The sequence below is a fragment of the Pelagirhabdus alkalitolerans genome (assembly GCF_900096905.1).
In the GTDB taxonomy this organism is placed as follows: domain Bacteria; phylum Bacillota; class Bacilli; order Bacillales; family Amphibacillaceae; genus Pelagirhabdus; species Pelagirhabdus alkalitolerans.
The window spans coordinates 57,672-288,357 of sequence record NZ_FMYI01000002.1; the positions used below are offsets into that span (position 1 = coordinate 57,672).

Below are 230,686 nucleotides of genomic sequence, written 5' to 3' on the forward strand. Positions count from 1 at the left end.
TTCAACTAAAAACGCATTTAGTGAATGTTGGAAGTTTTGATCTTCTTTTTTAATACGTTGTAAGTGTTCAAATTCCTTTATGTCACCCGATTCGCTTCCGAATATAATCGTATCCACACTATATTCATTTAACAAACTAACAGAAGCTTTGGCGAATAAATCACTATGTTGAACAGCGTAGACAACGGGTAGTTCAATAACTAAATCAACACCGTGGTCAACAGCCATTTTAGCGCGGCAAAATTTATCCACAATGGCTGGTTCGCCTCGTTGTAAGAAGTCGCCACTCATAACAACGATTAAAACATCAGCGTTTGACTTTATGCGTGCTTGTTCGATATGATGAAGATGCCCATTATGAAAAGGATTGTACTCTACAATTAAGCCAGTTATATTCAATCTGATCACTCCTATTTGGACATATTGTAACACAAAGTGACTTTGTAACGGATGTAGGTGTGAAGAATTGTTATCATTAATTTCTCTTGTTGGATAAACTGAAGTATAAATTAACTAACGGTGTAAAGAAAAAATATTGACAAATGGACGAATACATTTTACAATAAACTTTGTGCTTTCGAGGTGATAGTGATGAAAATACCTGTACAAAAAATTCTTCAAACTGAAGAACTACCTGTTGAATCAGAAGTCGATTTAACAGAACTTGAATCATTAAAAAATGATATCAGAAAAATAGGCTCTGTTCTTGTTGAAGGAAGAATGTCGGCACAAGATCAAACGATTACGGCACAATTAAACATTAAAGGTGAAATGATTTTACCATGTGCTAGAACACTGGTTGATGTTCATTATTCAATTGATCGTGATGTAATTGAAGTTTTTTCAATTGATCCGTATTATCAAGAAGAAGATGAATCAGAAATGCATCCAGTAGATGGTGAAATGATTGACTTGAAGCCGTATATTGAAGAGAACGTTTTATTAGAGATTCCGTTTCGTGTCTATGCGGATCCGGAAACCATTGAGGAACAAGCTTTATCAGCTGGAGAAGGTTGGGAAGTTGTATCCGAAGATGATTTAGAGGAAAAGTTAGATCCTCGATTTGAAAAATTACAATCATTATTCAATGATGATAAAAATGAAAATCAGTAAGGTTAAGTGTTTTTTCACTTCCTAACCTTTTAAATATGGATTTTCGTTTCGGAAGTGAAGGAGGTGTAAGACATGGCAGTACCAAAAAGAAGAACATCTAAAAAGGTGAAGAATCAGCGACGTACACACAAAAAACTACATGTACCAGGAATGGTATCTTGTTCAAATTGTGGTGAACTTACTAAACCTCACCATGTTTGTAAAGCGTGTGGTCATTATGATGGAAAAGAAGTTGTTGAATCATAATCGATTATACCCTTTTATGGATTGAAACCTAAAAAGCTAGCTCTTATGTAGAGCTAGCTTTTTTGCGTGCGAATAGAATTTATGAGGTCACTATTGACTAAATGCATGATCTAACGTTAAATAGTGATGTGTCAAATGGAGAATGTTTTGTTCAGTTCGTTATTGAAATGCATAAATATTTCAGAGCCTAAGGAGGGATTAGATGAGTTATATAATGGCTTATGTTTTAGGGATCATGGTGACGTTTCCATTACTTGTGACTATCATTACTTACTTATTGTTTCATCACTTCACACATAGTAAAAAAAAATCATTACATAGAAGCATGGAATATTCAGCTTTATTTTATTTGCTTTCATCCATTTTAATTTTTAATGAAACGTTTAATGTGTCGATCATTGGACCGCTAACGACTCTTTTATTAGTACTCTTATTTATGTTTGTTATTATTCAGTGGCGTTTAATTGATGATATCATCATATCAAGAGTTGTGCGGATTTATTTACGAGCTTTATTTTTAGTTTTCTTCATAGCGCATTTTGTGATGGTTATGCTTGCTATTTATGAGCGAGTATCAGTGTATTTTTAATTTGAATAGAATCCTAAAAGAGGCAGATCTTAAGATTTGTCTCTTTTTTGTTTTAAAATATGCGAACATATGTACTATTTTCCATTTTTTCTAACAATTATCCATAAATGTGTGGTGAGAAGTGGGGGGATGTGGTAAACTGTAAAAAAAGGTGGGCGATTATTATGTTTATGGGAGAATACAAACATAATATAGACGTAAAGGGTCGGATGATTATGCCGGCTAAATTTCGTGATGATTTAGGTGAATCTTTTGTAGTGACAAGGGGTTTAGACCAATGTCTGTTTGTTTACCCATTATCAGAATGGCGCATCTTAGAAGATAAAATAAAAAAACTCCCACTGACTAAAAAAGATGCCCGTGCTTTTTCGCGCTTTTTCTTTTCAGGTGCTGTGGAATGTGAAATTGATAAACAGGGGCGCATTAATATTCCAGCTTCTTTGAGAGAGTACGCGAATATTGAAAAAGCATGTTCAGTCATCGGTGTATCGAATCGTGTAGAAATTTGGTCAGAAGAAATATGGGAAAGCTATATGAATGATTCAGAATCAACGTTTACAGAAGTTGCTGAAAATATGATGGAAATAGACTTTTAAGTTAAATATTAGAAAGATGGTGATCACATGTTTAAGCATGAGAGTGTTTTAATGAACGAGACAATAGAGGGATTAAATATTTCAGAAGATGGTATTTATGTTGATGGAACACTTGGTGCTGGTGGTCACTCTGAACAGATTGTCAAACAATTAGTAAATGGACGATTAATTGCATTTGATCAAGATGAACACGCATTAGAAGCAGCCAAGGAAAGGTTGCACACATATCAAGATCGTATTGAGTTTGTCCATTCAAATTTTCGATACATAACAGAAGAACTAAATAAAATGGGCATCGACCAAGTCGACGGTTTTTTATTTGATTTAGGTGTATCCTCTCCTCAGCTAGATCATGGTCAAAGAGGATTTAGTTATCAACATGATGCACCGCTTGATATGCGAATGGATCAGACGCAATCTTTAACGGCATTTCAAGTTGTTAACGAGTGGGAGTATCAAGAATTAGTTCGAATATTTTTCAAATATGGTGAAGAGAAGTTTTCAAAACAAATTGCTAGAAAGATTGAAGCTAAACGCAAGGAATCACCTATTCAAACCACACATGAACTTGCAGATATCATTAAAGAAGGGATTCCTGCCGCTGCTAGGCGAAAGGGAGGACACCCAGCAAAACGTGTTTTTCAAGCGATTCGAATTGCCGTAAATGATGAATTAGGGGCATTCTTTGATGTGTTGCACCAAGCGGCAAGAAAAGTTAGTGTGGGTGGTCGAATTGCCGTGATTACGTTTCATTCTCTAGAAGACCGAATTTGTAAACAAGCCTTTAAAAAGTGGAGTACTGAACCACCACTACCTAAAAATCTACCGATTGTTCCAGATGATAAGAAACCACCATTTAAATTTGTTAGCAAAAAGCCAATTGTCGCAACGGAAGATGAGCTTTTCGAAAATAGAAGGTCAAGATCAGCAAAGTTAAGAATCGTTGAAAAGGTGAAAGAGTGGGATGATCAATTTCTTTATCAAGAAGGGTGGAAGCAATCATGAGCGTAAACGAAGCAAGAAACTACCAGTCAACCGCACCTAAACGAACACACCGTAGTGAACCTAGTCACCAGCCTAAAAAAATAGTTAAGGTCAATAGCCGAAAAATTACTAAAGGTGAGAAAATCATTTGGGGGTTTTTTGGAGTTCTGATAGCTGTTTCGTTAATATACATCGTTTCGTTTAATAGCAATCTTGACGCTGTTAATCGAGATATTCAACAATTGGAAAATCAAATCGAAGAACAACAATCCGTTAATCAAAACCTTAATCATCAAGTGATGGAATATAGTAATCCAGAACGCATTTTAGAAATTGCAAAAGATAATGGATTAACCATCCAAAATACTGAAGTTAGGCAAGCGACACATGTTAGTCATGATTAGTGAGGAGTCACTAAAATGAATAAACCAAACGCCAAATTTTTCATTAACTTATTTTTCGGTATGTTTTTCGTACTATTTCTTGTTATTGCTGGTCGATTAATTTTCATATCTGCTACCGGTGAAGTGCAAGGTGTTAACTTAGAAGATTGGGCAAATAAACAACGGACAACTGAGACTAGTTTGCCAGCACAACGTGGTTACATATATGATCGTAATGGCATGACTCTTGCGCAAGACTTAACAACGTATGGTTTATATGCTGTTATAGATGAATCTTACTCACCAAACCCTGAGAGGCGTCTTAATCATGTTGATGATGTCGATCGAACAGCTGAAGGTTTAGCGGATGTATTAGATGCTGATGCTAGTGAGATTCAAGATCGGTTGGAGTCAGGAAAAGAAAATGGTCAATTTCAAGTCGAATTTGGTCGTGCGGGGCATCAATTGACTCGTGAACAATATTTAGCTATTGAAGAATTAGAATTGCCAGGCATATATTTTCATGAAGGGTCTGACCGTTACTATCCTAACGGTTTATTTGCATCCCAAGTAATAGGACTCGCACAAGCTAACGATGGTGGCCAAGTTACTGGTTTAACAGGTATTGAAGCTCAATTAGAGGATGTTTTAAGAGGTGAGGATGGATCACTTAAGTTTGAACGAGATAACTATCATTCTAGGCTATTGGATGCTAATGAGGTTATTGAAGAAGAACAAGATGGTCATAACGTAACTTTGACAATTGATCAAAAAATTCAAACAGTGTTAGAAGATGCGATGACCCAAGTGGATGCACAATATGAACCGGAACGAATCACTGCTACTGTTATGGATCCTAAAACTGGTGAAGTTCTGGCGATGAGCAATCGCCCGAGTTACAATCCTAATCAGTTAGAAAATGTGACAAATTGGTATAATGATGTCGTCTCAACACCTATTGAACCTGGTTCAACAATGAAAGCTTTTACGATTGCGGCAGCTATTGAAGAAGGTGTGTATGACCCAGATGAAACATATGAATCAGGATCCTATTCGATTGATCAAATTGATCGTCCGATCACAGATTACCGGAGACATTGGGGTGAGATCACTTTTGAAGAAGGTTTTCAACGTTCATCCAACGTCGCGATGTCTAAATTGGTTTGGGAAAAATTAGGGACGGAAACATTTCACGATTATTTAGAGGCCTTTCACTTTGATCGACCCACAGGCATTGATTTACCAAGAGAGGAAGCTGGAACGATTTTATATCGTTATCCGATCGAACAACTAACGACTTCATATGGACAAGGAACAACCGTAACGCCGATTCAAATGTTAAAAGCAGCTACTGCTATTGCAAATGATGGTAAGATGGTTCAACCTTATGTCATTCAAGATATTGTTAATCCTGATACACAAGAAACAATACAATCTAATGAACCAGAAGTTGTCGATCAGCCTATTTCTAAAGAAACAGCAGATGAGGTGTTAAAAGCAATGGAGTCTGTTGTATCATCTGATGTGGGGACTGCTCGGAATATTTATGATTTAGAGTCATACACTGTTGCGGGAAAAACCGGAACAGCTCAGATATCAAGTTCTGAAGGTGGTTATCTGGAAGGACATGAAAATTATATTTTCTCATTCCTTGGTATGGCTCCGGCAGACGATCCAGAATTGTTGATGTATGTGACGGTTCAGCAACCCAAAATTGCAGAAGATGAAGCAGGTTCTGCACCTGTCTCGTTTATATTTAATCATGTGATGGAAAATGCACTCCACTACATGAACATTAAACCGGATAAAGAGTCGGAAGAGACAGTCGGTCAGATCCATTTCCCAGATTGGCATGATCAATCGGTCGATACTGTTGTCGACAGGCTTAATGAAGCGAATATAGACCCTGTCGTTATAGGGGAAGGGGATACGATTGTCAATTCAAATATGGATGCAGACGAACTGATTCTTTCTACAGATAAAGTAATGCTTGTAACAGATGAACCAACTATGCCAGATCTGTCAGGATGGTCGCTACGAAGTGTAACTGAATTTGCGCATTTGTTAGATTTAGATATAGAAATGATTGGTTCAGGTTATCTGATAGAACAAAGTATTGAAGAAGGTGCATCTATAGAGAATTCACCGTATTTACTGACCGAATTTTTATCTTATGAACAATTGCAAGAACAACTAAAAGCAGAAACAGAAGAAGAGTCAGATGAAGTTGAGGAAGAAGATCAAGAATTAGATTAAAATGAAAAACAGTGTACTATTCATTTTTGTTATCGTCATATAAATAAGTACAAGCATACTAAAGGGTGTGAATGTACGAATGGGCTATCATTCAATGTTGACGATTAAAAAAAGAGTGGTCACTGTTTTTTTGTGTGTAATATCTATCTTTATGGTTATTATGATGAGATTGTTTTATGTTCAATTTTTTAAGTTTGATGCTTTAGAGGAATTGGCAACTGAATCGTGGACACGTAATATACCATTTGAGGCTAGTCGAGGGATTATTTACGATACAAATAATGAAGTCATTGTCAAAAATGTATCCGCGCCGACTCTTATTATTGTACCAAGGCAACTTAATGATACAGTAAAAACCGCTGAAAAATTAGCGCCTATTCTAAATATGAATGTAGGTGACTTGGAACAATACATGAAGCGCGATACAAGTATGGTCAGGTTCCAAGAAGGTAGAAAATTAACAGATGAACAAGCAATTGCGATTCAAAATTTAAATTTACCAGGAATTTATTTAGCTGAGGATAGTAAAAGGCATTACCCCCACTCAGAATTATTAGCGCATGTGTTAGGTTTTAGTGGCATCGATAATCAAGGGCTCATTGGAATTGAAGCTGTTTATGATGAAAGACTAAGAGGTGAACAAGGTCATTTATCATTTTATTCAGATGCTAAAGGGAAGCGGATTGATCATCAATCGGATTTGTATAAACCACCAATTGATGGTGAGCATTTAAGATTGACCATTGACTTAGACGTCCAAAAAATTCTTGAAAGAGAGTTAGATCAAGCAATGGATACGTATCAACCTGATGGCGCATGGGGATTAGCAGTTAATCCTAACACGGGTGCTATATTAGGTATGGGATCGCGCCCATCTTTTGACCCTAATCATTATAAAGAAGTGGATGCGTCTATTTATGATCGTAATTTTCCTATTTGGAGCACCTATGAACCGGGATCAACATTTAAGATTGTTACACTTGCAGCGGCTTTAGAAGAACAAATTGTTGATCTTCATGAAGACTCTTTTTATGATAAAGGCTCTATTGATGTGGCTGGAGCTAAGTTACGTTGTTGGAAACGAGGCGGGCACGGTGATCAAAGTTATTTAGAAGTTGTGGAGAATTCGTGTAACCCAGGCTTTGTTAAACTCGGCCAAGGATTGGGTGCTGATGAGTTAAATCATTATATCGATGACTTTGGTTTTGGTAAAAAGACAGGCGTCGATTTACTTGGGGAATCAACTGGGATTTTATTTGCCCCTTCTCAATTGGGAGAGGTTGAGTTGGCAACGACTGCGTTTGGTCAAGGGATTTCAGTAACACCTATTCAACAAGTTATGGCTGTATCGGCAGCTGTCAATGGGGGTAAACTTTATCAACCATATATTGTTCAAGAATGGCTCGATCCGATTACTAATAAAACAATCGAAGAAAATAAACCACAACTAAAAAAGAGTGTTATATCGAATGATACATCCTTGCAAGTGGCTGAGGCTTTAGAGTCAGTTGTGGCTAATGGGACTGGTCGAGCTGCCTTTGTTGAAGGTTATCGTGTAGGTGGGAAAACGGGAACTGCTCAAAAAGTAGGAAGTGATGGTCGATACCTTGAAAATAATCACATTGTCTCATTTATAGGATTTGCCCCTGCAAATCAGCCTGAGATTGTTGTTTATGTAGCGGTCGATAATCCTAAAGATACAGTTCAATTCGGTGGTGTTGTTGCTGCACCAATTGTTGGTCGTATCATTCATGATAGCCTTCAATCACTAGGTGTACAAAAGCAAAGTGACGGCTTAGAAAAAGATTATCAGTGGCCTGAAGAACCTTTAGTTGAAGTTCCAGATTTTATTGGGGAGAGGGTGGATAAGCTTCATTCTTATTACCTAAATTTATCAACGGATTTATCTGGTGAAGGGGACTTTATTATTGACCAGTCACCTGATTCTGGCACAAAAGTCCCTGCGGGTGAGACAATTCGTTTGTTGAGAGGCCATAAATAATTGTTCTAATTCGTGCCACCAGCCCTATTTTTTGTTATAATAGTTCTGAGTTTATGATGATAGAGAGCATCAACTAGATTCGACACTCCATGAGTTGAGTGTCGATTTTTTGAGCTAGAATATATTGAGTGAAAGAGGCTGAATGATGAAAATTTTATCAGAGATTCTTAAATATTTCCCTTACAAATATGAATTAATTGGTGAAGATAACGTCATGATCCAGGCAATAAAAGTGGATTCTAGAGATGTATTGCCTGGTGATTTGTTTGTTTGTATTGATGGCTATACTGTAGATGGTCACCAATATACTGAACAAGCAATTAATAATGGAGCTGTGGCGATTATTGCTCATAAACCAGTTAGCGATGAAAGAGCGACAAAAGTGTATGTTAAAGATACAAGCGAAATATTAAGTTACTTATCAAGTTATTTCTATGATTTCCCATCTAATGATTTTCACTTGATTGGTGTAACCGGTACAAATGGAAAGACATCGATCACTTATTTACTAGATGAATTATTCCAGTTAGAAAAGAAGAAAACAGGTGTTTTAGGTACAATACAAATGAAAATTGATCAAAATGTTTATCCTATAGCCAATACAACGCCTGAACCGTCATATCTTCATCGGCATTTTAAAGAAATGGTAGATCATCAGATTGATCATGTTTTAATGGAAGTCTCTTCACACGCATTAGAGCTTGGAAGAGTTAATGGTTGTGATTTTGATATTGCTATTTTCACAAACTTAACACAAGATCATTTGGATTTTCACGAAACAATGGAAGATTACTTGCGTGCCAAAATGCGTCTCTTTTACCAGCTTGGTAATCGCTATAGCACGCTAGTGCCTAAAAGAGCCATCGTTAATTGTGATGATCCGCATCATCAATCATTTGCAAGTGCATCCAGCCAACCCATTATTCGTTACGGTTTAACAAATGAAGCGGATGTCTATGCTGAGGATATAAACTTAGATGCTAATGGCACGTCATTTAAATTAACAACAATAAGTGGAACTGTTCAAATTAATAGTCCTTTAATGGGGCGTTTCAATGTTTACAATATGCTAGCGGCAGCAGCTGCTGCTGAAGCATCTGGTGTTTCTTTAGAAACTATTCAACGTGGATTTAATCAAACAAAAGGTGTACCAGGGCGTTTTGAACCGGTCAAAGGAGAGCATGGATTTGGTGTTGTCATCGATTATGCACACACACCTGATTCATTAGAAAATGTTTTATCTACAATTAAGCAATTTGCTAAAGGATCCATCTATTTGGTAGTAGGTTGTGGAGGAGATCGTGATAAAACGAAACGACCTTTAATGGCAACAGTTGGAGAAAAATATGCAAATCATTCAATATTCACTGCTGATAACCCGCGTTCTGAAGATCCGATGCAAATTATTGCTGATATGGAAAAAGGGATGTCATCTGATCGATACGAAGTAGAAGTTGACCGACAAGTTGCAATCGAAAGAGCTGTTGGAATGGCAAAAGAGACCGACGTTGTGTTGATTGCTGGAAAAGGACATGAGACGTATCAAATAATAGGTGATAAGACGTTGCCTTTTAATGACTATAAAGTGGCAGAAAATGCGATTAAAGGTAGAGGAGAACATTCTTCAAGCGAGGTGTCTTCATGAAACTGACTGGTCAATTTCTTAAAGGATTGTTCACATTTAATGAACAAACGTTAAGTGAAGATTTAATCATCCGTGGTGTTGGGACTGATACGCGTATGGAATTAACCGATCAACTATTCATTCCAATCGTCGGTGATCACTTTAATGGGCACGACTACATAAAAACAGCCATTGAAAAAGGTGCTGTTGCAAGTATGTGGCAACGTGATTATCCACTCCCGGATGATTTACCAACTAACTTTCCGATTCTATTCGTGGATGATACACTTATGGGATTGCAAACATTGGCCACTGCGTATCGAGATCTAATCGATCCAACCGTAGTAGCTATTACGGGGTCAAATGGTAAAACAACAACAAAAGATTTGGTGAAAAACGTTTGTCAATCAGCGTTTAATACACATGCAACTAAAGGAAATTTCAACAATCATATCGGTTTGCCGCTAACCATTTTACAAATGGAAGAAAAAACAGATGTCTTAATTTTAGAGATGGGTATGAATCATTTTAATGAGATTGAACGATTATCAGACATTGCCAAACCTGATGTTGCTATTGTAACGAATATAGGCGAATCACATATTGAAAATTTAGGATCAAGAGAAGGAATTGCAAAGGCAAAATTGGAAATACTGTCCTCACTTCATCCGGATGGTGTATTAATCATTGATGGCGATGAGCCATTATTGAATCAAGAATACAATTTCAGAACGATTAAAGTAGGATTTAGTGTGCGAAATGATTATGAAGTAACCTTAAATGAAGTGATGCCGGCTGGCACTCATTTTATGTTAAATGGTGAACAGGACTATCAAATACCATTAGTAGGTAAACACCACGCCAAAAATGCAAGTTATGCTATTGCACTTGGTTATCATTTAAACCTAACGCATAAAGATATGTATGAAGATTTAATGAATCTTGAACAAACAGGTATGCGCTTTGAGCAATTATTATCGAAAAATGGTGCGACATTAATAAATGATGCATATAATGCTTCTCCTACATCTATGAAGGGAGCTATTGATGCCGTCAAGTTATTCACGGGTTATGAGAAAAAGGTCGCTGTATTAGGTGATATGTTTGAATTAGGAGAAAATGAAAAAGATTATCACGTTGAACTGGGCTCATGGATTCCATCTGAGATTGATTGTATTTATACGATTGGTCCATTAGCGTCTTTAATTTCTGAACATAGTAGAGTTCAATCTACACACGCTTCAACCCCTGAGGAGTTAGTTAACTTCTTGAAAGAGCATGATCAAAAAGGAAACCTTATTTTATTTAAGGCTTCGAGGGGCATGGCACTTGAAAAGGTCATTGCTCAATTAATGAACGAAAAAAGTTAAATGTTAGGGTAAGATTTAGGAGGATTTTTAAATGAATGAGTATTTACTATTATTATCGGTTATGGTGGCATTTTTGATCACAGTTTTAGCCTCACCTGTGTTTATTCCGTTTTTAAAACGATTGAAATTCGGACAGAGCATCCGAGAAGAAGGTCCGAAGTCTCATATGAAAAAGACCGGTACACCCACAATGGGTGGCGTTATGATCATCTTAAGTATCGTCATCGTTTCTCTGTTTATGATGGTGCGATATAGTACTGATCGTTTTAGCATCGATATGCTACTTTTACTTTTAGTACTAGTCGGTTATGGTGTGCTTGGTTTCTTAGATGATTTTATTAAAGTTGTATTGAAGCGAAATTTAGGATTAACCTCTAAACAAAAGTTAATAGGTCAGCTACTTATTGCCGTTATTTTTTATTTATTAATGTTAATCCAGGGAGTAAATACGACTATTACACTCCCAGCAACTTCATTAGCGGTAGACTTAAGCTTGTTTTACCCATTATTAGTGATTCTGATGATTGTTGGAACAAGTAATGCTGTGAATTTAACCGATGGTCTAGATGGGCTTGTTTCTGGTATCGCTTTGTTTGCCTTTTTCGCATTTGGTCTTCTAGCAACGATTGTATCATCTAATATGGAAGTCGCTATTTTTAGTTTTAGTGTTGTCGGTGCTTTATTAGGCTTTCTTATGTTTAATGCACATCCTGCAAAAGTGTTTATGGGCGATACTGGTTCTTTAGCATTGGGAGCAGCATTATCGGCTGTTGCCATCATTTTAAAGCTTGAAGTCCTGTTAGTTATTATAGGTGGTGTTTTTGTTATTGAAACATTGTCTGTTATGATTCAAGTTGTTTCTTATAAATTACGAGGTAAACGTGTATTCTTGATGAGTCCCATTCATCACCACTTTGAACTTAAAGGTTGGTCTGAGTGGCGTGTTGTTACGACATTTTGGGCAATGGGGTTAATACTTGCTGTAATAGGCTTTCTATTAGAGGTGTGGATATAAATGAATCGATTAAAAAACTTCCCATATAAACGCGTGCTTGTCCTAGGTTTAGCTAAGAGCGGTACAGCAACGTGTAAAGTACTAAATGATAATCAAATTGAAGTTGTTGCAACGGATTTACAGGCCGATCCCAACAGCCCTGATTTATTAGAATTAAAAGATAGAGGAATTGAATTATATATTGGTAGCCACCCTGATCATTTATTAGAGACATGTGATTTAGTTGTAAAAAATCCAGGAATCCCTTATCATGTTCCATTCGTTCAGTCTATCTTGGAGCGAGATATTCCGATATGGACAGAAATTGAGTGTCTTTACTATCTGATCGAACAACCTGTTCTTGCCATTACAGGTTCAAACGGGAAGACAACGACGTCAACACTTGCTCATGATATCTTAATCAAAAGTAAACAAGATGCTCAGTTAGCTGGAAATATTGGTCAAGTAGCGATTGAAGTTGCTCAACATTTAGAGAAAGATCAATCGTTGGTACTTGAATTGTCTTCATTTCAGCTTATGGGAATTAACCAATTCAAACCTAAAGTAAGCATTCTTTTAAACTTATTCGAATCGCATTTAGATTATCATGGTGATTTTGATAACTATCGAGCTGCTAAAGCCGCTATTTTCAAAAATCAAACGACGAATGATTATTTAGTTTATAATGCTGATGATAAAAGAGTGAAGGCACTTGCAGAGAACGCTCTATCTAGAAAGATTCCATTCAGTCGCAAAGAGAAGCTTGAAAATGGTGTGTGGATGAATGATCATACCATTTTTTATAGAAGTGAGCCTATTATTGATAAAGATCAAATTCGTCTTGTCGGTGATCACAACTTAGAAAATGTATTAGCGAGTATTGCAGCTACATTGATGATGGGGGCGACAAAAGAAGGTATTCAGGCGTCTCTTACATCATTTAATGGTGTTACATATCGATTACAGTTTATAAGAGAACTCAATAATCGTCTCTTTTATAATGATTCTAAGGCAACAAATTCTTTTGCGACTTCAAAAGCTTTATCAGCATTTGATCAGCCGATTCGATTAATTGCAGGTGGTTTAGATCGTGGAAACGGATTTGACGAATTGATACCTTATTTAGACAACGTAGAAGGCATTTATTTATATGGTGAAACAAAAGATAAGCTAGCGAGTACTGCGCAAAAAGCTAATATTCAAACGATAAAGACGGGTGAAGACTTGGTTGAAATGACGCATAAAGCCTATAATGATTCGAATCAAGGAGATGTCATCTTGCTATCGCCAGCTTGTGCAAGTTGGGATCAGTTTAAAACATTTGAGGATCGAGGGGACATGTTTTCAAACGTTGTGCATACACTTTTATAAAGGTTACACATGAATGGAAGTGTATGCTGTGCGGACTTATAAATCATTTGATTGGTTTTTGTTTGTTATTATTAGTTTGCTTATTATAATTGGCATCCTAATGGTGTATAGTGCTTCTTCAGTTTGGGCTATACACCGATTTAATGATGGGTTTTATTTTGCTAAACGTCAGTTGTTATTTGCATCATTCGGCTTCATTTTAATGTACATACTCTCATTTATACCTTACCATGTGTACAAATCACTCGCGAGACCACTATTTTTAGTTAGCTTACTACTTGTTATAGCTGTCGTAATACCAGGTGTTGGTCTCGTGCGAGGTGGGGCAAGAAGTTGGATTGGAGTAGGTGCTTTTAGTATTCAACCTGCTGAATTTATCAAATTGAGTTTAATTATGTACTTGGCACGACTCATTACTAAAAGAAAGATTCAACTTGATCACTTTTTTAAGTCATTTTTGCCATTAGTTTTGTTGATTGTTATATGCTTTGGTTTAATAATGCTTCAACCCGATTTAGGAACAGGTATGGTTCTAGTTATGTCGTCTCTGATTTTACTTTTTATCGCTGGCGCTAAAGTGTCCTATTTTGTAGGGCTCATAACTCTTGGTGTCATCGGACTTATCTTACTAATTTTATCTGCTCCATACCGAATAAATCGAATTACAGCTTTTTTGAATCCTTGGGAAGATCCTTTAGGGAGTGGCTTTCAAATTATACAGTCTTTGTATGCCATAGGTCCCGGCGGATTATTCGGCGTTGGTTTTAATCAAAGTTTGCAAAAATATTTTTATTTACCTGAGCCGCATAATGATTTTATTTTTTCCATTGTTTCAGAAGAGTTTGGTTTTATAGGTGCAGCCTTTATTATCTGTCTATTCGTATTGTTGATTTATCGTTTAGTTCGAATTGCCTTTTTTGCTACAGACCCATTTGCATCATTAGTCGTCTCTGGGATCACTGCTATGATTGCGATACAAGTGATGATAAATATTAGCGTTGTCATCGGTTTAATTCCAGTCACTGGCATTACACTGCCTTTTTTGAGTTATGGAGGATCTTCACTGACACTACTCCTCGCATCTATGGGCATCGTTTTAAATATTAGTCGAGCTTAAAGAGTCTGAGATAAAAGTAAATAAGTCAATGTAATAGCCGGGCAAAAAATAGTATTTTTACTATTTTTTGCCCGGCTATTTGTTTACATATTTCAATGCATCCTGAAATGGACGAGTTTCTTGCGGGAAGAGCACGAGTGAGAAGATCCACTTTAGAAGCGAGTTTTGCTTCTAAAGTTAGCTGAGGCCACGTGAGCTAAAAGTTAAGTCTGTTTCAGATTGCGATGCCCTTTTGATCGAATGGATTGTGTTTTTAAGGTATTCATTTTTGCTTTGTCCCAGACTCTTTTTAGTTAATTCTTCAAATTCAACCGATAGACTCATGCAATTTACCATAATTTAAGAGATAATTATGCTATACTTTAGTTAACTCTATGAAACGTACATAAGAGCTAAATACTATAAATAAAAAAGGAAGAAACAATGATGAAAGAAGAGAAGGTTGTCTCGATTGAAGATCGAATCCCAAAATTAAAAGAAGCACGGCGAAAAAAGACTAATCGGCGTTTGATTTTTTATATCGTTCTTTTTTTCTTTTTAATTTCAATAGTTCTTTATTTACAATCTCCGTTGAGTTATATTGATGAAATCAATGTTTCCGGCTATGAATACATAAATCCCGACCGAATTGTAACAGAAAGTCATTTATCTGAAGAAGATAATATTTGGGCGATATCGACAGAGGAAGTAGAACACACGATTGCAAGTTTAGAGGAAGTGGATTCTGCACAGGTTAGTCGTCGATTTCCGAACCACATTGAAATTGAGATTGAAGAATTGGATAAGGTTGCTTATATGAATCGCGGTGAATTCTTTTACCCATTATTAGAAAATGGTACAACATTAGCTGCTATTCGACTTGTCGATTGGCGGGGAGATGCTCCTTTATTATATGATTTTCAGGAAAATCAATATTTAGATTTGTTGTTAGAAGAGCTTTCTTCACTATCACCCTCAGTGATGCGTCATATCTCTGAAATCCACTACAATGCAACGGAATCAAACCCATATATTTTAAAATTATTAATGAACGATGGTTTTGAAGTTGAGACAAGTATTCGTAACTTTAGTAACAATATGAGTAGTTATCCATCCATCACCGCTCAACTCGACCATGATGAGCAAGGTATTATAGAAATTGGTGAAGGTGGCGCTGTATTTAATCGATACACGGATGACTATGATCAAACAGAGGATGAAACAGAAAATGAAGATGAAGAGTAAGCGAGCGATATTATCACTAGTATTATTCACATTCGGCTTTTTAATTGCGGCTAGTTTTCAAAATACAAAAGCATTTGTGTTTGAACAAGAAGATGTTGATCCGGATTGGGAACGAACATTTTATTATACTCAACAATTGATTGATTTCGAAAAGCAGAATCAAGACCTTCAACAAGAAATTAATGAAGTAAGGGCAGATATTTTACAATTTGAGAATGAACTGGTTAGCTCCGAAGAAGAGATTAAAGATACTGTTCAGGAAAAAATTGATTTGCAAGCCTTAAACGGTGAACTTCCAATTGAAGGGCCGGGTATCTTTATTACATTAAAAGACCAAGAGTATGTACCTTCAGAAGAAAGCATTGATGATTATATTGTGCATGATCGTCATGTTCAATTGGTTATTAACGAATTATATAGTGCTGGAGCCGAAGCCATTGCAATTAATGGTCAACGTATTTATCACGATTCACATATTGTATGTACAGGCCCGGTTATTTCAGTTGATAATCAACAATACCCTGCACCATTTGAAATTGAGGCAATTGGTAATCCGAATACATTAAGGGAAAGTATGGAATTAGATCGAGGTGTAATCGATCAACTTGTCAATGAACAAATAGAAGTTGAAGTTGGAGCAAGAGAACAAATTAACATGAACTCAAAATTAAGATAGTGGTGAGTGATCAATGTCTATAAAAACACAATTAATTTTTGCTTTAGTCCTGTTTTCAATCGGTTTTTTGACTGTTATTTTTTTTCAGACATCTGATGAAGAGGACATTAGACAGACAAGAGATATGTGGGAGTTAAGGTCTGATTTGGAAGAACAGCAAGAATTGCAGCAAAGACTTCAATCAGAGTTGAATGAATTAAGACTTTCGTTTTTGGATTATGAATCAAATTCAACTCAAGATCAAATCGAAACATTAAATCAATCTGTACAACAACTTGAAAAAGAAGCTGGTTTAACACAGATTGAATCAGAAGGTATAAAAATTGAACTTAAGCCTAATTATTCAACTGAAGATCCCGAAAATGGTTTCCCGAACATAACACCTGAACTTTTGCATCGTTTAATTAATGAATTGAATGCATATGGTGCAAATGCGATTGCAATTGGTGAGGAAAGATTGATGAATTACACAGCCATTCGTGAAGTTGATGATCGAATCTATATGAATCAACGTCCATTACCTAATTTACCTGTTACGATTAAAGTAACTGGCGAGGATGTAGATCGTTTATATAATTATATGGAGGTAAGCCCATCTAAAGATGAGTTTGCTATGCATAATGTCACGTTAGATATTACTAAAGAAAATCATGTCACTTTGCCAGCATATGCTGAAGAAATCGACTTTGATTATATTTCTGTGAATGAAGAAGCTGATCTAGGAGAGAGTTAATATGTGGTTACCATTATTGTTTTTACTATTAGGAATAGGACTTGGTTTTTTAACAGATGTATCTGTTCCGGAGCATTTTGCTAGTTATCTATCGATTGCTATTTTAGCAGCACTCGATACGCTTATCGGTGGAATTAAAGGATACTTAAATAATGAATTTGATCCACATAATTTTTTAACGGGTTTTTTCTTTAATATAACGTTAGCTGTGATCATTACATTTATCGGGGATCAGTTGGGGGTAGACTTATATTTAGCTGCTGTTGTCGCTTTTGGTTTAAGATTATTTAATAATCTTTCCATCATTCGACATCATTTATTCAATTATTATCAAGAAAAACGTAAGAAAAGGATAAAAAATGCAGGAAATTAGTTATTTGATGTAGAATGGTGTAAATATTCACTTAAATGTAAATATAGTATTAATAGACACACAAATTAATGGTATACTAGGGTGAAGAAGTAGTTATTATAAAAATAGATTATGGATTGTTTAGGAGGTGCCTTCATTTTGAACAACAGTGAGCGATTAGTCAGTCTAGATATAGGTACATCAAAAATTAAGGTTGTAATTGGAGAAGTTCAAAAAGATTCTTTGAATATAATTGGTGTCGGAACAGCTAAATCAAATGGAATGAAAAAAGGTGCTATTGTAGATATTGATGAGACAGTACAATCAATTAAAGCAGCGGTAGAAGAAGCTGAGCGCATGGTTAATATGAGTATTGACCGCGTCATTGTCGGCATTAATGGTAATCATATTGATTTGCAGTCGTGTCAAGGAATCGTGGCTGTGGCAAGTGATGATCGAGAAATTGGTGATGAAGATGTTAAGCGTGTCATTGATGCAGCACAGGTCATTTCAATTCCACCAGAACGTGAGATTATTGATGTTATTCCCAAGCAATTTATTGTAGATGGATTAGATGAAATTACCGATCCAAGAGGAATGATTGGTGTCCGTCTAGAAATGGAAGGCACGATTATTACATGTGCAAGAACAATGTTACATAATATTTTGAAATGTGTTGAAGGTGCTGGTTTAGAGGTGATTGACATTTCCTTGCAACCTCTAGCATCAGGAGCTATCGCGTTATCGAGTGATGAAAAGGAATTAGGTGTCGCTTTAATTGACGTTGGTGGTGGTTCAACAACGGTTTCTGTCTTTGAAAACTCACATTTAGTTGCAACAAGTGTGATTCCATTAGGTGGAGATAATATAACAAAAGATATCGCCATTGGACTAAAAATTAGTACCGAGGAAGCTGAGAAAGTTAAAGTTGAGCATGGTCACTCTTATTATCCTGAAGCAATGGAAGAGGAGACGTTTGATGTGTCTGTTATTGGCAGTGATCAAGTGTATACATTTAACCAATTAGAATTAGCAGATATTATTGAAGCTCGTATGGAAGAAATTTATACATATGCAGCAAGAGAGATTAAAAAAATGGGGTATGGTGAATTACCAGGTGGCTTTGTGTTAACCGGTGGTTGCATGAGAACACCAGGTGCTTTAGAATTAGCACAAGAGATGTATTATGCAAATGTACGCGTGGCCATTCCAGATTACATTGGTGTAAGAGAACCACAATTCACATCTGGTGTGGGTATTTTGAAATTTGCGCACAAAAATGCAAAGATACAAGGCAAAGTATTAGGTGACTCTGTCACAGAATCAGCGCCAAAAACAGAAAAGATGGTTAAAAAATCGGACAAATTAAAACCTAAAAAAGAGAAAAAAGCAGCGCCTAAACAAAAGAAAGAATCGAGTGTAGCGAATTTGTTTAAGTATTTCTTTGATTAATTAAAAATGAGTATTGATCATTGAATGGATGCTTTCGTTATTATTGTTAAGTATAGGAGGAAGTTACATGTTAGAGTTTGATACAGAATTAGATGAATTAGCAACGATTAAAGTCATCGGTGTCGGTGGTGGCGGAAATAATGCTGTAAACCGAATGATTGAACATGGCGTTCAAGGAGTAGAATTTATAGCTGTCAATACAGATGCACAAGCTTTGAATTTATCAAAGGCAGAAGTGAAGATTCAATTAGGTACGAAATTAACGCGAGGACTTGGAGCTGGTGCGAATCCCGAAGTTGGTCGCAAAGCTGCTGAAGAAAGTAAAGAGCAATTAGAAGAAGCACTAGAAGGTGCTGATATGATTTTCGTGACAGCCGGTATGGGTGGGGGAACAGGTACTGGTGCCGCACCTGTTATTGCTCAAGTTGCAAAAGAAATTGGCGCACTAACTGTGGGTGTTGTGACGAGACCCTTTATGTTTGAAGGGCGTAAACGTTCAACTCAGGCAGTTAATGGTATTGACGGCTTAAAAGAAAACGTTGATACGTTGATTGTCATTCCGAATGATCGCTTGCTTGAAATCATTGATAAAAACACACCGATGTTAGAAGCGTTTAGAGAAGCAGATAATGTCTTACGTCAAGGTGTTCAAGGTATCTCTGACTTAATTGCTACACCTGGTTTAATTAACGTTGACTTTGCCGATGTTAAAACAATAATGGTAGATAAAGGATCAGCTTTAATGGGAATTGGTGTTGCTTCTGGCGAGAATCGAGCAACAGAGGCCGCTAAAAAAGCGATATCGTCCCCGCTCCTTGAAACATCGATCGATGGTGCTCGTGGTGTTCTCATGAATATCACAGGCGGTGCCAATTTAAGTTTATTCGAAGTGCAAGAGGCAGCAGATATTGTTACCTCAGCAGCGGATCAGGAAGTTAACGTAATTTTCGGTTCTGTTATTAATGAAGAATTAAAAGAGGAGATTGTCGTCACCGTTATTGCGACTGGATTTGATGAATCTGCTCCAAATCAGCCCGAAAGAAAACGACCAAGCACCATTAATCAGCAGGCGGCTACGAAAGAGACACCTCTAAATGACGCATCTCAAGAGCCAGCAAGCGAGCCTGGTTATCGTCAAGAAGAGGACACTTTAGATATTCCAACATTCTTAAGAAATCGAAACAGAAGAAGGTAAATAAAAAAAGAGTCTAATACAAAAGTAAATAAGTCAATATAATAGCCGGACTAAGATAGTACTTTAACTATTTTAGTCCGGCTATTTTTTATATATCTGATAGCAATTTGGAATGGATGCGCCCCTTGCAGAAAACGATGGGAAAGTTATTGCCTTTTAATCATGGTCTATATGACGTGTGATGGGTGGTTCACTTGCCATGGGCACGATTTCAGCTAACTGAGGCAAGAAAAGGCGCTTCTCACACCGAATTTTCATTTCGTACTTTTTTCACAGCGTATCATCACACGTTAACCTAAATAGAACACATGCCGTTATATTGTGGTAAAGTATTCTCAACAATTCCACGTAAGACCCCTCTTCTTCTTAATTAGATTTTGTTGATTTAAACAAACCCTAACCAAAAGATGATCACACACATTTAATCAATGTGTGTTGACTACGAGACGCCCTCGGCAAGCGTGTGGTCGGACACATACCTCTTTACAACAAACCACTAAGTGGAATCAAAATGTTTAAATTTCTGATTGAATAGCATGGGACTGTTTCAGATTGCGATGATCTTTTGATCGAATCGTATGTGTTTTAAGATTATCACTTTTGTTTTGTCCCAGACACTTTATTTTAGACATTTTTACAATGAATCCAACAAAATTATTGTGTGATACTAGCAGACTCTGACAGACTTTTTTCCTCCTTTAACTTAAACTTAAGTTAATTCAATTCAATATTGAAATGAGGCCTTTAAATCTTGAAACTCTATCTTGATCTCATTTGGCTATTAAATTTTTTATTTGATTTTATGATCTTGCAACTTACGGCTCATTTCGCAAGGCACCATGTGTCTAGAATTCGTTTAATAATAGGTTCTTTTTTTGCATCATTGCTCGTTTTTGTTGTGATCTATTATCCAGACGCATTCCTTTTAACCCCAGTAGGTAAACTCATCTATTCAATAATTATTCTTATGGTGACATTTTTAAAAACATCATTTAAACAACTGATTAAATTATGGGGGCTCTTTTACTTTATTACATTCTCACTTGGAGGTGTGTTGATAAGTTTACATTTTTTCTTTGACTATTCCTTTACGATGGAGAATGCAACACTTGTGACAGATTCAACTGGATACGGAACACCTATTAGCTGGTTATTTGTTATAACGTTGTTTCCTGTGACTTGGATGTACACTAAACGTGTCATTGATGATCGTTCCTTAAAAGATCTTGATTTAAACCAATGTATCATGTGTCAAATTGAATTTAATAATCAATGCGTTACAACGGAAGGCTTTGTTGATACGGCAAATCATTTAGTTGATCCAATTAGTAAAACACCAGTAGCGATTATTGACCTATTTATCATTGAACAGCTCTTTACAGAACAAGAACAGGCAGTCTTAAAAACGATTCAAGATAATTTTAACGTTGATCAATTGCCAGAGGAGCTAAAAAACAAATTTCATCTCATTCCGTTTAAAGGATTAAAAGAAAAACACGGATTAATATTGGCTTTTAAACCCGATCGATTCATCATGAATACAGACAATGGTGCCATTGGACTTCAAAAAGTTTTTATTGGATTACAATTTACAACATTTACGAGTAAAAACCATTATCATTGTTTAGTTAGTCCTGTGATGCTCAACCAGATGTGTCTTGTTTCATAACTAATGTGCTAAAGGAGATTCATAATGATTATGTGGACAAAATTTAGAAATTGGCTTCAAAAATTTATGATTAAGTTAGGTTTTAAACCTAAAGGCATTTATTACATAGGTGGAAATGAGGCGCTACCACCTCCGCTGTCAAAAGAAGAAGAATACCAATTGCTCATCAAATTACCTGAAGGAAATCAAGCAGCTAAAGCAATGCTAATCGAACGTAACTTGAGGCTAGTTGTTTATATCGCTAAGAAGTTCGAGAATACAAAAATAAATATTGAAGATCTGATCAGTATTGGAACCATTGGTTTAATTAAGGCTGTTAATACATTTAATTTAGAAAAAAAGATAAAGTTGGCAACTTATGCTTCCAGGTGTATAGAGAATGAAATTTTGATGTATTTAAGAAAAACAAATAAACTAAAATCGGAAGTTTCATTTGATGAGCCGTTGAATGTTGATTGGGACGGAAATGAACTATTATTATCTGATATATTAGGAACAGAACATGATATTATTGAAAAGGACATTGAAAAAACGGTTGACAAAACGTTACTAAAAAAAGCGTTAAATGAGTTAAATGAACGCGAAAAACAAATAATGGAATTGAGGTTTGGGTTAGTCGGACAAGCTGAAATGACACAGAAAGATGTAGCCGAACTTCTTGGTATATCTCAATCCTATATTTCAAGATTGGAAAAGAAGATTATAAGGCGATTACAGAAAAGCTTTCAAAAAATGGTTTAATAAGTCAAGGTAATTATTACCGGGATTAATTCATTTGCCAATGGTGATACTGACTGTGAATGGACAACACAGGAGGGTCATACATGGTCAGGCAAAAAGTCGAAATATGTGGTGTTGATACATCTAAACTTCCCGTTTTAAAAAATGATGAAATGAAAAAACTTTTTATGGCACTTCAATCAGGTGACTTAACTGCACGTGAAACACTTGTTAATGGGAATTTGAGGTTGGTGTTAAGTATTATTCAACGTTTTTCTAATCGTGGTGAATACGGAGATGATTTATTTCAAGTCGGATGTATTGGTTTAATGAAATCAATTGATAATTTCGACTTAAGTCAAAATGTACGTTTTTCAACTTATGCTGTCCCTATGATTATCGGTGAAATTAGACGCTACTTACGTGATAATAATCCAATTCGTGTTTCCAGGTCTTTAAGAGATATTGCATATAAAGCGTTAAAAGCTAAAGAAAAAATGGTAAACAAGACATTAAGAGAACCGACATCACAAGAACTTGCTGATGAGTTGGGTTTATCAAATGCTGAAGTCATTTTCGCACTCGATGCTATACAAGATCCTGTTTCCTTATTTGAACCGATCTACAATGACGGAGGCGAAACGATTTGTATTATGGATCAAATCAGCGATAAAACAGAAAAAGAAGATGATTGGTTGGATCACTTATCCATTAAAAATGGAATGAAAGAATTGAAACCGCGTGAGAAGTTAATTATAAATAAGCGATTCTTTCAAGGTTTGACACAAATGGAAGTAGCAGAAGAAATAGGGATTTCACAAGCGCAAGTTTCGCGGCTTGAAAAGTCGGCCATTGCAGAAATCAAAACAGATATGTTTCAAGATAAATTGAACTAATACGAATGATCCGCTAGTGTTTTGCTAGTGGATCATTCGCTTTTTTGTTTTATATATAAAGTTATCGTTTTCTACTGTTTGACATATTTATAAACAAAGGAGATGAACGAGATGATGTATTCCGAATTACAAACAAAAGAAGTTGTCTCAGTTGGGACAGGTGAACGATTTGGTTACATAAAAGATTTGGAAATCGATATTAAAAAAGGGCAAATTACTCAACTCATTATCTGGAAACGTTCTTGGTTTCAAAAGTATGATGAGGTATTGATTGCGTGGACAGATATTGTACAATTAGGTGAAGATGTCATATTGGTAAAGTAAAAGAGAAAAAGCTCAAAAAATGTGATAAAATATGATCAAAAAGGAAGGTCTTATGGAACCATTCAAAAGAGAGCACTCGAGTTATTTAACAATAAAACCAATACACGAATCTACACCATTGATAGCAGGTATCACAACACGTTTAAATGGTTTTAGTAAGTCGCCGTACGATCAATTTAATATGGGCTTGCATGTTGGGGATGAAAAACAAGACGTTTTAGCTAATCGTGAGAAATTAGCAGATTACTTAGAGTTTCCTATGAAGAATTGGGTTATATCGGAACAAGTCCATTCAAACAACGTAAAGATTGTGACAGATGTTGATAAAGAGGCAGGAGTTTATGATATAGACTCCGCTATTAAAGGAGTCGATGGATTATTAACACATCAAAGCGGTATATTACTTGCTGGCTTTTTTGCTGATTGCGTTCCCTTGTATTTCCACGATCCAGTAACGGGTTGGATCGGACTTGCTCATGCAGGATGGAAAGGGACAGTGTCTAATATAGGTGGCTCCATGATTCGAAAAATGTCGGAAGAAGGAGTAAATCCCATAAATATTAATGCTGTCATAGGTCCTTCGATCTCTAAACAACGTTATGAAGTCAATGAGTATGTCTATCGAAATATTCCTCAAAAATATCATGAGGATTGTTTAACATTTCATAAAAAAGATCATGCTCTACTTGATTTAAAAGCTCTAAATGAACGGCTACTCATAGACATGGGTATTTCCGAAAATAATATTTATAAAAGTCAAGTTTGTACGTATGAAGCAGATGATTTATACTCACACCGTCGAGATCAACAACATACCGGAAGAATGCTAGGGTTTATAGGGCGCTATTAATAAGGAGGTAACAAATGTCTGTCTTAGATAACTTAAATGAAATTGAATCCAACATAAACGAAGCATGCAAGCGATCTAGTCGAAATCGTTCTGAAATCACACTGATAGCTGTCACAAAATATGTTACAATAGAGCAGACTGAAGAAGTTTTTCATTCAGGATTATATCATTTAGCCGAAAACCGTGTGGAAGGATTTCAAAAGAAACATGAAGCACTCACTTCTGATGCGATAAATTGGCATTATGTAGGAGAACTTCAATCGAGAAAAGTAAAGAAGATTATAGATGATGTAGACTATTTTCATGCGCTCGATCGTGCGTCTGTTGCTAAAGAAATTAACAAAAGAGCATCACAACCTATTAACTGCTTTGTTCAAGTGAACGTAAGTGGAGAAGAATCAAAAAGTGGACAAACTCCAGAAGATACAATTCCATTTATAAAAAGTCTGGAACACTATCCGAACGTTAAAATCGTGGGTTTAATGACGATGGCCCCTTATACAAATGATCAAAGCGTATTGCGGCAAACGTTTAAGGATTTAAGAAAATTAAGAGATGATGTGAAGGCACTTGATTTATCCCATGCACCTTGTGATTTTTTATCAATGGGGATGAGTAATGATTACACAATTGCTATTGAAGAAGGTGCAACGCATATTCGAATTGGTTCTGAGCTTGTCAAACCAGAAAGGTAAGGTGAAAAAAGATGAGCCTAAAAAACAAATTTCGTACGTTGTTTTCAGTAGAAGATGAAGAATATTATGAAGAGGCACCCTCAGATGATGTACATGAAACAGAAGAAGAGTTGGCGGCTACCGGACAACGCTCATCAAAGAAAAACAATAAAAATGTTGTCAGTTTGAAGTCTGTACAAGCCCAAGCCAAAGTGGTGTTATCAGAACCTAGGTCTTATGATGAAACACAAGAAATTGCGGATCACATCGTAAGCAGAAGATCAGTGGTTATCAACTTGCAACGCGTTGATTATGAACAAGCAAAAAGAATTGTTGATTTCTTAAGTGGAACGGTCTACGCTGTTTCTGGTGAAATTCAAAAATTAGGACCGCATACATTTTTATGTACACCAGATAACGTTGAAATATCAGGAAATATTACACAAATGGTAGAAGAGGAAGATTATTAAAAGGTGGTAAGTAGATGGGATCGATTCAAAGTTTAGCACTTACGTTGGTAGAGTTATACCAATTTGCTATTGTAGGATATATATTAATGTCATGGTTTCCGGGGGCGCGAGATTCATCAATCGGTTTATTTTTATCTAGAATAGTCGAGCCATATTTAGAACCGTTTAGAAGTATTATTCCCCCATTAGGGATGATCGATATTTCTGGTATTGTTGCGCTTATTACGTTACGATTTGCTAGAAATGGTTTGATCGTATTATTTAACATGTTGTAGTTGAGTGGGTGGATGCTATGGAAATATACCAACACTTTAGACGAGAAGAGCAGCCGTTTATTGATCAAATTCTCAACTGGAAAGATCAAGTAGAAGAACAATATGTGACACGTTTTACAGATTTTTTGGATCCGAGAGAACAACATATTTTTAAAAGTATTATAGGGAACGATGAGTCATTCGTTCTAAGCTTTTCGGGTGGTGTTGAAGAATCTGAGCGAAAACAAGCGATGCTCGCTCCATTCTATGTCAATGCATCAGAAGAGACATTTCCAATGACGGTTATGCAAGCGACGTTTGCTACTAAATTTATTACGATTGAACATCGAGATGTATTAGGTTCTGTTTTATCGCTAGGATTGACACGTAAAAAAATTGGAGATATTGTCGTTGATCAAAATGATGGTGTCATCCAACTTGTTGTTTCTGAAGATGTCGGTGATTTTATCTTGATGCAGTTGACTTCAATTAAAAAAGCAACGGTTCGATTTAAAGAAGTTGAACCTCATGAGTACTATCCTTTGCAAAATGAGTGGAAATCTCATGAGACCACCGTCAGTTCAATGCGACTGGACGTGTTAGTTAAGCATTTTTATTCATTATCGCGCAACCAAGCGTTAGATGTTATAAAAAAAGGTCGCGTGAAAGTGAATTTCAAACAAGTGGAAGACCCTGCTTTTATCGTTGCGCAAGGTGATTTGCTTAGTTTCAGGGGGAAAGGGCGAAGTCAATTAGATACCATTTTAAAAGAAACGAAAAAAAAGAAATGGCGTATTCGTTATCGGATATTGTTAAAATAATTAAAGAAAATAAAGGATTATTTATGCAATTTGTCGAATGAGTAGCATTGTAAAGATTAGATTATTAGATTAGGAGGTGGCCGTTGTGCCATTGACACCATTAGATATTCATAATAAAGAATTTACTCGAGGACTAAGAGGTTATGATCAAGATGAAGTAAATGAATTCCTTGATCAGGTTATTAAAGATTATGAAATTGTGATTCGTGAAAAGAAAGAATTAAAACGTGAAGTTGAAGAATTACAAGAAAGATTAAGTCACTTTTCTAATATTGAAGAAACATTAAATAAATCGATTCTAGTTGCACAACAAACTGCTGAAGAAGTGAAAGGGAATGCGACAAAAGAATCGAAGTTGATTGTAAGAGAAGCTGAGAAAAACGCTGATCGAATTATCAATGAAGCATTGGAAAAATCACGTCGAATCGAGATTGAAGTAGAAGAATTGAAAAAACAAGGTAAAGTATTTAGAACACGTTTGAAGATGTTAGTTGAAGCTCAACTTGAAATGATCGAAAATGGTGATTGGGATCAACTATTGAATGTTCAATTTGGTGATGAACAAGAAGACACAGACGAAGAACAATAACCTTTCAATCGAGACTTGACGTCGATGTATTTATTACATATAATTCTATAGACAGGATTGAAAGTAAATAATTAAAAGCAATGCGAGGAAGAGTAAGTTTATTCTATTTATAAAGCGAGCTAGGAAATGGTGTGAGCCTAGTTAAATGAATAAGCTGAAGATCATCCTCAAGCTTCCTATATGAACGTAAGAGTAATTTAGGACGTCTACGGTCACGTTACGACTATGAAGAGTGAGTCACAACTTGTGACTAACTAGGGTGGTAACGCGAGGCTCTCGTCCCTTTTTATAGGGATGAGAGTTTTTTTGTTTTTAAACAATTTAAATGTATAGATCTAATGTACGATTATAAAAGAGGAGGCAAAATGATGGATTATAAAGACACACTGCACATGCCGAAGACAGATTTCCCAATGCGAGGTAATTTACCGAACAAAGAGCCTCAAATGCAACAGGATTGGGACGAACAACAACTTTATCAGAAGGTACAGGAACGTACAAAATCTCGAAAACGTTTCGTCTTACATGATGGCCCTCCGTATGCCAATGGCGACCTTCACATGGGGCATGCATTAAATAAGATTTTAAAGGATTTTATTGTTAAATATAAATCGATGTCTGGATTTAATGCGCCATATGTACCTGGTTGGGATACGCATGGTTTACCTATTGAGCAAGCTTTAGCTAAAAAGAAAGTCAATCGTAAAAAAATGTCTACAGCTGAGTTTCGTCAAAAATGTGCGGATTATGCCATGAAACAGCTTGATAACCAACGTACACAATTTAAACAGCTCGGAGTCCGTGGCGATTGGGAAAATCCTTATGTCACGTTAGACAAAGATTATGAAGCGGCACAAATTGAAGTGTTTGGTGAAATGGCTAAAAAAGGTTATATCTATAAAGGGTTAAAACCTGTTTATTGGTCACCGTCTTCTGAATCTGCACTAGCAGAAGCGGAAATTGAATATCAAGATAAGCGTTCACCTTCTATTTATGTTGGTTTTGATGTGAAAGATGGAAAAGGGTTACTAAATGGAGATGAAAAATTCTTAATTTGGACAACAACACCTTGGACCATTCCAGCTAATCTTGCAATTGCTTTACATGCTGATTTAGATTATATCGTCGTCGAGGCGAATAATCAGAAAGTGATTATTGCAAAAGAGCTGCTTGATGATGTTAAAGAAGCGCTAGAATGGGAAGACTATAACATTGTCAAAACATTTAAAGGGCACGAAGCAGAAAATCTTGTAGCACAGCATCCATTATATGATCGTGAATCGCTTGTGATTTTAGGTGATCATGTCACAATTGATGGTGGAACGGGACTTGTTCATACAGCACCTGGTCATGGTGAAGATGACTTTGTCGTTGGTAAACAGTATGGTTTAGATGTGCTATGTCCTGTTGATGAAAAAGGGGTCTTTACAGACGAAGCACCTGGATTTGAAGGTGTATTTTATGATAAAGCAAATAAAGAGATTACAGAGGCTTTAGAAGAAAGTGGAGCACTGTTAAAACTCGAGTTTATTACACACGCTTATCCTCATGATTGGCGCACGAAAAAGCCTGTTATTTATCGAGCGACGAATCAGTGGTTTGCATCGATTAAAGCGTTCAAAGAAGATATTTTATCAGAAATAAACCGTATAAAATGGCAACCCAAATGGGGCGAAACGCGTCTTTATAATATGGTTCGTGACAGAGAAGATTGGTGTATTTCGCGTCAACGTATATGGGGTGTACCTATCCCTGTATTCTATGGTGAAGATCGGACACCAATTATTACCGATGAGACGATCTCACACGTTGCTAAACTATTCCGTCAACACGGATCGAACATTTGGTTTGAATGGGAAACGAAAGACTTATTACCAGAAGGTTTTACATCTGACCACAGTCCGAATAATGAGTTCACAAAAGAAATGGACATTATGGATGTTTGGTTTGACTCAGGGTCATCACATCAAGCGGTTTTAGAAGAGCGAGAAGACCTTCATCGACCGGCTGATTTATATTTAGAAGGATCTGACCAGTACCGCGGTTGGTTTAACTCTTCAATTTCGACTGGCGTAGCTGTAACAGGTCAATCACCTTATGAAATGATTTTAAGTCACGGTTTTACATTGGATGGACAAGGAAGAAAAATGAGTAAATCCGTCGGAAATGTTGTTGTACCATCTAAAATTATGAAACAATATGGTGCCGATATTTTACGTCTTTGGGTCGCTTCTGTGGATTATCAGGCAGATGTAAGAGTGTCTGATGAAATTATTAAGCAAATTGCCGAAGGTTATCGTAAGATTCGAAATACGTTCCGATTCCTACTAGGTAATCTAGCTGATTTTGATCCAGCTCATGATCAAGTGAAAGATCAAGATCTACATGAAATTGATCGCTATATGGTTGTTAAATTACAACAAGTGGTTAAACAAGTATTAAATGCATATGATGAGTATGACTTTTCTACGGTTTATAGTACGATCCATCAATTCGCTTCTAAAGAGCTCAGTGCATTTTATTTAGATTATGCGAAAGATATTTTATATATTGAGAATAAGGACAATCAACGCCGCCGTTCTATTCAAACGGTGTATTATGAAGCGATTCAAACGCTCGTTCAATTGTTAACGCCAATATTAACGCATACAGCAGAGGAAGTATGGCAACACATTCCGAATGTAGAGGCAGAGTTTGTTCAATTAACAGATATGCCAGAGCCTAGAGATATTGAAGGACAAGATGAATTGATTGAAAAATGGGATCAATTTGTTGTCATCCGTGATGATATTTTGAAAGCATTAGAAGAAGCAAGAGCTGAAAAAGTGATCGGTAAATCGTTAGAAGCAAAACTGACGATTGCACCGTTAACGACTGAAGCGAAGCAATTATTAAACGAGGTCGATTCTTTAGATCAACTCTTTATTGTATCGCGTGTTGATGTCGTTGATCATTTAGAAGGTCATAAAGCGTATGAACATGTAAGTGTGGCAGTTGAGAAATATGATGAAGAAAAGTGCGAACGTTGCTGGGTAGCTTCTGAAACGGTTGGAGAAGATGATCATCATCCAACGCTATGTAAACGTTGTGCGTCAATCCTATCTAATTAAGGTTGATTCAAAACATTCAGGTGATATGCTCACCTGAATGTTTTCATTTTAGTTAAGATAAGGATTGTTAAGTTTTTCTACTTATGTTGGGTGTGGTAAAATGCTTACGTATGATGTTTTGAAATGGAGGAATGAGGGTGTATTATTATTTATTAGCTATCATCATCATTGCGCTTGACCAAATGACGAAGCGATGGGTTGTTGTCAATATGGAATTGCGTGAAAGTATTCCAGTAATCGAGGATATTTTTTACATTACGTCACATCGAAATCCCGGTGCAGCGTGGGGGATTTTACAAGATCAGATGTATTTCTTTTATATTGTCACGATTATTGTGATCGGTGTTATTGTGTATTATATGACAAAATATGCGAAAGAAAATATGTGGATTGGTATAGGTCTAGGGCTTGTCTTAGGTGGTGCAATTGGTAATTTTATTGATCGATTAATCTATCAAGAAGTGGTTGATTTTCTAAATGTTTATATAGGTACATACAATTATCCAATATTTAATGTTGCGGATTCAGCACTCGTTGTAGGTGTCATCATTTTAGCCATATTAACGATTAAAGATGAATTTATAAAAGGATGAATAAAATGAATGAAAAAAATCAACTAGTCATTAACGCTTCACATCATAATAAAAGAATTGATAAAGTCATGAGTGAAGAACTGAATGACGTATCACGAGCACAAATTCAAAATTGGATTAAATCGGATCATTTATTGATCAACCAGCACTCGGTTAAAGCGAATTACAAATGTCAGTCTGGTGATATCGTAGAATGGGAAGTTCCTGAAGTGACCCCACTAGAAGCTAAAGCAGAATCAATGGATTTAGAGATTGTCTATGAAGATGAAGATTTACTCGTTGTAAACAAGCCAAAGGGTATGGTCGTTCATCCTTCAGCTGGGCATCCGGCAGGTACGCTTGTTAATGGTTTGCTTCACCATTGTCAAGATTTATCAGGGATTAATGGTGTGATTCGACCAGGCATTGTCCACCGTATTGACAGAGATACAAGTGGTTTATTAATGGTTGCAAAAAATGATCAAGCGCATCAATCATTGGCTGAGCAATTGCAAAATAAAACAGTTAAACGTTCCTATATTGCTTTAGTACATGGTCAAATTGAACATGAATATGGAACGATCGATGCACCAATTGGAAGGGATCCAAAAGATCGTCAGCGTATGGCGGTTATATCGGATGGTAAAGAAGCGCGTACACATTTTGAAGTGTTAGAACGGATTAAAGACGAATATACACTAGTGAATTGTGTGTTAGAGACGGGAAGAACCCATCAGATTAGAGTGCACATGAAATATATTGGATTCCCACTTGTTGGTGATCCAAAATATTCAATTCGAAAAACCCTGGATATGAATGGTCAAGCTTTGCATGCGAAGACGATTGGATTTTATCATCCGCGAACGAAAGAATGGCTAGAATTTGAAGCAGAGCCGCCGGTGATTTTTACAGAAACAATCGAAAAAATTAAATTATAGGTTGACTTTATGTCAATTGTTTGGAATAATAAGTAGTAATTAAATAGCCTTTTAAAACAGTCCCGTGAGACTGAAAAGGAACGCTTATGTTTTAGTGGAGATACGTCTATCTAAATCCCTTTTCTTGTGTTGACGGAGAAAAGGGATTTTTTAATGCGTTTAAAAGGTTAGGTTAACTTAAGTAAAGGTGTGAGTCGAAAGAGATGTAAAAAAGGGGGGACACATCAATGAAACAAAAAGCTGTCATTTTAGATCAAGCTGCCATCAATCGAGCCCTAACGCGTATTGCTCATGAAATTTTAGAGCGACATAAAGGGGTTAGTGATCTTGTTCTCATTGGCATTAAGACAAGAGGCAAGCCGTTAGCTGAGCGCTTGCAACAAAAATTAAAATCAATTGAAGGTGTCGAAGTACCAATTGGTGAAATTGATATTACACTGTATCGTGATGATTTGACACATGTATCTGACCATAAAGAAGCGACTGTCAGCCAAACAGACCTTCAAACAGATATTAATGGGAAGAAAATCATTCTAGTTGATGATGTCCTATATACAGGTCGAACAGTTCGAGCGGGTATGGATGCTTTGATTGACTATGGACGCCCTGCACAAATTCAATTGGCTGTACTCGTTGACCGCGGTCACAAAGAATTACCAATTAAAGCAGATTATATTGGAAAAAACATCCCAACCTCACAAGATGAAGTAATTGTTGTCACACTTGATGAAACGGATGGAGACGATTTAGTCAGCATTTATGAAACTTAATAACGAACAATAGTAAACCTTTAAAACAAGTCCCGTGAGGCTTGCAAGGTTGTACAGGGATACGTGTGTATGATGGACACGTCTACCTCTTTGCAACGTTGCAAAGAGGTTTTTTTAATGCCAAAAATAAAAAGAGGCGAAAAATGAGGAGGAATTGAGATGGAAAGATTAGATATGGTGATGGACATTCGAGATGTCCCAAAAAAATCAAAATGGTTCATGTTAAGTTTACAGCACTTATTTGCAATGTTTGGTGCAACCGTTTTAGTACCATTTTTAACTGGATTACCACCTGCAGTTGCACTTATTTCAAGTGGTTCAGGAACGATTGCATATTTACTTGTGACAAAGGGTCAAATTCCGGCTTATCTTGGATCAAGTTTTGCATTTATTGCCCCTATTCAAACAGCCATTGCAGATGGTGGAGTACCAGCTGCCATGATGGGGAGTTTTATGGCAGGCTTAGCATATGGATTGATCGCGTTGTTAATTGGTAGTTTCGGATTAGATTGGGTTATGAAAGTTTTACCACCAATTGTTGTTGGTCCAGTTATCATTGTCATCGGACTCGGTCTTGCTCCTACAGCGATTGATATGGCGATGAATGTTGATGGTGCCTACAGCGGTTCTCACTTTTCTGTGGCTATTTTAACGTTATTTGTCACGATTATTGGATCATTATTCTTCAAAGGATTTTTCGGACTTATTCCGATCCTAATTGGTATCGTCATTGGATATATTTACGCTCTTTATCTAGGAATTGTCGATACAGCAGGTATTGATGCGAGTTGGCAAGCTATTACTCAAAGTGGTTCGGTTGGTGAATTTTTCACTGCAATCTTCGTCATGCCAGACTTTGTCATTCCATTTGTTCATTACTCACCGACTGAAGTATTCACTTGGAATTTAGCAGCCATTATGGTGCCTGTTGCCATTGTGACCGTGGCAGAACATATTGGCGATCAGATGGTTCTATCAAAAGTTGTCGGCCGTAACTTCATTAAAAAACCAGGCTTACATCGTTCAATTTTAGGTGACGGTGTGGCGACATTAATTGCATCATTTTTAGGAGGACCACCCAATACAACGTATGGAGAAAATATTGGTGTACTAGCCATCACAAGAGTTTTTAGTGTGTTTGTAATTGGAGGCGCTGGTTTACTTGCGATTACGTTTGGATTTATCGGTATCATTTCAGAATTAATCACATCTATACCAACCCCTGTTATGGGAGGCGTATCGATCTTATTATTTGGTATTATCGCATCAAGTGGTATGAGAATGCTTGTCGATAACCAAGTTGACTTAGGAAATAATCGAAATTTAATCATTGCATCTGTCATATTAGTTATTGGGATTGGAGAGGCACTTATTCGATTTTCAGTTTCAGGTGTTGAATTTGAAATATCAGGGATGGCTTTAGCAGCGATTATCGGTGTTATATTAAACCTTGTGTTACCTGGCAAAGAATCTGGTTATGGAAATGGGAAGATGTTCGAATCAGAAGAAGTCTAGGGAGTCATAAGTTTATGAGACTAGCTTTTTAAGCTAGTCTTTTTATAAAAAATGTGAGGTGATTAATGTGGAAAATTTTGTGTCTATGAAATCTTTATCTAAGTCAGAGCTTTTACATTTAATCAAACGATCGGATGAAGTTGCTAATGGAACGAGTCAACAACAGAATCAAACGAAGCCATTGTTTGTTGCTAATTTATTTTTTGAACCGAGTACACGAACGAAAATGAGTTTTGAGGTCGCAGAAAAAAATTTAGGCATGCATGTCCTAGACTTTCATGCTGAAACCTCAAGTACTTTAAAAGGTGAATCAGTTTATGATACGGCTAAAACGTTTGAATCCATTGGTGCGGATGCATTAGTGATTCGTCACCCTGAAAAAGGTCAAGTTTCTCATATTGCCGAATCGATTAATATTCCAGTTATTAACGCTGGTGATGGTGCGGGTGAACATCCGACTCAATCATTACTAGATTTATATACGATGTATCAAGAGTTTGGGTCTTTTAACGATCTAGATGTACTGATTGTTGGCGACATTGCTCATAGTCGCGTAGCTAAATCAAATGCATATGCTTTACAAACTTTAGGAGCTAATGTTTATCTATCTTCTAAAGCAGATTGGCAAGATGAAACATTAGATTTTCCATATATAGATTTAGATGAAGGAATAAAACAGTGTGACGTCGCAATGTTTTTAAGAATTCAACTTGAGCGACACGAGAAAAAAGAATCGATTGAATCAACAGATTATTTGAAAAGATATGGATTAACAGTTGAACGTGAAAGAAAAATGAGAAAGCATGCCATTATAATGCACCCTGCACCTGTAAATCGTGATGTAGAGATTGCAAGTGAATTAGTTGAATGCAAGCGCTCAAGAATCTTCAAGCAAATGGAAAATGGCGTCTATACACGCATGGCTGTTTTAGAAGCGTGTTTAAAAAAGGAGGAACCCAGTTATGGCACTCATTATCACACGGTGTTTACACCAGCTAGAGCATCAATCAGCTAAAGAAGTCGATCTAAAAATAGAGAACGGTAAGATCGTTCAAATTCAGGATCATATAACACCAGATCCAAAAGATGAAGTAGTTGATGGTAAGGGCTATCATCTCGCACCAGGATTTGTCGATGTCCATGTTCATTTACGTGAGCCAGGTGGCGAGCATAAAGAAACGATTAAGACAGGTACAAAAGCAGCGGCAAGAGGTGGCTATACAACGATTGCAGCCATGCCAAATACCAATCCTGTACCAGATAATAATCAGACGATTAACCAAATACGTGAAAAAATCAAGCGAGATGCAAGCATTGATGTGTTACTGTACGGATCGATTACGAAAGAGCTAGACGGTGAACGACTTGTCGATTTTGACAAGATTGATCCGGATCACATTATGGCATTCACAGATGATGGCAAAGGGATTCAAACGTCACAAAAAATGCTAGATGCGATGAAAAAAGCGAAAAAGATGAATAAAGCGATTGTGGCGCATTGCGAAGATAATACGTTAATTAATAATGGTTGTGTGCACCAAGGTTCTGTAAGTGAACGATTAGGTGTAAATGGAATCCCATCTATTTGTGAATCAACCCAGATCGCAAGGGATGTGCTGTTAGCAGAAGCAACGAATTGTCATTATCATGTTTGTCATGTCAGCACAAAAGAATCGGTTCGAGTCATTAGAGATGCCAAGAAAGCAGGCATACATGTGACAGCCGAAGTCAGTCCACACCACCTTTTATTAAATGAAGATGACATTAAGGAGAAAGACACGGATTTCAAGATGAATCCACCACTTCGAAGTAAACAAGACCAAGAAGCACTTTTAAAAGGTTTAAAAGATGGCACAATTGATTTCATTGCAACAGATCATGCACCTCACGCTAAAGACGAGAAAGACCAACCGATTGAAAAGGCACCGTTTGGGATTGTCGGTTTAGAGACGGCATTTAGTCTGTTATACACACACCTTGTGTTAAAGAACCATTGCACTTTATCAGAACTTTATAACTGGCTGAGTGAAAAACCGGCTAATACGTTTGGGTTAAATAAAGGAACGATTGAAGAAGGTGTTGATGCTGATTTAGTTTTATTAGACTTAGAAAAGAACTATACGATCGACCGCACGGATTTTAAATCAAAAGGCCAAAATACCCCGTTTCATAGATGGGAAGTTACAGGACAACCCATCTTAACATTATGCAAAGGCAAAATTGCTTATCAGGAGGGAAACTAATGATCAGAGATTTAATTTTAGAAGATGGTACACTATTTACTGGACAAGCAATAGGCTCAACTGCATCTAGTCAAGGTGAAGTTGTCTTTAATACGGGGATGACCGGTTATCAAGAGATATTAACCGATCCTTCTTATTGTGGTCAATTTGTGACGATGACCTATCCACTAATTGGAAACTACGGGATTAACTTAGCTGATTTTGAATCCATTGAACCTTCTATTCATGGATTGGTTGTTAAAGAGAGTTGTGATACGCCATCCAACTTCAGGTCAGAACAATCGGTTGATGCCTATTTAAAATCAAAAGAAATTCCTGGTATTGCAGAGATTGATACACGTTCATTAACCAAAATTATTCGTAAACATGGAACGATGCGAGCAATTCTAACTGAAGCCAGAGAAGAAGGGGATGTAGATGAGAACGCATTGGATTTTGCACCCTTTATGACAGACCAAGTGGAGCGAGTATCGACGAAGAATCCATATGTTGTTCCGGGTCGAGGACACCGAGTCGTCGTGATCGACTATGGGATGAAACATGGTATTTTAAGAGATTTAACAGAACGTCTTTGTCACATTATTGTCGTTCCGTATACATATACGACAGAAGAGATTCTAGCATTAAAACCAGACGGTATTATGCTAACGAATGGACCTGGGGATCCTAAGAACGTTCCAGAAGCGATTGAAGTCATTAAAGAATTACAAGGACATGCACCGATTTTTGGCATTTGCTTGGGTCATCAACTCATCGCTTTAGCAAACGGAGCCGATACAGAAAAAATGACATTTGGGCATCGTGGTTCGAATCATCCCGTTAAAGATCTTCATTTAAATAAGACATTTATTACATCACAAAATCATGGTTACGCAGTTCGCCTAGGCTCTTTAGAAAACACGCATTTAGATCTAACTCATGTAGCGATTAATGATGATTCCGTTGAAGGGGTTAAGCATAAAGATTATCCTGTCTTTTCTGTCCAATATCACCCAGAAAGTGCGCCGGGACCTGAAGATTCAGGCTATTTATTCGATCAATTTATTGACCAGATCAAACAATACAAGCAGCACTCAAAGGAGGCTAAATAATGCCGAAACGTGATGATATTAAAAAAATTCTAGTTATCGGATCAGGTCCAATTATTATCGGTCAAGCAGCAGAGTTTGATTATTCAGGCACTCAAGCATGCCAAGCATTAAAAGAAGAAGGGTACACCGTTATCTTGGCTAACTCGAACCCAGCAACGATTATGACCGATCATACGATTGCGGATACCGTTTATATGGAACCTCTAACTGTTGAATTTATGGCAAAAATTATTCGTAAAGAACGGCCAGATGCGATCTTGCCAACGTTAGGTGGACAAACAGGTCTTAACCTCGCTATGGCTCTAAAGGACAGTGGTGTCTTAGAACAATACCCAACAGAAATGCTCGGAACAAGTCTCGATGCGATTCAACTAGCAGAAGACCGAGAAGCATTTCGACAGCTGATGCATCAGTTAAATGAACCTGTTCCAGAAAGTCAAATTGTCAACACGGTTGACCAAGCGATTGATTTTTCAGAAACAATTGGTTTTCCTTTAATTGTTCGCCCGGCCTATACGTTAGGTGGAACAGGTGGGGGCATGTGTTATAACCTAGATGAGTTAAAAGAAATCACACGAAATGGTCTTAGTTTATCACCTGTTAATCAATGTTTGATTGAAAAAAATATTGCAGGCTTTAAAGAAGTCGAATACGAAGTGATGCGTGATCATAATGACCAAGCAATTGTTGTATGTAATATGGAAAACATTGATCCGGTAGGTATTCATACTGGGGATTCGATTGTCGTTGCCCCGTCCCAAACTTTGAGTGACCGTGAATATCAATTGCTTAGAAACGCATCATTAAAGATTATTCGCGCACTTGAAATAGAAGGTGGATGTAATGTTCAACTAGCCATGGATCCAAATAGTTTTGACTACTATATTATTGAAGTGAATCCAAGGGTGAGCCGCTCATCAGCTCTTGCATCAAAAGCAACAGGTTATCCAATTGCTAAAATTGCCGCTAAAATAGCTGTGGGGCTTACCTTAGATGAAATAAAAAACCCCATAACAAAAACAACGTATGCTGCTTTTGAGCCAGCGCTTGATTATGTTGTTACCAAGTTCCCACGTTTCCCGTTTGATAAGTTTATGAGTGGAAATCGCACACTCGGTACACAAATGAAGGCAACTGGCGAGGTCATGGCAATCGGAAGAAACTTTGAAGAAGCGTTTTTAAAAGGGATCCGTTCACTTGATTTTAGCGGAGATGATTTTTACTTACCAGAACTTGAACCAGTTGACAATCAAGAACTGCTAAATAGAGTTGAAAAAGCAGACGATCAACGTATTTTTATACTGGCTGAATTATTTAGACGTGGCTATTCAGAAGAGGATTTACATGCTTGTACAAAAATCGATCATTTCTTTCTTGCCAAAATTCATAAGCTCATAACATATGAACAGAAGTTAAAAGAGACGCCATTTAATAAAACATTGCTGACTGAAGCGAAACGTCTAGGTTTTTCAGATACGCAACTATCTCGCGTTCTAAATAAGTCAGAAGATGACCTCTATGATTATCGAAAAGAGAACGGGATCATGCCTGTCTATAAAATGGTTGATACGTGCGCTGCTGAATTTGAATCTTTAACACCCTATTTCTACAGCAGTTATGAGAAAGAACAAGAATCTGTTCAATCAGAGAAAGAAAAAGTCCTCGTGATTGGTTCTGGCCCGATTCGAATTGGACAAGGGATCGAATTTGACTATGCAACGGTTCATTCTGTTCTTGCCTTAAAAGAAAGAGGCTATGAGGCAATTATTATGAACAGCAACCCTGAAACAGTCTCAACCGACTTTAGTGTATCTGACAAGCTTTACTTTGAACCGTTAACCCTCGAGGACTGTATGCATGTCATTGAACATGAAAACCCTGTAGGCGTTATTGTTCAATTTGGTGGACAGACATCCATTAATTTAGCAGAAGGGCTTCAAAGACGAGGCGTTAATATTTTAGGAACGTCACTAGAGGCGACTGACAGATGTGAGGATCGGGATAAATTTGAACAAATGCTCACACAACTCCAGATCCCCCAGCCTAAAGGGGAAAGTGTGATCGACATTTCTGAGGCGAAAGAAACAGCGGAGAGAATAGGTTTTCCAGTGCTTGTTAGACCTTCTTACGTCATTGGTGGGAGCCAAATGGAAATTGTATATGATCAAGATGAATTGCAGCATTACCTTAAAAAGACAACACACATCAAACGTAAACACCCTGTCTTAATTGATAAATACTTAACCGGTATTGAAGTAGAAGTCGATGCGATCAGTGATGGAGAAACGACGATTATTCCAGGGATTATGGAACACATTGAAAGAGCCGGTGTACACTCAGGTGACTCGATTGCTGTCTATCCAACACAACGGATTAAGCAAGTTGTAAAAGATGAGATTATCAAAACAACGATCAAAATTGCAGAGTATTTACAGGTTAAAGGGTTAATTAATATTCAATTCGTTATTCACAAAGATAAAGTTTACTGTTTAGAAGTAAACCCTAGAGCGAGTCGGACGATTCCGTTTTTAAGTAAAATAACTGGTGTGACAATGGCAAACATTGCAACGAGAGCCATCATGGGTGAAAAGTTAGAAAGCTTAGGACATACAAGTGGTCTACTAGAAGAAGCCGATCATGTATCAGTAAAAGTGCCAGTGTTTTCATTTGAAAAGCTAAAAAGTGTGGACACGATTCTAGGACCTGAGATGAAATCAACAGGTGAAACGATTGGGCGAGATCAAACATTAAGTAAAGCGTTGTTCAAAGGTTTGACAGCTTCCGGCTTAAATATCCCATTTGAAGGATCTGTTTTAATGACGGTTGCGGATAAAGATAAAGAAGAGGCTTTAGAGATTGCCAAGCGTTTTGAAACATTAGGATTTGACTTATATGCAACATCAGGCACGGCGGACTATCTAAAATCAAATCATATTAAAGTTACTGAAGTAGGAAAGATCGGTTCAAACGAGGATAATGTGTTATCAATCATTGAAGAAAATCGAGTCCAGTTTGTTGTTAACACGTTAAATTCAGGTAAAAAACCACGTTCTGATGGCTTTAAGATTAGACGTTCAGCTGTTGAGCATGGAATTGCTTGTTTAACGAGTTTAGACACGGCTTCTGCTATTTTAGATGTCATCGATTCAACGACATTCTCTGCTACACCTGTCGTTAAGGATCAGGAGGTCATTCGCTAATGCAAAAACTAAAAGCAACGATTCGTCATTCAGAAATCATTGCTCGTGATACAGTTCAGTTTGATCTTTTGATAGATCCAACGATTCTAAAAACGATTCAACCTGGCCAATTTGTTCATGTCAATATTGATGACTCTAGTGAGCATATGTTGAGAAGACCGATTTCGATTGCAGATGTAAAGCCAGATGAATCTCTATTAACATTAATATTTAAACAGTTTGGTGAAGGAACAAAAAAATTAGCGCAACTAAAAGCTGAAACACCGATTGATTTACTCATTCCATCTGGAAATGGTTACCCAATCGATGACTTAGCCATCGAACACGCATTATTAATTGGCGGGGGAATTGGTGTCCCCCCGCTCTATTACTTAGCGAAAAAATTAAAAGAAAAAAATGTGAAAGTCACCACGGTTATTGGTTTTCAGTCAGCTGATGATGTTTTTTATGAAGAAGCATTTCTTACGCTTGGTGATTGTTTTGTTGCGACCGATGATGGAAGTTATGGGTATGAAGGTTTTGTGACAGATGTGATGGATCAAAATAAGATCGACTTTGATATGTATTTTGCATGCGGACCAAATCCCATGCTAAGAGCCGTTAAATATACATTGTCTGATAAAGAAGGGTATATTTCATTAGAAGAACGCATGGGATGTGGAATTGGTGCTTGTTATGCGTGTGTTGTACCCAATCGTGACGAAACAGCTTATAAGAAAGTGTGTCATGATGGCCCTGTTTTTCATACAAGTGAGGTGAGCATTTAATGTCTTTAGACGTACAATTGCCAGGATTGAATTTAAAAAATCCTATTATGCCGGCTTCAGGTTGTTTTAGTTTCGGTCGTGAATACAGTCAGTTTTATGATTTGAGTGAATTAGGGGCTGTTATCATCAAAGCAGCTACAAAACATCAGCGATTAGGGAATAAAACCCCTCGAGTGGCAGAAACAAAATCCGGTATGTTAAATGCGATTGGTCTTCAAAATCCAGGTGTATCTTCAATTATAGCTGATGAATTGCCTTTTTTAAGTCAGTTTCAAACATCAGTAATTGCGAATGTTGCTGGAAGTACAGTTGAAGAGTATGAGCATGTCGCTCGGTCATTTAAAGATACATCACTCATTCATGCAATTGAGTTAAATATATCTTGTCCAAACGTAAAAGAGGGTGGTGTCCAATTTGGCACAGATCCTGAGTTGGCTTTTGAAGTGACAAGGCGCGTAAAAGAACAATCAAATGTCCCAGTCTATGTCAAATTATCACCCAACGTCAGTGATATCGTCGAAATTGCCCAAGCGGTTGAAAAAGCAGGCGCAGATGGTTTAAGTATGATAAACACGTTAACAGGTATGAAAATCGATTTACATAAAAAACAACCGTTACTGGCTAATCAAGTAGGAGGATTATCAGGACCAGCAATTAAACCGGTTGCGATCCGCATGATTTATCAAGTGTATCAAGCAGTTGATATTCCAATCATTGGAATGGGTGGTGTTTTAACACCAGAAGATGTACTGGAATTTTTACTAGCAGGTGCTAGTGCTGTTGCGATCGGTACAGCTAACTTTAAAAATCCGATGATTTGTAAAGAAATCATTGATGCATTGCCTGAAACGTTATCGTCTTACGGGTTTAGCTCTGTAAAAGAGGCAATCGGAGGTGCTCATAATGGATAGATCGATTTACTTAGCACTAGACTTTGAGGATTGGAAGACGACAGACGAATTTTTGAAAAATAATCAGCTACATGATGTACCGGTTAAGGTTGGGATGGAGTTATTTTATCAAGAAGGGCCTGATGTCGTTCGTCGCCTGCGCGATCAAGGAAGAGATGTGTTTTTAGATATAAAACTGCATGACATTCCGACAACGATCTATAAGGCGATGAAAAACATCGCTAAGTTAGATGTTGCAGTGACCAATGTTCATGCATTAGGAACGGGTGACATGATTCGAGCGGCTAAAGAAGGGTTAATGGACGGGAGCGTGTCAGATACTACGCCAACGCTTCTTGCTGTTACTTTATTGACATCTATGGATCAAAGACGATTAAAAGAAGAGCTGAAAATCACAGATACAGTTGAACAAACGGCGGCCCATTTGGCAGCATTAGCACAACGTAATGGCGCAGATGGAGTTGTCTGTTCAGCTCATGAGGTTGAATTGATAAAACAAAAAACAACTCCAGATTTTTTAGCCGTAACACCCGGGATTCGATTAGAAAACAGTCATCACCATGACCAAAAAAGAGTCGCTACACCTAAATTAGCGAAAACCCTCGGTGCTGATGCACTTGTTATCGGACGGAGTATCACTGGATCAACGAATCCTAAACAAGCCTATCAAAAAGCAGAAATGGAGTGGAGTTAATATGTCATTATCTAACCAGATCATTGCTCATTTATATGAAATTGATGCCATTCAAATTAAAGCTGATCGTTCATTTACATGGACATCAGGTATTAAATCGCCCATCTACTGTGATAATCGTCTAACGATGTCCTACCCAGATATCCGAACCAGAATCGTAGACGGTTTTGTTGATCGCTTATTAGTAGAAGCAGAAAACATCGACTGTATCGCGGGGTGTGCTACTGCTGGTATTCCACACGCAGCTTGGCTTTCTGAACGTTTGAATTTACCAATGGCTTATGTCAGAGGAAAACCAAAAGGTCATGGAAAACAAAATCAAATTGAAGGTGTCATTAAAAAGGGGGAGCGTGTTCTCGTCATCGAAGATTTAATATCAACAGGTCAATCTGTATTCGAGACGATTGATGCGATTGAAAAGGTCGGAGCTCATGTTATAGGTGTTCAAGCTATCTTTAGTTATGGACTCCCACGTTCTAAGCAAGACTTTGATCAAAGAGATATTCGGTTTGACACATTAGCTAATTTTGATCAGCTGGTGACGCTCCTACTAAAAAACGAAGAAATCACTGATGAAGAAGCGGATAGTTTGATTGAATGGCGTGATCAGATTAACCTGTAGCAGTATATACGAATAAAAATGAATGACCGCTTAAGTCAATAAGGGGTCATTCGTTTTTAGATTAAGGTGTTTTCTTCAATTTTTTAATGATCTCTTCATCAGGTGTTACAAACAAGGTTTTTTGTTCATCGTAGGTCACATAACCCGGTTTTGCTCCGTTTGGTTTTTTAACATGACGAATCAACGTGTAATCAACCGGTACAGAAGAAGATTGCGATGCTTTAGAGAAAGATGCAGCGAGCTGCGCTGCTTCAAGTAACGTTTCTTCACTGGGTTGGTTTGAGCGAATGACCACATGTGATCCAGGTATATCTTTTGTGTGTAACCAGTAATCTCGTTTATCAGCCATTTTTGATGTTAAATAGTCGTTTTGTTTATTGTTACGTCCGACATACATCGGCGTACCATCAGATGAGATAAATTTTTGAGGTTCTGGTTTATTTGAACGACGTTTTTTCTTTTTATCTTTTGTTTTCGATTTTAAATACCCTTCTTCTCGTAATTCTTCACGAATTTCTTCTATGTCTGATAACCTGGCCGACTCGATTTGTTGAATTAACTGATCAAAGTAGTCATTTTCTTTTTCAGCTTTCTCAATTTCAATAGACAACTTTTGTTTAGATGTTTTTAACTTTTGGTACATTTTAAAGTAATATTGTGCATTTTCACTTGGTGTTTTATTAGGATTAAGTTCAATCGTTAATGTCGATTGGTTTTCATCATAATAATCAATCACATCAACGGATTCATCCCCTTGTTTAACGAGATGTAAATGAGCAGTTAATAATTCACCAAGTTTTTGATAGGTTGCGGCTTTTTCAGCCTTTTTTAATGAATCTTGCTGTTTTTTTATTTTCCTCTTGTTCTTTGAATGTTCATTTTTCAATAAGCGTGTCAGATCATGCGCTTGTTGTTTGACTAAATCACGCGTTGCTTTATCTGAATAAAATGTATCAAGCATATCACTGACCCGGTTGTAATGATAAATATCACCTTCATACGTGTGCAAAGGGAAAACATGGAAGTCGTCGCGTTTTCCTCTATGAATAACAGGTTCAATCTGACCTTGATTCACAGTTTCTAACGTCTGTTTAAGGGTTTTTGCGAGAGCTTCAGCTGTTCGTGTACTCGCTTTTTCTAGCATGTATTCTGCAAAAATAGGAGACACACCCATAAATTGATTGACTAACCCATATTTTAAGTCGTCATCTTCAGCGTTATTTAGTGACTCAGTTATTTGAGCTTCTGTCAGTTGATCTGGGTTCTGTTTTCCTTGACTAGGCGGATCAACATACAATTGCCCGGGTAATATCGTACGATGACGATTTTGATACGGTGATAAATGTTTAATGCTGTCTAAAATGTGTCCTTTTTCAGAATCAATTAAAATAATATTACTATGTTTACCCATAATCTCTATTTTTAATAGACGATTGACACGATCACCAATCTCATTTTTGGCTTCAACGTGAATGTCTATAATACGCTCATTTTCATATTGTTCTATTTTTTGGATGAAGCTCCCCACTAAATGTTTACGTAAAAGCATACAGAACATAGGTGGTTCTGTTGGATTTTGGTAGCGGTCTTGTGTTAAATGTGCTCTTGCGTAATTCGGGTGAACAGAAAGAAGTAAGGATTGATTCTGTCCATATGCTCTGACTGTCAAAAGTAATTCTGTTTCAGTCGGTTGGTAAATCTTCATAATACGTCCTGATTGTAATTCTTCATTTAATTCCTTCGCTATAGCACGGGTAACAATACCATCGAATGCCATTTCTATCACCTCATTCAGTTCATTATAGCATGATTTTGTTTCTCATAACATATTCTCTCTTAAGAGGTTTTGAATGGAGGGGCCATGTTTGGACTGGTATAACTATTCAAGTGAAAAATTAGAAACGCATCTTAAAACAAATGTATCGAATGGCTTAAGTCAAAAAGAAGCAAAGTCACGTCTAAAGCGATTAGGTCCAAATCAATTAAAAGCTGAGAAAAAAGTATCGAACCTTCAATTGTTCATTAGACAATTTAAGGACTTTATCGTTGCCTTATTAATTGTTGTGACATGTATTGCTGCCTATTTAGGGGAAGCAATTGATGCTTTAGTGATTGTGATCATTATTTGTCTGAATAGCTTATTAGGTTTTTGGCAAGAGAAAAAAGCTCAGCGTTCCTTAGAAAAGCTAAAATCATTGACCCAACCAGAATCAAAGGTGTTAAGAGATGGACAATTTATCAATGTGTTAAGTCAAGAACTCGTGGTTGGTGACATTGTAGCCATTGAAGCAGGTATGCGCGTTCCGTGTGATTTACGATTGATTGATCATCATCAAGTCGTTATTGATGAATCGGCACTGACCGGTGAAACAGTGTCAGTTCATAAATCGACAACGACGTTAAACGATGATCATTTACCGATTCATGACCAAGTCAATATGGCTTTCATGGGTACATTAGTCAAATCAGGAAGAGCGACGGGCGTTGTTGTTTCAACTGGTGTGAATACAGAAGTTGGACAAATCGCTTCATTAATTACGACAGCAAAAAAAGAAAAAACACCTTTAGAACAGCGATTAGAACATCTAGGTCACATATTGATTGTCATTTCATTAGCTTTGACCGCATTGGTTGTTTTTTTTGGAATTATTCAAGGACAAGCGATCTATCAAATGTTTTTAAGCGGTATATCGTTAGCAGTTGCGATTATTCCTGAAGGGTTACCGGCGATTGTTACGGTTGTTTTATCACTAGGTGTTCAGCGGATGATTAAGCAAAAAGTCATTATAAAATCAATTCAAGCAGTTGAAACGTTAGGAGCAACTACTGTTATTTGTTCGGATAAGACGGGAACATTAACCGAAAATAAAATGAGTGTGAGTCAAGTTTATTTACCCGATCAATTAATTGCTATTTTAGGTGGTTATCGTTTAACTGGTGGGATCAGTACGAAACACTCGATGAAAACAAAACAAGCCTTAAATCAATTATTAAAAAAGGCTGTTACGTGTACAAATGCCACGATTAAAGAAACGAATCAAAAAGTAGAGATGGATGGAGATGCTTCAGAAATAGCCATTTTAATGGCAGCTGTTAAATGTCAATTATCAATTGATGCGTGTAAGCGTCCGGATATCATAAAAGAAATACCTTTTGATTCTGATCGAAAACGGATGTCAGTTTTAGTGAAATCTCATCATACCTATGAATCGATTGTAAAAGGGGCACCTGAAGTCTTATTAAATCAGTCAAATCGAATTTTAAAGGAAGGACAAGTACATCCGCTCTCACAACAAGTTAAAGACAAGTTAAACAAACGATTAACAGAAATGACAAAAAGTGGCCAACGTGTTATGGCTATTTGTTACAAGCCTATCTATAAAATAACGGAGTCAATGGAAGATAACCTCATTTTCATGGGTTATATCGGCTTGAATGATCCCCCTAGAAAACATGTGAAGCAAGCGATTAGACAAGCTAAAAAGGCAGGTGTCAAAACCGTTATGATAACAGGTGATCATACTGATACCGCATCAGCGATTGCCAAACAATTAACGATTTTACCGTCTGGTGGTCAAGTTATAACAGGACAAGAATTAGTTCAAATGTCAGATGATGAGCTGTGTGAGCGTATAAATTCGACTTACGTATTTGCTAGAGTAACGCCTTTCGATAAATTACGAATCGTAAAAGCTTACCAACAACAAAATGAAGTTGTGGCTATGACGGGGGATGGTGTTAATGATGCACCCGCACTCAAAAAAAGTGATGTAGGGATCAGTATGGGTATTGCAGGAACGGACATAAGTAAGGAAACAGCGGATATTATTCTAATGGACGATAACTTTAAAACCATTATTGCAGCAATTAGAGAAGGGCGTATTATTTATCAAAACATAAAAAAATTCATTCGTTATATCCTAACGTCAAATACCGGTGAGCTGCTCGTGATGTTATTCAGTTTATTGATCGGTTTACCACTCCCTTTAGTCCCTGTTCAAATTCTATGGGTCAATTTAATTACTGATGGCTTACCAGCACTTGCTTTAGGACTTGATAAAGGTCATGCAAACATAATGGACGAGCCACCTAGGAAAAAGAAAGAATCATTATTCAGTCAAGGCGTAGGGACGATGATTCTTTTAAGGGGTTTGATGATGGGGTTAATGACATTTTTAATGTTTATATTAGCTTATCAGTTTTTAGGAGGGTCTTTGGCTTATGCGAGAACAATGACCTTTATGACGCTTATTCTATCTCAATTGGTTCATGCTTTTGATTGTAGGAATCATCAGATGAGTGTAAAGCAGTTGTTATTCGGAAATGGCTATTTACTCATTTCCGTTCTATTGTCAATTGTTCAAATGATCGTTATTGTTTATTATCCCCCTTTACAAGCGATCTTTCATACGGTGGGTCTGAATCGATTCGATTGGATATTCATTATTATGTTTAGTTTATTCCCAACATTTTTCTTTCATTTTACAAAAAAATAATAACTTGTGTATAATAACAAGTAATGGATCGTTACTGGAACGATCCATTACTTGTCTTTTTAGCACGTCTCATAAAGGGGAAGATAAAGATGATCAATAGCATGACAGGATATGGTCAATCAGAAGTGAATATAAATGGCGAACACTATTTGATTGAGGTCAAAACCATCAATCACCGGTTTTTAGATATCGCCCTACATATACCGAATTCGTTTAATCCGTATTTAGAGAAAATAAATCGTGAGCTAAAACAGTTTTTTAACCGTGGTCGAATAGAAGTTAATATGACAAAAATAGCATCTGAAAAAGATCACGATTCGATTTCGATTGATTGGACACAAGTAGCACGTTATGACCAAGCGTTTAAAGCCATTCGTGCAAATTATCCCGAAACGGGTGATGATTTAATTGCTAAAATGCCTGAAATTGAATCCTTTCTTTATGAGGATGTGTCTTTTGAATTAGATGAACATCACCTTGAGCAATTATTAAATGCTATTAATGAATCCTCTCAAAAAGCTGTCCAAATGCGGTTATCTGAGGGTGAAGAGTTATATGAAGATATATGTTATCAAACAGAACGTCTCGAGGATTTAGTCGAATCCATCGATTCTAAACGCGACCAAATAAAATCGATTCATTACGAACGAATGGTTAATCGACTCAATCAACTATTAGAAAAAAATGGCCTTAAACATGAGTCAGAATATTACCGAGAATTAGCGATTTTAGCCGAAAAAGGTGATTTGACTGAAGAAATCATTCGTATCAGAAGTCATATTGATCAGATGAGAGAGCTTTATAAACAATCAGTCCCAGTTGGTCGTAAATTAGACTTTATTGTCCAAGAGTTAATGCGTGAAGCAAATACGACGGCCTCAAAAGCGAATGATCCTTTGATTAGTCATTTAGTCGTTGATTTAAAATCTGTTGTTGAGAAAATTAAAGAACAAATCCAAAATGTAGAATAGGCATTTTAAATATCAATGATAGCTATTAAAACTTAATTTTATTGATTAGAACGGTAAAAACAGCTTCAGATTGCTGTGAAATATGTAAACAAATAGCCAGACGAAAATAGTTAAAATACTATTTTTGTCTGGCTATTACATTGACTTATTTACTTTTGTCTCAGACTCATCAAATTTATTAAAGTGGTTATAAAAAAGGATGAATTCTTCTTTACAAGTAAATTCACTATGGCGAGTGTTTAATTCTGTGTATTTCAGTATGCACCTTTATTTTAAAGGCTATATTCTTTAGAAATCGGTCGTCTGGGCTAATTGAATTACATCCTTCCATTCGCATTTTTAGCCCCGTTAAAAGCAAAATTATAACTCAATCATATCGATTTCCCACATATCTCCTATTTTATTTAACTCTAAGTTCATAAATACTATATCATCTATGTTGTTATGATTACTTGAACCAATATAAAAGACAACGTTCATGAATATAGATTCTGATGTAGAGTCAGAGTTCAGTTCAAAATTATTAAGTAAATATGATAGCTCATTATGCTCTAATGCCAGATAAGGAACGATAGTCTCAGTTTCATTATGAGTGATACTCTCTTCTCCGATGCTGTAAGAATCAGATGTCATACTTTCTAATCGTTCGAAATCTAATTGAATGTATGCATCTAAAAAGTCTTTAGCTACTGACCAAGATTGTGGTATGATACTTATCAACTTTTCTTGGTCTACTAATTCATTTTTCAAATCTTCGTTGGCCTTCTCAAGATTCTCAATTTTTTCATGCAATTCTCTATAGGCACTTTCTAATTCGTCAATTGATTCACTATTCTCGTCAGTGTTGTTATTTTCCTCAGTGTCAGTAACAGAGCAACCGACAATTGTTAAGGTAAATATGATAACAGAGAGTTTGATTAAAAATATAATATGGGCTACCCCCTTTCTTCACAACGAAATTTATGTCACAGCAAACCGTCGCCTTTCAAAAAAATATTATTATTTCCAATTAATTCATTTAATTGTAACATTTATAAATTGTGCCAACAATTTAAATGTGTATTTTTTTTTTTTTTACAATAAATCCAAAACTAAGAGAATTTGACTGGAGAAGTAATTTGAATCAAAATCAAGTTAAGAAAATTAAAGAACAAATCCAAAATGTTGAATAAGCATTTTAAAATTCTACTATTTGTACTATAATGATAAAGATAATATATTATGAATCTTATTTGTCGGAAAAAGAGGGGGAGCAAGCTTTGAGCTTACGTCTAATTAATATCGGTTTTGGAAATGTTGTCTCAGCCAATCGGATTATATCGATTGTATCACCTGAATCAGCACCGATAAAAAGAATCATTACAGTAGCAAGAGACAATAATAAACTTGTGGATGCTACTTATGGAAGAAGAACGAGAGCAGTTATTATTACAGATAGCGATCATGTCGTCTTATCTGCTGTACAACCTGAAACAGTAGGTAACCGTGTCATTAGCCACGAGGAAGACATTGATGAATCATAAATCAGTGGAGGGGTTATATCGTTGATTGAACAAAAAGGGATTTTATTTATTTTATCCGGGCCATCAGGTGTCGGTAAAGGAACGGTTAGAAAGTCATTATTTGAAAAAGATACTGAACTAAGGTATTCGATTTCAACGACGACACGACCGATCAGAGAAGGCGAAAAAGAAGGCGTTGATTATTTTTATCGTTCAAAAAATGAATTTGAAGAGATGATCGAGAATAATCAGTTGCTTGAGTACGCACAGTATGTCGGTAATTATTATGGAACACCTAGACAATATGTTGAAGAAACGCTTGATGCGGGGAAAGATGTCTTTTTAGAAATTGAAGTACAAGGTGCACTTCAAGTCAAAGAGAACTTCCCAGAAGGTGTTTTTATTTTCTTATCACCTCCTAGTCTAGAAGAATTAAAAAACCGGATCGTGAGCAGAGGAACTGAAACAGAATCACTCGTTATGAATCGATTGAAAGCAGCTAAAGAGGAAATTGAACTCATGGATGCCTATGACTATGTCGTTGTCAACGATCAAGTGAGTCGAGCTGTTGATAAAGTACAAGCGATTGTTAAAAGTGAACACTGCAAACGCGAACGTGTTGCCAGTCAATATAAAAAACTTCTGGAGGTGAGCGAGTCATGATGTTAGAACCATCGATTGATCAATTACAAGAAAAAATCACGTCAAAGTATACGTTAGTCACGTTGTCTGCCAGACGTGCACGACAAATCCAAGATCATAAAATTCTTCAAATTGAAAACCCTACTGCTGAAACGAATGTAGGTTTAGCGTTAGAAGAGATTTATGCAGGAAAACTAAATTACGTTTCACAAGCATATAAGGAAAGACGCTAAATACGTCGCCGATAACGGACCCTTCGTTTGCCCACCGGCAGGCGAAGGGTTCATTATTGATTAAGATCATTTCATGTAGGGGTGAGGATTAATGTTTCAAGGTAAAAGAATCATTTTAGCTGTTACAGGCGGTATTGCGGCATATAAAGCGATCGCTTTAACGAGTAAGTTGACCCAATCGGGTGCGATTGTGAAGGTGATTTTAACAAAAAATGCGCAACAGTTCGTCAATGCGCTTTCATTTCAAGCGATCTCAAGGCAACCTGTTTATGACGATACGTTTGATGAGTTTGACCCAACCAAAGTTCAACATATAGATTTAGCTGATTGGGCTGATTTATTTGTGGTGGCCCCGGCAACGGCTAATGCGATTGGTAAATTTGCTAATGGGATTGCAGATGATTTATTGTCTACGGTTTATTTAGCTACAACAGCACCTGTATTTATAGCGCCAGCAATGAATGTGCATATGTATGATCATCCTGCTGTTACGGAGAATATGGAAACGTTAAGACGAAGGGGCGTTCATTTTCTTGAACCAGGTGAGGGTTACTTAGCGTGTGGTTATGTCGGAAAAGGACGGATGGCAGAGCCTGAAGATATCGTTCAATCTTTATTAAGATATACCCAACAAAAAAAGACCTTATTAGGGAAGCGTGTTCTCATTTCGGCCGGACCGACTAAAGAACGGATAGACCCCGTTCGTTTTATGTCTAATCACTCCTCAGGGAAAATGGGATATCAGTTAGCCGAAGTTGCACAGCAATTAGGAGCAGAGGTCACCCTTGTCAGTGGACCTGTAAATTTAGCATCACCAGTAGGTGTTAAACTTATTCAAATTGAGACGGCTGATGAGATGTATCAAGCGATGGTGGAATCATTTGATCAACAAGATATTGTGATAAAAGCCGCCGCAGTTGCAGATTATCGGCCTGTTAAGCAACACGATAAAAAATTGAAAAAGCAAGATGGTGATCTAGCCATTGAAATGGAAAGAACACAAGACATATTAAAGGCGCTAGGTGAAAAGAAGACGAATCAGTATTTGGTTGGTTTTGCCGCTGAATCTGACAATCACATGAACTATGGCGAAAAGAAATTAAAAGAAAAGAATTTAGACGCAATTGTTATCAATGATATATCAAATCCGTCGATCGGTTTTCAATCTGATCAAAACGAAGTGACATTTATGACGAACGATCAACATGACTTTTTTAAATCTGCTTCAAAAAATACAATTGCTACTCAAATCTTTAACCGCATAATTGAGGAAATCGGAGTCGATTAACTGTGAAAATAGCAAAAGTTGTTGTGGATGTACCAGCATCCCAGACAGATAAAATATTTGATTATATCATACCTGAGCATTTAGATTCCTATATCGAAGTGGGGATGCGTGTCATTGTTCCATTTGGTCCGCGCACAATTATGGGCTATATAATTGGGATGAGTGACGAATCTAATGTCAAAAAATTAAAACCAATCAAAGACTTAATGGATATCTCACCCGTTTTAACACCTGAGTTAATTGAGCTTGGTAAATGGGTGGCCGATTATACATTAAGTTTCTATATCTCAGCTTTTCAAGCGATGCTACCTCAAGCACTTAAAGCAACTTATCACAAGTCAATTGAACGACTAGCGGATCAGTTTGAAGATGATCAACTCAACAAATTATTTGATGGGCGTGATGAAATTGACACACAAGAGCTGTTAGATGTTGGCTTTGATATGAATCGCATAAAAAAAGCAGAAGACCTAGGTGAATTAAAGATTGTTTACCACGTAGGTCGAAAAGAAACGTACAAAAAAGTATCGATGATTAAACGCCAAATGACTGAGGTAGAAATTGATCAATATCGAGCTGAGTTATCGAACCGAGCTAAAAAAAGAAAAGAGATTGTCGATTACGTGGCTCAGTTAGATGAGCCCATCACATTTAAACAATTATTAAATGAAATGCATACGACTAGACAAACCGTCCAACCTCTCATTCAAGACGGTGTCGTTAACATATTTGAACAAGAGATTTACCGGAACCCAAATGGAAACAAACAATTTGAAAAGACATTTCCGCTGCCTTTGGCCGACCAACAAAAACAGGCGCTTACCCCGATTGTTGATGATTTAAATCGTCAACGAAATAATGTCTATGTCTTACACGGTGTGACAGGAAGCGGGAAAACAGAAGTTTATTTACAATCCATTGAACGTGCCATGCAACTTGGAAAAGAAGCCATTGTACTTGTACCAGAAATATCACTCACACCTCAAATGGTGAATCGTTTTAAAGGTCGTTTTGGTGATGAAGTCGCTGTGATGCATAGTGCATTATCAAAAGGCGAACGTTTTGATGAGTGGCGAAAAGTACAAAATCAAGAAGTGAAAGTGGTCGTTGGTGCGAGGTCGGCTATTTTTGCTCCATTTCAAAATATCGGCTTAATCATTATAGATGAAGAGCATGAATCCAGTTATAAACAAGAAGACCATCCCCGCTATCATGTTAAAGATGTTGCGATCAAACGTGCCGAAACACATATGTGTCCTGTCATTTTGGGAAGTGCAACCCCTACCCTTGAAACATACGCTAGAGCACAAAAAAACGTCTATCAACTTTTAGAAATGCCAGATCGCATGAATCAAGCAAGTATGCCTGAGATCCATATCGCGGATATGCGAGAAGAATTGCATGCAGGCAACCGTTCAATGTTTTCAACAATGTTAGTCGATAAAATAAGAGAACGGATTGATCGAGGCGAACAAGTTGTTTTATTTTTAAATAGAAGAGGCTATTCAACATTTGTGATGTGTCGTGACTGTGGTGAAGTAAAGACGTGTCCGCATTGTGCGATATCATTAACCTATCATCAAAAACATCACTTGTTGAAATGTCACTACTGTCAGCATCAAGAGAAGATGCCTTCAGAGTGCCCATCATGTCAAAGTGACAGCATTCGCTATTTTGGAACAGGTACACAAAAAGTTGAACAAGCGATTGAAGCTGTCATCCCTGAAGCAAAAGTGATTCGAATGGATGTTGATACGACAAGAAGAAAAGGGGCACATGAAAAACTTCTTGCCCAATTTCAAAATAAGCAAGCCAATATTTTACTAGGGACGCAAATGATTGCCAAAGGTTTAGATTTTCCTGATGTGACATTAGTTGGCGTACTAGCAGCTGATAGCTTGTTAAACTTACCAGATTTTCGTTCGAGTGAAAGAACGTTTCAGTTACTTACCCAAGTAAGTGGTCGTGCTGGTCGTCACGAGTTAAAAGGTGAAGTGGTTATTCAAACGTATTCACCAGAACATTATTCGATTGAATACGCTAAACAATATGATTACAGTGGTTTTTTCAAAAAAGAAATGAGCTTAAGAAAAGCTTTTCAATACCCACCATATTTTTTCATGACGTTGATTACGGTTTCTCATGAAAATCCGATTCGAGCCGAGGAAGTCACACGAGTGATTACACAATTGTTAGAAAAGCACTTGTCTGAGAACTCTAAGTTATTAGGACCGACCCCTTCACCACTTGAGAAAATAAAAGATCGCTATCGATTTCAGTGCATGATAAAATACAAATATGAACCCGAACAAAAGCAAGTTTTAAAACGAATATTATCTTACTATGAACCAATGATTCAAAAAGAGGGGTTGCAAATTCAAATCGACCTTCAACCTTATCAACTGATGTAAAGGAGTATCAATTCTATATGAAATCTATTGTTTTTATGGGAACGCCTGATTTTGCTGTTCCAGTTTTACGTTCGTTAATTGAGGAAGGTTATCATATACCATTAGTCGTGACACAACCAGATCGTCCAAAAGGAAGAAAGAAAGTCATGACACCTCCACCTGTTAAAGAAGAAGCCTTGAAACAGGGGATTCGTGTCTTTCAACCAGAGAAAATCAAGGATGATTACGATCCGATAAAGGAAATTGATCCGGATTTAATTGTAACCGCTGCTTTTGGTCAAATTCTTCCAAAAGGTTTACTTGATATACCGGAGTACGGATGCATTAATGTTCATGCCTCTTTATTACCTGAATTTAGAGGAGGCGCTCCGATTCATTACGCTTTACTGAAAGGAAAAGAAAAAACAGGCATCACGATTATGTATATGGTTGAAGCATTAGATGCGGGTGATATGTTATCTCAAGAAGTGTTGGAGATTGAAGAAACCGATCATGTAGGAACATTACATGATAAATTATCTGAAATCGGTTCGAACTTGTTGCTGGATACCATTCCAAAACTATTTGAAGGGTCAATCTCACCGATTCAACAAAATGATGATGAAGCGACTTATGCGCCGAATATAAAGCGAGAACAAGAACAAATTGATTGGAATCAATCGGCTTCAGCTATTTATGATCATGTAAGAGGTCTTCATCCATGGCCTGTAGCAAGTACGACGGTTAATGGGAAGAATATGAAGGTCTGGTGGGTTGAAAAAACTGATCAAACGTCCTCAGAAGCACCAGGTAAAATCGTTGGACATAACCGAGATCAGATCCTCGTCAGTTGCCAGGGACGTGATACAATCGCGCTGAAGGAGATTCAACTAGCGGGCAAGAAACGAACAGACGTTAAAGATTATTTAAATGGAAGCGGGCAACTATTAGAAGTAGGGACTCAGTTAGGAGAATGATATGAGTAATTTTTTATTAAGAACGAAGGCGTTGGAATTATTAGAGCGTGTTGGAGATAGTGGCGCATTCAGCCACTTAATGATCGACCAAACGATCAAAAAAGAATCATTTGCTGAACATGATCGTAGGTTACTAACAGAAATTGTATACGGCACGTTACAACACAAATTAACGTTAGAATTTTTCTTGAATTCGTTTGTGAAGAAAAAGAAATTAGATAAATGGGTGCGTTGGTTACTGTATATGTCATTTTACCAAATGTATTATTTAGATAAAGTACCGGACTATGCCATTATCAATGAGGCAGTCGAAATCTCCAAAAACAGGTCTCATTCTGGTATTGTGAAGTTTGTCAATGGCGTTTTAAGATCAGCGCAAAGAGAAGGTTTTCCATCGTTTGAAACGATTGAAGACCCGATTGAACAAGTTGCGATCGAGACAAGTCACCCATACTGGTTAGTGGAAAGATGGGCTGATGCATATGGTTTTGAGAAGGCAAAAGCAATTTGTTTCAGCAATTTAGAAACAAAGCCAATGAGTATTCGTATTAATCCAATGAAATCAACACGAGATGACGTCATCAATCGCCTGAGTCAAGATGGTTTGAATGTGGTTGCCTCAACATTTTCTAATCAAGGCATTGTTATAAAAGAGGGGTCAATTTTATCTCATCCACTATTTAAAGAAGGCTTTGTGACGATCCAAGATCAAAGCTCCATGTTAGTAAGTGAAATGTTAGATGTAAATATGGATCAAACAATACTAGATGCATGTAGTGCCCCTGGTGGTAAAGCAACCCACATTGCTGAGAAGTTAAATAACTCTGGTCATGTGTATGCGTATGATTTGCATAAGAAAAAAGCAAATTTAGTCAATGAAAAAGCTGAGCAATTAGGATTAATCAATTTACGTGCTAAAGGGATGGATGCAAGGCAGTTAGATACTGTGCATGATCGCTATACATTTGATCGTATCTTAATTGATGCACCGTGTTCTGGCTTTGGTGTCATCAGAAGTAAACCTGATATTAAATATACAAAGAGTGAAGACGATGTGATACAGTTAGCCCAAATTCAATTTGAGCTATTACAAAATATCGCCCCACTTTTGAAACAAGACGGCAAAATAGTATATAGCACATGTACAATTGACCCTACTGAAAACGATGTCGTCATCGCAGAGTTTTTAACGAGCCACCAAGCGTTAGAAGTGGATCCAACCTTCTTTGATGAGTTGCCGGACTTTCTGAAAGAGGGTGAAGGTGTGACACCATTTGGGTTGCAAATTTTTCCTGATGATCATCAGACAGATGGTTTTTTCATGACTCGCTTAAGATATAAAGAGCCGTCGTCTCATGAGTAGAATACTAAAGAGGTGAGTAAGTATATGAAACATTTTTTTGTTACAGATCGAGGAAGAGTTCGTCCTCATAATGAAGATTCAGTTGGTGTTTTTGAAAATGACTATGAGCAGCTTTTGACAGTCGTTGCTGATGGAATGGGTGGACATAAAGCGGGTGATGTTGCGAGTGAGATGGTCATCACGTACTTTAAAGATGCATGGGCGTCATCTGAACGTATTCAATCACAAGAAGAGGCGGAGTCATGGCTAACGCATCATATTCAACAAGCCAATCACACTGTTTATGACTATTCACGAACAAATCCTGAATGTTTGGGCATGGGAACAACAACGATAGCTGTTATTTCATTTTCAGACACGTTTGTGATTGCTCATATTGGTGATAGTCGTTGTTACCTTTATCAGGCGGATGCGTTACACCAAATAACGGATGACCACTCCTTAGTTAATGAATTGGTACGTTCAGGGCAAATCACGAAAGCAGATGCAGAAATTCATCCACAAAAAAATGTATTAACACAAGCGCTAGGCACTGATTCGTCCATCACACCAGATGTATACTCAAAAGAATGGTCAAACAAGGATCGTATCCTAATATGTACAGATGGCCTAACGAATAAAATTGATGATGATCATTTAAAGCAGTATTTGTCTTTAGAGCAATCGTTAGAAACAATCGCGAATCAACTCGTTGAAGAGGCTAACGTAAATGGTGGAGAAGATAATATAACAGTAGCCATTTTGGAGAATGACGATTTAAAAGCAGGTGAATCGACTTGCTAGAAAATCAATTACTTAGTGATCGTTATCAAGTGAAACGCTTAATTGGTGGCGGTGGGATGGCTAATGTTTATTTAGGCTTTGATACGATTTTAGAACGTGAAGTTGCGATTAAAGCGCTTAGAATGGAATATGCTAATGATGAAGAATTCATTTCACGTTTTTATCGTGAGGCACAATCAGCAACGAGTTTATCACATCCGAACATTGTAAGTATTTATGATGTAGGGGATGAAAATGACATTTACTATATGGTCATGGAACATATTGAGGGTATGACGTTAAAAGAATATATTCAATTGAATGGTCCGATTAGTGTTGAAGAAAGTGTCTTCATTATGGAACAAGTGGCTGCTGCAATTGAGCACGCTCATGCCAATAGTCTTATTCATCGCGATATAAAACCTCAAAATATTTTAATAGATGAACATAAAGATGTTAAAGTGACCGATTTTGGAATTGCATTAGCTTTAAGTGCAACCTCTTTAACTCAGACAAATTCTGTACTTGGTTCCGTGCATTATCTTTCGCCTGAGCAAGCAAGAGGCGGTGTTGCAACGGAAAAATCCGACATCTATTCTTTAGGGATCGTTTTGTTTGAGTTGTTAACAGGAAGACTGCCTTTTTCAGGTGAATCAGCTGTGTCCATAGCTTTAAAGCATTTACAGCATGAGACGCCTTCTATTCGGAGGTGGCATCCAGAAATTCCTCAAAGTTTAGAAAATGTCGTGTTAAAAGCGACGACGAAAGACCCGCTTCATCGATACGCAGATGTTTTAGCATTTCAAACAGATCTTGTGACATCTCTGAATCATGAACGCATAAATGAAGAGAAGTTTATCCAACCTGAGGAACCTGGTGAAAAAACAAAGCAAGTTCCTATTATTACAGATGACGCACAACTCTCAGAAAAAGATGAGACGTTACAACATACAAAATCAGTTACTCAAGGGACAAAACCTGTCGATACAAAATCTGAGAAAAACGAAGAAAATTCTAAAAAGAAAGTATCGAAAAAGAAGAAATGGACACTTTGGTTATTGTCGATTTTCTTATTATTTTTGATCGGTAGTGCAGTGGCACTTTTCCTTTTACCTAACCTTTTACAACCTGATGATATCGATATGCCCGACGTTGTAGGTGAGTCATTTGAGGATGGCGAAGAGCAATTAGTTGAATTAGGGTTTGAAGTGGAAAGAGAAGAAGTGTTCACTGATGAATACGAGCAAGATATCATTGCAGAAACTGATCCAGAAGCTGGTGCCAGTGTAAAAGAAGGATCAACTGTCACCTTATATGTGAGTTTAGGTGAAGAAACTGAGAGTTTTTCAGATTATACGGGTCAATCATACAGCCAAGTTGAACGTTTATTACTACAACAAGGCTATCAAGATGTACAACGCATTGATCGTTATTCTGATGAACCAGAAGGTCAAATCATTGCGCACTCTGAACCTGAAGCAGGCGAAGAAGTTGTGCCTGGTGAGACAACGGCCATATTTGAAGTGAGTATTGGAAAACGCACTGTGGAACTCGATGATTTAGAAGGAATGACTGAATCAAGTGCGAGAGAATATTTATCGGAAAATGATTTAGTTATTGATGTATCTGAGGAATATTCCGATTCTGTGGATGAAGGGCGTGTGATTAGTCAATCACCAAGTGCAGATTCGGAAGTAGAAGTTGGATCTGTTGTTAATTTAACTATTTCGTTAGGTGAAGAAGAACAACCGCCTGTAACAGAAAATGTGACGTTTACTGTCCCTTATACGGGTGATGAGACGGCTGAAGATTCTGATGAAGAAGATGAACAAGAGACTGAAAATACGACACAAACACCAAGACAAGATGTTCGTATCTATATCAGTGATATGAATCATGATTTGAATGAATTATATGAGACCGATACGATAACAGAAGATACTGAGTTTACTATTCGGTTGACGATTGCGCCGAATACGACGGCAACTTATAAAGTTGAGAGAGATGATGAAGTCGTTATTCAGAAGACGATCTCATATGATGATGTGGAAGGAGACTGATCCATGCCAGAAGGTCAGATTATGAAAGCTTTAAGTGGTTTTTATTACGTATTAAGTAATGACGATCAAATTTTATATCAATGTCGTGCTAGAGGGAAGTTTCGAAAAAGCAAAGAAACTCCACTTGTGGGTGATTATGTAGTATTTGAAGCGGAGAATATAACAGATGGTTATGTAACCCAATTGTTACCAAGAAAAAATTCCCTTGTTCGTCCGCCTGTTTCTAATATTGATCAAGCGTTGATCACGGTATCGGCTAAAGAACCTGATTTTAGTACGGTATTATTGGATCGTTTTTTAGTATTGGCTGAATATCACCATATTAAGCCTGTTATTTTAGTGACAAAGATGGATCTTTTAAGTGATGAAGAAGAGGAAACACTAAATAAGAAAACCTCTATCTATGAGGAAATTGGTTATGATGTAAGGTATTTATCACAGCACTGGAAACTCGAAGCCGATCAGTTTAAAACTATACTCAACCAACGCTTATCTGTTATTGCAGGGCAATCTGGTGTTGGGAAGTCATCCTTTTTAAATGCACTTGATCCTAGTTTGAATATTGAAACAGCCGAAATTTCAAATCGTTTGGGAAGAGGAAAGCATACGACACGACATGTTGAACTTGTTCATGTATCAGGGGGTTACGTTGCAGATACCCCGGGATTTAGTTCTTTAGATTTTGATATGATTGACCTTGTTGAATTGAAAGATTGTTTTGTAGAGTTTGAAGAAAGAAAAGGTGACTGTAAATTTAGAGAGTGTATGCATGTGTCTGAACCTAAATGTGCGATTAAACAAGGAATCGAGCAGGGTGAATTATCAGAAGAACGTTACAAACATTATATAGAATTCTATCATGAAATTAAATCAAGAAAGCCGAGGTACTAGATTATGAAGAAAATTGCTCCATCTATTTTATCTGCAGATTTTGCAAATTTAGAATCTGAGATAAAAGATGTTGAAAAAGCAGGTGCTGATTATATTCATGTTGATGTCATGGATGGTCATTTCGTGCCGAATATTACAATTGGACCTTTAGTCGTAAAAGCGATCCGTCCTGTGACGGACCTACCTTTAGATGTTCATTTGATGATTGAGGAACCAGACCGTTATATCGATGCATTTATAGATGCGGGTGCTGATATTATTTCTGTTCATGTAGAAGCATGCGATCATTTGCACCGAACGATTATGGAGATTAAAGCAAAAGGAAAAAAAGCAGGTGCTGTTATTAATCCAGCAACACCAGTTGAGATGGTCAAACCAATCCTACATGAACTAGATTTATTACTGTTTATGACGGTTAATCCAGGATTTGGTGGTCAAAGTTTTATACCGGAAGTGCTTGAGAAAGTTAAACAAGCCGATGAGTGGAGAAAGAAAGACAATCTTGATGTTGAGTTTGAAGTTGATGGTGGAATTAATGCGATTACAGCAAAAGAATGCGCACAAGCAGGTGTAGATGTATTTGTGGCGGGTAATGCGATATTCAATCAACCAAATCGAAAAGAGGCACTAAAAACTATAAAAAGTGCGGCAGAAGAAGGTTAGGTATGAAACGGATCGGGATTGTTGCAGGAGGTCCATTAGAAGCTTTACCGAATATGAAATCCTACCTTGATTCGATCGATATATGGATCGGTTGTGATCAGGGGGCTAAATACTTAATGGATCTTGGTATACCAGTCGACGTTGCCATCGGTGATTTTGATTCTATTAACGATGAAGATAAAGAAGCCTTAAAAAAATATGCCACAAACTTTATGGATTTCCCACCTGAAAAAGACGCAACAGATGTTGAAATGGCAATCGAAAAAGCAATTGATTTACGCGCTACTTCTTTGTCACTGTTCGGTCTAACTGGTGGAAGGCTTGATCATGAATTAAGTGCTATTTTTTTAATGGAGACGTTAAAAGATTATTCTTTTCCTGTTACGATGATTGATCGCAAGAATAAAATATCATTATACACATCTGGTGACTATGTGTTGGCTAAAGATGCAGCCTACACGTATATTTCATTTTTATCGCTAACGGAGAGAGTTAGAGGTCTAAGCTTAACTAATTTTCGTTATCCACTCGAAAAGACAGATATAAAAAGATCATCCTCATTAACTTTATCGAATGAATTATCTTACAGAGAAGGGTATTTTTCATTTGATGAAGGCATATTATTAGTTATTAGAAGTCGTGATTAGCTAATGATTGTGAGGGAGGCAAACGTCATGCGTTTTTACACGATTAAATTACCGAAGGTGTTTAGTGGTATTATTAAATTGTTTACCGACCATAAAAAATAACAAAAGAGCACCGATTTTAAATCGGTGCTCTTTTGTTATAAATAAATTAAACTCGTTCAACTTTTCCAGATTTTAATGCGCGAGCAGATACGTAAACACGCTTCGGCTTACCATCTACCATAATACGTACTTTTTGAACGTTTGCTTTCCATTTACGTTTATTGGCATTCATAGCGTGTGAACGATTATTTCCAGCTTTTGTTTGGCGTCCAGTTACGACACATTTTCGACTCATATTAATCCCTCCCAATTACAACTATCTCATTTCATACTTATCAAATTTATCATAAAAAGATTTTTATTGCAATTGTTTGTTGGCAAGTTTAGGGCACAAGTATTAAAGAATATTCACTTGACAGACATAGTGTTATAATGCATGGTAAAAGTACTTAAAGGTTAATTGAGGCGGTTGATTTCGGTACAAATTCCCGATTTAACCTTTTCTAATTAAAAAAAGTGTTGTAAAATGTGTAATGGCGATTCATGTTAAGATAAGCAGTAATGGAAGTATAAATGATAAAATAAACATGTTTAACCTAAGGAGGTTTATATGTATGTCTATTGAATTAACGACAAAAGACGGAAAAGTAACCATAACAAATGACGTTATTTCAACTGTAGCCGGTGGTGCTGCGATTGAATGTTACGGTATTATTGGAATGGCATCAAAAAACCAATTAAAAGATGGTATAGCTGAAATTTTAAGAAAAGAAAATTTCTCAAGAGGTGTCGTTGTTAACCAAGAGGAAGATGAGATCACGATTGATATGTACATTATCGTAAGTTATGGAACGAAAATTTCTGAAATTGCTCACAATGTCCAGTCTCAAGTTAAATACAACTTGGATAAAACATTAGGATTACCGATTAAAGCAGTTAATATTTATATTCAAGGTGTGCGCGTGCAACCAGAATAACTTAAGGTGTAAGAGATAAGGCCTTACCGATTGAAAAGGGAGGAAGTTGTAGTGGTATTAAAAAAAATAGAAGGTGAAAAACTAGCGGAAATGATTCTACTAGGTGCTAATCACCTATCTAATAATGCAGATATGATTGACGCACTGAATGTATTTCCTGTTCCAGATGGTGATACAGGGACAAACATGAATTTATCCATGACTTCAGGTGCAGAGGAAGTTAAAAAAGTTAAAGATGGTAATGTTAAAGAGGTTGCTGATGCTTTTGCTAAGGGTTTGTTAATGGGAGCAAGAGGAAACTCAGGTGTTATATTATCACAATTATTTAGAGGTTTCTCAAAAGGCATCGAAACAGATACACATTTAACAACAAGATCTATGGCACTCGCTTTAAAGAGTGGTGTGAATACAGCTTACAAGGCAGTTATTAAACCGGTAGAAGGTACGATTCTAACTGTAGCAAAAGATACAGCTGAAAGAGCTAGTGAATTAGCAGATGAAACCGATGATATCGTTGAATTTATGGAAGGTGTTGTCCGTGCTTCTAAAAAGTCGCTTGAACACACACCGGAATTATTGCCTGTACTAAAAGAAGTTGGTGTTGTAGATAGTGGTGGTCAAGGACTCGTTGTTATTTATGAGGCATTTCTTTCATTACTAAAAGGTGAGCCATTACCTGAAGTGTTAACAGAAACGGTTGAAATGAATGATTTAGTCAATGCTGAACATCATAAGAGTCATCAAGATTATATGAGTACAGAAGATATTGAGTTTGGTTATTGTACAGAATTCATGGTTAAATTTGAAGATGAGAAGTTAAAAGAAAATCCATATGATGAAGAAAAATTCCGTGAAGAACTTGGTCAATTGGGAGATTCTTTACTTGTTGTATCGGATGATGATTTTGTACGTGTGCACGTGCATGTTGAGTATCCAGGTGAAGCGATGAACCTAGCGCAACGATTTGGGAGTTTTGTCCAATTGAAAGTTGAGAACATGCGTGAACAACACTCTGAAATTGTTAATGACACAAAAAAAGAAGAAGCTAAACCTAAATCGCAATATGGTATTGTAGCTGTAGGTATGGGTGATGGCATTGATGAGTTGTTTAGAAGTTTAGGTGCAAATGTCGTCATAAAAGGCGGTCAAACAATGAATCCAAGTACGAAGGATTTATCAGATGCGATTGCAGAAGCACATGCCGAGCGTGTAATCATTTTACCAAATAATAAAAATATTATTATGGCAGCTGAACAAGCAGCTAAAATTAGTGATGATGATGTAGTTGTTGTAGCGACGAAGACGATTCCACAAGGTATGAGTGCATTACTCGCATACAATCCAGAAGCATCACTAGAAGATAATAAAGCAAGCATGACTGACAGTTCTAAACATGTTAAGACTGGTCAAATAACATATGCTGTAAGAGATACTCAAATTGATGGTCTAACGATTGAAAAAGATAATTTTATGGGACTTGCTGATGGAAAGGTTAAAGCATCGAACAAAGATCAACTTGAAGCAACGAAAACACTACTTCAAGAGTTGGTCGACGAGGATGATGAAATCATAACGATTCTTCAAGGTGAAGATGCAACTGACGATGATACAGAATCGTTAGTAAACTTCCTTGAATCAAGCTATCCTGATATTGAGGTTGAAGTTCATTTAGGAAATCAACCGATCTATTCTTATATATTTTCTGTAGAATAAATGTATAGTTACAAAAAGTGTTTCGGAGTCTAAACTTCGAAACACTTTTTGATTGTATCTTAAATAAAAAGGGGGAATAGATCATGAAATTTAAATCGGTGTTTGATGTGATCGGGCCTGTTATGGTTGGCCCTTCAAGTTCACATACTGCAGGTGCAGTGAAGATTGGGCGTGCTGCCTTAGATTTATTCGGTAAGCCAGTTGAAACCGTTCAATTTCATTTATATGGCTCGTTTGCTAAAACGTATAAAGGTCACGGAACCGATCTGGCATTACTCGCGGGTGTTTTAGGCTATGCCCCAGATGATGATCGAATTAAATCTGCTTTTAATCACGCAAAAAATAAAGGAATTTCATTTTCGTTTGTAGAAGAAAATACAGCTATTGATCACCCTAATACGGTTCGAATCGTATTAAATGATAATCAGAGTGAAATGGAAGTGGTCGGTGTGTCTGTTGGTGGTGGTAAAATAGAAATACAAGAATTAAATGGCTTCCAACTAAATTTATCTGGGAACCATCCTGCTATATTAATTATGCATAATGATCGGTTCGGTGCGATTGCATCTGTCACGGAGATATTAGCCAAACATGAAATTAATATTGGACGTATGGAAGTGAATCGAAAAGATGTTGGTGAAGAAGCACTGATGACCATAGAAGTGGATCAAACCATTGAAGAACACGTGGAGCAAGAATTAAGAAGTGCCAAGCATATTCTTCGACTTGCAAAAGTTATGGATTAAATAAAAGAAAGATAAGTTGGAGGGAAGCATATGTTCAGAACAGTAAAGGAACTTATCGAGATAACAGAAAAAGAAGAAATCTCAATCTCTGAAGTGATGATTCGTCAAGAAATGGATGTTTACGAATTAGATCGTCAGTCAGTTATGGATCGTATGGATCAGCATCTGAAGGTGATGGAAGATGCTGTTGAGGAAGGATTAAATGGTGTGAAGTCTCACTCTGGTTTAACGGGTGGAGATGCTGTATTGTTACAAAATTATATGAGAACACAAACGCCTCTTTCGGGTAATGTATTATTAGATGCTGTTAGTAAAGCGGTAGCCACCAATGAGGTGAACGCAGCTATGGGTGTCGTATGTGCAACCCCGACTGCTGGGAGTGCCGGTTGTGTCCCTGGCGCATTGTTTGCGGTTAAAGAACAATTAAATCCGACCCGTGAAGAGATGTTGCGATTCTTATTTACAGCTGGTGCTTTCGGTTTTGTGGTGAGTAATAATGCATTTGTTTCTGGTGCAGCAGGTGGGTGTCAAGCTGAAGTTGGTTCAGCAGCTGCGATGGCATCAGCAGCCGTTGTTGAGATGGCTAAGGGAACTCCAGAACAGAGTGCTCATGCGTTTAGCATCACTTTAAAAAACATGCTAGGATTAGTTTGTGATCCTGTTGCTGGTTTAGTAGAAGTGCCATGTGTTAAACGAAATGCAGCGGGTGCTTCTAATGCGATTGTCAGTGCGGACATGGCTTTAAGTGGTATAAAAAGTAAAATACCGACTGATGAAGTGATTGGTGCGATGTATCGAATAGGTAAACAAATGCCAAGTGCACATAAAGAAACAGCGGAGGGTGGTTTAGCCCAAACCCCAACTGGAAGACGGATCGAAAGAGAATTATTTAACCAAAACTAGTAGAAAGTGTGATTGGATGATGGAGAGGGCAGTAACAGAAATTTCAGGTGTTGGTCCTAAAATGGCTGAAAACATAAGTGAATTAGGTATTAAAACCGTTGATGACCTCATTAACACTTTCCCATCTCGCTATGAACATTTTGAGGTGTTAAACATTCGTGAGTTGGTTCATGACCAGAATGCCACGTTAGAAGGCGTTGTTCTAGCTGAGGCTGTTGTTACTTTTTTCGGAAAGAAAAAAAACCGATTGACGGTTCCCATCCAAGTTGAAGATGTTGTTGTTAAAGTTGTTATGTTTAATCGAGCTTTTGCTAAAAAGCAATTGATTCCTAACCAAACTGTGACAGTAACAGGAAAATGGGATCAACATCGGCAACAAATAACAGCCTCACATTATAAAGTCGGAAAAACTGAGGATGAACCATCTATACAGCCTGTTTATTTATTAAGACAAGTGATTGGGTCTGGCAGCTTTAAAAAACTTGTCAGTCAAGCATTTAAACAATTTGGAGATACATTTGAAGAAACCATTCCTAGCTTTTATAAAGAAAGATATAAATTATTGGACCGAAAATCTGCACTTTTAGCGATTCACTTTCCGAGTGATGTCAAGCAGTTAAAACAAGCTAAAAGGCGTTTGATATATGAAGAATTATTAATGTATCAGTTAAAAATGCAGACTATGAGACAGTACCATAAAACGCAATCAGCAGGACATGCTAAACAAATAAATTCAGAAAAAGTAAATGCATTTATTGAAAACCTCCCGTTTCATTTAACAGATGCACAAAAAAAGGCGTGGGGAGAAATACGTTCAGACTTAATTTCTAAACATCGTATGCACAGACTGCTTCAAGGTGATGTTGGATCGGGTAAGACAGCTGTTGCAGCTATTGCCTTGTACAGTGTCATCACTGTACAAAAGCAAGGTGCGATCATGGTTCCAACTGAAATTTTGGCTGAACAACATGCCCAATCATTTGATAATCTATTCGGTGATTTAGTGAATATTGCGTTATTAACTGGCTCGGTTAAAGGAAAAAAAAGAAAACAAATCCTGGAGCGTATTCAGAATGGTGAAATTGACCTCGTTGTTGGGACACATGCTTTAATACAAAATGATGTTCATTTTTCTGATTTAGGGCTCGTTATTGTTGATGAACAACACCGTTTCGGTGTTAATCAGAGAAAAGTATTAAGAGAAAAAGCAATGGACCCAGATGTTTTGTTTATGACGGCAACGCCGATACCAAGGACGCTTGCGATTACGAGCTATGGCGATATGGATATGTCTATTATCAATCAAATGCCACAAGGACGTAAACCGGTTGAGACGTATTGGGTTAAAGAATCCGTATTACCGAGAATTTTAAAATTTATTGAAAAAGAAGTACAACATAATCATCAAGCCTATGTTATAGCACCTCTAATTGAAGAATCAGACAAATTAGATATTCAAAATGCTGTTGATTTGTATCAGCATTTAGAGATAGAAATGCCTGATTCAACGTCAATTGGTTTACTGCACGGTCGATTAACAAATCAAGAAAAAGAAGAAATGATGCATCAATTTGCCGAAAATCAATTAAATGTTTTAGTAGCAACGACTGTCGTTGAAGTAGGTGTAAACGTCCCGAATGCTACGGTTATGGTGATTTATGATGCTGAACGATTTGGTTTGTCACAACTTCACCAACTAAGAGGACGTGTGGGTAGAGGCGATGCTCAAAGCTATTGTATTTTAATTGCAGACCCTAAAGGTGAAGTGGGTAAAAGGCGAATGCAAATAATGACTGAAACATCTGATGGTTTTATTTTAGCGGAGGAAGATTTAAAGCTAAGGGGGCCAGGTGATTTTTTTGGTAAAAAACAAAGCGGCCTACCTGATTTTCAGTTGGCAGATCCTGCAATTGATTATCGAACGTTAGAAACAGCACGACAAGATGCTGTTGATATTATATCAAGTGATTTATTAACAGAAGACTTAGAGTACCGATATCTAAATCATTTCATAAACAAAACATTAAAAGAGCAATTAAAAGGATTTGATTAATTTTAGGGTTGCAAAACGTTAATATTTTAGATATATTACTATTAGTACCTAGTCATAAGATTAAATAAAAAGTTTGACAACCATAGGTGGTGCCAGTATGAAATTACCTAAAAGAAAAAGGCAAGAACAATTAAAACAAAAAATAGAAGAAACACCTTTTATAACGGATGAAGCATTGGCAAATGCTTTTTCAGTAAGCATTCAGACGATTCGTTTGGATCGTATGGAGTTATCGATTCCTGAACTTAGAGAACGGATTAAATCAGTGGCGACAGATCAATGGAACGAAACCGTTAAAGCACTACCGATTGATGATGTGATTGGTGAGATTATTGATTTAGAGTTGGATAAACGTGCTATTTCTATATTGGATATAACAGGTGACCATGTTTTTTCTCGTAATGACATTGCACGTGGTCACCACTTGTTCGCCCAAGCCAATTCTCTGGCTGTTGCTGTGATTGATGATGAATTAGCTTTAACAGAAAAAGCTGAAATTAAATTTACACGACAAGTTAAACAAGGGGAACGTGTTATTGCAAAAGCGACCGTTAATCCAGAGGAGATTTATCATCGAACGTTAGTGACAGTCGATAGTTTTGTGGAACAAGAGCTTGTTTTCTCAGGTGAATTTACAATGTACCGGTCAACATAATATTAAAGGGGGAATAAAGGATGAGAATTGTACTTGATGCGATGGGTGGAGACAATGCTCCAGATGCTGTCGTTAAGGGATCACTTTTAGCCCTTGATCAGATCGAAAATTTAGACATTACGTTAGTTGGGGATCAAGAAAAAATCAATCCCTTATTAGAAGGGGACCAACGTATTGATGTTATACATACGACAACCACGATCTCTGGTGATGAAGAACCCGTCCGTGCTGTTCGCAAGAAAAAAGATGCATCCCTCGTATTGATGGCAAAAGAAGTTAAAGAAAAGCGAGCAGATGCTTGTATTTCAGCCGGTAACACAGGCGCATTAATGAGTGCTGGCCTCTTTCAAGTGGGTCGAATTAAGGGTATTGAAAGACCTGCTCTAAGTCCAACATTGCCTACTGTTGATCAGAAGGGTTTTGTGTTATTGGATGTAGGTGCGAACGTGGAAGCTAAACCTAAGCATTTAATGCAGTACGGGATCATGGGATCGATCTATAGTGAGAAAGTGCGAGGCATTAAAAATCCTAAGGTCGGCCTTTTAAACGTAGGAACAGAAAGTGGAAAAGGAACTGACTTAACGAAACAAGCATTTGATTTAATGAGTGAAGCACCGATTAACTTTGTCGGGAATGTTGAAGCGCGTGATTTATTACAAGGCACTTGCGATGTTGTTGTGACGGACGGTTTTAGTGGTAATATTGCTCTAAAAACAGTAGAAGGAACAGCTATGACCATGTTTTCAATGATTAAACGTGTCTTTATGTCCTCTCTAAAGTCTAAGTTGGCCGCGGCCGTGCTCAAAAAAGATTTAAAAGGCTTAAAAAACCAATTAGACTACGCTGAGTATGGCGGTGCAGCATTATTCGGATTACAAGCACCTGTCATCAAAGCACACGGTTCTTCAAATGCGAGAGCGATCTATAGCGCGATTAAACAAACGGTTAATATGGTTGATCAAGATGTCACTCAGACCATCCTAACAACTATTTCAAATGATACGCAGCAGGAGGATTAGTATGAAAAAAGTAGCCTTTATCTTTCCAGGACAAGGTTCACAAAAAGTGGGTATGCACGAGGCGTTTTTAACTTTAGATTCAAGTCTTCACCAAATTTTTGATGATGCAGATCAAGCGCTTGGATTTTCATTATCTGAATTAATGGTTAATGGACCGGAAGAAACATTAACAGAAACAAAATATGCTCAACCGGCGCTGCTTCTAACAAGTGTCATGATTGATCAGGAGTTAAAAAAACGAGGTGTCACACCTTCTGTTGTCGCTGGTCATAGTTTAGGTGAATATAGTGCTTTAGTTTCTTCGGGTGTGTTAAGTGTTGAAGAAGCAACGAAATTGGTGCATAAACGTGGACAACTGATGGAAGAAGCTTACCCGAAGGGACAAGGGAAAATGGCGGCTGTCCTCGGATTGAGTCGTCAAGAAATTGAAGATGTTCTCACCACACTTGATGAAACAGTTGAGGTAGCGAACCTAAACTGTCCGGGTCAAATTGTTATTTCTGGTACAACAATCGGGATTGAAAAAAGTGTTGATCTGTTGAAAGAAAAAGGTGCAAAACGTGTACTGCCGCTAAATGTTAGTGGGCCATTTCATTCATCGTTAATGAAAACAGCGGCGCTTGATTTTTCAAGGTTACTCGATGATATTGAATTTAGTGATGCGCAAATTCCAGTTTATGCAAATGTGACGGCAAATAAAGTTGAAAAAAACGATCAGATTAAGCAATTACTTGTAGAGCAGCTTTATTCACCTGTACTGTTTGAAGAGATTGTTCGGAAGCTTCTCGCTGAGGATCTTGATGCAATTGTTGAAGTTGGGAGTGGAAAGGTGTTAACAGGTTTGGTTAAAAAGATTGATCGACGGTTTAAGACATTCTCTATTCAAGATCCTGAATCGCTAGAGGCATTTATTGAATGGTATAAAGGAGGCGATGATTAATGTCAACAAAAGTCGCGCTAGTTACAGGTGCTTCAAGAGGCATAGGAGCTGCAATTGCAATTGATCTAGCCAAAAAAGGTTACGATGTGGCAGTCAATTATGCCGGTAATAAAGAACGAGCAGAGGCAGTTGTTAAAGAAATTGAAGCAATCGGTCAAGAAGCAATAGCAATTGGTGCAAATGTTTCAGACGAATCTGCTGTAGGAGATATGGTTAAGCAAGTGGTAAAAACGTTTGGTTCATTAGACTGCTTAGTTAATAATGCTGGAATTACGCGTGATAATTTAATGATGCGAATGAAGACTGAGGAGTTTGATGAAGTGATTGATACAAACTTAAAAGGTGTATTTGTTTGTATGAAAGCTGTAACAAGACAAATGATGAAACAACGCTCAGGCAAAATCATTAATATGAGCTCGGTTGTCGGTCTTGGTGGTAATCCAGGTCAAATTAATTATGTTGCATCAAAATCAGGTGTTATAGGGATGACCAAAACAGCTGCAAAAGAATTGGCACCAAGGAATATAAATGTTAATGCCGTTGCACCAGGGTTTATTGTAACGGATATGACGGATGCACTGGATGAAAAACTTAAGTCATCATTACTTGAATCAATACCTTTAAATCGTCTAGGAAGTGCTGAAGATGTAGCGAAAACAGTTTCATTTTTAGCATCAGATGATGCGAATTATTTAACAGGTCAAGTTATACAAGTTGATGGTGGAATGGTGATGTAAGATAAAACCACTTAATTGAAAGGGGGTGAATGAAGATGGCAGAAACATTTGATCGCGTAAAGAAGATTGTAATTGACCGTCTTGATGTTGAAGAAGATAAGGTGACAAAAGAAGCATCTTTTAAAGATGATTTAGAAGCGGATTCATTAGATGTTGTAGAACTTGTTATGGAATTAGAAGATGAGTTTGATATGGAAATTGCTGATGAAGAAGCAGAAAAAATTCAAACGGTAGGTGACGCTGTTGATTACATAAACAGCCAAGCTTAATGATAGAAAAAAGGTCTCGTAAATTTTTACGAGACCTTTGCATTTTGAATGCAGAAAAGATAAGATAAAAAGTAATCGAAAAGGAGGTGTTCGTGTGATAAATTTTAAGCCATTACAAGATGCGTTGAACATTCATTTTAACGATGAATCGTTGTTAATCCAAGCCTTTATTCACTCTTCGTACGTGAATGAACATAAGAACAGCCATTATCAAGATAATGAACGATTAGAGTTTTTAGGTGATGCTGTTTTAGAACTAGGCATTTCACAATACTTATATAAAACGTATCCAAATAAAGCAGAAGGTGAACTGACGAAACTACGCGCTTCAATTGTATGTGAACCAGCATTAGTCGGTTTTGCAACTGACCTTTATTTTGATCGTTATGTTTTACTGGGAAAGGGCGAAGAACGTACTGGAGGAAGAAAAAGACCGGCGTTGTTAGCTGATGTTTTTGAAGCATTTATAGGGGCTTTATATCTTGATCAAGGTTTTGACAGCGTTCTATCGTTTTTAACTGAGCATGTTTATCCGAAAGTAGAAGAAGGCGCTTTTTCTCATGCTATGGATTATAAAAGTCAGTTGCAAGAAGTTATTCAACAAAATAAGTACGCGGAGATTGATTACGAGATTGTAGCCGAGAATGGACCTGCTCATGATCGTGAATTTGTAGCAAATGTAAGTGTTAATCATGAAGTAGCAGGCGAAGGAAGAGGTCGAACGAAAAAAGAAGCGGAGCAAAGAGCTGCTAAAAAGGCGCTCGATCAGGCAAAGAAACTGTACTAAATTAAACGTTGGCTTATTTTTATGAATCAATAAATAAATTCGTAAGAACAAGCCAACGGTTACTATGTTATTTCTTTCTGCTGTTTGCTAACTCGTCTATGAAAGCCGTCGTCTCTGATGGACTTAAATGACTTTGAGAAGCAATATGATTATATAAAAATAGTAAATCATCGTATTTGTCTATACTATAATCCTCAGGGTCAAATAACGATTCATTTACAACCCCTAGTTTTGTTTGTATTCCCTTTAATACATAAGCTAAATTTTCTTCTGTGGCTTTATTTAAATTCATGAATTCAATCCCCCTTTTCATCAATCCTTCTAACCTGTTCTTCTTTATGATAAAATAAATAGGTTGAAATATAAAGAGCGAATCCGTTATTTCCTTCAATATGAAGTCAAAAAGCACTAAATGAAAATAGGTGAATAACATGTTTCTAAAAAAGCTTGAATCAGTCGGATTTAAATCATTTGCTGAGAGGATATCAGTCGATTTTGTTCCTGGTATTACAGCTGTGGTAGGCCCAAATGGTAGTGGGAAAAGTAATGTTACAGATGCTATTCGTTGGGTATTAGGTGAGCAATCCGCGAAATCATTACGTGGCTCGAAAATGGAGGATGTGATCTTCCAAGGGAGCGATACACGTAAACCATTAAATATGGCCGAAGTCACGCTCGTCCTTGACAATAAAGAGAACGCATTACCCATTGATTATCAAGAAGTGAGCGTTACAAGACGCGTCTATCGATCTGGTGAGAGTGAGTTTTTCTTAAATAAACAGTCCTGCAGGTTAAAAGATATTATTGACTTGTTTTTAGATTCGGGATTAGGCCGTGAAGCATTCTCGATTATTGGACAAGGTAAGATTGAAGAGATTTTAAGCTCTAAAGCAGAAGAACGTCGTATCATTTTTGAAGAAGCAGCTGGCGTTTTGAAATATAAAAATCGTAAGAAAAAAGCGGAATACAAATTGGCTGAAACTCAAGAAAATTTGAATCGCGTTGAAGATATTATTTATGAACTAGAAGGTCAATTAGAACCGTTAAAACAACAATCTTCACTTGCCAAAGAGTATTTAAATGTGAAGGATCAATTAAAAGAATCAGAAGTAGCACTAATTCGAACTGAAATTGAATCCTTACATGAAGAGTGGCAACAGCTCTTAAAAGACATCGATAAGTATAAGAAAAAAGAAGAGCAGTATGATGTGGAAGTAAATGTTAAGAATAGCCAAATTGAAAAGCAACAAGCTGATATAGAGGCTTTAGATAGAGGGATCGAGACAGATCAAGAACAGTTACTTGCTGCAACGCAAACGCTTGAAAAATTAACAGGTGAGAAAAATTTATTGTCTGAACGTGCTAAACACTCTTCTGATAATCAAGATAAATTAAAAGAACGCCAAACTTTATTAAAACAACAATTAGAAAAAATAAACGAAGAAAAAAATAAAGAGAAGCGTGAATTAGAAAAAATCAAACAATCGAAGTTTGATATCGATAAGCAGTTAAAGGAAGAGAGAGGTAAGCTGAATCAAGATGTTCAATCGATTGAGCGTGAGATTGAATCGTTAAAAGCAGATTATATTGATTTATTAAATGATCGAGCAACAGAAAAGCACAGAATTGAGACTATAAATGATCGTTTATCACAATTAGACCAACAACAAGAATCAAAGCAACAGGTCTATGAGGAACAAGAGCATTTCATTTCAACATTGGAGAATGAAAAAGAATCGAATGAAGAAAATAAAGTGATTCTAATGGCTGAAATGGAAGAATTAAAGAACAAACTAGAAAAAGACGAGGTGACATTAAACGATCTTTCGAAGCAATTTGATGAGATGAAATCGAAACTTGATCAAGGATACCGTCAGATCGATAAGTTGTCATCTCGAAAAGAGACGCTTGAAGAAATGAAAGAAGATTTTCAAGGGTTCTACCATGGCGTAAAAGCCGTTTTAAAAGCGAGAGATCATAAAAAGCTGTCACATATTGAAGGTGCCGTTATTGAACTAATAGACATTCCTAAAGGCTATTTAACGGCGGTTGAAACGGCATTGGCCGCTCAAGCCCAGCATGTAGTGGCTCGCAATGAAGCGAGTGCTAGAAAGGCAATAACCTATCTAAAAGAAACAAAACAAGGTCGTGCGACGTTTATTCCGATGGATGTCATTAAACCACGCCCAATACCAGCTGATGTATTAACGAAAGTCAAGCAACATCATGGCTTTGTGACACTAGCGAGTGAAGCGGTTCAAATAGACCGAACTTATCAATCCGTTGCTGATTATTTGTTAGGCCGAACGATTATTGCTAAATCACTAAAGGATGCCAATCAGTTAGCGTCTATTGTAAATCGCATGTACCGCATCGTAACACTAGATGGTGATATTGTTAATCCAGGTGGGACAATGACAGGTGGTGCAAAGAAAAATACGCAACAATCTTTATTCACCCGAGAACAAGAATTGCAGCAGTTATCAGAGACCTTAAAGGGTTATCACCAACGTGCTAACGATTATAAAAAACAAGTTGATCAAACTGAACAAAAAATGAATCAATTAACAAAAGCTATTCATGAACAACGATCCATTATTAATAAACAACAAGAAAAAATTGATGAAGTCGATAAAATAATTGAAAATAATCAATTTAAACTCGATCATTATAAAGAGCAGTTAACGCAAAGGATGCGTTCAGATCAACAAGCAAAGGATGAACGTACTCAATTATCTGAAAAGTTAAAAGAACAAGAGAAAGCTCAGACTAGAGTTGAAGAAAGAATCACGGTCGTTGAACGAGAAATTGAAGACAAACAAACAGACAAAACAAATTTAGAAGAAAATAAAGATGCGATCGTTAAAAATGTTCAAACATTAGAAGTAAAACAAGCTGAATTGAAACAATCACTCACCTTTCAAGAAGAAAAGTTAGATAAAGTGAACAATCAAGTTGAATCTGTCTCTAATGAATTAGCCGAAATTGATAAAGAACGCGATCAAATTGAAGCATTTGAAAATGCACTTGAACAAATAGAGGACTTAGACGAAACAATTAAAGTGAAAAAACAAGAAAAAGATGCGTTAGCTGAACACATTCAAGCAAAGAGGCAAGAACGCTTGACATTAACAACACAGTTACAAGAAACAGAAGCGCATAACCGAACGATTCGCCAGCAGCGCAAAGCATTAAGCGAAAAGCGTCAGTCAATGGAAGTCAAAGCCAATCGATTAGATGTTGAATTGGATAATCGCTTGAAGCGTCTAGAAGAAACGTACGAGATGAGTTATGACTATGCTAAAGAGACGTATTCTAAAGTTGAAGATGTAAAAAAAGCACAGCTTGATGTTAAATTACTGAAGCGAACCATTGATGAGATGGGGACAGTGAATTTAGGTTCTATTGAAGAATATGAACGAATAAATGAACGTTTTAGCTTTTTAAAAGACCAACAAACAGACTTACTAGAAGCAAAAGAAACACTTCATCAAGTCATTTCTGAAATGGATGAGGAAATGCAGCGTCGATTTGAAGAAACATTTGAACAAATTCAAATCGAATTCACTGAAGTATTTAAGAAATTATTTGGCGGTGGGCACGCACAATTAAAATTAACCGATCCTAACCAGTTATTAACAACAGGGGTTGAAATAAAAGCTCAACCGCCAGGCAAAAAAGCACAACAGCTCGGTCTTTTATCTGGTGGTGAGCGTGCATTAACAGCGATTGCATTATTGTTTTCAATATTACGTGTGAGACCTGTGCCATTCTGCGTATTGGATGAAGTTGAAGCCGCTCTAGATGAAGCAAACGTTAGCCGTTTTAGTCAATACTTAAATGAATTCAGCCAAGATACTCAATTCATCGTTATTACACACCGTAAAGGTACGATGGAAGGTGCTGATGTGTTGTATGGTGTGACCATGCAAGAATCGGGTGTATCTCGATTTGTCTCAGTCAAGCTTGAAGAAACAGCATCTTTAATCGAATCTTAAGTGAAGAAGGGAAAATAGATATGAGTTTTTTGAAAAAATTAAAAGAAAAATTTTCAGCATCAGCTGAAACAGAAGAAGTATCAGATAAGTATAAATCGGGGTTGGAAAAGACTAGAGAATCTTTTTCAACAAAATTAAATGATTTAGTAGCCCGCTATCGAAAAGTTGATGAAGAATTTTTCGAAGATTTAGAAGAGATCTTAATATCAGCTGATGTTGGTGTCAACACAGTGATGGATCTTGTTGAAGAGCTTGAAATGGAAGCTAAGCGTCAAAATATAAAAGATGCTAGAGATTTAAAAGAAGTCATTTCAGAGAAGTTGGTTGAAATTTATACAGGTGGAGAGGATACATTTAAGACACAAGCGCCTTTAAATATTCAGCCGGATGATTTGTCAGTCTTTTTATTCGTTGGTGTTAACGGTGTTGGGAAAACAACATCAATTGGTAAATTGGCCTATCAATTGAAACAAGAAGGTAAGAAGGTTGTACTCGTCGCAGGTGACACATTCCGTGCTGGTGCGATTGAACAATTATCAGCATGGGGTGAGCGTGTTGGTGTTGATGTGATTAAACATGGTGAAGGAAGTGACCCAGCTGCTGTCATCTATGATGGTATTCAAGCGGCTAAGTCAAGAAAAGCGGATGTTTTATTGTGTGATACGGCCGGAAGATTACAAAATAAAGTTAACCTGATGAATGAATTAAGTAAGGTTAAGCGTGTTATTGAACGAGAAATTCCTAATGCCCCGCATGACGTTTTACTCGTATTAGATGCGACAACTGGTCAAAACGCTTTAAGCCAGGCTAAGACATTCTCTGAAGCAACAGATGTTTCTGGTATCGTCTTAACGAAATTAGATGGCACAGCCAAAGGTGGTATTGTACTAGCAATACGAAAACAACTCGACATTCCAGTTAAGTTTGTTGGTTTAGGGGAGAAAATGACGGATTTAGAAGCATTTGACCCTAATGCATTCGTCTATGGATTATTTGCTGATATGCTTACAGATGATGAAATGTAAGCCTGCTTGACAACCTATCTGGAATCATCTAGTATTTCTAAGTAAAGCTTTTTTACTTAACAAGGAGTGCTTTTCATGTTAGAAAAGACAACACGTATTAACTTTCTGTTTGATTTTTATCAAGAGTTATTGACACCGAAACAGAGAAATTACATGGAGTTGTATTATTTAGAAGATTATTCATTAGGTGAAATTTCTGAGACTTACCATGTTTCAAGACAAGCTGTATATGATAACATTAGAAGAACAGAAGCGATGCTAGAGAGTTATGAAGACAAACTTAAATTGTATGATAAGTTTTTGACTCGTCAAAAGCTATTAAATGAGTTGTCCCAAGCCGTTGAAAAAGCGTCTTATACGGACATTAAACAGTATGTATCATCACTAAAAGAAATAGAGTAGGAGGGTTTCCTCTATGGCATTTGAAGGTTTGGCTGATCGTCTACAAAGTACGGTCAAAAAAATGACAGGTAAGGGAAAAGTTAGCGAGCAAGATGTTAAAGAGATGACACGAGAGGTGCGCTTGGCGCTATTAGAAGCGGACGTTAACTTCAAAGTGGTTAAAGATTTTGTTAAACGTATTAAAGAACGTGCTGTTGGTGCTGAAGTCATGGATAGTTTAACGCCCGGTCAACAAGTTATTAAGATCGTAAAAGAAGAATTAACTGATTTAATGGGTGGAGAGCAAAGTAAAATAGCGGTTAGTGAACGTCCACCAACTGTTATTATGATGGTCGGTTTGCAAGGTGCAGGTAAAACGACAACATCTGGCAAGTTAGCCAATCATTTACGAAAAAAACACAATCGAAAACCACTATTAGTAGCTGCTGACGTATACAGACCAGCTGCGATTGATCAATTACAGACTGTTGGAAAGCAACTCGATATACCAGTGTTTTCTAAAGGAACTGAAGCAAATCCAGTCGATATCGCTAATGAAGCCATTCTTCATGCAAAAGAAGAGCATTTGGATTATGTGATTATTGATACGGCTGGCCGTTTACACGTTGATGAACATCTGATGGATGAGCTTGGACAGATTAAGAATAATCTAACACCAGATGAAATCTTTTTAGTTGTCGATGCGATGACGGGTCAAGACGCTGTGAATGTGGCTGAAAGCTTTGATGATCAACTTGATTTATCGGGTGTTGTATTAACGAAGTTAGATGGTGACACTCGAGGTGGTGCGGCCTTATCCATTAAAGCTGTTACACAAAAACCAATTAAGTTTGCGGGTATGGGCGAGAAATTGGATGAGTTAGAAGCATTCCATCCAGAAAGAATGGCATCCCGTATTTTAGGCATGGGTGATGTGTTATCTTTAATTGAAAAAGCTCAAGACAACGTTGATGAAACAAAAGCAAAAGAACTAGAACAAAAAATGCGATCAGCCACATTTACCTTTGATGATTTCCTTGAACAGATGGAACAAGTCAAAAGCATGGGGCCTATGGAAGATTTATTAGGGATGATTCCAGGCGCTAACAAGATGAAAGGTTTAAAAAATGTTCAATTTGATGATAAACAAATTGTCCATGTTGAAGCGATTGTTAAATCAATGACAAAAGCCGAAAGACAAGATCCTTCTTTAATGAACGCTTCACGGAAAAAGAGGATTGCGAAGGGTTCAGGACGTCCTGTCTCAGAAGTTAATCGCTTATTAAAACAATTTGAAGAAATGAAGAAAATGATGAAGCAAATGTCTGGCACACAAGGTGGAAAAAAAGGAAAACGTAAAAAAGGTATGAATTTACCCTTTATGTAATGTAAAAACACTTTACAGACTTCGCACAATCTGATAGAATCTAAAATTGTGTTAAACATTTATTAATGGAGGTGCAAAACATGGCAGTAAAAATTCGTTTAAAACGTATGGGATCTAAACGTAACCCATTTTATCGTGTAGTAGTTGCGGATTCACGTTCTCCACGTGATGGTCGTATTATTGAACAAATTGGCACATACAACCCGGTTGCAAACCCGGTTGAGGTGAAATTAGATGAAGATAAAGCACTTAACTGGATGACTAACGGCGCTAAGCCAAGTGATACAGTTCGTAATTTATTTTCAAATGAAGGCATCATGAAGAAATTCCACGACCAAAAAAACCAATAAGGTAGCGTGATAACATGAAAGCCTTAATAAGCACGATTGTTAAGCCGTTAGTCGATTATCCCGATGAGGTAGAGGTAACAGAAAAAGATGAAAGCAATAAAACAGTTTATCATTTAACTGTTCATGCTGATGATGTCGGGAAAGTCATTGGTAAAAACGGTCGGATTGCTAAGTCAATTCGTACAATTGTTTATGCAGCAAGTTCAGATACAAAAAAACGTATTTATCTTGACATTATGTAAAACAGGGGAGGGGTAACCTTTCCCTGTTTTCTGTATCTATATAAAATCTCACTATACGATTAAGAAGGTGAACAGGATGACTCACTATTACAATGTAGGGAAAATAGTCAATACACATGGTATAAAAGGTGAAGTAAAAGTGGTAAGGATTACAGACTTCGAGGATCGATTTACACCTGGTAATCGTTTGTATTTATTTTCAAATGATACGTCTGAACCGATTGAATTAACGATTAAGCACCACCGGGTTCATAAAGGGTTTGATATGTTAAGTTTTGAGGGTTATGAATCCATTAACGAAGTTGAACCATTGAAAGACTCTTTATTAAAAATCCATCAATCAGAACAGTCTGAACTTGAAGAACACAGTTATTACTACCATCAAATCATAGGCTGTGATGTGCAAACAATTGATCAAGAACATATCGGAACAGTCAGTGATGTTCTTTCTCCCGGTGCAAATGATGTATGGGTTGTAAAACCAGCTAAAGGAAAAGATATACTCATACCGTATATAGAAGATGTTGTGATTGAGGTAGATTTAGAAAAACAATTAATTACAATCGATCCCATTGAAGGGTTGTTGTCATAATGAAAATTGATTTTTTAACTTTATTTCCGGACATGTTCACAGGTGTTATGGAAAGCTCTATTATGAAAAAAGCTCAAGAAAAAAATGCATTTCAATACAGGACTTTTGATTTTCGATCATTTGCAACTAATAAACATAATAAAGTTGATGATTATCCATACGGCGGGGGTGCCGGTATGGTGCTAATGCCCCAGCCTATATTTGATTGTGTTGATTCCATTAAAGAAGAGACGACAGATAATCCTCGTGTGATTCTAATGTGTCCACAAGGAGAAACATTCACTCAAAAAAAAGCTGAAGAATTGTCAGAAGAAGATCACCTTATCTTTATTTGTGGTCACTATGAAGGTTATGACGAGCGAATTCGTGAACATCTTGTAACTGATGAGATTTCAATTGGTGATTTTGTCTTAACAGGTGGTGAACTAGGGGCGATGGTCGTTACAGATAGTATCGTTCGTTTACTACCTGAAGTATTGGGCAATAAAGCATCGGCTCAAGAAGACTCATTTTCTACTGGTTTGCTTGAACATCCTCATTATACGAGACCAGCTGATTATAAAGGTATGCAAGTACCAGAGAGCTTGCGTTCAGGCAATCACCAAAAAATAGCTGATTGGCGTAAAAAGGAATCCTTAAAACGGACAAAGGAACGTCGTCCAGATTTGCTAGAGAATTATCCATTAAGTGAAAAAGAAAAAGAGTGGCTAAGTGAAGAATAACCATAGTTAGATCTTGCTTTTTATCTATAATTATGATATATTTTCTGTTGGACTTAAGTAGAGACTTAAGCAATAAACGATGTTCCGCTGTCGCGAATTCTTCGGATACGAACATTAGTTGAGAAGGAGTGTATACACATGCAACAATTAATTGCAGACGTAACAAAAGAACAACTTCGTACAGACCGCCCAGACTTCCGTCCTGGTGATACGGTAAAGGTTCACGCTAAAGTTGTTGAAGGAACGCGTGAGCGTATTCAGGTATTTGAAGGTGTTGTCATTAAGCGCCAAAACGGTGGAATTAGTGCAACATTTACTGTACGTAAGATTTCTTCCGGTGTAGGCGTTGAACGTACTTTCCCAGTACATTCTCCACGTGTTGATAAGATCGAAGTAACACGTCGTGGACAAGTTCGTCGTGCGAAACTATATTACTTACGTAACTTACGTGGTAAAGCAGCACGTATTAAAGAACGTCGCTAATGACGTGAGGAAAAGGAGCTTGATTAATCAAGCTCCTTTTTTCAATCTTACATAAAATGAAATATATAATGTAATTGTAATGGAGGATCATGCACTTATGTCAGACCGAAAAAAAGAATGGTTTAGTTGGTTGAAGGCAATTTTAATAGCTTTTGTGCTCGTTTGGATACTAAGAGCATTTGTGTTTATGCCAATTGCGGTAGAAGGTCCTTCCATGTTACCCACACTTAGAAGTGATGACCATGTGATCATTGAAAAGGTTTCATATCGCTTTAGTGACCCTGCTCGTTTTGACGTGATTGTTTTTAACGCTACAGAAGAGAAAGACTATGTCAAACGAATCGTTGGTTTACCTGGTGAGACAGTAGAAATTAGAGATGACCAACTCTTTATAGATGGTGAGTCAATTGATGAACCTTTTATCGATGAAATAAGAAATAATCAAGCCTATGGCTTAACATATACAGATGATTATATATTTGAAGGTGTCATCCCAGAAGGACACTATTTTGTTTTAGGGGATAATCGTCAAAATTCAACGGATTCAAGAGCGATTGGTCTTGTTGAAGAAGATGATATTATCGGACAAGCTGTGTTAACGTATTGGCCATTAAGACGTATACAAATTGTAAGCTAGAGGTGATAAATGTGAGTATTCAATGGTTTCCTGGACATATGGCTAAAGCAAAGCGAGAAGTACAAGAGAAGCTTAAATTAGTTGATTTTGTTATTGAATTGGTTGATGCTAGAGCGCCTATTTCTTCAACGAATCCAATGCTAAATGACGTGTTACAACAAAAACCAAAAATGCAAGTGCTAATGAAGAAAGATCTGGCAGACTCCTCGCAAACAAAGAAATGGATTTCCCATTTACAATCTCAAGGTATAAAGGGAATTGCTGTAAACGTAAATGACAAATCAGATATTAAATCTGTTGTTGATTTGGCTAAAGAGATGGGTGCAGCCAAGATGGAAAAATTAAAGAAGAAAGGCATTCGGCCAAGGCCAGCTCGAGCTATGATCATTGGCGTACCCAATGTTGGGAAATCAACGCTTATTAATCGCTTAGCGAATCGGAAGATCACAAAAGTAGGCGATAAGCCGGGTGTAACAACTGCTCAACAATGGATCAAGATAAAAAAAGATTTTGAATTACTCGACACACCGGGTATATTATGGCCTAAATTTGAAGATGAAGCAGTGGGCTATCGATTAGCAGCCTTGGGTATGATCAAAGATCAATTATTGACAATTGAAGAAATTGCGATGTATGTATTAGATATATTAAAAGAGCATTATCCCAATTTATTAGTTGAGAGATACCAATTACAATCGAATGACATGTCAACAGTAGATTTATTTGAACAAATTGGACGATTAAGAGGTGCCATTGCATCTGGTAACACGATTGATCAGGTGAAAACCGCTGAGCTTATTATTCGAGATTTTAGGTCAGGTAAAATAGGACCGGTGACTATCGAATTTCCTAATTAAACAAAATGAAATGATTGTGTGAAGATAAACAGGTAATGCATTTAAGTCGCATTGCTTGTTTTTTTATAAAATTAGAAAATAAATCATTCTTTTTGCCATCGTAAAACGCTTAAAAATTAGCTTAAATACGTCGATAATAATAGTAGTGAACGAAAAGGAGTTTCCGAATGAAACAATGGACAGTTAATCAAGTAAAAGATATGTTTAAAACAGGCAATTTCAGTGAAAAAGATTTGGAATGTTTAAAAGCGGATCAACGTAAAGGCATTCAACAGGAAATAAAGCGTTATGAACGACAAAAAGAACAGATTAAACAGCAGCACGATCAATTCGTGGCTATGACACAATATGAACATCAGTTGTATGAACAAAATATACAGTATATTGCTGGGATTGATGAAGTAGGCAGAGGGCCATTAGCAGGTCCAGTTGTTGCAGCGGCTGTTATTTTATCGCCTGAATTTGATGTTTTAGGTCTAACGGATTCGAAGCAATTATCAGAAAAAAAACGCGAGATGTTTGCTTCGATTATTGAAGAAAAAGCTGAAGCGATTGGTGTTGGCATCGTACACAATGATTTAATTGACCAGCATAATATCTATCAAGCATCTATAATGGCAATGGAAGATGCTATTGATAACCTTTCTGTGGAACCTGATTATTTGTTAATCGATGCAGTTGAATTGAAACGATTAGGTTATGATCAACAATCCATTATTAAGGGTGATCAGAAGAGTATTTCAATTGCTGCAGCAAGTATTATTGCTAAAGTAACGAGAGACCGAATGATGAAGGTTTATCATAAAAAGTATCCTGGCTATGGTTTTGATCAGAACCAAGGATATGGTACGAAGGCACATCTACAAGGTCTAAAAGAAAATGGGCCGAGTCCCATTCACCGCTATTCTTTTGCACCAGTTAAACAACATATACGTGACTAAAAAGGAGGGTTTCAATTGCCATCATTATTTTCTGCAATTTCATCACAAATGCAAACCAAAATGTCTGATGCGACAATGAAGTCGCCTTCTTTAAAAGAAGGTCAAGTTCTTTTAGGTAAAATAAAACAGTTACACGTCAATCAGTTGGCAACGGTGCAATTAGGTTCTCATCAATTGACCGCTAAGTTAGAAGCGGCACTGGAGAATGGACAGTCTTATTTGTTTGAAGTTGAAACGGCTGGTGAGACACCCACGTTAAAAGTGATTGACCGATCGGCAACATCAAATGTTAAGGATCAAGTCATGCAATTATTTAAAGAGCTAGGTATTAAACCAACGAAATCTGAAGCGCAATTTATAGAAGACTTAATTAATGACCACGTGCCTATGAACAAAAAAGATGTTGAGAATTTACATCAGTTGATAAAACAAAACCCATCTAAAGAAGGTACTCAGGTTATTAAAGAAATGATTACTAAGCGATTACCTCTTACTGAGACTGTTTTTAATGCACTTAATTCGACCAAAGAAGCATCTCAATCGTTTCAACAACAAGCCGTTGATTTATTGCAAGCGCTAAGGCAACAACCGAATCAATCACAAGTATTAAATCAATTACAAGATAAGTTACAAACGTTATTAAAATTCGACCAGCCAGTGAGTCAAACAAAGAGAATGAATCTCATAGAACAACCAACGAATCAAATGGGTAAAGCAAATCAATCGATTCAATCACAGGAAACATCAGATATCTCAGTCCAATCTCGTTCGGTTGATATAAACAATGCAACTGCAGAAAACGCAGGCCGTTTATCGGATGAACAGCAAACATTAGTTAGCCGATTTGAAAAACAAATCCCTATTTCAAATAAACAACTTTTCCAGCTAAATAAAGCCATCAATACGATTGAGCAGAATATGGGTGAAACCACAGTTAAGCAACTCGAGCAACTTCAAAATGCCTTGCAATCAGAAGATGTTCAAGTAAAATTAAAAGCTCAATTACCAACTAATCTCGCTCAAGATATGGATCGTTTTGTCGCATCACCAGAAAAAAGTAAACTGGATCAACTCTTTCCTGAATTACAAAGAATTACAAACGCTCAATTTCAGCCTGCTGAAAAAGAGGCTATATTCAGTAAACTAAACCGTGTCGTTGACCAATCACCGTCTGTTTTTTCAGTAAAAGATCAGTTTCTAATTCATATGAAAGATTATTTTCAGACGAGTGGTCTTGATTATGAACATCAATTAGCTCAAAATCAAGAACCGAATGAACTTTCGCAACCACCGTTAAAACAGTTGTTAATGCAAGCGTTAAATGAATCAGGGCCTCAAGTAAGAGAGATTGAAACGATGCTTAATCAATTTACGAATCAACAACTTTCAACGATACAGGATCATCCTAACTTTATTCATGTTGCAACACAAATCCCGGGTATGTTTGGAAGTGAACAGGCGATTGATTTGGAATTTTACAGTCGTAAAGATGAAGAAGAACGAATTGATTCAAACTATTGCCGAATTGCTTTCTTTTTAGAGTTAGGTTATATCGGCGAAACAATGATTGATATGAATGTGCAAAATCGGATGGTTCAAGTTACCGTATATAATGAGGAAGACCTATCTGCCGTTTTAAATGATTATAAACCATCATTAGAAAAAGGACTTGATGATCTGAATTATAAGCTTGGCTCTGTTTATTATAAACCGATGCCAGAAAACACAAATGATTTAATGATTAAACCGGATTATCAAAACTCGAGTACGACTTCCAATCGTTTGGATGTGAAAATATGACACGTAAAAATCCGTATAGAAAAAAAGCTGTTGCACTAGAATACGATCAGACTAAAGCTCAAGCGCCGGTTGTTAAGGCTAAAGGGCAAGGGTATGTCGCAGATGAAATTTTAAAGCGGGCGAACGAGAACGATGTACCTGTTCAAGAAGATAAAAGTTTAGTTGAAGTTTTATCTCAACTAAATATCAATGATAAAATACCTGAAGATCTTTACCAGGCAGTAGCAGAAGTTTTTGCTTATGTTTATCAAGTAGACAAGAAAACGAGAAATTAAGCTTCAACTGCTAGTAATTTCGAAGTAATTGACATACAAAGTGCATAACTATTAAATCTAAAACGCTGTTTAACTTATGTTAAATGGCGTTTTTTAAGACTTAAATAGACTTTCATCGTCTCATCCATTAAACTAATAGAAAAATGAGAGGAAGTGCAAATAATGATGACGGTTCGAGATCGACTCATTTTCTTGCATCAATGCCCCAATGTGACTAGGTCTATGTTAAGGCGTATGTTTCAACACGATCCAAGCTTGCTTGCTATGTTTAACTATTCAATTGAAGAGTTAAGCATGAATTATCAATTATCTGCTGAGAAAGCAACGTGTTTGTTTTATGAATTGAAGCAAATGAAATCCAACGAATGGTTAGATTCGCTCAAACCTTTTCATGTATGGACATTTGTTGATTCTGATTATCCAATCGCTTTATCGCTCATACCAGATCCCCCCCTAGTATTATATGGGCTCGGTAAAAAAGAAATATTACACGCTCAACCACCACTTGCTGTAGTCGGAACGCGACATCCCTCATCTAAAGCAAAACGTCATATGTTTCAAATACTTAAACCGTTGGTTGATGAAAAATGGGTGTTTGTTAGTGGTTTGGCATGCGGCATTGATGGACTCGCTCATCGCTTGAGTCATTATTATAAGGGAAAAACGATTGCTGTTGTAGCAGGTGGTTTAAATCACCCCTATCCTAAACAGCATATAGCCTTGTTTCATCAACTAACGACCCACCACCTAGTGATTTCAGAATATCCTCCAAATATAAAACCTCAACGTTATCATTTCCCTGAACGAAATCGGATCATTAGTGGGCTTTCCTTTGCCACGCTTGTAATCGAAGCAAAAGAAAAAAGTGGATCACTTATTACTGTTAATCAAGCATTGGAACAAGGTCGACACGTTTTTGCTGTTCCTGGTTCGATTAGTGATGAACAATCCCTTGGGTGCTTACGTATGATTCAAAGCGGAGCGACACTCGTGATCGAAGCTCAAGACCTCATAAATGAGTGGGAACAAACCCGCCAAAATTGGGTTCAAATGTTAGAAGAAAACACCGAAATATTAAATTGAAATTCGACGAATGATCATATTCGATTTGACAAATGAATAAAAAGTATTTAATAATAGTGGAGATTTCAATCATAAAAAAATGGAAAATTGAACACCTCTTGGGAGGGGAAGTAATGGCAGATTATTTAGTGATCGTTGAATCACCTGCAAAAGCGAAAACGATCGAACGTTATTTAGGAAAAAAATACAAAGTAAAAGCTTCAATGGGACATGTTAGAGATCTACCAAAATCCCAGATGGGCGTTGATGTAGAGAATGACTACCAACCTAGATATATTACGATACGAGGGAAAGGACCCGTTCTTAAAGAATTAAAATCAGCAGCGAAGAAAGTGAAAAAAGTGTACTTAGCGGCCGACCCGGATCGCGAAGGGGAAGCAATCGCTTGGCACTTAGCTCACAGTTTAAATATTGATGAAGATTCTGATTGCCGAGTTGTTTTTAACGAAATCACGAAAGATGCGATAAAAGATTCGTTTAAACAACCGAGAGGTATCAACATGAATTTAGTTGATGCACAACAAGGTCGCCGTATTTTAGACCGACTGGTAGGTTATAATATTAGTCCATTACTATGGAAGAAAGTAAAAAAAGGTCTTAGTGCTGGTCGTGTGCAGTCTGTAGCGGTAAAAATGATTATTGATCGTGAGGAAGAAATCAAAAACTTTAAACCTGAAGAATACTGGTCAATTGATGGTGTATTCAAGAAAGGGCAAGAAACTTTTGAGGGTGCTTTTCGCAGTTTGAATGCTGAGAAGGTATCACTCCCCGATCAATCATCCGTTGATGATATTATGAAACGTTTAAACAGCGATGAGTTTATGGTTAGTAAAGTTCAAAAGAAGGAAAGAAAACGTAATCCAGCATTGCCTTTTACCACTTCATCCTTGCAACAAGAAGCAGCTAGGAAATTGAACTTTAAAGCTAGAAAAACGATGATGGTTGCTCAGCAATTGTATGAAGGGATTGATCTCGGCAAAAAAGAAGGCGGGATTACTGGTTTAATCACGTATATGCGTACTGATTCAACACGCTTATCAGAAACAGCGCAAAAAGAAGGTAAAGAATATATTACTAACCACTTTGGTGAAGAATTCCTAGGCAAAGGCCGTAAGACGAAAAAGAATGAAAATACACAGGATGCACACGAAGCGGTTCGACCAACCGGAGCTGCTCGTGATCCAAAATCATTAAAAGCACTACTTACTAGAGATCAATATCGATTGTATAAACTTATATGGGATCGATTTATCGCAAGTCTAATGGCACCAGCGATTATGGATACCATGACAGTAACCTTGACACAAAATGGTGTTGAATTTAGGGCAACAGGGTCTAAAGTGAAATTCAAAGGGTTTATGAAAGTGTACGTTGAAGGAAATGATGATGACAAAAAAGATAAAGATAAATTATTGCCAGATCTTGAAGAAGGTACGATTGTCAAAAGCCAAAAAATTGAACCGAATCAACATTTTACGCAACCTCCTCCACGTTATACAGAAGCCCGTTTGGTTCGTACAATGGAGGAAAAGGGGATTGGACGTCCTTCAACTTATGCACCTACTTTGGATACGATTCAAAGACGTGGATATGTCACGCTTGATAATAAACGATTTGTTCCGACTGAATTAGGAGAAATTGTGCTTGATTTAGTTAAGGAATTCTTCCCGGAAGTTATCGATTTAGACTTTACTGTTAAAATGGAAAATGACTTAGATGCCGTAGAAGAGGGCGATACGAACTGGGTAACAATCATTGATAATTTCTATCAAGACTTCGAAAAGCGTTTAGAACGAGCTGAAGAGGAGATGGAAAAAGTAGAAATACGTGATGAACCAGCTGGTGAGGATTGTGAATTGTGCGGTCATGAAATGGTATATAAGATGGGCCGCTATGGAAAATTCATGGCATGTTCAAACTTTCCGGAATGTCGAAATACGAAACCGATCTTAAAAGAAATTGGTGTTGATTGTCCAAAATGTGAAAAAGGACAAGTGGTTGAACGTAAATCTAAAAAACGTCGAACCTTTTACGGTTGTGATCAGTATCCAGATTGTGATTTCTTATCATGGGATAAACCGATCGCAAGACCATGTCCAAAATGTGAAAGTTTATTAGTAGAGAAGAAAGTTAAAAAAGCTGTGCAAATTCAATGTACAGAATGTGATTATAAAGAAGAGCCTCAATCCTAGTTTAAAGGTGCATTTGTTTAACAAATGCACCTTTTTATATGAAAAGAAATGGGATACAGATATTTTTAAAGTTTTTTAACAACAAGGATGTGTTATTTAAAAATAAATTGACATTCCAATATTTAAAAGCTATAATCCATTCTTGGTAAGTATATTTGCTTGACAGCAATTTTATGTGATATGATGAATTTGTGAAACGATTCAGAACTTTAATACAATTCGGTGAATAATTTGCGTTCTTACAAATAATGTGATACGTTTTAACCGCTTGCATAGATGAGGAGACGACTTATAATGGATGAATTTAAATCTGTGCTAGAACAATTTTATCTATATTTACAAATTGAAAAAAATGTTGCACCCCTTACATTAAAAAATTATCAGCGAGATCTAAACGAATTCTTATCGTATATTAAAAGGGAAAGCATTTTAACATTTAATACAATAGACGATTCATTTGTGCGTCAATATTTAATGTATTTGCACGATCGCTCATTAGGACGTAAGACGATTGCTCGAAAAATATCAAGCATTCGATCTTTGTATCGTTATTTAGAACGTGAAGATTTAGTAACCCACAATCCTTTTCTTTCAATTAAACTCCCTAAAGCAGAAGAGAAGTTACCAAATTTTTTATACTCAGAGGAATTAGAACACTTATTTCGCGTAAATGATGTAGAAACGCCTTTAGGTCAAAGAAACCAAGCATTACTAGAGTTGTTTTATGCGACAGGCTTACGTGTTGGCGAATGTGAGCAATTAACACTATCATCAGTTGATTTTACGTTGGAAACCATACTAGTGACCGGAAAAGGACGGAAAGAACGGTATATACCATTTGGTAAAAAAGCGCGATTAGCTCTTATGAGATACATAGATGATGGTAGGAAGCAATTACTAAATAAGTGTGGTGAGTCAAATGATTATTTATTCTTGAATCATTTAGGTAAACAATTAACATCAAGGGGAATGAGGTTAATTTTCAATAAAATGGTTGAAAAAACCGCACTCACTGCACATTTACATCCCCATGCGCTCAGGCATACATTTGCGACTCACTTATTGAATGCAGGTGCTGATTTAAGAAGTGTTCAAGAGTTACTTGGTCATAAAAATATTTCGACAACACAAATATACACTCATGTAACAAAAGATCGATTAAAAGATGTTTACATGAATCACCACCCCCGAGCGAAACATCGAAAATGAGGTGATAAACGATGAGTAATGAATTTCATGCGACGACTATTTTTGCTGTTCAACATAATGGTAAATCAGCGATGGCTGGTGATGGTCAAGTTACCTTAGGTAATGCTGTGGTTATGAAACATAAGGCAAAAAAAGTACGTCGCTTATTTAAGGGACAAGTATTAGCAGGATTTGCAGGCTCTGTTGCTGATGCCTTTACTTTATTTGAAAAATTCGAGGCTAAGTTAGAAACATATGATGGTAATTTAGAACGATCCGCTGTTGAACTAGCCAAAGAATGGCGTAGTGATAAAATGTTGCGCAAATTAGAAGCGATGCTAATTGTTATGAACAAAAATACATTGTTATTAGTATCTGGAACAGGTGAAGTGATTGAACCGGACGATGGAATACTGGCAATCGGTTCTGGTGGTCAGTATGCATTATCAGCAGGACGCGCTTTAAAACATCATGCTACCGGACAATCAGCGAAAGAAATTGCACATGCAGCGCTAAAAATTGCGAGTGAAATTTGCGTTTTTACAAATGATGAAATTATTTTAGAAGAATTAGATAATTAACGAAGGCAGGAGGTGGCAAATTGAAAAAAGAATTAACTCCAAAAGAAATCGTAAAAGAATTAAATCAATATATTATTGGTCAAGAACAAGCGAAAAAATCAGTCGCGGTTGCACTTAGAAATCGTGTGAGAAGAATGAGACTGACAGATGAATTAAAAAATGAGATCGTACCGAAAAACATCCTCATGATCGGACCAACTGGGGTAGGGAAAACAGAAATTGCAAGACGATTGGCTAAATTAGTTGGTGCTCCATTTGTTAAGATTGAAGCGACAAAATTTACAGAAGTCGGTTATGTAGGTCGTGATGTTGAAGCGATGATTCGTGATCTAGTAGAGGTTAGTGTCAGAATGGTAAAAGACGAAAAGAAAGAGGAAGTAAAAGATGAGGCGGAAAAATTAGCTAATGAAGCGCTCATTGATTTATTACAACCGTCAAATCAAACTTCATCTGCACACATAAAAAATCCTTTCGAAGTCTTTTTCAATCAACAACAAGAAAATACCGAAGAAAAATCGAGTGAAACAACTGAAGAGACGAAAGAAAAAAGAAAGAAATTGAAACATAAACTTGAACTAGGTGAATTAGAAGATCATATGGTTCAAATTGAAGTAGAAGAACAGTCAGGCTCAATGTCTGATATGATGCAAGGTACGGGAATGGAACAAATGGGTGCAAATATGCAAAATATGTTTGAACAACTCATGCCTAAAAAACATAAAACGAGAAATCTCCCTGTGCGTGACGCTAGACAAATACTAATTGAACAAGAAGCACAAAAACTGATCGATATGGAAGAAGTTGGTTCGATTGCCATAGAAAAAGTAGAACAGTCAGGCATGATATTCATTGATGAATTAGATAAGGTAGCAGCTAAACAAGACAATCAGGCTAATGTCTCACGCGAAGGTGTACAGCGTGATATTTTACCAATTATAGAAGGCTCAACAGTTATGACAAAATATGGCACAGTTAAAACGGATCATATTTTATTCATTGCAGCAGGTGCCTTTCATATGGCTAAACCTTCCGATCTTATTCCTGAACTTCAAGGTCGATTCCCAATTAGGGTAGAGTTAGATAAGTTGAGTGTAGATGATTTTAAACGTATTTTAACAGAACCTTCAACTGCGTTATTAAAGCAATATCAAGCTCTTTTAAAGACAGAAGAATTAGATGTTACCTTTACTGAAGAAGCGATTGATCGATTAGCTCACGTAGCCTATGAGGTCAATCAAGAAACTGATAATATTGGTGCAAGACGATTGCACACCATTTTAGAGAAGTTGTTGGAAGATTTATCATATGAGGCAACTGACATTACGATGCCATCAATTGAAATTACATCACATTATGTTGATGAAAAATTAGGTTCAATTGCCGGGGATAAAGATTTAAGTCAATTTATTTTATAATTTTCAATATATGAATGGAGGAAAAAGGATGGAATTACTAGATCGAGCGAGAAAGATAAATTCTATATTACAAGGTTCAACAGGGAAATCAGTTAACTTTAATGAGATGGCGATGACATTACAAGAAATTATGGCCGCTAATATATTTGTTGTTAGCCGCGGAGGGAAATTACTCGGTTTTTCAATTAATCAACAAATCGAAAATGCACATATGAAAGCGATGTTGGAAGAAAGGCAATTCCCAATCGCCTATACAGAAAGTTTATTCAATATTAAGGATACAACAGCTAATATCGATATTAATAGCCCGTATACAGCCTTCCCAGTCGAAAACAAAGATTTATTTAAAGATGGACTCACAACGATTGTTCCTATTATAGGAGGCGGTGAACGCTTAGGGACATTAATTTTAAGTCGTTTAAACACAGACTTTAATGATGATGATTTACTCTTAGCTGAATATGGCGCAACTGTTGTAGGTATGGAAATTTTACATGAAAAGTCAGAAGAGATTGAAAAAGAAGCACGTTCAAAAGCAGTTGTTCAAATGGCTATTCGCTCCCTATCCTATAGTGAACTTGAAGCGATTGAACATATTTTTGCTGAATTAGATGGTAATGAGGGGTTGCTCGTAGCTAGTAAAATAGCTGATCGAGTTGGTATTACACGCTCTGTCATTGTAAACGCACTTAGAAAATTAGAAAGTGCAGGTGTTATTGAGTCAAGATCATTAGGAATGAAAGGGACATACATTAAAGTCCTAAATGATAAATTCCTTCTTGAGCTAAAGAAAGTTCAAACAAACGATTAATTGAAATTGAGAAGACTTTGAGACAAAAGTAAATAAATCAATGTAATAGCCGGATAAAAAATAGTATTTTAACTATTCTTTGTCCGGCTATTTGTTTACATATCTCACAGCAATCTGGAATGGTCTCAGCTAAAAAGCCGAGGTTGTTTCAGATTGGGATAACCTTTTGATCAAATTGATCGTGTTTCAAGATACTCATTTTTATTTTCCCAGACTCTTTTTTATGATCCTTTATAGAGCATGTTCACCTTTTGTTCATAGTTCTAAAAAAATAGCGAAAAAGGTACTAATGACCTATTCATATTCAAAAATTGGTAGATTGGGCTAATTTCTTTTTCAATATATTTAATGAAAAAATAAACGAATTGCAGAATTTGTCGATTATTTGAGAGAATAATTGAGAAATTGGGGCTTTATAGAGGAATATAAAATAATATGACTATTTTCTTTATAAAGAAGGATAATGTGTAGAATTAGGTCGATAGTCGTAATGTTTTGAAAAATATTTGATAACTTTAGTCAGAAACTTAAAGCATGCCATAGACAGTCATTCTCTTTTACAATACAATGACAAATAGGTTACATAGGAAAATACAGGCTTTTGTCTAGGGAGGTCTTATAATGGCATTATTTGGAGGTCCAATTGCTAATTTAGAGCACGGATTAAACTATGCGACAAAGAAAAATGAAACAATTGCGAATAACATATCAAATATTGACACACCGAATTATAAAGCAAAAGATGTCGAATTTAAAAGTTTGCTTGATTCTGAAATGCGGAATGGATTTCATGCTAACAGAACAAATGAGCGTCATCTAGATTTCGGCTCAGGATCAAGTGATTTTCGCGTGACATCTAATCGTAATACACGTTATAACCATAATGGTAATAATGTTGATGTCGACAAAGAAATGACAGAGCTAACCAATAATCAAATTTACTATCAATCATTAGTCGATCGGATGAATGGTCAATTTAATGACTTAAGAACAGTGATTAATGGAGGACGTTAATTATGAGTATTTTTAGTGGTATAAATACAAGTGGTTCAGCACTCACTGCACAAAGACTTCGAATGGATACGATTTCGTCTAATATTGCAAATGCTGAAACAACACGTGCTACGATCAATGAAGACGGTGAGTTTGAGCCATATCGTAGAAAAACAGTGCGTTTTCAAGAAGAAGGACAGCCTTTTGCGAGACACTTATCACGTGCGAGAAATAGAGGGCAAAGCAGTCAATCAAGTGGAGTGAAAGTAACATCTATTGAAGAAGATGATGAACCATTTATTGATGTTTACAATCCTTCTCATCCGGATGCTGATGAAGCAGGGTATGTACAAATGCCAAATGTTGACCCTCTACAAGAACAGATCGATATGATGAGTGCAACACGCTCTTATGAAGCAAATGTAACGTCATTAAATGCAACAAAAGGTATGCTGATGAAAGCATTAGAAATTGGCCGATAATAGAGAGGATGACTGATATGAGTTTAAATGTGAATTTCTTACAATCAATTCAACCAATGGCTCAACCTGAGCAAATTCAAAGATCACAAGATTCTGGACAGGCTCAATTTGCTGATTCATTAAAAGATGCGATTAATGATTTAAATGAATCTCAAATTGAAACCGAAGTTAAGACAGAACAGCTTGTTAATGGTGAGATCGATGACTTACATGATGTGATGATAACTGCCCAAAAATCTTCTTTGTCCTTAAACTTAGCAACGCAAGTTCAAGGTAGTGTATTAGATGCTTATAATGAAGTCATGAGAATGCAAGTTTAATAAGTAATTTTTAGAAGCGAATGTTGTTTGGTATGGAGGCACATGATGAAGGAAAAATTGAATCAATACAGAACACGTACAATTGAATTATGGAACTCAAGGACGACAAAGCAAAAAGGTTTAATCATGACTTCCGTTTTTTTGTTTTTATTAATCATCATTGGTGGCAGTATTTTAGCATCAAGTTCATCAATGGTACCGCTCTATAACAATTTATCAATGCAAGAAGCGGGTCAAATTCAAGAAGAGCTAGATGCGCGTGGCATAGATAACGAAGTCACAGATGGTGGTACAGCTGTTCACGTACCGGAAGGAATGGCTGATAGTTTACTTGTCGATTTAGCAGCGCAAGGTATTCCAAGTAGTGGTAGTATCGATTATTCCTTTTTCAGTGAAAACACATCGTGGGGTGTTACAGATAATGAATTTGACATGATGCGTTTAGACGCTACACAAACAGAATTAGAAAATTTAATTGCAGGTATTACCGGAATTGAGAACGCAAGTGTTATGATTAACTTACCTCAAGAACAAGTGTTTGTTAGTGACGAACAACAAGGTGGATCAGCCTCGATCGTTCTAACAACGGCAGCTGGTTATAATTTCGAGTCAGAGCAAATTAATGCACTGCATCACCTCGTTTCAAAATCAGTTCCAAACCTATCTACTGATGATATCGTCATTATGGATCAACACTTTAATTATTATGACCTCGATCAAGGCAATAATTTTTCCAATGGAGATATTTACACAACTCAACAAGATATTAAAAATGACATAGAACGTGATATTCAAAGACGTGTCCAGCAAATGTTAGGGACAATGATTGGTAATGATCGAGTTGTTGCTTCTGTTACAGCAGATATTGATTTCACGCAAGAAGAACGAGTTGAACAACTTGTTGAACCTGTAAGCGAAGAAATTGAAACATTACCTGTTAGTGTTGAAACGATTCAAGAAACCTATTCAGGTGAAGGTGCTTTTGATGGTGAAGTCGGCGCTGGTGAGGAAGATATTATGAACTATCCAGCTGGTGAAGCTGGTCAAGGTGATTATGAGTTAATTCAAGAATCTGTTAATAATGAATTTAACAGGATTCAACGAGATATTAGTGAAAGTCCTTATAAAGTTAGAGATTTAGGTATTCAAGTTGCAGTCGATAGTACAAGAGAAATACCAGGAGAAGACGGGGAAAGAGAAGAACTTACTGCGGCCGAATTAGAAGATGTTGAGAATAGTATTGCTTCAATTTTGGAATCAATTATTTCGACATCTGTTGACCAGTCGTATGGTGAGATTAATCCAGTTGATAATACATCAATTGTTTTTCAAGAATTTGCAGGTGTTGACACAAGACAACAACCTATTGCTACAGGGATTCCTACTTGGGTTTATTTCGCTGGTGGATTGTTATTATTATTAGTGATCGGATTAGTTGTCGCACTACTAAGAAGACGGAATCAACCAGATGAAGTTGCTTATATGGAAGAAAATGAAGAAACAGTAGAGCGAGAAATTCCTGATATGGAAGAGCCTGAAGATACAGAAAGCTCAATTAAACGTAAGCAATTAGAGAAAATGGCACAAGGTAAACCAGAAGAGTTTGCAAAATTATTGAGATCATGGATTTCAGAGGAGTAGGGAGGATCGCTTTATGGCAAGAGGACAGCAAGAATTAACCGGTCGCCAAAAAGCAGCTATTCTGCTTATTTCAATGGGTCCGGACGTTTCAGCTCAAGTTTATAAACACTTAACTGAAGAAGAAATTGAAAAATTAACGTTAGAAATATCATCAGTTAAAAAAGTAGAATCTGATCAAAAAGAAGAAATTTTAGAGCAGTTCCATCAAATTGCATTAGCTCAAGACTATATCGCTCAAGGTGGTATTGGTTATGCCAAGACTGTTCTAGAAAAAGCAGTGGGTGGAGATGAGGCGCAAAATATTATTTCGCGTTTAACTTCTTCCTTACAAGTAAAGCCTTTTGATTTTGCTCGTAAGGCAGACCCAGGACAAATTTTGAATTTTATTCAAAACGAACACCCGCAAACAATTGCGTTAATCTTATCTTATCTAGATAAAGAGCAAGCGGGGCAGATTTTGTCAGAATTACCTCAGGAAGTTCAAGCAGATATTGCGAAGCGTATCGCGATCATGGATTCAACCTCTCCAGAGATTATTCATGAAGTTGAACAAATTCTTGAACGAAAACTTTCGGCGACAGTCACTCAAGATTATACACAAGCCGGTGGTATTCCAGCTGTTGTTGAAGTGTTAAATGGTGTTGACCGAAGTACTGAACGAACGATTCTTGATGCTTTAGAAATTCAAGACCCTGAATTAGCTGAAGAAATCAAGAAAAGAATGTTCGTATTTGAAGACATTGTTACACTTGATAATCGTGCTATTCAGCGTGTTATACGTGAAGTTGAAAATGATGACCTTCGTCTCGCACTTAAAGTTGCAAGTGAAGAGGTACAGGAAGTTGTCTTTAATAACATGTCATCGCGTATGGCAGATACCTTTAAAGAAGAGATGGAGTTTATGGGGCCTGTGCGCTTACGTGACGTAGAAGAAGCACAAACACGTATTGTTGCAGCTATTCGACGCCTAGAAGAAGTCGGAGAAATTGTCATTGCACGTGGTGGAGGAGATGATATTATTGTCTAATCCCCACAACAAAACCTCTTCAAAAGTGATTGGCATAAAACCAATTACGTTCCCTAAGTTTGATGATGGAGTAGAATCAGCTACAGAAGGAGAGCAACTAGAGGGTATTGAAGATCAAATTGCAAATAAAGAAGCTGAATTAAATGAGTTACGTGAAAAAATACAAATAGAGCGTAAAGAAGCTGATCATGCAATCGAACAGGCAAAAAAAGATTGGGAAGATGAAAAGCAAAAGCTCATAAAGGAAACAAGAGAGCAAGGTTTTGAACAAGGGTTCCAAGAAGGAAAAACTGAGGCAGAATCTGCTTTTCGTGCAAAATTGGATCAAGCCAATCATGTAATTGAACAAGCTTACTTGGAACATGAAACGATTATCAATCAGAGTGAACCTATTATTTTAGATTTGGCTGTAAAAGTTGCTCGAAAGATTGTTGCTAAAGAAGTAGAACAAAACGATGGTTATTTGACACTTTTAAAAAAAGCAATTGAAGATGTGCACGATCAACCATCTATTAAAATTCATACAAGCTCAAGTATGTATGAATACGTCAGAAGCAACCAAGATCAATTAATGACACTTTTGGATGCGAATATTGTATTATCCATTCACCCTTCTGTTGAATTAAATCATACAGATTGTGTAATCGAAACGCCTTTTTCAAGATTAGACGTATCAATAGATCAACAGTTCACTAAGCTACAGCATGCTTTGAAAGAGACGGCGGAGGCGATCAATCGTGGAGATTGAGACTTATCAACAAACCATTGATTCATTAGATACTTTTATTAGATTTGGAAAAATTAAACGTGTAGTCGGTTTAATGATTGAGTCAGTGGGTCCTGCTGTTCAAATCGGAAATGTATGTTATATCCATCCTAAGAACGGGGAACCCATTATAGCTGAAGTTGTTGGGTTTAATGACGATAATGTTCTATTAATGCCTTATTCGCAAATTACAGACATTGGACCAGGTAGCTTAGTCGAAGCGACGGATAAGCCTTTAACAGTAAAAGTTGGTAAATCATTAACGGGTAAAGTTGTTGATGCACTTGGTCAGCCACTTGATGACTCGCAACTGCCAGTTGGATTAAAATCGGTTAACACCGAACAAATGCCACCGAATCCACTCAAACGACCAAGAATTACGGAACCTATTGAACTAGGGGTTAAGACGATTGACTCGATGTTGACGGTTGGTAAGGGTCAAAGAATTGGGATTTTTGCTGGTAGTGGTGTCGGTAAAAGTACGCTTCTTGGGATGATTGCCAGAAATAGTGAAGCTGATATTAATGTTATTGCACTTATTGGCGAAAGAGGCCGAGAAGTAAGAGAGTTTATCGAAAAAGATCTTGGTACACAAGGATTGAAACGTTCAATAGTAGTTGTCGCAACATCTGACCAACCTGCTCTAATGCGAATTAAAGGTGCTTATACAGCGACAGCCATTAGTGAGTATTACCGTGATTTAGGTTATAATGTCAACCTAATGATGGATTCGGTGACACGTGTAGCTATGGCACAACGTGAGGTAGGCTTAGCAACAGGTGAACCCCCAACAACAAAAGGGTATCCACCTTCTGTATTTGCTGTTTTACCTAAACTTTTAGAACGAACAGGGACAAGTGATAGAGGTACTATTACGGCATTCTATACTGTCCTAGTTGATGGCGATGACCTTAACGATCCTATTGCAGATACAACACGTGGGATTTTAGATGGTCACTTTGTTCTAGATCGTAAACTAGCTGAACAAGGCCAATTTCCAGCTCTTAATGTGTTAAAATCAATTAGTCGTGTGATGCCTCAGATTACGACTGATGAAGAACAAAAAGCGGCAATGGAACTTCGCTCACATTTAGCTACCTATGAAGAAAACTATGAATTGATTCAAATCGGCGCTTATAAAAAGGGAACAAGTAAAAAAGTAGATGATGCAATTTCACTACACCCAAAAATTATTGAATTTTTAAAGCAAGATGTTGATGAAAAATGTCAGCGTGAAGAAGCGATTGATCAAATGAAATCCGTCTTAAATGGAGGGAGTCATTGATGGCAAGTATTAATGCATTTAATAAGATATTGGATCATCAAGAACGTGAAAAAAATATCGCTCATAAAGATTATCAACATTCGGTTGAAGAGTTTGAGACCGTTGCTGAACAACTTTATCAATTGTTGCAAAAAAAAGAACAAGTTGAGCAAGAATACAACTATTACTTAAAGTCATCAGGTACAGTAACAACACTTGCCACACATTATGCGTTTATAGAACAAATTAAGAAGAAGATTGACAATGTGCAGGTTGAAGTTAATAAGAAAAGATCCATTATGGATCGAAAGCAACAAAAATTGACAAAGGCACACATAGAAGTTAAGAAATTTGAAAAAATCATCGATCATAAGATTGAACATGAACATGAAAAGTTAAAATATCATGAAAACAAAGAAATGGATGAAATATCATCACGGCAATATTTTAATCGTGGAAATAGGTGACGTATATGGCTCAAAAATCAAACAATGAAAAGCCAAAGCGAGCAAATCTAATACAATGGCTATTTCTCATTTTGGTACCTCTTGTACTCGTTGTTGTTATTATGGTTATATTATTTAGCTTACTAGATATAGATCCTGTCGCGAGAACAAGAGAATTTGCAAATTCTGTACCTATTGTGAATCAATGGGTGACTTCAGAGGAAGAAGAAGAATTTGAACGAAGAGAAAACCGATATATCAATCAAATTGATGAGCTCGAACAAGAGATTGACCAACTTGAAGCTGAACTTATGTCAAAATCATCTGAAGTTGATGATTTAAATCAAGAAATTGTTAGTTTAAATCAACAGATTGAAGACTTATTAGATGATGCTGAAAGTGAAGAAGAGCTTGATGCCAATTTTGATCAATTAGTCATGAGTTATCAGGAAATGGCGCCTGCAAATGCCGCTAACATTTTATCAAATGCATCCAATCAAGTGGTTGTAAGGATTTTAGAAAGTTTAGAAGGGGAACAGAGGGCAGATATTTTAAGCGCTATGGAACCTGAATTAGCAGCTGAGATCACTGAACAATTAATGAATGATTAGTGAAGAGTTAATAAAACTTGAAAGGAGGTGAAAAAATGAATATCGCAAGCTTATTAAGTGGAATGGCACTACCAGATGTCGATATCCGCTCAAAAGTCAGTCAAAAACAAGAAAGTGGATTTTTAGAAACACTTACTAAAAACATGACTGGTTCAGAGTTGAAAGAGACTTTATTAACATTTGAAAGTGAAGAGACTTCAGACCTTGTTTCATTGTTAGATAATTTATCAAGTGAAGAAAAAGAAATCTTGTTAGAATGGGTTGATCAACTCGTAACTGATATTGACTTAGATGAACTCATCGATTTAGATTCAATTAGCGAAAGTGAGTTTACTAATCTTATAGCTCCATATGTTGACGATATCATGACTTCAAGCGAGACTGAACTTGACTTGGAAGGTTTATCTAAAGAACAACGATCAATTGTTTCCGATTTATCTGAGTTATATGACACGGATGAAGACGAAAGTCAAATAGTGCTGAGCCAATTATTCGTCCCTTTAGCCTCCGATGTCAATTTTGAAGAAATAGACGAATCGAAATTAGATCGAATACATGACAAAGTCGAAGACATGCAGGCTATTATGGATGACTTTTCAACCGATGATAAGCAAGGTGCTAAAGAATTGCTAGCCATCATGAAGCAGTTATACACAGAAGAGAGCGCTACGCCCAGTATGATTGAACAAGTCATGAGCAAGCAACCTAATGCTGATCAATCTATTGACCTTGGGAAAATATATGAGAAATTTCATCAAAAAATGTCGTTACACAATAAGACAGCTTATAAAACGGATACGACGGTTACAGGGTCAGACGTTTTAAAATGGATAAAGAATGCTGTTTCAAATCAAATGAGTGCAGAAGAGAATTCTCAATCGTTTGGACAATTGTTTAACCAACAACAAACTCACGCTCCACTTGAACAATTATCCGTTCATTTATCAGGAAATACCGAGTCAGTTGATTCAATGGCTGAAGAATTGTTAGCGAAATTTGAGCAAGCCATGGCTCAAAGTAAACTATCGTTTGGGAAAACAGGATCAAACCAATTGATGTTAAGGTTAACACCTGAATCATTAGGTAATGTATTGGTCGAAATGACTGAAATTGATGGTGAAATGATGGTGAAGCTAACTGCATCAAGTCAATTAGCCAAAGAAGCATTAGAGGCGAATATGAAAGAGTTAAGACATATGTTCTCACCACATAATGTGACGGTGGAAAAACAAGAACCAGAAACATTAACAGTTGATCAACAATCCAATTCACAACAAACTAACGAAGAAGAACAGACGGATCAAAACCGTGAACAATCCATTTTAGAAGATCAATCCAGCGAAGACGAACAAGAAGAAACGATTAGCTTTAGTGAATTATTACAAGAGGAAGGGGTGTAGTTAATGACTAAAATAGATCCTTCGTATTTTATCCAAAATCAGCAACGATCTGAACCGAGCAGTGAGTTGGGTAAAGATGAATTTCTTAAACTTTTAATGGCGCAAATCCAAAATCAAGACCCATTAGATCCAATGGATGATCGCGAGTTTATTTCACAGATGACAACTTTTTCAAGTTTAGAACAGATGATGAATATGAATGAATCCATTCAAGGCCTCGTGGAAAATCAAAAAATGTCTCCTGTCGTTCAGTATAGTCATTTGATTGGTAAAGAGGTCAGTTATTATAAGTTAGATGAAGAAACAGGGGAGGTCATGCAACCTCAAGAAATAGAAACGAGTGAAGTGGTTGCCATCAGTGAAAAAGAAGGATACGCCGTGATTGAGCTAGAGAACGATCAATCCATTTATACAGATGAGATCGTTCGTATTAATAACGGGGAACAAGGTTAAGGATCATGTTAGATCATCGTATTCAACATGTACCCAAACAAGCCTTACTTAAACCGCAATCACATGTTCAGAATGAAAAAACAGAGACTAAGCGATCATTTAAAGAAACGTTAGATAAAGCAACAGATGAACTAAAAATAAGTAAGCATGCAAAAAGCCGATTAAATGAACGAGATATTGCCATTTCAGACGAGAAATGGGCAAAAATCGAAAGCTCAATTAAAGATGCAGACAAAAAGGGAATTACAGATTCACTTGTCATAACAGAAGATAGTGCGCTTTTAATAAGTGTTAAAAATAAGACGGTTGTGACGGCAATGGATCGATCAGAAGCCCAAAGTCGTGTCTTTACAAACATTAATGGAACGATTTTACTCGATTAAGGCTGGACCTATTCAGGAGGCCTAGGATGTCGTTGACTGATTGACACGACAATCACACTAAGGAGGAAACAATATGTTAAGATCAATGTTTTCAGGTATATCAGGTATGAAAGGTTTTCAAACACAACTTGATACAGTAGGTAATAATATTGCAAACGTTAATACATCGGGGTATAAAAAAGGCCGTACAACATTTCAAGATATGATGAGCCAGACGGTCGCAGGTGCTTCAGCACCAACGGATATCCGTGGTGGTATTAATGCTCAACAAGTTGGTTTAGGTTCGCAAGTCGGTTCGATTGATAATATCCACACGCAAGGTAACCGTCAAACGACAGATCGAACTCTTGACCTCGCTTTAGAAGGCGATGGCATGTTTATCTTCGCTACTGGTATAGATGATGATAATTTTGATTTAGCAGATGCTAATCTAGAGTACTCACGTGCGGGGAATATGTATCTTGATCAAGAGGGTTATATTGTCAATTCAAATGGACAATACCTTGTCGGTTCGCAAGAAGGTACGGAAGAAGGTCAAGGAGAGCGTATCCAAATTCCAGAAAATGCTGCAAGCTTTAGCATTCAAGGAAATGGGGTTGTAAACTATATTGATGAAAATGGTGACACACAAGAAGCTGGACAAATTACACTTGCTAACTTCTCAAACCCAGGTGGTTTAGAAAAAGTAGGATCGAATATGTACCGTTCTTCAGTAAATGATGGTATGCAAGGAGAAGACGGCATTCCTGATTTAATTGAACCAGAATCTGGTGGTGTGGCATCAATCGTATCTGGCTCATTAGAAATGTCAAATGTTGACTTGGCAGAAGAGTTCACCGATATGATTACTGCTCAAAGAGGCTTCCAAGCGAATACCAGAATCATTACAACTTCGGATGAGATTTTACAAGAACTTGTTAACTTGAAACGATAGATTGGAGGAAGGGGCAAGCACGTGATGAGCTTGCTCCTAACATAAACTTATGATAGAAGTGACGAATTTTAAAGGTGATCCATTCACGTTAAATGCCATGTATATCGAGAGAGTACAATCATTTCCAGATACGACGATTACACTCATTAATGGTAAGAAACTCGTTGTCAAAGAAACCGAACAGGAGATATATGATCGTGTATTTCATTTTTATCAGTCAATCGGTTTAAGTGGTTGGCAACAAAAAGTAGGTGAAGATAATGAACAGTAAAATTTTTAAAGTGATTTTAGTTATTCTAGGTGTTATTACGATTTCAGGTATGGGGGCTATTATTTATCTTCTCGTAAATGAAGATGATCCTGATCGCGAGCTAACGTTAGACGAACAATTAGAGTATGCTTATCAAACAGAAGAGATCAATCTAGATTTAGAAGATCGACGTTTTGTGCAACTTCAATTTAGTATTATTACAAATAGTGAAGATGCTAGAGATGAAGTGGAAAAGAGAGAGTTCCAACTAAAAAATATTTTAATTAAAGAATCGGTTAATTTATCATCTAGTGAACTACATGAGGATTTAGATAGTTTAGAAAGATTGTTGAAAGAAGAAATGAATGAGCAAATGGAAGAAGGGGAAATTACCGACATTTACATTATTAGTAAAATTGTACAGTAATAGTACTCCTTACTAGGAGGTGAGAGTGATGGCAGATGAGGTACTATCCCAAAATGAAATTGATGCCCTACTTTCAGCATTATCATCGGGTGAAATGGATGCTAACCAGTTAAAAGAAGAGGAACAAGAGAAAAAAGTTCGTGTATATGACTTTAAGCGTGCCCTAAGGTTTTCAAAAGACCAAATTAGAAGTATATCGCGTATTAATGAGAATTATGCTAGATTGTTAACGACGTATTTCTCAGCACAATTAAGGACTTATGTACATATATCTGTTGCTTCGGTTGATCAGATACCGTACGAGGAATTTATTCGATCAATTCCAACGATGACGGTTTTGAATATCTTTAGCATGTCACCCTTAGACGGCAGAATTATTTTTGAAATTAATCCTAATATTGCTTATGCGATGCTTGATCGAATTTTGGGTGGTAAAGGTAACAGCATTAATAAGATTGAAAATTTAACAGAAATCGAATCCACAATTATGTCAAATTTATTTGAAAAATCGTTGGATAATTTAAAAGAAGCATGGTCTTCTGTCTCTGAGATTGACCCTATGCTAGAAGAGTTTGAGGTGAATCCACAATTTCTTCAGTTAGTATCACCTAACGAAACGGTTGTTGTTGTTTCGTTGAATACAACAATCGGAGAAAGCAGTGGAATGATTAATATTTGTATTCCTCACGTCGTATTAGAACCAATTATGCCTAGGTTATCTGTTCATTACTGGATGCAGACTGAAACCCAGAAAGAACGCAAACCAGAGGAATATGAAAGCTTAACAGAAAATATTGAATCCACAAAAATTGATGTTAGTGTTTTACTAGGAAAAACGTCAATATCGATTCAAGACTTTTTGGAGTTAGGAAATGATGATGTATTAACGCTCAATCAGTCGATAAACGAACCACTCGTTTTAGAATCTGACAAAGAACCACTTTATCATGTACAACCTGGTGAAAAAGGTAATAAAGTGGCAGTTCAAATATTAGAAGAAATTCAAGGGGGGTCCCCAAATGATGAATGATGGAATGTTATCTCAAGATGAAATTGATGCACTACTTAATAATACAGATGATGAAGAAGAAACAGAAGAAGTTCAAGAAACATCGGCAGATGAGCAAGATATTAGTGACATTTTATCTGATATCGAAGAAGACGCACTAGGTGAGATTGGCAATATATCGTTTGGCAGTTCCGCAACGACACTGGCAACACTTTTGAACCAAAAGGTAGACATTACAACGCCAACGATTTCTGTTATTCGTAAAAATGATTTAGAAGAAGAATTTCCGCATCCACATGTGGGTGTAGAAGTTGAATATACAGAAGGATTTGAAGGCGCTAATTTATTCGTTCTTAATTCAAATGATGCAGCCATCATAGCTGATTTGATGTTAGGTGGAGATGGTGAAACAGACTCAGTTGAACTAAATGAAATTCACATGAGTGCGGTTCAAGAGGCGATGAATCAGATGATGGGAACAGCTGCTACGAGCATGTCGACAGTCTTTTCTAAACGTGTTGATATTTCACCGCCATCAACTATGATGCTAGATGTTTCTGAAGAATCAAGTGAGAAGTATATACCTGACGATGACATTTTGATTAAAGTAGCTTTTCAATTAAAGATTGGTAACTTAATTGATTCTCAAATCATGCAGTTATTACCAACACAGTTTGCAAAAGATATGGTGGACAGCTTATTAAATGCACCGTCAAAAGAAGAGCCAGCGAAAGAAAAAGCAGAACCAACACCAGCTGCACAGCCAACACCTGCACAACCGCAAGCTGAAAGTGCTCAACCGTCACCTGCTATGCAACAATCGGCTCGACAACCAAAATCGATCGGTGAACCAACACAAGCAAATACAGAAGTTCAACAAGCGCAGTTCCAAAGTTTTGAACAAGTTGATTTACCGAAAGCAGAAAAGCGTAACTTAGATATGTTATTAGATATTCCATTACAAGTAACAGTTGAATTAGGACGAACAAAGAGAGCAGTTAAAGACATATTAGAACTATCTTCTGGCTCGATTTTAGAATTGGATAAATTAGCCGGTGAACCTGTTGATATATTAGTGAACAATAAACTAATTGCTCAAGGTGAAGTTGTTGTTATTGATGAGAACTTTGGTGTCAGAGTGACTGATATCGTTAGCCAATCTGATCGCTTGAATAAATTAAAATAGGTAATAGGAGGAATGAATAAATGGCACATTCAGTTTTGATTGTAGATGATGCAGCATTTATGCGTATGATGATTAAAGATATTTTATCTAAAAATGGATTTGAAGTGGTTGGTGAAGCAGCAGATGGTCAACAGGCTGTTGATCAGTTTGAAGAATTAAAACCCGATCTTGTCACGATGGATATTACCATGCCTGAAAAAGATGGTATTCAAGCATTAAAAGAAATTAAAGCGATGGATCCGAACTCAACCGTTATTATGTGTTCAGCAATGGGTCAACAAGCAATGGTCATTGATGCGATTCAAGCTGGTGCAAAAGATTTTATTGTAAAGCCATTCCAAGCGGATCGAGTATTAGAGGCTATTAATAAAGCATTGGACTGATGAGATGAAACGTATTATTGCAATGACATTGATGATTCTCATGTTGTGGGCTCCTGAGTCTATAATGGCCGAGGAGAACAACCAATCTGTTCGTGACTATTTCGACAATGAAGAAGTCGAAATAGATGATTCCGATCAAGACGAACAATCTGAAGAACAAACGACAAATCTAACAGATGAACTCGCTCAAGAGCAGACCAATGTTTTCGTATTAATGATTCAAGTTGCTTTAGCATTAGCGTTAATTATTGGATTGATCTATTTATTATTAAAATTCTTTAATCGAGCATCTCACGGTAATAAAGAAGGTAAGCATTTGCAGAATTTAGGTGGTATTTCTGTAGGTTCTAATAAATCGATTCAAACAATTAAAGTTGGAGATCAAGTATTCTTAATCGGTGTGGGAAATGATGTCTCTTTATTAACAGAGATAACCGATGAACAATCAAAACGTAAAATGTCAGAGCAAACAAAAAGTACTGGCTTCGACCATCAATCGATACTTAATCAAATTTTACGTAAGAATTCGGAAGAAAAGACAGACAAGAATAAAGATGTAACTAATGAAACGAATGGTTTTGGGTCGCTATTTAAAGGAGAACTTGATGCAATGAAGAACAAACGAAAAGAAATAAGATCTCATTATGAGGATCATGATTAATTATGAATGAATTTATTGATATATTCGCTGGAACAGACCCTGAAGCTGTCTCAACTTCAGTTCAACTTTTATTATTATTGACGATTTTTTCTCTTGCGCCTAGTATTCTTATTCTCCTAACAAGTTTCACAAGAATTATCATTGTTTTATCTTTTACAAGAACATCTTTAGCAACACAACAGATGCCACCGAATCAACTCTTAATAGGAATCGCTTTGTTCATGACATTTTTCATTATGGCTCCAACATTTCAAGAGATTAATGAGCAAGCTATATCCCCGTTAATAAATGAAGAAATTGGATTAGAAGAGGCTTATGATGAAGCAAGTGAACCCATTAAAGATTTTATGGCAGGACATACAAGGCAACGTGATTTAGCTTTGTTTTTAAACTATTCTGATACAGGGCCTGTAGAGAGCATTGATGATGTTCCTTTAACAGTGATGATACCGGCTTTTGCAATTAGTGAACTCAAAACAGCATTTACAATGGGATTTTTGATTTTCATTCCATTTCTGGTCATTGATATGACAGTGGCAAGTGTACTTATGTCAATGGGTATGATGATGTTACCGCCTGTTATGATCTCGTTGCCATTTAAAGTGTTGTTATTCGTCTTAGTGGATGGTTGGTACTTAATAACAGATGCCCTACTAAGTGGATTTCTGTAGTGTAAAAGGAGAATGTGATAATGAGTTCAGAACTCGTAATAAGCCTTGCAGAACAAGGTATTATAACCGTGCTTATGGTAGCAGGGCCACTCTTAATATTAGCGTTGTCAGTCGGTTTGTTGGTCAGTATCTTTCAAGCAACGACGCAAATTCAAGAACAGACGTTAGCCTTTATCCCGAAAATCGTCGGCGTTATGGTAGGGATTGTCATCTTTGGTCCATGGATGTTGACACGATTAGTTGAATTCGCGTCTAGTATATTTCTTAATTTGAATCAGTTTGTAGGTTGAAAATATGTTAACTTTAATTGACTTAAATTATTTACCAGCCTTTTTACTTGTACTCATTCGCATTGTTTCTTTTATTGCAACAGTGCCTGTCTTTTCTTATCAAAATATACCTACACCATTTAAAATAGGGATCTCTTTTTTTATGAGTTGGGTTTTAATTTTTACACTTGATATACCAGAGATTGCTATGGACTTAACCTATGTGTTACTCATTTTTAAAGAAGTTTTGATCGGCATTATCATTGGGTTAGTCGCTTATCTTATTATTACAGTTGTCCAAATAGCTGGTGGATTTATTGACTTTCAAATGGGTTTTGCGATCGCAAACATTGTAGATCCACAAACAGGGGCTCAAAGTCCTGTTATTGGTCAATACTTTAATATTTTTGCTATTTTATTTTTATTAGCCGTGGATGGTCACCATTTATTTATTAATGGTATTTATTATAGTTTTGAGGTTATAGCACTTGACCAGGCAATCCAATTATCGGATACAAATTACATTATGGCTGTTGTGACATTATTTAATCAATTGTTTCTTATGGCATTTCAGATGGCTATACCAATTGTTGGAGGATTGTTTTTGGTTGATGTTGCATTGGGTCTTATCGCAAGAACAGTACCACAATTAAACGTATTTGTCGTGGGGATCCCGTTAAAAATCACAGTGTCTTTATTTCTAATCAGTATGTTTGTTGTAATTTACATAAATCTTGTACAAAGTCTATTTGGTTACATGACTGAAATGATGGAAATCTTCATGCGGATATTAGGAGGGGGTTAACAAGTGGAATTACTACATTTAGATCTACAGTTTTTCTCTGGTGAAAAAACAGAGAAAGCAACCCCTAAAAAACGTCAAGATACACGTCAGAAAGGTCAAGTCGCTAAATCACAAGAAATAAACACCGCCATTTTACTTTTCTTTATGTTTATTGCGTTTATGGTCATCGGATCTTTTTGGCATGAACGTTTCACTGGTTTATATGAGCATGTATTCACAGAATATGTTTTATGGGATTTAACACCTGATACACTGCACACTATTTTTGTTGAGGTTATTGGGTATATGGCTTTAACTATTGCTCCGGCAATGGGAGTTGCGATTGTGGCGGGCCTTGCATCTAATTTAATGCAAGTCGGTTTTTTATTTACAACAGAACCTCTTCAGTTTAAATTAGATAAAATCAATCCCATTTCGGGCGCTAAGCGTGTGTTCTCAGCAAGAGCCATTGTAGAGTTACTAAAATCAATTTTAAAAATCACAGTTATAGGAACTGTGACATTTTCAATTATATGGATGAATCGTGGCGATATGTTAATGCTCGCAAATGGAAATATAGATGGAGCTTTAAGTTTTTTTAGTTCTACTGCTATTTCTATGGGCATATATGCATCTTTAGCCTTACTTTTTTTGGCGGCTTTGGACTATACTTACCAACGCTACGATCATGAGAAAAACATTCGAATGTCCAAAAATGATATAAAAGATGAGCACAAGAACATTGAAGGGGATCCTTTAATTAAATCAAAAATTAAGGAGCGTCAACGCCAAATGGCAACGAAGCGAATGATGGATGAAATTCCAGATGCTGACGTTGTTATTACAAACCCTACTCATTATGCTGTAGCTATTAAATATGATGAAGATAAATCAGATGCCCCGTATGTTGTTGCTAAAGGTGTTGATTATGTCGCCTTTAAAATTCGTGATGTAGCGAAGAATAATCAAGTTATGATTGTAGAAAATCGTCCTTTAGCAAGAGCATTATACAGTGATGTTGAAATCGATCAGGTGATTCCTGAATCATTCTTTCAAGCCGTCGCAGAAGTGTTAGCTTATGTTTACCAAGTGGAGAAAAAAGCTTAACATTAATTGCAATAAAAGATATAAAGGCTCAAATAAATTATAAATTGAGTTATTTTAAGATCCTTTTTCAAATAAGGAGAGAAAAAAATGAAGGCAAAAGACATATCGGTACTTTTATTTGTTATAACGATTATTATTATGTTGATCATCCCGCTTCCGGGTTGGTTACTTAGCTTGTTGATATTAACCAATATATCTTTAGCACTCGTTGTTATTTTAGTCGCTATGAATACTAGTGAACCTTTGCAATTTTCTATATTACCATCCCTACTCTTATTATTAACTTTATTTAGATTAGGATTAAACGTATCGACCACAAGATCGATCCTAGGTGAAGCGGATGCAGGGAATGTTGTTGATACATTTGGTACGTTCGTTATTGGTGACAGCCCTTTAGTCGGGTTTGTTGTGTTTGTAATCTTGGTTATTATTCAATTTTTAGTTATTACAAAGGGTAGTGAACGTGTTTCTGAAGTGGGTGCACGATTCACATTAGATGCGATGCCAGGTAAACAGATGAGTATCGATGCTGATTTAAATGCAGGTTTAATTAATGAACAACAAGCCAAACAAAGACGTGAAAAAATAGAACGAGAAGCTGACTTTTATGGTGCAATGGACGGTGCGAGTAAGTTCGTAAAAGGAGATGCTATAGCAGGTATTGTTATTGTTCTAATCAATATCGTGTTTGGTTTAGTTATCGGAATGCTTCAATTGGGAATGACATTTCAAGAAGCGATTAACACTTATATGCAGTTAACGGTTGGGGATGGATTAGTCAGTCAAATTCCGGCATTACTTATTTCAACTGCTACAGGTATTGTCGTGACAAGAGCAGCATCTGAAGGGAATTTAAGTAGTGATGTAACTGGACAGCTGTTACAATTCCCTAAACTTTTATATATTGCTGGTGGCACGATTTTTCTATTTGGTTTAACACCGATTAATTTTTGGTTAACGACAATGATTGCAGTTATTTTAATTGGTGGAGGTATTCTCCTTGAACGTCCAGCTAAAGAAATTGTATATGACGAACAGGAGGAAGAAGAACAACAAGCTAGTGATCAAATTAAATCACAAGAAAATGTTGTTGATCTGATTAGTATGGATCCGATTGAATTTGAATTTGGATATGCTTTAATTCCGCTAGTCGATGCCAGTCAAGGTGGCGACTTAATGGATCGTATCGTCATGATTAGACGTCAGCTGGCAATTGAGTTTGGAATTGTGATACCAGTCGTTCGTATTCGAGATAATATTCAACTATCACCTAATGCTTATCAACTTAAAATAAAGGGTAATGAAGTAGCATCAGGTGAACTTATTTTGGATCACTATTTAGCAATGGTACCTGATCAAGAGGATGACGAGTTAGATGGTATCGAAACACAAGAACCTGCTTTTGGCTTACCTGCTAAATGGATCCGCGAAGAAGCAAAAGATGATGCTGAGCTGTCCGGTTATACAGTCGTAGATCCGCCATCGGTTGTTTCGACTCATATTACGGAAGTCATTAAACGACACGCTCATCAGCTATTAGGACGACAAGAAACAAAACAACTGATCGATCATTTAAAAGAATCATATCCAATATTGGTAGAAGAGGTAACACCAGAACCATTAAGCATAGGAGATGTTCAAAAAGTTCTAGCAAAATTACTAAGAGAGCAAGTATCTGTTCGTAATTTACCCGTTATTTTTGAAACGCTTGCTGATTTTGGTAAGATGACGAATGATCCAGAGCTTTTAGGCGAATATTGTCGACAGGCTTTAGCGTCTCAAATTACGAAACAATATACAGAAGGTTCAAAATCACTGCGCGTCATTACGGTAGCTGGTGAGGTAGAACAAATGATTGCTGACCATGTTCAACAAACTGAACATGGAAATTACCTAGCATTAGATCCAGACAGTCAACAACGTATCATTCGTTCAGTAACAGATAAAGTTGAAAAAGCATCGCTACAAGAAGAAATACCAATCATATTATGCTCACCTACAATACGCATGTATATGAAACAATTACTCGATCGCTTTTTCCCACATGTCGTTGTCTTGTCTTATAATGAATTAGAACCGAATCTAGATGTTCAAAGTGTTGGGGTGGTGAAAGCAGGATGAAGGTAAAAAAATATACGGCACCGACAATGCCTGAAGCTATGAAAAAGGTAAGAGCAGAGCTTGGACAAGATGTTGTCATCTTAAATTCAAAAACGATTCAAACAGGTGGTTTTTTAGGGTTATTCAAGAAAAAGCAAATTGAAGTCGTCGCTGCCGTTGAACCAGAACCCGTTAAAAAATCATCGATACAACCTAAAAAAGAAGTAAGTTTCTCATCAAGAGAAAAGAAATCGGCTTCAAATGAACAAAATCAAACAGTTGTATTAGAAGAACTAAGATCGCTAAGACAATGGATTGAATCTCAATCACAAGAGAGTGATACTGTTTACCCAGCTGCGTTTGAGTCATTAATTAATGATTTAACTGAACAAGATGTCAGTCTCGATATAGCTAAAGAAGTAGTAGATGAAGTGTATCAATCTATTCATGAAGAAAATATAACGTATCATGAAGCAAAATCGAACTTGAAAAATCATCTTTCCTCTATTTTTGAAACGTATCAGTCAGGTGAAGTGAAGCATGATAAGAAATTCATTCATTTAGTAGGGCCTACTGGTGTAGGAAAAACAACGACCATTGCTAAGCTAGCTGCTAATAGTTTATTAAATGAACATAAAAAAGTAGCGATGATTACGACCGACACATACAGAATTGCTGCAATTGAGCAGTTAAAAACATATGCTAAAATCTTAAATATTCCAATTGAAATTGCTTATACCATTGATGATTACAAACAAGCACGTGATCAATTCAAAGATTATGATGTTGTGTATGTAGATACAGCTGGACGAAATTTCAGAGACTCAAAGTATGTAGAGCAATTAGGTGAAATTGTTGATTTAAAACATGACATTGATACATATCTTGTGTTGTCTTTAACAACTAAGCCAGATGATTTAATGGAAATATATGACCAATTTCATAAGGTTCCCCTTAAAAAATTAATTTTTACTAAAATTGATGAAACAGCCACTTATGGTGTCGTTTTAAATTTAGTCAAGAAAAACCATATTGGTGTTGCTTATATGACAAATGGTCAAGATGTACCAGATGATATTAAATTGGCTAAACCGTCTTATTTAACGGAATTACTGTTGAGGTTCGATGATTATGACTCATAACGACCAAGCAAGTCAGTTAAGACAAAATGTTCATCGCCATCATGCAAAAATAGCTAAAACGATTGCTGTTGTAAGTGGAAAAGGTGGTGTTGGAAAATCAAATTTCACTCTAAATTTCGCCTTGACATTAGCTGAGAAAGAAAAATCTGTTTTAATTGTTGATTTGGATATAGGGATGGGTAATGTTGACATTTTACTCGGTGTTCAGTCAAATTATTCAATTGTTGATATGTACGAGAATCATTTGTCAATTCATGATATTATAGAAGTAGGTCCAAATTCTCTTTCGTATATTGCAGCGGGATCTGGGCTTTCAAATGTGTTTCATATGGATCAAAATAAATTTAATTACTTTTTAGAACAGTTTGAGGCTCTGACCTATGAATATGATTACATATTTTTTGATATGGGAGCCGGGGCGACAGATGATAGCTTAAGTTATATTTTAGCAGCTGATGAGTGTATCGTTGTAACAACACCTGAACCGACATCTATGATGGATGCTTATGCTATGATCAAACACATTTATCAACGAAATATGGAGTTACCTTTTTATGTTTTAATTAACCGAGCGGAATCAAATAAAGATGGCAAAGCAATTTTAAGTCGTTTGCAAAAAGTAACAGAACGATTTTTATCAACATCTTTACGACCGTTAGGAATAATTCCTTATGATAAAGTGGTATCAAAAGCAGTGATTCAGCAAGTCCCGTTCACACAATTCGATTCATCATCAAAAGCTTCAAAATCGATTCAATTATTAACAGATCAATATTTATCTGGAGAAATTAATATTGATCACAAATCGCCTTCCTCATTTATTTCACGGTTAAAATCATTCATAAAAGAGAGGTAGATGGTTATGGAACGAATTAAAGTGCTTGTTGTTGATGATTCAGCTTTTATGCGTAAGATGATCTCAAACATTTTAAACGATCATGTAAAAATCGAAGTAATAGCAACAGCGAGAAATGGTCAAGATGCTTTAGGTAAAATAAGGGAACTTGATCCTGACCTTGTTACTCTAGACATTGAAATGCCAATAATGGATGGTATCACGACCTTAAAAGAAATCATGAATAAGTTTCCTAGACCTGTAATTATGCTTTCTAGTTTGACAAAAGAAGGGGCAGATAAAACCGTTGAGTCAATGGAATTAGGGGCTGTTGATTTTATTGGAAAACCTTCTGGGTCAATTTCTCTAAACATTAAGGACATTGAATCCGAAATAATAAGTAAGGTTTTACACGGTGCTAAGGTGAAAGCAAATGAGATGAAACAATCTCCAAACCCTTCACCAGCGATTAAACCGATTGATCAAAAACGGATTCCATTTATGAATCAAAAGACTCAATCATTGATTGGAATTGGCACCTCAACGGGTGGACCCAGAGCCTTGCAACAAGTGGTCACACGATTTCCAAGTAATATTCCTGCTCCAATTGCGATTGTTCAACATATGCCAGCTGGATTCACTAAATCCTTAGCTCAACGGCTCGATCAATTGTCACAAATTAAAGTGAAAGAAGCAGAAGATGGAGAACGATTAGAAAATGGAGTCGCTTATATTGCGCCTGGGGGATTTCAATTTAGAGTTGTTCAAACATCAAGCGGTTATAAAGCATCGGTTAAAAAGGAAGCGCACACTTCCATTCATCAGCCTTCTGTTGATGTATTGTTTGAGTCTTTAGCTGAACTGACACAAACAGATATAATTGCTGTTGTAATGACAGGTATGGGGGCTGATGGGACTAACGGTATTATTGAAATGAAAAAAGCAAATCCAAACACAATTGTAATATCTGAAGATGAAGAAACATGTGTTGTCTATGGAATGCCTCAAGCTGCAATGAAAACAAAACAAGTTGATTTTGTTGAGCCATTACCCCGTATATCAGATGCAATTGTTAATCAATTGAAAATTAGAGGTGAATAGCATGGAGATGAATGAATATCTTGACGTATTTATTGAAGAAAGTAAAGAACACATCCAGTCATTAAATGATCAAATTTTAGAACTTGAGAAGGATCCTACAAACATTGACATTGTTAATGAGATTTTTCGTTCAGCACATACACTCAAAGGTATGTCTGCGACGATGGGGTTTCAAGATTTAGCTGATTTAACGCATAAGTTAGAGAATGTTCTTGACGGTGTAAGAAACGACAAATTGACGTTAAACACAGAAATCATTGATGTCATATTTAATGCGGTTGATGACCTAGAAGCAATGGTATTAGATATCATTGAAGGAGGCGAAGGTAAAAAAGATGTCTCGAAGCTTGTTAACCAATTACAAGCGATTGAAAATGGTGATTTTAAGAATGATTCTTCAATTGAAGGTCAAAAAACAGAACAACCTGAACAAAAAGTGACGCAAGCTACTAAAAGTGAGACTCAATTAGATCAATTTGAATTAACAGTTCTTGAGCAATCTAAAGAGAGTGGATTTAACAATTATGAAATTACAGTTGAATTGCAAGAATCGACTTTATTAAAAGCAGCTCGGGTTTATATGGTATTTGAAATTCTAGAGCAAGTAGGCGAGGTCATCAAATCAACCCCTACTGTTACTGAATTAGAGGATGAAAATTTTGATTATGAATTTACTGTTATTTTAGTTTCAAAAGAAGATAACGATGCCATCCAACAAAAGATTATGAAAGTTTCAGAAATTGAAAAAGTAACAGTATTAGATTTTGCTATAGAAAATCAACAAACTGAAACGTCACAAGAGACGAAGAAATCAAGTGAAGAGGCTGCAGAACAATCATCAACAGCTCCAGCTGAGAAGTCTAATTCAGATCAAAATAAAGAATCTTCAAAAGGACAAATGGCTAGTAAGACCATTCGTGTTAATATCGATCGCTTAGATGCCTTAATGAACTTATTTGAAGAGTTAGTCATTGACCGTGGTAGACTTGAGCAAATTTCAAGTTCTCTTCGTAATAATGAATTACAAGAAACAGTTGAGCACATGACACGTATTTCTGGTGATTTGCAAAACATTATTTTAAACATGCGTATGGTGCCAATTGATCAAGTATTCAATCGTTTCCCTCGTATGGTCAGACAACTTGCTAAAGATTTAAACAAAAAAATCGATTTGCAAGTTTATGGCGCTGAGACGGAACTTGATCGAACAGTCATAGATGAGATTGGTGATCCACTTGTTCACTTGATTAGAAATGCGCTTGATCACGGTATTGAAATGCCAGAAGAGCGAGTTAAGAAAGGTAAACCTGAAGAGGGTGTTCTTAAACTTAATGCCTATCATAGCGGTAATCATGTCTTTATCGAAATTTCAGATAATGGCGCGGGTATTGACCGTGACAAAGTGATTGAAAAGGCGATTAAGAATAATGTCATTACGCGTGAACAAGCTGCATCATACTCCGATCAACAAGTCTATCAATTGATTATGGAAAGTGGTTTTTCAACGGCTGATCAGATATCGGATATTTCAGGACGCGGTGTTGGATTAGATGTTGTGAAGAATACTATCGAATCACTTGGTGGTAACATAACCATTCAATCGACGTTAAACGAAGGTTCAATGTTCTCTATTCAACTTCCACTTACATTGTCAATTATTTCGGTAATGCTTACAGAGGTGGAAAATGAAAAATACGCTATTCCATTATCTTCTATAATTGAAACAGCTATTGTTCATAAGAAAGATATAATGCGAGCACATAACAAACAAGTTATCGATTTTAGAGGAAAAGTTGTACCACTTGTATCGCTCAAGAATGTCTTTAGTGTACCTGGTGATCGTGAAGAAGATGATTACTACTCTGTCGTGATTATAAGGCAAGGTGATAAGATGGCAGGTTTGATCGTTGATACATTTATTGGTCAGCAAGAGGTCGTTTTAAAATCACTAGGAAACTATTTATCCGATATCTTTGCTATCTCTGGTGCAACGATTCTAGGTGATGGTCAAGTTGCGCTAATTGTCGATACGAATGCATTAATTAAATAGGAGGTATAAGAATGGCTGATGTTACAACAGATTACATTAAATCGATAGTCTTTCAATTAAATGATGAAGAGTATGCAATGCCTGTAGACTTGGTAGGTTCAATTGAAAGAATGATGCATATTACACGTATACCTGGAGCACCTTCATTTGTGAAGGGGGTTTTGAACCTAAGAGGTGTCGTTACACCTATACTAGATTTAAGGGAACGTTTTGGTTTTGATGAACAAGAAGAGACAGATAGCACTCGTACAATTATAATCCATCACAATAATATGGATGTTGGTTTGATTGTTGATGCAGCTTATGATGTGATCGATATTCCAAAAGAGAAAATTGAACCTGCACCTGAAGTTGTTGGTTCTGTTCAAATTGAATATATTGATGGCGTGGCTAAATTAGATGACCGATTACTTATTCTTTTAAATATTGATAAAATACTCGCTAATGAGTCTATAACAAATTTATCAGAAGCGAAAGGTTAGTAGGTGACATATGTCTTTTATTGAATCATTAACCAATTATCAATTGGATGCATTAAAAGAAGTCGGTAATATCGGTGCAGGTAATGCGGCAACATCCCTTTCCATGTTATTAAATCACAAAGTAGATATGAAAGTTCCAGCTGTAAGAGTGGTTGATTATGATGAAATGATGGATCTCGTTGGTGGCGCTGAGACATTAATCGCTTCTGTTTTTTTACGAATCGAAGGTGATGCACCTGGAAATATGTTTTTTGTTTTAAAACCTGAAGAAGCAGATACATTTGTTAGACAAATGGTTGGGTCTGATACGTTTAAGATCTCTGAACCTCCACATGATGAAATGGCACTATCTGCTTTACAAGAAATAGGAAACATATTAGCAGGATCATACTTGTCCGCTCTATCTGATTTTATTCATATCTCATTACAACCATCGGTTCCTGTGTTAGCGATTGATATGGCTGGTGCTATTTTAGCAGAAGGGTTGTTAGAAATCTCGCAAGTTAGTGACTATGCCATTATTATAGATACAATTATTGATGATCATGATGATGATAATGAACCGGTTAGAGGACACTTTTTCTTACTACCTGATCCCGATTCATTCCCAAAAATTTTTAACCAGCTAGGTGTTGAAGATCAGTGAAAGTTATAGAACATACGGTTATAAAAGTAGGCATCGCAGATTTAAAGTTTGCAAAATCCCCTGATAGATTACGCACATCAGGTTTAGGTTCATGTGTAGGTGTCGTTGTCTATGATACAACAGCAAAATTAGCAGGTATGGCTCATGTTATGTTGCCTGATTCAACTTCTGCAAAAAACAAAGACATTAACCCTCATAAATATGCAGATACATCATTAAAAGAGTTGATTGATACGCTGCTCACTCAAGGTGCTAAGAAATATGCACTGAAAGCAAAAATGGCAGGCGGCGCTCAGATGTTTTCATTTAGTTCATCTAATGATATGTTAAGGGTAGGTAAGCGGAATGTTGAAGCAGTGAAAGCTATCCTTGAAGATTACCGTATTCCGATAGTGTCAGAAGACGTTCATGGAAGCAGTGGTCGAACGATCGAATTTTCAATTGATCAAGCAACACTTGAAGTTCGAACAGTAAGTGAAGGGACGAAGGAGATATAATGAAAGCGAGGCGATTGGGATGGAAAATGATACAACGACGATCAATCATCTCTGGGAAAAGTGGATTGAACAAAGAGATACATCAATTGCCAATCAACTCGTCGAACATTATTTGTATTTGGTTGAGTATCACTCACAACGAATTGGCGCCCATTTACCTAAAAATGTCTCAAGAGAAGACGTCTTTAGCTTAGGTTTATATGGCCTTTATGATGCCTTACAAAGATTTCAACCTGAAAGAGATCTGAAATTTGATACCTATGCTTCCTTTCGGGTTAGAGGCGCTATTATGGATGGATTAAGAAAAGAAGATTGGTTGCCTCGTTCAACTAGAGATCGGGCAAAGAGAATTGAAGAAGCGCAACAAGTTTTAACTCAACAATTGGAAAGAGAACCGACCTCACAAGAAATAGCGAGTCACATAGGGTTATCGGTAGATGATGTGACGTCTAGCTTTAAAGACATATGGTTCGGTCATTTATTGTCAATGGAAGAAAAAACTAACGATGAGTCGAGTGAATTTAAAGAGGGTATCGGTTATACAGTTAAAGATCAGAATGAACCATCACCTGAGGATGCATTGCTAAAGCAAGAAACCGTTAGTGAATTAGCTGAATCGATTCAAGAGCTAAATCAAAATGAACAAATGGTGATCAGTTTATTTTATCAGGATGAGTTAACTTTTACTGAGATTGGTCATGTTTTATCATTAACCACATCACGAATTTCTCAGATTCACAAACAAGCCCTATTTAAGTTGAAGCACACTTTATCTAACCATTAATTTAAGATTAAGGGGATAGACATTATGGAGGCTATTAAAGATTACTTTGAATTATTAGTATCTGAGGATTATATGTCCGCATCCGTTCAGATGCGGCAAGAATATGATCCTGCTGATTTGACGAAGGACGAGTTTATAAGTTGGCTAAAATCGGAAAAAATTACATATGGATTAAATCAACAATCAATAGATTTAATTGTGAATACATGTAGCGAGGATATTTTTCCAATTAATGTTGCTCAAGGAACTGAACCGATTCATGGTATTGATGGAAAAATTGACTATGTTTGTGATCAAGATAATTATTTTGACGAGGATGAAAAAAGAGATTTTAGAGATGTGAAAAAAATTCCATCCCTTGAAGAGGGTGAAAAAATCGCCATTCTGACAGATCCCGTTAAAGGAAAGTCTGGCCATACCATTTTCGGCAAAAAACTTCCGGCGAAAAAAGGGAAACCGATAAAATTACGTCCTGGGAAAAATGTTCGCTATGATGAAGAGAGTAAAACATTTTTTGCTACAGAAGTAGGCCAACTTAGTGTCGGAAGTAGCAAAATCAACGTGTTTAATACATACGAAGTCAGTCAAGACCTATCAATGGAAACAGGTAATGTATCGTTCGTTGGTTCTGTCATTGTTAGAGGCAATGTTCCTGCCGGGTATCGTGTAGAAGCTGATGGAGATGTTCATATCTATGGCTTAGTTGAAGCGGGGCATATTGAAGCAGGGGGTAATGTTGTAATTACTGAAGGTATTGCTGGCTTGAAAAAAGGCTCGATCAAAGCAAATGGAGATGTAACAATTGGCTACATTAATCAAGCTCATGTTCATGCAGAACATAATATAAATGTTCAAAACTCAATCATGCATAGTCAATGTGTGGCAAAACAACATATTTACTGCCAATCTGGAAGTATTGTTGGCGGGTCATGCTCAGCAGGTAAAACGATTGAAGCAAAAGATATAGGTAACAAAATGGATACAAAAACAGAAGTAGCTATAGGTGTAGACCAAGAACAATTTCAATTGGAAACGAAATTAAATGCAGCCAAAGACACATTAATAAGTGAAATTGAAAAATTAAAAACATTAGGTCAAAACCTTGAAGAAAAAGCGAAAAAGACCGGTGGATTATCATCAAAAGAACGCATTTTTTTAATTAAACAAAAAAACACACTGCAACAGACAGAAGGAAAACTTGATCAAATCAATGAGCGCATTGAGTCTCTTCATGTTCAAATAGGTGATGAAGATCGGGCAAAATTGATTGTTAAGGGAACACTACATGAAAACGTTGATCTTTGTTTCGGTAAATATCAACAGACTACCACGAAACCATACAAGTTCTCACAAGTATTTATAGAAGAAGGCGAAATAAGTATTTCACCACTATAAATGAAAGGATCTGGTGTGAATGGGGTTAAAAGGTATTGAAATGCAAATCGCATTGCCGAGAACTCAAGAGATGGGGAAAATCCAAGAACAAATTCAACAACGAAGTCAATTTATGCAAGACACCATCTCAAACGCGCAGCAACAATCAGAAGAAGTGAAAAGGCGAACCGTCAATGATCTGAATCAAAGTGATGAACTTAAAAATGAACAGCGTGATAACAATCAAGAGGAGTCGTCACCTAATCGCAAACAAAAGAAAAAAGAATCAGAAACATTTATCAATCACCCTTATTTAGGTAAACGAATTGATATTAATAGTTAAGAGGGATTTTCATGATTTATATATTACTGTTTATTAGCTTTATTATTCATGCAGTAACTTTCATTATAATTAAACAGCTGATCGTTAAACTTGATAAACCAGATCAAGTCAGGGATCAATTATCAGAACAAAAAAAAGAAATTGAAGAACTATTGGCTGTATATCTCGTAGAAATGAGAGAAGAGAACGATCGTTTTATTGAGCTTGTAAATGATAAAGTACCAGATCAACAAACATACGAAAATGACACTGTCAGACAAACAAAACATGAGTCAAATGAAAATAAGACAGCTGAAACTAAGATAAATCCAGCTCCGTATGTTGATAATAATAAACAAAAAGCGTCAGATGAAAATTTAAAGAATGACTATAAACCACCTGAGATCAACGAACAAGACACGTATGAACAATCGTTTGCAGGTGAGGTTCTATCGTTATATAGTCAAGGGTATACAACAGATGAGATAGCTCAACAATTAAACCGCGGGAAAACTGAGGTCGAGCTGTTGGTAAAATTCCAACAAAATAAATGAAAATCTTGCACATCGATACTGTTTGTGATATAGTTACTTTTGGTGTTAATCACACACGCTTATGGATGATCAAAACGGTGCTTGTCAACGAGATAAGTTTTTTGATCGAGATGAAGTAAGCGGAGGTAAAAAACCATATAGGAGGAATAGAAAATGGCAGTTATTTCAATGAAACAACTACTAGAAGCTGGTGTACACTTTGGTCACCAAACACGCCGTTGGAACCCGAAAATGAAAAAGTACATTTTCACAGAAAGAAACGGTATTTACATCATCGACTTACAAAAGACAGTTAAGAAAGTTGATGAAGCGTATAACTTTATTAAAGGTGTTGCAGAAAACGGAGGAAATGTTTTATTCGTTGGTACGAAAAAACAAGCGCAAGAATCTGTTAAAGATGAAGCGATCCGTTCAGGTCAATACTTCATTAATGAGCGTTGGTTAGGTGGTACGTTAACAAACTTCGGTACAATTCGTAAACGTATTAATCGCCTTAAATCAATCGAGAAAATGGAAGAAGACGGTACTTTCGACGTCTTACCTAAAAAAGAAACAGTTGATCTATTAAAAGAAAAAGATCGTCTTGTTAAATTCTTAGGTGGTATTAAGGAAATGAAACAAATTCCTGATGCGATGTTTATTGTAGACCCACGTAAAGAGCGCATTGCAGTTGCAGAAGCGCACAAATTGAATATTCCGATCGTTGGTATTGTTGATACAAACTGTGATCCGGATGAAATCGATTATGTTATTCCTGCAAACGATGATGCAATCCGTGCGGTTAAATTGTTAACATCTAAGATGGCAGATGCGATTTTAGAAGTTAAACAAGGCGAAGAAACAGAAGAAGCTGAATCGACAAATGATCAGCCAGAAGCTGAATCTACAGAGCAAGAATAACAAAGGTTAACGAGGTGATAAGAGGGGGACCTTTTATCACCTTTTTTAAGAGATAATGAATGATTTTAAAGGAGGAAATATAAATGGCAGTTACAGCAAGTATGGTAAAAGAACTTCGTGAAAAAACAGGCGCAGGTATGATGGATTGTAAAAAAGCCCTTCAAGAAACAGATGGTGATATGGAACAAGCCGTTGATTATCTTCGTGAAAAAGGTATTTCAAAAGCAGCTAAAAAAGCAGATCGTATCGCAGCAGAAGGCTCTGCTTATACATTAACTGATGGTAATCATGCTGTACTTCTTGAAGTGAACTGTGAAACAGACTTTGTAACTAAAAACGATCAATTTAAAGTTTTACTACAAGATCTAGCAGAACACTTATTAAGCGAAAAGCCAAGCACAGTGGAAGAAGCTTTACAACAACCACTAAAAGGTGACGGCGACACAGTTGATACGTTTATCAACAATAACATCGCAAAAATTGGCGAGAAAATCTCACTACGTCGCTTTGCAATTGCTGAAAAGACAGATGCAGATGCATTTGGTGCTTATGTACACATGGGCGGAAGCATTGGTGCTTTAACAGTTGTTGAAGGAACAACTGATGAAGCATTTGCTAAAGATGTTGCTATGCACATCGCAGCTGTAAACCCTCGTTTCGTTTCACGTGATTCAGTTGATGCAGAAACAGTTGAAGCTGAACGTGACATGCTTAAGCAACAAGCTTTAAACGAAGGTAAACCTGAGAATATTGTTGAAAAAATGGTTGAAGGTCGTTTAGGTAAATTCTTTGAAGAAATTTGTTTATTAGAGCAAAGCTTTGTTAAAGATCCAGATCAAAAAGTGAAGAAATTACTTGACGATAAAGGTGCAACTGTTCAATCATTCACACGCTATGCTGTTGGTGAAGGAATTGAAAAGCGTGAAGAAAACTTTGCTGAAGAAGTACAAAACCAAATTAATAAATAAACATTAATTGATTAGTGTTTGAGCAGAGGGAGCACATCGTGTTCCCTTTTCTTAAGCATAGATTTTCAATTGTCTCATTTTATCCAATAGTGTAAGATAGAATTAAATGCTACATAATGGAGGTAATTATGACGAAACCACGCTATAAACGAATTGTGTTAAAATTAAGTGGAGAAGCCCTCAGTGGAGAAGCGGGATACGGTCTTGAACCCAAAATTGTTCAATCGGTAGCTGAACAAGTAAAGGCCATTTCTGATTTAGGTGTTGAAATTGCTGTCGTTGTAGGCGGTGGAAACATTTGGAGAGGAAAAGTTGGTAGTGAAATGGGAATGGATCGTGCAAATGCTGATTACATGGGAATGTTAGCAACTGTGATGAATTCACTTGCGTTACAAGATAGCTTGGAAAACTGTGGTGTGGAGACACGCGTCCAAACATCTATTGAGATGCGTCAAGTTGCTGAACCTTATATAAGAAGGAAAGCAATACGTCACCTGCAAAAAAAACGTGTCGTCATATTTGCAGCAGGTACTGGAAACCCGTACTTTTCTACAGATACAACGGCCGCTTTAAGAGCTGCTGAAGTTGATGCAGATGTGATCTTGATGGCTAAAAACAATGTTGATGGTGTTTATACTGCAGATCCAAAAGTTGATCAATCTGCTGAGAAGCTTGAAGAGTTAACTTATATGAGGATGCTTAATGATGAATTAGGTGTGATGGACTCAACTGCTTCTTCACTCTGTATGGATAATGATATACCTCTATTAGTTTTCTCAATTTCAGAAGAAGGCAACATTAAACGTGCTGTTCAAGGTGAAGATATCGGAACCATAATAAGGGGGAAATAACAATGTCAGATGCAATTATTAAAGATTCAAAACAAAAAATGGAAGAAGCGGTGCAATCATTTTCTAAGAACTTAGCAACAGTTCGAGCGGGACGTGCAAATCCATCTATTTTAAATAATGTTTACGTTGATTATTACGGTGCGTCGACACCGCTTAATCAACTTTCAACGATTTCAGTTCCTGAAGCACGCTTACTAATGATTTCACCATTTGACAAATCATCTATTGGTGAGATTGAAAAAGCAATTCAAAAAGCAGATCTTGGCTTATCACCATCAAGTGATGGTAATGTTATTCGCATTCAAATTCCTGCACTAACTGAAGAACGCCGAAAAGAATTAACTAAAGTGGTAGGTAAATATGCAGAAGAGTCAAAAGTACAAGTTCGAAATGTTAGAAGAGATGCAAATGATCAACTCAAAAAGGCCGAGAAAAATGGCGATTTAACAGAAGATGATCTCAGAGCTTATCAAGATGATGTTCAAAAGATTACTGATCAATATATTGAACAAATTGATGATCTTACGAAACAAAAAGAAGATGAAATCATGGAAGTATGATCAAAATAACAAAAGAGATGACACAAAAGGCGATTCTTTTGGTTCATCTCTTTTTTTATTTAAATCGTGTTTATTAGTGAATCTATCTGTATTACATGATAAACTGTATAGAGGAAATTGACAGGTGGATTATACATATGGTGCTTTAAGTTATTGGGGGAAATAAAATGGCGTTTATAAAATGGCCTTTTCAAAAATATAATAAGAAAGATAAAGAGAATCATGAGGCTCTAAGTGTAATACCAAAACATGTTGCGATAATTATGGATGGTAACGGACGTTGGGCAAATAAGAGAAACTTACCACGTTTTGCTGGTCACAAAGAAGGAATGGACAATGTAAAACGTATTGTTAAAGCCGCAAACGCACATCAAATAGAAGTTTTAACACTATATGCGTTTTCTACTGAAAATTGGAAACGTCCGCGTAAAGAAATTGAATATATATTAAAATTACCTAAAGAATTTCTTAAAACGTACTTACCCGAGTTGATCGAACAAAATGTCAGAATTCAAACGATCGGTCACTTTGATCAACTGCCTGATTATACGAAAGAAGCTGTTGGAGATGCAATTGAACAAACAAAAGCAAACACAGGACTCATTTTAAACATAGCGCTAAATTATGGAAGTCGAGCTGAGATGGTTGATGTGGTTAAGTCGATTGCCAAAGAAGCTCAGACAAAAGATTTTAATATTGATGATGTTAATGAGCAATTTATTAATAACTATTTGTATACGTCTCAATTACCTGAGCCAGATCTGTTAATAAGAACGAGTGGTGAACAACGATTAAGTAACTTTTTATTATGGCAGTTAGCTTATACTGAATTTTGGTTTACAGATATCCATTGGCCAGCCTTTACCGAGTCGGAGTTTGAAGAAGCGTTAATGGCTTATCAAGCTCGAAAAAGGCGTTATGGTGGATTATCTTAATTAGGAAGGTGTGATAGACATGAAAATTAGAATTATTACAGCAATTGTAGCAATTCTTCTGTTTTTCCCATTTGTTATTTATGGCGATTGGCCATTTCAAGTGATAATGGTCGCCGTAAGTGGTATAGGGTTTTACGAATTATTAAAAATGCGTCATATGACACGATTTTATGTCCCAATGTTTTTATCAATGTTTCTGATGTTTACTTTTTTATTACCTAGATTTGCTGCTGTTCTATATTTAGATGATGTAGAACGTCTTTTGCTGATCACACTACTTCTATTAAGTTATACAGTTTTAGTGAAAAACCAGTTTACAATTGAGGATGCTGGATTTATGCTGATAACCGCTACTTATGTAGGAGTAGGGTTTCATTACTTTATTGAAACCCAAATGATTGGTTTACATTACATTTTCTATGTTATTATTATTATCTTAGCAACGGATACGGGTGCCTATTTTTCTGGTCGACAGTTTGGAAAACATAAACTTTGGCCAGAAATCAGTCCGAATAAAACGATTGAAGGTGCTCTAGGCGGAATTCTTTTAGCAGTTGTTGTAAGTGTAGTCTTTCATCTTTTCTTCCCAGTGCATGAATCGACATGGGTTGTTGTGATCGCATCACTACTTGCTAGTATGGTTGCCCAAATTGGTGACTTAGTAGAGTCTGCCTACAAGCGGTATTATTCAGTAAAAGACTCAGGTCGATTGCTGCCGGGTCATGGTGGGATCCTAGATCGGTTTGATAGCTGGCTATTTGTATTTCCATTTTTACATATGATTCAATTCATATCATAATGGAGCCTGATCATTTTATTGATCTAGAAATGTCTAATTAAAAGGAGAGAGTGTATTTGAACACGATAATTGCCTTTATTTTAATGTTTGGGTTACTCGTATTTGTGCATGAATTCGGTCACTTTTTATTCGCTAAAAAGGCTGGAATGCTTGTAAGAGAATTTGCGATCGGGTTTGGCCCCAAAATATTTTCGATAAAAAAATCAGAAACGCTCTATACGATCCGTTTACTTCCTATGGGTGGTTATGTAAGAGTTGCTGGTGAAGATCCTGAAATTATTGATTTAAAACCAGGACAACATATTGGGCTAACATTTAATGAACACAACCAAGTAAAACAAATTATTATTAACCATAAAGATAAGCATCCAAATGCAGAAGTCATCGAAGTAGAAGGATCGGATTTGGATCACAAATTGTATATTAAAGGAACCCTTTTAGGAGAATCAGATCCACAAACGTTCAAGGTTAGTGAAACGGCTGATTATGTGATGAACGAAGTCGAAACACAAATCGCACCTTTCAACCGTCAATTTCAAGCGAAGTCAAAATCAAAAAGAGCCATGCAATTATTTGCAGGTCCGTTGATGAATTTTATTTTGACCGTCGTGTTATTCTTTATATTGGGTGCTTTTGGTGGTATTCCGGTAGAAGAAGCTAAAATAGGAGATGTCCAACCAGGAAGCCCAGCTGAGACAGCGGGATTTGAAGCGGGGGATGAAATTGTTGAAATAGATGGTCACCCCATACAAGAGTGGTCAGATTTTCAATCCATTGTACGTGAGCACCCTAATCAAGAGTTGACAATGATTGTTTTACGCAATGGAAGCAGCGAATCAATAAATGTCGTTCCTGCAAGTCAAGAAATTGAAGACATGACGATTGGTCAAATAGGGGTTATGCAGTATCTTGAATCCTCATTGACACGCGCAGTGCCTTATAGTTTTGAACAAACATATGAGTGGTCTAAAATGATATTGGTCAATTTAGGTATGCTCGTAACCGGACAATTCTCAGTTGACATGTTATCAGGTCCAGTTGGGATCTATGATGCAACAGACCAAATTGTTCAGACGGGATTTTGGAATTTTATTCAATGGACGGCTGCGCTTAGTGTGAATCTTGGAATTATTAACTTATTACCGTTACCAGCACTTGATGGAGGACGTCTTTTGTTTGTCGGTATTGAAGCAGTTAGAGGTAAACCTCTATCAACAGAAAAAGAGGGGCTTGTTCATTTCATCGGTTTTGCTTTACTTATGCTCTTAATGCTTATTGTCACGTGGAATGATATTCAACGTTTATTCTTATAAAATTACTCATTAAAGGTGGTTAGGTTTATGAAACAAAGTAAAATGTTAATTCCTACATTAAAAGAAACACCAGCGGATGCTGATACATTAAGTCATCAATGGCTAATGCGTGCTGGATTTATTCGACAGAACTTCTCAGGCGTATATAGTTATTTACCATTAGGTAAGCGTGTACTTGATAAAATTGAGCGCATTATCCGTGAAGAAATGGATGCGATTGGAGCAAATGAACTCTTAATGCCAGCGATGCAATCAGCTGATTTATGGAAAGAATCGGGTCGTTGGGATAAAATGGGAGCTGAACTAATGCGGCTTCATGACCGTCATGAACGTGAATTTGTTCTTGGGCCGACCCATGAAGAAGTTGTCACTAGTATGATTCGTGATGAAGTGAAAAGTTATAAAAAACTACCATTAACCCTTTATCAGATTCAGACAAAGTTTCGTGATGAACGGCGTCCTAGGTTCGGATTATTAAGAGGCAGAGAGTTTATTATGAAGGATGCATACTCATTCCATGATTCAGATGAAAGCTTGGATACGTATTATGAAGAAATGTATGATGCATACAGCAGAATTTTCACGCGTTTAGGTCTTAATTTCAGAGCTGTTATAGCAGATTCAGGTGCAATGGGTGGAAAGGATACTCACGAATTTATGGCATTATCAGAAATTGGTGAAGATACCATTGCATTTTCGTCAGTTTCAGATTATGCAGCTAACATTGAAATGGCAAAAGTGCCTGATTACTATCAATCACCAAATGAAGAACCAAAACCACTTGAAAAAGTAGCAACACCTAATCAGCGTACAATGGAAGAGGTAGCGAATTACTTAGATCATGATTTAGATCAAGGTTTAAAATCACTTCTATTCAATGTTGATGAAGAATTCGTTTTGACGGTGACCAGAGGCGATCATGAAGTAAATGAGATTAAGCTTAAGCACCATTTAAACGCAGATGAGGTTACTTTGGCGACTGAGGATCAAACACAAGACGTATTAGGTGCTTATTTTGGTTCGATTGGTCCTATTGGGGTTAAAAATGACGTTAAGATCATTGGTGATTTTGCGGTGCGAGCTGTATCTAATGCAACATGTGGAGCGAATGAAGATGGGTATCATTTCATCAATGTAAATCCATCCCGAGATTTCGCAGAAATAGAATTTGCAGATATTCGGTTCATTAAAGAAGGGGATCCTTCACCGGACGGTCAAGGTGTCATCCAATTTGCAGAAGGCATTGAGATAGGACAAGTCTTTAAGCTCGGTCAATTTTATGCAGATAAATTAGGCGCTTCGATCTTAAACGATCAAGGTAAGGCTCAAACAGTCACGATGGGCTGTTATGGAATTGGTGTAACGAGAACGATGGCGGCCATCGTTGAACAATTCAATGATGATCGAGGTATCACATGGCCAACACAAGTAGCACCTTACCAAGTTCATCTTCTTGTTATTAATAGTAAAAATGAAGAACAACGTACTCTAGGTGACAAACTCTATCAACAACTTCTAGAAGAAGGTTTTGAAGTGTTGTATGATGATCGTAAAGAACGAGCAGGAGTTAAGTTTGCTGATAGTGATCTTATCGGTATTCCGAACCGTATTACGGTCGGTAAGAAAGCGTCAGATGGGATTGTTGAATATAAAGACAGACAGACAAATGATCAATCTGAGCTCCATGAGTCAGATATTAATGCATTTTTAAAATCACGAATGGATAGATAGAGCTACTTTAGTTTAAGACACAAAAAACCCTTGTCGTATTTTTGGCAAGGGTTTTGCCACTCTATTTGATTAACAGATTTGGAGGAGGAACAATGAGTTTATCCAATCATGAAAAAATGCAATTGCTATTACAACAAATTAATTTAGACGAGAGCGACCAACACACTTATTTTGCGCAAGCACAATTAAAAAAATTAATTGTAGATCAAGCCAATAAAAGTTGGCATTTTATCTTTTTTATCCCTAAAGTATTACCTTTTCAAATCTTTCGTTTGTTCCGTTTGAAATTACAAGAAACGTTTAAAGAGATTGCATCTGTTACATTATCGATTGAATATGAAGATGCAGCAACTGATGCAGAAAATATGTGTGGTTATTGGAATGATTTTATTCATATCGTCACAGACTTATCACCTGCTTATGCTGATCTTTTGAAAAACCAAGCACCTAAAGCGGATCAGCAAAAAATTGTTTTGACTGCAAGAAACCAAACAGAGGCAACGGTAATAAAAAACCGTTTATCTGATCGATTTAAGCGTTATTGCGTAAATATAGGCATTCCTGCATGGCCACTGGAAGTTAATGTTGAATCAATAGAAGAGGATGTTACAAAGTTTAAAGAACAAAAGGCATTAGAAGATCAAATGCTTGTTAAAAAGGCAATTGAAGATAAAGAACAACAAACTTCTCAATCAAAAGAGAAAGCAGAAAAAGGGCCATTGATGATTGGTTACCCCATTAAAGAATCGCCTATTGCGATGAAAGAAGTCGTTGACGAGGAAAAACGAGTAATTCTACAAGGGTATGTTTTCGATTGTGAAGTGAGAGAATTAAGATCAGGTCGTCATCTTCTGATGATTAAAGTGACCGATTATACTGATTCATTCTCATTAAAAATGTTTTCGCGTGGAGAAGAAGACCAAGAAAAGTTTAAAGACGTAAAGACGGGTATGTGGATTAAAGCTAGAGGTGCAATTCAAACAGATACGTTCGCTAATGAATTAACGATGATGTTGAAAGATATTAATGAAATTAAGCCAACCATTAAAAAAGACCTCGCAGAAGCTGGTCAGAAACGTGTTGAATTACATGCTCATACGAACATGAGTCAGATGGATGCGGTTGTTTCACCTAGTAAACTTGTGGAACAGGCAGCCAATTGGGGTCATGAGGCAATGGCTATTACGGATCACGCTGTAGCGCAATCATTCCCAGAAGCACATGCAGCGGGTGAGAAGCATAACGTCAAAATGCTTTATGGGGTTGAAATTAACTTAGTTGATGACGGTGTTCCTATCGCTTATAACGAACAGGATATTCAACTAGAAGATGCCTCTTATGTTGTGTTTGATGTTGAAACGACAGGTCTTTCAGCTGTTTATGACACAATTATAGAGCTCGCCGCTGTTCGAGTTAAAGATGGTGAAATCATTGAGCGATTTGAACGCTTCAGTAATCCACACGCACCTCTTTCTCAAACGATTATTGACTTAACGGGAATTACAGATGACATGTTAAAAGATGCCCCAGAAGTGTCTGAGGTACTAACTGAGTTTAAAGAATGGATTCAGGACGACATATTAGTTGCTCATAATGCAAGTTTTGATATGGGCTTTATTAATCAAGGTTTCGAACAACATGGGATTGAAAAGGCAAGCAACCCAGTTATTGATACACTTGAATTAGGTCGATTTATATTACCACAACTAAAAAGTCACCGCTTAAATGTATTATGTAAACATTATAATATTGAATTAACTCAACACCACCGTGCAATTTATGATACGGAAGCTACAGCCTATTTAATGACAAAACTCATTAAAGAATCTAAGGAAAAAGGCATCGAAAATCATAATCAATTCAATCAGCACATGGGAGAAGGAAATGCCTATCAACGAGGGCGTCCCCACCATGCGACACTGTTAGCTCAAACGCAAGAGGGATTGAAGAACTTATTTAAAATCATTTCTCTTTCACACATTGATTATTTTTACCGAGTTCCACGTGTACCAAGGTCTAAACTTGTGAGCCACCGTGAAGGAATTATCGTAGGTTCTGGGTGTGATAAGGGTGAAGTCTTTGAAACGATGATGCAAAAATCAGCGGATGAAGCATTAAAAGTGGCTCAATTTTACGATTATATCGAAGTTCAACCACCTGCTAATTATTATCCTTTGATTGAGCGAGAATTGGTTCAAAATGAAGCGCAGCTACTCGATATTATTAAAAATATAGTCGAGTTAGCCGATCAATTAAACAAACCTTGTGTCGCAACGGGTAATGTTCATTACTTAGAAGAACAAGACAAAATTTATCGAGAAATTTTATTGAAATCTCAAAGTGGTAATCCACTTAGCCGTCAACCATTGCCTGATGTTCCATTTAGAACAACAGATGAGATGTTAAAAGCCTTTGATTTCTTATCGGATGACAAAGCTTTTGAGATTGTAGTTACCAACACTCAAAAAATAGCTGAACAAATAGACGATGTCACACCTGTAAGAGAAGACTTATATACGCCAAACATTGAAGGAGCGGATCAAGAAATTAGAGATATGAGTTATGAATTCGCTCATAACTTATATGGGGATGAATTGCCTTCTTTAGTAGTGGAACGAATGGAAAAAGAGTTAAAGAGTATTATTGATAATGGGTTTGCCGTTATATATTTAATCAGTCAAAAGTTAGTTAAGAAGTCATTGGATGACGGTTATCTTGTTGGGTCACGTGGTTCGGTTGGTTCTTCACTCATTGCGACATTTACAGAAATTACAGAAGTGAATCCACTACCACCGCATTATGTTTGTCCTAAATGCCGAAATCATGAATTTTTCACAGATGGCGAAGTCGGAAGTGGTTTTGACTTACCGGATAAACCATGCCCAGAGTGTGGAACAGAGTATCACAAAGACGGTCAAGACATACCGTTTGAGACTTTCTTAGGTTTTAAAGGTGATAAAGTACCTGATATTGATTTAAACTTCTCTGGTGCCTATCAACCTGTTGCACACAATTATACAAAAGTGTTATTCGGTGAAGATAAAGTCTATCGTGCAGGAACCATTGGAACCGTTGCAGAAAAGACGGCGTTTGGCTATGTGAAAGGTTATGCCAATGACCACGAATTATATTATAAAAATGCAGAAATCGAACGTTTAGTTCAAGGTTGCACTGGAGTGAAAAGAACAACAGGTCAGCACCCTGGAGGTATTATTGTAGTACCAGATGATATGGATATTTATGATTTTACCCCTATACAATATCCAGCAGATGATCGATCATCTGAATGGTTAACAACACATTTTGATTTCCACTCCATCCATGATAATTTACTAAAGCTTGATATATTAGGACATGATGATCCCACAATGATTCGCATGTTACAAGATTTAAGTGGTATCGATCCAGCAACGATTCCGACAGATGATAAGGAAGTTATGAAAATTTTCTCCTCACCTGAAGTACTCGGTGTGAAATCAGATCAGATCCTTTGTGAAACAGGAACACTTGGCGTACCTGAATTTGGGACACGTTTTGTGCGTCAAATGTTAGAAGATACAAACCCTAACACGTTTGCAGAACTCGTGATTATTTCTGGGTTATCACACGGGACGGACGTATGGCTAGGAAATGCACAGGAACTAATTAATCAAGGTATATGTGAAATTGGTGATGTTATTGGATGTCGTGATGACATTATGGTGTATTTGATGCATAGAGGGTTAGATCATTCATTAGCCTTTCAGATTATGGAGTTTGTACGTAAAGGGAAAGGTTTAAAAGATGAATGGATTGTAGAGATGAAGAAACACGATGTACCTGATTGGTATATTGAATCATGTAAAAAAATTAAGTATATGTTCCCGAAAGCGCATGCGGCTGCGTATGTTCTTATGGCGATTCGTATCGCCTATTTCAAAGTCCATCATCCTATTTTATTCTACGCTGCTTATTTCACAGTTCGAGCGAGCGATTTTGAAATCGATACAATGATTAAGGGTTCAAATACGATTCGAAAACGTGTAGAAGATATTTATCAAAAAGGCAATGATGTAACGCCTAAAGAGAAAAGTTTAGTTGTTGTTCTAGAGCTAGCGCTAGAAATGAATGAACGTGGATTTTCATTTGGTAAAGTTGATCTGTATCAGTCAAGTGCCACTGACTTTTTAGTTAAAGATCAACAACTAATTCCACCGTTTAATGCGATTGATGGTCTTGGAACAAATGCTGCGTTAAATATTGTTAAAGCACGTGAACAAGGTGAGTTCTTGTCAAAAGAAGACTTGCGTGAGAGAAGCCGTATTTCAAAAACAGTTTTAGAATTACTTGACCAACATGGCTGCCTAGAAGGTATGGAAGAAAAGAATCAATTATCGCTGTTTTAGTCTTCTGTTTAGGAACTTGTTTTATCAAGAACTTTATGCTACAATTGATGTAGCTTTAATTGGACGTGTACACTAAGAGAGTGGGTATTTACCCACTCTTTCTTTACAGGTCAACGAATTTGTATCCTGATGGTGATGATCCCTTGTCAATATGGCAAGGGATTTATCATTGCCCATATTATTAAATCATTAAATTTATAATGAAAACAAACTCAAAAACGTAAACTATTAAGGTGATCCAACAGAACTCAATTATGAAAAATGAAAAAGTACGAGGAGGCGATTCGATGAGTTCAAACGTAATTGAAGAAACAGAAAAACTGGTTAAACCCATATTAGACTCTATGGAATTGGAGCTAGTTGAAACTGAATTCAAAAAAGAAGGAAAAGATTGGTTTTTAAGAGTTTTTATTGATAAGCCTGGTGGAGTCGATATTGAAGAATGTGGACGAGTATCTGAACAGTTAAGCGAAGCATTAGACAGTCTTGATCCAATTGATGTGGCGTACTATTTAGAAGTGTCATCTCCTGGTGCTGAACGCCCATTAAAAAAATTAAAAGACGTTAAAAATCATATCGGTCATCAAGTTCATGTTAAATTATATGAGCCATTGGATGGTCAAAAGGAATATGAAGGGGAATTAATAACCGTCGACGAAGAAGATGTCGTTGTTATTGAAATAAAAGAGAAAGCTAAAAAGAAACAGATCGAGATACCGTTTAAAAAAATTGCAAAAGCTCGATTAGCGGTGTCATTTAATTAAAGGAGGAACCATTGTGAGTAAGGAACTTTTTAGTGCCATTCAACATCTTGGCGAGGAAAAAGGAATCGATAAGGATGTATTAATTGAAGCATTAGAAGCGGCTTTGATTTCAGCTTATAAGAAAAACTTTAAATCCGCATCAAATGTTCGTGTTGACCTAAATGAAGAATCAGGAACAATGAAAGTATTATCGCGTAAAGATGTTGTTGAAGAAGTCGAAGATTCAGAGCAACAAGTAAGTGTTGATGAAGCAAAAGCGATTGATCCATCTTATGAAGAAGGGGACGTTATTGAAGTTGAAGTAACGCCTCGTGATTTTGGTCGTATAGCTGCACAAGCGGCAAAGCAAGTTGTGACACAACGTGTAAGAGAAGCCGAAAGAGGTGTCATTTACAACGAATACATTGATCGTGAAGAAGATATCATGAATGGTATTATTCAGCGTGTTGATCATCGCTTTGTCTATGTTAACCTAGGTAAGGTAGAAGCTAAATTATCAGAACCAGAACAAATGCCAACTGATAATTATCGTGTTCATGATCGAATTAAAGTGTATGTGACAAAAGTTGAAAATACAAACAAGGGCCCGCAAGTGTATGTTTCACGTTCACATCCAGGACTTTTAAAACGATTATTTGAAACGGAAGTGCCTGAAATTTTCGATGGTACGGTTGATATTGTTTCTGTTGCCAGAGAAGCGGGGGATCGCTCTAAAATTTCAGTACATGCAGACGATCCTGAAATCGATCCAGTAGGTTCTTGCGTCGGTCAAAAAGGACAACGTGTTCAAACAATAGTGGATGAATTAAAAGGTGAAAAATTAGACATCGTGCAGTATTCAGATGACCCTGTTAAGTATGTTTCAAATGCCTTAAGTCCTTCAAAGGTAACTAAAGTTCTAGTTAATGAAGAAGATAAAGCGACAACAGTGATTGTTCCGAATGATCAACTGTCATTAGCAATTGGTAAACGCGGTCAAAACGCTAGACTCGCTGCAAAATTAACGGGTTGGAAAATCGATATAAAAAGTGAATCTGAAGCAACTGAATCAAATCTTCTATCCGATGAAGCGATAGAAGAGCAAGAAGTGAACGAACCATTATTTGATGAATCACATGATTTGTTTGATTAAGGAGGGCTCTTCTTAATGCCAAAGAAAAACAAGAAAGTACCACTGAGAAAATGTTTAATCACACAAGAGATGAAACCTAAAAAGTCATTGATCAGAATTGTTCGGACAAAAGAAAATGAAGTTTTTGTTGATCCAACGAGTAAGAAGAACGGCCGAGGTGCTTACGTATCAAAAGATTCAAATGTTATTGAAGAGGCGCGTAAAAAACAAGTGATTGAACAAGAGTTTAAGGTGAAAGATATTGACCACATTTATAAGGATCTTTTAGATTTAGTGAATGGTGAAATAGATGAGTAATGAAAAAGCGTTTTTAAACCTGCTAGGTCTCGCCACACGCGCAAGAAAAATATCTCTAGGAGAAGAACAAATCTTAAAGGATATTAAGCGTAAGCAAGCGAAATTAGTATTAATTGCTAGCGACACAGGTTATCAAACACATAAGCGATTGACGGATAAATGTACGTTTTACAACATACCGTATCGAATCGTGACAGACCGCTTAACACTATCTGCCGCAATCGGTAAGGCAGATCGTGTTGCGATCGCAGTGAATGATGAAGGGTTTGCCAAAAAAATGTGTACATTACTCGATTAAAAATATTACGGGGGTGACTGTATGGCTAAAGTAAGAGTATATGAATATGCCAAACAACACAATGTATCAAGTAAAGAAGTAGTAAAACAGTTGAATGATATGGGTATCAATGTATCCAATCATATGACAACGATCACTGATGAAGAAATTGCAAAACTCGATAAAGTTTATCAGTCAAATGACCAAACAGATCAAGAAGAACCTTCTAAGACGGATGAAAAAGAATCAGAAACTATAGTAGATGAGCCAGAACAACCCGAAAAGACGAATGTCATTAAGTATACAGATGGCATCACCGTTACTGAGCTTGCTGAAAAATTAAAAAAAGACACTACGGATTTAATTAAGAAATTAATGTTTTCAGGTGTTATGGCAAATAAAAATCAGGCATTAGAAGATGAAGCCGTTGAATTAATGTGTGAAGAATATGGATATGAAGCAGAAAAAGAAATTGAAGTTGAAAAAACAGATTTACTTCAATATATTGAAGATGATAATGAAGCACAGTTAAAAGAGCGTCCACCAGTCGTTACGATTATGGGCCACGTTGACCACGGTAAAACAACATTATTGGATTCTATTCGTAAAACGAAAGTAACAGATGTTGAAGCGGGCGGTATTACGCAGCATATCGGTGCTTACCAAATTCGAAACAATGACAAGAAGATATCTTTCCTCGACACACCGGGTCACGCAGCGTTTACAAGCATGCGTTCTCGTGGTGCGCAAGTCACTGATATTGCCATTTTAGTCGTTGCAGCAGATGATGGTGTTATGCCTCAAACTGTTGAAGCGATTAACCACGCAAAAGCAGCTGAAGTACCAATTATTGTAGCTGTCAATAAGATGGATAAAGAAGGCGCTAATCCTGATCGTGTTATGCAAGAATTAACAGAATATGAACTTGTTGCAGAAGACTGGGGCGGTGACACAATCTTTGTTCCTATGTCTGCGATTAAGGGTGAAGGTATTGATGACCTACTAGAAATGATTTTACTTGTCGCTGAAGTTGAAGAGCTAAAAGCAAATGCGAATAGACGTGCGGATGGAACAGTCATTGAAGCTGAACTTGACAAAGGTCGCGGACCTGTCGCTTCATTACTTGTTCAAAACGGTTCGTTAAAAGTAGGGGATCCAATTGTTGTCGGTCACACATTTGGTCGTGTAAGAGCGATGGTAAATGATTTAGGAAAACGAATTAATAAAGCAGGCCCGTCTACTCCTGTTGAAATTACGGGTTTAAATGATGTTCCTCAAGCGGGGGATCGCTTTGTAGTATTTGAAGATGAGAAAAAAGCGCGTCAAATCGGTGAATTAAGACAACAAAAACAAATTGAAGAACGTCGCGGTTCACAATCTAAAGTCAGTCTAGAAGATCTGTTTGAACAAATTAAACAAGGTGATATAAAAGATATTAACTTAATTGTAAAAGCTGACGTTCAAGGTTCAGCAGAAGCACTAGCAGCATCACTTAAGAAAATTGATGTTGAAGGTGTGAAGGTCAATATTATTCACACAGGTGTTGGTGCGATTAAAGAATCAGATATTATTCTTGCAAGTGCTTCTAATGCGATTGTTATTGGATTCAATGTTCGTCCAGATAACAATGCTAAAAAGTCAGCAGAAAAAGAAAATGTAGATGTTCGACTACACAGAATCATTTACAAAGCGATTGAAGAGATTGAAGCAGCGATGCAAGGGATGTTAGACCCAGAGTATCAAGAAAAAGTAATTGGACAAGCTGAAGTAAGAGAGACATTTAAGGTGTCTAAAATTGGTACAATTGCAGGAAGTTATGTCATTGAAGGTAAGATCACACGTGACTCAGGTGTGCGTGTCATTCGTGATGGTGTTGTAATCTTTGAAGGTGAGATTGATTCCCTTAAACGTTATAAAGATGACGTGAAAGAAGTAGCAACAAATTATGAGTGTGGGATTACGCTTAAGAACTTCCATGACATCAAAGAAGGCGACGTATTTGAATGCTTTATTATGGAAGAAATTAAACGCTAGTGTTACTTTATGTTGAAGTTGATGGTTTTATTTATGAATCCCATTCACTAAAACAAAAACGCTCTGTTTTAAAACGGTTGATGCTACGATTACAGAATAACTATAATATCACTATTAGTGAGTTAGATCATCATGATTTATGGCAACGTACATTAATTGGTATGGCTGTGATTTCAAATGATCGCGTTCAATGTGAAAAGGTGATAGATCGCTGTTTAGAGTTAATGGATACTTTTGGTGAGATTGAAATTACTCACATTGAACGCCATTGGTTAGACTAAAATTGACATCTTTTATAGGCAGATAAAGAGGTGAGATACATGAGTGAAATGCGAGCTAATCGCGTTGCAGAACAAATGAAAAAAGAGCTCGGAGACATCATCACACGAAAATTAAAAGATCCAAGAGTAGGATTTGTGACGATTACGGATGTTGATGTAACAGGTGATTTGCAACAAGCAACTATTTATTTAACGATTTTAGGTGAAGAGACAGAAGAGCAAGATACGCTCCTAGCGCTGGAGAAGGCTAAAGGATTTATTCGGTCAGAAATCGGACAACGTATTCGACTGCGTAAAACACCTGAATTATTTTTTAAAATTGATGAAACGATTGAAAAAGGTAATCGGATTGAATCATTGTTGCGTGACTTAAAGGAACGTGAAGAATAACCGGACTTAAAACCCTTAGTCTTAAAAAGACAAGGGTTTTATTTTTGCATATTGCTAATCACGATAGGAAAATGAACAAGAGGTGAGTAAGATGAATGGTATTATACCGCTATGGAAACCAATTGGCCTAACTTCCCATGATTGTGTTTTGAAATTGCGTCGACTTTACGGAACCAAAAAAGTTGGTCATACAGGCACTTTAGATCCTGAGGTTGAAGGTGTATTGCCTATTTGTATAGGACAAGCAACAAAAATTGTTCCATATTTAACAGACACAACAAAAACATATCGCGCAGAAGTGACACTTGGAATCGAAACAGATACAGAAGATCAAACGGGAAAAATAATTTCCCAACAATCTGTTGAGACCCCTGTTAATGAAGAAAGTGTTAGAGAAGTTTTAAGCTCGTTTAAAGGAGAGATTAAACAAATAACGCCATTGTACTCTGCTGTAAAAGTCGATGGTAAAAAATTATACCAGTATGCTCGAGAGAATATTGAAGTTAAAAGGCCCATTAGACATGTGAAAGTATGGTCAATTCATTATATTGAAAACTCGTTGAATACACATCCATCTACTCAAACATTTTCATTTGAAGCATGTGTCTCTAAAGGCACTTATATTCGCACGCTTGCAAAAGATATAGGAAAAGCACTAGGTTACCCAGCTCATATGTCTCACTTAGTACGTATTAAAACCGCGGATTTTGACGAAACCAATAGTTTGACACTAGAAGAGTTGAACGTATATAAAGAGAAAGGTCAATTAGAAGATACCCTCCTTCCAATTGAGGCGGGCTTAACACATTTAGCAACTCACGAAGTGACAGAAAGTGAAAAAAATCGAATTGTGTATGGTCAAAAATTGAATCGACCATTAGAATGGAAAGAGAATGTCGTTTATAAAATGACTTATTGTGATCAACTTCTAGCACTCTATCATATACACCCAGATAAAAAAGATCAAATCAAACCTGTGAAAGTATTCAACTAGCCAAACAAAAAAGGAGGGAGATCATTGAGAACGATTCATCTAAGTTATCCTGATCATTTACATGTTGACCATCTGGAATCTTCTGTTTGTGCAATTGGTTTTTTTGATGGTATACATAAAGGACATCAACACGTGATCCAAACCGCAAAAGATGTGGCGCAAAAGTCAAACAAAAAGTTAGCTGTTATGACATTTAACCCTCATCCATTGTCAGTTATCTCAAATGGGAAAAAAGCAGTCAGTTATTTAACGACATTGACACAAAAAGAAGCAATTTTGAATGATTTAGGTGTCGATCTTTTGTATGTAGTTGATTTCAATCATGAGTTAGCACGACTTTCTGCAGAATCATTCATTGATACATTTATTATTCAATTAGATATAACGCACCTCGTATGTGGATTTGATTTTACGTATGGGCACAAAGGTAAAGGGAATGTATCGACATTGCCTGAACATGCTAATGAACGTTTTAGTCTAACTGTTGTAGAAAAGTACAGTGAAGATAATGAGAAAGTCAGTTCTTCATGGATTCGTCAGAAGTTACAAGCAGGTGAAATGCAACAAGTTAAACACTTACTTACACGCCCACTTATGACAACTGGAAAAGTCGTCCATGGCTATAAAAGAGGTCGCTTAATTGGTTACCCAACAGCCAATATTGCAATTGAAAAGAATCAGGCATTACCTAGAACGGGTGTCTATTATGTGACAGTTAAAATTGATGGTAAAGAAATCCATGGCATGGCAAATTTGGGGTACAATCCAACCTTTCAAGATGATGATCTAAATCAATTCATAAAATTAGAAGTTCATTTACTTGATTTTGATGGTCATTTGTATGATCAAACCTTAACGGTCAGCTGGCATGAATTTGTTCGTCCAGAATATAAGTTTGATCATGTCGATCAATTAGTAGAAAGAATTAAACAAGATGAACAAGAAATTAGACAAATTTTTTCTTAATCAGTCGGACTAAGGCTTGCATTTTTAATCAAAAAAGGTTAACCTTATAAACGGAAACCATCTGCTTGGCAAAACGATTCTCCAACGTTTGCTAGGGGATTGGTGTTTTCAAAAGTATATTAGGAGGTGAGACAGGATGGCAATTTCACAAGAACGTAAAAATGAAATTATCAATGAGTTTAAAACGCATGAGAACGATACTGGATCTCCAGAGGTTCAAATCGCTGTCCTAACTGCAGAAATCACAAGTTTAAATGATCACTTGCGTGAGCACAAGAAAGATCATCATTCACGCCGTGGTTTATTGAAAATGGTTGGGAAACGTCGTAACTTATTAAATTACTTACGTAATAAAGACGTTACACGTTATCGTGAATTGATTAAATCATTAGGTTTACGTCGATAATTTACAAAAAAGCGGGAGTGATCCCGCTTTTTCTGTATGTTCATTTCCGAAAAGTTAAAGAGAGCGGTTCAACAAAAAAGTCCTTTCGCTCGATTCTGATCAAAGCAATGGTTTACTAACGATTGTTTTGATCAGGATGGAGCAAGATATGAAGTTGAATGCAAAAGGAACGATTGTTGGCCTACTCTTATACATTCGGGAAATTTTATTTTAATGGATAGAGAGGGGTTTATAAAATATGTCTGATAAACAGATATTCACAACAGAAATAGCAGGTAAGCCATTTTCAGTTGAAGTAGGCGAATTAGCTAAACAAGCAAACGGTTCATGTATGATTCATTACGGTGATACATCAGTCCTTGCAACGGCTACCGGATCAAAAGAACCAAAAGACCTACCATTCTTCCCTTTGATGGTAAATTATGAAGAAAGATTGTACGCAGTAGGTAAAATACCTGGAGGCTTCATTAAGCGTGAAGGTCGACCAAGTGAGAAAGCCGTTTTAACATCTCGATTAATTGATCGCCCAATCCGCCCATTATTCCCAGAGGGATTTAGAAATGATGTTCAAGTGATTAATATGGTCATGAGTGTTGACCAGGACGCACCAAGTGAAATTGCTGCAATGCTTGGTACATCAATTGCTTTAGGTGTATCAGATATTCCCTTTGATGGCCCTATTGCAGGTGTTATTGTTGGCCGTGTTGAGGGTGAGTTCGTTATTAACCCAACAACTGAGCAACGCGAAAAAAGTGATATTGATTTAACTGTTGCAGGTACAAAAGATGCGATCAATATGGTTGAAGCTGGAGCAGACGAAGTAGAAGAAGAAGTGATGCTTGAAGCGATCATGTTTGGTCATGAAGAAATCAAACGTCTCATTGCCTTCCAAGAAGAAATTTATGCAGCTGTTGGTAAGCAAAAAATGGATGTTACTTTATTTAATTTAGATGAAGAATTAAAGAAAGAGCTAGAATCAAGTGCAAAAGATAACTTGATCAAAGCGATTCAAATCGTTGAAAAGAGTGCTAGAGAAGAAGCAATTGAAACAGCTAAAAAAGAAATTGTTGAACGATATGAAGCACTTGAAGCGGACGAAGAGACGATCGGCAAAGTTAAAGATATTTTAGATAAAATGGTTAAAGATGAAGTTCGTCGTTTAATCACACAGGAGAAAGTCCGTCCAGATGGCCGCCGCCCAGACGAAATCCGTCCGTTGACATCTCGCGTGTCAGCTTTACCTAGAACACATGGATCTGGTTTGTTTACACGTGGCCAAACACAAGCTCTAAGTGTGTGTACATTAGGAGCATTAGGTGATGTGCAAATCTTAGACGGTCTTGATCTTGAAGAGTCTAAGCGTTTTATGCACCATTATAATTTCCCATCGTTTAGTGTGGGTGAAACAGGCCCAATTAGAGGTCCTGGTCGTCGTGAAATTGGTCACGGTGCTTTAGGGGAACGTGCTCTAGAAAAAGTGATCCCATCAGAAGATGATTTCCCGTATACGATTCGTCTAGTATCTGAAGTGTTAGAATCGAACGGTTCTACATCTCAAGCAAGTATTTGTGCTTCGACACTTGCGATGATGGACGCTGGTGTTCCGATTAAAGCACCCGTTGCAGGTATTGCAATGGGGCTTGTAAAGCAAGATGAGCACTATACAATTTTAAGTGATATTCAAGGGATGGAAGATTTCCTTGGAGATATGGACTTTAAAGTTGCTGGAACGAAAAAAGGTGTAACGGCACTTCAAATGGATATCAAAATTGACGGTTTATCACGTGAAATCTTAGAAGAAGCACTTCAACAAGCACGCCTAGGCCGTAATCACATCCTTGATCACATGGAAGAAGTGATTGAACAACCAAATGAAGAACTCTCAGCTCATGCACCGAAAATTATGACAATGTCAGTTAATCCAGACAAGATTCGTGATGTTATTGGACCAAGTGGTAAGCAAATTAACAAAATCATTGAAGACACTGGTGTTAAAATTGATATTGAACAAGATGGAAAAGTCTTCATCTCTTCAACCGATAAAGCAATGAATGAAAAAGCTAAAAAAATCATTGAAGATATTGTACGAGAAGTTGAAGTTGGTGAAACTTACTTAGCTACTGTGAAGCGTGTTGAAAAATTCGGAGCGTTTGCTGAACTATTCAAAGGAAAAGAAGGTTTAATTCACATTTCTGAATTAGCAATTGAACGTACAAACAAAGTGGAAGATGTTGTTAAAGAAGGCGATCAAATCAAAGTTAAAGTGAAAGAAATCGATCGTCAAGGCCGCATTAACTTATCACATAAAGCTATTTTAGAAGAAGAAAAGAAAAAAGAAGAAAATAATCAATAAATAAATTAAATGCACCATCGCTTGTTAATCAAGTGGTGGTGCATTTTTATATGAGTGATTTAAAAGAAAATTGAACTTAGGTTGTTTAGCATCTTTCTTATTCATATAATTTTAAAAGAGGTGATGAGTATGCGTTATCAAGAATTAAAGAATAAAGAAATTATTGACCTTAATAAGGGTAGAAGACTTGGACTACTTGGACAAACAGATCTTGATATCGATCAAGAGACAGGAAAAATTCATGCGTTTAAAATTGACTATAATCGTTTTTTTAACTTTAATAATGACGCAAAAGCAACAAAGATTCAGTGGGATGCTATTAAGAAGATAGGAACAGACACGATCATCATAGATCGATTTGTCAATCCTAAGTAAATGGTTTAAATAGTTCACACAATGCGTTTAATATGTATATAGTATATAAAGTGAAATCAATAGAAAAGGATAGGATGTGAGCATATGAACTCAATGATTCATCTAGCTATTATTGGTGGGGATGAACGCAATGCTGAATTGATCGATACATTAATAAATAAAGACTATTATCAATTATATTTGATCGGTTATGATGACTATCAATCCGAATTTGACCGCGTTACCCATATGTCTTTAGATCAATTGGAAAATCAATATTTGGATTTTATTTTGTTGCCCATTAATGGAGTATCAAAAGATGGTGGCGTAAAAGCCGTTTATGCAAAAGAAACAATTTCCTTATCACCAGAATGGTTCGAAAAAACCGGAAAAAGTACGATTATTCTCACTGGTATCATGACTGATTATTTAACAGAACAAGTCCAACGCAATAATATCAATTGTCTAGAAATTATGTCACGAAATGATGTAGCCATAAAAAATGCAGTGCCAACAGCTGAAGGAACTGTTCAATTAGCTTTGGAGACAATGGATCGTACTATTCATGGTGCAAAGACAATCGTACTTGGATTCGGTCGAGTAGGTTATACCGTCGCTCACACATTCAATCAATTACACGCAGATGTACGTGTTGGTGTAAGAAAAACAGAAGACATAGCACGTGCAGAAACAATCAATCTAGAAGGATTTCACTTAAATCAATTAGATGAGGCGATTCAAAATTGTGATTTGCTCATTAATACAATTCCAGCTTTAATCATCACACGCGACCATTTGAAAAAACTAAACAAAAACTGTTTAATTATTGATCTCGCTTCAAAACCTGGTGGTGTTGATTTCAAAGCGGCAACTGAAGAAAATTTACGAGCGATTCATGCTTTGGGATTACCGGCAAAAGTTGCACCCAAAACAGCCGGTCAAATTTTAGCTTATACGATTGATCAAATGATTCGGGAATCTAATTAGAAAGTAGGTTGGTTCTATCGTGTTACACGGTAAAAGAATAGGTTTTGGTTTAACCGGATCACATTGTACTTTTAAAAATATTTTTAATGTATTAAAAAAACTGGTGGAGTTAGAAGCTGATGTATATCCGATTCTGTCACACTCAGTACAGAATGTAAGCAGTCGTTTTGGTGAAGCGGAAGATCATTATAAGACGATTAAAGACATAACTGGAAAGACCCCAATCGTAACAATTGAAGATGCCGAACAATTTGGCCCAATTGTACCTTTAGACTGTATGGTCATAGCACCTATTACAGGGAATTCAATTGCGAAATTCGCATCAGCCATTACTGATACACCTGTTCTTATGGCTGCTAAAGCAACGCTTAGAAATCAATCTCCAGTTATTTTGTCGATTTCAACAAATGATGCTTTAGGACTGAATGGGGTCAATATTATGAAATTGATGGCAACAAAGGGAATTTATTTTGTTCCGTTTGGGCAGGATCAGCCATATAAAAAGCCAAATTCATTAATCGCTCATGTTGAAACTCTACCTGATACGGTTGAATATGCATTAACTCATCAACAGATACAACCTGTATTAAGATCGTTTTGAGTTATGGAGTGTACTTTTAGTAAATATCTGCAATCTCATCCCCGTAATCCACGAGAATATGTTAAAATAGAAGTTACTAATTTAATAAGCTTGTGGAGAGGGGATTTTTTATGTCAAATTCGAAAATGTATAATGTTGCGGTAGTAGGCGCTACAGGAGCAGTCGGACAAAAAATATTAGAAACTTTAGAAAAAAAAGACTTTCCAATTGATCAATTAAAATTATTATCTTCAAGTCGTTCAGCTGGAACGAAAATGAAGTTTAAAGAGGCTATTTATACAGTTGAAGAAGCGACACCTGAAAGTTTTGAAAATGTTGATATTGCGCTTTTCTCAGCAGGAGGTTCTGTATCAAAAGCTTTAGCAAATGAAGCAGTTAAAAAAGGAGCTGTTGTTGTCGATAACACAAGTGCTTATCGAATGGATCCTGAAGTACCACTTGTTGTGCCTGAAGTAAATGAAGAAGATATTAAAAAGCACAAAGGGATTATTGCCAATCCTAACTGTTCTACAATTCAAATGGTAGCGGCTTTAAAACCTATTCAAGACCAATTAGGTTTAGAACGTGTGATCGTCTCAACTTATCAAGCTGTTTCGGGTGCTGGTGCAGAAGCCGTTGAAGAATTGAAAGATCAATCTCAGGCCTTCTTAGATGGTGAAGATTTAAATCCAGAATTAATGCCGGTTAAAGGTGAAGAGCATCATTATCCAATCGCCTTTAATGCATTACCACAAATTGATGTTTTTCAAGAAAACGGTTATACATTTGAAGAGATGAAAATGATTAATGAAACGAAAAAAATCTTACATAAAGACGCTCTAAATGTAGCGGCAACTTGTGTTCGATTACCGTTTTTCACATCTCATGCTGAGAGTGTCTATGTTGAGGTGAATGAACCGACATCAGTCAAAATATTACAAGGTTTACTAAATGATGCAGATGGCGTCACGTTACAAGATGATCCTGATAATCAAGTGTATCCTACACCATTAGATGCAGCTGGAAAGCCAGATGTTTTTGTTGGACGTATTCGCCAAGATCTTGATGTTAAAAATGGTTATCATTTATGGATTGTGTCTGATAACTTGCTTAAAGGTGCAGCTTGGAATTCTGTTCAAATTGCAGAATCATTAATAAAAAATGAGTGGCTATAAGTTAGAGGTGTGAAAGATGAACGTTATAGTTCAAAAATTTGGCGGAACATCAGTTGGCCAAAAAGAAAAAAGACAACATGCGATAGCACACATTAAAACAGCACTTAACGAAGGAAACAAAGTGGTATCAGTTGTTTCGGCGATGGGTAGAACGCCTGAGCCGTATGCAACTGACACTCTTTTGTCCCTCATCGATTATCCAAACGGCTTTCAAACCGATCGAGAGTATGATCTGTTATTAGGTTGTGGCGAGATCATATCAGCTGTTGTGTTTTCAAATGAATTAAAGGCTAATGGAATTAATGCAACGGCTCTTACTGGAGCTCAAGCAGGATTTATAACTGATAGTCAATTCACGCAAGCGAAAATCAAATCGATGGATGTTGAGCGTCTTAAAAACGAATTAAAAACTGTCGATGTAGTGGTGGTTGCTGGTTTTCAAGGGCAAGATGAAAATGGTGATACCACAACACTTGGTAGAGGCGGAAGCGATACATCTGCTGCAGCCCTAGGAGCGGCCTTAGGTGCAGAGTATATTGATATTTTTACAGATGTTGATGGTGTTAAAACAGCTGATCCTAGAGTGGTTGAAGATGCGAGAACGATAAAAGTTGTGACTTATAATGAGATTAGTAATTTGGCTTATCAAGGTGCAAAAGTTGTTCACCCTCGAGCGGTAGAACTTGCTATGCAAGCGAAAGTCCCCATCCGAGTAAGATCAACTGTAGAAGAGCATGTCGGAACGCTAGTGACTAGTAAAATAGAAGATTCACAAACTAAAGATGTGCCGGATCGACTGATTACAGGTATTGCCCATATAGCCGATCTGACTCAAGTAAGTGTCGAATCCTCAGATAAAGCGCCAATTAACCATAGTGAAATTTTCACAGCGATGGCAGATCATGGTATATCTGTTGACTTTATAAACATAACACCTTCCGGTATACTTTATACAATTCCACAACATTTCCAAGAAAAAGTAAAACGAATTTTATTGGAGATGAACTATGCACCACATTTTTATCAAAAATGTGCTAAAATAGCTCTTGTAGGTGCAGGTATGACAGGAGTGCCAGGTGTGACGGCAACGATAGTTCAAAGTTTAGCCCAATCCGGGATTCCAATCCTGCAATCAGCAGACTCACATACAACAATATGGGTACTTGTAGAGGCAGATAAGTTAAAAACAGCTGTCAATACACTTCATAGAGCATTTGCTTTAAATGAGTTATAAGAAAGGAGTTTTTTAGTATATGAATTTTGGCCAATTACTAACAGCTATGGTGACCCCTTTCAATGAAAATAATGAAATAGACTTTGACAAAGTAACAGAGCTCATGAATCATTTAATGGATTCAGGAACGGATGGCATTGTCGTCGCAGGTACAACAGGGGAATCGCCAACTTTAACACATGATGAAAAGATTCAGTTATTTGAACATACTGTAAATATTGCAAATGGTCGTGTTCCTATTATTGCAGGTACAGGTTCAAATAACACAAAAGAAACCATTAAACTGACCAAAGAAGCACAAGCGATCGGTGTAGATGCTAGTTTGCTTGTTACGCCTTATTATAATAAACCAAATCAGGCTGGCTTATATCAGCATTTCTTGGCAGTTGCTGAGGCCACTTCACTACCGATTATGATGTATAATATTCCAGGTCGAACAATGGTTCATATGACTGTTGAAACGATCGTTGCATTATCAAAAATTGAAAACATTGTATCGATTAAAGAATCAAGTGGTAATCTCGATGCGATTAGTCAAGTCGTTGATCAAACAGATGAAGACTTTACCGTTTATAGTGGTGATGATAGTTTAACCTTACCACTTAAATCAATTGGTGCAGATGGTGTTGTATCCGTTTCATCACACATTGTCGGAAATGAAATGAAAGAAATGCTTGATGCGTTTAATCAAGGGAATGTTAAACGCGCATCAGAAATTCACAGACAATTGTTGCCGATTATGAGAGGACTATTTATTGCACCATCGCCAGCTCCAGTTAAAGCGGCACTTCGCATGAAAGGTATTGATACAGGTACAGTTAGACTTCCACTTGTCAACGTGAATGAGGTAGAAGAGCAGTTAATTCGAGACCTTATATAATTGATCGGAGTACAATATCTTTTCGTAAAGGTATTGTGCTCTTTTCGTTACGACATATAATGAATATATGGAATGTATTACATAATTTAGTTTTAGAATGAAGGAGATTTAAAATGGCTAAGAAAAAGACAAAACGTAAGCAATCGAAAAATAAATTAAAAGGCCAATTACAATTTGAATTGTACGGTATATTATTTATTCTTTTAGCCATTTTTGGAAGTGGTGCAGGATCGATTAGCGAGGGGATTATTCCTTTATGGCTTGAAAATATTTTTCGGTTCTTCTTTGGATATTGGTATATTGTAGCATCAATTACCTTATTCACTTTGGGGCTCTATTTAATGATAAAACGTCAATTACCAGATTTGTTTAATCGAAAATTGGTCGGACTTCTCATTTTCTTTTTAGGCATATTATTGTTGAGTCATATTGAACAGTATCGATTTTACTTAGCTGGAGACGCTTCTCCTTCTATTTTACGTCTTAGTTGGTCAAATTATTTTGACTACTTAGCAAATGATGTATCAAGTCGTGCCTTAGGTGGAGGATTAGTGGGGGGGAGTATGTATGCTTTCACTCATATACTTCTTTCCACGACAGGTGCTCTGTTTTTAGCAGTAGTTATGCTAATTATTGGTGTTATTTTTGTGACGAATCTATCGTTAGGTGAAATGATTGAAAAACGTTTTGACCAGTTTAATCAATTTTTAAAAAAGTCATATAATACAATTAAAAGCAAAAAAAACAAAAGTGTGCAGAAAGAAAGTCAAAAAGACAAAGTAAAATCATCAAATAAGGCAGAAGTTATTGACTCTGAACCGGTAATCGAGGAATTTACAGAAATCGCGTACCCAACTCCAGTTAAAGAAGAAAACCATACAAACGAAGCAAGCGAACAAGAAGAAGAGAGTAAAGAAATTGACGTTGCGCCATTAACCGAATTGGAAAACGTTGATTATAACCTCCCTTCACTAAGTTTGTTAAAGGAGCCAACAACAAAAAAACAACATCAGGCAAAAGACCACATACAATCCATTGTACGGAAATTAGAATCGACATTTAAAAGCTTTGGTGTACAAGCAAAAGTTACAAGGGTTCATGTTGGACCAGCGGTTACAAAGTATGAAGTCTATCCTGAAGCGGGGGTCAAGGTAAGTAAGATTGTCAATTTACATGATGATTTGGCATTAGCGTTAGCTGCAAAAGATATCCGTATTGAAGCACCTATTCCCGGTAAATCTGCTGTTGGTATAGAAGTACCAAACCAAGAAGTCGCAATGGTGACGATGAGAGAAGTTTTAGAGGCTAAACAAATGAAAAATGCATCAATTTTGTCTTTTGTACTTGGACGAGATATCTCAGGAGAAGCGATTGTCAGCGAATTAAATAAGATGCCTCATATGCTCGTTGCCGGTGCAACAGGAAGTGGTAAAAGTGTGTGCATTAATGGTATTATTTCAAGTATTTTGATGCGTGCAAAACCCCATGAAGTCAAAATGATGATGATTGATCCTAAAAAAGTCGAATTGAATGTTTACAATGGTATTCCACATCTTCTTGCGCCCGTTGTAACAGATCCTAAGAAAGCAGCGCAAGCTTTAAAGAAAGTCGTGTCTGAGATGGAAAGACGATATGAACTCTTTTCAGAAACGAATAATCGCAATATAGAAGGTTACAATCAATTTATACAAAGGGAAAACGAATCCAAAAATGAAGATGAAAAACAGCCACAGCTCCCATACATTGTTGTATTAGTTGATGAATTAGCTGACTTAATGATGGTTGCATCAAATGAAGTAGAAGATGCGATTACTAGGTTAGCACAAATGGCAAGAGCAGCAGGTATTCATTTAATTATTGCAACACAACGCCCATCTGTCGATGTGATTACAGGTGTGATTAAAGCGAACATTCCGTCTAGAATTGCATTTAGTGTCTCATCTCAAACGGACTCAAGAACGATATTGGATACTGGAGGAGCAGAGAAACTTCTAGGTAGAGGTGACATGCTATTTATGCCGGTTGGAGCGAATAAGCCAACACGTATACAAGGTGCATTTTTATCCGATGATGAAGTGGAAAGTGTTGTTGACTATTGCATTGATCAACAAAAAGCGACTTATCAAGAAGAGATGATACCAACTGAATCCGATCAATCAAATGACGAACCAGAGGATGAACTCTTTCATGATGCAGTTCAACTTATTGTAGAAATGGAAAGTGCATCAGTATCTATGTTACAAAGACGTTTTAGAATTGGTTACACAAGAGCGGCACGCATCATTGATCAGATGGAGGATCGTGGTATTGTTGGTCCTTATGAAGGATCCAAACCGAGAAAGGTTTTAATTAGCGAATATTCAGATTAATGACAATATTATTATTTAGGGAGAAAAATCAGATTTTGTCTTTTTTCTGTTTATTTTACTTAAGTTAAATGGTATATTGTAAGTGACCAATCGATTTGATTCAGCTAACTGGAGGATTTTAAATGACGATTGAACCAAATGACTCATTCCAAGATGTGCTCTTTTCATTAAGAGATGATATTGATAAGGGGATTTATCATCCTAACGAAAAATTACAACCGATTTATGAATTGTCTTTTCGTTATCAAACATCTCGAGAAACAATGAAAGCGGTCATCTCTCGATTAGTTGAAGAAAATCGGATCCATCGTAAATCAGGCATGGGGGTTTTTGTGAATCCTCAACCAATTTATTCTTCAGGTATTGAGAAGCTAGGCAGTGTTTCTGACATGATCAGGAAGGCGGGGAAAGAACCAGGTACTCAGTATGTGTCAGCCGAAGTGATCGAGCCGACACAAGATGATTTGGTTCACTTCCACTCGTTGGACGTCCAAACAATTGCCAGATTAGAACGAGTTCGAACGGCAGATGGTGAACCCGTTGTTTACTGTATTGATAAGGTAGATGAACGGACAATCCCAATTGGACAAATTCACAATGAGCAGTCTATTTTTAAACTTATCGAGCATTATAAAGGTAAGCGCATACAATATGCGCACACCTTTATTGAACCGATAGGGTATCATGAGCAGATTTCTGATATTTTAAATTGTGGTCTTGAACAATCACTCTTACTTCTCAAGCAAATTCATTATACTGAAGATGATGAACCGATTTTGTATTCAGCTAATTATTTTAGAAGTGATGCGTTTCAGTTTCATGTTGTTAGAAGTCGAATGGATGAGTGACCATTTAGTGAGATCGATCGATTCGAAATGAAGTTTGGTCAACAATAATCTTTAATGGGGGTATTCACATGAAGAACAAATTAATGCTTATCTTCGCCGTATTGTTATCAGCTATCTTGGTACTTAGTGCTTGTGGCACTGAAGATGAAGAGCCAGCAGAAGAAACTGATGATGAAACAACAGAAGAAACGACAGATGAAACAGAAGAAGAAGCACCAGATTTCTCAGTTGCCATGGTAACTGACGAAGGCGGTGTTGATGACCGTTCATTTAACCAATCAGCTTGGGAAGGTATTCAAGCATTTGGCGAAGAACATGGTTTAGAACGTGGTGAAGGCTATGATTACGCTCAATCAGATGACGCGGCAGATTATATGCCTAACTTAAATGGTTTAATTCAACAAGAATATGACCTAATCTTCGGTATTGGTTTTGAGCTAATGGACTCAGTAGAACAAGTTGCAGAGAGCAATCCAGATACTAACTTTGCTCTTGTTGATGATGTTATCGAAGCTGATAATGTAGCAAGTGTTACATTTGCTGAAGAACAAGGTTCATTCCTAGCAGGTGTTGCCGCTGCTCTTAAGACAGAATCAGATGAAGTCGGTTTTGTTGGTGGTATTACAAGCCCATTAATCAAACGTTTTGAAGTCGGATTTGTTGCAGGTGTGAAATCGGTTAATCCAGACATTGATGTTCGTGTTGAGTATGCTGAAACATTCAGTGATGAGCAAATGGGTCGTTCATTTGCAAACAGCATGTACAGTGACGGAATTGACGTTATTTATCACGCATCTGGTGCTGTAGGTAACGGTATCTTTACTGAAGCAAGAAATCGTATTGAAAACAATCCAGATGACCCTGTTTGGGTAATTGGTGTTGACCGTGACCAGTATGATGAAGGTCAACAAGGTGATCACAACGTTGCTTTAACATCAATGGTTAAACGTGTTGATGTTGCTGTTCAGGAAGTATCAGAAATGGCTATGTCAGGAGAGTTCCCGGGTGGAGAACACCTTATTTTAGGACTAGAAGACGATGCAATTTCAATCGCTGATACAAATGATGAAGCATATACGGATGAAATCCATGAAGAAGTATCAGACTGGGAAGAACAAATCCTAAATGGTGACATTGTTGTGCCAGAAACAGATGAAGAATTAGAAGACTTTATTGATTCACTTTAAAAACACAAAAAGAAAAGGCTAGTGAGATCTAGCCTTTTCTTTACTTAATCTGGTGAAGCAAATAGTTAAAGTCGATTTTATTATAAAATCATCAAATGAAGAGACCCTACTCTCCCCTTTTCATTTGGCGATTTTCGAACCTTTTTAAACAAGGAGTGAACAGAATGGACAATTATGTTGTTGAAATGCTAAACATTCGAAAAGAATTTCCGGGCATCGTAGCTAATGATAATATTAATCTTCAATTAAAAAAAGGTGAAATTCATGCTTTATTAGGAGAAAATGGTGCTGGTAAATCAACATTAATGAATGTTTTATTTGGCTTGTATCAACCTGAAAAGGGCGAAATTCGAGTGAATGGTAAACCTGTTACCATCACGGATCCAAACGTCGCAAATCGTTTAGGAATCGGAATGGTACACCAACACTTTATGCTTGTTGAAAAATTCACGGTAGCTCAAAATATTATTTTGGGAGCTGAACCTAAAGGTAAAGGACGCGTTGTCGATTTAAAAAAAGCAGAGAAAGAAATCGCTGAATTGTCAGAGCGCTATGGTTTAAGTGTTGATCCTAAAGCGAAAATAAGTGATATTTCTGTTGGGATGCAACAGCGTGCAGAGATTTTAAAAACACTATATCGCGGGGCTGAAGTTCTAATATTAGATGAACCAACTGCCGTTTTAACCCCACAAGAAATCAAAGAATTAATCGGTATCATGAAATCATTAATTTCAGAAGGTATCTCTATTATATTGATCACTCACAAATTAAAAGAAATTATGGAAGTTAGTGATAGATGTACCGTTATTCGAAAAGGTGAGGGTGTAGGTACTGTTAACGTCAATGAAACTGATGTGGATGAACTTGCGTCGATGATGGTTGGACGTCAAATCTCATTTAAAACAGAAAAAACAGAAGCGAATCCGAAAGAAAATATTCTGTCAATTAAAGATCTGCATGTACAAGATATCCGTAAAGCGATGATGGTAAAAGGGCTCAACTTAGATGTTCGAGCGGGTGAAATTGTAGGTGTTGCAGGTATTGATGGAAATGGACAATCTGAATTGATCGAAGCGATTACAGGGCTTAGAAAATCTGAATCTGGATCGATTCAATTAAATGGTAAAAATATTGAAAACTTATCAACACGTAAAGTAACAGAATCTGGTGTTGCGCATATTCCACAAGATCGACATAAATTTGGCTTGGTTTTAGATTATCCAATTGCAGAAAACATGGTTTTACAAACGTACTACCAAAAACCATTTTCAAATAGTAAAGTTTTATCCTTTAAAAACATTTATGATCACGCGAATCAATTAATTGAAGATTATGATGTTAGAACGCCTTCACCACAAACAAAGGCACGTTCACTCTCAGGTGGTAACCAACAAAAAGCAATTATCGCTCGAGAAGTTGATCGATCACCTGACTTATTAATTGCAGCACAACCTACTCGTGGTTTAGATGTAGGGGCTATAGAAAATATTCACAAGCGACTCATCAAAGAACGTGATAAAGGACGTGCTGTTTTACTTGTATCATTTGAGTTAGATGAGGTTATGAATGTTAGTGACCGAATTGCCGTTATGTTTGACGGTGAAATTGTTGCTAATGTTAAACCGGAAGAAACGAATGAACAAGAACTCGGTTTATTAATGGCAGGTAGCACTAAAGAGAAAGCAGGTGAAAACTAATGTTTTCTAATCGAAAATTTAATCTATTAGTTCCTCTATTTTCTATATTGCTCGGTTTTTTAGTCGGAGCTATTATTATGGTTGTGTTTGGATATAGTCCAATTGATGGTTACACTGCACTTTGGAATGGTGCGTTTGGAAATGCGTATTATACAGGAGAGACATTAAGACAATCAATCCCTCTAGCGCTTACAGGACTATCGATTGCTTTTGCTTTTAGAAGTGGTCTATTCAATATTGGTGCTGAAGGACAAGTGTTTGTTGGTTGGTTAGCAGCTGTTTGGTTTGGTATTACATTCGATCTTCCAGCTGTTATTCACTTACCACTGTCAATTCTTGTTGCTGCACTAGCGGGAGCATTATGGGCGTTTGTGCCAGGTCTCTTAAAAGCAACACGTGGTGTTCACGAAGTTGTTGTGACGATTATGATGAACTATATTGCGTTACACGTATCGAACCATATTATTAGAGCATACTTACTCGAATCAGGTTCTAGAACATACCGAATCAATGAATCAGCATCACTCAGATCAGAATTTTTGACTGATTTCTTTAGTGGCTCTCAAATTCACTGGGGTTTTATCGTAGCTATTATTGGTGCATTCATCATGTGGTTCATTCTAGAAAAAACAACGTATGGTTATGAATTACGTGCGGTTGGATTTAATCCACATGCTGCAAGATATGCTGGTATGAGTGTAAAGAAAAATATTATTATGGCAATGTTGATTGCCGGTGGTTTTGCTGGTATAGCTGGTGCTATGGAAGGTTTAGGAACATTTGGTGCCATGCATACACACGCTGGATTCTCTAACCTAGGATTTGATGGTATTGCTGTAGCACTCTTAGGTGCTAACACGGCGATTGGCTCAGTACTAGCGGCACTTTTATTCGGGGCACTAAAAGTGGGATCGTTGAGTATGCCGCCTGTAGCTGGTGTTCCATCAGAGTTAGTTGAAATTGTCATTGCAATTATTATATTCTTTGTCGCATCAAGTTACATTATCAGATGGGCTGTATTACGCTTTAAAAAGGAGGAGAAATAAATGCAAATTATTGATTTACTCCAGTCAATAATGCCAATGGTATTATTTTATTCTGCTCCATTAATCTTTACTGCATTAGGTGGAGTGTTCAGTGAGCGTTCGGGTGTTATTAATATCGGTTTAGAAGGTTTAATGGTCATGGGTGCATTTATTGGTATCCTATTCAACTTGACATTCGCTGAGGTCTTTGGCACATTTACGCCTTGGTTATCGTTGATAGCAGCAGGTATAGTAGCAGGTATTTTTGCAATGATGCATGCTGTGGCTTCTGTATCATTTAGAGCGAATCAAGTGGTAAGTGGTGTGGCCATCAATATGATCGCAGTTGGTTTGGGTGTCTTTTTGACACGTGAAATTTACGGTAGTGGTCAAACAGCTTCAATTGCTGAGCCGTTTTATACAAGAACAATACCTATTTTATCTGATATACCGATTATAGGGGAAATGTTCTTTAGTGGTACTTACTACACTTCGTACATTGCGATTTTATTAGCCGTTTTTGTTTGGTTTGTGTTATTTAAGACATCGTTTGGACTTCGCTTGCGTGCTGTAGGAGAGCATCCGATGGCAGCCGATACAAACGGAATTAGTGTGACGAAGATTCGCTATATCGGCGTTATTCTTTCTGGTGTATTAGCAGGACTAGGAGGGGCAACTTACGCCTTAACCATTTCATTAAACTTCAGTGCGATGACTATTTCTGGTCAAGGTTTCATGTCACTAGCAGCTGTTATTTTCGGAAAATGGCATCCGTTAGGCGCGATGGGCGCAGCAATCTTTTTCGGTTTTGCTCAAGCACTGAGTGTGGTTGGACGTAACTTCCCAATTTTTGCTGATGTACCGAATGTTTATTTACTAATTGCACCATATGTACTAACGATTCTTGCATTAGCTGGTTTCATCGGTCGTGCTGAATCACCACGAGCTCTAGGTGATCCTTATGTTAAAGGAAGCCGCTAAATAGATAATATTAAGCCACCTATTAAATAATAGGTGGCTTTTCTAATAATTGTTTACTTAAGCTTATTCATGTAAAATGTAATCAAGTCATAAAAATTGGTTAGACTGATGGTATTCGCAACTAAGGAGGATAAGTATGTTTGATTTAAATGAAAAAGTAATTGAAAAACAAGGCTACACGCTACATATTATAGACAGTAAAAAATTTAAGACCGTCCAAATTGTAGGTAAATTTGCAAGCCCCTTAAACCGAGAGAATATAACGATGCGTGCGTTACTTCCATTCGTTATTCAACAAGGAAATAATAAATACCCAACAGCACATGAGTTTAGAAAAGCTTTAGATGATCTATATGGTGCTAAATTTTCAATTGATGGTTCAAAGAAGGGTGAAACACACATTTTAACCGCTAGAATGAACGTGCCTAATCCAACGTATTTGAAAACAGATGAGCCAATTGTTGAAAATGCCATTGAGTTCTTTAAAGAAGCACTCTATAATCCAAAGGCGGACAAAAACGGTTTTGATCCAGCCATTGTGAGCCGCGAAAAAGACACTTTAAAGCAAAAAATTGATTCAATTATTGACAATAAAATGCATTATGCAAATATACGGATGATTGATGAAATGTGTCAGGATGAGCCATATTCATTACACGTACATGGCTATCCAGAGGATTTTGAGTGGATTGATGGAAAAACGTTATTCGATTATTATCAATCCATTGAAAAAAATGACACATTTGATTTATATGTTTTAGGTGATTTCTCATCGATTGATATTGAGGCGATTGTAGGTGACCGCTTCAGTCGAGACACTAACCAATCAGTTCAAACGTCAGAACATATAGAAGCTGTTAAAAATCCAGAAGTTAAAGAAGTCATCGAGACACAAGATGTTCAGCAAGGTAAATTGCACTTAGGCTTTCGTACGCATACACATTTAAATGATCATGATTACCCGGCACTTCAAGTGTTTAATGCAATATTTGGTGGTTTTCCGAGTTCAAAATTATTTATCAATGTACGTGAGAAGAATAGCTTAGCTTATTATGCTGCTTCTCGATTTGAGAGCCATAAAGGTTTACTTTTTGTCTTTAGTGGCATTGCACCGAGTGATTACGACCAAGCTAAATCCATCATACTGGAACAATTAGAATCAATGCGACAAGCTGATTTCACTGAGCAAGATGTAACAGAAGCCAAACAAATGATTATTAATCAATTTAAAGAAACGTTAGATGACCCATATGGACCGATTGAGGTTTTATATAATCAAAAAATAGGTGGTATGGAAAGAACAGTCGATCAGTTTATTGAATCGATCCAATCCGTTGATCGACAGGCTATTCAAGAAATAGCTAAAAAAATCGAGCTCAATATTACCTATTTCTTAACATCAGAGGGAGGTCAAAACGATGAATAAAACCTACTATGCTCAAATAAATGAAGAAGCGATTCGAGAAACGTTGCCAAATGGATTAAACGTCATTTTAATCCCTAAACAAGAAATGGCACAAACTTATGGCGTATTTACAACAGATTACGGTTCTATTGATCAAACCTTTGTTCCGATTGATCGATCTGATTATATAACTGTCCCAGATGGAATTGCCCATTTTCTAGAACATAAAATGTTTGAGAAAGAAGACCGAGATGTCTTTCAAGATTTCACCACCCAAGGTGCGTCAGCCAATGCGTTCACCTCATTTACGAAAACAGCTTACTTGTTTTCTTCAACAAATAATTTAAAAGAGAACACGGAAATCTTATTGGATTTTGTTCAAGATCCGTATTTTTCTGAAGCATCCGTTGAAAAAGAAAAAGGTATTATCGCTCAAGAAATTCAAATGTATAATGATCAACCAGATTGGCGAGCTTTTTTCGGATTAATTGAGACGATGTATGAATCCCACCCTGTTAAAATTGATATAGCTGGCACGATTGATTCAATACAATCTATAACGAAAGATGATTTATACACGTGCTATCATACGTTTTATCATCCGTCTAATATGACGTTTACCCTTGTTGGATCGTTTGAACCGGAAGATATGTTAACGTTTATTAAAAACAATCAAGATAAGAAAACATTTGAATCATTAAGTGAAATTAAACGAGAATACCCAAATGAACCGGAGTCTGTAGCGACGAGTGAGAGGGTCATTCATATGCCGGTTAATATGAGCAGATGTATGGTTGGAATCAAAGATCATCCTGAGACCGATCCTGAGCGCTTTTTAGAAAAAGAACTATTAGCTGAGCTAATTTTAGATTTCTTTTATTCAAAATCAGGTGAATATTATCAAGAATTGTATGATTTAAATTTAATTGATGGGAGTATTGGATTTGAATCTGAAAGGCAAAAGCAGTTCGCCTTCTCAATTGTAGGTGGAAACACGACGGATGCAGATCAATTCGGTCAAGTTGTGAAGCGTCAATTTGAATCGTTCAAGAATTATACCATGTCAGAATCTGATTTTGAACGAATGAAACGCAAAATGGTCGGTGAGTTACTAAGTGATTTAAATGATGTATCCTCGATCGCGAATGAGGCGAGTCAATATGAAATGTTAGGGCTTGATTACTTTAATATTATTCCGACTTTAGAGAGTCTAACAGTAGAAAAAGCAAATGACTTTTTAAACAGCTGGGTAACGGATTCAAACGTTGCGGTATTTAAGGTTAAACCATTGTCAGAAAATGAGTAGACAACATTCATGTGACTTCAGTCATAAACCGTTACAATTGTTAAACGAATCCTTAGTTTGCTCTTTTATATTTGATTAAAATCATTTATTATGTAACTAATGGTTAATATAGGTTATAATGAAATGATCACAATTACGGATGGTGTTATATATGCAAATAGGCGAAAGATTAAAAGAAGCACGATTAGAAAAAGAGCTGACAATTGAAGATGTACAACGTTTAACTAAAATACAAACAAGACATCTACAGGCAATTGAGCGAAATGATTTCTCTGTAATGCCAGGTCAATTTTATGCTAAGGCGTTTATTAAAGAGTATGCATCTGCGGTTGGTCTTGATCCATATGTATTAATGGAAGAACATCAAAGTGAATTACCGCAACCTGACCAAGAAGCGCCCATTCAATATACAAGATCAAAACATCGAGATAAACAACCATCAAAATCATCTCCGTTTGCTACGTTATTGCCGACCATTTTTGTTGTTATTCTGATTGCAGCAGTTGGTTTTTTCATTTGGCAAATTGCGATGAGCCCAGATGATGAGTCACCCGATGAACCACAGGAAGTAACAGAAACCGATGATGGTGTAGGGGATGAAGTATCTCTACCTCCAGAAGAAGAGGAAGAAGACGACGAAGAAAATGATACTGATGATGAAGAAGATGAAGAAAATGATAACGACACAGAAGACGATTCAGACGAAGAAAATGATGAATCTGATGAAGAGGTAGAACCAACATTGACTTTAGAATCATTTGAGAACGATCAGTCGATTTATTATTATGAGTCAGATGAAGAATCATTTGAATTATCTGTTGACACAACTGAAAGTAGTTGGTTAGAAGTGGAAGATGAAGATGGTGAGTCATTACACTATGCCACGCTTCAATCAAGTGAGGCACCAATCTCTTTTGATGTTCCGAATGAAGGTTACATTTACTTAAGGTTTGGTAATCCCGGATCAGTCTCTTTATCGATAAACGATCAGGAAATTGAATTGTCTGAAGAAATCCAACCGACCGCTGTCCAACAATTGTGGTTATTCGTTAATGAAGAACCTGAATCTTAAAATATTCCCCTTCTTATCAAATGGTAGGAAGGGGAAGTTTTCTATTGACTAATTTTAAAGGAGAGAAGCTATGAATATTCCAAATCGTATCACGTTGTCTCGTATTTTTTTAATTCCTATTTTTATATTGATTTTATCATTACCTCTCAATTGGGGTGAGATTTCAATTGGCTATCGAATGTTGCCTGTTACACATTTAGTGGCTGCTATTTTATTTATTGTAGCATCAGGAACAGACTGGGTAGATGGTTACTATGCTAGAAAATATAATTTAGTGACGAATTTAGGAAAGTTTTTGGATCCAATGGCTGATAAATTATTGGTTAGTGCTGCCTTTATTTTATTAGTTGAAATGCAACTTGCACCAGCTTGGATTATCATTGTGATTATCTCAAGAGAGTTTGCTGTCACAGGCTTAAGACTTGTGGCTGCAGGTGAGGGGTCTGTACTCGCTGCATCACAAATGGGTAAATGGAAAACAACGTTCCAATTGACCTCTGTGGCATTTCTGTTGTTAAATGATTTTCCTTTCTCTTATCTCGATTGGCCAATCGGCATGATCTTACTCTATATTGCACTCATCTTAACGGTGTTATCTGGTGTAGATTATTTTGTTAAAAACTGGCACGTAATGAAGGAGTCCAACTAATGAATTCTATTAAAGCTGAAGTGATCGGTGTTGGCACGGAATTGTTATTAGGTCAAATATCGAATACAAATGCTCAATGGTTGAGTAGTAAGCTTGCGAATGAAGGGATCAGTGTTTATTACCATCAAGTAGTCGGCGATAACCCAGAACGTATGTATGATGCCTTAAAGTTAGCGAAGAGTCGTTCAGATTTGGTTATTATTACAGGTGGGTTAGGACCAACTGAAGATGATATTACTCGAAATGTTTTAGCTGAGGTTGCCGAGTCATCACTTGAATTAAATGAACAAGCTTTATTGGCCATTAAAGCCTATTTCACACGTTCTGACCGTGAAATGTCGGATAATAACATTAAACAGGCTGAGCTCATCAAGGGAGCGAAAGTTATACCAAATGAAGCAGGCACCGCTCCAGGTATGATTGTGAATGCCAATGCAACAACATTTATTTCACTTCCAGGTGTACCACGTGAAATGAAAAGCATGTTTATCGAACGAGTGATCCCATATTTGCGATCTGCATTTAGTTCTAATGCTGTCATATTATCTAAAATGATCCGGTTTATCGGTATTGGCGAATCACAATTAGAAGAACAAGTGAAATCACTTATAGATGCACAGACGAATCCGACCATTGCACCCTTAGCTACTTCAGGTGAAGTTGCCTTGCGCATCACGGCAAAAGCATCAAATAGAGACGAAGCAGATCGGATGATTGCAAAAACTGAAAAGGAAATTGAAGCATTAGTCGGTGACTATATATATGGTGTCAACGACCAACAGCTCAATCAATCTGTCGTTGATTTATTAACAGATCGCAAACAAACATTAGCTGTTGCTGAAAGTCTAACAGGCGGTCGTTTTTCTGATGAAATCGTGAGCGTACCAGGAGCAAGTCAAGCGTTCATAGGGAGTGTCGTTTCTTATTCAAATGAAGCGAAAACTAAAATGTTACATATTGATTCGAAAAAGCTAGAAAAAGAAGGAGCAGTAAGTGAATACACAGCTCTTGAAATGGCTAAACAAGTGAAAGAAAAATTGGGCGCTACTTATGGTATTAGTTTTACTGGCGTGGCAGGTCCTGCTTCAATTGATCAACGAGAAATCGGAACTGTATATATAGCGGTTTACCAATCAGGGGACAACTATTTAGTTCGATCTTATCAATTCCCTAAAGATCGTGATTCTATCAGAGATCGAGCTACGAAAAAGGGCTTAGAACTCCTCTATTATTACTTGAAAAATAGAGATTAAACTGAGCTGTTTTCAATTGAAATGCCCTTTTCTTGATTATAGGTCATTTATTATGTTTCAAAAAAATAAGAACGTTTATTCGCATTTTGCTTGTACAACGTTAGTAAAAAAGTTATGATAGGGATAGTTGAAATTATTGAGGAGGAATGGTTAGTGAGTGATCGTAAACAAGCCTTAGATATGGCATTGAAATCAATAGAAAAACAATTTGGTAAAGGTTCAATTATGAAATTGGGTGAAAAAGCTGAGCAAAAGATTGCAACGGTCTCAAGTGGGTCGTTAGCTTTAGATGTAGCACTAGGCGTGGGCGGATACCCCAGAGGAAGAGTTGTCGAAATTTACGGACCAGAGTCATCAGGTAAAACGACGGTCTCACTACATGCGATTGCAGAAGCGCAAAAGCAAGGAGGAACAGCGGCGTTTATTGATGCAGAACATGCCTTAGATCCCGTTTATGCAAGACACTTAGGAGTCGATACAGACGAACTACTATTATCTCAACCTGACACAGGTGAACAAGCTTTAGAAATTGCTGAAGCCCTTGTTAGAAGTGGTGCCGTTGATATCGTCGTCATTGACTCGGTTGCTGCCTTAGTTCCTAAAGCTGAAATTGAAGGTGAGATGGGTGATGCACATGTTGGTCTACAAGCACGTTTAATGTCTCAAGCGCTACGTAAGTTATCTGGTGCAATTAACAAATCTAAGACTACAGCGATCTTTATTAATCAAATTCGTGAAAAAGTCGGCGTTATGTTTGGGAATCCTGAAACGACTCCCGGTGGTCGTGCACTTAAATTCTACTCATCTGTAAGATTAGAGGTCAGACGTGCTGAATCAATTAAACAAGGTAATGAAATGGTTGGAAATAGAACACGTATTAAAGTTGTTAAAAACAAAGTAGCTCCACCATTTAGACAAGCTGAAGTTGACATTATGTACGGAGAAGGTATCTCTAGACACGGTGAACTACTAGACATTGCTTCTGATTTAGATATTGTGAAGAAGAGTGGAGCATGGTATTCATACAATGAAGACCGTTTAGGTCAAGGTAGAGAAAACTCTAAGCAATTCTTGAAAGAAAATCCGGAAATTATGGAAGAGATTTATCGAACAGTTCGTGCTCACTATAAAATGGATGATCCAGCTCCAGAAGAAGATGTTCCGAATGAGTTGATAGAAGATGAAGGTAAAAAATAACTGGATTAAAAATGACGCCTCGTAAAAAAAGGCGTCATTTTTATTATGATTATTGACGAAATTGAATGAACATTCATAAATATCTGTGTGACGATTTCTTGACATTACCTATATGCACCATTAGAATTAAATATGTATAATAATGCTTTATTGTTATACACAGTTAATTAATGACGCATTTGAAATGAGAAAGAAATGTACATGCCGACTTAAAAGTGGGAAAAAATGAATAGCAAGAGGAGGTGAGACCATGGACTATATGGACTTTTTGGTTATCGTCATCTCCAGTTTGGCTATCCTAATCGTCGGTATTGTTGTTGGCTATTTGATTCGTAAATCGATTGCAGAGAAAAAGATCTCCAGTGCTGAAGAGTTAGCTAAACAAATCGTTCAAGAAGGACATCGTAATGCTGAAGTCGCTAAAAAAGAAGCACTTTTAGAAGCAAAAGATGAAAATCATAAATTTAGACAAGAAGCAGAACAAGAACTTCGTGAACGTAGAGTTGAACTTCAAAAGCAAGAGAATCGCCTCATGCAAAAAGAAGAGAACCTTGACCGCAAAGATGAAACGTTAGATAAACGTGAAAGTATGCAAGAGAAAAGGGATCAATCATTGGCGGAAAAGCAACAACAAATTGAAGAAATGGAAGGCAAAGTAGAAGCGATGTTGCAAGAGCAACAAGCTGAACTGGAGCGCATTTCTGGTTATACATCTGACCAAGCAAAACAAATTATTTTGGAACGAGTCGAAAAAGAAGTTAGTCATGAGTCAGCGCTAATTATTAAGGAATCGGAAAACCGAGCTAAAGAAGAGGCTGATAAGAAAGCAAAAGAAATTTTATCATTAGCAATGCAGCGTTGTGCAGCAGATCATGTGGCTGAAACAACTGTTTCTGTTGTTAATTTACCTAATGATGAAATGAAAGGGCGTATTATTGGTCGAGAAGGACGAAACATTCGAACACTTGAAACGTTGACTGGAATTGATCTTATTATTGATGATACCCCTGAAGCGGTTATATTATCAGGATTTGATCCAGTTCGCCGTGAAACAGCCCGTATTGCATTAGAAAAACTAGTGCAAGATGGACGTATTCACCCAGCACGAATTGAAGAAATGGTGGATAAAGCGCGTCGAGAAGTCGATGAGTATATCCGTGAAGTCGGTGAAGAAACAACGTTTGAAGTAGGTGTACACGGCCTTCATCCAGATCTTATTAAGATTATCGGGCGTTTGAAATATCGTACAAGCTACGGACAAAACGTATTGAAGCACTCTATCGAGGTAGCTCACTTATCCGGCTTATTAGCAGCTGAACTTGGTCAAGATGTTAATCTAGCGAAACGAGCAGGTTTACTACATGATATGGGTAAAGCCATTGATCATGAAGTAGAAGGTAGTCATGTTGAAATTGGTAAAGAATTAGCCGTTAAGTACAAAGAAGATGAAGTTGTCATTAACGCAATTGCTTCACACCACGGTGATGAAGAGCCAACATCAATTATCTCTATCCTCGTAGCTAGCGCTGATGCATTATCAGCAGCAAGACCAGGTGCAAGAAGTGAAACGTTAGAAAACTACATTAAACGACTTGAAAAACTAGAAGAGATTTCAGAATCTTACGCTGGTGTTGAAAAGTCATTTGCTATTCAAGCAGGTCGAGAAGTCAGAATTATGGTAAAACCTGATGAAATTGATGATCTCGAATCAACGCGAGTTGCACGAGACATTCGTAAACAAATTGAAAGTGAATTAAATTTCCCAGGTCACATAAAAGTGACGGTTATTCGAGAAACGCGATCTGTAGAGTATGCAAAGTAGAGTCAGGAAACATAAAATAACGTTAATGAGTCGGTTGACTCGTTAGCGTTATTTTTAGCTCTAAAATAGTTTTCGGGTAATGATATTATTTAATTTTTTTTGCAAAAATTTATTATTAGACAGGATTCAACTAAATTAGATGTCATTCACTGTTGTATAAAGTTCTTATTTTGTTAGACTTAGTGTGAAAAAAGATATAGAGGCGGGCTAAAAAGAGAAAACTGTCAGTTTCAATAATGACAATCGCTATTTTTTCTGTGCTAGTTTCGTTTACCGTCGTATCCGCACAAGAATCATCTGAAGTTGAATCAGAAGTGCTAGAAAACGTCGGAGTGTCTCCCGAAATACCCGCCTACTTAGATGAGGGAGAAGGAGAAATTTCCCGATTAGGTTTAGGTGTTCCGTGTAATGAATGGGATATGAGTATCAGGGGTCAATATGACTTTCACGGAACAGCACAAATAATAATTCCCGGAGTGACACTTTGAGGGTAGATCTTATGCAGAAGAGGAGTCTTTGGCGGGACACTACAGTTCGAACTTGGAATGTGAGACCTGGCGCAAGCCATTTTGGGAGGCAAACCGGGTTGAGCAGTTCAAATGACTATTATCTAAAATTTCATGCTCCTAGTAATTTTTCAGGACACATACGATAAAATAATTAAAACATAGAGTAGTATAATACTATTATTCAAACGCTAAAGTTTTTCTTTGGCGTTTGTCTTTATGTCACACATTTACATTAAGGGAGAAAATTCATGACAAGTACTCAGCTAAAAATTATTGCACTGATCACCATGTTTATTGACCATTATGGATTATTCATATCGGGGACGCCAGATTGGATGGGGTGGATAGGAAGGATCGCAGCGCCAGTCTTTATTTATTGCGTAGTTATCGGTTTTAAAAACACGTCCAATAGGATAAAGTATTTGGTGCGTTTAGGCGTAGCTGCAGTCGGAATGAGCTTTATAAATCTATTTATAAATTTACGTATTTACTATACAGATTTGAGCGGTCCGTATCTTGAACTGAACTTCTTCTCTACTTTATTTTTAATAGCATTCCTAATTATGCTACTGGAAAATAAGAGGATAAAACTACTTCTATTGTTCTTTGCTTGGCAATTTATTTCTTTTATCCTATTTGGCTTACTGGAAGTTTTGGGGTTTCTACCTACCCCATTCGCAATTTTGGTATGTCAAATTTCTGGGAATGTTCTTGTAGTTGAGGGCGGCCCTCTTATCATTCTACTAGGTGTTTCCTTTTACTTTGCAAACGATAATAGATGGACAGTTGCTGCGGGTTATAGTTTTTATTGTCTTGCAATGTTTTACTCTGTACGAAGATGGGGGTGGCGTCTTGATGGATTCTACCAACATTTGTTTGGGTTTGCTGGCTATCAATGGATGATGATTTTCGCATTACCTCTCTTACTGTTATACAATGGTAAAAAGGGGATCGGTTTAAAGTACTTATTCTACATATTTTACCCTCTACACATCGTAATACTTTGGTATATAGGCACACTTATATTACCTTGATCATTGTAAATGATGGATGCAAACCTGCTGTTCTCGGGTTTATTTTTTTGTTTGATCGAAAAGTTAGTCAATAGATGACAGTGGTGTTTCAAGTGGCGATTGCTATTCACATTTTATGTGTATGGCAGATTGATTTATCAAATTTTGGTTCCTAGTCCTTGGCGATGTGATCATGATCCGTCTTCTGAATAAACATACTAAGAATAGTGGGTAAGTTCATTGATGGATGAACTTACCCACTATTTCTTTTTATGCGTTATAGTGAGAAGTGAAAGAAAGTCGGACCAAAGCCTCGAGGATCTGGAATTCGAATAAAAAACCGGACTTCTTCACTTTCATTTGTGAATCAGGTTTAAGTATGTTGGGGCCTTAAAGCTCGTGTATAGGAATTTGAAATCGAAATGAATAAGTGAAGATATTTCGTACAAACAAAGAAGAGAGGTAGTTGAATTTGTTCGCAAATTGACATCATAAAAAGGTTCTACAAGATTCTAAAATGGAATTAATCGCCTTTTATTATATCATAAATCTGGGCTACATCATTTTTAAGAATTTAACTTCAAATATATACTAAAGGTAAATAATTCATAATAAATAAGAGGTGTAAATAATGGATTTATTAATCTGGATAACGGCTGGTTTTATAGTCATCGGTTTTGCTGTTATCAGTTCCATGAAAAAAGTATAGAACGCAAGTTGTGTTTTATAAAGGCAAATCCAGAAGGAGAGGAGAGCTCAAAAAAAAAACTAAATTCATAATTTGGTGCATATGGGGTGCTACAGGTTAGGGAGTCGTAAGCGTGATTCTTGTTTTTTTGTCTTTTCACCATTTTTGATAGCTGATAAATTTAAAATCATTTATATAAACGGGTTACGTTAGTTTAAAAGACAATTAAACGAATGAATTCTCGAATTATAGAACTCCAATTTTTATTTGAGTATCAATGTTTAACTAGAATGGAGTTATTTTAGAGAATCAAAACGTTACTTCGCTTTGACATAACAATCGTCATGTGTGAAACTAGTATAGCGAAAATAAATAATAAATGATAACCGTAAGGGGCACAGACATGAGAATTTTATTTATCGGAGATATTGTTGGCTCTATTGGTAGAGATCAACTGGAACATTACTTACCAAAACTTAAACAGAAATATCAACCGCAATTAACGATTGTGAATGGTGAGAACGCAGCCGCAGGAAAAGGGATTACAGAAAAGATTTATAAACAGTTACTCGCAAGTGGTGCTGATTTTTTAACAATGGGCAATCACACATTTGATAAAAAAGAAATTTTTGATTTCATAGATGATGCCAAAAAGATGGTGCGACCCGCTAATTTTCCAGAAGGAACACCTGGTAAAGGTATGGACTTTGTGAATGTTAACGGTAAGGAAGTGGCGATTATTAGTCTTCAAGGTCGAACATTTATGCCGCCATTAGATGATCCTTTCCGTATGGTGAATGATCTGATAAAAGAGGCAAAGAAAAGAACGAATTTAATTTTTATTGATTTCCATGCTGAGGCAACAAGTGAGAAGCTTGCTTTTGCTTGGTATTTAGATGGGCAAGTGTCTGCAGTTGTCGGAACACATACACATGTACAAACTGCTGATAATCGATTGTTAGATCAAGGTACGGCTTATATAACGGATGTTGGTATGACAGGTCCTTATGATGGTATTATTGGAACAGATCGAGAAGCTGTCATCAAAAAATTCTTAACACAACTGCCTGTTCGCTTTGAAGCAACGAAGACGGGTAAAGCACAATTAAGCGGTGTTGTGATTGATTTGAATGAAAGTACAGGCAAAGCAACCTCGATTGAACGGATCATGATCTCGGACGATCATCCTTTTTTTAATTAATTTTATAAGCATTCATCATATTGGCTTCCTTTTAAAAATATAGTTAAAGTGGATAAACTATTGATCTCAAGGAGGTTGCCTAAGTGGATGTATTGAAAGTGTCAGCAAAATCGAACCCCAATTCTGTTGCGGGGGCACTAGCGAATGTACTAAGAGAACAACATTCAACTGAAATTCAAGCAATTGGAGCCGGTGCACTAAATCAATCGGTTAAAGCAATTGCAATTGCCAGAGGCTTCGTAGCACCGAGTGGTATTGATTTAATTTGTATACCTGCTTTTACAGATATCTCGATTGATAACGAAAAGCGAACGGCCATTAAGTTAATCATTGAGCCTAGATAAAGAAAAACCTACTTAGGAAACTGAGTAGGTTTTTTGATGATACAAAGCCCTAACGATTCATGATTTCTCAACAAAAATGTTTAAGAACATGTTAAAATGTAGCTAGTAAGATTCGCTGAAAGGAGAGTGTTTAGCAATGACTGAACAAAAACCTGAACAATCAAATACAAACGATCAAAACTTAGATCGATTAAAAAATATGGAATCGGATGATTTAATCGGAAAATACTTTCAAACAACTTATCAACCACCGAATTTAAAGAAGGCCAAAAAGCGTCTTAAAAAAGATGTTGATATCCATTATGACTATGACATACCAGAAGAAATGAAGGGGATCGGAAAGGGTAAAAAATACCTCATTCGTACATATGGGTGTCAAATGAATGAACATGATACAGAGGTCATGGCTGGTTTGTTGACGGACATGGGCTATGAGTCAACAAGTGTCGCAAAAGAAGCGGATATTATCTTGCTAAACACATGTGCGATTCGAGAAAATGCTGAAAACAAAGTGTTTGGCGAGCTTGGACATATGAAATCATTAAAAGTAGAAAATCCTGATCTTATTTTAGGTGTGTGTGGTTGTATGTCACAAGAAGAATCCGTTGTGAATCGTATTCTAAAAAAACACCCATTCGTTGATATGATTTTTGGGACACATAATATTCACCGATTGCCTAGTTTAGTAAAAGAAGCGATGTTTTCTAAAGCAATGGTCGTGGAAGTGTGGTCTAAAGAAGGTGACATCATAGAAAACTTACCTAAAGCGAGAAAAGGAAATATTAAAGCTTGGGTTAACATTATGTACGGCTGCGATAAATTTTGCACGTATTGCATCGTGCCATATACGCGTGGTAAAGAAAGAAGCCGTCTGCCAGAAGATATTATTGAAGAGGTAAGACATCTCGCTGCAAATGGCTATAAAGAAATTACGTTGCTCGGACAAAACGTAAACGCTTATGGAAAAGATTTAGAATTTAATTATGGTCTTGGCGATTTAATGGAAGAATTAAGCAAAATTGATATACCTAGAATTCGTTTTACGACCTCACATCCTCGTGATTTTGATGATCGTTTAATCGAAGTTTTAGCACAAGGTGGTAACTTACTGGATCACATTCATTTGCCGGTTCAATCGGGTAGTTCAGATGTTTTGCGTATTATGGCACGACGCTATACGAGAGAAGACTATTTAGAACTGGTACGAAAAATTAGAGAAGCGATGCCGAATGCGACGTTAACAACGGATATTATTGTTGGTTTCCCTAATGAAACAGATGAACAATTTGAAGAAACGATGACATTAATAGAAGAAGTCGGTTTTGAATCAGCCTTCACCTTTATTTATTCACCAAGGGATGGTACACCAGCTGCCAAATGGGAAGATAATATACCGATGGACGTTAAAAAGGAACGCCTGCAACGTTTGAATAAATTGGTTAATGCTCAATCTAAAGAAGCGATGGACGCTTATGTTGGAGAAGTCGTTGATGTATTAGTTGAAGGGGAAAGCAAAAAAGATCCAGACGTTTTATCTGGACATACAGAAAGAAATAAACTGGTTAATTTTAAAGCGCCTAAATCATTGATTGGTCAAATCGTACCTGTTAAGATTCATACCGCTAAAACGTGGTCGCTTGATGGTGATCTCGTCACAGATACAGTTGAGGTGTAAGCATGGGATATACAAAAGAAGAAATTTTAGAAAAAGTTGAAGATGTTAAACTTGCGTTAAATGATGTCGAAGAGGTCGATGAATTTAAAGCAATCGAAGCTAAAATAAATGATAATCAAAAAATCAAAAATAAAATTAACGATATTAAAAAATTACAAAAACAAGCCGTTAACCTTCAAGCTTACGGAAAAACAGAAGCTGTTAAAAAATTAGATGAAGACATTGATGCGATTCAAGCTGAGATCGATGCATTACCGATCGTCAATGATTACAAGAGTCAACAAGCGATTGTCGATCATATACTACAGACGCTAATCGGTGATATTGATCGCCGTGTGTCGGATGTATTTAATCAACACTAAGTAATTCACCTCCCCTTTTTCATAGAGGGGAGGATTTTTTAAAATCATATAAATTTTTGTAGCAAGATTTAGGCAGAAGCATAGGATACCTATATAGTTCATCTCGCTGATGTGAGAATGGTTGGAACTAAAATGAAGGAGGTTCATGCTCATGTCATATCTTGATCAAGATTATCGTGAAATTATTACAAAGGCCGTGATCGGGAAGGGTAAAAAATTCACTCAACAAAAGCACATCATTCAATCGCCTCACAAACCTTCAAGTATTTTAGGGTGTTGGGTTATTAATCATTTGTATCAAGCTAAACACCTAAGTGAGGATCGTGTTGAAATTAATGGTAGCTATGAATTGAATGTTTGGTACTCGTATAACGATCATACAAAAACGGATGTTGTCACAGAACGTGTGACCTATCAAGATCAAATTGATTTAGCGGCCAAAGATAAACAAACGGTTGGTTCGACTGTTGAAGTTCATGCTCGTACGTTAACACAACCACAATCTGTTTCATGTATAATTGATAAAAAAGATGGCAAAATCAACACAGAAGTGGAACGTGAATTTATGGTTGAAGTGATTGGTGATACTAAAGTATCTGTTCGAGTTGATCCGAGTACGATGGTCGATTCTTCTAAAAATCTAGATTCAGATTTAAAACCCGATTTTTTCTCTGGTAAACAAGATTCTAACGAACATACGAGTCATTAAGCGTACAGCTGTGTGCGCTTCTTTTTTTATGTCGCTTCAATAAATTTTACAAAGTTTAGACGTTTACACTCTCTAATTTAGTTAGTCTGTTATGCTATAATATATAAGACAGAAAATGATTTTTAGCATTAAAGGAGTTCATTATGAGTAACTATACGCCAATGATACAGCAATATTTGAAAATAAAAGCACAAAATCAAGATAGTTTTCTCTTCTTTCGATTAGGAGATTTTTATGAAATGTTTTTTGATGATGCCCTTTTAGCATCACGTGAATTAGAGATTACATTAACGAGTCGAGATGGGGGTGGGGATGACCGAATTCCGATGTGTGGTGTTCCTTACCATTCGGCGACAAATTACATACGAACATTAGTTGAGAAAGGTTACAAAGTTGCGATTTGTGAACAAGTAGAAGATCCCAAAAGTTCAAAAGGAGTTGTGAAACGTGAGGTCACACAATTAGTGACGCCTGGAACGGTAATGGAAAACACGATGTTAAACGAAAATGAGAATAATTATTTGGCAAGTTTAACAGCGTGTGATGATCATACATTTTCGTTAGCCTATGTCGACCTTTCCACAGGTGAACTCATTCTCACATTGATAACAAGCGGATGGGACCGTGTAATTAGTGAACTTTATAATCAACCGATTAAAGAGATCGTGATTGCAAAAGACTTGGATGATCAGTACAAAACAAAGCTACAAGAACAGATTATTAGTACACTATCTTATTGTGAAGAAACTGAAGTCACCGAATCTGTTCAACACCTCGTTGAATCAAATGAGGATCCTCGTCTATTAAAATCATTTGGTCGATTGATACATTATATTGAGACAACACAACAACGTGTGCTTGATCACTTAAAACCGGTTCAAGTCGTCGAATTAAATGATTATTTAGGTTTGGATATGTATTCAAAACGAAACTTAGAATTAACAGAAACCATTATGAAAAAAGGTAAACAAGGAAGTTTACTTTGGGTTATTGATCAAACGGTCACCGCTATGGGATCAAGAACCTTGAAGAAATGGATTGAACGTCCTTTACTAGATCGTTACCTGTTGCGGCAACGTTATGAAATTGTAGAAGGTTTTATGGATGAATTTTTAATAAGAGAAGACTTGCGGGAGCAACTTAAAACGGTCTATGACTTAGAACGACTTGCAGGCCGGGTTGCATATGGAAATGTGAATGCACGCGATTTATTACAATTAAAACGTTCTTTAGCACAAATCCCTTTCATTAAAGAAACTGTACAATCGATGGAATCAGAAGCGATTAAGGCACTTGCAAAACATGTTAATCCATTACCAGATCTGTATCAACTATTAGATGAATCGATCTCAGAAGATGCCCCATTAACGATTAAAGACGGAGGTATGATTAAAGATGGTTTTAATGAGGATTTAGATCAATATCGTGATGCTTCGCGTAATGGTAAGCAGTGGATTGCGGAATTAGAGCAAAAAGAAAAGCAAGAAACGGGCATTAAGTCTTTGAAAATTGGTTATAATCGAGTGTTTGGTTATTATATTGAAGTCACACGTGCGAACCTTCATTTATTAGAAGAAGGTCGATATGAACGAAAGCAAACATTAACGAATGCTGAACGGTTTATTACGCCTGAATTAAAAGAAACAGAACGATTGATTCTCTCAGCAGAGGATAAGAGTGTTCAACTTGAATATGATTTATTTTTACAGTTAAGAGATCAAGTTAAAACCTTTATAAAACCGCTCCAAATGTTGGCAGAACAAATTAGCCACATCGACTGTTTACAAAGTTTTGCAACGGTTAGTGAAAAGCAAAACTATGTTAAACCAGAACTAACGAATGATAATGATGTATCTATAAAAGAAGGACGACACCCAGTTGTTGAGAAAGTCATGAAAGACCAAATGTATGTGCCAAATGATGTATCGATGGCTCAAGATAGCCAAATGCTTCTGATCACAGGTCCCAATATGTCAGGTAAAAGCACGTATATGCGACAAGTTGCTCTGACAGTCATTTTAGCTCAAGTGGGTTGTTTTGTTCCTGCACAAGCGGCGAGATTACCTATTTTCGATCAAATTTTCACGCGTATTGGAGCAGCGGATGATTTAGTGGCTGGTCAAAGTACGTTTATGGTCGAGATGCTCGAATCGAAACATGCGATCACACAAGCAACAGATCAAAGTTTGATTTTGTTAGATGAAATCGGTCGTGGTACAAGCACGTACGATGGGATGGCACTTGCTCAAGCGATCATTGAACATATCCATGATCAAATTGGAGCCAAAACGTTATTTTCTACCCATTACCATGAATTAACGACACTGACTGACGCTTTACCGCAGTTAAAAAATATTCACGTTCGTGCTGAAGAGTATGAAGGACGCGTGGTGTTTCTTCATCAAATACAAGAAGGTGCAGCTGATGAAAGTTACGGTATTCATGTAGCCCAACTAGCGGGATTGCCTGATCCATTGATTAAAAGGGCCAGAACGATTTTAAATGACTTAGAAAGTAAACCGATTCACACAGAAGAGAAAACAAAGACAAAGAGTAATGAGAATCAACTTAGCTTTTTTGAAGAGGCGCCTAAAGATTCACAATCACAGAAAAAACAGACATCATCAATTGAATCCAAACTCATGAGTTATGATTTGTTGGAAATGAATCCGTTAGAAGCGATGAATGTCTTGTATAACCTTCAGAAAGAGTGCAAGAAAGGAGAATAATGAATGGTCATTGAAACCATGCCAGATCAATTAGCCAACAAAATCGCAGCCGGTGAAGTGGTTGAAAGGCCTGCTTCGGTTGTTAAGGAACTCGTTGAAAATAGTATTGATGCAGGTAGCCGCTCTATTAAGATAGAAATTGAAGAAGCGGGATTAAAACGCATCAAAATAACGGATGATGGAGATGGTATGGTAGAAAAAGACGCCGAACATGCTTTTAGCCGTCACGCGACGAGTAAAATCCGTTCAGAACAAGATTTATTCCACGTCAAAACTTTAGGTTTTAGAGGTGAGGCCTTAGCGTCGATTGCAGCAGTTAGTCAATTGACATTAAAAACGTCAAAGTCGGAAGAAGCCTCTACTATTTTGAGAATTGAAGGTGGAAAAATCTTATCTCGTGATAAAGGAGATGCGAGAAAAGGGACAGAAATAACAGTCGATCATTTATTTTATAATACGCCTGCACGTTTAAAATATATGAAAACCATCCATACGGAGCTAGGACATATTACAGATGTTATTAATCGAATGAGTTTAAGTCACCCAAATGTGCGGTTTGATTTGTACCATAATGATCGGCAATTGTTTCAAACAAATGGTCGAGGAGATCTTTTACAGGTGATTGCTCAGATTTATGGGTTCAACATTGCAAAAAAGATGATTAAAGTTGAAAAGGAAACACTTGATTATAAAATGAGTGGTTATATCGCAAAGCCAGAAGTGACACGTTCATCGAAACATTATATCTCGACGATTATAAATGGACGTTTTATTAAGAGTATAGCTTTAAACAAGGCTATACAAAACGGTTATCACACACTCTTGCCGATTGGTAGAAGTCCAATTGTGATCCTACAAATTGAAATGGATCCGATTTTAGTCGATGTTAATGTGCACCCAGCTAAATTAGAAGTTCGGTTCAGTAAGGAAAAAGAATTGTTCGCCGCAATTGAATCAATGATCCGTGATGCGTTTAGACAAGAAACGTTGATTCCGACACAAGAAAAACAACCTGTTAGAAAAGAGAAAAATGATCAAACGCACTTTGATTTTAACGATCATCACAGCGTAAACGATGATAAAGAAAATGAGGATGAAAAAGAGGTTAAATTCTCTGACAGTGTTCCCACTTCTTCATCTCAAAACACTTCCTTCATACAAGATTCAGAACCGGTTATTCGGGAAACAAATCAAGAAGAAAATGACACGTTGATGAATGAAGAAAATAGTGAGAGTGATCAACCTAGAATGCCCGTCATGTATCCAATTGGTCAACATCACGGTACTTATATTATCGCTCAAAATGAAAAAGGTCTGTACCTGATCGATCAACACGCAGCTCAAGAACGCATAAAATATGAATATTTTCGTGAGCGGGTAAGTGAAGTGGGACATGAAGTGCAAGAGCTACTCGTCCCCCAAACATTTGATTTTTCGAACCAAGAAGCGATGATGATCGATCATTATCAAGATGAACTAAAAAAAGTGGGTTTGTTTTTTGAGCATTTTGGACAGAATACGTATTTAATTCGCTCACACCCTACGTGGTTTCCTAAGGGCGCCGAAGAAGCGGTCATTCGAGATATTATTGATCAAGTCATGGTCGATGAGAAGATTGATTTAACTAAGTTAAGAGAAGAGACAGCTATTTTAATGGCTTGTAAACGATCAATTAAAGCTAATCATTACTTAAATAATAATGAAATGTTCGAGCTATTAGAAACGTTGAGAAAAAGCATTGATCCATTTACGTGCCCTCACGGCCGACCTATTGTCATCCATTTTTCAAGCTATGATTTAGAGAAAATGTTTAAACGTGTTATGTAGATCGAGGTGAATAAATGAAAAAACAAGTGATTGCGATTGTAGGACCGACAGCTGTTGGAAAAACAGAATTAAGCATTCAATTAGCTAAACGATTCAATGGTGAGATTATTAGTGGTGATTCTATGCAAATTTATAAAGGCATGGATATTGCAACAGCTAAAATTACAGATAAAGAAAAAGAATCAATTCCCCATCACATGATTGATATTAAAGAACCGAATCAATCTTTTTCAGTGGCTGAATTTAAAGAACGTGTACAGGATCTGATTGATGATATCACGAGTCGTGGTAAACAACCCATTATAGTAGGAGGGACGGGTCTTTATATACAAGCTGCGCTTTGGGATTATCATTTTTCAGATGAAGAGAAAGACCCTAAGTACCGCGAAAAAATTGAACAAGAAATAGAAATATGCGGTATTGAATCGATTTTCGAACGATTAGAAACAGTTGATCCAAAGCAAGCAGAAAAAATTCATCCAAACAACATAAGACGTGTCGTCAGGGCATTAGAAGTTTATGATCGTACAGGTAAAACGAAGACGGAGTGGCAAGAAACTCAACCCATTGAATCTCCCTATCAACCCGTGCTAATTGGGCTGACGATGGAACGATCAGACCTTTATGCGCGTATTAATGCTAGAGTCGATCAAATGGTAGAAGAGGGTATCATTGAAGAAGCGAAGTCGTTCTATCAGTTAGGGTTTAAAGGTTACCAATCGATGAAAGCCATTGGTTATAAGGAGTTTATTCCGTATTTTGAAGGTGATATTAAAAAAGAAGAAGCGATTGAGCAATTAAAACAAAATTCAAGACGATATGCGAAACGACAGTATACATGGTTCAAAAACAAAATGTCTGTTAACTGGTATGATGTATCTGTAGATTCAAAAAATAAAATTTTTCAAAAAATTTATTCAGATTTAGAAGGGATTTTGGATTTTAGCTAGAATATAATAAAAATAGAGATAGAAAAGAGGAGGAAATAATATGGCGCAATCTGTAAATATTCAGGACCAATACTTAAATGCCTTAAGAAAAGACCATATTCAAGTGACCATCTTTTTGACAAATGGTTTTCAATTAAGAGGTGTTGTTAAGGGATTCGACAATTTCACGGTGTTACTGGAGACTGACGGTAAGCAACAGTTGATTTTCAAACACGCTATCTCAACTTTTGCACCCTCTCGAAATGTAACCATAGAAAAAGAGTAATCAACCTTTTTCTTATTAAATTTTGAAAAAATTGATGTGTAAAAGCTATTGTTTCCTATTTATAGGGTGCAATAGCTTTTTTAATGTAAAAATGTAAGATTTGTTGAAATGATTTTAATTCTATCGATTGATTTATTCGTTTTTAGGGTATAGCTAACATGAGAAGATTTGAAACGATAAGAGGAATCAAGAGAAATAGAGAAAAGAGGGATTCTGCATGAGCGAAAATATTATCGTGATCGGCATACATAAGAAGAGAGATAATGAACAACGCTTTTTATATTCCATGGATGAGCTGATCTCTTTAAGTGAATCAGCGAAGGGGCATGTAATGGAACAATTTGTACAAAAACGAGACAACCCTCATCCTGCTACCTATCTAGGTTCAGGGAAACTAGAGGAAATTAAAGAGTTCGTCGAAGATAGAGAAGTTGATCTTATAATCGCAAATGACGAACTTTCAGCAACTCAGATGCGAAATTTAAATGCATCTATTGATATTCCCGTGATTGATCGTAGTCAATTAATTTTAGACATCTTTGCAAGTCGTGCGAAGACAAATGAAGGTAAATTGCAAGTTGAACTGGCGCAGTATCAGTACCTCTTGCCCAGGTTACATGGTCAAGGACAAAGTTTGTCACGACTAGGTGGTGGTATTGGAACAAGAGGGCCTGGTGAGACGAAACTTGAAACAGATCGGCGTCACATTAATCGTCGTATTGATGAAATTAAACGGAAATTAGAAATTGTCGTTAACCAACGCCACCAGTATCGAAAAAGGCGTCAATTGAATCATACATTTCAAATTGCCATAGTTGGTTACACCAATGCTGGAAAATCAACATTGTTTAATCATTTAACAGCCGGTGAAACGTATGTGGAAGATCAGTTGTTTGCTACGCTTGATCCGACAACAAGGCAGTTAAGGTTACCATCTGGCCTTCAAACCATTATTACGGATACGGTTGGTTTTATGCAGGATCTTCCAACTGCTTTAATCGCTGCTTTTCGTTCAACACTAGAAGAAGTAAAAGAAGCGGACTTAATTTATCATGTTGTAGATAGCTCACACCCTGATCAGCATCAGCATCAACATACGGTCGATCGTTTGTTATCGGAATTAGGAGCTGATCATATACCAACCTTGACGGTTTATAATAAAATTGATTTAGCTTCAGAGCAATTTTTACCGATTTTAAAACCGTCGATTTCAATCAGCGCGTTCTCTCAAGAAGATCGAAAACAACTTCTGATTAAAACAGAAGATCTAATTATTTCGAATTGGACTCACTTTATAACGAACGTTCAAGCGGATCAAGGAAAATTACTGCAACAATATAAACAACATGCTATCATTGTTAAAGAAACGTTTATGGATGATGAATCCTATAAATTAGAAGGTTACTTACCGCATGATCATCCTTTGTTACATCGTTTAAATTAAGAGGATACTTCCTCTTTTTTTTAGGAATTTGAATTATCAGAATTTTTTATGTTAAATAACCTAACATCTCTTGACAGTTTTATTATCGTGTGTATAATAAGTAGTAAGGAAAGCAAGAGAGGAAAGGGGAGCCTGCTATGAGTGATCAAGATCGACGTTCGCAGCCCTTATTTTCCATTGGTATTGTCAAAGAACTGACAGATTTGACCGCTAGACAAATTCGTTATTATGAGGAGCATCAGTTAATTCACCCTGCTCGAACGAAAGGTAATCAACGTCTATTTTCATTCAATGATGTTGATCGGTTACTGGAAATTAAGGAATTGATTGAAAAAGGAATCAATCTTGCTGGTATAAAACAAGTACTCCAGCTAAAAGATTTACCAACTACTGAAGAACACCAAGAAGATTCTGAGCAAGGTGAACGCAAAGAATTATCTGAAAGAGAACTGAGAAAACTTTTAAAGAACGAATTGATGCAGTCAGGCCGAATGGGAAAAACCTCGTTGCGTCAGGGAGAATTATCACGATTCTTCCGCTAATATAATCCAAATAAGGAGAGAACAAACATGGGATCAAAGTTCACGAAAGAAGAGATTAAGAAGAAGTTAGATGAGGAAAATGTTCGATTTATTCGTCTTCAATTCACAGATTTGCTAGGGACGATTAAAAATGTTGAAATTCCTCTTAGTCAGTTAGATAAGGCGTTAGACAATGAAATGGTATTCGATGGTTCATCAATTGAAGGTTTTGTTCGAATTGAAGAATCAGATATGAAGTTGCATCCTGATTTAGATACGTTTGTTATTTTCCCTTGGACATCAGAAAAAGGTAAAGTAGCTCGTTTTATTTGTGATATTCATAATACAGATGGTACACCATTCTTAGGCTGCCCTCGTGTTAATTTAAAACGTAACTTGAAGAAAATGGAGGAGCATGGATTTACTGCATTCAATATTGGTACTGAACCAGAATTCTTCCTCTTCAAACTAGATGATAAAGGCGAACCATCATTAGAGCTTAATGACAAAGGTGGTTACTTTGACTTAGCTCCTACAGACTTAGGTGAAAATTGCCGTCGTGATATTGTATTAGAGTTAGAGGAGATGGGCTTTGAAATTGAAGCATCTCACCACGAAGTTGCACCTGGTCAACATGAGATTGACTTCAAATATTCTGATGCTGTTAAGCACGCTGATGATATTCAAACATTCAAACTTGTTGTTAAAACTATTGCACGTAAACATGGTTTACATGCAACATTCATGCCAAAACCATTGTTCGGTGTGAACGGTTCAGGTATGCACTGTAATATGTCATTGTTTGAAGGTAAAGAAAATAAATTCTTAGATGAAAGTGGCGAATTACAGTTAAGTAAAACGGCTTATCAGTTTATCGCGGGTGTTATTGAACACGCGCAGGCATTTACTGCTGTTACAAACCCAACTGTTAATTCGTATAAACGTCTTGTGCCTGGATTTGAAGCACCGTCTTACGTTGCTTGGTCTGGCTCAAACCGTTCACCACTTATCCGTATTCCAGCATCACGTGGCCTAAGTACACGTGTGGAAGTAAGAAGTGTTGACCCATCTGCTAACCCATACTTAGCTCTATCAGTTCTTTTAGCTGCTGGATTAGATGGTATTAAGAAAAACATGGAAGCACCACAAGCAGTGGATCGCAACATCTATGTGATGGATAAACAAGAACGTGAAGAGCATGGAGTTAAAGACTTACCAGCTACATTATCAGATGCACTTAGAAACTTAGCTGAAGATGAGATATTAAAAGAATCATTAGGTGAACACCTATTTGAACACTTTATCGAATCAAAAGAAATTGAATGGGATATGTTCCGTACCCAAGTACACCCTTGGGAAAGAGAACAATATATCCAAATGTACTAAAGTTTCCCCACCCCTTGACATATCTCGTGTTAAGGGGTTTCTTTTATGTGCTTTTTTAATGTAGGTTTTTAGCGCGCCCGCACACGCACCCATGAAACACCCACAAAAATTAATCACTTTTGTTAAATGTGATTTTGTTAAGGTATGTTTCATATTTGTCCATAGATTGTTCATCTAATTTCTTAGAGATGTGAGAATAGACATCTGCAGTAATTTGATAACTACCATGCCCTAATCGTTCTTGGATATATTTCATATCAGTACCTGCTTCTAGCAACAACACAGCATGTGTATGGCTTAGTGAGTGGATTGGAAGAGTGTTTATACCTGATTGCTTCAATGTGCGTTTCAAGGCATTAAAAAGACTTGATTTTGGCATGATATAGTCATCGTTTCGGCAATGGCCAAAGAGATTCTGAATGGTGATCACGGTAATGGCCATAGCAATAGATGTCGATCGCTAGGAATCAGTCAAAGTGAATATGAAAAAGTACGTGCAGAAGTGAATCGGATTGGACAAGGTGGTAGTGGTAAATCTCTATCTGATATGGCTGCTGAGGTCATTGCAGGAAAGCATGGGCAAGGACATGACACTAGACGTAAATCATTAGGTATAAGTCATTCGAAATATGAGGAAGTCCGCAAAGAAGTAAACAGTCGATTCTAAGCAAAACAAAAGCTCTTCACGATTTGTGAGCGGATATTTTATCTTTTATAATAATTTGAAAAATCCCTTTTAAAAAAAATCTAAATAAACTATACTAAAGTTGTTAAGATTAATTTTAGGGAAGTGATTTTATATGTTAAAAATAGGATATTTATTGATTTGCGAAGATACTTATGAAAAAAACGGAAAAATTATGATAGATAAACCCTTACCCAATATCTCTCCATTGAGTCTACCGGGTAATTACTCTTTCAAAGTCGCTTTTTCATTGCACAATTTTGATGTGGAAACATTTGGATCCAGTAATAAAATACAAATAACATTTAAAGATCCTGAGGGAAAAATAATAATGGATACAGGTGAAAAGGAAATAAGAACCGATTTAGGGAAGCAAGAAAATGATTCTAATTTAGAGGTGGCCCAAGGCGACCTCACTATGAATAATGTTGAGTTGTATATTAAAGGCATTTATACATTAACGTTGCGTATCAATGAGGAAAGTAAAGATTTACAAGTACCTGTTATCGAAAGACCGAAGCAGGGGGATTAAGATGAAAGATATTGAATGGAATAACAAGTCCGAAACGAGAGACAATATTATCGTTCTAAAACATCTTAATTTTGATTCATATAATGAGGAACAAACCGTTGAAGAAAATGAAGCAAGAGGACTTAACTTAACAAATGTGGTTGGATATATTGATGATTCCACAGCTATTAAGATTAATGATGATTCAGTTGAACAGTTAAAAAAAGATATGAGGTTAACCACTGCTACACCAAGTTCTATCCCAAACGGTATGTTATCGGGAGATGATAAAATGAATGAAGATCAATTTAAATACATGGAATTAAAAGAAGACTTACGAGAAAGCGAAAGAAGGATTTCTAATTCTCTCAACGAGAGAGAGGAACGTTTTGAAAAAGATTCTGTTAAGAGAGAAGAACGGTTCGAAAAGTCATTAGAAAAGTTTGCAATAGATTCAAAAGAACGTGAAGAAAGGTTTATGAAAGATGTTGCAGAAATAAAGAATATAGTATATGAAGGTGAAAAGAATAGAACAAGTATAGCTATAGCGATTTGGACCTTAGCAATTTCAACTATTTTAGGAATTGCAGCAATGGTTATTACTGTTCTAGTATCATTATAAAAGCCTCTCACAAATATTTTTTGTGAGAGGCTTATTTATTGACATTTTTTTACATCGGCAGGATATTAGGCGTGTATTGTCGAATATAGTAAATAACAAAATAACAGGAGTGATGGATCATGGCTTTATTTGGCGGAAAAGATGCAGAGCCTAAGATGACTAAAGAAGAAAAACAAATGGCTAAATTCATGGAAAAATATCAATTAGAAGAAGCTGATGAAAAAGATTTAGCGATAATTAAAAAGATAGCAACTGATTTGGCTGGGAATGGATTGTTTAAAGCTGGGATGGCTTTAAGTTTTGCTAAAGCTGAAGAACAAGCTAAAGTGACATATTTATCAGCCTTAACAGAACAAAACTGGATGACAACTCAGTCGATTAAATAGCAATATCGAGAAGATGGTTGATAAGTAAGATCTTGCTAAGTGTATAATATAGACAAATATACTTAGTTAATGTAGAATCGAGGTAAAATATTAGCAAAGCGGAGGTACTTCTGTGGATTTTTTACCTAAAATACCCGAGTCGAAAAATTACTGGTTAGTAAGGACAAACCAGGGTAAATACTATAATGATTATAATAGAAATAGTTTTATAGGAATTGGTTGGAATGATATAACACTCGATGATATGAATAGCGAAAATGAAGATGATATCAAATTATTGATTAAAGAGTTCTATCCTAAAACAGCAAAAATCGGGAGAGTTTATAATCAATTAAGAATATTTAGCAAAGTGTTTAAAAAAAATGATATGATTGTAATCACAGGTCCATCATCAAATTCTTTTCTAATCGGAGAGATTCATAGCGATAATGTATATAGTACTGAAATCGAACAAGAAGAAACCGAGCAGGATAATGCTTTTTGTCCGTATGAAAAAAGATGGGACGTAAAGTGGTTGAAAGAGTTGCATAAATGGGACGTTGAGATGCCAATGTTTAAGTTGTTACAGCATGCTCAACATACAATTACTGACGCGAATTCGTATAAAGATGTAATTCAAAGCTTGGTAAGTGATTTCTATGCCAGAGAAGATTATGGTCAAATTACTATTAGAGTAAAAAAGGAAGAAGAGATTCCTTCTTTAGAGTTCTTTTCAGTTGGTAAAGAACTCTTAGAATTAGCTCAAGAATTTAGTGATTTTTCAGAAATGGTAAGATTTGATGTTCGAGAATTGACAACAAGAGTAAATGTTAACTCTCCTGGGAATATAAAATTTAAAGGGTCTGTTAAGGCGATATTTATTGTAGGTTTAATTTTAGTCGGTCTAAATGGTGGTAAATTTAATGTGGACTTACCGAATTTTATGGGAGGGGGACAAATGGAGACTGAAATGAATGGATTACTATCCGAAATGTCCAACTTCTTAAACGATCACAATAGTAGAAGCAATTCAGACCTTATTTTACAGCAGTATTTAAAAGACTTGGAAGTCGAAACACCAGAAGAGCTTTCAGAAATACTTAACTCTGTTAGTCATAAGAGTAATGAATAGAATTAATTTAAAACTTTTCATATAGTATTTACTTGTTATCTTATTAAAAAAAAGGGGGAGATTTAATTGATTACTTTTATAAATATTTCATCTATAATGGGCATATTTGCTGTACTATTTTCACTCTTTTATTTTTTGCAAATATACACAGTCGGATACATCCCCTTGTTCAAAAAAGAGATTAATCGTTTCATAACATTCGGCGACTTACTTTTTAGCATCTTTTCTATAAGTTTCATCATATTATTCATCGACATTCTCAATGTGTATTAATCACTTGTAACTGATATAAGCGATCTGTGGTAAACCTTACTATAATTACAACTGATTTAATGTTAGAAAAAGCAGAGAGAAAAATAATCCCTCTGCTTGAATTGTTACTGTATTTATAGTTCTAAGTTCACCCACGAAATACCCACGGAACACCCACAGAAATTGAAAAAGATACAATACATTTTACTCAATGTTAATTGGAAAGTGCTGTTTTAACAGTCATTTGACACAATTTGAATTAGTTTCTTGCTATTAAAATCCGTTCTGTACTCAAGTACACCCTTGGGAAAGAGAACAATATATCCAAATGTACTAAAGTTTCCCCACTCCTTGACATATATCGTGTTGAGGTGTTTCTTTTATGGTTTTTTAAATGCAAAATCTTCGCTTCTCCTACCGTCTGCCCCACAAATACCCAACTTTAATAAATCTCTTAATTGATTGATGTCGTCTTAGCTGTATATGGCATAATTGAAATGTAGTTTACGGCAGCTAATTCATGTTGGTCAAATTCGGCCAAAAACATACAAAAAACCACTTGCCAACACTCAAAAATAACTTTAAACTCCTCGTTAGACCAATAACGTTTGACAGGAGGATATTTAGGAGATGTTAGCAGTGGCTGAAGTAAATTATATCAGATATGAAGTGAATCAAAAAGATGAAAGTTATGCGAGTGTTAGTCGAAAGACGGGTTTCGATGCTCGTACGGTAAAAAAATATGCCGATCATGAAGACTTTGAAGTTAAGAAACCCCAGTGCCGAAAAGCACCTGTCATGGATCTAGTAAAACCGATTCTTGATGAGTGGTTGAATGAGGATTCTAAAAAGAAACGGAAATATCGTCGCACGGCGAAACGTTTATTTCAACAGCTTGTGGAAGAGCATGATTTTAAAGGGTCTGAGAGAAGTGTTCGCCAGTATGTTTCTAAACGAAGAAAAGAATTAAAAACAATGGTTGACCAAGCTGTTTTACCTTTGGAATCTAGCCCGGGGACAGCGCAAGTGGATTTTGGAACGGCTCCTTTTGTTTATCAATCAGAATCGATGGAGTTACCCTATTTGGTGATGTCATTTCCTTTCAGTAATACGTTTTATTTTCAGGTTTTTCCTTCGGAAAATGCGGAGTGTTTACTCGAACGGTTACAACGTATGTTTCATCATATAGGTGGGGTTCCGAGAACCATTCGATTTGATAACTTTAGACCCGCAGTGAAAAAGATATTAGGCAAGGGAGAGCGAAAGCTCACGGATGTGTTTGAACGTTTTGTGGGGCATTATGGCTTTCATTATGAGTTTTGCAATCCAGGTAAGGGGAATGAAAAAGGCCATGTCGAAGCGATGGTGAAGTATGTAAGGAATAATTTCTTATTGCCGGAATGTCCTATTGAAGATTTAGATCAATTTAATGAAACGTTATGGCAAAAAGCTGAGGGTGATCGTGATCGTTCCCATTACAAAAAAGATGTGCCAATAGATGCGCTCTATCAAGAGGATTGCGCACAATGGCTTCTCCTTCCGGAGAAATCATTTGATTGTGTACGTTATGAAGTCGTTAAAGCTGATAAATATGGTTTTATTACTGTGGATAAAAAACAATACTCAAGTTCGCCTCGATTTGCGGGGGATAAGTTAACCGTTGCGATCACATATAATTCAGTCATTGATTTAAATAAGCAACATGAAGCTGTGGTTCATCATTCGAGACTGTATGGTGTTAGACGAAAATCAATGGTCTGGCAACCCTATCTTGATTTATTATCTCGACGACCACGAGCGATTAAGTACACCAGTATCTATGATCATTTCCCAGAAGAATGGACACAATACTTGAAAGCTTGTAAAGAAGATGAACAAAAAGAAGCTTTAAGACTATTAGGTACGTTACTTAAAAATGATGATTTCACTCTATTGAATCAGGCATTAAATGATGTATCAGCACAAGGACATCCAAGTGTTGATCAAATTAAACATCAATTTTATTCACTCGTTAATAATCAAGAAGATTATTCAACATACACGCCACAAATGTCTTTACCTGATATGCCTGATATTATAAGAGGACTTGATCATTATGATGCCCTCTATGCGAAAGAAGGTGTAGAGCATGAATAATCAGATTATAGACTACGCGAAACGTTTAAAACTCAGCTGGATTCGGGAACATCACCATGAAGTGACAGCCGAGTCAAATGAAGCCTATTTAATTAAGTTGTTTGAAAAGGAAATAGAGCATCGAGAAGAGCGGAAAGTCAACTTACTGTTGAAGCAAGCGCAACTGCCTAAAACAGGTCATCAACCTTTTCAGTGGGAACATATTCAGATTCCGCATGGAATCGACCGTGACACTATTATTCAGGGTGATTTCATTAAGAGACAAGAGAATCTCATTCTCTATGGAGGTGTTGGGACAGGTAAAACTTATTTATCTACCCTAATTGCCCTGAATGCCATACATAGATATGGCAGCCAGGTGAAGTTTTTCACCGTGGCAGGTTTAGCTAATAAGCTTATAGAAGCAAACCAGCAAGGGCAGCTATCAAAGTTGATGAAACAGCTAGACAAGCAATACGCGATTATTTTAGATGAATTGGGCTATATCCCTCTCAACAAAGAGGGAGCAGAATTACTCTTTCAAGTCATTTCCATGTGTTACGAGAACAAGAGCCTAATCATCACGACGAATCTTCAGTTTGGACAGTGGAATCACGTCTTTGGAGATCCGGTATTAACGGAAGCTGTCATTGATCGACTCATTCACCATTCACATTTATTAATGTTTAGAGGCGATAGTTTCCGTTATAAAGAGTCATTAATTCATGAGTAGATAGTGATGGCAAGTGGCATACAAAATTAATTGCCGTTTAACGCAATTCCCTATTGCCAAATACATATCAACCATGAAACTAAAGAAGGTCCAGAATGTATAAGTAATGACACTTTTTTTGATGTTTTGGCACAACAGGTGATTTACTTGTATCATAACTTAGTTTCATAAGTGAAGGAGAAAGCTAGAATGAAATATGGATATGCAAGAGTTTCAACGTCACAGCAAGACTTAAATTCACAAATAAATATATTGCATGATCAAGGTTGAGAGAAGATCTTTAAAGAGAAGTTTACAGGAACTAAAAAAGAACGTCCTGCTTTCCGGGAATTGCTGAATTTAATTAAACCAAATGATACAATGGTTGTAACAAAACTAGATCGATTTGCACGATCAACAGTAGATGGTATTCAAACGATTAAGCAGCTATTTAACAAAGGGGTGAAAGTACATTTTCTAAACATGGGTCTAGTTGAAGATACGCCAACAGGTCGATTAATTTTTAGTATAATGACATCATTTGCAGAATTTGAATGTGATATGATCGTAGAAAGAACACAAGAAGGAAAGTTATTAGCGAAACAAAACAAAGATTTTAAAGAGGGCAGACCAAAGAAGTACAGCAAAAAGCAGATTGAACATGCTATAGAGCTAAAAAACATTACTTTTATAAGCAAGTTGAAGAAATGACTGGTATTAGTAAGAGTACATTGACTCGATCCATAAAAAATCCATAGAGTAAACTTTTAAAAGCTATTACTCTATGGTTAAGTATTGAAATTTATTTTTTAAATAATTTTGCGGTTTTATATTTAGTATGATCAATTAAACTTTTATCTCTGGGCTTAGTCGCAAACATGTTGTGTAAAGATAATAAGAACATAATTGAAAATAAGTAAAACAAAAAGATGTTAGCAAGTATAGGTAAAGAATTAGTATATGCAGAATCGAATGTTGAATTGTTATCGAGGTATATAATTGCAAATCCTGTAATCATAATGAAGTACAGCAAGTAGTGTGTAATTATAACAACCGGATATCGCTCAACTACAGAACAATTGCAAACATTTGAATCATCTTTTCCATTAAATGAATTTACTAATTTTTTAAAAAAAGAATTTGAAGCCTTTTTCTTTTCTTTACATTTACAGCTAGAGATTTCTCTTCCTATTATTTTGGACATTCCATGCAAAAGAAAGAATATTATCACAATAACACCTGACGCACCTATTGAACTTATAACCAGTACATTTCCAATTGGGAGCCTATGAGCATTATTAAAAATGCTAGTGAAAGAATGAATAGATCCAAAAGCGCCCATTAAAATAGCAGCGAATATACCTAAAATACTAATGAACTGTGTGATGACCTTATCATAGGTATCTTTTAATTCATTTTGCATTTTTGAGTAGTCATTTTGGTATTGTGCAAGTTTAGTTTCGAATTCCTCAATTGATTCGTTCATGTTATCAATTCTTTTTTCGTAATATACTATTTCATCGCTTATTCCATTTGGAACATGATCTTTTTGTAATGTAGACAAGCCAATATGCTCTTTTATTTTAAGAAAATTTCTTTTTAGCTGATGTGAAGCATTATTATCAACGTTTTTTAAGTAATGAGACCAATTCTTATCTAAACGATCTTTAATAATGTCTTTTAATTCTTCTTGCGAGTTTTCAAAAACAATTCTAGTAATATCAGTATAAGGTATTACGTCTGCTTCAAACTTAATACTTTTTAAAACATCAATAAATTCATTGAATTCTTTTGCAGCAGTAATCACTGTGGATCCACTATTATCAGATTGATCATTTTGAGTTGACCATTTGTTATCGGATTTACTATAAAATTTGTCTATAAATTCATCAATCTTATCCGTTTCTTTCTTAGTGTGGTTTTGGTCAGTCTTCATGTAGCTTTGGTCAATGGCATTAATATAATTTTTTAATTTTTCTTCTAAATTTTTCAAATCCTGATTACTCATTGACAAAATCCTTGTAAATTTCAATGAGCGAATATGGGGGAACGTACTCTCTACGCAAAACCTCGTTTCTATAATTCTTCCATGAAGGTATTTTATGTGATACCTCTACTAGTTTAAAGGGGCTAACTTTTAGGAGTTTAATGATAATATCATCTAAGTTGCTGTAATCTTCACTATATTCACCTTGGCTTAGAATAGGTGTGTCACCATAAATGTTGTATTTAAAATATACTTCTTCAACGACTGGTCCATATTTCCATCTCCTAAAGCTATTTGCGTTGCTTATTTCTTCAGCTAAGTTGTCTATATCTCCAATCTTTTGCATATAGAATCCTAAAGTGAAAAACATTATTTTTTGTAAATGCAAGTTAGTTAAGGGTACGTCATGTTGGTGTGCAATAGCTAAAATATGATCAGCTAATTTTTGGTCTGCCATATTACAAACCTCCCTTATTTTTAAATATTAATATTAACATTGTATCATAGATGAAATGTTAACAACAAAAAACATTAATTGTATCTTGCACCTTTATTAACTCCATAAATGTGTTAAAATAAAAAACATTCCTTGATAAGGGTAATTCTTGAGAGGTGTTGATTTAATTGGCACAGTTTTTGAATTTTCCCGTTCCTATTTGATAGAAATGAACTTGATTTTACAGTGGATTTTTAATGTATTGTATAATTTACAACGCATAGATCTGATTTAATCATGGGTAAAGTATTCTTTCATGAGCTAAAGGAATAAAAATAGCTAGGTCGCAGTAGCTAAAGTCATGAATGCGCTCAAGAAGGAAATTTGGGTAATTTTCCGTGAATACATAGGATTGTGAAATCTTATGGCTTAACTGCAAGCCTATATAGGTAAACAAGCGCGAAACATCCCGGTGCGACACACCCAGTCAACCCGGGTTTTGTTATTCAGTAAAAGTCAATTGTTTGATTTTAAATAAATGAGAGTGAATATTTCTATTTTTACACAATAATTTCACAGTAATTCGATAGAAAGTTGATACGACAAGATTTTAGCGACAATACTTATTCCTGCCTGGGACGTTTTTATATGTTAATAAGTTGGAAACTTTGATAAGTCATTATTTCCTACTATTATCACCTAAATCTCATCACACAAATTAGCGCTTTTTTAAAACATATGACTTAACTCAATTTATCCGCATGTTTGGGAAGTTGATCTAACAACCATTTGATGTAACTCGAATTAGTTTCAAATTATAAAAATATGAAGGTACACACTTGGGACAGAGAACAATATATCAAAATGTACTAAAGTTCCCCCCTTGACACACCTCGTGTTGAGGGGGTTTCTTTTATGGGGTTAATGAAAAAACACCTGAGATACCTCACCTCAGGTGTTAATGGATGATTACTCAATTTCAATTGACCAATTATCATAGGCTTGTATTTCTATGACTGCAAACTGATCACTTGTGATTTCAACGGTGATTGTGTCATCAAATTCACCTGATTCATCGACTAATACAAAGCTCTGGTTTAAAGTGACTAGAAACGCTTCGTCACCATCATGTGTGATGTTAAATTGTCTGTCTCCTTCTGTGAGGCCGATATAAATCGCTTCGTATCCACTCCCTGTAAGTTGGTGGGGTTCATCATCAATAGATTCAGGTAAGTTTTGATCAACAGATATTGACCAATTATCTTCAGCTTGTATAGCAAGTGTGTACTGTTCTGTCTCTTCTGAACTCATAAATAGACGTCCATCAAATCCTCCTGTTACATCAACTAATGTCTGTGAATCGCCTGATTGATCGTTCAATTGGACGCTAAATGAACCTTCTCCTTCATGTGTTAAATCGATCATTGCGAGGCCATTTTCAATTTCAAAACCTTCTGTTGTTTCATCTCCGGTTCCATTAAATTCATAAACCTCAAAGACTCCCGCTACTTCATCTGGGGAAGGGTGCTCATTGAGTAAAGGTTCATCTAAACTTTTAGTAGGTGTATCATCCGTTGCGATGGAGAAAATAATCAAGGTTGTTATAATAATCATAGTAAAAGGAACCCAAAAAGACAATCGCTTATAAAAGTGATGTTGATGTCCTGAAGACAAGGTAATTTCCTCCTTATAAAGAAATTTATATTATACTATAGCCTTATTTAAGTAAAATAATCACCTAACTTACATAAAAATATTGTTAATTAATGAACAAAATTTCACCCGTATAGAGAGAGTTAAATTCAAATTTATGCTAATTATTTTACATAAATTGAATAAACAATATAGTATAAATCACTCCAATCATTATTACAAAGGGATATTAAAAAAATATTACAAAAAAATTTCACTATGTCACAATTTGTTCATAGACTTTAGAGAGTTTTATGTTAATATAGTATGTGAAGCAAGTCACAATAGATAGATTAATAGGAGGAGAAAGATTATGAAAAAATGGATGACTTTATTAATGACAGTGTTAGTGATTGGTTTACTAGCGGCATGTGGAGCTGACGGTGTGGAAGAGGACACTGCAGACGACAATGGTGATGATGCAGATGCAACAACTGCAGCAACACAAGTGAATGTTGAAAGTGAAGATGAATTACTTGAAGGTATTTCTGATGATGGCGCATGGATCGTTATTTTCCATGAAGACATTGAAACTGATGAAGAACTAGTACTTACTGGTGGTTTCACAAATAACAATGATGAGCCAGATCGTAAATTAGCGCTTTATGCACAAGATGAAGACCGTAACATTACTGATCAATTCACATTAACTGCACCAAGCATTACTATTGAGAACGAAGCTACTCGTATCCAAGGTGGTACTTTTGCTGGTGATGTATATGTAGAAGCTGAAGGATTCCGTCTACCAGCTGATTCAACAATCGATGGTGACTTAATCTTCGCATCTGAAGAATACCAAGATTCAGCTGATATTGAAGAAGGAACTGTAACAGGTTCTGTAGAAGTTCAATAAAACTAAAAAAGACACTCATTTTATATGGGTGTCTTTTTATATGCAAGGTAAACCTAAAATACGAACGTTATTATATTTTATTTGATAATCATTAAGATTTACTGTTGATCTTTTTAAAATAGTTTGCTACAGTAACGTTAATGATTTGATTATTTCATGAATACGTAACTGGCGTACACGGGGATTACCGTGAGGGAGCGTATTCTCATACATAGCCGTTCGCCTGGGCAAGGAGGTAAGGATTTTTCCTTACCTCCTTTATATACTTTAGGAGGACTTTAGTTATGGAAATGACAGTAGTAGAAAAGCAGAAAACAATTCAAGTTTTAAACCCCATATCCCAAAAAGGATTAGACTATTTAGGTGAGGATTATCAAGTGAGTGAGGATGCTCAGGGTGCGGAAGGTATTTTGGTCAGAAGCTATAATATGCATCAGTTCCCTTTACCTGAAAACCTTAAGGCGATCGCAAGAGCAGGAGCAGGTGTGAACAATATTCCAATTGAAGAGTGTACAAGTAAAGGCATTCCAGTCTTTAATACACCTGGTGCGAATGCGAATGCTGTGAAAGAATTGGTTCTGACAACTTTAATTGCATCTTCACGTCAATTGTTTGATGGAATCGAATGGGCTAAAACGTTGTCTCCCAATAATGGACCGATTCCCAAGCAAGTAGAGTCAGGTAAAAAGCAATTCGTTGGAAAAGAAATCCGAGGTAAAACGCTCGGTGTGATCGGTTTAGGTGCTATTGGTGCCAAGGTGGCAAATGATGCACTTGAATTAGGTATGAACGTCGTAGGTTTTGATCCATTTGTTTCCGTTGATATGGCATGGGAACTGTCAAGATCGGTTAGACGTGTATATGATATTGAAACCCTTTATCAAGATGCTGATTATATCACGCTTCACGTTCCGCTGAATGATAAAACACGAACAATGCTAAATAAAGATGCGTTTCAGTTCATGAAATCAGATGTCCATATTTTGAATTTTTCACGTGGCGAACTGGTGCATAATTCGGATTTAAAAGAAGCTTTAGAAATGGAAAATATCGGGAAATATATAACTGATTTTCCTAATGAAGATGTTTTAACAATGAAAAATGCGATTCCGATCCCGCATTTAGGTGCTTCATCACAAGAATCTGAGGAAAACTGTGCGATTATGGCGACCCAACAACTAAAGGATTATATTGAAACAGGAAGCGTTAAAAATTCAGTGAATTTCCCAGATGTTACATTATCACCATTCAGACATATGAGGATAACAGCATTCCATAACAACGTACCGAATATGTTAAGTCAATTAACACAAATCGTATCGAAGTTTGGGATTAATATTTCTGAAATGATGAACCGAAACAAAGAAAATGTTGCCTATTCAGTTATTGACTTTGAATCATCAGTCGATTCATCCATCCAAGAACAAATTGAGTCTGAAATGATGAAAGTGAATGGGATGATCAGCGTTCGAATCTTGGGATAATTGAATAAATAAATTAGACGTGTTAACATTCTTTAAAAGAAATTAGTACATTCTTATTTATAAAACTTTACTTGTCTTTTCTATTATTAAAAATGAGTCTGAGACAAAACAAAAATGAATATCTTGAAACACGAACAATTCGATCAAAAGGGCATCGCAATCTGAAATGGACTCGCTTTCTGCGGGCACGGCCTCAGCTAACTTTAGAAGCAAAACTCGCTTCTAAAGTGGATCTTCGGCTCGTGCTCTTCCCGCAAGAGTCTCGTCCATTCCAGATTGCTTTAAAATATGTAAACAAATAGACGGACAAAAAATAGTAAAAATACTATTTTCGTCCGACTATTACATTAACTTATTTACTTTTTTCTCAGACTTAAGACATCTTTTTATTGTATAAATTTCCGTACTCAATTTAAATTAACTTTCGACATAAGATCCTGTATATATATAATTGTGTAAGCTTTTCCAACCGAGCGAAAGGATTTAAAAAGTAATAGGATCTTTATTATAAATGATAGGAGGATTTTTAATGAGTGAGAAAACTAAAACGAATAGTAGTTCCGTAGTTTCTTTGACTATGGGTATTTTATCAATACTTATACCGTTTTTAGGTTTGCTTCTTGGTGTTTTCGGAGTTTTTGCGTCAAGAAAAGCTACAAAAGAAATAGAGGCTACCAGAGAAGATGGTAGAGGTTTAGCAATTTCAGGTTTAATTTGTAGCTCAGTTGGAATCGTCATGCAACTTTTCGTCGTGTTAGGGTATATAGCTTTTTTCTCATTGACGACTGTAAATGTGGGATGAATAAAATTTTTTCAATGTGAGCGTTACTTGTAAACAGCAATAAAATCAAACGAAACTTCCATTTTATTTTGTGGGAGTTTCTTTTTTTTCTACAAATATCCAAATTGCACTTTAACAGAGCTATTTCATAACAGATAGAGCGGTTCTTTTGAGTTCTGTGAGTAGCACGTGATACCATATATTCACATAAGAAATGGAGTGATATATGTGACGAAATTAAATATACCGGTGTCTGTCTTAAATTTAGCGCCAGTTCGACAAGGACAAACCAATCAAGATGCTATTCAATCAATGGTCGATTTAGCTAAAGCCACAGAACAATTAGGCTACAAACGTTATTGGATCGCTGAGCATCATAATGCACCAACGTTAATGAGTTCTGCAACATCTGTTTTGATCAAGCATGTATTAGATAAAACAGATTCAATTCGTGTAGGTGCTGGAGGTATTATGTTACCGAATCATGTGCCTTTAGTTGTTGCTGAGCAATTTGGCACAATGGAAACCATCCACCCTGATCGCGTTGATCTTGGCTTAGGGAGAGCGCCAGGTACAGATATGATGACAGCACGTGCGTTAAGACGGGCGTATCATCAAGACCCGACGTATCAATTTTCAGATGATGTCAATGAGTTATTAATGTATTTTGATGACCCTTCAAACCAAGGGCAAGTGATGGCGCACCCTGGTGCTGGTACATATGTTCCGGCCTATATTTTAGGATCATCAACTGATTCAGCAAAACTCGCTGCTAAATTAGGTTTACCTTATGCTTTTGCGGCACATTTTGCGCCTGATCATTTGAAAGAAGCCATACGCATTTATCGTGAACAGTTTAGACCGTCAAATTATTTAAGCGAACCTTATATGATCGTTTGTGTTAATGTGATTGCATCAGATACTGATGAAGATGCGAGAAGAGAGTTAACGACAACACAACAATTCTTTTTAAACATTATACGTAATACTAAAAAGCCATTAAGTCCTCCAGTTGATAATATGGACGATATATGGACACCGTTTGAAAAACATACGGCATCATCTATGACAAGCTATACATTCATTGGCTCACCTGAGACGATTAAACAACAATGGATTGATTTTCAAAATGAACTTAATGTAGATGAAGTCATGGCCGTTTCTTATATTTATGATCAAGCTAAACAAGAAAAATCGTATCAGCTATTTAAAGACGTTATTGAATCTTGTTAATCATAGCCCTCTTGCATTCTTGTAAGAGGGCTATTTTTGAAGGATCCGATCTCTTTATGTCGAATAAATAAAGTGAAAGGAAAACAAGATTTGAGGAGGCAGCTTATGAATGTTTTTATTACGGGAGCAAATCGTGGGTTAGGAAGAGCGCTTGTTCAATATGCATTAAACAATCATCACCATGTTTTTGCAACTTACAGGAACGACCCAGGTGATTTAAAGAATGATACAGATGAACGTTTATCGCTATTTCAAGTTGATGTAACAAATGATCACGACCTAGAAAATGTTGTAGACGAATTAAAAAGAAGTGACACTGAGATCGATGTATTAATTAACAATGCAGGTCTTCTCATTGGACGAGAAGCATCTATTGATTTCGTCTCAAAAGAAGATTTGATGAAATCCTTTGAAGTCAATGCTGTTGGACCTGCCTTATGTGTGAAACACCTCCTGCCTTTATTGAAATCAGGTGAGATGAAAAAAATCATTAACATCAGTTCTGACTCGGCTCGATTGATGAACCCCTATGCAGGTGATTATCCATATGGAATGGCTAAAGTTGCACTTAATATGTTAACGAAAAAACTGAACGCAGAGTTAAATAAAGATCAACTCCAATGTATTTCGGTACATCCTGGTTGGATGCATACCGATATGGGTGGTGAACACGCTCCTGAGGATCCAAATACGATTGCTCAATCGATTTTCGAAAAAATCATTTTAAGAAATGAGCGATTACCAAGTGATGTAGTCGACTTTAATGGGGAAGCGATGAATTTATAAGGTGTTATATTTGCATAAATCTCGAAATCAAGATAATATAGTAAATGTAAGATGAAAAGTAAAAGGGAGGACTTGGAATGTTAAATATTGGCGTAATTTTAGGAAGTGTACGAGAAGGACGTAATGGGGAAGCTGTTGCAAAATGGATGGTAGACTTTGCACAGAAACGAAATGATGCAAATTATGAGTTAGTTGATTTAGCTGATTATCCATTGCCGCTACTTGGTGCACCTATAGAAAAAGATCAAGAAGAAAAAGTAGGCGAAACAATCCAAGCATGGAAAGATAAGATTGCATCATTTGATGGCTTTATTATCGTCGCACCTGAATATAACCATGCAGTTGGTGGCGCTTTGAAAAATGCACTTGATTACTTAAATCCTGAACTAAATGATAAAGCAGCTGGTTTTGTCGGTTACGGAAGTTTAGGTGGTGTACGTGCGCATGAGAACCTAAGACTTATTTTAGGTGAACTACAAGTGGCGGATGTTCGAACTGCAGTTACATTCTCACTAATGACAGACTTTGAGAACTTCTCTGTATTTAAGCCTGCGGATTACCATGAAAATAATGCTAACGATATGTTAGACCAATTATTAAAATGGAGCGGTGCACTAAAAGCAATAAGAGCATAAATTCAATAAATAGACAATGAACAGATCCTACATGCTTAGCGGGTCTGTTCATTTTTGTTATGATCAAGGGTTACTAAACTAGACAAGTTTTGATATGGTTAAAATACCATTTCTACCATATAAAGGATATATAATTAAAGGAGTGTTGTTAGTGAATCATTATGCTAGCTTTTCTAAAAGATTTTTAGCGAGATTTTTAGATTTTAACATTTTAGCCATTTCATTAGGTTTATTGTATTTTGTTTTTACCGGTAATACACTATTCGAATGGCGTTCGACTATGACTTTGGATGCAATCTATGTTGTTTATTCAGTGGTTATACCTGTACTTTGGTCTGGTTATGTCATCGGAAAGCGTATGTACCGTGTTAAGTTAAAGACAAAACATAATGAAGATGTTAAATTAACTCATACGTTCTTAAGAGAAGTGATCGGCCTACAACTCATTGGTGCTGTGACCCTTGGGATCTCTTGGATTGTCAGTATGTTCATGATTATATTTAGACAAGATAAAAGAGCGATCCATGACTTAATTGGCGGAACTTATGTCACTGAAAGTTAATCTTCATTCGTATAGTTACATATAAAAATCAGAATGCCTCAAATATGGACATTCTGATTTTTAAATTTATGCGGATGCGCAGCATTTTTTAAATTTTTTACCACTTCCACAAGGGCAAGGGTCATTTCGTTTAACCTTTATTTGTTTGGTGTTATTTGGGATTTGTTCATCTAAACGTTTATGACCTTTTAAACTCCAAATATGCATGCTATTTTGGGCATCTATCAGTAATTGATAGAGTTTTTGCGCATCCTTTTCCGAACTGTAAGCGATGTAGTGACTCAAGTATTGAAAGGCGGTATCAGGTGTTGTAAAACTATTTAAACAAATGATAACGCCATCCATGACCATATTTAATGTTGAATCATTTAACTGATGATGCCGTGTCATATGCTTAACAAGTGCCATGAGCTCATCTGTCATTGGCATAAAGTCTTCTGTTCCCGCTTCAATTAGATCGGCATCACTAAAATGATGATAAGTGTCATACGCAGATTGATGTTGAACGTTAAGTAATTGGTCAGCATCAACAACGCGAGAGTCGATTATGAGTGTATGATGCTTATTCATTAAGTCATAGTAATCCATTGCATGATCTAAGATTTGTTTTACTAGAGTTGTATTCCCTTTAGCAATCGGACCGATTAACTGAATTAATGTCGACTCTTCAATGCAACCGTAATAAAAGGTTAAGCCATGAGCGGTGCGAATAATCGCATCATTTCGATCTGCTATTTCTTGCATTTCTTTTGTTACAGTGTTTGATAAGTGGTCGAGTACGCATTTTGGCATGACGAGATATGCTTCGTCATCCTGCATTCTCATATAGGCAATGCCAAACGTCTGTAGTGCTTTTATTTTTTCTACTTTTAAATCCGTCTCTTTTAAATAGCCATTTGATTGAATAAATGATTGCAAGATCGTTAAGCGTTCATTGTCGATTGTGTTAAGAAAATGTTCAACGATGTCTTTTGAATGGTCCAGAATCGTTTGTATTAATGCATCTTTGTTTAATTGAGATGCATGTTTGATATTAACTCGGCGTCTTATTGAATCAAGTTCAGTTTTCGTTAGTTGATTAAGTAACGCATAATCCGAGGTCTCTTCTCGTATTGGTTTACATAATTTATTTAATGATTCGTTTCTCATCGTTTGTAATGATTGTTGTTTATCGATTAATTGATCGACAAAGGCTTTCTTTTGCGTATGCATGTAATCCCTCTCTTTACTTGAATGAATCGATATGTATAACTCATTGACTATACAAAAAAGAGATAAAACTTGTCAAGGTTGCGAGAAGTAGACACACGCTATATGAAATCACGATTTATAGTGTAATATTTTCTGAAATAGGGAAGAGTGAGACATGAGGAGGGATCGGCTTATGAGTTGTCAATCTCACGAAGAATTAGAACAATTTGTTGAACAAGCACGACCTAAGGCGAATCAAGGGCGTATAGCAGATTACATTCCAGCGTTAGGAAAAGCGAATCCAACTGATCTATCGATTGCTATTGAATATCCAAATGGACGGTGTATATCAGCAGGTGATGTAGAAAGACGTTTTACATTACAAAGTATATCGAAGGTGATCACACTTGCTTTAGCTTTAATGGATAATGGACGTGAAGTAGTATTTGATCATGTTGGAATGGAACCAACAGGTGATCCGTTTAATTCCATTGCTAAGTTAGAAACAAATAAGCCGGCCAAGCCTTTAAATCCAATGATTAATGCCGGTGCGCTTGTCGTGACGCATTTAATCAAAGGGGATTCAGTTGATGAAAGGTTAAATCGCATATTATCTTTTATCCGCGAACTCGCAAATGATGAATCGATTGATTATAGTAAAGAAATTGCACAGTCCGAGTATGACACAGCTGATTTAAATCGATCGTTAAGCTATTTTTTAAAAGAGCATCACCATATAACTGAAGATGTCGATCAATTAATTGATTTGTATACAAAACAATGTGCTATTGAGATGAACTGTTTGAATTTAGCTCGGATTGGTATGATCTTTGCAGAAGATGGTAAGGATCCACATACTCAAACGCAAATCATGCCTGAGTCGATTGCACGGTTGTGCAAAACATTTATGGTCACGTGTGGCATGTATAACGCCTCAGGGGAGTTTGCCATAAAGATCGGTATACCAGCTAAAAGTGGTGTTTCAGGTGGGATTATGGGATCCGTTCCGCATCGATTTGGCATTGGGATATTTGGCCCTGCACTTGATGATGTTGGAAATAGTATTGCAGGACTTGAATTATTAGAATTGCTATCCAGTAATTATAAGTTGAGTATGTTTTAGCTGCTACAAAGAACGCTTGAGAGATCCATATCTCGGGCGTTCATTTTATTTTTGGTTAATAACTTCAAGCACACGGAATATCTGTTGGTAATGTGTATGCTTTTTTACAACATAAAAGTTAGCTTCTTCAATTAAAATATCTGTCTCTCGGTTCAAATGGCAGCCATCGGCCATATGTTTCCACACTGGGGTCAAGACATCTTGCACCTTACTAATGATAGGATTTTCAACTTTAACATGTTCAAATATTAAGCACTTGCCATTAGGTTTGACGACACGTTTTAATTCCTGAATGGCTAGTTCGGGGTCACTAACACTACATAAGACAAGTGTAGATACAGCGGAATCAAATGTATTGTCTTCAAAAGGCAAGGATTCAGCTTGTGCATCGTGTAATTTAATTTTAGTTGTTGCTTTCTTTTTCGCTTTTTTTCGCATTGAGAAATCCGGTTCGATTGCGTCAACTTTGGTGACTTCAGATGAGTAAAATGAAAAGTTAATACCTGTTCCTGCTCCGATCTCTAATACGTGGCCGTGAGCTTGTTTAAGAAGTGAAGCTCTGATTTTTTTAAATTTATGCTGTTCAAGTGGATACATGATTGCATCATAAAATGTCGCCATAATCTTTCCCATACTAATCCCCCTAAGTCAAGTTTTCCTACATTTTAATTGTTTTAATAAAAATCCTCAACTAAGAAGATATTACCTTATAAATTGTATATAAATATGCTAGACTAAAAAGAATAGTATTATAGATTTTGAAATGAAAAAGGAGGCTTTTTGATGTCTGATTTAATAAAAGAAATATACGGTGATTTGGACAAAACACCGTTTCAAGTCTTGCTTCAATTAGATCGCTATACGGTAAAGGAAATGGACATTCAAACACTTAAAGTAGGGGATGTCGTGGTAGCTGTCTATGATGACTCTATGCCAGAATCACCACAGAAAGATTTTGGTCGAGTAACAGAGATTGAAGGAGATTACATTACCTTTTACGGTGAAGTGACACAAAAAGAACATACGACAACATCTAAACATGTGTCGATTCCCTTAGATTATAAATGGGATGATTCTGTTGACCGTTATGTGCAAGGTGCCATGTCAATTGAGCGTACATACTCACATGATGATGTCGATCGCTATCAGGATCGCCTTTTCCAATCACTTAAAGAAGAGAAAATTGTACCTGGTGGACGTGTTCAGGCCTCAATGGGTATATATGAGAAATTCGGAAAGCAATATGACTTGACCGCTTATAACTGTTATGTTTTGCCAAATCCAAAAGATTCACGTAAAGGCATTATTAATGGTTCACTATCCGAAATGACAGAAATTATGTCTAGAGGTGGTGGTGTTGGACTTGCGTTATCAACTTTAAGACCTAAAAACGCACGTGTATATGGTGTGAATGGTGTATCTTCTGGTTCCATTAGTTGGGGTGGCTTGCTCAGTTATGCTACAGGTTTAATTGAACAAGGAGGGAGTCGAAAAGGAGCTTTAATGCTTCAACTTCACATATCTCACCCTGACGTATTCGATTTTATTACGGTCAAAAAAGAAAGTGGTAAGATCACAAATGCGAACCTTTCTGTTCAAGTGACTAAAGAGTTCATGGAAGCGGTAGAACAAGACCGAGATTGGCATTTGATTTTCCCAGACACACGTCACCATGAATATGACAAAAATTGGGCTGAAAAGTACTTAGACATTCATGATTGGTTGGAAGCTGGCTTGCCAGTGGAGATTCATAAAACGGTTAAAGCACGTGAATTATATGATTTGATTATTGAATCTGCGCACTCATCAGCAGAACCAGGTGTGATGGTTTACGATAATATGAACGATGGCTATATGACACCAACACAACAATTAGTCCCATCAAATGGTGGTCGTGTTTATGTCCTTGATGAAGCGGCTCGAGCGAAAACTGAAGACGTAACACCGTGGAATAATACGTATTATTACCAAAAAAATGTTTCAAGTAATCCTTGTGGTGAACAACCGCTTTGTGGAAATGGGATCTGTAATTTAATTCATTTAAATTTAGCGGAATTTTATAATACCGATACTGAAGATGTCGATTGGGATGATTTAGCCCAGAGTATTGCGGACGCCATTCGATACGCAGATGATGTTATTGACTATACCGTTTATTTCAGAGAAGAGAATGAGAAAGTTCAAAAAGAACAACGTCGAATCGGTATGGGAACACTCGGTTTACATGATTTATTAATTGATCTTAAATTACGTTATGGTTCAAGCGAATCAATTGATTTTATTGATAAATTGTACGGATTTATTAAAAATCATGCGTATAAAGCAAGTGCAGAACTAGCTAAAGTAAGAGGGAAGTTCCCAACTTATGATGAGCGTATTTTAAATGCGCGCGTGCCGAAAAGCCTTGATGCAGATGTGATTGAATTAATTAAGCAACACGGACTTAGAAATTCACACTTACTTACACAAGCGCCAACAGGTACCACAGGGACCAAAACAGGTAGTCAAGGTTATTCAAGAAGTACAGGTGTAGAACCGTTCTTCTCTATCGCATGGGAACGTGAATCGCGATTAGGTAAAACGATTGATTATCTTGGTAAAGCGAAAGATTATTTAGAACGTACAAATGAAAGTGAATTACCAGATTACTTTGTATCGGCAATGTCAGTGGATGAAGACGGTCTGCCGAAGATCACACCTAAAGATCATGTTGATGTTCAAGCGGCGATTCAAAAACATAATGATTCAGCCATTAGTAAAACATGTAATGTGCCGAGCCATTTCACGGTTGAACAAACAAAAGAGCTTTACAGTTATGGGATTGAAAAAGGCTTAGTCGGTATTACCATTTATCGAGATGGTAGTCGCGATACGCAAGTGTTAACGAGCGTTGATGAGAAAAAAGAAGAAGACCCTCAACCAATAGAAGAAAAAGCACAACCACAAGCCATTCAATTTTATAAACGCCCAGAGCGATTGATTGGTGAAACCATTAAATCGAAAACGCCATTCGGTAAAATGTATGTAACCGTTAATCGTAATCCGAAAAATGAGTTAATAGAAGAAGTGTTCCTTAATTTAGGGAAAACAGGTGCTGATATAAGTGCAATTGCTGATGGACTCGCGATTGCATTAACGGGCTTATTGAGTCCTCGAATCGCTAACTTAACGCAAGAAGAAAAATTAAATTGGATCATTAAGAAATTTAGTGGGATTAAAGGACAAAGTACTATTGGATTTGGCAAAAATCAGGTTGAATCATTACCTGATGCACTAGCCAAAGTCCTATCTCAACTTGATCAAGACGCGCTTGATGTATTTGATGATCAACCGTCCAAAGCATCATCTGAACAAATCAGTTCAGGGTCTGTTGATATTTGTCCAAGTTGTGGTCAATCAACATTCGTCAAACAAGATGGCTGCACAACATGTCTAATTGATTTAGGCGGTTGCGGCTTTTCGAAATGTTAATAAACAGAACTTGACATATAATTAAACCCTCTAGCTTATAAAGAAGAGAAAGTCTTCTTAGGAAAGCTAGAGGGTTTTTCATGCAACAACTAGGATAGCGGTTCTTCATATTGATAATCAGATAAGTTTAGAGTCGTTTCTTGATCGTTAAGGTAACGAGAGACTTCTCGACCGATTACAGGTGCAGCCGTTAATCCTGATGATCCTAATCCATTTACCACAAATACGTTATCTTCTACCCATCCGATATAAGGTAGTGACTCATTTGTATATGGACGAAGGCCGACAGCCATATGGAGCTTTTCAATTGAATGATTAGGAAAATAACGCTTAGCTTCGTTCATTAATTGTTGCTCACTTTCTGGTGAAGGCGTTGTATCAAAAGAATCTGTATCAATATGTGTCGTCCCAATAGCAAATGTATCGAGTCCTGTTTGAATAATATAGGTTGGCCCCAATGCCATGATTAACGGATAGTCTTGATTAGATGAGTCTGAATTTAATTTAAAGTGAAGCAGCTCCGCTTTTTGGTGACTTACTTTAGGTGTATCTATTTGCTTATTATGCCAAGCACCAGCTGTATAGATCACTGTCCCAGACAGCGCTTCAATGTTCGCGCGTTCTTTTTTAACGACACCTCCTAAATTTCTTATAGCCTTCATCAATGCATCTAATAGCATGTGACCATTTACTTGAGCGCCACCCGAAACATAAACACCGGGGTAATTTTTTGTTAACTCCGGAAAAAGTGATGCAAGTTCGTCATAGGATAATTTCTGAACATCTCCCATTTCAGGCGCATCTACTTGTTTTTTTGAAATTCGATCATAAGCCAATGATTGAATATGTTCATCTTTAAAAAGTGAAACAGAGCCATTTTTTGAAAAACCAGTTGGTTGTTGTGCGGTTGATTCAAGCTCATCAATGAATAGTGGATAATATTTCGCGCCTTCTTTAACGAGGCGATACCATTTTTTATTACGTCTTTGACTTACCCACGGACAAATAATCCCGGCGGATTGTTTTGTTGCTTGTCCAGTTTGATTGTCATCATATAATGTAACATCTAAGTTATCTTTTAATAGGTGATAAGCGATTGATGCACCGGCAATGCCTCCACCAATGATTGAATACTGTGTCAAATTGATCCCTCCTGGATAAATCTTATCTTTTTTGCGCTGATTTAGAAAGTGTAAATGTTTAAAGACAATTTTATATAAAAATTCGTGCTTAACTGATCAAGAATCGTTATACTAAAGTTAACAGGACTTAGAATGAGATGGGTGATTCGATGAATGTCAAAGAGAGCTATTATAATTTAAAATCAATGTTTAATGAATCTATGACAGTTGAACTGCTAACTGAACCGCTTCAAACATGCCGATTATCAGATGATGCAGAAGAAATGCAAGTGTTACTTGAAGCAGCCCGGTTCGACCATTCAGGTGTCGTGAATGACCAAAACGAAGTGATTGGTTATATTGACAAAGAATCCTTAGGTAAAGGCTATGTAGAGTCCTATATTAAACCGTTTAAAACAACCGATTTGATTTCCAATTCAACAAGCATGATTGATTTAATCTATTTATTTCATGAACGTGATGTCATGTTTGTCTTAGAAAGAAATCAAATCACAGGTATTGTAACATCAGCTGATTTGCATAAACACCCTGTTCGATTACTCGCATTTAGTTTAATCTCGATTTTGGAGATGGCTCTATTAGATGAAATCAAGCAAGTCTATCGTACGGAAAAAGAAGCGATTGAGCAATTGCCTAGTTCACGTTCCGAAATGGTCTATGAATTATATCAAGAACGTTTAAAATCTAACAAAGATTTGAAATTACTTGATAATTTACAGTTAGCAGATAAGGGAGAATTGACGAAAAGAACGGATGAGATTTTGGAAAAATGTGAATTTCATTCTAGAAATCAGTGCGAACGATTTTTTAGTGATATAGAAAAGGTTCGAAATAATATTGCCCATGCTCAAACTTATATAGGCGAAGATCATAATGCGATCATTCGTGCTATTGTTGATGTTAACATGGTGCTTAAAAATTTGTTAGGATGAGGCTTTTTTAAAGGGTTATTTTCAGGATGAAACAGTTGGTTAATTACGTTATAATGGTGCTAATTATGTATGCATAAGGGCGGGTTGCGTCGTGACAAATCAGGATATACACCTAAATGAAAAGGTGTGGATAGAGAAAGTACTGGCAATCTATTGGATTATGGTGTTCATTGCAATTTGCGGACAAGTAATTGGTGTAGCCGTTACAGCACTCTATACACCCGAAAGGCTAGTTTCATTTATAGGTGAGAAGTTAATCATTCCTACTGTCTTACAGGCTGTTTTATTACTCTTCGCAGGCTATCTCATAAAAAAGAAAAATATATACAACGTGAGACTTTTAACTTTAATTGGTGTTTTAGCAACAGCCGTCACCGTATGGACACATGCAAGTGTTACAGGGTTACAAGTTTTATTTGTTGTGATATTGAGTGTAAATTTGGTGTACTTTAATAAGTCGTATTTACGATTTAGCCTGATTATTAGTATGATCACGCTGGGGGTGCTATATTTCGATCCGGATGTCAGATTAGCAGCGAGTGAGTATGAACGTTTTACATACTTTTTTGTGTTATATGTCGTTTACCGAGTTTTCTTGTTGGTAATAGACAGGGGTAGTGAAATTTTAACCTCATTAAAACGATCAAATGAGCAAGAGAAAATTTTGATGGTTAAAAGTGCAATGATGGAACGATTGACTAAAGTGGATCCTTTAACCGAACTTTATAATCACAAAACTTTTCAAGAGTATTTAGATTTTTTACACGAACAAGGTATATATTATGATATGCCTTTACAACTGGCGATTATTGATATCGACAACTTTAAATATATAAATGATAATTATGGACATAGCACAGGTGATCTTATTTTAAAACGAATTGCAACTATAATTGAACAAGAAGTAACAGAAAATGAAATTGTCGCGAGGTACGGTGGTGAAGAGTTTGCTATTTTGCTTACGAATAAGTCACATGAAGAATCGCAAACTCTAATTGAACACATTAGACAATCTATCGAGCAATTTTTTCACCCAGAAATAGACGGAAATGTCACGGTTAGTATCGGTTTACAACGATTACACGCAGACATGACAAAAGAAACCTTTTTCAATCGAGCGGATCAACTCCTTTATCATGCGAAGCGTACCGGTAAAAATAAAGTGAGTTTTGAAAAAAATACAAAAAATAAAAACTAAACATACAAGGATTTAGAAAGTAAGTTTACAGGAGGAATTTGGATTGACTGATCAACATGAAACCTACACAACAATTATAGAAGATTTAGACAGAAAAGGAACAGGAAGAGCAAAAGTGTGGCGCGATACAGGACAAGTGAATCCGAAAAAATTAAAATTATTCTTACCTCAAACCATTCCGGGTGAAGAAGTTAAAGTAACGGTCGAAAATCCCAATTTAAGATGGGTTAAAACATTACCAGATGAAATTTTAAAACCTGATCCACACCGAACAGAACCTCCTTGTCCGCATTTTGATCTTTGTGGTGGATGCGTTTGGCAACATTGGGATTATAAAGGTCAACTTGGGCAAAAAACAAAACAAGTGTTGAACCATTTATCAAATGAGGGGCTTGATACAAGTGTATTAGAACAAACAATTGGGATGGATGAGCCGTGGCATTACCGAAATAAAATGGAATTCACCTTTGGACAAGATGGTTCTTTAGGGATGCATGAACAAGGTAATTACCGTAATATTATCTCATTAGATACGTGTTTAATTGCTGGCAAACAAATGGTTGATGGAATGTTAGAAGTCTCAGAATGGGCTCAAACACATCAGCTATCAGGTTATAACAAAGATGAACACACAGGACTCTTACGTCATTTGATGATTCGACAGTCTTTTGAGACAGATGAAATTATGATGGGGTTATTTGCGACTGAATCGCCCACTGAAGATTTAAAAGAAGCGGCTGAAGATTTAGTAGCACGTATTCGAGAAAACCATCCAAATGTAAAAAGCTTGATTTGGTTTGTGAATACGGATTGGGCAGATCGTACACAAGCAGAAGAGACGCATTTGTTATTGGGTCGTGACTATATACATGATGTTATGTACGGTTATCACTACCGGTTATGGTACGATACCTTTTTCCAAACGAACCCGAAGCAAGCTGAAAAATTAGTTGATTTGGCAATTGAAATGGCTAAACCACAACCAAACGAGAAGATGATTGATTTATTCTGTGGTGTAGGTACGTTTTCTTTACCTTTTGCTAAGCGTGTCAATGCACTAGCAGGAATTGAAATTGTGGAAACATCGATTGAATCAGCTAAACGCAATGCAATGGATAATGAGATCTATAACACTCAATTTTTAGCTAAAGATGCAAGGCGAGGCATTGATCAAGTATTAGAAGACTTTGGTAAACCAGAGTTGCTTTTATTAGATCCACCACGTTCAGGCGCAGGTGGTAAAGTCATGCGCCGGATTGGGCGCGCTGAAGTTGATCGGGTTGTTTATGTCTCATGTAACTCTGAAACGTTCGCAACGGATGTGAGCGAATTATTGCCATTTGGCTATAAGCTTGAAAAGGTTCAACCCGTTGATTTGTTCCCACATACACATCACGTTGAAGTCGTTTCGCTCTTAACTAGAGAATAGTGAATCTCTTTCCCCTGAAAATGATTTTATCGTTTTCAGGGGTTTTGTATATTTTTTTGATTTTGAATAATAAAGTAAATATCAGTTAATTTTTTACTTTAATAAAAAAGTGATGGTCTGTCGATTGAGAATATAGTATAGTTAAGCTTGGAATTTTTAAAAAGAGAGGTATAGAATATGTCACAGAGCACGACAAAAATGAAAAAGAATTTAAAAACAATCGACTTAGTTCTTTTAGGACTAGGTGCTGTCATTGGAACAGGAATCTTTGTTATTACAGGAACAGCAGCCAATCAACATGCAGGCCCAGGTCTTGTCTTTTCGTTTATGCTAGCGGGTTTTGTTATTATACTGATCGGTTTATGTTTTGCTGAATTTGCATCACGTTTTCCATTAGTAGGAGGGCCTTATGCATATATACTTAAAGTTTGGGGCAGGCGAGCCGCGTGGTTAGCAGGCTGGTTTACCATTTGGGAATACTTATTAGCTGCATCTTCAGTTGCCTCAGGCTGGTCTGGGTATATGAATGGTTTTCTGAGTGGCTTAGGCGTTGGTTTACCGACCGCCTTACAAGCTTCATTTAATCCTGAAAATGGCACTTATATCGATATTATTGCCGTTTCGATGACCGTTTTAGTTACATGGTTAGTCTCAAAGGAAGCTAAAAAAGCATTCCGTTTTAATAATTTTATGTTCTTTTTGAAATTTATTTTAATTGCCATGTTTATCGTCATTGGTGCGTTTTATGTTGAGCCACAGAACTGGACGCCCGTCATGCCATTTGGTTTTACTGGTATTGCATCGGGTGCAGCGCTCGTGTTCTTTGCATTTCTAGGATTTGATGCGATCAGTATGACAGCAGAGGAAGTGGAAAACCCTCAAAAAAGTTTGCCAAGAGGTATCTTTTTTGCGATTGCCATTTCAACTGTTTTGTATATGTTAGTGACGATTGTTTTAACAGGTGTTGTTCCTTACACTGAATTAGGTGTAAAAGATCCTGTTGCTTTTGCATTAAGGTATGTTAATCAAGATATTTTAGCAGGAGTTTTATCTGTCGGTGCGATTTTAACACTACTGACGGTCTTAATTGCGATGCTTTATGGACTAGGGCGTTTATTATATGCGATGAGTAAAGGTGGTTTATTACCTGGTTATTTGGCCGAAATTGATGAAACGACACAGTCGCCTAAAGCAGCGACTTGGACAGCAGGATGTATAGCCGCTGTTTTTTCTGGTATTATTCCATTACAGTCATTAGCTGAGCTGACGAATCTCGTAACGTTAGTCGTGATGATGATGTTAGCTGCGGGGATTTTAACACTTAGGAAAAAATTTGACGAACCAACTGAAGGACAATTCAAAGTTCCATTTGTACCATTGATTCCGCTTTTGACAATTGCCTTATCTTTCTATTTGGTTTTACAATTATCCGTGACAACTTGGATTTTATTTGTATTCTGTTTACTCATAGGAATCATTGTCTATTATAGTTATGGAAGAAAAGTGAATCACACTTAAACAAAATCCCTTGCCAATGTTTGCTTGGCAAGGGATTTTGATATGTTATTCAGATTGATTTGTTACTTCGTCCACAACTTGGCCTACTTCTTCTCGCGTCATTTTTTCACGACCGGATTTCATGACATTTAACGTTTTATCGGCTAGCTTGTAAGGTATTTTGCAAAACGTGACAATATTACGGTTATCAACTGATTGAATATATTGATTAGCAAGAGAGAGTTGATATTCGGCATACTCGAATAAATCATCACGATTCCAATCCTCAGGTAGGAAAGAAACACCACGTTCAAGGTCTTCATCTTGATTTCTTAAAATATTGACGATTTGTAAACCACGACCAAAACCAATCGCTAAGTCCTTATCTGTTTCAGTGCCGTCATACCATTTCCAAATATCTGATAACATGACACCAACAAGTCCAGCGACATAATAAGTATAATCATCAAGATCTTCTTTCGTTTTGATTTCCCAATTTTGTCTTGCCCACTTGGCCATACCGTCTGCCATTGTTGCAGTCGATGCTTTTACGTCTTCAACAATTCCGTCAGGGCAATAGTCAATCCAATCGCCAAGCTTAACTGTCACTTCTGGAAGGTGTTGTTTATATGGTTGGATAAGTGTTAAGTACTCTTCTGTTGTAAAGGTATTACGAAGAAGATGACCTATCCCTTCAAGAAGGACAGATTTTTCATGGTTGGATAATTGTTCATGATCTTCAATTTCATCAATCGCACGCATGCAGAGGTATGCAGATGCGACAGTCTCTTTAAGTGTTTTTTTTAATAATGTGATTGGAATATAAAAGGTACGACTCGTACGTTTTAATACACGCATCGCATCTTTATGTCTAGATTGATTCTTCAATTATGCTTCCTCCCCTGAATAGTCTCATCAATAGTTTATCAGTAGGTACTAATAACAAGCAAGTTAAAACACTACATAATTCAATTGTTAATAGTAACTTTTACATATTTTTTACTCATTTGACGTATTTACAAGGTAAATGATTGTCTTATGACTGTCATGATAGTGTTTGATCGTGTCATAAAATTGTTAAACGGTTTAAATTTTAAATTCCAATCCTTTGACCATCTCGTATGATGTGATACACTAACAACCAGTTGAAATTGAAGGGAGTTTTATAAATGTTAAAAAAATGGTTATTAGGAATGTTAATTATAGTTGTAGCTGGTGTTTTAGTTGCATGTAATGGAGATGACGAAACAGAAGAAACAGAGGAAGCAGATCCAGATCAAGAAGAAGTAGAAGAAGCAATTGATGAGGAAATGCCAGATATGGAAGGGCAAGAAGATATGGAAATGCCTGAGCCAGATTTGGATGACTTACCTGAGGTCATTGCTGAAGTAAATGGACAAGAAATTTCAAAAGATGAGTTTGAAATGACTTATGTAAGTCAATTCCAACAAATCGCAATGCAATCTCAAATGACAGGTGAAGAAGTAGACCAAGATGACTTGAAGCAAGAATTAGCAGATAACATGATTGATCAAGAATTATTAGTTCAAGAAGCCGAGTCTCGTGGATTTGAGGCAGACCAAGATGAAATCGATGCGATGTTACAAGAAATTGCTGATCAAAACGAAATAGGATCTACAGATGAAGTATTAGCGGCTTTTGAAGAACAAGGAACAGATCAAGATGAAGTGTATGATCAATTGGGTATGCAACTAAAATTAGAACAATTGATTGAAGATGAGGCGCCAGTATCAGAGCCATCTGAAGATGAATTAGAAGAGCTTTATGCTGAGTTAGAAGCGCAATACGAAGACATGGAAGGTGCAGAAGAACTACCACCATTCGATGAATTACGCCCTGAATTAGTACAAGAGTTGCAGTCACAAGAAGAGTCAGAAGCGATGTTAGCTCTTATCGAGTCATTAAGAGAAGATGCAGATGTAGTTAATCACCTATAAGCGTATCTGATTACTTGAATAAAGTAAAAAATAAAAAGGCACTCCTTACTTTTAAATGGTATGGAGTGCTTTTTTATATGTTTTTATTAAAGGGTGGAATAAGACAAGCGATACGTGTTTTGGTATAATACAAGTATGAATTAATTTTAGGGGGATGTGTCTGTGTACAAAGATTACATGAAAATAGCTTCTGTGATCATCGTTAGTTTTATTATTATTTATTTAGGATCACTTGTAAGTTGGATTTTTGAGCCAATTATTGTTTTCATTCAAACATTATTTATTCCCATATTGCTTGCTAGCTTATTATTTTACATATTTAAACCGTTTGTTCAGTTACTAAGTCGATACATGCCAAAAGCACTTGCAATTGCGATGCTATATCTTGCATTTGTCATTATTTTATCGGTCTTACTATATTTAATTATTCCTGAAATACAACATCAAATAGGGATGTTAACGCAATCGATGCCTAATTTAATTGATGATACTCAAGCGTTAATTACTGATTTACAACAAAATCAATGGGTCCAACAATTTGATTTTATTGAATCATTAGAAGTAGAAGATCAAGTTGAGGAAGTGGGGCAGTCGATTACAGATATAGTAGGTGATTTTGTATCAGGCACGCTTAGTGTGATTAGTGTATTGTTTAATTTCATTATTACATTATTCGTTGTTCCGTTTTTACTCTTTTATATGTTAAAAGAAGGCGAAAAATTTCCGAAGAGCTTTACGAAATTTGTACCAGAGGATAAACATCATGAAGTTAAACAAACCTTCAAAGAACTAGATGAAACATTAAGTCATTACATTCAAGGTATTTTAATTGTTTGTTTGTCGATTGGTGTTTTATGCTACATTGCATTTTCAATCGTTGGCTTAGATTTTGCGTTAATACTTGCTATGATTGCTATGGTTACAAACGTCATTCCATATGTGGGTCCATGGATTGGGGCAGTTCCGTCTGTAACAGTAGGGCTCTTGCAATCACCAGCGATGGCTGTCACAGTTATTATTATCATTGTGATCATTCAACAAATTGAAAGTATTTTTATACAGCCGCAGGTCATGGGAAAGAAATTGTCCATGCACCCAGTAACCGTTCTGTTTTTAGTACTAGCAGCGGGGAGGTTCGCTGGTATTTTCGGTATGATTGTAGCTGTTCCGTTTTATGCGATATCAAAAGTTATTGTGACCCATGTTTACCGGCTAATAAAAATTAAAAAGATGTCAGCTTCTTCATAAGCTGACATCTTTTTTTACGCCGTTTTTAAAGCTAAATATTCGATTATAAGAGTGAAAGGAGGAACTTGATTAGTAGTGAATAGGTTCTGGATACACATATCCCTTAGTATCAATTGTCATGCGTTCAATAATCACTTCGTTGATAGGATTATCACTATTATCTGTCTTTGAATTGGCTATTGTGTCAACATGTTCAATGCCATCGATTACTTGACCAAATCCGGCATATTGACCATCAAAATCTGGTTCATGACTTAATGTGATGAAAAATTGTGAACCTGCAGAATTAAATGATTGACTTCTAGCCATGGAAATGACACCTCTTTCATGAGTTATTGGATTGTCAAAACCATTATGATCAAATTCACCCTCAATTGAATAGTCTGGCCCACCGAGTCCATTTCCGTATGGATCACCACCTTGAATCAATAAACCAGGAATTGTTCTATGAAAGTTGAGTCCATCGTAGAATTCAGATTCGATTAAGGAAATAAAATTGGCCACAGTGTTTGGTGCTTTTTCTGGATATAATTCTATGTCAACGGTTTTTTCATTTGCTAATTCAATGGTTGCAATCGGGTTTTCTGTAACGTCAGAGAAGTCATGAGATTCTCTACTTTCTTCTGACTCATCAGAATAGACATCTTGGTATGTATCAGACTGTTCGCATCCACTCATATAAGAGATTGCTAATAGTAAAATTAAAACATATAAAATGTTCTTGATCTTTTCATTCAATACATTGTCCTCCATCTTTACCGATTTTTAAACAGTATATCACGAAGCACTCAATTAAATAAAATGAAAAAGGAATGAGAATATGAATCATGTATTTATTGACCCAGGGCATGGCGGGAGAGATCCAGGTGCAGTATTTCAAACGATACAAGAAAAAGAATTAACATTAAAAATTGCACTGTTTATGAATGATTATTTAAAAAAACACTCACAAATACAGACATCCCTCTCACGCATGGATGATCGGACGGTGACCCTAGAGAGACGTGTGACACTCGCTAATCAATCAAAAGCGAATTTGTTTGTATCTATTCACGTCAATGCAGGAGGCGGTGAAGGATTTGAAAGTTATTGTTGGAATGGTGATTTTTCGAATAAAGATAAAACGAAGCGTGCTCAAGAAACAATTCATTATTCAGTCATTGATCGAACTCCATTTAGAGACCGTCGCATAAAGGAAGCTAACTTTTATGTGCTTAGGCGAACGCGCATGCGTGCTGTGTTAACTGAAAATGGGTTTATTGATCACACAAGAGACCGAAATTATTTAATGAACGATGCAAATTTAAATCAAATCGCGATTGCTCATGCTATGGGTGTTATGGAATTATTAAACGTAACATTCCCTAGTCAAAATTATCAGGTGATTAGCGGCTCATTCAAACAAAAAAATAACGCGAAAAACAGACTTGAACAACTAGAAGAAAAGGGATACTCGCCTTCTATTGAATGTGTGATTGTAAATGGTCAGAAGCACTATCGTGTCGTTTCTGGGCAACGATTGACGCATGAATATGCATCTAATTTACAAAATCAATTAAAATCTGACGGTATATCCAGTTTTGTAGAGATAAAATGATCATAACGTGTCCTTTCCTGCGCTTTCCCAGGAAATATTTTAAGATAAAAAATAATCGATCAGCTTTATAGCTGATCGATTATTCAATGTGGCGGTATACACCAACCACTTTTCCTAAGATTGATATATGTTCATAAATAAGCGGTTCCATTGTCGCATTTTCAGGCTGAAGTCTGATATGCTTTTTTTCTTTGAAGAATCGTTTCACGGTTGCTTCATCTTCATCTGTCATAGCAACAATAATATCACCATTTTCAGCGGTTTGTTGCTTTTGGACAATGACCATATCACCATCTAGAATGCCAGCTTCAATCATACTTTCACCTTCAATGACGAGGACGAACAGTTCTCGTTCTCCTGTTGCAATTGAGGGGGGAAGCGGAATGAATTCTTCAATGTTCTCTACAGCTGTTATCGGTAGGCCAGCTGTAACTTTACCAATGACAGGAGCATAGGTAGGCTCACTTCTTGGGATTTCCGGTTGTTCATTTAATTCAATAACTTCAATGGCACGAGGTTTTGTAGGATCTCGTCTAATAAATCCTTTCTTTTCTAGCCGTGCTAAATGACCATGAACTGTAGAGCTAGAAGCCAGACCAACAGCTTCACCAATTTCTCTAACTGATGGTGGATATCCTTTTAACATCACTTGTTCTTTTATATAAGTTAAAATAGCTTCCTGTCTTTTTGATAATGAGTGCATAGGTAATGATACCTCCAACATATATTAATTATGCTTATTATAACACGAACACACGTTGGAAACAAACGTTAGTTCGTATGAAGATTGACGATTAAATGTAAAGCTCGATATAATAATGTGTGAACGTATGTTCTTTTTAATAGAGGGGAGCAACTGAAGTGAATGTTATTATATATTGTCGTGTCAGCACGAATAAAACTACTCAAGAAACATCCTTAAAAAGACAAAGAGAAGAGCTTCAATCCTTGGCACAAAAGCAAGGTTTTAACGTCATTCGGGTTATTGAAGAAAAGAGAAGTGGTTATGAAGTTGATCGTCCAGGTATTTTGGAATTACTTGATCGAGTAATGGATGATACGGTCGAAGGGGTGCTTATTCAAGATGAGACGCGTTTGGGAAGAGGTCAAACTAAAATTGCATTGTATCACCAATTAAAAAAATCTGGCATTGCTATCTATTCATTATCAACATTGGGTGAACTTCAATTAAGTGAATCGGATGAAATGGTTTTAGAAATTGTCAGCATTGTAGAAGAATATCAAAGAAAAATACATAACATAAAAATTAAAAGAGGAATGAAAAAAGCTGTGCAAAATGGTTATAAACCGGAAAAGAACTTAAAAAATCAAGACTTAGCACCGGGTCGTGACCGTAAAGTGTTCCCAATTGAAGAAGTGATTCGTTTGAAGGAAAATGGGTTAACATTTCATGATATAGCAATAACCCTTAGAGGACTAGGGTATGAGGTTTCAAAAGCAACCGTCCATCGTCGGTATCAAGAGCATCAAAAACTTGGACAAGACGGGCATGATTCGTTAGAATAGAGTGAGGGAAGTAAGCGAATGCTAGTTAAGGAGATGTACTATGTTATCTAAAGATAAAATTGCACGTATCAATGAACTCAGTAAACGATCAAAGACAGCTGGTTTAACTGAAGAAGAAAAAAAGGAACAAAGTGAACTAAGGGAAGAATATTTACAAAATGTTCGTAAATCTTTTAAAAATCAATTTAAAGGAATGAAAGTTGTAGACCCAAACGGGAACGATGTCACACCAAAGAAATTAAAGAAATTACAGGATGAAAGTAAAGATATTTGAAAAATTCCAATAAATATGACTTGTTTATTATCCGTTTTCATTATAGGATGATAAATGTACGTACATATTTATGTGTATTTAATTTGAAAGGGGAATTATAAAACATGGTCAATCAAGTACAAGAAAAATCAATTAATACAATTCGTACGCTTTCAATTGATGCAATTGAAAAAGCGAATTCTGGTCACCCTGGACTTCCTATGGGTGCTGCGCCAATGGCATACACGCTATGGACTGAATTTATGGATCAGAACCCTAAAAATTCGAATTGGGTTAACCGTGATCGTTTTGTTTTATCTGCAGGACACGGTTCTATGTTGTTGTACTCAATGCTTCACTTATCCGGTTACAACGTATCCATTGATGATTTAAAACAGTTCCGTCAATTAGGTTCACATACACCTGGACACCCTGAAGTTACTGATACTGACGGTGTCGAAGCAACGACAGGGCCACTAGGTCAAGGGATTGCGATGACTGTTGGTATGGCAATGGCAGAAGCTCATTTAGCAGCAAAATATAACCGTGACCAGTATAATGTTATTGATCATTATAGCTTCGCACTTGTAAGTGACGGCGATTTAATGGAAGGTATTTCTCATGAATCTGCTTCATTAGCTGGGCACTTAGGTCTCGGTAAATTAATTGCACTTTATGATTCAAATGATATTTCACTTGATGGTGATTTAGATAAGTCATTTTCTGAAACTGTTCAACAACGTTTTGAATCATATAACTGGCAAGTTCTTCATGTTAAAGATGGTAATGATGTTGAAGAAATTTCAGCTGCAATTAAGGAAGCAAAAGCCAACACTGAACAACCAACTTTAATCGAAGTGAAAACAGTTATTGGTTATGGTTCACCTAATAAATCTGCTTCAAATGCTTCACACGGTGCGCCACTTGGTGAAGACGAAGTGAAGTTAACGAAAGAAGCGTATGGTTGGGAATATGAGCCATTTGAGGTGCCTGAAGAAGTCTATCAAGATTTTGAAGAGAAAATTGCTAAGCGTGGAAAAGATGCAGAAGATAAATGGAATAAACTATACGAAGATTATAAAAAAGCTTATCCTGAATTAGCAGAAGAACTTGAAACTGCTTTAAAAGGTGACTTACCTGAAGGATGGGCCGAGGAATTACCAACATTCACACCTGGTGAAGATACATTAGCTACACGTGCCTCATCTGGTAAAGTCCTAAATGCCTTAGCGGATAGTGTTCCTAATCTATTCGGAGGAAGCGCTGATTTAGCAGGTTCTAACAAGACAAACTTAGAAAAAGAATCAGACTTTGACAAAACAAATTATGCGGGTCGTAATATTTGGTTCGGTGTCAGAGAACATGCTATGGCATCAGCAGTGAATGGTATGGCACTTCACGGCGGATTAAAAGTGTTTGCTAGTACATTCTTCGTCTTTAGCGATTACTTGCGCCCAGCTGTGCGTTTATCAGCTATTCAGAAATTACCGGTTACGTATGTACTAACACATGATTCTATTGCAGTTGGTGAAGATGGACCAACGCATGAGCCAGTTGAACAAGCTGCTGCATTCAGAGCAATGCCAGGCTTATCAATGATTCGTCCAGCAGATGCAAACGAAACAAAAGCTGCATGGCAACTAGCGATGGAATCAACAGATCACCCAACTATGCTTGTATTAACTCGTCAAAACCTTCCAACTCTAGATGGTACAAATTATGAAGGTGTTAAAAAAGGTGGTTATATCGTAAGCCCTTCTGAAAAAGGTGAAGCAGATGGTATTTTACTTGCAGCTGGTTCTGAAGTTCAGTTAGCTGTAAAAGCTCAAGCTCAACTTAAAGAAGAAGGTTATGATGTAAGTGTTGTAAGTATTCCATCATTTGATCGTTTCGAAAAACAAGATCAAGCATATAAAGATTCAGTATTACCGAAGACTGTTAAAAAACGTCTTGCAATTGAAATGGGAGCATCTTTTGGATGGGACCGTTATGCAGGCGATGAAGGAGGCATCTTAGCGATTGATCGTTTCGGTGCTTCTGGTGAAGGTAACCAAGTAATGGCAGAGTATGGCTTCACGCCAGAAAATGTTGTTAAACAATTTAAAGACGTTGTGAGTCGATAAATTGAGCGAGGAATCTATTCATTGAATAGGTTCCTTTTTCTTTTAACCCTATTGTAATCTAACGATTAGTTTAATATACTATACAAGAGACAATTTGAAGGAGGAAGACGTTTATGGCTACAGGTTGGGTTATATTAATCGCAGTTGTTGCACTATTAGCCGGAGTGGCATTAGGGTTCTTCGTTGCGAGAAAATATATGATGAACTACCTTAAGAAAAATCCACCGATTAATGAACAAATGTTGAGAACTTTAATGATGCAGATGGGTCAAAAGCCATCACAGAAGAAGATCAATCAAATGATGCGTGCAATGAATAATCAACAACAAGGCAAATAGCAAGCATTATTGACTGATCTTAACTCAATATCGATCAATATAGATTGATTTGGCAGATTTGCATTCGCTTTAATAGTTAGCGGGTGCAAATTTTCTTATAATCAAGCTTGGTTGTGTTAATGAAGAGAATGTTGTGATAACACTCTTACCCGCAAGGTATGAGCTACCTTTTCTATTTATTTAGTTAAAAGGTAGCTTTTTCACTTTATTAACAAAAATGTTAACAGTTTCACATAACTTAACACATATTTCTAAAATTCATTCATATAGTTTAATTAAATATGTTATTATTGTAAAGTAATGGGATATAGGTTTGTGATTCGAAGGAGGTGCGCATATGTTTTTGCAAGAAAAGAAAAAGAGTCAACTAAATATAGACATGCAAGAAGCAATCGTACTTGAAACTATGCCATCATCTTTTTGTTTCGCTAACCTTCCAACTGCTGTCATGGAATGGATTGAAAACTATGGATTTGAAATGTTAACGGTCTGTTCACATGTCGGTAAAATTCATTATGCCACCCCCTCTGTGAAGAAAGTATTAGGAATAGACTCAAATGACGTGATTAATGTGAATGGTTTATCCTTACTTACACAAAAATCTAGAGACTTAATATTAAATTCAATGCGTGATCAAAAACTAGAACAAAAACAGTTTACACTCCAAATTATAAATGCAACAAAACGCCCAATATGGGTTGATTTGATTGTTAAACCTATTTACATAAGATCAGATGAAACAGTCATCTATATCAGCTTAATCAATAATATAAGTGACAAAAAAGAAGCCGAAGATATGTTAATTCGTTCAGAGAAGTTAACGAACGCCGGTCAATTGGCCGCAGGGGTTGTTCATGAAATTCGAAACCCCTTAACATCCTTAAAAGGGTTTGTTGATCTATTAGAAGCTGGTATTGATCGAGAAAGAGAGTATTATAAAATAATTAAAGACGAAATTGAAAAGATTGAATCGATATCATCAGAGTTATTGTTCATTTCAAAGCCTTTAACGAACAATCAAACGGTCTGTCAAATTCAGCCGATTGTAGATGAAGTTATTTCACTAATGCAAACCCATGCAAAACAGTATGACGTCGAAATCATTCGTTCTAATTCATGTGAGGCACTATTATATCTAGATCGATCACAAATCAAACAAGTGTTTATTAATTTGGTGAAAAATGCGATTGAAGCGATGCAGTCAGAAGGAACAATCGATATATCGATCGATCAAAATGAAAATAACTGTAACGTGTATATAGAAGATGAAGGTCCTGGTATTCCTCAGCATCTGTTACATAAGATAAAGGAGCCTTTTTTCACGACTAAAGAAGAAGGAACGGGGCTTGGGTTGATGATCACAAATCGTATCATTGAAAACCACAATGGAGAGTTTAAAGTTGAGTCAAGTGAATCAGAAGGGGCGACGTGTATTGTATCTCTTCCACTTCACGATCATGAATAAAAAGTTGCATAGAAACGTTTCTATGCAACTTTTTTGGTTTGGTAATATATTTTAGTAAAGATGTAATGGTGTTACTTAAATATTAAATTTTTATGGATTTAAGGGGAGATTTTTTGAGTACTAATCAGGAACTTTCAATAAAAGGAAAATTAACGTTAGAAGACTTTAAGATGTATAATACACACCATTTAAAGAAAACAGTAAGAATGTATTTTATTATCTGTTTTGTTGCTATGTTTGCGATTATTCATATTCCCATGTCTGGTGATTTGTTTTTGATTTTTATTTTTGCAGGCATTCCATCTCTAATAATTTCAAGTTTACTCGCTTTATTTGCAAAAACAGTAAACAAAAGACGCGCCATCAAAGAGTACAAAAGTGATCAACTTATTAAACATGAGATAAATTATATCTTTAGTCATGATGGTATACATCAGAAAATTAGAAGATCAAATAACTATTATGAATGGAATGATATACAAGTAGCAATCGAGCAAAAAGACATGTTTCTGTTATATGTATCAAAAAACAAGGCAATCGTTTTACCCAAAAGCTTTTTTGAATCAAGTGAAAAAATAGATTTATTTAAAAAGATTATTTCGGAGTATATTGAAACAGCCAAAATTAAATTTTATTAGGTGTTACTGAAGAAAGAACAGATGAAGAATTTATTTCCTCATTGTTTGCTGTATAGGTAAAGCCGGTCATTCTCTTATCAGAGATTATGACCGGCTTATTTTATTTAGTAATCTAAACAATTATACATAAGTATAACGAGTAGGGTTTTCTTCATTTGATACAATATTAACATGGATAATATCTTTTGCGTTTTCAAAGATATTTTTACAATCATCACTTAAGCGAATTAAGGTCACTCTCTTACCAGCATCTTTGTAGCGATCATTAATTGCATGAATTGCTTCAATTGCTGAATGATCCATTACTTTCGCGTATTTAAAGTCAATAACGACGTGATCTGGATCCTCTTCAATAGTAAACAGTTCTTTAAAGTTTAATACTGAACCAAAAAAGATAGAGCCATTAATTTTATATATTTTAGATCCATCATACTCAAATTCATTGTTTGTATAAATGACCCGTCCTTTTTCCCAAGCGAACATAAGTGCAGAGACGATGACACCAGCAATGACAGCTGTTGCTAAGTCAGTGAAGACCGTGAGAGCTGTTACCACAAGAATAACGAGTATATCTTGCCTTGGGATCTTTCCAGCGTATTTAAGACTTTCCCACTTAAATGTCCCGACAACTACCATGAACATAACACCAACTAACCCAGCAAGAGGAATGACATTCACAAAACTGGCGCCAAATAACATGAAAATTAAAAGAGTAATGGGTGCGACTAAAGCTGATAGACGTGTCCGACCACCAGATTTTACATTAATGATGGATTGACCAATCATCGCATCACCACCCATACCACCGAAGAAACCATTCACAAAGTTCGCCAGACCTTGAGCGATAATTTCTTTATTCGTTCGTCCGCGTGTATTTGTCATTTCATCAATGACGCGAAGGGTCAAGACAGCTTCTGTTAAACCGACAAGCGCACCGATAAACGCATAAGGCGCAATAATCGATAGTGTTTCAAAGTTTAAGGGGACACTTGGTATATAGAAGCTAGGTAAAGACCCTTGTAACTCCATACCTGCGAAATCTTGAACCGTCTGTAAATGATAACCTAATCGGGATAAAACGACGGAAATAATAGTTAAACTAATAATGGCAACTAAACTGGCAGGTACTGCTCGGGTGACTTTAGGAACAAAATGGATAATGAGCATGGTTAATAGAACAAAACCGATCATGATCAGTAAATCCGTTCCAGGTAGCCATACCCGTTCTACTGTTTCTACACCGTTTACAGTAGTTACTTGGTTAATTTTAAATTGGTCCCATTGAGCGATAAAAATAACAATCGATAACCCATTTAAAAAACCTAACATAACGGGGTGAGGGATAATTCGTGCGAATTTACCTAATCTCAAAGCTCCAATGGTGATTTGAATGATCCCCATTAAAACGACTGTTGCGAATAAATAATCTAAACCATGCGTCCGAATCAAAGCGGCAAAAACAACTGCGATTGCAGCTGTTGAGGAACTAATCATACCGGGACGTCCAGTAAAGAGGGCGGCAATAAATCCAATCATAACAGCTGTTTGTAGACTTAATATAGGACTGACACCAGCGACAAAGGCGAAGGCGACAGATTCCGGTATTAAGGCTAGCGCAACAGTTACCCCACTCAATAGATCATTTTTAATCATATGTTTCTTTTCTTTCAATTGTGTAAGCACGTGATGAGGCTTCACTAATTAATCACTCCTTTTCTTTAACATTTTGTTGATTCTCGTTCATTCACAGACCTCAAATATACTAAATAAACACTATCAATACAATAGCGGAATCAATTGCAAGCGCTAACATGCTGTTTTGGTATGAATAATGCTGTAACTATATCATTAATTGTCTTTGTCTTATGAATAGGGAATTCACTGTTTTGGGAGATCGGGCGTTTTTTTTAGATCTATAAGCCACTTTAGGTGGATTTGTTAATCTACAGATAAGTGCACTCAAATCTTCATTTAACAATCTTACTGAGAATAACTCAATACAATCTAAAACTTTGATTTATTTTACTTATTTCGAGTTTTACTATAAAATAGTAAAGTACATAAACGTGTCTATCGATCAAAAAAAGATTCGTAACGTTTTTTAATTTTCAAGGGGGTATGAGATCGTGGCAATTAACACAAAGAAATCATTTGATTTAAATGGAAAAACGTATCATTACTATCAATTAAAAGGCTTAGAGAAATTAAGTGGGGTGAAGATCAGTCGACTTCCATTCTCTGTTCGTGTTTTACTTGAATCACTGTTAAGACAACACGATGATCGCTCGATAAAAGATGAGCATGTAGAGGGTCTTGCAACGTGGGGTAAGGGTGAGAAATCAGATGTACCATTCAAACCATCACGTGTTATTTTGCAGGATTTCACAGGTGTGCCTGCAGTAGTAGACTTAGCTTCACTTCGAAAAGCAATGGTTGATATGGGCGGAGAGCCAGATAAAATCAATCCAGAAGTTCCAGTTGATCTTGTTATTGACCACTCTGTACAAGTTGATGAGTTTGGTACAAATCAAGCATTAGTAACCAATATGGAATATGAATTTGAAAGAAATAAAGAACGTTATGAATTCTTAAACTGGGCGCAAAAAGCATTTGATAATTATCGAGCAGTTCCGCCTGCTACGGGTATTGTCCACCAAGTTAACTTAGAATACATTGCTAATGTTGTTCATCAGAGTGAGAATGATTCAGGCGAAACAGAAGTGTATCCAGATACATTAGTTGGTACTGACTCACATACAACGATGATTAATGGTCTAGGTGTATTAGGTTGGGGTGTTGGTGGTATTGAAGCTGAAGCAGGAATGCTCGGCCAGCCATCTTATTTACCAGCTCCAGATGTTATTGGGGTTAAATTCACAGGTGAAATGCCAAATGGTATTACAGCAACAGATTTAGCTTTAAAAGTAACGCAAGTACTAAGAGAAAAACAAGTCGTTGGTAAATTCGTTGAATATTTTGGTCCTGGCCTAAAAGAAATGCCGCTTGCAGATAGAGCGACTATTTCCAACATGGCACCAGAATATGGAGCAACGTGTGGTTTCTTCCCTGTAGATGATGAAGCATTAAATTACTTAAGATTAACAGGGCGCGATGAGGAACAAATTGAATTAGTCGAGCGCTACTGTAAAGAGAATAATTTATGGTATGACTCAGAAACACCGGATCCTGAATACACAGATTTAGTTGAAATTAACTTGTCTGAATTAGAACCAAGTCTTTCAGGTCCAAAACGACCTCAAGATTTAATCACATTATCTGACATGCAATCATCATTTAACAAAGCGGTGACAGCACCTGCAGGTAATCACGGGTTTGGATTAGATGAGTCTGAATTTGAAAAAGAAGCAACAGTCAAACATGCAAATGGCAAAAAATCAACGATGAAAACAGGATCTTTAGCGATTGCAGCGATCACATCTTGTACGAATACATCGAATCCGTATGTCATGTTAGGTTCGGGATTACTCGCTCGAAATGCGGTTAAGAAAGGCTTAGAAGTGCCGGAGTATGTTAAGACATCACTCGCTCCAGGTTCTAAAGTTGTAACCCGTTATCTAGAAGATGCGGATTTAATGCCTTATTTAGAAGAACTTGGCTTTAACTTAGTTGGGTATGGTTGTACAACCTGTATCGGAAACTCTGGACCTTTAGAAAAAGCGGTGGAAGATACGATTATTGAACATGATCTAACAGTATCATCTGTCTTATCAGGTAACCGTAACTTTGAAGGGCGTATTCACCCACTCGTGAAAGCGAACTATTTAGCTTCACCACCACTCGTCGTAGCTTATGCACTAGCAGGTACGGTTGATATTGATCTTAAAAATGAGCCATTAGGTTATGATGCGTCTAATGAGCCTGTATATTTTGATGATCTATGGCCTTCATTAGAAGAAATTCGTGATGAAGTAAGTAAAGTTGTTACACCAGAGATTTTCAAGAAAGAATACGAAAACATCTTCAACTCGAATGAAAAATGGAATGCAATTGAAACGACAGATGAACCATTGTACGAATGGGATTCAGAATCAACATATATTCAAAACCCACCATTTTTCGAGTCATTATCAAAAGAAAAAGAGCCAGTTAAACCACTAAGTGATTTGCGTATTGTTGGTAAGTTTGGTGACTCTGTTACAACAGACCATATTTCACCAGCTGGTGCGATTGCAAAAGACATGCCAGCAGGGCGTTACCTGCAAGAAAAAGGTGTCACACCACGACACTTTAATTCATACGGTTCTAGACGTGGTAACCATGAAGTGATGATGCGTGGTACATTCGGTAACATTCGAATTAAAAACCAATTGGCACCTGGTACAGAGGGTGGTTATACGACTTATTGGCCATCTGAAGAAGTAATGTCAATTTATGATGCTGCGATGAAGTATCAAGAGGATGAAACAGGTCTTGTTGTTGTTGCCGGACATGATTATGGTATGGGCTCCTCTCGTGATTGGGCTGCTAAAGGGACAAAACTTTTAGGGATTAAAACCGTTATTGCTCAAAGTTATGAGCGTATACACCGTAGTAATTTAGTTATGATGGGTGTGTTACCACTTCAATTTGAAGATGGTGAAAGTGCTGATTCACTTGGACTTACAGGTCGTGAAACGATTAAAGTAGATATTGATGAAAATGTTTCGCCAAATGAAAAAGTTCGTGTAACTGCAACAGATGAAGAAGGAAAAACGACTACATTCTATGCGACTGCTCGCTTTGACAGTGAAGTAGAAATTGATTACTACCGTCACGGTGGTATCTTACAAATGGTTTTACGTCAAAAATTAGCTTAAATAGAAAGAAAAAAGGGCACTCATTACATTGAGTGCTCTTTTATTTGGAAATAGGTGTATGTGAACAAATTGCCACTCAAATCTTATCTATGCTAAACTATATAGGGATGGAAGGGAGCTATTTTTGTGACGAATTATACAATTTTATCTAAAGTAAATAATGATTCGATTATTGAATGGGATCAATTAATAAAAGAACCACCCTATAATGAAATCGATGTTTTAAGAACACTTGATCAAATTAGAGAAGAATCTCATGATCTATCTCATCAGGCGATTGGAAATTTGCATGTATTGCTCGTTTATCATCGTTTAATGCGACATAAACAATCCGATAACTTATCTGAAAAATTACTTGATAAAGCAGCTCAATACGATGAGCAGTTACCGACCTTGACAGAAATACAATCTGTCATGCATTATCATAGAATTAAAAATGAATTGATGAATTTAACCGTCAGTGAGTGGTCAATACGAGAGACAGATTTTGATCAAGCAAAAAAGAAAAAAATGAGTGAGTGGCTGGAGCAAATTAATCGATTTAATGATTTCGTTGAATCGTATGAAGCAAATGACAGCTCTTCAAAATCAGAGCTTGGCTTTTTATACCGTGATTTGACGCATAAATTGTCCGAATTAAAAACATTATTGGAAGATAGTTACGAATTGCTTCAAAATAAGCGAACGGGGATGCCGACAAAGTCAATCAATCAGACAATTAAGCAAGTTTCTGTTTTGTTAGATCAATTTATTGATGCGTTCCCTAAAGGTTTCGGTCATGAAATAAGACAATCCCCCTTGCAAAAATTAGAAGAAATGGTGGGTCTTAATCAAGTTAAAACGTATATGAACCAGTATTATCACTATTTGAAGTATCAGCAGGATCGAAAATCGATTGGATTTCAAATGGTGGATGAACCTGGTTTGCATATGATTATTACCGGTAATCCAGGGACAGGTAAAACAACGATTGCGCGTCTTTTAGCTGAAATCTATCATGAATTAGGTTTACTTGAATCGAAAGAAGTGATTGAGGTTAATCGCTCACACTTAGTTGGTTCTTATGTAGGTCAAAGCGAAGAGAATACGATGAACTATATAAGAGAAGCTGTAGGTGGCGTCTTATTTATCGATGAGGCTTATAGTCTTAAGCGTGAAGATGCAAGTGGTGGTGATTATGGACAAGCGGTTATTGATACACTTGTGTCAGCTATGACAAGTGGAGAGTATGCAAATAAATTTGCCGTTATTTTAGCTGGTTATCCAGAAGAAATGCGCCATTTTCTATGGTCAAATCCAGGTCTTAGAAGTCGTTTTCCTGAACAGAATTCAATTAGTTTGCCTGATTTTAAGATGGAAGAATTATTGGAAATTGCTGAAGCCACAGCACTTGATAACGATTATTTCTTTACGGAGACAGCATTAAATCATTTTTATGGGCTTATTGAGCGCGCTAAAGTTGACGATACATTTGGAAACGCGAGAACGGTCAGAGATCTTGTTATGAAAGCCATATTTAAGAAGGGGTCGATGATCAGTGTCGAATCAGATGATCATTGGCTTGACCATATGCGCATCGAATCAAAAGATCTCGCTGTTATGTCTGATGATAAAGAAGACGTTCCACCTATGGAACAATTGGAGCAACTAATCGGACTTAATAACATTAAACAAGAAGTGAAAAAGTTATCATCGTTTGTCCAAATTCAACAATCAAGAAAAGATCAAGGTCACCCGATGGTTCCAATACAATTACACGCTGTGTTTTCTGGTAATCCAGGAACAGGAAAAACAACGGTAGCTAAAATTTACTCTAAGATGTTAAAAGAGTGTGGTTTATTAAAAAGAGGTCATTTTGTGCTAGCGTCTAGAAGTGATTTGGTTGCTGGTTATGTTGGT

General features: G+C 36.6%; 222 protein-coding genes, 2 pseudogenes, 1 riboswitch and 1 other annotated feature (2 of these 226 only partly in view). Of the genes and pseudogenes, 208 read left to right on the forward strand and 16 right to left on the reverse strand.

Annotated elements, in window-relative coordinates:
* A protein-coding gene (locus BLR62_RS02475; protein WP_090792735.1) for a nucleotidyltransferase crosses the window boundary here: on the reverse strand, nucleotides 1-399 show its start. It extends 825 nt beyond the left edge of the window; only the first 399 of its 1,224 coding nucleotides appear in the window; it begins with the start codon at nucleotides 397-399; its stop codon lies off the left edge, out of view.
* A gap of 192 nt (nucleotides 400-591) precedes the next feature.
* Between BLR62_RS02475 and BLR62_RS02480 the strand changes: the two genes are divergently transcribed.
* From BLR62_RS02480 to pyrE, 42 genes are all read left to right on the forward strand, one after another.
* Entirely contained in the window at nucleotides 592-1,113 is a 522-nt protein-coding gene (locus BLR62_RS02480) for a YceD family protein (protein WP_090792738.1), read from the forward strand.
* A gap of 72 nt (nucleotides 1,114-1,185) precedes the next feature.
* Nucleotides 1,186-1,359 (forward strand): 50S ribosomal protein L32, encoded by a 174-nt coding sequence (rpmF, locus tag BLR62_RS02485; protein ID WP_090792741.1) that lies wholly within the window; start codon nucleotides 1,186-1,188, stop codon nucleotides 1,357-1,359.
* A gap of 202 nt (nucleotides 1,360-1,561) precedes the next feature.
* Nucleotides 1,562-1,948, forward strand: a complete 387-nt coding sequence (locus BLR62_RS02490) for a DUF3397 domain-containing protein (RefSeq protein ID WP_090792743.1) — start codon at nucleotides 1,562-1,564, stop codon at nucleotides 1,946-1,948.
* Nucleotides 1,949-2,112: 164 nt separating this feature from the next.
* On the forward strand, nucleotides 2,113-2,544 hold the full coding sequence (gene mraZ / locus BLR62_RS02495; RefSeq protein ID WP_090792746.1) for a division/cell wall cluster transcriptional repressor MraZ: 432 nt from the start codon (nucleotides 2,113-2,115) through the stop codon (nucleotides 2,542-2,544).
* Between the two features lie 27 nt (nucleotides 2,545-2,571).
* The gene (gene rsmH, locus BLR62_RS02500; RefSeq protein WP_090792749.1) at nucleotides 2,572-3,549 is read left to right on the forward strand and encodes a 16S rRNA (cytosine(1402)-N(4))-methyltransferase RsmH; all 978 of its coding nucleotides are present in this window, start codon (nucleotides 2,572-2,574) and stop codon (nucleotides 3,547-3,549) included.
* Nucleotides 3,546-3,932, forward strand: a complete 387-nt coding sequence (gene ftsL, locus BLR62_RS02505; protein ID WP_090792752.1) for a cell division protein FtsL — start codon at nucleotides 3,546-3,548, stop codon at nucleotides 3,930-3,932. Before rsmH ends, ftsL begins: the two co-directional genes overlap by 4 nt.
* Before the next feature lie 15 nt (nucleotides 3,933-3,947).
* Nucleotides 3,948-6,167 carry a penicillin-binding transpeptidase domain-containing protein gene (locus BLR62_RS02510; protein ID WP_090792754.1) on the forward strand — a complete coding sequence of 740 codons (2,220 nt, stop codon included), beginning with the start codon at nucleotides 3,948-3,950 and terminating at the stop codon, nucleotides 6,165-6,167.
* Nucleotides 6,168-6,246: 79 nt separating this feature from the next.
* Nucleotides 6,247-8,169, forward strand: coding sequence for a stage V sporulation protein D (locus tag BLR62_RS02515; RefSeq protein WP_090792757.1), 1,923 nt, complete (start codon nucleotides 6,247-6,249; stop codon nucleotides 8,167-8,169).
* Between the two features lie 145 nt (nucleotides 8,170-8,314).
* On the forward strand, nucleotides 8,315-9,814 hold the full coding sequence (locus BLR62_RS02520) for a UDP-N-acetylmuramoyl-L-alanyl-D-glutamate--2,6-diaminopimelate ligase (RefSeq protein ID WP_245719380.1): 1,500 nt from the start codon (nucleotides 8,315-8,317) through the stop codon (nucleotides 9,812-9,814).
* On the forward strand, nucleotides 9,811-11,163 hold the full coding sequence (locus tag BLR62_RS02525) for a UDP-N-acetylmuramoyl-tripeptide--D-alanyl-D-alanine ligase (RefSeq protein ID WP_090792762.1): 1,353 nt from the start codon (nucleotides 9,811-9,813) through the stop codon (nucleotides 11,161-11,163). The genes BLR62_RS02520 and BLR62_RS02525 overlap by 4 nt, the downstream gene beginning before the upstream one ends.
* Nucleotides 11,164-11,194: 31 nt before the next feature.
* A complete protein-coding gene (gene mraY, locus BLR62_RS02530; protein ID WP_090792763.1) occupies nucleotides 11,195-12,178 on the forward strand; it encodes a phospho-N-acetylmuramoyl-pentapeptide-transferase in 984 nt (327 codons plus the stop codon).
* Nucleotides 12,179-13,528 (forward strand): UDP-N-acetylmuramoyl-L-alanine--D-glutamate ligase, encoded by a 1,350-nt coding sequence (gene murD / locus BLR62_RS02535; RefSeq protein ID WP_090792767.1) that lies wholly within the window; start codon nucleotides 12,179-12,181, stop codon nucleotides 13,526-13,528.
* Nucleotides 13,529-13,541: 13 nt separating this feature from the next.
* On the forward strand, nucleotides 13,542-14,645 hold the full coding sequence (gene spoVE, locus BLR62_RS02540; RefSeq protein ID WP_176759194.1) for a stage V sporulation protein E: 1,104 nt from the start codon (nucleotides 13,542-13,544) through the stop codon (nucleotides 14,643-14,645).
* Between the two features lie 426 nt (nucleotides 14,646-15,071).
* A complete protein-coding gene (locus BLR62_RS02545) occupies nucleotides 15,072-15,869 on the forward strand; it encodes a cell division protein FtsQ/DivIB (protein WP_090792769.1) in 798 nt (265 codons plus the stop codon).
* Nucleotides 15,853-16,545 (forward strand): DUF881 domain-containing protein, encoded by a 693-nt coding sequence (locus tag BLR62_RS02550; protein ID WP_090792771.1) that lies wholly within the window; start codon nucleotides 15,853-15,855, stop codon nucleotides 16,543-16,545. Before BLR62_RS02545 ends, BLR62_RS02550 begins: the two co-directional genes overlap by 17 nt.
* Before the next feature lie 13 nt (nucleotides 16,546-16,558).
* Complete coding sequence (locus BLR62_RS02555; protein WP_090792774.1) at nucleotides 16,559-17,278, forward strand: DUF881 domain-containing protein; 720 nt, start codon at nucleotides 16,559-16,561, stop codon at nucleotides 17,276-17,278.
* 1 nt (nucleotide 17,279) lies between these two features.
* On the forward strand, nucleotides 17,280-17,651 hold the full coding sequence (locus BLR62_RS02560) for a small basic family protein (RefSeq protein ID WP_090792776.1): 372 nt from the start codon (nucleotides 17,280-17,282) through the stop codon (nucleotides 17,649-17,651).
* 138 nt (nucleotides 17,652-17,789) lie between these two features.
* On the forward strand, nucleotides 17,790-19,082 hold the full coding sequence (gene ftsA, locus BLR62_RS02565) for a cell division protein FtsA (RefSeq protein ID WP_090792779.1): 1,293 nt from the start codon (nucleotides 17,790-17,792) through the stop codon (nucleotides 19,080-19,082).
* A 67-nt stretch (nucleotides 19,083-19,149) separates the two neighbouring features.
* The gene (ftsZ, locus tag BLR62_RS02570; RefSeq protein ID WP_090792781.1) at nucleotides 19,150-20,277 is read left to right on the forward strand and encodes a cell division protein FtsZ; all 1,128 of its coding nucleotides are present in this window, start codon (nucleotides 19,150-19,152) and stop codon (nucleotides 20,275-20,277) included.
* 751 nt (nucleotides 20,278-21,028) lie between these two features.
* Nucleotides 21,029-21,946, forward strand: coding sequence for a sigma-E processing peptidase SpoIIGA (gene spoIIGA / locus BLR62_RS02575; protein ID WP_090792783.1), 918 nt, complete (start codon nucleotides 21,029-21,031; stop codon nucleotides 21,944-21,946).
* Nucleotides 21,947-21,970: 24 nt separating this feature from the next.
* The gene (gene sigE, locus BLR62_RS02580; RefSeq protein ID WP_090792786.1) at nucleotides 21,971-22,687 is read left to right on the forward strand and encodes an RNA polymerase sporulation sigma factor SigE; all 717 of its coding nucleotides are present in this window, start codon (nucleotides 21,971-21,973) and stop codon (nucleotides 22,685-22,687) included.
* Nucleotides 22,688-22,770: 83 nt separating this feature from the next.
* A complete protein-coding gene (sigG, locus tag BLR62_RS02585) occupies nucleotides 22,771-23,562 on the forward strand; it encodes an RNA polymerase sporulation sigma factor SigG (protein WP_090792789.1) in 792 nt (263 codons plus the stop codon).
* Nucleotides 23,563-23,673: 111 nt separating this feature from the next.
* Nucleotides 23,674-23,886: a YlmC/YmxH family sporulation protein gene (locus BLR62_RS02590; RefSeq protein WP_245719381.1), complete on the forward strand. Its 213-nt coding sequence runs from the start codon at nucleotides 23,674-23,676 to the stop codon at nucleotides 23,884-23,886.
* Between the two features lie 31 nt (nucleotides 23,887-23,917).
* Entirely contained in the window at nucleotides 23,918-24,736 is an 819-nt protein-coding gene (pgeF, locus tag BLR62_RS02595) for a peptidoglycan editing factor PgeF (RefSeq protein WP_245719382.1), read from the forward strand.
* Nucleotides 24,737-24,750: 14 nt separating this feature from the next.
* Entirely contained in the window at nucleotides 24,751-25,431 is a 681-nt protein-coding gene (locus BLR62_RS02600) for a YggS family pyridoxal phosphate-dependent enzyme (RefSeq protein WP_090792797.1), read from the forward strand.
* An 11-nt stretch (nucleotides 25,432-25,442) separates the two neighbouring features.
* Nucleotides 25,443-25,880, forward strand: a complete 438-nt coding sequence (locus BLR62_RS02605) for a cell division protein SepF (RefSeq protein WP_090792799.1) — start codon at nucleotides 25,443-25,445, stop codon at nucleotides 25,878-25,880.
* A gap of 14 nt (nucleotides 25,881-25,894) precedes the next feature.
* Nucleotides 25,895-26,155 carry a YggT family protein gene (locus BLR62_RS02610; protein WP_090792802.1) on the forward strand — a complete coding sequence of 87 codons (261 nt, stop codon included), beginning with the start codon at nucleotides 25,895-25,897 and terminating at the stop codon, nucleotides 26,153-26,155.
* A gap of 17 nt (nucleotides 26,156-26,172) precedes the next feature.
* Nucleotides 26,173-26,955, forward strand: a complete 783-nt coding sequence (locus tag BLR62_RS02615; protein ID WP_090792804.1) for a YlmH family RNA-binding protein — start codon at nucleotides 26,173-26,175, stop codon at nucleotides 26,953-26,955.
* An 85-nt stretch (nucleotides 26,956-27,040) separates the two neighbouring features.
* Nucleotides 27,041-27,544 (forward strand): DivIVA domain-containing protein, encoded by a 504-nt coding sequence (locus BLR62_RS02620; protein WP_090792807.1) that lies wholly within the window; start codon nucleotides 27,041-27,043, stop codon nucleotides 27,542-27,544.
* 71 nt (nucleotides 27,545-27,615) lie between these two features.
* Nucleotides 27,616-27,831, forward strand: a binding site (T-box leader).
* 81 nt (nucleotides 27,832-27,912) lie between these two features.
* On the forward strand, nucleotides 27,913-30,654 hold the full coding sequence (gene ileS / locus BLR62_RS02625; RefSeq protein ID WP_090792810.1) for an isoleucine--tRNA ligase: 2,742 nt from the start codon (nucleotides 27,913-27,915) through the stop codon (nucleotides 30,652-30,654).
* Between the two features lie 131 nt (nucleotides 30,655-30,785).
* Complete coding sequence (lspA, locus tag BLR62_RS02630) at nucleotides 30,786-31,247, forward strand: signal peptidase II (RefSeq protein WP_281241143.1); 462 nt, start codon at nucleotides 30,786-30,788, stop codon at nucleotides 31,245-31,247.
* A gap of 5 nt (nucleotides 31,248-31,252) precedes the next feature.
* Nucleotides 31,253-32,164 carry an RluA family pseudouridine synthase gene (locus tag BLR62_RS02635; RefSeq protein ID WP_090792815.1) on the forward strand — a complete coding sequence of 304 codons (912 nt, stop codon included), beginning with the start codon at nucleotides 31,253-31,255 and terminating at the stop codon, nucleotides 32,162-32,164.
* A gap of 227 nt (nucleotides 32,165-32,391) precedes the next feature.
* Entirely contained in the window at nucleotides 32,392-32,934 is a 543-nt protein-coding gene (pyrR, locus tag BLR62_RS02640) for a bifunctional pyr operon transcriptional regulator/uracil phosphoribosyltransferase PyrR (protein WP_090792818.1), read from the forward strand.
* Nucleotides 32,935-33,093: 159 nt separating this feature from the next.
* Complete coding sequence (locus tag BLR62_RS02645) at nucleotides 33,094-34,449, forward strand: solute carrier family 23 protein (RefSeq protein WP_090792821.1); 1,356 nt, start codon at nucleotides 33,094-33,096, stop codon at nucleotides 34,447-34,449.
* Nucleotides 34,450-34,534: 85 nt separating this feature from the next.
* Complete coding sequence (locus tag BLR62_RS02650; protein ID WP_090793768.1) at nucleotides 34,535-35,464, forward strand: aspartate carbamoyltransferase catalytic subunit; 930 nt, start codon at nucleotides 34,535-34,537, stop codon at nucleotides 35,462-35,464.
* A complete protein-coding gene (locus BLR62_RS02655) occupies nucleotides 35,412-36,692 on the forward strand; it encodes a dihydroorotase (protein WP_090792823.1) in 1,281 nt (426 codons plus the stop codon). The genes BLR62_RS02650 and BLR62_RS02655 overlap by 53 nt, the downstream gene beginning before the upstream one ends.
* Entirely contained in the window at nucleotides 36,692-37,783 is a 1,092-nt protein-coding gene (locus BLR62_RS02660; RefSeq protein WP_090792825.1) for a carbamoyl phosphate synthase small subunit, read from the forward strand. The genes BLR62_RS02655 and BLR62_RS02660 overlap by 1 nt, the downstream gene beginning before the upstream one ends.
* Nucleotides 37,783-40,983 carry a carbamoyl-phosphate synthase large subunit gene (carB, locus tag BLR62_RS02665; protein WP_090792828.1) on the forward strand — a complete coding sequence of 1,067 codons (3,201 nt, stop codon included), beginning with the start codon at nucleotides 37,783-37,785 and terminating at the stop codon, nucleotides 40,981-40,983. The genes BLR62_RS02660 and carB overlap by 1 nt, the downstream gene beginning before the upstream one ends.
* The gene (locus BLR62_RS02670) at nucleotides 40,983-41,750 is read left to right on the forward strand and encodes a dihydroorotate dehydrogenase electron transfer subunit (RefSeq protein WP_090792830.1); all 768 of its coding nucleotides are present in this window, start codon (nucleotides 40,983-40,985) and stop codon (nucleotides 41,748-41,750) included. Before carB ends, BLR62_RS02670 begins: the two co-directional genes overlap by 1 nt.
* Complete coding sequence (locus tag BLR62_RS02675; RefSeq protein ID WP_090792833.1) at nucleotides 41,750-42,661, forward strand: dihydroorotate dehydrogenase; 912 nt, start codon at nucleotides 41,750-41,752, stop codon at nucleotides 42,659-42,661. Before BLR62_RS02670 ends, BLR62_RS02675 begins: the two co-directional genes overlap by 1 nt.
* The gene (gene pyrF / locus BLR62_RS02680) at nucleotides 42,654-43,355 is read left to right on the forward strand and encodes an orotidine-5'-phosphate decarboxylase (RefSeq protein ID WP_090792835.1); all 702 of its coding nucleotides are present in this window, start codon (nucleotides 42,654-42,656) and stop codon (nucleotides 43,353-43,355) included. The genes BLR62_RS02675 and pyrF overlap by 8 nt, the downstream gene beginning before the upstream one ends.
* Before the next feature lies 1 nt (nucleotide 43,356).
* Nucleotides 43,357-43,977 (forward strand): orotate phosphoribosyltransferase, encoded by a 621-nt coding sequence (pyrE, locus tag BLR62_RS02685; protein ID WP_090792837.1) that lies wholly within the window; start codon nucleotides 43,357-43,359, stop codon nucleotides 43,975-43,977.
* Between the two features lie 61 nt (nucleotides 43,978-44,038).
* Here pyrE and BLR62_RS02690 read toward each other — a convergent pair whose 3' ends face one another.
* Entirely contained in the window at nucleotides 44,039-45,754 is a 1,716-nt protein-coding gene (locus BLR62_RS02690; RefSeq protein ID WP_090792840.1) for an Rqc2 family fibronectin-binding protein, read from the reverse strand.
* Nucleotides 45,755-45,827: 73 nt separating this feature from the next.
* Between BLR62_RS02690 and BLR62_RS02695 the strand changes: the two genes are divergently transcribed.
* Both BLR62_RS02695 and BLR62_RS02700 read left to right on the forward strand, forming a co-directional pair.
* Entirely contained in the window at nucleotides 45,828-48,473 is a 2,646-nt protein-coding gene (locus BLR62_RS02695) for a cation-translocating P-type ATPase (protein WP_090792843.1), read from the forward strand.
* A gap of 89 nt (nucleotides 48,474-48,562) precedes the next feature.
* On the forward strand, nucleotides 48,563-49,444 hold the full coding sequence (locus BLR62_RS02700) for a YicC/YloC family endoribonuclease (protein WP_218119748.1): 882 nt from the start codon (nucleotides 48,563-48,565) through the stop codon (nucleotides 49,442-49,444).
* 360 nt (nucleotides 49,445-49,804) lie between these two features.
* On the opposite strand, the gene BLR62_RS02705 is transcribed toward BLR62_RS02700, so the two are convergent.
* The gene (locus BLR62_RS02705; protein WP_090792848.1) at nucleotides 49,805-50,236 is read right to left on the reverse strand and encodes a hypothetical protein; all 432 of its coding nucleotides are present in this window, start codon (nucleotides 50,234-50,236) and stop codon (nucleotides 49,805-49,807) included.
* A 467-nt stretch (nucleotides 50,237-50,703) separates the two neighbouring features.
* On the opposite strand from BLR62_RS02705, the gene remA reads away from it, so the two are divergent.
* The 13 genes from remA to spoVM all read left to right on the forward strand — a co-directional run bounded on the left by remA (nucleotide 50,704) and on the right by spoVM (nucleotide 62,964).
* Nucleotides 50,704-50,967, forward strand: a complete 264-nt coding sequence (gene remA, locus BLR62_RS02710; protein ID WP_090792850.1) for an extracellular matrix/biofilm regulator RemA — start codon at nucleotides 50,704-50,706, stop codon at nucleotides 50,965-50,967.
* Between the two features lie 21 nt (nucleotides 50,968-50,988).
* A complete protein-coding gene (gene gmk / locus BLR62_RS02715) occupies nucleotides 50,989-51,609 on the forward strand; it encodes a guanylate kinase (RefSeq protein WP_090792852.1) in 621 nt (206 codons plus the stop codon).
* On the forward strand, nucleotides 51,606-51,821 hold the full coding sequence (rpoZ, locus tag BLR62_RS02720; RefSeq protein ID WP_090792855.1) for a DNA-directed RNA polymerase subunit omega: 216 nt from the start codon (nucleotides 51,606-51,608) through the stop codon (nucleotides 51,819-51,821). The genes gmk and rpoZ overlap by 4 nt, the downstream gene beginning before the upstream one ends.
* 91 nt (nucleotides 51,822-51,912) lie before the next feature.
* Complete coding sequence (coaBC, locus tag BLR62_RS02725) at nucleotides 51,913-53,109, forward strand: bifunctional phosphopantothenoylcysteine decarboxylase/phosphopantothenate--cysteine ligase CoaBC (protein WP_090792857.1); 1,197 nt, start codon at nucleotides 51,913-51,915, stop codon at nucleotides 53,107-53,109.
* A gap of 2 nt (nucleotides 53,110-53,111) precedes the next feature.
* Nucleotides 53,112-55,520 carry a primosomal protein N' gene (priA, locus tag BLR62_RS02730; RefSeq protein WP_090792860.1) on the forward strand — a complete coding sequence of 803 codons (2,409 nt, stop codon included), beginning with the start codon at nucleotides 53,112-53,114 and terminating at the stop codon, nucleotides 55,518-55,520.
* A 17-nt stretch (nucleotides 55,521-55,537) separates the two neighbouring features.
* Nucleotides 55,538-56,476 carry a methionyl-tRNA formyltransferase gene (fmt, locus tag BLR62_RS02735; protein ID WP_090792862.1) on the forward strand — a complete coding sequence of 313 codons (939 nt, stop codon included), beginning with the start codon at nucleotides 55,538-55,540 and terminating at the stop codon, nucleotides 56,474-56,476.
* A 1-nt stretch (nucleotide 56,477) separates the two neighbouring features.
* On the forward strand, nucleotides 56,478-57,839 hold the full coding sequence (gene rsmB, locus BLR62_RS02740) for a 16S rRNA (cytosine(967)-C(5))-methyltransferase RsmB (protein WP_090792864.1): 1,362 nt from the start codon (nucleotides 56,478-56,480) through the stop codon (nucleotides 57,837-57,839).
* Between the two features lie 24 nt (nucleotides 57,840-57,863).
* On the forward strand, nucleotides 57,864-58,622 hold the full coding sequence (locus BLR62_RS02745) for a Stp1/IreP family PP2C-type Ser/Thr phosphatase (RefSeq protein ID WP_090792867.1): 759 nt from the start codon (nucleotides 57,864-57,866) through the stop codon (nucleotides 58,620-58,622).
* Entirely contained in the window at nucleotides 58,616-60,661 is a 2,046-nt protein-coding gene (gene pknB, locus BLR62_RS02750) for a Stk1 family PASTA domain-containing Ser/Thr kinase (RefSeq protein ID WP_090792870.1), read from the forward strand. The genes BLR62_RS02745 and pknB overlap by 7 nt, the downstream gene beginning before the upstream one ends.
* A 3-nt stretch (nucleotides 60,662-60,664) precedes the next feature.
* Nucleotides 60,665-61,552 carry a ribosome small subunit-dependent GTPase A gene (gene rsgA, locus BLR62_RS02755; RefSeq protein WP_090792873.1) on the forward strand — a complete coding sequence of 296 codons (888 nt, stop codon included), beginning with the start codon at nucleotides 60,665-60,667 and terminating at the stop codon, nucleotides 61,550-61,552.
* 3 nt (nucleotides 61,553-61,555) lie between these two features.
* Nucleotides 61,556-62,215, forward strand: coding sequence for a ribulose-phosphate 3-epimerase (gene rpe / locus BLR62_RS02760; protein WP_090792877.1), 660 nt, complete (start codon nucleotides 61,556-61,558; stop codon nucleotides 62,213-62,215).
* A 2-nt stretch (nucleotides 62,216-62,217) separates the two neighbouring features.
* On the forward strand, nucleotides 62,218-62,862 hold the full coding sequence (locus BLR62_RS02765) for a thiamine diphosphokinase (protein WP_090792880.1): 645 nt from the start codon (nucleotides 62,218-62,220) through the stop codon (nucleotides 62,860-62,862).
* Nucleotides 62,863-62,889: 27 nt separating this feature from the next.
* Entirely contained in the window at nucleotides 62,890-62,964 is a 75-nt protein-coding gene (gene spoVM / locus BLR62_RS12705) for a stage V sporulation protein SpoVM (protein WP_425438861.1), read from the forward strand.
* A 46-nt stretch (nucleotides 62,965-63,010) separates the two neighbouring features.
* Here the strand turns inward: spoVM and rpmB are convergent, their stop codons facing one another.
* Nucleotides 63,011-63,199, reverse strand: coding sequence for a 50S ribosomal protein L28 (gene rpmB, locus BLR62_RS02775; RefSeq protein ID WP_090792885.1), 189 nt, complete (start codon nucleotides 63,197-63,199; stop codon nucleotides 63,011-63,013).
* Nucleotides 63,200-63,518: 319 nt separating this feature from the next.
* On the opposite strand from rpmB, the gene BLR62_RS02780 reads away from it, so the two are divergent.
* The 11 genes from BLR62_RS02780 to rnc all read left to right on the forward strand — a co-directional run bounded on the left by BLR62_RS02780 (nucleotide 63,519) and on the right by rnc (nucleotide 73,703).
* Nucleotides 63,519-63,881 carry an Asp23/Gls24 family envelope stress response protein gene (locus tag BLR62_RS02780; protein WP_090792887.1) on the forward strand — a complete coding sequence of 121 codons (363 nt, stop codon included), beginning with the start codon at nucleotides 63,519-63,521 and terminating at the stop codon, nucleotides 63,879-63,881.
* 51 nt (nucleotides 63,882-63,932) lie between these two features.
* A complete protein-coding gene (locus BLR62_RS02785) occupies nucleotides 63,933-65,594 on the forward strand; it encodes a DAK2 domain-containing protein (protein WP_090792890.1) in 1,662 nt (553 codons plus the stop codon).
* 83 nt (nucleotides 65,595-65,677) lie between these two features.
* The gene (gene sdaAB / locus BLR62_RS02790; RefSeq protein ID WP_090792892.1) at nucleotides 65,678-66,340 is read left to right on the forward strand and encodes an L-serine ammonia-lyase, iron-sulfur-dependent subunit beta; all 663 of its coding nucleotides are present in this window, start codon (nucleotides 65,678-65,680) and stop codon (nucleotides 66,338-66,340) included.
* Between the two features lie 30 nt (nucleotides 66,341-66,370).
* Nucleotides 66,371-67,243, forward strand: coding sequence for an L-serine ammonia-lyase, iron-sulfur-dependent, subunit alpha (gene sdaAA / locus BLR62_RS02795; RefSeq protein ID WP_090792895.1), 873 nt, complete (start codon nucleotides 66,371-66,373; stop codon nucleotides 67,241-67,243).
* A complete protein-coding gene (recG, locus tag BLR62_RS02800) occupies nucleotides 67,203-69,296 on the forward strand; it encodes an ATP-dependent DNA helicase RecG (RefSeq protein WP_281241144.1) in 2,094 nt (697 codons plus the stop codon). Before sdaAA ends, recG begins: the two co-directional genes overlap by 41 nt.
* Before the next feature lie 97 nt (nucleotides 69,297-69,393).
* On the forward strand, nucleotides 69,394-69,951 hold the full coding sequence (fapR, locus tag BLR62_RS02805; RefSeq protein WP_090792900.1) for a transcription factor FapR: 558 nt from the start codon (nucleotides 69,394-69,396) through the stop codon (nucleotides 69,949-69,951).
* A 20-nt stretch (nucleotides 69,952-69,971) separates the two neighbouring features.
* A complete protein-coding gene (gene plsX, locus BLR62_RS02810) occupies nucleotides 69,972-70,970 on the forward strand; it encodes a phosphate acyltransferase PlsX (RefSeq protein ID WP_090792902.1) in 999 nt (332 codons plus the stop codon).
* Between the two features lies 1 nt (nucleotide 70,971).
* Nucleotides 70,972-71,910: an ACP S-malonyltransferase gene (fabD, locus tag BLR62_RS02815; RefSeq protein ID WP_090792907.1), complete on the forward strand. Its 939-nt coding sequence runs from the start codon at nucleotides 70,972-70,974 to the stop codon at nucleotides 71,908-71,910.
* Nucleotides 71,910-72,647: a 3-oxoacyl-[acyl-carrier-protein] reductase gene (fabG, locus tag BLR62_RS02820; protein ID WP_090792909.1), complete on the forward strand. Its 738-nt coding sequence runs from the start codon at nucleotides 71,910-71,912 to the stop codon at nucleotides 72,645-72,647. The genes fabD and fabG overlap by 1 nt, the downstream gene beginning before the upstream one ends.
* Before the next feature lie 35 nt (nucleotides 72,648-72,682).
* Nucleotides 72,683-72,916, forward strand: a complete 234-nt coding sequence (locus BLR62_RS02825) for an acyl carrier protein (RefSeq protein ID WP_090792911.1) — start codon at nucleotides 72,683-72,685, stop codon at nucleotides 72,914-72,916.
* A 97-nt stretch (nucleotides 72,917-73,013) separates the two neighbouring features.
* Nucleotides 73,014-73,703 (forward strand): ribonuclease III, encoded by a 690-nt coding sequence (gene rnc, locus BLR62_RS02830; protein ID WP_090793770.1) that lies wholly within the window; start codon nucleotides 73,014-73,016, stop codon nucleotides 73,701-73,703.
* Nucleotides 73,704-73,770: 67 nt separating this feature from the next.
* Here the strand turns inward: rnc and BLR62_RS02835 are convergent, their stop codons facing one another.
* On the reverse strand, nucleotides 73,771-73,995 hold the full coding sequence (locus BLR62_RS02835; protein ID WP_090792914.1) for a DUF1128 domain-containing protein: 225 nt from the start codon (nucleotides 73,993-73,995) through the stop codon (nucleotides 73,771-73,773).
* A 139-nt stretch (nucleotides 73,996-74,134) separates the two neighbouring features.
* Between BLR62_RS02835 and smc the strand changes: the two genes are divergently transcribed.
* The 108 genes from smc (at nucleotide 74,135) to glnA (ending at nucleotide 183,997) form a co-directional block, all read left to right on the forward strand.
* The gene (gene smc, locus BLR62_RS02840) at nucleotides 74,135-77,701 is read left to right on the forward strand and encodes a chromosome segregation protein SMC (RefSeq protein WP_090792916.1); all 3,567 of its coding nucleotides are present in this window, start codon (nucleotides 74,135-74,137) and stop codon (nucleotides 77,699-77,701) included.
* A 20-nt stretch (nucleotides 77,702-77,721) separates the two neighbouring features.
* The gene (gene ftsY / locus BLR62_RS02845; RefSeq protein ID WP_090792918.1) at nucleotides 77,722-78,726 is read left to right on the forward strand and encodes a signal recognition particle-docking protein FtsY; all 1,005 of its coding nucleotides are present in this window, start codon (nucleotides 77,722-77,724) and stop codon (nucleotides 78,724-78,726) included.
* 75 nt (nucleotides 78,727-78,801) lie between these two features.
* Nucleotides 78,802-79,128: a putative DNA-binding protein gene (locus BLR62_RS02850; protein WP_090792919.1), complete on the forward strand. Its 327-nt coding sequence runs from the start codon at nucleotides 78,802-78,804 to the stop codon at nucleotides 79,126-79,128.
* Nucleotides 79,129-79,141: 13 nt separating this feature from the next.
* Complete coding sequence (gene ffh, locus BLR62_RS02855; RefSeq protein ID WP_090792921.1) at nucleotides 79,142-80,494, forward strand: signal recognition particle protein; 1,353 nt, start codon at nucleotides 79,142-79,144, stop codon at nucleotides 80,492-80,494.
* A gap of 80 nt (nucleotides 80,495-80,574) precedes the next feature.
* Nucleotides 80,575-80,844: a 30S ribosomal protein S16 gene (gene rpsP / locus BLR62_RS02860; protein ID WP_090792923.1), complete on the forward strand. Its 270-nt coding sequence runs from the start codon at nucleotides 80,575-80,577 to the stop codon at nucleotides 80,842-80,844.
* A 14-nt stretch (nucleotides 80,845-80,858) separates the two neighbouring features.
* Nucleotides 80,859-81,086: a KH domain-containing protein gene (locus BLR62_RS02865; RefSeq protein WP_090792924.1), complete on the forward strand. Its 228-nt coding sequence runs from the start codon at nucleotides 80,859-80,861 to the stop codon at nucleotides 81,084-81,086.
* 76 nt (nucleotides 81,087-81,162) lie between these two features.
* Nucleotides 81,163-81,678 (forward strand): ribosome maturation factor RimM, encoded by a 516-nt coding sequence (rimM, locus tag BLR62_RS02870; protein WP_090792926.1) that lies wholly within the window; start codon nucleotides 81,163-81,165, stop codon nucleotides 81,676-81,678.
* A complete protein-coding gene (gene trmD, locus BLR62_RS02875) occupies nucleotides 81,678-82,400 on the forward strand; it encodes a tRNA (guanosine(37)-N1)-methyltransferase TrmD (protein ID WP_090792927.1) in 723 nt (240 codons plus the stop codon). Before rimM ends, trmD begins: the two co-directional genes overlap by 1 nt.
* A gap of 138 nt (nucleotides 82,401-82,538) precedes the next feature.
* Entirely contained in the window at nucleotides 82,539-82,883 is a 345-nt protein-coding gene (gene rplS, locus BLR62_RS02880; RefSeq protein ID WP_090792929.1) for a 50S ribosomal protein L19, read from the forward strand.
* A 97-nt stretch (nucleotides 82,884-82,980) separates the two neighbouring features.
* Complete coding sequence (lepB, locus tag BLR62_RS02885) at nucleotides 82,981-83,520, forward strand: signal peptidase I (RefSeq protein ID WP_090792930.1); 540 nt, start codon at nucleotides 82,981-82,983, stop codon at nucleotides 83,518-83,520.
* 11 nt (nucleotides 83,521-83,531) lie between these two features.
* Nucleotides 83,532-84,377, forward strand: a complete 846-nt coding sequence (ylqF, locus tag BLR62_RS02890; protein ID WP_090792933.1) for a ribosome biogenesis GTPase YlqF — start codon at nucleotides 83,532-83,534, stop codon at nucleotides 84,375-84,377.
* Between the two features lie 167 nt (nucleotides 84,378-84,544).
* Nucleotides 84,545-85,318 carry a ribonuclease HII gene (locus BLR62_RS02895; protein ID WP_090792935.1) on the forward strand — a complete coding sequence of 258 codons (774 nt, stop codon included), beginning with the start codon at nucleotides 84,545-84,547 and terminating at the stop codon, nucleotides 85,316-85,318.
* Between the two features lie 15 nt (nucleotides 85,319-85,333).
* A complete protein-coding gene (locus tag BLR62_RS02900) occupies nucleotides 85,334-87,118 on the forward strand; it encodes a hypothetical protein (protein WP_090792939.1) in 1,785 nt (594 codons plus the stop codon).
* The gene (locus BLR62_RS02905; protein ID WP_090792942.1) at nucleotides 87,115-87,393 is read left to right on the forward strand and encodes an EscU/YscU/HrcU family type III secretion system export apparatus switch protein; all 279 of its coding nucleotides are present in this window, start codon (nucleotides 87,115-87,117) and stop codon (nucleotides 87,391-87,393) included. Before BLR62_RS02900 ends, BLR62_RS02905 begins: the two co-directional genes overlap by 4 nt.
* 162 nt (nucleotides 87,394-87,555) lie before the next feature.
* Nucleotides 87,556-88,476 carry a DNA-processing protein DprA gene (dprA, locus tag BLR62_RS02910; RefSeq protein ID WP_090792945.1) on the forward strand — a complete coding sequence of 307 codons (921 nt, stop codon included), beginning with the start codon at nucleotides 87,556-87,558 and terminating at the stop codon, nucleotides 88,474-88,476.
* A gap of 113 nt (nucleotides 88,477-88,589) precedes the next feature.
* Nucleotides 88,590-90,668, forward strand: a complete 2,079-nt coding sequence (topA, locus tag BLR62_RS02915; protein WP_090792947.1) for a type I DNA topoisomerase — start codon at nucleotides 88,590-88,592, stop codon at nucleotides 90,666-90,668.
* A gap of 294 nt (nucleotides 90,669-90,962) precedes the next feature.
* Nucleotides 90,963-91,877, forward strand: coding sequence for a tyrosine recombinase XerC (gene xerC / locus BLR62_RS02920; protein WP_090792950.1), 915 nt, complete (start codon nucleotides 90,963-90,965; stop codon nucleotides 91,875-91,877).
* Nucleotides 91,878-91,888: 11 nt separating this feature from the next.
* Nucleotides 91,889-92,437, forward strand: a complete 549-nt coding sequence (gene hslV / locus BLR62_RS02925) for an ATP-dependent protease subunit HslV (RefSeq protein ID WP_090792953.1) — start codon at nucleotides 91,889-91,891, stop codon at nucleotides 92,435-92,437.
* 20 nt (nucleotides 92,438-92,457) lie between these two features.
* Nucleotides 92,458-93,852, forward strand: coding sequence for an ATP-dependent protease ATPase subunit HslU (gene hslU, locus BLR62_RS02930; RefSeq protein ID WP_090792956.1), 1,395 nt, complete (start codon nucleotides 92,458-92,460; stop codon nucleotides 93,850-93,852).
* A gap of 28 nt (nucleotides 93,853-93,880) precedes the next feature.
* Entirely contained in the window at nucleotides 93,881-94,663 is a 783-nt protein-coding gene (codY, locus tag BLR62_RS02935; RefSeq protein WP_090792958.1) for a GTP-sensing pleiotropic transcriptional regulator CodY, read from the forward strand.
* A 621-nt stretch (nucleotides 94,664-95,284) separates the two neighbouring features.
* Entirely contained in the window at nucleotides 95,285-95,677 is a 393-nt protein-coding gene (flgB, locus tag BLR62_RS02940; protein ID WP_090792961.1) for a flagellar basal body rod protein FlgB, read from the forward strand.
* 2 nt (nucleotides 95,678-95,679) lie between these two features.
* Nucleotides 95,680-96,138, forward strand: a complete 459-nt coding sequence (flgC, locus tag BLR62_RS02945; RefSeq protein ID WP_090792964.1) for a flagellar basal body rod protein FlgC — start codon at nucleotides 95,680-95,682, stop codon at nucleotides 96,136-96,138.
* A 17-nt stretch (nucleotides 96,139-96,155) separates the two neighbouring features.
* Nucleotides 96,156-96,458: a flagellar hook-basal body complex protein FliE gene (fliE, locus tag BLR62_RS02950; protein WP_176759196.1), complete on the forward strand. Its 303-nt coding sequence runs from the start codon at nucleotides 96,156-96,158 to the stop codon at nucleotides 96,456-96,458.
* A gap of 45 nt (nucleotides 96,459-96,503) precedes the next feature.
* Nucleotides 96,504-98,099, forward strand: coding sequence for a flagellar basal-body MS-ring/collar protein FliF (gene fliF, locus BLR62_RS02955; RefSeq protein ID WP_090792970.1), 1,596 nt, complete (start codon nucleotides 96,504-96,506; stop codon nucleotides 98,097-98,099).
* Nucleotides 98,100-98,112: 13 nt separating this feature from the next.
* Complete coding sequence (fliG, locus tag BLR62_RS02960) at nucleotides 98,113-99,126, forward strand: flagellar motor switch protein FliG (RefSeq protein WP_090792973.1); 1,014 nt, start codon at nucleotides 98,113-98,115, stop codon at nucleotides 99,124-99,126.
* Nucleotides 99,119-99,874 carry a flagellar assembly protein FliH gene (fliH, locus tag BLR62_RS02965; protein WP_176759197.1) on the forward strand — a complete coding sequence of 252 codons (756 nt, stop codon included), beginning with the start codon at nucleotides 99,119-99,121 and terminating at the stop codon, nucleotides 99,872-99,874. Before fliG ends, fliH begins: the two co-directional genes overlap by 8 nt.
* Entirely contained in the window at nucleotides 99,864-101,177 is a 1,314-nt protein-coding gene (gene fliI, locus BLR62_RS02970; protein WP_090792980.1) for a flagellar protein export ATPase FliI, read from the forward strand. The genes fliH and fliI overlap by 11 nt, the downstream gene beginning before the upstream one ends.
* Entirely contained in the window at nucleotides 101,177-101,623 is a 447-nt protein-coding gene (gene fliJ / locus BLR62_RS02975; RefSeq protein ID WP_090792983.1) for a flagellar export protein FliJ, read from the forward strand. The genes fliI and fliJ overlap by 1 nt, the downstream gene beginning before the upstream one ends.
* 5 nt (nucleotides 101,624-101,628) lie before the next feature.
* Entirely contained in the window at nucleotides 101,629-102,213 is a 585-nt protein-coding gene (locus tag BLR62_RS02980; RefSeq protein ID WP_090792986.1) for a MotE family protein, read from the forward strand.
* Between the two features lie 35 nt (nucleotides 102,214-102,248).
* Nucleotides 102,249-103,613, forward strand: coding sequence for a flagellar hook-length control protein FliK (locus BLR62_RS02985; protein ID WP_090792989.1), 1,365 nt, complete (start codon nucleotides 102,249-102,251; stop codon nucleotides 103,611-103,613).
* Between the two features lie 3 nt (nucleotides 103,614-103,616).
* A complete protein-coding gene (flgD, locus tag BLR62_RS02990; RefSeq protein ID WP_090792992.1) occupies nucleotides 103,617-104,066 on the forward strand; it encodes a flagellar hook assembly protein FlgD in 450 nt (149 codons plus the stop codon).
* Nucleotides 104,067-104,071: 5 nt separating this feature from the next.
* On the forward strand, nucleotides 104,072-104,449 hold the full coding sequence (locus BLR62_RS02995) for a TIGR02530 family flagellar biosynthesis protein (RefSeq protein WP_090792995.1): 378 nt from the start codon (nucleotides 104,072-104,074) through the stop codon (nucleotides 104,447-104,449).
* Nucleotides 104,450-104,522: 73 nt separating this feature from the next.
* Complete coding sequence (gene flgG, locus BLR62_RS03000; protein ID WP_090792997.1) at nucleotides 104,523-105,383, forward strand: flagellar basal body rod protein FlgG; 861 nt, start codon at nucleotides 104,523-104,525, stop codon at nucleotides 105,381-105,383.
* A gap of 49 nt (nucleotides 105,384-105,432) precedes the next feature.
* Nucleotides 105,433-105,654 (forward strand): flagellar FlbD family protein, encoded by a 222-nt coding sequence (locus BLR62_RS03005; protein WP_090793000.1) that lies wholly within the window; start codon nucleotides 105,433-105,435, stop codon nucleotides 105,652-105,654.
* Entirely contained in the window at nucleotides 105,644-106,060 is a 417-nt protein-coding gene (locus tag BLR62_RS03010; RefSeq protein ID WP_090793004.1) for a flagellar basal body-associated FliL family protein, read from the forward strand. Before BLR62_RS03005 ends, BLR62_RS03010 begins: the two co-directional genes overlap by 11 nt.
* Before the next feature lie 28 nt (nucleotides 106,061-106,088).
* Nucleotides 106,089-107,090, forward strand: coding sequence for a flagellar motor switch protein FliM (gene fliM / locus BLR62_RS03015; protein WP_090793007.1), 1,002 nt, complete (start codon nucleotides 106,089-106,091; stop codon nucleotides 107,088-107,090).
* Entirely contained in the window at nucleotides 107,080-108,255 is a 1,176-nt protein-coding gene (gene fliY / locus BLR62_RS03020; protein ID WP_090793009.1) for a flagellar motor switch phosphatase FliY, read from the forward strand. The genes fliM and fliY overlap by 11 nt, the downstream gene beginning before the upstream one ends.
* 20 nt (nucleotides 108,256-108,275) lie before the next feature.
* A complete protein-coding gene (locus tag BLR62_RS03025; protein ID WP_090793013.1) occupies nucleotides 108,276-108,638 on the forward strand; it encodes a response regulator in 363 nt (120 codons plus the stop codon).
* Between the two features lie 4 nt (nucleotides 108,639-108,642).
* A complete protein-coding gene (locus BLR62_RS03030) occupies nucleotides 108,643-109,299 on the forward strand; it encodes a flagellar biosynthetic protein FliO (RefSeq protein ID WP_090793016.1) in 657 nt (218 codons plus the stop codon).
* 2 nt (nucleotides 109,300-109,301) lie between these two features.
* A complete protein-coding gene (fliP, locus tag BLR62_RS03035) occupies nucleotides 109,302-109,970 on the forward strand; it encodes a flagellar type III secretion system pore protein FliP (protein WP_090793019.1) in 669 nt (222 codons plus the stop codon).
* A gap of 20 nt (nucleotides 109,971-109,990) precedes the next feature.
* Nucleotides 109,991-110,260 carry a flagellar biosynthesis protein FliQ gene (gene fliQ, locus BLR62_RS03040; RefSeq protein WP_090793022.1) on the forward strand — a complete coding sequence of 90 codons (270 nt, stop codon included), beginning with the start codon at nucleotides 109,991-109,993 and terminating at the stop codon, nucleotides 110,258-110,260.
* A 4-nt stretch (nucleotides 110,261-110,264) separates the two neighbouring features.
* Nucleotides 110,265-111,044 carry a flagellar biosynthetic protein FliR gene (fliR, locus tag BLR62_RS03045; RefSeq protein WP_090793025.1) on the forward strand — a complete coding sequence of 260 codons (780 nt, stop codon included), beginning with the start codon at nucleotides 110,265-110,267 and terminating at the stop codon, nucleotides 111,042-111,044.
* Nucleotides 111,045-111,047: 3 nt separating this feature from the next.
* Nucleotides 111,048-112,130 carry a flagellar biosynthesis protein FlhB gene (gene flhB / locus BLR62_RS03050; RefSeq protein ID WP_090793027.1) on the forward strand — a complete coding sequence of 361 codons (1,083 nt, stop codon included), beginning with the start codon at nucleotides 111,048-111,050 and terminating at the stop codon, nucleotides 112,128-112,130.
* An 87-nt stretch (nucleotides 112,131-112,217) separates the two neighbouring features.
* Nucleotides 112,218-114,251, forward strand: a complete 2,034-nt coding sequence (gene flhA / locus BLR62_RS03055) for a flagellar biosynthesis protein FlhA (protein WP_090793030.1) — start codon at nucleotides 112,218-112,220, stop codon at nucleotides 114,249-114,251.
* Nucleotides 114,248-115,372 carry a flagellar biosynthesis GTPase FlhF gene (flhF, locus tag BLR62_RS03060; RefSeq protein WP_090793031.1) on the forward strand — a complete coding sequence of 375 codons (1,125 nt, stop codon included), beginning with the start codon at nucleotides 114,248-114,250 and terminating at the stop codon, nucleotides 115,370-115,372. Before flhA ends, flhF begins: the two co-directional genes overlap by 4 nt.
* Entirely contained in the window at nucleotides 115,362-116,228 is an 867-nt protein-coding gene (locus BLR62_RS03065) for a MinD/ParA family protein (RefSeq protein WP_090793773.1), read from the forward strand. Before flhF ends, BLR62_RS03065 begins: the two co-directional genes overlap by 11 nt.
* A gap of 6 nt (nucleotides 116,229-116,234) precedes the next feature.
* On the forward strand, nucleotides 116,235-117,308 hold the full coding sequence (locus BLR62_RS03070; protein ID WP_090793776.1) for a protein-glutamate methylesterase/protein-glutamine glutaminase: 1,074 nt from the start codon (nucleotides 116,235-116,237) through the stop codon (nucleotides 117,306-117,308).
* 1 nt (nucleotide 117,309) lies between these two features.
* On the forward strand, nucleotides 117,310-119,358 hold the full coding sequence (locus BLR62_RS03075; RefSeq protein WP_090793034.1) for a chemotaxis protein CheA: 2,049 nt from the start codon (nucleotides 117,310-117,312) through the stop codon (nucleotides 119,356-119,358).
* Between the two features lie 11 nt (nucleotides 119,359-119,369).
* Complete coding sequence (locus BLR62_RS03080) at nucleotides 119,370-119,840, forward strand: chemotaxis protein CheW (RefSeq protein WP_090793037.1); 471 nt, start codon at nucleotides 119,370-119,372, stop codon at nucleotides 119,838-119,840.
* Nucleotides 119,841-119,850: 10 nt separating this feature from the next.
* Nucleotides 119,851-120,486: a chemotaxis protein CheC gene (locus BLR62_RS03085; protein ID WP_090793040.1), complete on the forward strand. Its 636-nt coding sequence runs from the start codon at nucleotides 119,851-119,853 to the stop codon at nucleotides 120,484-120,486.
* On the forward strand, nucleotides 120,483-120,983 hold the full coding sequence (locus BLR62_RS03090) for a chemotaxis protein CheD (RefSeq protein WP_090793043.1): 501 nt from the start codon (nucleotides 120,483-120,485) through the stop codon (nucleotides 120,981-120,983). The genes BLR62_RS03085 and BLR62_RS03090 overlap by 4 nt, the downstream gene beginning before the upstream one ends.
* A gap of 19 nt (nucleotides 120,984-121,002) precedes the next feature.
* On the forward strand, nucleotides 121,003-121,767 hold the full coding sequence (locus BLR62_RS03095; protein ID WP_090793046.1) for a FliA/WhiG family RNA polymerase sigma factor: 765 nt from the start codon (nucleotides 121,003-121,005) through the stop codon (nucleotides 121,765-121,767).
* Nucleotides 121,768-121,791: 24 nt separating this feature from the next.
* Nucleotides 121,792-123,162 (forward strand): FapA family protein, encoded by a 1,371-nt coding sequence (locus BLR62_RS03100; RefSeq protein WP_090793048.1) that lies wholly within the window; start codon nucleotides 121,792-121,794, stop codon nucleotides 123,160-123,162.
* 19 nt (nucleotides 123,163-123,181) lie between these two features.
* A complete protein-coding gene (locus BLR62_RS03105) occupies nucleotides 123,182-123,484 on the forward strand; it encodes a hypothetical protein (protein WP_090793051.1) in 303 nt (100 codons plus the stop codon).
* Nucleotides 123,485-123,495: 11 nt separating this feature from the next.
* Nucleotides 123,496-124,017, forward strand: coding sequence for a DUF6115 domain-containing protein (locus BLR62_RS03110; RefSeq protein ID WP_090793053.1), 522 nt, complete (start codon nucleotides 123,496-123,498; stop codon nucleotides 124,015-124,017).
* 153 nt (nucleotides 124,018-124,170) lie between these two features.
* Nucleotides 124,171-124,917, forward strand: a complete 747-nt coding sequence (gene rpsB, locus BLR62_RS03115; protein ID WP_090793056.1) for a 30S ribosomal protein S2 — start codon at nucleotides 124,171-124,173, stop codon at nucleotides 124,915-124,917.
* An 83-nt stretch (nucleotides 124,918-125,000) separates the two neighbouring features.
* Nucleotides 125,001-125,885, forward strand: a complete 885-nt coding sequence (gene tsf / locus BLR62_RS03120; RefSeq protein WP_090793059.1) for a translation elongation factor Ts — start codon at nucleotides 125,001-125,003, stop codon at nucleotides 125,883-125,885.
* A 128-nt stretch (nucleotides 125,886-126,013) separates the two neighbouring features.
* The gene (gene pyrH / locus BLR62_RS03125) at nucleotides 126,014-126,736 is read left to right on the forward strand and encodes a UMP kinase (RefSeq protein WP_090793061.1); all 723 of its coding nucleotides are present in this window, start codon (nucleotides 126,014-126,016) and stop codon (nucleotides 126,734-126,736) included.
* 2 nt (nucleotides 126,737-126,738) lie between these two features.
* Entirely contained in the window at nucleotides 126,739-127,296 is a 558-nt protein-coding gene (frr, locus tag BLR62_RS03130) for a ribosome recycling factor (protein ID WP_090793064.1), read from the forward strand.
* Between the two features lie 167 nt (nucleotides 127,297-127,463).
* Nucleotides 127,464-128,231 carry an undecaprenyl pyrophosphate synthase gene (locus BLR62_RS03135; protein WP_090793065.1) on the forward strand — a complete coding sequence of 256 codons (768 nt, stop codon included), beginning with the start codon at nucleotides 127,464-127,466 and terminating at the stop codon, nucleotides 128,229-128,231.
* Between the two features lie 19 nt (nucleotides 128,232-128,250).
* A complete protein-coding gene (locus tag BLR62_RS03140) occupies nucleotides 128,251-129,030 on the forward strand; it encodes a phosphatidate cytidylyltransferase (RefSeq protein ID WP_090793068.1) in 780 nt (259 codons plus the stop codon).
* Nucleotides 129,031-129,086: 56 nt separating this feature from the next.
* Nucleotides 129,087-130,343 carry an RIP metalloprotease RseP gene (gene rseP / locus BLR62_RS03145; RefSeq protein ID WP_090793070.1) on the forward strand — a complete coding sequence of 419 codons (1,257 nt, stop codon included), beginning with the start codon at nucleotides 129,087-129,089 and terminating at the stop codon, nucleotides 130,341-130,343.
* 27 nt (nucleotides 130,344-130,370) lie between these two features.
* On the forward strand, nucleotides 130,371-132,074 hold the full coding sequence (locus BLR62_RS03150) for a proline--tRNA ligase (protein WP_090793072.1): 1,704 nt from the start codon (nucleotides 130,371-130,373) through the stop codon (nucleotides 132,072-132,074).
* Nucleotides 132,075-132,166: 92 nt separating this feature from the next.
* Nucleotides 132,167-136,459 (forward strand): PolC-type DNA polymerase III, encoded by a 4,293-nt coding sequence (locus BLR62_RS03155; protein ID WP_090793075.1) that lies wholly within the window; start codon nucleotides 132,167-132,169, stop codon nucleotides 136,457-136,459.
* A 287-nt stretch (nucleotides 136,460-136,746) separates the two neighbouring features.
* Nucleotides 136,747-137,223, forward strand: a complete 477-nt coding sequence (gene rimP / locus BLR62_RS03160) for a ribosome maturation factor RimP (protein WP_090793078.1) — start codon at nucleotides 136,747-136,749, stop codon at nucleotides 137,221-137,223.
* Between the two features lie 13 nt (nucleotides 137,224-137,236).
* On the forward strand, nucleotides 137,237-138,355 hold the full coding sequence (nusA, locus tag BLR62_RS03165; RefSeq protein ID WP_090793080.1) for a transcription termination factor NusA: 1,119 nt from the start codon (nucleotides 137,237-137,239) through the stop codon (nucleotides 138,353-138,355).
* 15 nt (nucleotides 138,356-138,370) lie between these two features.
* A complete protein-coding gene (gene rnpM / locus BLR62_RS03170; protein WP_090793083.1) occupies nucleotides 138,371-138,652 on the forward strand; it encodes an RNase P modulator RnpM in 282 nt (93 codons plus the stop codon).
* Complete coding sequence (locus tag BLR62_RS03175; RefSeq protein WP_090793085.1) at nucleotides 138,645-138,950, forward strand: YlxQ family RNA-binding protein; 306 nt, start codon at nucleotides 138,645-138,647, stop codon at nucleotides 138,948-138,950. Before rnpM ends, BLR62_RS03175 begins: the two co-directional genes overlap by 8 nt.
* A gap of 21 nt (nucleotides 138,951-138,971) precedes the next feature.
* Entirely contained in the window at nucleotides 138,972-140,963 is a 1,992-nt protein-coding gene (gene infB / locus BLR62_RS03180) for a translation initiation factor IF-2 (RefSeq protein WP_090793087.1), read from the forward strand.
* Nucleotides 140,963-141,244 (forward strand): DUF503 domain-containing protein, encoded by a 282-nt coding sequence (locus BLR62_RS03185; protein ID WP_090793090.1) that lies wholly within the window; start codon nucleotides 140,963-140,965, stop codon nucleotides 141,242-141,244. The genes infB and BLR62_RS03185 overlap by 1 nt, the downstream gene beginning before the upstream one ends.
* A gap of 39 nt (nucleotides 141,245-141,283) precedes the next feature.
* The gene (gene rbfA / locus BLR62_RS03190) at nucleotides 141,284-141,634 is read left to right on the forward strand and encodes a 30S ribosome-binding factor RbfA (protein ID WP_090793092.1); all 351 of its coding nucleotides are present in this window, start codon (nucleotides 141,284-141,286) and stop codon (nucleotides 141,632-141,634) included.
* A 91-nt stretch (nucleotides 141,635-141,725) separates the two neighbouring features.
* Nucleotides 141,726-142,628, forward strand: coding sequence for a tRNA pseudouridine(55) synthase TruB (truB, locus tag BLR62_RS03195; RefSeq protein WP_090793095.1), 903 nt, complete (start codon nucleotides 141,726-141,728; stop codon nucleotides 142,626-142,628).
* 24 nt (nucleotides 142,629-142,652) lie between these two features.
* Complete coding sequence (locus BLR62_RS03200) at nucleotides 142,653-143,594, forward strand: bifunctional riboflavin kinase/FAD synthetase (protein WP_090793097.1); 942 nt, start codon at nucleotides 142,653-142,655, stop codon at nucleotides 143,592-143,594.
* 136 nt (nucleotides 143,595-143,730) lie between these two features.
* On the forward strand, nucleotides 143,731-144,000 hold the full coding sequence (gene rpsO, locus BLR62_RS03205) for a 30S ribosomal protein S15 (RefSeq protein WP_090793100.1): 270 nt from the start codon (nucleotides 143,731-143,733) through the stop codon (nucleotides 143,998-144,000).
* A 238-nt stretch (nucleotides 144,001-144,238) separates the two neighbouring features.
* Complete coding sequence (locus BLR62_RS03210; RefSeq protein WP_090793101.1) at nucleotides 144,239-146,353, forward strand: polyribonucleotide nucleotidyltransferase; 2,115 nt, start codon at nucleotides 144,239-144,241, stop codon at nucleotides 146,351-146,353.
* Between the two features lie 129 nt (nucleotides 146,354-146,482).
* Nucleotides 146,483-146,728 (forward strand): YlmC/YmxH family sporulation protein, encoded by a 246-nt coding sequence (locus BLR62_RS03215; protein WP_090793104.1) that lies wholly within the window; start codon nucleotides 146,483-146,485, stop codon nucleotides 146,726-146,728.
* Nucleotides 146,729-146,812: 84 nt separating this feature from the next.
* Complete coding sequence (gene dpsA, locus BLR62_RS03220; protein WP_090793107.1) at nucleotides 146,813-147,694, forward strand: dipicolinate synthase subunit DpsA; 882 nt, start codon at nucleotides 146,813-146,815, stop codon at nucleotides 147,692-147,694.
* Nucleotides 147,695-147,710: 16 nt separating this feature from the next.
* Complete coding sequence (locus BLR62_RS03225) at nucleotides 147,711-148,295, forward strand: dipicolinate synthase subunit B (protein ID WP_090793110.1); 585 nt, start codon at nucleotides 147,711-147,713, stop codon at nucleotides 148,293-148,295.
* Between the two features lie 110 nt (nucleotides 148,296-148,405).
* Nucleotides 148,406-149,449: an aspartate-semialdehyde dehydrogenase gene (asd, locus tag BLR62_RS03230; protein WP_090793113.1), complete on the forward strand. Its 1,044-nt coding sequence runs from the start codon at nucleotides 148,406-148,408 to the stop codon at nucleotides 149,447-149,449.
* A 16-nt stretch (nucleotides 149,450-149,465) separates the two neighbouring features.
* The gene (gene dapG / locus BLR62_RS03235) at nucleotides 149,466-150,683 is read left to right on the forward strand and encodes an aspartate kinase (protein WP_090793116.1); all 1,218 of its coding nucleotides are present in this window, start codon (nucleotides 149,466-149,468) and stop codon (nucleotides 150,681-150,683) included.
* A 19-nt stretch (nucleotides 150,684-150,702) separates the two neighbouring features.
* Complete coding sequence (gene dapA, locus BLR62_RS03240; RefSeq protein ID WP_090793117.1) at nucleotides 150,703-151,563, forward strand: 4-hydroxy-tetrahydrodipicolinate synthase; 861 nt, start codon at nucleotides 150,703-150,705, stop codon at nucleotides 151,561-151,563.
* Nucleotides 151,564-151,676: 113 nt separating this feature from the next.
* The gene (locus tag BLR62_RS03245) at nucleotides 151,677-153,932 is read left to right on the forward strand and encodes an FtsK/SpoIIIE family DNA translocase (protein ID WP_090793120.1); all 2,256 of its coding nucleotides are present in this window, start codon (nucleotides 151,677-151,679) and stop codon (nucleotides 153,930-153,932) included.
* A 122-nt stretch (nucleotides 153,933-154,054) separates the two neighbouring features.
* Nucleotides 154,055-154,780, forward strand: a complete 726-nt coding sequence (locus tag BLR62_RS03250; RefSeq protein WP_090793122.1) for a GntR family transcriptional regulator — start codon at nucleotides 154,055-154,057, stop codon at nucleotides 154,778-154,780.
* A 68-nt stretch (nucleotides 154,781-154,848) separates the two neighbouring features.
* Nucleotides 154,849-155,967, forward strand: coding sequence for a BMP family lipoprotein (locus tag BLR62_RS03255; protein WP_090793124.1), 1,119 nt, complete (start codon nucleotides 154,849-154,851; stop codon nucleotides 155,965-155,967).
* 164 nt (nucleotides 155,968-156,131) lie between these two features.
* Nucleotides 156,132-157,664, forward strand: coding sequence for an ABC transporter ATP-binding protein (locus tag BLR62_RS03260; RefSeq protein WP_090793127.1), 1,533 nt, complete (start codon nucleotides 156,132-156,134; stop codon nucleotides 157,662-157,664).
* A complete protein-coding gene (locus BLR62_RS03265) occupies nucleotides 157,664-158,710 on the forward strand; it encodes an ABC transporter permease (RefSeq protein WP_090793129.1) in 1,047 nt (348 codons plus the stop codon). Before BLR62_RS03260 ends, BLR62_RS03265 begins: the two co-directional genes overlap by 1 nt.
* On the forward strand, nucleotides 158,711-159,670 hold the full coding sequence (locus BLR62_RS03270; protein ID WP_176759198.1) for an ABC transporter permease: 960 nt from the start codon (nucleotides 158,711-158,713) through the stop codon (nucleotides 159,668-159,670).
* 136 nt (nucleotides 159,671-159,806) lie between these two features.
* On the forward strand, nucleotides 159,807-161,096 hold the full coding sequence (yfmF, locus tag BLR62_RS03275) for an EF-P 5-aminopentanol modification-associated protein YfmF (protein ID WP_090793132.1): 1,290 nt from the start codon (nucleotides 159,807-159,809) through the stop codon (nucleotides 161,094-161,096).
* Nucleotides 161,089-162,381, forward strand: coding sequence for an EF-P 5-aminopentanol modification-associated protein YfmH (gene yfmH, locus BLR62_RS03280; RefSeq protein ID WP_090793135.1), 1,293 nt, complete (start codon nucleotides 161,089-161,091; stop codon nucleotides 162,379-162,381). The genes yfmF and yfmH overlap by 8 nt, the downstream gene beginning before the upstream one ends.
* A gap of 139 nt (nucleotides 162,382-162,520) precedes the next feature.
* Entirely contained in the window at nucleotides 162,521-163,453 is a 933-nt protein-coding gene (locus tag BLR62_RS03285) for a helix-turn-helix domain-containing protein (protein WP_245719384.1), read from the forward strand.
* Between the two features lie 70 nt (nucleotides 163,454-163,523).
* Nucleotides 163,524-164,102, forward strand: coding sequence for a CDP-diacylglycerol--glycerol-3-phosphate 3-phosphatidyltransferase (gene pgsA / locus BLR62_RS03290; protein WP_090793138.1), 579 nt, complete (start codon nucleotides 163,524-163,526; stop codon nucleotides 164,100-164,102).
* Nucleotides 164,102-165,355, forward strand: coding sequence for a competence/damage-inducible protein A (locus BLR62_RS03295; protein ID WP_090793141.1), 1,254 nt, complete (start codon nucleotides 164,102-164,104; stop codon nucleotides 165,353-165,355). The genes pgsA and BLR62_RS03295 overlap by 1 nt, the downstream gene beginning before the upstream one ends.
* Before the next feature lie 153 nt (nucleotides 165,356-165,508).
* Nucleotides 165,509-166,552: a recombinase RecA gene (gene recA / locus BLR62_RS03300; protein ID WP_090793143.1), complete on the forward strand. Its 1,044-nt coding sequence runs from the start codon at nucleotides 165,509-165,511 to the stop codon at nucleotides 166,550-166,552.
* A 259-nt stretch (nucleotides 166,553-166,811) separates the two neighbouring features.
* On the forward strand, nucleotides 166,812-168,374 hold the full coding sequence (rny, locus tag BLR62_RS03305; RefSeq protein ID WP_090793782.1) for a ribonuclease Y: 1,563 nt from the start codon (nucleotides 166,812-166,814) through the stop codon (nucleotides 168,372-168,374).
* A 236-nt stretch (nucleotides 168,375-168,610) separates the two neighbouring features.
* The gene (locus BLR62_RS03310; protein WP_090793146.1) at nucleotides 168,611-168,862 is read left to right on the forward strand and encodes a hypothetical protein; all 252 of its coding nucleotides are present in this window, start codon (nucleotides 168,611-168,613) and stop codon (nucleotides 168,860-168,862) included.
* A gap of 269 nt (nucleotides 168,863-169,131) precedes the next feature.
* Nucleotides 169,132-169,917, forward strand: a complete 786-nt coding sequence (locus BLR62_RS03315) for a TraX family protein (protein ID WP_090793147.1) — start codon at nucleotides 169,132-169,134, stop codon at nucleotides 169,915-169,917.
* A 1,070-nt stretch (nucleotides 169,918-170,987) separates the two neighbouring features.
* Nucleotides 170,988-171,785, forward strand: coding sequence for a TIGR00282 family metallophosphoesterase (locus tag BLR62_RS03320; RefSeq protein ID WP_090793150.1), 798 nt, complete (start codon nucleotides 170,988-170,990; stop codon nucleotides 171,783-171,785).
* An 83-nt stretch (nucleotides 171,786-171,868) separates the two neighbouring features.
* On the forward strand, nucleotides 171,869-172,129 hold the full coding sequence (locus tag BLR62_RS03325; protein ID WP_090793153.1) for a stage V sporulation protein S: 261 nt from the start codon (nucleotides 171,869-171,871) through the stop codon (nucleotides 172,127-172,129).
* A gap of 136 nt (nucleotides 172,130-172,265) precedes the next feature.
* Nucleotides 172,266-173,804 (forward strand): tRNA (N6-isopentenyl adenosine(37)-C2)-methylthiotransferase MiaB, encoded by a 1,539-nt coding sequence (gene miaB / locus BLR62_RS03330; RefSeq protein WP_090793155.1) that lies wholly within the window; start codon nucleotides 172,266-172,268, stop codon nucleotides 173,802-173,804.
* A 2-nt stretch (nucleotides 173,805-173,806) separates the two neighbouring features.
* On the forward strand, nucleotides 173,807-174,166 hold the full coding sequence (locus tag BLR62_RS03335; protein ID WP_090793158.1) for a YlbF/YmcA family competence regulator: 360 nt from the start codon (nucleotides 173,807-173,809) through the stop codon (nucleotides 174,164-174,166).
* A 151-nt stretch (nucleotides 174,167-174,317) separates the two neighbouring features.
* The gene (gene cotE, locus BLR62_RS03340) at nucleotides 174,318-174,875 is read left to right on the forward strand and encodes an outer spore coat protein CotE (protein WP_090793161.1); all 558 of its coding nucleotides are present in this window, start codon (nucleotides 174,318-174,320) and stop codon (nucleotides 174,873-174,875) included.
* A 143-nt stretch (nucleotides 174,876-175,018) separates the two neighbouring features.
* Nucleotides 175,019-177,604, forward strand: coding sequence for a DNA mismatch repair protein MutS (mutS, locus tag BLR62_RS03345; protein WP_090793165.1), 2,586 nt, complete (start codon nucleotides 175,019-175,021; stop codon nucleotides 177,602-177,604).
* A 3-nt stretch (nucleotides 177,605-177,607) separates the two neighbouring features.
* Nucleotides 177,608-179,431, forward strand: a complete 1,824-nt coding sequence (gene mutL, locus BLR62_RS03350) for a DNA mismatch repair endonuclease MutL (RefSeq protein WP_090793168.1) — start codon at nucleotides 177,608-177,610, stop codon at nucleotides 179,429-179,431.
* Between the two features lie 14 nt (nucleotides 179,432-179,445).
* The gene (gene miaA, locus BLR62_RS03355) at nucleotides 179,446-180,381 is read left to right on the forward strand and encodes a tRNA (adenosine(37)-N6)-dimethylallyltransferase MiaA (protein ID WP_090793171.1); all 936 of its coding nucleotides are present in this window, start codon (nucleotides 179,446-179,448) and stop codon (nucleotides 180,379-180,381) included.
* Nucleotides 180,382-180,421: 40 nt separating this feature from the next.
* Nucleotides 180,422-180,646, forward strand: a complete 225-nt coding sequence (hfq, locus tag BLR62_RS03360; protein ID WP_090793173.1) for an RNA chaperone Hfq — start codon at nucleotides 180,422-180,424, stop codon at nucleotides 180,644-180,646.
* Nucleotides 180,647-180,863: 217 nt separating this feature from the next.
* Nucleotides 180,864-182,090 carry a GTPase HflX gene (hflX, locus tag BLR62_RS03365; RefSeq protein WP_090793176.1) on the forward strand — a complete coding sequence of 409 codons (1,227 nt, stop codon included), beginning with the start codon at nucleotides 180,864-180,866 and terminating at the stop codon, nucleotides 182,088-182,090.
* Nucleotides 182,091-182,227: 137 nt separating this feature from the next.
* Nucleotides 182,228-182,632: a MerR family transcriptional regulator gene (locus tag BLR62_RS03370; RefSeq protein WP_090793179.1), complete on the forward strand. Its 405-nt coding sequence runs from the start codon at nucleotides 182,228-182,230 to the stop codon at nucleotides 182,630-182,632.
* Nucleotides 182,633-182,659: 27 nt separating this feature from the next.
* Complete coding sequence (gene glnA, locus BLR62_RS03375) at nucleotides 182,660-183,997, forward strand: type I glutamate--ammonia ligase (RefSeq protein ID WP_090793181.1); 1,338 nt, start codon at nucleotides 182,660-182,662, stop codon at nucleotides 183,995-183,997.
* A gap of 109 nt (nucleotides 183,998-184,106) precedes the next feature.
* Here glnA and BLR62_RS03380 read toward each other — a convergent pair.
* Nucleotides 184,107-184,397: pseudogene (locus tag BLR62_RS03380) on the reverse strand (tyrosine-type recombinase/integrase); the annotation flags it as partial.
* On the opposite strand from BLR62_RS03380, the gene BLR62_RS03385 reads away from it, so the two are divergent.
* The 8 genes and pseudogenes from BLR62_RS03385 to BLR62_RS03420 all read left to right on the forward strand — a co-directional run bounded on the left by BLR62_RS03385 (nucleotide 184,398) and on the right by BLR62_RS03420 (nucleotide 191,149).
* The gene (locus tag BLR62_RS03385; RefSeq protein WP_090793186.1) at nucleotides 184,398-184,664 is read left to right on the forward strand and encodes a hypothetical protein; all 267 of its coding nucleotides are present in this window, start codon (nucleotides 184,398-184,400) and stop codon (nucleotides 184,662-184,664) included. It begins immediately after the preceding pseudogene.
* A 133-nt stretch (nucleotides 184,665-184,797) separates the two neighbouring features.
* Nucleotides 184,798-185,214 carry a DUF6941 family protein gene (locus BLR62_RS03390; RefSeq protein ID WP_090793189.1) on the forward strand — a complete coding sequence of 139 codons (417 nt, stop codon included), beginning with the start codon at nucleotides 184,798-184,800 and terminating at the stop codon, nucleotides 185,212-185,214.
* 1 nt (nucleotide 185,215) lies between these two features.
* Nucleotides 185,216-185,815, forward strand: coding sequence for a hypothetical protein (locus BLR62_RS03395; protein WP_090793192.1), 600 nt, complete (start codon nucleotides 185,216-185,218; stop codon nucleotides 185,813-185,815).
* Nucleotides 185,816-185,934: 119 nt separating this feature from the next.
* Nucleotides 185,935-186,201, forward strand: a complete 267-nt coding sequence (locus BLR62_RS03400; RefSeq protein ID WP_090793195.1) for a hypothetical protein — start codon at nucleotides 185,935-185,937, stop codon at nucleotides 186,199-186,201.
* 112 nt (nucleotides 186,202-186,313) lie between these two features.
* On the forward strand, nucleotides 186,314-187,312 hold the full coding sequence (locus tag BLR62_RS03405) for a hypothetical protein (RefSeq protein WP_090793198.1): 999 nt from the start codon (nucleotides 186,314-186,316) through the stop codon (nucleotides 187,310-187,312).
* A gap of 882 nt (nucleotides 187,313-188,194) precedes the next feature.
* Entirely contained in the window at nucleotides 188,195-189,700 is a 1,506-nt protein-coding gene (istA, locus tag BLR62_RS03410; RefSeq protein ID WP_090793200.1) for an IS21 family transposase, read from the forward strand.
* Nucleotides 189,693-190,412 carry an IS21-like element helper ATPase IstB gene (istB, locus tag BLR62_RS03415; RefSeq protein ID WP_090793202.1) on the forward strand — a complete coding sequence of 240 codons (720 nt, stop codon included), beginning with the start codon at nucleotides 189,693-189,695 and terminating at the stop codon, nucleotides 190,410-190,412. Before istA ends, istB begins: the two co-directional genes overlap by 8 nt.
* A 189-nt stretch (nucleotides 190,413-190,601) precedes the next feature.
* Nucleotides 190,602-191,149 (forward strand): annotated as a pseudogene (locus BLR62_RS03420) (recombinase family protein).
* Between the two features lie 44 nt (nucleotides 191,150-191,193).
* Here BLR62_RS03420 and BLR62_RS03425 read toward each other — a convergent pair.
* The 3 genes from BLR62_RS03425 to BLR62_RS03435 all read right to left on the reverse strand — a co-directional run bounded on the left by BLR62_RS03425 (nucleotide 191,194) and on the right by BLR62_RS03435 (nucleotide 194,488).
* The gene (locus BLR62_RS03425) at nucleotides 191,194-192,399 is read right to left on the reverse strand and encodes a hypothetical protein (protein ID WP_090793204.1); all 1,206 of its coding nucleotides are present in this window, start codon (nucleotides 192,397-192,399) and stop codon (nucleotides 191,194-191,196) included.
* Nucleotides 192,392-192,835 carry a Panacea domain-containing protein gene (locus BLR62_RS03430; protein ID WP_090793207.1) on the reverse strand — a complete coding sequence of 148 codons (444 nt, stop codon included), beginning with the start codon at nucleotides 192,833-192,835 and terminating at the stop codon, nucleotides 192,392-192,394. Before BLR62_RS03430 ends, BLR62_RS03425 begins: the two co-directional genes overlap by 8 nt.
* A gap of 948 nt (nucleotides 192,836-193,783) precedes the next feature.
* Nucleotides 193,784-194,488 carry a hypothetical protein gene (locus BLR62_RS03435; RefSeq protein ID WP_090793210.1) on the reverse strand — a complete coding sequence of 235 codons (705 nt, stop codon included), beginning with the start codon at nucleotides 194,486-194,488 and terminating at the stop codon, nucleotides 193,784-193,786.
* A 331-nt stretch (nucleotides 194,489-194,819) separates the two neighbouring features.
* Between BLR62_RS03435 and BLR62_RS03440 the strand changes: the two genes are divergently transcribed.
* The 7 genes from BLR62_RS03440 to BLR62_RS03470 all read left to right on the forward strand — a co-directional run bounded on the left by BLR62_RS03440 (nucleotide 194,820) and on the right by BLR62_RS03470 (nucleotide 200,840).
* On the forward strand, nucleotides 194,820-195,359 hold the full coding sequence (locus BLR62_RS03440) for a hypothetical protein (RefSeq protein ID WP_218119749.1): 540 nt from the start codon (nucleotides 194,820-194,822) through the stop codon (nucleotides 195,357-195,359).
* A 154-nt stretch (nucleotides 195,360-195,513) separates the two neighbouring features.
* Nucleotides 195,514-195,595, forward strand: a riboswitch (ZMP/ZTP riboswitch).
* 48 nt (nucleotides 195,596-195,643) lie between these two features.
* Nucleotides 195,644-196,843 (forward strand): 3-phosphoglycerate dehydrogenase family protein, encoded by a 1,200-nt coding sequence (locus tag BLR62_RS03445; protein ID WP_090793212.1) that lies wholly within the window; start codon nucleotides 195,644-195,646, stop codon nucleotides 196,841-196,843.
* A 529-nt stretch (nucleotides 196,844-197,372) separates the two neighbouring features.
* Nucleotides 197,373-197,645 (forward strand): DUF4190 domain-containing protein, encoded by a 273-nt coding sequence (locus BLR62_RS03450; RefSeq protein ID WP_090793215.1) that lies wholly within the window; start codon nucleotides 197,373-197,375, stop codon nucleotides 197,643-197,645.
* Between the two features lie 207 nt (nucleotides 197,646-197,852).
* The gene (locus BLR62_RS03455) at nucleotides 197,853-198,857 is read left to right on the forward strand and encodes an LLM class flavin-dependent oxidoreductase (protein ID WP_090793217.1); all 1,005 of its coding nucleotides are present in this window, start codon (nucleotides 197,853-197,855) and stop codon (nucleotides 198,855-198,857) included.
* Between the two features lie 105 nt (nucleotides 198,858-198,962).
* Nucleotides 198,963-199,643, forward strand: a complete 681-nt coding sequence (locus BLR62_RS03460) for an SDR family oxidoreductase (protein WP_090793220.1) — start codon at nucleotides 198,963-198,965, stop codon at nucleotides 199,641-199,643.
* Between the two features lie 77 nt (nucleotides 199,644-199,720).
* Nucleotides 199,721-200,278, forward strand: a complete 558-nt coding sequence (locus BLR62_RS03465; RefSeq protein ID WP_090793222.1) for an NADPH-dependent FMN reductase — start codon at nucleotides 199,721-199,723, stop codon at nucleotides 200,276-200,278.
* Nucleotides 200,279-200,429: 151 nt separating this feature from the next.
* On the forward strand, nucleotides 200,430-200,840 hold the full coding sequence (locus tag BLR62_RS03470; RefSeq protein WP_176759199.1) for an RDD family protein: 411 nt from the start codon (nucleotides 200,430-200,432) through the stop codon (nucleotides 200,838-200,840).
* Nucleotides 200,841-200,906: 66 nt separating this feature from the next.
* On the opposite strand, the gene BLR62_RS03475 is transcribed toward BLR62_RS03470, so the two are convergent.
* Complete coding sequence (locus BLR62_RS03475; protein WP_090793227.1) at nucleotides 200,907-202,052, reverse strand: YecA family protein; 1,146 nt, start codon at nucleotides 202,050-202,052, stop codon at nucleotides 200,907-200,909.
* Nucleotides 202,053-202,224: 172 nt separating this feature from the next.
* Between BLR62_RS03475 and glsA the strand changes: the two genes are divergently transcribed.
* Nucleotides 202,225-203,154, forward strand: a complete 930-nt coding sequence (gene glsA / locus BLR62_RS03480; protein WP_090793228.1) for a glutaminase A — start codon at nucleotides 202,225-202,227, stop codon at nucleotides 203,152-203,154.
* Between the two features lie 45 nt (nucleotides 203,155-203,199).
* Here glsA and BLR62_RS03485 read toward each other — a convergent pair whose 3' ends face one another.
* Nucleotides 203,200-203,787 (reverse strand): class I SAM-dependent methyltransferase, encoded by a 588-nt coding sequence (locus tag BLR62_RS03485; protein WP_090793231.1) that lies wholly within the window; start codon nucleotides 203,785-203,787, stop codon nucleotides 203,200-203,202.
* Nucleotides 203,788-203,937: 150 nt separating this feature from the next.
* Here BLR62_RS03485 and BLR62_RS03490 point away from each other — a divergent pair, with 150 nt between their 5' ends.
* Nucleotides 203,938-206,625 carry an adenosylcobalamin-dependent ribonucleoside-diphosphate reductase gene (locus tag BLR62_RS03490; RefSeq protein WP_090793233.1) on the forward strand — a complete coding sequence of 896 codons (2,688 nt, stop codon included), beginning with the start codon at nucleotides 203,938-203,940 and terminating at the stop codon, nucleotides 206,623-206,625.
* A gap of 89 nt (nucleotides 206,626-206,714) precedes the next feature.
* On the opposite strand, the gene BLR62_RS03495 is transcribed toward BLR62_RS03490, so the two are convergent.
* Entirely contained in the window at nucleotides 206,715-207,767 is a 1,053-nt protein-coding gene (locus tag BLR62_RS03495) for an NAD(P)/FAD-dependent oxidoreductase (RefSeq protein WP_090793235.1), read from the reverse strand.
* 149 nt (nucleotides 207,768-207,916) lie between these two features.
* Between BLR62_RS03495 and BLR62_RS03500 the strand changes: the two genes are divergently transcribed.
* From BLR62_RS03500 to BLR62_RS03515, 4 genes are all read left to right on the forward strand, one after another.
* Nucleotides 207,917-208,699 carry a hypothetical protein gene (locus tag BLR62_RS03500; RefSeq protein ID WP_143008345.1) on the forward strand — a complete coding sequence of 261 codons (783 nt, stop codon included), beginning with the start codon at nucleotides 207,917-207,919 and terminating at the stop codon, nucleotides 208,697-208,699.
* 91 nt (nucleotides 208,700-208,790) lie between these two features.
* Nucleotides 208,791-209,897, forward strand: a complete 1,107-nt coding sequence (locus tag BLR62_RS03505; protein WP_143008346.1) for a GGDEF domain-containing protein — start codon at nucleotides 208,791-208,793, stop codon at nucleotides 209,895-209,897.
* Nucleotides 209,898-209,940: 43 nt separating this feature from the next.
* On the forward strand, nucleotides 209,941-211,326 hold the full coding sequence (gene rlmD, locus BLR62_RS03510) for a 23S rRNA (uracil(1939)-C(5))-methyltransferase RlmD (RefSeq protein WP_090793243.1): 1,386 nt from the start codon (nucleotides 209,941-209,943) through the stop codon (nucleotides 211,324-211,326).
* A gap of 198 nt (nucleotides 211,327-211,524) precedes the next feature.
* A complete protein-coding gene (locus BLR62_RS03515) occupies nucleotides 211,525-212,844 on the forward strand; it encodes an APC family permease (RefSeq protein WP_218119750.1) in 1,320 nt (439 codons plus the stop codon).
* 45 nt (nucleotides 212,845-212,889) lie between these two features.
* On the opposite strand, the gene BLR62_RS03520 is transcribed toward BLR62_RS03515, so the two are convergent.
* Nucleotides 212,890-213,711, reverse strand: coding sequence for a squalene/phytoene synthase family protein (locus tag BLR62_RS03520; protein WP_090793248.1), 822 nt, complete (start codon nucleotides 213,709-213,711; stop codon nucleotides 212,890-212,892).
* A gap of 281 nt (nucleotides 213,712-213,992) precedes the next feature.
* On the opposite strand from BLR62_RS03520, the gene BLR62_RS03525 reads away from it, so the two are divergent.
* The gene (locus BLR62_RS03525) at nucleotides 213,993-214,781 is read left to right on the forward strand and encodes a SurA N-terminal domain-containing protein (protein WP_090793251.1); all 789 of its coding nucleotides are present in this window, start codon (nucleotides 213,993-213,995) and stop codon (nucleotides 214,779-214,781) included.
* A 162-nt stretch (nucleotides 214,782-214,943) separates the two neighbouring features.
* Nucleotides 214,944-216,029: an AI-2E family transporter gene (locus BLR62_RS03530; RefSeq protein WP_090793254.1), complete on the forward strand. Its 1,086-nt coding sequence runs from the start codon at nucleotides 214,944-214,946 to the stop codon at nucleotides 216,027-216,029.
* Between the two features lie 69 nt (nucleotides 216,030-216,098).
* Here BLR62_RS03530 and BLR62_RS03535 read toward each other — a convergent pair whose 3' ends face one another.
* Complete coding sequence (locus tag BLR62_RS03535; RefSeq protein ID WP_090793257.1) at nucleotides 216,099-216,767, reverse strand: peptidylprolyl isomerase; 669 nt, start codon at nucleotides 216,765-216,767, stop codon at nucleotides 216,099-216,101.
* An 82-nt stretch (nucleotides 216,768-216,849) separates the two neighbouring features.
* Between BLR62_RS03535 and BLR62_RS03540 the strand changes: the two genes are divergently transcribed.
* Nucleotides 216,850-217,626 (forward strand): N-acetylmuramoyl-L-alanine amidase, encoded by a 777-nt coding sequence (locus BLR62_RS03540; RefSeq protein ID WP_090793259.1) that lies wholly within the window; start codon nucleotides 216,850-216,852, stop codon nucleotides 217,624-217,626.
* Between the two features lie 79 nt (nucleotides 217,627-217,705).
* Here BLR62_RS03540 and lexA read toward each other — a convergent pair whose 3' ends face one another.
* Nucleotides 217,706-218,329 carry a transcriptional repressor LexA gene (gene lexA / locus BLR62_RS03545; RefSeq protein WP_090793261.1) on the reverse strand — a complete coding sequence of 208 codons (624 nt, stop codon included), beginning with the start codon at nucleotides 218,327-218,329 and terminating at the stop codon, nucleotides 217,706-217,708.
* Between the two features lie 158 nt (nucleotides 218,330-218,487).
* On the opposite strand from lexA, the gene BLR62_RS03550 reads away from it, so the two are divergent.
* The 6 genes from BLR62_RS03550 (at nucleotide 218,488) to BLR62_RS03575 (ending at nucleotide 223,970) form a co-directional block, all read left to right on the forward strand.
* Complete coding sequence (locus BLR62_RS03550) at nucleotides 218,488-219,153, forward strand: YneB family resolvase-like protein (RefSeq protein WP_090793263.1); 666 nt, start codon at nucleotides 218,488-218,490, stop codon at nucleotides 219,151-219,153.
* A 40-nt stretch (nucleotides 219,154-219,193) separates the two neighbouring features.
* Nucleotides 219,194-219,427, forward strand: a complete 234-nt coding sequence (locus BLR62_RS03555; protein ID WP_090793264.1) for a DUF896 domain-containing protein — start codon at nucleotides 219,194-219,196, stop codon at nucleotides 219,425-219,427.
* A 104-nt stretch (nucleotides 219,428-219,531) separates the two neighbouring features.
* On the forward strand, nucleotides 219,532-221,529 hold the full coding sequence (gene tkt / locus BLR62_RS03560; RefSeq protein ID WP_090793267.1) for a transketolase: 1,998 nt from the start codon (nucleotides 219,532-219,534) through the stop codon (nucleotides 221,527-221,529).
* Nucleotides 221,530-221,642: 113 nt separating this feature from the next.
* Nucleotides 221,643-221,867, forward strand: a complete 225-nt coding sequence (locus tag BLR62_RS03565; protein ID WP_090793269.1) for a YneF family protein — start codon at nucleotides 221,643-221,645, stop codon at nucleotides 221,865-221,867.
* 337 nt (nucleotides 221,868-222,204) lie between these two features.
* A complete protein-coding gene (locus BLR62_RS03570) occupies nucleotides 222,205-223,332 on the forward strand; it encodes an ATP-binding protein (protein WP_090793272.1) in 1,128 nt (375 codons plus the stop codon).
* Nucleotides 223,333-223,445: 113 nt separating this feature from the next.
* Nucleotides 223,446-223,970, forward strand: a complete 525-nt coding sequence (locus tag BLR62_RS03575) for a YcxB family protein (protein ID WP_176759202.1) — start codon at nucleotides 223,446-223,448, stop codon at nucleotides 223,968-223,970.
* A gap of 120 nt (nucleotides 223,971-224,090) precedes the next feature.
* Here the strand turns inward: BLR62_RS03575 and BLR62_RS03580 are convergent, their stop codons facing one another.
* Complete coding sequence (locus tag BLR62_RS03580; protein WP_245719386.1) at nucleotides 224,091-225,668, reverse strand: SulP family inorganic anion transporter; 1,578 nt, start codon at nucleotides 225,666-225,668, stop codon at nucleotides 224,091-224,093.
* Nucleotides 225,669-226,096: 428 nt separating this feature from the next.
* On the opposite strand from BLR62_RS03580, the gene acnA reads away from it, so the two are divergent.
* Both acnA and BLR62_RS03590 read left to right on the forward strand, forming a co-directional pair.
* Nucleotides 226,097-228,787 carry an aconitate hydratase AcnA gene (gene acnA, locus BLR62_RS03585; RefSeq protein ID WP_090793277.1) on the forward strand — a complete coding sequence of 897 codons (2,691 nt, stop codon included), beginning with the start codon at nucleotides 226,097-226,099 and terminating at the stop codon, nucleotides 228,785-228,787.
* 126 nt (nucleotides 228,788-228,913) lie between these two features.
* A protein-coding gene (locus BLR62_RS03590) for an AAA family ATPase (protein ID WP_090793279.1) crosses the window boundary here: on the forward strand, nucleotides 228,914-230,686 show its 5' portion. It continues 525 nt past the right edge of the window; only the first 1,773 of its 2,298 coding nucleotides appear in the window; it begins with the start codon at nucleotides 228,914-228,916; its stop codon lies beyond the right edge, outside the window.

Bases quoted from the DNA above. Each gene is read 5' to 3' on its own strand.
- BLR62_RS02780 (WP_090792887.1), top strand. From the start codon at position 63,519: ATGTCTATTGAATTAACGACAAAAGACGGAAAAGTAACCATAACAAAT.
- yfmF (WP_090793132.1), top strand. From the start codon at position 159,807: ATGTTTGATTTAAATGAAAAAGTAATTGAAAAACAAGGCTACACGCTA.
- BLR62_RS02835 (WP_090792914.1), bottom strand. From the start codon at position 73,995: ATGAATTTAAATAAAGCCACAGAAGAAAATTTAGCTTATGTATTAAAG.
- istB (WP_090793202.1), top strand. From the start codon at position 189,693: ATGAATAATCAGATTATAGACTACGCGAAACGTTTAAAACTCAGCTGG.
- BLR62_RS02850 (WP_090792919.1), top strand. From the start codon at position 78,802: ATGTTAGAAAAGACAACACGTATTAACTTTCTGTTTGATTTTTATCAA.
- BLR62_RS03135 (WP_090793065.1), top strand. From the start codon at position 127,464: ATGGCGTTTATAAAATGGCCTTTTCAAAAATATAATAAGAAAGATAAA.
- BLR62_RS02865 (WP_090792924.1), top strand. From the start codon at position 80,859: ATGAAAGCCTTAATAAGCACGATTGTTAAGCCGTTAGTCGATTATCCC.
- sdaAA (WP_090792895.1), top strand. From the start codon at position 66,371: ATGTTCAGAACAGTAAAGGAACTTATCGAGATAACAGAAAAAGAAGAA.
- flgG (WP_090792997.1), top strand. From the start codon at position 104,523: ATGTTAAGATCAATGTTTTCAGGTATATCAGGTATGAAAGGTTTTCAA.
- rplS (WP_090792929.1), top strand. From the start codon at position 82,539: ATGCAACAATTAATTGCAGACGTAACAAAAGAACAACTTCGTACAGAC.
- BLR62_RS03075 (WP_090793034.1), top strand. From the start codon at position 117,310: ATGGAGATGAATGAATATCTTGACGTATTTATTGAAGAAAGTAAAGAA.
- dapA (WP_090793117.1), top strand. From the start codon at position 150,703: ATGAATTTTGGCCAATTACTAACAGCTATGGTGACCCCTTTCAATGAA.
- mraZ (WP_090792746.1), top strand. From the start codon at position 2,113: ATGTTTATGGGAGAATACAAACATAATATAGACGTAAAGGGTCGGATG.
- BLR62_RS03565 (WP_090793269.1), top strand. From the start codon at position 221,643: ATGGCTACAGGTTGGGTTATATTAATCGCAGTTGTTGCACTATTAGCC.
- fmt (WP_090792862.1), top strand. From the start codon at position 55,538: ATGAAATCTATTGTTTTTATGGGAACGCCTGATTTTGCTGTTCCAGTT.
- BLR62_RS03265 (WP_090793129.1), top strand. From the start codon at position 157,664: ATGTTTTCTAATCGAAAATTTAATCTATTAGTTCCTCTATTTTCTATA.
- BLR62_RS02660 (WP_090792825.1), top strand. From the start codon at position 36,692: ATGATCAGAGATTTAATTTTAGAAGATGGTACACTATTTACTGGACAA.
- BLR62_RS03270 (WP_176759198.1), top strand. From the start codon at position 158,711: ATGCAAATTATTGATTTACTCCAGTCAATAATGCCAATGGTATTATTT.
- BLR62_RS02635 (WP_090792815.1), top strand. From the start codon at position 31,253: ATGAATGAAAAAAATCAACTAGTCATTAACGCTTCACATCATAATAAA.
- BLR62_RS02980 (WP_090792986.1), top strand. From the start codon at position 101,629: ATGGCTCAAAAATCAAACAATGAAAAGCCAAAGCGAGCAAATCTAATA.
- flhF (WP_090793031.1), top strand. From the start codon at position 114,248: ATGAAGGTAAAAAAATATACGGCACCGACAATGCCTGAAGCTATGAAA.
- BLR62_RS03395 (WP_090793192.1), top strand. From the start codon at position 185,216: ATGAAAGATATTGAATGGAATAACAAGTCCGAAACGAGAGACAATATT.
- sdaAB (WP_090792892.1), top strand. From the start codon at position 65,678: ATGAAATTTAAATCGGTGTTTGATGTGATCGGGCCTGTTATGGTTGGC.
- BLR62_RS03310 (WP_090793146.1), top strand. From the start codon at position 168,611: ATGACAATCGCTATTTTTTCTGTGCTAGTTTCGTTTACCGTCGTATCC.
- pgeF (WP_245719382.1), top strand. From the start codon at position 23,918: ATGATCAAAAAGGAAGGTCTTATGGAACCATTCAAAAGAGAGCACTCG.
- sigG (WP_090792789.1), top strand. From the start codon at position 22,771: ATGGTCAGGCAAAAAGTCGAAATATGTGGTGTTGATACATCTAAACTT.
- BLR62_RS03525 (WP_090793251.1), top strand. From the start codon at position 213,993: ATGTTAAAAAAATGGTTATTAGGAATGTTAATTATAGTTGTAGCTGGT.
- fliG (WP_090792973.1), top strand. From the start codon at position 98,113: ATGGCAAGAGGACAGCAAGAATTAACCGGTCGCCAAAAAGCAGCTATT.
- fliJ (WP_090792983.1), top strand. From the start codon at position 101,177: ATGGCAAGTATTAATGCATTTAATAAGATATTGGATCATCAAGAACGT.
- trmD (WP_090792927.1), top strand. From the start codon at position 81,678: ATGAAAATTGATTTTTTAACTTTATTTCCGGACATGTTCACAGGTGTT.
- BLR62_RS03100 (WP_090793048.1), top strand. From the start codon at position 121,792: ATGGAGGCTATTAAAGATTACTTTGAATTATTAGTATCTGAGGATTAT.
- pgsA (WP_090793138.1), top strand. From the start codon at position 163,524: ATGAATATTCCAAATCGTATCACGTTGTCTCGTATTTTTTTAATTCCT.
- mutL (WP_090793168.1), top strand. From the start codon at position 177,608: ATGGTCATTGAAACCATGCCAGATCAATTAGCCAACAAAATCGCAGCC.
- mraY (WP_090792763.1), top strand. From the start codon at position 11,195: ATGAATGAGTATTTACTATTATTATCGGTTATGGTGGCATTTTTGATC.
- lspA (WP_281241143.1), top strand. From the start codon at position 30,786: ATGAGGGTGTATTATTATTTATTAGCTATCATCATCATTGCGCTTGAC.
- lexA (WP_090793261.1), bottom strand. From the start codon at position 218,329: ATGCACTCATTATCAAAAAGACAGGAAGCTATTTTAACTTATATAAAA.
- BLR62_RS02995 (WP_090792995.1), top strand. From the start codon at position 104,072: ATGTTAGATCATCGTATTCAACATGTACCCAAACAAGCCTTACTTAAA.
- BLR62_RS02895 (WP_090792935.1), top strand. From the start codon at position 84,545: ATGAAACAATGGACAGTTAATCAAGTAAAAGATATGTTTAAAACAGGC.
- BLR62_RS03025 (WP_090793013.1), top strand. From the start codon at position 108,276: ATGGCACATTCAGTTTTGATTGTAGATGATGCAGCATTTATGCGTATG.
- BLR62_RS02675 (WP_090792833.1), top strand. From the start codon at position 41,750: ATGTCTTTAGACGTACAATTGCCAGGATTGAATTTAAAAAATCCTATT.
- BLR62_RS03175 (WP_090793085.1), top strand. From the start codon at position 138,645: ATGAGTAATGAAAAAGCGTTTTTAAACCTGCTAGGTCTCGCCACACGC.
- fliY (WP_090793009.1), top strand. From the start codon at position 107,080: ATGATGAATGATGGAATGTTATCTCAAGATGAAATTGATGCACTACTT.
- BLR62_RS03295 (WP_090793141.1), top strand. From the start codon at position 164,102: ATGAATTCTATTAAAGCTGAAGTGATCGGTGTTGGCACGGAATTGTTA.
- BLR62_RS03425 (WP_090793204.1), bottom strand. From the start codon at position 192,399: ATGAGTAATCAGGATTTGAAAAATTTAGAAGAAAAATTAAAAAATTAT.
- BLR62_RS03095 (WP_090793046.1), top strand. From the start codon at position 121,003: ATGGAAAATGATACAACGACGATCAATCATCTCTGGGAAAAGTGGATT.
- flhA (WP_090793030.1), top strand. From the start codon at position 112,218: ATGAAGGCAAAAGACATATCGGTACTTTTATTTGTTATAACGATTATT.
- fliP (WP_090793019.1), top strand. From the start codon at position 109,302: ATGAATGAATTTATTGATATATTCGCTGGAACAGACCCTGAAGCTGTC.
- dpsA (WP_090793107.1), top strand. From the start codon at position 146,813: ATGAACTCAATGATTCATCTAGCTATTATTGGTGGGGATGAACGCAAT.
- BLR62_RS03070 (WP_090793776.1), top strand. From the start codon at position 116,235: ATGGAACGAATTAAAGTGCTTGTTGTTGATGATTCAGCTTTTATGCGT.
- BLR62_RS03320 (WP_090793150.1), top strand. From the start codon at position 170,988: ATGAGAATTTTATTTATCGGAGATATTGTTGGCTCTATTGGTAGAGAT.
- tkt (WP_090793267.1), top strand. From the start codon at position 219,532: ATGGTCAATCAAGTACAAGAAAAATCAATTAATACAATTCGTACGCTT.
- hfq (WP_090793173.1), top strand. From the start codon at position 180,422: ATGGCGCAATCTGTAAATATTCAGGACCAATACTTAAATGCCTTAAGA.
- BLR62_RS02765 (WP_090792880.1), top strand. From the start codon at position 62,218: ATGAAACGGATCGGGATTGTTGCAGGAGGTCCATTAGAAGCTTTACCG.
- BLR62_RS02525 (WP_090792762.1), top strand. From the start codon at position 9,811: ATGAAACTGACTGGTCAATTTCTTAAAGGATTGTTCACATTTAATGAA.
- flgC (WP_090792964.1), top strand. From the start codon at position 95,680: ATGAGTATTTTTAGTGGTATAAATACAAGTGGTTCAGCACTCACTGCA.
- BLR62_RS03440 (WP_218119749.1), top strand. From the start codon at position 194,820: ATGAAAAAATGGATGACTTTATTAATGACAGTGTTAGTGATTGGTTTA.
- BLR62_RS03260 (WP_090793127.1), top strand. From the start codon at position 156,132: ATGGACAATTATGTTGTTGAAATGCTAAACATTCGAAAAGAATTTCCG.
- BLR62_RS02695 (WP_090792843.1), top strand. From the start codon at position 45,828: ATGGAGGGGCCATGTTTGGACTGGTATAACTATTCAAGTGAAAAATTA.
- BLR62_RS03335 (WP_090793158.1), top strand. From the start codon at position 173,807: ATGGGATATACAAAAGAAGAAATTTTAGAAAAAGTTGAAGATGTTAAA.
- BLR62_RS03490 (WP_090793233.1), top strand. From the start codon at position 203,938: ATGTCTGATTTAATAAAAGAAATATACGGTGATTTGGACAAAACACCG.
- BLR62_RS02510 (WP_090792754.1), top strand. From the start codon at position 3,948: ATGAATAAACCAAACGCCAAATTTTTCATTAACTTATTTTTCGGTATG.
- BLR62_RS02555 (WP_090792774.1), top strand. From the start codon at position 16,559: ATGTCTATAAAAACACAATTAATTTTTGCTTTAGTCCTGTTTTCAATC.
- BLR62_RS03285 (WP_245719384.1), top strand. From the start codon at position 162,521: ATGGTGTTATATATGCAAATAGGCGAAAGATTAAAAGAAGCACGATTA.
- rnpM (WP_090793083.1), top strand. From the start codon at position 138,371: ATGCCAAAGAAAAACAAGAAAGTACCACTGAGAAAATGTTTAATCACA.
- BLR62_RS03445 (WP_090793212.1), top strand. From the start codon at position 195,644: ATGGAAATGACAGTAGTAGAAAAGCAGAAAACAATTCAAGTTTTAAAC.
- BLR62_RS02745 (WP_090792867.1), top strand. From the start codon at position 57,864: ATGAAACATTTTTTTGTTACAGATCGAGGAAGAGTTCGTCCTCATAAT.
- rimM (WP_090792926.1), top strand. From the start codon at position 81,163: ATGACTCACTATTACAATGTAGGGAAAATAGTCAATACACATGGTATA.
- BLR62_RS03555 (WP_090793264.1), top strand. From the start codon at position 219,194: ATGTTATCTAAAGATAAAATTGCACGTATCAATGAACTCAGTAAACGA.
- BLR62_RS03085 (WP_090793040.1), top strand. From the start codon at position 119,851: ATGTCTTTTATTGAATCATTAACCAATTATCAATTGGATGCATTAAAA.
- pyrR (WP_090792818.1), top strand. From the start codon at position 32,392: ATGAAACAAAAAGCTGTCATTTTAGATCAAGCTGCCATCAATCGAGCC.
- BLR62_RS02480 (WP_090792738.1), top strand. From the start codon at position 592: ATGAAAATACCTGTACAAAAAATTCTTCAAACTGAAGAACTACCTGTT.
- hslV (WP_090792953.1), top strand. From the start codon at position 91,889: ATGAGTAATGAATTTCATGCGACGACTATTTTTGCTGTTCAACATAAT.
- BLR62_RS02615 (WP_090792804.1), top strand. From the start codon at position 26,173: ATGGAAATATACCAACACTTTAGACGAGAAGAGCAGCCGTTTATTGAT.
- BLR62_RS03315 (WP_090793147.1), top strand. From the start codon at position 169,132: ATGACAAGTACTCAGCTAAAAATTATTGCACTGATCACCATGTTTATT.
- BLR62_RS03110 (WP_090793053.1), top strand. From the start codon at position 123,496: ATGATTTATATATTACTGTTTATTAGCTTTATTATTCATGCAGTAACT.
- fabG (WP_090792909.1), top strand. From the start codon at position 71,910: ATGTCAACAAAAGTCGCGCTAGTTACAGGTGCTTCAAGAGGCATAGGA.
- BLR62_RS02985 (WP_090792989.1), top strand. From the start codon at position 102,249: ATGAATATCGCAAGCTTATTAAGTGGAATGGCACTACCAGATGTCGAT.
- BLR62_RS02700 (WP_218119748.1), top strand. From the start codon at position 48,563: ATGATCAATAGCATGACAGGATATGGTCAATCAGAAGTGAATATAAAT.
- BLR62_RS03255 (WP_090793124.1), top strand. From the start codon at position 154,849: ATGAAGAACAAATTAATGCTTATCTTCGCCGTATTGTTATCAGCTATC.
- coaBC (WP_090792857.1), top strand. From the start codon at position 51,913: ATGTTTCAAGGTAAAAGAATCATTTTAGCTGTTACAGGCGGTATTGCG.
- rpoZ (WP_090792855.1), top strand. From the start codon at position 51,606: ATGATGTTAGAACCATCGATTGATCAATTACAAGAAAAAATCACGTCA.
- rpsB (WP_090793056.1), top strand. From the start codon at position 124,171: ATGGCAGTTATTTCAATGAAACAACTACTAGAAGCTGGTGTACACTTT.
- fliM (WP_090793007.1), top strand. From the start codon at position 106,089: ATGGCAGATGAGGTACTATCCCAAAATGAAATTGATGCCCTACTTTCA.
- miaB (WP_090793155.1), top strand. From the start codon at position 172,266: ATGACTGAACAAAAACCTGAACAATCAAATACAAACGATCAAAACTTA.
- frr (WP_090793064.1), top strand. From the start codon at position 126,739: ATGTCAGATGCAATTATTAAAGATTCAAAACAAAAAATGGAAGAAGCG.
- BLR62_RS02825 (WP_090792911.1), top strand. From the start codon at position 72,683: ATGGCAGAAACATTTGATCGCGTAAAGAAGATTGTAATTGACCGTCTT.
- BLR62_RS03515 (WP_218119750.1), top strand. From the start codon at position 211,525: ATGAAAAAGAATTTAAAAACAATCGACTTAGTTCTTTTAGGACTAGGT.
- fabD (WP_090792907.1), top strand. From the start codon at position 70,972: ATGAAAAAAGTAGCCTTTATCTTTCCAGGACAAGGTTCACAAAAAGTG.
- BLR62_RS02545 (WP_090792769.1), top strand. From the start codon at position 15,072: ATGAAAGAAGAGAAGGTTGTCTCGATTGAAGATCGAATCCCAAAATTA.
- BLR62_RS03030 (WP_090793016.1), top strand. From the start codon at position 108,643: ATGAAACGTATTATTGCAATGACATTGATGATTCTCATGTTGTGGGCT.
- BLR62_RS02905 (WP_090792942.1), top strand. From the start codon at position 87,115: ATGACACGTAAAAATCCGTATAGAAAAAAAGCTGTTGCACTAGAATAC.
- ftsY (WP_090792918.1), top strand. From the start codon at position 77,722: ATGAGTTTTTTGAAAAAATTAAAAGAAAAATTTTCAGCATCAGCTGAA.
- BLR62_RS03450 (WP_090793215.1), top strand. From the start codon at position 197,373: ATGAGTGAGAAAACTAAAACGAATAGTAGTTCCGTAGTTTCTTTGACT.
- BLR62_RS02490 (WP_090792743.1), top strand. From the start codon at position 1,562: ATGAGTTATATAATGGCTTATGTTTTAGGGATCATGGTGACGTTTCCA.
- BLR62_RS03150 (WP_090793072.1), top strand. From the start codon at position 130,371: ATGAAACAAAGTAAAATGTTAATTCCTACATTAAAAGAAACACCAGCG.
- yfmH (WP_090793135.1), top strand. From the start codon at position 161,089: ATGAATAAAACCTACTATGCTCAAATAAATGAAGAAGCGATTCGAGAA.
- pyrE (WP_090792837.1), top strand. From the start codon at position 43,357: ATGTCATTATCTAACCAGATCATTGCTCATTTATATGAAATTGATGCC.
- rpsP (WP_090792923.1), top strand. From the start codon at position 80,575: ATGGCAGTAAAAATTCGTTTAAAACGTATGGGATCTAAACGTAACCCA.
- istA (WP_090793200.1), top strand. From the start codon at position 188,195: ATGTTAGCAGTGGCTGAAGTAAATTATATCAGATATGAAGTGAATCAA.
- carB (WP_090792828.1), top strand. From the start codon at position 37,783: ATGCCGAAACGTGATGATATTAAAAAAATTCTAGTTATCGGATCAGGT.
- BLR62_RS02645 (WP_090792821.1), top strand. From the start codon at position 33,094: ATGGAAAGATTAGATATGGTGATGGACATTCGAGATGTCCCAAAAAAA.
- BLR62_RS02590 (WP_245719381.1), top strand. From the start codon at position 23,674: ATGATGTATTCCGAATTACAAACAAAAGAAGTTGTCTCAGTTGGGACA.
- flgD (WP_090792992.1), top strand. From the start codon at position 103,617: ATGACTAAAATAGATCCTTCGTATTTTATCCAAAATCAGCAACGATCT.
- fliE (WP_176759196.1), top strand. From the start codon at position 96,156: ATGAGTTTAAATGTGAATTTCTTACAATCAATTCAACCAATGGCTCAA.
- BLR62_RS03210 (WP_090793101.1), top strand. From the start codon at position 144,239: ATGTCTGATAAACAGATATTCACAACAGAAATAGCAGGTAAGCCATTT.
- rbfA (WP_090793092.1), top strand. From the start codon at position 141,284: ATGAGTGAAATGCGAGCTAATCGCGTTGCAGAACAAATGAAAAAAGAG.
- topA (WP_090792947.1), top strand. From the start codon at position 88,590: ATGGCAGATTATTTAGTGATCGTTGAATCACCTGCAAAAGCGAAAACG.
- BLR62_RS03010 (WP_090793004.1), top strand. From the start codon at position 105,644: ATGAACAGTAAAATTTTTAAAGTGATTTTAGTTATTCTAGGTGTTATT.
- BLR62_RS02655 (WP_090792823.1), top strand. From the start codon at position 35,412: ATGGCACTCATTATCACACGGTGTTTACACCAGCTAGAGCATCAATCA.
- infB (WP_090793087.1), top strand. From the start codon at position 138,972: ATGGCTAAAGTAAGAGTATATGAATATGCCAAACAACACAATGTATCA.
- rpsO (WP_090793100.1), top strand. From the start codon at position 143,731: ATGGCAATTTCACAAGAACGTAAAAATGAAATTATCAATGAGTTTAAA.
- BLR62_RS03155 (WP_090793075.1), top strand. From the start codon at position 132,167: ATGAGTTTATCCAATCATGAAAAAATGCAATTGCTATTACAACAAATT.
- spoVE (WP_176759194.1), top strand. From the start codon at position 13,542: ATGGAAGTGTATGCTGTGCGGACTTATAAATCATTTGATTGGTTTTTG.
- murD (WP_090792767.1), top strand. From the start codon at position 12,179: ATGAATCGATTAAAAAACTTCCCATATAAACGCGTGCTTGTCCTAGGT.
- BLR62_RS03250 (WP_090793122.1), top strand. From the start codon at position 154,055: ATGACGATTGAACCAAATGACTCATTCCAAGATGTGCTCTTTTCATTA.
- glnA (WP_090793181.1), top strand. From the start codon at position 182,660: ATGGGATCAAAGTTCACGAAAGAAGAGATTAAGAAGAAGTTAGATGAG.
- dprA (WP_090792945.1), top strand. From the start codon at position 87,556: ATGATGACGGTTCGAGATCGACTCATTTTCTTGCATCAATGCCCCAAT.
- BLR62_RS02515 (WP_090792757.1), top strand. From the start codon at position 6,247: ATGGGCTATCATTCAATGTTGACGATTAAAAAAAGAGTGGTCACTGTT.
- pyrH (WP_090793061.1), top strand. From the start codon at position 126,014: ATGACGAAACCACGCTATAAACGAATTGTGTTAAAATTAAGTGGAGAA.
- sigE (WP_090792786.1), top strand. From the start codon at position 21,971: ATGATTATGTGGACAAAATTTAGAAATTGGCTTCAAAAATTTATGATT.
- BLR62_RS02600 (WP_090792797.1), top strand. From the start codon at position 24,751: ATGTCTGTCTTAGATAACTTAAATGAAATTGAATCCAACATAAACGAA.
- BLR62_RS02520 (WP_245719380.1), top strand. From the start codon at position 8,315: ATGAAAATTTTATCAGAGATTCTTAAATATTTCCCTTACAAATATGAA.
- hflX (WP_090793176.1), top strand. From the start codon at position 180,864: ATGAGCGAAAATATTATCGTGATCGGCATACATAAGAAGAGAGATAAT.
- ileS (WP_090792810.1), top strand. From the start codon at position 27,913: ATGGATTATAAAGACACACTGCACATGCCGAAGACAGATTTCCCAATG.
- BLR62_RS03080 (WP_090793037.1), top strand. From the start codon at position 119,370: ATGGCTGATGTTACAACAGATTACATTAAATCGATAGTCTTTCAATTA.
- smc (WP_090792916.1), top strand. From the start codon at position 74,135: ATGTTTCTAAAAAAGCTTGAATCAGTCGGATTTAAATCATTTGCTGAG.
- BLR62_RS03245 (WP_090793120.1), top strand. From the start codon at position 151,677: ATGGCTAAGAAAAAGACAAAACGTAAGCAATCGAAAAATAAATTAAAA.
- rny (WP_090793782.1), top strand. From the start codon at position 166,812: ATGGACTTTTTGGTTATCGTCATCTCCAGTTTGGCTATCCTAATCGTC.
- fliR (WP_090793025.1), top strand. From the start codon at position 110,265: ATGTTAACTTTAATTGACTTAAATTATTTACCAGCCTTTTTACTTGTA.
- mutS (WP_090793165.1), top strand. From the start codon at position 175,019: ATGAGTAACTATACGCCAATGATACAGCAATATTTGAAAATAAAAGCA.
- BLR62_RS02560 (WP_090792776.1), top strand. From the start codon at position 17,280: ATGTGGTTACCATTATTGTTTTTACTATTAGGAATAGGACTTGGTTTT.
- cotE (WP_090793161.1), top strand. From the start codon at position 174,318: ATGTCATATCTTGATCAAGATTATCGTGAAATTATTACAAAGGCCGTG.
- BLR62_RS02650 (WP_090793768.1), top strand. From the start codon at position 34,535: ATGAAATCTTTATCTAAGTCAGAGCTTTTACATTTAATCAAACGATCG.
- BLR62_RS02670 (WP_090792830.1), top strand. From the start codon at position 40,983: ATGCAAAAACTAAAAGCAACGATTCGTCATTCAGAAATCATTGCTCGT.
- rsgA (WP_090792873.1), top strand. From the start codon at position 60,665: ATGCCAGAAGGTCAGATTATGAAAGCTTTAAGTGGTTTTTATTACGTA.
- BLR62_RS03215 (WP_090793104.1), top strand. From the start codon at position 146,483: ATGCGTTATCAAGAATTAAAGAATAAAGAAATTATTGACCTTAATAAG.
- dapG (WP_090793116.1), top strand. From the start codon at position 149,466: ATGAACGTTATAGTTCAAAAATTTGGCGGAACATCAGTTGGCCAAAAA.
- rsmH (WP_090792749.1), top strand. From the start codon at position 2,572: ATGTTTAAGCATGAGAGTGTTTTAATGAACGAGACAATAGAGGGATTA.
- BLR62_RS03140 (WP_090793068.1), top strand. From the start codon at position 128,251: ATGAAAATTAGAATTATTACAGCAATTGTAGCAATTCTTCTGTTTTTC.
- BLR62_RS03370 (WP_090793179.1), top strand. From the start codon at position 182,228: ATGAGTGATCAAGATCGACGTTCGCAGCCCTTATTTTCCATTGGTATT.
- pyrF (WP_090792835.1), top strand. From the start codon at position 42,654: ATGGATAGATCGATTTACTTAGCACTAGACTTTGAGGATTGGAAGACG.
- BLR62_RS03475 (WP_090793227.1), bottom strand. From the start codon at position 202,052: ATGCATACGCAAAAGAAAGCCTTTGTCGATCAATTAATCGATAAACAA.
- BLR62_RS03105 (WP_090793051.1), top strand. From the start codon at position 123,182: ATGGGGTTAAAAGGTATTGAAATGCAAATCGCATTGCCGAGAACTCAA.
- fliF (WP_090792970.1), top strand. From the start codon at position 96,504: ATGAAGGAAAAATTGAATCAATACAGAACACGTACAATTGAATTATGG.
- fliQ (WP_090793022.1), top strand. From the start codon at position 109,991: ATGAGTTCAGAACTCGTAATAAGCCTTGCAGAACAAGGTATTATAACC.
- BLR62_RS02690 (WP_090792840.1), bottom strand. From the start codon at position 45,754: ATGGCATTCGATGGTATTGTTACCCGTGCTATAGCGAAGGAATTAAAT.
- lepB (WP_090792930.1), top strand. From the start codon at position 82,981: ATGTCAGACCGAAAAAAAGAATGGTTTAGTTGGTTGAAGGCAATTTTA.
- BLR62_RS03465 (WP_090793222.1), top strand. From the start codon at position 199,721: ATGTTAAATATTGGCGTAATTTTAGGAAGTGTACGAGAAGGACGTAAT.
- rpmF (WP_090792741.1), top strand. From the start codon at position 1,186: ATGGCAGTACCAAAAAGAAGAACATCTAAAAAGGTGAAGAATCAGCGA.
- xerC (WP_090792950.1), top strand. From the start codon at position 90,963: ATGGATGAATTTAAATCTGTGCTAGAACAATTTTATCTATATTTACAA.
- BLR62_RS03540 (WP_090793259.1), top strand. From the start codon at position 216,850: ATGAATCATGTATTTATTGACCCAGGGCATGGCGGGAGAGATCCAGGT.
- BLR62_RS02610 (WP_090792802.1), top strand. From the start codon at position 25,895: ATGGGATCGATTCAAAGTTTAGCACTTACGTTGGTAGAGTTATACCAA.
- BLR62_RS03390 (WP_090793189.1), top strand. From the start codon at position 184,798: ATGTTAAAAATAGGATATTTATTGATTTGCGAAGATACTTATGAAAAA.
- BLR62_RS03005 (WP_090793000.1), top strand. From the start codon at position 105,433: ATGATAGAAGTGACGAATTTTAAAGGTGATCCATTCACGTTAAATGCC.
- flgB (WP_090792961.1), top strand. From the start codon at position 95,285: ATGGCATTATTTGGAGGTCCAATTGCTAATTTAGAGCACGGATTAAAC.
- rimP (WP_090793078.1), top strand. From the start codon at position 136,747: ATGAGTTCAAACGTAATTGAAGAAACAGAAAAACTGGTTAAACCCATA.
- asd (WP_090793113.1), top strand. From the start codon at position 148,406: ATGTCAAATTCGAAAATGTATAATGTTGCGGTAGTAGGCGCTACAGGA.
- glsA (WP_090793228.1), top strand. From the start codon at position 202,225: ATGAGTTGTCAATCTCACGAAGAATTAGAACAATTTGTTGAACAAGCA.
- rpe (WP_090792877.1), top strand. From the start codon at position 61,556: ATGAAGAAAATTGCTCCATCTATTTTATCTGCAGATTTTGCAAATTTA.
- BLR62_RS03500 (WP_143008345.1), top strand. From the start codon at position 207,917: ATGAATGTCAAAGAGAGCTATTATAATTTAAAATCAATGTTTAATGAA.
- truB (WP_090793095.1), top strand. From the start codon at position 141,726: ATGAATGGTATTATACCGCTATGGAAACCAATTGGCCTAACTTCCCAT.
- ftsL (WP_090792752.1), top strand. From the start codon at position 3,546: ATGAGCGTAAACGAAGCAAGAAACTACCAGTCAACCGCACCTAAACGA.
- BLR62_RS03485 (WP_090793231.1), bottom strand. From the start codon at position 203,787: ATGGGAAAGATTATGGCGACATTTTATGATGCAATCATGTATCCACTT.
- ftsZ (WP_090792781.1), top strand. From the start codon at position 19,150: ATGTTAGAGTTTGATACAGAATTAGATGAATTAGCAACGATTAAAGTC.
- BLR62_RS03430 (WP_090793207.1), bottom strand. From the start codon at position 192,835: ATGGCAGACCAAAAATTAGCTGATCATATTTTAGCTATTGCACACCAA.
- miaA (WP_090793171.1), top strand. From the start codon at position 179,446: ATGAAAAAACAAGTGATTGCGATTGTAGGACCGACAGCTGTTGGAAAA.
- BLR62_RS03460 (WP_090793220.1), top strand. From the start codon at position 198,963: ATGAATGTTTTTATTACGGGAGCAAATCGTGGGTTAGGAAGAGCGCTT.
- BLR62_RS03385 (WP_090793186.1), top strand. From the start codon at position 184,398: ATGGCCAAAGAGATTCTGAATGGTGATCACGGTAATGGCCATAGCAAT.
- codY (WP_090792958.1), top strand. From the start codon at position 93,881: ATGGAATTACTAGATCGAGCGAGAAAGATAAATTCTATATTACAAGGT.
- plsX (WP_090792902.1), top strand. From the start codon at position 69,972: ATGAGAATTGTACTTGATGCGATGGGTGGAGACAATGCTCCAGATGCT.
- BLR62_RS03400 (WP_090793195.1), top strand. From the start codon at position 185,935: ATGGCTTTATTTGGCGGAAAAGATGCAGAGCCTAAGATGACTAAAGAA.
- rpmB (WP_090792885.1), bottom strand. From the start codon at position 63,199: ATGAGTCGAAAATGTGTCGTAACTGGACGCCAAACAAAAGCTGGAAAT.
- ffh (WP_090792921.1), top strand. From the start codon at position 79,142: ATGGCATTTGAAGGTTTGGCTGATCGTCTACAAAGTACGGTCAAAAAA.
- BLR62_RS02550 (WP_090792771.1), top strand. From the start codon at position 15,853: ATGAAGATGAAGAGTAAGCGAGCGATATTATCACTAGTATTATTCACA.
- fapR (WP_090792900.1), top strand. From the start codon at position 69,394: ATGAAATTACCTAAAAGAAAAAGGCAAGAACAATTAAAACAAAAAATA.
- tsf (WP_090793059.1), top strand. From the start codon at position 125,001: ATGGCAGTTACAGCAAGTATGGTAAAAGAACTTCGTGAAAAAACAGGC.
- rsmB (WP_090792864.1), top strand. From the start codon at position 56,478: ATGAGTAATTTTTTATTAAGAACGAAGGCGTTGGAATTATTAGAGCGT.
- BLR62_RS03570 (WP_090793272.1), top strand. From the start codon at position 222,205: ATGTTTTTGCAAGAAAAGAAAAAGAGTCAACTAAATATAGACATGCAA.
- BLR62_RS02605 (WP_090792799.1), top strand. From the start codon at position 25,443: ATGAGCCTAAAAAACAAATTTCGTACGTTGTTTTCAGTAGAAGATGAA.
- BLR62_RS03065 (WP_090793773.1), top strand. From the start codon at position 115,362: ATGACTCATAACGACCAAGCAAGTCAGTTAAGACAAAATGTTCATCGC.